Origin of the sequence: Pantoea nemavictus (assembly GCF_037479095.1) — a bacterium.
Classification (GTDB): domain Bacteria; phylum Pseudomonadota; class Gammaproteobacteria; order Enterobacterales; family Enterobacteriaceae; genus Pantoea; species Pantoea nemavictus.
The window spans coordinates 230687-461372 of record NZ_JBBGZW010000001.1; the positions used below are offsets into that span (position 1 = coordinate 230687).

The 230686-nt window shown below is 55.7% G+C and carries 215 protein-coding genes, 3 tRNA genes and 1 pseudogene (2 of these 219 cut by a window edge); 79 read left to right on the forward strand and 140 right to left on the reverse strand.

Annotated features, from left to right (window positions below; genetic code table 11):
- The 5 genes in view from sirB1 to hemA are tightly spaced (at most 41 nt apart) and all read right to left on the reverse strand, a layout consistent with a single transcriptional unit that may run on beyond the window.
- A protein-coding gene (sirB1, locus tag WH298_RS01120) for an invasion regulator SirB1 (RefSeq protein ID WP_180821981.1) crosses the window boundary here: on the reverse strand, nt 1-794 show its 5' portion. 16 nt of this gene lie to the left of the window's left edge; 794 of the gene's 810 nt are visible here — the first part of the coding sequence; the start codon lies at nt 792-794; the stop codon falls past the left edge of the window.
- Entirely contained in the window at nt 791-1189 is a 399-nt protein-coding gene (locus tag WH298_RS01125; protein ID WP_180821982.1) for a SirB2 family protein, read from the reverse strand. The genes sirB1 and WH298_RS01125 overlap by 4 nt, the downstream gene beginning before the upstream one ends.
- 2 nt (nt 1190-1191) lie before the next feature.
- Nucleotides 1192-2031 carry a peptide chain release factor N(5)-glutamine methyltransferase gene (gene prmC / locus WH298_RS01130; RefSeq protein WP_180821983.1) on the reverse strand — a complete coding sequence of 280 codons (840 nt, stop codon included), beginning with the start codon at nt 2029-2031 and terminating at the stop codon, nt 1192-1194.
- Nucleotides 2031-3113 (reverse strand): peptide chain release factor 1, encoded by a 1083-nt coding sequence (prfA, locus tag WH298_RS01135; RefSeq protein WP_180821984.1) that lies wholly within the window; start codon nt 3111-3113, stop codon nt 2031-2033. The genes prmC and prfA overlap by 1 nt, the downstream gene beginning before the upstream one ends.
- A gap of 41 nt (nt 3114-3154) precedes the next feature.
- Nucleotides 3155-4411: a glutamyl-tRNA reductase gene (hemA, locus tag WH298_RS01140; protein ID WP_007892893.1), complete on the reverse strand. Its 1257-nt coding sequence runs from the start codon at nt 4409-4411 to the stop codon at nt 3155-3157.
- 216 nt (nt 4412-4627) lie between these two features.
- Between hemA and lolB the strand changes: the two genes are divergently transcribed.
- The 4 genes from lolB (at nt 4628) to WH298_RS01160 (ending at nt 8593) form a co-directional block, all read left to right on the forward strand.
- On the forward strand, nt 4628-5251 hold the full coding sequence (gene lolB, locus WH298_RS01145; RefSeq protein WP_180823672.1) for a lipoprotein insertase outer membrane protein LolB: 624 nt from the start codon (nt 4628-4630) through the stop codon (nt 5249-5251).
- Complete coding sequence (gene ispE / locus WH298_RS01150) at nt 5248-6105, forward strand: 4-(cytidine 5'-diphospho)-2-C-methyl-D-erythritol kinase (RefSeq protein ID WP_238344404.1); 858 nt, start codon at nt 5248-5250, stop codon at nt 6103-6105. The genes lolB and ispE overlap by 4 nt, the downstream gene beginning before the upstream one ends.
- A 136-nt stretch (nt 6106-6241) precedes the next feature.
- Complete coding sequence (prs, locus tag WH298_RS01155) at nt 6242-7189, forward strand: ribose-phosphate diphosphokinase (protein ID WP_006118899.1); 948 nt, start codon at nt 6242-6244, stop codon at nt 7187-7189.
- A 228-nt stretch (nt 7190-7417) separates the two neighbouring features.
- Nucleotides 7418-8593, forward strand: a complete 1176-nt coding sequence (locus tag WH298_RS01160; protein WP_180821985.1) for a GGDEF domain-containing protein — start codon at nt 7418-7420, stop codon at nt 8591-8593.
- On the opposite strand, the gene ychH is transcribed toward WH298_RS01160, so the two are convergent.
- Complete coding sequence (gene ychH, locus WH298_RS01165; RefSeq protein ID WP_007892909.1) at nt 8590-8865, reverse strand: stress-induced protein YchH; 276 nt, start codon at nt 8863-8865, stop codon at nt 8590-8592. The two genes, WH298_RS01160 and ychH, sit on opposite strands and share 4 nt — an antisense overlap.
- Nucleotides 8866-9123: 258 nt before the next feature.
- On the opposite strand from ychH, the gene pth reads away from it, so the two are divergent.
- The 3 genes from pth (at nt 9124) to WH298_RS01180 (ending at nt 11599) form a co-directional block, all read left to right on the forward strand.
- Nucleotides 9124-9711 carry an aminoacyl-tRNA hydrolase gene (gene pth / locus WH298_RS01170; RefSeq protein WP_176971697.1) on the forward strand — a complete coding sequence of 196 codons (588 nt, stop codon included), beginning with the start codon at nt 9124-9126 and terminating at the stop codon, nt 9709-9711.
- Nucleotides 9712-9822: 111 nt separating this feature from the next.
- The gene (ychF, locus tag WH298_RS01175) at nt 9823-10914 is read left to right on the forward strand and encodes a redox-regulated ATPase YchF (RefSeq protein WP_180821986.1); all 1092 of its coding nucleotides are present in this window, start codon (nt 9823-9825) and stop codon (nt 10912-10914) included.
- A 295-nt stretch (nt 10915-11209) separates the two neighbouring features.
- Entirely contained in the window at nt 11210-11599 is a 390-nt protein-coding gene (locus WH298_RS01180) for a cupin domain-containing protein (protein ID WP_180821987.1), read from the forward strand.
- Between the two features lie 29 nt (nt 11600-11628).
- Here WH298_RS01180 and WH298_RS01185 read toward each other — a convergent pair whose 3' ends face one another.
- Nucleotides 11629-12303: a GntR family transcriptional regulator gene (locus tag WH298_RS01185; RefSeq protein ID WP_180821988.1), complete on the reverse strand. Its 675-nt coding sequence runs from the start codon at nt 12301-12303 to the stop codon at nt 11629-11631.
- 115 nt (nt 12304-12418) lie between these two features.
- Between WH298_RS01185 and WH298_RS01190 the strand changes: the two genes are divergently transcribed.
- From WH298_RS01190 to WH298_RS01205, 4 genes are read left to right on the forward strand one after another with little or no spacing between them, the layout of a single operon-like run.
- Nucleotides 12419-13099, forward strand: a complete 681-nt coding sequence (locus WH298_RS01190; RefSeq protein WP_180821989.1) for a DUF2848 domain-containing protein — start codon at nt 12419-12421, stop codon at nt 13097-13099.
- Between the two features lie 12 nt (nt 13100-13111).
- Nucleotides 13112-14455, forward strand: a complete 1344-nt coding sequence (locus WH298_RS01195) for an amidase (protein WP_180821990.1) — start codon at nt 13112-13114, stop codon at nt 14453-14455.
- A 2-nt stretch (nt 14456-14457) separates the two neighbouring features.
- Nucleotides 14458-15093 (forward strand): DUF4286 family protein, encoded by a 636-nt coding sequence (locus tag WH298_RS01200; protein WP_180821991.1) that lies wholly within the window; start codon nt 14458-14460, stop codon nt 15091-15093.
- Entirely contained in the window at nt 15086-16399 is a 1314-nt protein-coding gene (locus WH298_RS01205) for an MFS transporter (protein WP_180821992.1), read from the forward strand. Before WH298_RS01200 ends, WH298_RS01205 begins: the two co-directional genes overlap by 8 nt.
- Before the next feature lie 77 nt (nt 16400-16476).
- Here the strand turns inward: WH298_RS01205 and WH298_RS01210 are convergent, their stop codons facing one another.
- Together WH298_RS01210 and WH298_RS01215 are read right to left on the reverse strand one after the other, a co-directional pair.
- Nucleotides 16477-16680: a hypothetical protein gene (locus WH298_RS01210; RefSeq protein ID WP_007892927.1), complete on the reverse strand. Its 204-nt coding sequence runs from the start codon at nt 16678-16680 to the stop codon at nt 16477-16479.
- Between the two features lie 61 nt (nt 16681-16741).
- Nucleotides 16742-17359, reverse strand: a complete 618-nt coding sequence (locus WH298_RS01215) for a TetR/AcrR family transcriptional regulator (protein WP_049852040.1) — start codon at nt 17357-17359, stop codon at nt 16742-16744.
- Between the two features lie 282 nt (nt 17360-17641).
- Here WH298_RS01215 and WH298_RS01220 point away from each other — a divergent pair, with 282 nt between their 5' ends.
- Nucleotides 17642-17851: a CsbD family protein gene (locus WH298_RS01220; protein WP_007892931.1), complete on the forward strand. Its 210-nt coding sequence runs from the start codon at nt 17642-17644 to the stop codon at nt 17849-17851.
- Nucleotides 17852-17894: 43 nt separating this feature from the next.
- On the opposite strand, the gene WH298_RS01225 is transcribed toward WH298_RS01220, so the two are convergent.
- From WH298_RS01225 to WH298_RS01265, 9 genes are all read right to left on the reverse strand, one after another.
- Nucleotides 17895-18170: a hypothetical protein gene (locus WH298_RS01225; protein ID WP_180821993.1), complete on the reverse strand. Its 276-nt coding sequence runs from the start codon at nt 18168-18170 to the stop codon at nt 17895-17897.
- A gap of 164 nt (nt 18171-18334) precedes the next feature.
- A complete protein-coding gene (locus WH298_RS01230; RefSeq protein ID WP_180821994.1) occupies nt 18335-19324 on the reverse strand; it encodes an aldo/keto reductase in 990 nt (329 codons plus the stop codon).
- Nucleotides 19325-19355: 31 nt separating this feature from the next.
- Nucleotides 19356-20207 (reverse strand): aldo/keto reductase, encoded by an 852-nt coding sequence (locus WH298_RS01235; protein WP_180821995.1) that lies wholly within the window; start codon nt 20205-20207, stop codon nt 19356-19358.
- Nucleotides 20208-20325: 118 nt separating this feature from the next.
- A complete protein-coding gene (locus tag WH298_RS01240) occupies nt 20326-21369 on the reverse strand; it encodes an alpha/beta hydrolase (protein WP_339541591.1) in 1044 nt (347 codons plus the stop codon).
- A 45-nt stretch (nt 21370-21414) separates the two neighbouring features.
- On the reverse strand, nt 21415-22005 hold the full coding sequence (locus WH298_RS01245) for a flavodoxin (RefSeq protein ID WP_049852035.1): 591 nt from the start codon (nt 22003-22005) through the stop codon (nt 21415-21417).
- A gap of 24 nt (nt 22006-22029) precedes the next feature.
- Nucleotides 22030-22791 (reverse strand): carboxymuconolactone decarboxylase family protein, encoded by a 762-nt coding sequence (locus WH298_RS01250; RefSeq protein WP_180821997.1) that lies wholly within the window; start codon nt 22789-22791, stop codon nt 22030-22032.
- Entirely contained in the window at nt 22769-23239 is a 471-nt protein-coding gene (locus tag WH298_RS01255) for a (R)-mandelonitrile lyase (protein ID WP_180821998.1), read from the reverse strand. Before WH298_RS01255 ends, WH298_RS01250 begins: the two co-directional genes overlap by 23 nt.
- A 68-nt stretch (nt 23240-23307) precedes the next feature.
- Nucleotides 23308-24762, reverse strand: a complete 1455-nt coding sequence (locus WH298_RS01260; protein WP_180821999.1) for a heavy metal sensor histidine kinase — start codon at nt 24760-24762, stop codon at nt 23308-23310.
- Nucleotides 24755-25444 carry a heavy metal response regulator transcription factor gene (locus WH298_RS01265; protein ID WP_049852031.1) on the reverse strand — a complete coding sequence of 230 codons (690 nt, stop codon included), beginning with the start codon at nt 25442-25444 and terminating at the stop codon, nt 24755-24757. The genes WH298_RS01260 and WH298_RS01265 overlap by 8 nt, the downstream gene beginning before the upstream one ends.
- Nucleotides 25445-25668: 224 nt before the next feature.
- Between WH298_RS01265 and WH298_RS01270 the strand changes: the two genes are divergently transcribed.
- Nucleotides 25669-26712, forward strand: a complete 1044-nt coding sequence (locus WH298_RS01270; RefSeq protein ID WP_180822000.1) for an alpha/beta hydrolase — start codon at nt 25669-25671, stop codon at nt 26710-26712.
- On the opposite strand, the gene WH298_RS01275 is transcribed toward WH298_RS01270, so the two are convergent.
- The 6 genes from WH298_RS01275 to WH298_RS01300 form a co-directional block, all read right to left on the reverse strand.
- Nucleotides 26709-27920 (reverse strand): multidrug effflux MFS transporter, encoded by a 1212-nt coding sequence (locus WH298_RS01275; RefSeq protein WP_180822001.1) that lies wholly within the window; start codon nt 27918-27920, stop codon nt 26709-26711. The two genes, WH298_RS01270 and WH298_RS01275, sit on opposite strands and share 4 nt — an antisense overlap.
- Nucleotides 27921-28317: 397 nt before the next feature.
- A complete protein-coding gene (locus WH298_RS01280; RefSeq protein WP_180822002.1) occupies nt 28318-29697 on the reverse strand; it encodes an NtaA/DmoA family FMN-dependent monooxygenase in 1380 nt (459 codons plus the stop codon).
- A 19-nt stretch (nt 29698-29716) separates the two neighbouring features.
- Complete coding sequence (locus WH298_RS01285; protein WP_180822003.1) at nt 29717-31339, reverse strand: dipeptide ABC transporter ATP-binding protein; 1623 nt, start codon at nt 31337-31339, stop codon at nt 29717-29719.
- Nucleotides 31339-32196, reverse strand: coding sequence for an ABC transporter permease (locus tag WH298_RS01290; RefSeq protein ID WP_049852025.1), 858 nt, complete (start codon nt 32194-32196; stop codon nt 31339-31341). The genes WH298_RS01285 and WH298_RS01290 overlap by 1 nt, the downstream gene beginning before the upstream one ends.
- Entirely contained in the window at nt 32193-33212 is a 1020-nt protein-coding gene (locus WH298_RS01295; RefSeq protein WP_180822004.1) for an ABC transporter permease, read from the reverse strand. Before WH298_RS01295 ends, WH298_RS01290 begins: the two co-directional genes overlap by 4 nt.
- Complete coding sequence (locus WH298_RS01300) at nt 33209-34822, reverse strand: ABC transporter substrate-binding protein (protein ID WP_180822005.1); 1614 nt, start codon at nt 34820-34822, stop codon at nt 33209-33211. The genes WH298_RS01295 and WH298_RS01300 overlap by 4 nt, the downstream gene beginning before the upstream one ends.
- 303 nt (nt 34823-35125) lie before the next feature.
- Between WH298_RS01300 and WH298_RS01305 the strand changes: the two genes are divergently transcribed.
- The 3 genes from WH298_RS01305 to gap all read left to right on the forward strand — a co-directional run bounded on the left by WH298_RS01305 (nt 35126) and on the right by gap (nt 38563).
- Nucleotides 35126-36361 carry an acyl-CoA dehydrogenase family protein gene (locus tag WH298_RS01305; protein ID WP_180822006.1) on the forward strand — a complete coding sequence of 412 codons (1236 nt, stop codon included), beginning with the start codon at nt 35126-35128 and terminating at the stop codon, nt 36359-36361.
- A 132-nt stretch (nt 36362-36493) separates the two neighbouring features.
- Nucleotides 36494-37474, forward strand: coding sequence for a GlxA family transcriptional regulator (locus WH298_RS01310; protein ID WP_180822007.1), 981 nt, complete (start codon nt 36494-36496; stop codon nt 37472-37474).
- Between the two features lie 78 nt (nt 37475-37552).
- Nucleotides 37553-38563 (forward strand): type I glyceraldehyde-3-phosphate dehydrogenase, encoded by a 1011-nt coding sequence (gene gap, locus WH298_RS01315; protein WP_180822008.1) that lies wholly within the window; start codon nt 37553-37555, stop codon nt 38561-38563.
- Nucleotides 38564-38680: 117 nt separating this feature from the next.
- Here gap and phoA read toward each other — a convergent pair whose 3' ends face one another.
- Nucleotides 38681-40087: an alkaline phosphatase gene (gene phoA / locus WH298_RS01320; RefSeq protein WP_180822009.1), complete on the reverse strand. Its 1407-nt coding sequence runs from the start codon at nt 40085-40087 to the stop codon at nt 38681-38683.
- Nucleotides 40088-40331: 244 nt separating this feature from the next.
- On the opposite strand from phoA, the gene WH298_RS01325 reads away from it, so the two are divergent.
- A tRNA-Ser gene (locus WH298_RS01325) sits at nt 40332-40419 on the forward strand.
- Nucleotides 40420-40700: 281 nt separating this feature from the next.
- On the forward strand, nt 40701-41549 hold the full coding sequence (locus WH298_RS01330; RefSeq protein WP_180822010.1) for a sugar phosphate isomerase/epimerase family protein: 849 nt from the start codon (nt 40701-40703) through the stop codon (nt 41547-41549).
- 6 nt (nt 41550-41555) lie between these two features.
- Here WH298_RS01330 and WH298_RS01335 read toward each other — a convergent pair whose 3' ends face one another.
- From WH298_RS01335 to WH298_RS01350, 4 genes are all read right to left on the reverse strand, one after another.
- The gene (locus WH298_RS01335) at nt 41556-42536 is read right to left on the reverse strand and encodes a LacI family DNA-binding transcriptional regulator (protein WP_049852010.1); all 981 of its coding nucleotides are present in this window, start codon (nt 42534-42536) and stop codon (nt 41556-41558) included.
- A 98-nt stretch (nt 42537-42634) separates the two neighbouring features.
- Nucleotides 42635-43786, reverse strand: coding sequence for a Gfo/Idh/MocA family protein (locus WH298_RS01340; protein ID WP_180822011.1), 1152 nt, complete (start codon nt 43784-43786; stop codon nt 42635-42637).
- Nucleotides 43783-44853, reverse strand: coding sequence for a TIM barrel protein (locus tag WH298_RS01345; protein WP_180822012.1), 1071 nt, complete (start codon nt 44851-44853; stop codon nt 43783-43785). Before WH298_RS01345 ends, WH298_RS01340 begins: the two co-directional genes overlap by 4 nt.
- A gap of 16 nt (nt 44854-44869) precedes the next feature.
- Nucleotides 44870-46105 (reverse strand): MFS transporter, encoded by a 1236-nt coding sequence (locus WH298_RS01350; RefSeq protein WP_180822013.1) that lies wholly within the window; start codon nt 46103-46105, stop codon nt 44870-44872.
- A 192-nt stretch (nt 46106-46297) separates the two neighbouring features.
- Here WH298_RS01350 and WH298_RS01355 point away from each other — a divergent pair, with 192 nt between their 5' ends.
- Nucleotides 46298-46666 carry a helix-turn-helix domain-containing protein gene (locus tag WH298_RS01355; protein WP_180822014.1) on the forward strand — a complete coding sequence of 123 codons (369 nt, stop codon included), beginning with the start codon at nt 46298-46300 and terminating at the stop codon, nt 46664-46666.
- 107 nt (nt 46667-46773) lie between these two features.
- On the forward strand, nt 46774-47022 hold the full coding sequence (locus WH298_RS01360; protein ID WP_007886457.1) for a hypothetical protein: 249 nt from the start codon (nt 46774-46776) through the stop codon (nt 47020-47022).
- A 350-nt stretch (nt 47023-47372) separates the two neighbouring features.
- On the opposite strand, the gene WH298_RS01365 is transcribed toward WH298_RS01360, so the two are convergent.
- A complete protein-coding gene (locus WH298_RS01365; protein ID WP_180822015.1) occupies nt 47373-48329 on the reverse strand; it encodes a nuclear transport factor 2 family protein in 957 nt (318 codons plus the stop codon).
- A 12-nt stretch (nt 48330-48341) separates the two neighbouring features.
- Between WH298_RS01365 and WH298_RS01370 the strand changes: the two genes are divergently transcribed.
- Complete coding sequence (locus WH298_RS01370) at nt 48342-48551, forward strand: hypothetical protein (RefSeq protein WP_180822016.1); 210 nt, start codon at nt 48342-48344, stop codon at nt 48549-48551.
- A 3-nt stretch (nt 48552-48554) separates the two neighbouring features.
- Here the strand turns inward: WH298_RS01370 and WH298_RS01375 are convergent, their stop codons facing one another.
- From WH298_RS01375 to WH298_RS01385, 3 genes are all read right to left on the reverse strand, one after another.
- The gene (locus tag WH298_RS01375) at nt 48555-48881 is read right to left on the reverse strand and encodes an EthD family reductase (protein ID WP_007886456.1); all 327 of its coding nucleotides are present in this window, start codon (nt 48879-48881) and stop codon (nt 48555-48557) included.
- 114 nt (nt 48882-48995) lie between these two features.
- Complete coding sequence (locus WH298_RS01380) at nt 48996-50084, reverse strand: alkene reductase (protein WP_180822017.1); 1089 nt, start codon at nt 50082-50084, stop codon at nt 48996-48998.
- Nucleotides 50085-50093: 9 nt separating this feature from the next.
- The gene (locus WH298_RS01385) at nt 50094-51092 is read right to left on the reverse strand and encodes an LLM class flavin-dependent oxidoreductase (protein ID WP_180822018.1); all 999 of its coding nucleotides are present in this window, start codon (nt 51090-51092) and stop codon (nt 50094-50096) included.
- Between the two features lie 222 nt (nt 51093-51314).
- Between WH298_RS01385 and WH298_RS01390 the strand changes: the two genes are divergently transcribed.
- Nucleotides 51315-52064, forward strand: coding sequence for a hypothetical protein (locus WH298_RS01390; protein WP_180822019.1), 750 nt, complete (start codon nt 51315-51317; stop codon nt 52062-52064).
- Nucleotides 52061-52972 (forward strand): LysR family transcriptional regulator, encoded by a 912-nt coding sequence (locus WH298_RS01395; protein WP_180822020.1) that lies wholly within the window; start codon nt 52061-52063, stop codon nt 52970-52972. The genes WH298_RS01390 and WH298_RS01395 overlap by 4 nt, the downstream gene beginning before the upstream one ends.
- Here the strand turns inward: WH298_RS01395 and WH298_RS01400 are convergent, their stop codons facing one another.
- A complete protein-coding gene (locus WH298_RS01400; protein WP_180822021.1) occupies nt 52973-54079 on the reverse strand; it encodes an alkene reductase in 1107 nt (368 codons plus the stop codon). It lies immediately after the preceding gene.
- 110 nt (nt 54080-54189) lie between these two features.
- The gene (locus WH298_RS01405) at nt 54190-55368 is read right to left on the reverse strand and encodes an MFS transporter (protein WP_180822022.1); all 1179 of its coding nucleotides are present in this window, start codon (nt 55366-55368) and stop codon (nt 54190-54192) included.
- Between the two features lie 278 nt (nt 55369-55646).
- Here WH298_RS01405 and WH298_RS01410 point away from each other — a divergent pair, with 278 nt between their 5' ends.
- From WH298_RS01410 to WH298_RS01430, 5 genes are all read left to right on the forward strand, one after another.
- Nucleotides 55647-56543: a LysR family transcriptional regulator gene (locus tag WH298_RS01410; RefSeq protein ID WP_180822023.1), complete on the forward strand. Its 897-nt coding sequence runs from the start codon at nt 55647-55649 to the stop codon at nt 56541-56543.
- A 162-nt stretch (nt 56544-56705) separates the two neighbouring features.
- Nucleotides 56706-57770 (forward strand): alpha/beta hydrolase, encoded by a 1065-nt coding sequence (locus WH298_RS01415; RefSeq protein ID WP_238344405.1) that lies wholly within the window; start codon nt 56706-56708, stop codon nt 57768-57770.
- A gap of 79 nt (nt 57771-57849) precedes the next feature.
- Nucleotides 57850-58692 carry an SDR family oxidoreductase gene (locus tag WH298_RS01420; RefSeq protein ID WP_180822024.1) on the forward strand — a complete coding sequence of 281 codons (843 nt, stop codon included), beginning with the start codon at nt 57850-57852 and terminating at the stop codon, nt 58690-58692.
- Nucleotides 58693-59339: 647 nt separating this feature from the next.
- Nucleotides 59340-65795 carry a hypothetical protein gene (locus tag WH298_RS01425; protein WP_180822025.1) on the forward strand — a complete coding sequence of 2152 codons (6456 nt, stop codon included), beginning with the start codon at nt 59340-59342 and terminating at the stop codon, nt 65793-65795.
- Between the two features lie 81 nt (nt 65796-65876).
- Nucleotides 65877-67523, forward strand: a complete 1647-nt coding sequence (locus WH298_RS01430) for a hypothetical protein (RefSeq protein WP_180822026.1) — start codon at nt 65877-65879, stop codon at nt 67521-67523.
- A 164-nt stretch (nt 67524-67687) separates the two neighbouring features.
- On the opposite strand, the gene WH298_RS01435 is transcribed toward WH298_RS01430, so the two are convergent.
- The 10 genes from WH298_RS01435 to putP form a co-directional block, all read right to left on the reverse strand.
- Complete coding sequence (locus WH298_RS01435; protein WP_180822027.1) at nt 67688-68692, reverse strand: fimbrial protein; 1005 nt, start codon at nt 68690-68692, stop codon at nt 67688-67690.
- Nucleotides 68655-71156 carry a fimbria/pilus outer membrane usher protein gene (locus WH298_RS01440; protein WP_180822028.1) on the reverse strand — a complete coding sequence of 834 codons (2502 nt, stop codon included), beginning with the start codon at nt 71154-71156 and terminating at the stop codon, nt 68655-68657. Before WH298_RS01440 ends, WH298_RS01435 begins: the two co-directional genes overlap by 38 nt.
- 65 nt (nt 71157-71221) lie before the next feature.
- A complete protein-coding gene (locus WH298_RS01445) occupies nt 71222-71890 on the reverse strand; it encodes a fimbrial biogenesis chaperone (RefSeq protein WP_180822029.1) in 669 nt (222 codons plus the stop codon).
- 74 nt (nt 71891-71964) lie between these two features.
- Nucleotides 71965-72480, reverse strand: coding sequence for a fimbrial protein (locus WH298_RS01450; protein ID WP_180822030.1), 516 nt, complete (start codon nt 72478-72480; stop codon nt 71965-71967).
- A 452-nt stretch (nt 72481-72932) separates the two neighbouring features.
- Nucleotides 72933-73721 (reverse strand): phosphate starvation-inducible protein PhoH, encoded by a 789-nt coding sequence (gene phoH / locus WH298_RS01455; RefSeq protein ID WP_007893712.1) that lies wholly within the window; start codon nt 73719-73721, stop codon nt 72933-72935.
- Between the two features lie 72 nt (nt 73722-73793).
- Nucleotides 73794-73997, reverse strand: a complete 204-nt coding sequence (locus tag WH298_RS01460) for a hypothetical protein (protein WP_007893713.1) — start codon at nt 73995-73997, stop codon at nt 73794-73796.
- Between the two features lie 297 nt (nt 73998-74294).
- The gene (gene efeB, locus WH298_RS01465; RefSeq protein ID WP_180822031.1) at nt 74295-75572 is read right to left on the reverse strand and encodes an iron uptake transporter deferrochelatase/peroxidase subunit; all 1278 of its coding nucleotides are present in this window, start codon (nt 75570-75572) and stop codon (nt 74295-74297) included.
- 2 nt (nt 75573-75574) lie between these two features.
- Entirely contained in the window at nt 75575-76690 is a 1116-nt protein-coding gene (efeO, locus tag WH298_RS01470) for an iron uptake system protein EfeO (RefSeq protein ID WP_007893715.1), read from the reverse strand.
- A 53-nt stretch (nt 76691-76743) separates the two neighbouring features.
- Nucleotides 76744-77577: an iron uptake transporter permease EfeU gene (gene efeU / locus WH298_RS01475; protein WP_180822032.1), complete on the reverse strand. Its 834-nt coding sequence runs from the start codon at nt 77575-77577 to the stop codon at nt 76744-76746.
- A gap of 248 nt (nt 77578-77825) precedes the next feature.
- Nucleotides 77826-79310: a sodium/proline symporter PutP gene (gene putP, locus WH298_RS01480; protein WP_007893718.1), complete on the reverse strand. Its 1485-nt coding sequence runs from the start codon at nt 79308-79310 to the stop codon at nt 77826-77828.
- A 448-nt stretch (nt 79311-79758) separates the two neighbouring features.
- Between putP and putA the strand changes: the two genes are divergently transcribed.
- Nucleotides 79759-83703: a trifunctional transcriptional regulator/proline dehydrogenase/L-glutamate gamma-semialdehyde dehydrogenase gene (gene putA, locus WH298_RS01485; protein WP_180823674.1), complete on the forward strand. Its 3945-nt coding sequence runs from the start codon at nt 79759-79761 to the stop codon at nt 83701-83703.
- A gap of 230 nt (nt 83704-83933) precedes the next feature.
- On the forward strand, nt 83934-84917 hold the full coding sequence (locus tag WH298_RS01490; protein WP_180822033.1) for an IS110 family RNA-guided transposase: 984 nt from the start codon (nt 83934-83936) through the stop codon (nt 84915-84917).
- A gap of 64 nt (nt 84918-84981) precedes the next feature.
- Here the strand turns inward: WH298_RS01490 and WH298_RS01495 are convergent, their stop codons facing one another.
- From WH298_RS01495 to WH298_RS01565, 15 genes are all read right to left on the reverse strand, one after another.
- Entirely contained in the window at nt 84982-86064 is a 1083-nt protein-coding gene (locus WH298_RS01495; protein WP_007891934.1) for an acyltransferase family protein, read from the reverse strand.
- Between the two features lie 474 nt (nt 86065-86538).
- Complete coding sequence (locus WH298_RS01500) at nt 86539-87627, reverse strand: acyltransferase family protein (RefSeq protein ID WP_007891357.1); 1089 nt, start codon at nt 87625-87627, stop codon at nt 86539-86541.
- A 236-nt stretch (nt 87628-87863) separates the two neighbouring features.
- Nucleotides 87864-88616 (reverse strand): L-cystine ABC transporter ATP-binding protein TcyN, encoded by a 753-nt coding sequence (tcyN, locus tag WH298_RS01505; protein ID WP_180822034.1) that lies wholly within the window; start codon nt 88614-88616, stop codon nt 87864-87866.
- Nucleotides 88613-89281, reverse strand: coding sequence for a cystine ABC transporter permease (tcyL, locus tag WH298_RS01510; protein WP_007891363.1), 669 nt, complete (start codon nt 89279-89281; stop codon nt 88613-88615). Before tcyL ends, tcyN begins: the two co-directional genes overlap by 4 nt.
- Entirely contained in the window at nt 89281-90081 is an 801-nt protein-coding gene (gene tcyJ, locus WH298_RS01515) for a cystine ABC transporter substrate-binding protein (RefSeq protein WP_036621803.1), read from the reverse strand. The genes tcyL and tcyJ overlap by 1 nt, the downstream gene beginning before the upstream one ends.
- A 216-nt stretch (nt 90082-90297) precedes the next feature.
- A complete protein-coding gene (locus WH298_RS01520) occupies nt 90298-91284 on the reverse strand; it encodes a D-cysteine desulfhydrase (RefSeq protein WP_180822035.1) in 987 nt (328 codons plus the stop codon).
- A gap of 131 nt (nt 91285-91415) precedes the next feature.
- Nucleotides 91416-91919: a flagella biosynthesis regulatory protein FliZ gene (gene fliZ / locus WH298_RS01525; protein ID WP_007891377.1), complete on the reverse strand. Its 504-nt coding sequence runs from the start codon at nt 91917-91919 to the stop codon at nt 91416-91418.
- A gap of 51 nt (nt 91920-91970) precedes the next feature.
- Nucleotides 91971-92693 (reverse strand): RNA polymerase sigma factor FliA, encoded by a 723-nt coding sequence (locus WH298_RS01530; RefSeq protein WP_007891379.1) that lies wholly within the window; start codon nt 92691-92693, stop codon nt 91971-91973.
- A 143-nt stretch (nt 92694-92836) separates the two neighbouring features.
- A complete protein-coding gene (locus WH298_RS01535; RefSeq protein ID WP_007891381.1) occupies nt 92837-93805 on the reverse strand; it encodes an HNH endonuclease signature motif containing protein in 969 nt (322 codons plus the stop codon).
- Nucleotides 93806-94017: 212 nt separating this feature from the next.
- Entirely contained in the window at nt 94018-95409 is a 1392-nt protein-coding gene (gene uhpT, locus WH298_RS01540) for a hexose-6-phosphate:phosphate antiporter (protein ID WP_049852580.1), read from the reverse strand.
- A gap of 137 nt (nt 95410-95546) precedes the next feature.
- Nucleotides 95547-96875 (reverse strand): MFS transporter, encoded by a 1329-nt coding sequence (gene uhpC, locus WH298_RS01545; protein WP_180823675.1) that lies wholly within the window; start codon nt 96873-96875, stop codon nt 95547-95549.
- Nucleotides 96876-96885: 10 nt separating this feature from the next.
- On the reverse strand, nt 96886-98382 hold the full coding sequence (gene uhpB / locus WH298_RS01550) for a signal transduction histidine-protein kinase/phosphatase UhpB (RefSeq protein ID WP_180822036.1): 1497 nt from the start codon (nt 98380-98382) through the stop codon (nt 96886-96888).
- A complete protein-coding gene (uhpA, locus tag WH298_RS01555) occupies nt 98382-98972 on the reverse strand; it encodes a response regulator transcription factor UhpA (RefSeq protein WP_180822037.1) in 591 nt (196 codons plus the stop codon). The genes uhpB and uhpA overlap by 1 nt, the downstream gene beginning before the upstream one ends.
- Nucleotides 98973-99131: 159 nt before the next feature.
- Nucleotides 99132-99497 carry a cell envelope integrity TolA C-terminal domain-containing protein gene (locus tag WH298_RS01560; protein ID WP_180822038.1) on the reverse strand — a complete coding sequence of 122 codons (366 nt, stop codon included), beginning with the start codon at nt 99495-99497 and terminating at the stop codon, nt 99132-99134.
- Nucleotides 99498-99609: 112 nt separating this feature from the next.
- Nucleotides 99610-101418: a FliC/FljB family flagellin gene (locus WH298_RS01565; protein WP_180822039.1), complete on the reverse strand. Its 1809-nt coding sequence runs from the start codon at nt 101416-101418 to the stop codon at nt 99610-99612.
- A gap of 337 nt (nt 101419-101755) precedes the next feature.
- On the opposite strand from WH298_RS01565, the gene fliD reads away from it, so the two are divergent.
- Genes fliD through fliT form a run of 3 tightly spaced genes read left to right on the forward strand, consistent with a single transcriptional unit; the run spans nt 101756 to nt 103953 of the window.
- Complete coding sequence (fliD, locus tag WH298_RS01570) at nt 101756-103180, forward strand: flagellar filament capping protein FliD (RefSeq protein WP_180822040.1); 1425 nt, start codon at nt 101756-101758, stop codon at nt 103178-103180.
- 12 nt (nt 103181-103192) lie between these two features.
- Nucleotides 103193-103600: a flagellar export chaperone FliS gene (gene fliS / locus WH298_RS01575; RefSeq protein WP_180822041.1), complete on the forward strand. Its 408-nt coding sequence runs from the start codon at nt 103193-103195 to the stop codon at nt 103598-103600.
- Nucleotides 103600-103953, forward strand: a complete 354-nt coding sequence (gene fliT, locus WH298_RS01580; RefSeq protein ID WP_049852573.1) for a flagella biosynthesis regulatory protein FliT — start codon at nt 103600-103602, stop codon at nt 103951-103953. The genes fliS and fliT overlap by 1 nt, the downstream gene beginning before the upstream one ends.
- 135 nt (nt 103954-104088) lie before the next feature.
- On the opposite strand, the gene yedD is transcribed toward fliT, so the two are convergent.
- Entirely contained in the window at nt 104089-104562 is a 474-nt protein-coding gene (yedD, locus tag WH298_RS01585; protein ID WP_180822042.1) for a lipoprotein YedD, read from the reverse strand.
- Between the two features lie 220 nt (nt 104563-104782).
- Between yedD and WH298_RS01590 the strand changes: the two genes are divergently transcribed.
- From WH298_RS01590 to WH298_RS01600, 3 genes are all read left to right on the forward strand, one after another.
- Nucleotides 104783-106327, forward strand: a complete 1545-nt coding sequence (locus WH298_RS01590) for a methyl-accepting chemotaxis protein (protein ID WP_180822043.1) — start codon at nt 104783-104785, stop codon at nt 106325-106327.
- A gap of 11 nt (nt 106328-106338) precedes the next feature.
- Nucleotides 106339-107628 carry an ABC transporter substrate-binding protein gene (locus WH298_RS01595; RefSeq protein ID WP_180822044.1) on the forward strand — a complete coding sequence of 430 codons (1290 nt, stop codon included), beginning with the start codon at nt 106339-106341 and terminating at the stop codon, nt 107626-107628.
- 140 nt (nt 107629-107768) lie between these two features.
- Entirely contained in the window at nt 107769-108092 is a 324-nt protein-coding gene (locus WH298_RS01600; protein WP_007891405.1) for a DUF6388 family protein, read from the forward strand.
- Nucleotides 108093-108287: 195 nt separating this feature from the next.
- Here the strand turns inward: WH298_RS01600 and iraP are convergent, their stop codons facing one another.
- On the reverse strand, nt 108288-108581 hold the full coding sequence (gene iraP / locus WH298_RS01605; RefSeq protein ID WP_007891406.1) for an anti-adapter protein IraP: 294 nt from the start codon (nt 108579-108581) through the stop codon (nt 108288-108290).
- Between the two features lie 62 nt (nt 108582-108643).
- Here iraP and WH298_RS01610 point away from each other — a divergent pair, with 62 nt between their 5' ends.
- Nucleotides 108644-108883, forward strand: a complete 240-nt coding sequence (locus WH298_RS01610) for a DinI-like family protein (protein WP_007891408.1) — start codon at nt 108644-108646, stop codon at nt 108881-108883.
- 20 nt (nt 108884-108903) lie between these two features.
- Here WH298_RS01610 and WH298_RS01615 read toward each other — a convergent pair whose 3' ends face one another.
- The 4 genes from WH298_RS01615 to WH298_RS01630 form a co-directional block, all read right to left on the reverse strand.
- Nucleotides 108904-109170 (reverse strand): hypothetical protein, encoded by a 267-nt coding sequence (locus tag WH298_RS01615; RefSeq protein ID WP_007891410.1) that lies wholly within the window; start codon nt 109168-109170, stop codon nt 108904-108906.
- A gap of 156 nt (nt 109171-109326) precedes the next feature.
- Nucleotides 109327-109794, reverse strand: a complete 468-nt coding sequence (locus WH298_RS01620) for a hypothetical protein (protein WP_180822045.1) — start codon at nt 109792-109794, stop codon at nt 109327-109329.
- A gap of 82 nt (nt 109795-109876) precedes the next feature.
- Nucleotides 109877-110206, reverse strand: coding sequence for a hypothetical protein (locus tag WH298_RS01625; RefSeq protein WP_049852568.1), 330 nt, complete (start codon nt 110204-110206; stop codon nt 109877-109879).
- Nucleotides 110187-110576: a hypothetical protein gene (locus WH298_RS01630; protein WP_007891426.1), complete on the reverse strand. Its 390-nt coding sequence runs from the start codon at nt 110574-110576 to the stop codon at nt 110187-110189. The genes WH298_RS01625 and WH298_RS01630 overlap by 20 nt, the downstream gene beginning before the upstream one ends.
- Nucleotides 110577-110720: 144 nt before the next feature.
- Between WH298_RS01630 and WH298_RS01635 the strand changes: the two genes are divergently transcribed.
- The gene (locus tag WH298_RS01635; protein ID WP_082204290.1) at nt 110721-111368 is read left to right on the forward strand and encodes a S24 family peptidase; all 648 of its coding nucleotides are present in this window, start codon (nt 110721-110723) and stop codon (nt 111366-111368) included.
- 120 nt (nt 111369-111488) lie between these two features.
- The gene (locus WH298_RS01640; protein ID WP_180822046.1) at nt 111489-112700 is read left to right on the forward strand and encodes a diguanylate phosphodiesterase; all 1212 of its coding nucleotides are present in this window, start codon (nt 111489-111491) and stop codon (nt 112698-112700) included.
- Nucleotides 112701-112745: 45 nt separating this feature from the next.
- Here the strand turns inward: WH298_RS01640 and WH298_RS01645 are convergent, their stop codons facing one another.
- From WH298_RS01645 to fliE, 3 genes are all read right to left on the reverse strand, one after another.
- On the reverse strand, nt 112746-113453 hold the full coding sequence (locus WH298_RS01645) for a YnfC family lipoprotein (RefSeq protein ID WP_180822047.1): 708 nt from the start codon (nt 113451-113453) through the stop codon (nt 112746-112748).
- 256 nt (nt 113454-113709) lie between these two features.
- Nucleotides 113710-114078, reverse strand: coding sequence for a hypothetical protein (locus WH298_RS01650; protein WP_007891437.1), 369 nt, complete (start codon nt 114076-114078; stop codon nt 113710-113712).
- A 277-nt stretch (nt 114079-114355) separates the two neighbouring features.
- Nucleotides 114356-114667 carry a flagellar hook-basal body complex protein FliE gene (gene fliE / locus WH298_RS01655; protein ID WP_007891438.1) on the reverse strand — a complete coding sequence of 104 codons (312 nt, stop codon included), beginning with the start codon at nt 114665-114667 and terminating at the stop codon, nt 114356-114358.
- 233 nt (nt 114668-114900) lie between these two features.
- Here fliE and fliF point away from each other — a divergent pair, with 233 nt between their 5' ends.
- The 16 genes and pseudogenes from fliF (at nt 114901) to WH298_RS01730 (ending at nt 128887) form a co-directional block, all read left to right on the forward strand.
- The gene (gene fliF, locus WH298_RS01660) at nt 114901-116625 is read left to right on the forward strand and encodes a flagellar basal-body MS-ring/collar protein FliF (RefSeq protein ID WP_049852564.1); all 1725 of its coding nucleotides are present in this window, start codon (nt 114901-114903) and stop codon (nt 116623-116625) included.
- Nucleotides 116622-117614, forward strand: coding sequence for a flagellar motor switch protein FliG (fliG, locus tag WH298_RS01665; protein ID WP_049852563.1), 993 nt, complete (start codon nt 116622-116624; stop codon nt 117612-117614). Before fliF ends, fliG begins: the two co-directional genes overlap by 4 nt.
- Nucleotides 117607-118308, forward strand: a complete 702-nt coding sequence (gene fliH, locus WH298_RS01670; protein WP_007891441.1) for a flagellar assembly protein FliH — start codon at nt 117607-117609, stop codon at nt 118306-118308. The genes fliG and fliH overlap by 8 nt, the downstream gene beginning before the upstream one ends.
- A pseudogene (fliI, locus tag WH298_RS01675) lies at nt 118308-119606 on the forward strand (flagellar protein export ATPase FliI); the annotation flags it as partial. The gene fliH and the pseudogene fliI, both read left to right, overlap by 1 nt.
- Nucleotides 119536-119688, forward strand: a complete 153-nt coding sequence (locus WH298_RS23685; RefSeq protein ID WP_369410855.1) for a DUF2769 domain-containing protein — start codon at nt 119536-119538, stop codon at nt 119686-119688. The pseudogene fliI and the gene WH298_RS23685, both read left to right, overlap by 71 nt.
- Nucleotides 119689-119691: 3 nt before the next feature.
- The gene (fliJ, locus tag WH298_RS01680) at nt 119692-120135 is read left to right on the forward strand and encodes a flagellar export protein FliJ (RefSeq protein WP_007891443.1); all 444 of its coding nucleotides are present in this window, start codon (nt 119692-119694) and stop codon (nt 120133-120135) included.
- A complete protein-coding gene (locus tag WH298_RS01685; RefSeq protein ID WP_180822048.1) occupies nt 120132-121397 on the forward strand; it encodes a flagellar hook-length control protein FliK in 1266 nt (421 codons plus the stop codon). The genes fliJ and WH298_RS01685 overlap by 4 nt, the downstream gene beginning before the upstream one ends.
- Before the next feature lie 130 nt (nt 121398-121527).
- Nucleotides 121528-122013 carry a flagellar basal body-associated protein FliL gene (fliL, locus tag WH298_RS01690; RefSeq protein WP_007891445.1) on the forward strand — a complete coding sequence of 162 codons (486 nt, stop codon included), beginning with the start codon at nt 121528-121530 and terminating at the stop codon, nt 122011-122013.
- A 4-nt stretch (nt 122014-122017) separates the two neighbouring features.
- On the forward strand, nt 122018-123025 hold the full coding sequence (fliM, locus tag WH298_RS01695) for a flagellar motor switch protein FliM (RefSeq protein WP_007891447.1): 1008 nt from the start codon (nt 122018-122020) through the stop codon (nt 123023-123025).
- Nucleotides 123018-123428, forward strand: coding sequence for a flagellar motor switch protein FliN (gene fliN, locus WH298_RS01700; RefSeq protein WP_007891449.1), 411 nt, complete (start codon nt 123018-123020; stop codon nt 123426-123428). The genes fliM and fliN overlap by 8 nt, the downstream gene beginning before the upstream one ends.
- A gap of 2 nt (nt 123429-123430) precedes the next feature.
- Nucleotides 123431-123823 carry a flagellar biosynthetic protein FliO gene (gene fliO, locus WH298_RS01705; protein WP_049852561.1) on the forward strand — a complete coding sequence of 131 codons (393 nt, stop codon included), beginning with the start codon at nt 123431-123433 and terminating at the stop codon, nt 123821-123823.
- 2 nt (nt 123824-123825) lie between these two features.
- On the forward strand, nt 123826-124557 hold the full coding sequence (gene fliP / locus WH298_RS01710) for a flagellar type III secretion system pore protein FliP (RefSeq protein ID WP_036621820.1): 732 nt from the start codon (nt 123826-123828) through the stop codon (nt 124555-124557).
- Nucleotides 124558-124597: 40 nt separating this feature from the next.
- Complete coding sequence (gene fliQ, locus WH298_RS01715) at nt 124598-124867, forward strand: flagellar biosynthesis protein FliQ (RefSeq protein WP_007891455.1); 270 nt, start codon at nt 124598-124600, stop codon at nt 124865-124867.
- Nucleotides 124867-125655, forward strand: coding sequence for a flagellar biosynthetic protein FliR (gene fliR, locus WH298_RS01720; protein WP_007891459.1), 789 nt, complete (start codon nt 124867-124869; stop codon nt 125653-125655). Before fliQ ends, fliR begins: the two co-directional genes overlap by 1 nt.
- A 629-nt stretch (nt 125656-126284) precedes the next feature.
- Nucleotides 126285-126920 (forward strand): transcriptional regulator RcsA, encoded by a 636-nt coding sequence (rcsA, locus tag WH298_RS01725; RefSeq protein WP_007891461.1) that lies wholly within the window; start codon nt 126285-126287, stop codon nt 126918-126920.
- Nucleotides 126921-127183: 263 nt separating this feature from the next.
- On the forward strand, nt 127184-128887 hold the full coding sequence (locus WH298_RS01730; protein WP_180822049.1) for a methyl-accepting chemotaxis protein: 1704 nt from the start codon (nt 127184-127186) through the stop codon (nt 128885-128887).
- Between the two features lie 102 nt (nt 128888-128989).
- On the opposite strand, the gene dsrB is transcribed toward WH298_RS01730, so the two are convergent.
- Nucleotides 128990-129184 carry a protein DsrB gene (gene dsrB, locus WH298_RS01735; RefSeq protein WP_007891465.1) on the reverse strand — a complete coding sequence of 65 codons (195 nt, stop codon included), beginning with the start codon at nt 129182-129184 and terminating at the stop codon, nt 128990-128992.
- Nucleotides 129185-129252: 68 nt separating this feature from the next.
- The gene (locus WH298_RS01740; protein ID WP_007891469.1) at nt 129253-129411 is read right to left on the reverse strand and encodes a YqaE/Pmp3 family membrane protein; all 159 of its coding nucleotides are present in this window, start codon (nt 129409-129411) and stop codon (nt 129253-129255) included.
- A gap of 313 nt (nt 129412-129724) precedes the next feature.
- On the opposite strand from WH298_RS01740, the gene WH298_RS01745 reads away from it, so the two are divergent.
- The 3 genes from WH298_RS01745 to WH298_RS01755 all read left to right on the forward strand — a co-directional run bounded on the left by WH298_RS01745 (nt 129725) and on the right by WH298_RS01755 (nt 132362).
- The gene (locus tag WH298_RS01745; RefSeq protein WP_180822050.1) at nt 129725-129958 is read left to right on the forward strand and encodes a DUF2525 domain-containing protein; all 234 of its coding nucleotides are present in this window, start codon (nt 129725-129727) and stop codon (nt 129956-129958) included.
- 359 nt (nt 129959-130317) lie between these two features.
- Entirely contained in the window at nt 130318-131115 is a 798-nt protein-coding gene (locus tag WH298_RS01750; RefSeq protein WP_049852588.1) for a mannosyl-3-phosphoglycerate phosphatase-related protein, read from the forward strand.
- Nucleotides 131116-131141: 26 nt separating this feature from the next.
- Entirely contained in the window at nt 131142-132362 is a 1221-nt protein-coding gene (locus WH298_RS01755; RefSeq protein ID WP_049852559.1) for a glycosyltransferase family protein, read from the forward strand.
- Between the two features lie 46 nt (nt 132363-132408).
- Here WH298_RS01755 and WH298_RS01760 read toward each other — a convergent pair whose 3' ends face one another.
- From WH298_RS01760 to WH298_RS01780, 5 genes are all read right to left on the reverse strand, one after another.
- A complete protein-coding gene (locus WH298_RS01760; protein WP_007891473.1) occupies nt 132409-132588 on the reverse strand; it encodes a YodC family protein in 180 nt (59 codons plus the stop codon).
- Nucleotides 132589-132769: 181 nt separating this feature from the next.
- Nucleotides 132770-132901, reverse strand: coding sequence for a hypothetical protein (locus tag WH298_RS01765; RefSeq protein ID WP_007891474.1), 132 nt, complete (start codon nt 132899-132901; stop codon nt 132770-132772).
- 47 nt (nt 132902-132948) lie between these two features.
- Nucleotides 132949-133851 carry a DUF808 domain-containing protein gene (locus tag WH298_RS01770; RefSeq protein WP_007891475.1) on the reverse strand — a complete coding sequence of 301 codons (903 nt, stop codon included), beginning with the start codon at nt 133849-133851 and terminating at the stop codon, nt 132949-132951.
- A gap of 14 nt (nt 133852-133865) precedes the next feature.
- Entirely contained in the window at nt 133866-134138 is a 273-nt protein-coding gene (locus WH298_RS01775) for a hypothetical protein (RefSeq protein WP_007891476.1), read from the reverse strand.
- A 70-nt stretch (nt 134139-134208) separates the two neighbouring features.
- Nucleotides 134209-134685, reverse strand: a complete 477-nt coding sequence (locus tag WH298_RS01780) for a very short patch repair endonuclease (RefSeq protein ID WP_007891477.1) — start codon at nt 134683-134685, stop codon at nt 134209-134211.
- 410 nt (nt 134686-135095) lie between these two features.
- Here WH298_RS01780 and WH298_RS01785 point away from each other — a divergent pair, with 410 nt between their 5' ends.
- The 3 genes from WH298_RS01785 to WH298_RS01795 all read left to right on the forward strand — a co-directional run bounded on the left by WH298_RS01785 (nt 135096) and on the right by WH298_RS01795 (nt 140189).
- A complete protein-coding gene (locus WH298_RS01785; RefSeq protein ID WP_180822051.1) occupies nt 135096-136979 on the forward strand; it encodes a hypothetical protein in 1884 nt (627 codons plus the stop codon).
- Between the two features lie 83 nt (nt 136980-137062).
- Nucleotides 137063-138463 carry a DNA (cytosine-5-)-methyltransferase gene (gene dcm / locus WH298_RS01790; protein WP_180822052.1) on the forward strand — a complete coding sequence of 467 codons (1401 nt, stop codon included), beginning with the start codon at nt 137063-137065 and terminating at the stop codon, nt 138461-138463.
- Between the two features lie 124 nt (nt 138464-138587).
- The gene (locus WH298_RS01795; protein ID WP_180822053.1) at nt 138588-140189 is read left to right on the forward strand and encodes a methyl-accepting chemotaxis protein; all 1602 of its coding nucleotides are present in this window, start codon (nt 138588-138590) and stop codon (nt 140187-140189) included.
- 41 nt (nt 140190-140230) lie between these two features.
- Here WH298_RS01795 and WH298_RS01800 read toward each other — a convergent pair whose 3' ends face one another.
- Both WH298_RS01800 and WH298_RS01805 read right to left on the reverse strand, forming a co-directional pair.
- Entirely contained in the window at nt 140231-140479 is a 249-nt protein-coding gene (locus WH298_RS01800; RefSeq protein WP_007891485.1) for a hypothetical protein, read from the reverse strand.
- Between the two features lie 76 nt (nt 140480-140555).
- Nucleotides 140556-141254, reverse strand: coding sequence for a phosphohydrolase (locus WH298_RS01805; RefSeq protein ID WP_007891486.1), 699 nt, complete (start codon nt 141252-141254; stop codon nt 140556-140558).
- A gap of 570 nt (nt 141255-141824) precedes the next feature.
- On the opposite strand from WH298_RS01805, the gene WH298_RS01810 reads away from it, so the two are divergent.
- The 5 genes from WH298_RS01810 to WH298_RS01830 all read left to right on the forward strand — a co-directional run bounded on the left by WH298_RS01810 (nt 141825) and on the right by WH298_RS01830 (nt 145470).
- Nucleotides 141825-142499, forward strand: a complete 675-nt coding sequence (locus WH298_RS01810; protein WP_007891487.1) for an ASCH domain-containing protein — start codon at nt 141825-141827, stop codon at nt 142497-142499.
- Nucleotides 142500-142702: 203 nt separating this feature from the next.
- Nucleotides 142703-143479: a DgsA anti-repressor MtfA gene (gene mtfA / locus WH298_RS01815; RefSeq protein ID WP_180822054.1), complete on the forward strand. Its 777-nt coding sequence runs from the start codon at nt 142703-142705 to the stop codon at nt 143477-143479.
- Nucleotides 143480-143582: 103 nt separating this feature from the next.
- Nucleotides 143583-143658, forward strand: a tRNA-Asn gene (locus WH298_RS01820).
- A gap of 495 nt (nt 143659-144153) precedes the next feature.
- On the forward strand, nt 144154-144822 hold the full coding sequence (locus tag WH298_RS01825; RefSeq protein WP_238344406.1) for a macro domain-containing protein: 669 nt from the start codon (nt 144154-144156) through the stop codon (nt 144820-144822).
- A 147-nt stretch (nt 144823-144969) separates the two neighbouring features.
- Complete coding sequence (locus WH298_RS01830; RefSeq protein ID WP_180822055.1) at nt 144970-145470, forward strand: TIR domain-containing protein; 501 nt, start codon at nt 144970-144972, stop codon at nt 145468-145470.
- 99 nt (nt 145471-145569) lie between these two features.
- Here WH298_RS01830 and WH298_RS01835 read toward each other — a convergent pair whose 3' ends face one another.
- The 8 genes from WH298_RS01835 to WH298_RS01870 form a co-directional block, all read right to left on the reverse strand.
- Nucleotides 145570-145737, reverse strand: a complete 168-nt coding sequence (locus tag WH298_RS01835; RefSeq protein WP_180822056.1) for a hypothetical protein — start codon at nt 145735-145737, stop codon at nt 145570-145572.
- A 580-nt stretch (nt 145738-146317) separates the two neighbouring features.
- Nucleotides 146318-147283, reverse strand: coding sequence for a transposase (locus WH298_RS01840; protein WP_180822057.1), 966 nt, complete (start codon nt 147281-147283; stop codon nt 146318-146320).
- A gap of 365 nt (nt 147284-147648) precedes the next feature.
- Nucleotides 147649-149061 (reverse strand): EmmdR/YeeO family multidrug/toxin efflux MATE transporter, encoded by a 1413-nt coding sequence (locus WH298_RS01845; protein WP_049852551.1) that lies wholly within the window; start codon nt 149059-149061, stop codon nt 147649-147651.
- Nucleotides 149062-149181: 120 nt separating this feature from the next.
- Entirely contained in the window at nt 149182-149931 is a 750-nt protein-coding gene (locus WH298_RS01850; RefSeq protein WP_180822058.1) for an ABC transporter ATP-binding protein, read from the reverse strand.
- Complete coding sequence (locus WH298_RS01855) at nt 149924-150799, reverse strand: ABC transporter ATP-binding protein (protein WP_180822059.1); 876 nt, start codon at nt 150797-150799, stop codon at nt 149924-149926. Before WH298_RS01855 ends, WH298_RS01850 begins: the two co-directional genes overlap by 8 nt.
- Complete coding sequence (livM, locus tag WH298_RS01860) at nt 150792-152072, reverse strand: high-affinity branched-chain amino acid ABC transporter permease LivM (protein WP_180822060.1); 1281 nt, start codon at nt 152070-152072, stop codon at nt 150792-150794. Before livM ends, WH298_RS01855 begins: the two co-directional genes overlap by 8 nt.
- Nucleotides 152073-152082: 10 nt before the next feature.
- A complete protein-coding gene (locus tag WH298_RS01865; RefSeq protein ID WP_007891628.1) occupies nt 152083-152997 on the reverse strand; it encodes an ABC transporter permease subunit in 915 nt (304 codons plus the stop codon).
- An 82-nt stretch (nt 152998-153079) separates the two neighbouring features.
- The gene (locus WH298_RS01870; protein ID WP_049852548.1) at nt 153080-154195 is read right to left on the reverse strand and encodes a branched-chain amino acid ABC transporter substrate-binding protein; all 1116 of its coding nucleotides are present in this window, start codon (nt 154193-154195) and stop codon (nt 153080-153082) included.
- 429 nt (nt 154196-154624) lie between these two features.
- Between WH298_RS01870 and WH298_RS01875 the strand changes: the two genes are divergently transcribed.
- The gene (locus WH298_RS01875; RefSeq protein WP_007891624.1) at nt 154625-156073 is read left to right on the forward strand and encodes an AMP nucleosidase; all 1449 of its coding nucleotides are present in this window, start codon (nt 154625-154627) and stop codon (nt 156071-156073) included.
- Between the two features lie 44 nt (nt 156074-156117).
- On the opposite strand, the gene WH298_RS01880 is transcribed toward WH298_RS01875, so the two are convergent.
- Together WH298_RS01880 and WH298_RS01885 are read right to left on the reverse strand one after the other, a co-directional pair.
- Nucleotides 156118-156633: a hypothetical protein gene (locus tag WH298_RS01880; protein ID WP_238344407.1), complete on the reverse strand. Its 516-nt coding sequence runs from the start codon at nt 156631-156633 to the stop codon at nt 156118-156120.
- Nucleotides 156634-156895: 262 nt separating this feature from the next.
- Nucleotides 156896-158194 (reverse strand): NCS2 family permease, encoded by a 1299-nt coding sequence (locus WH298_RS01885; protein ID WP_007891620.1) that lies wholly within the window; start codon nt 158192-158194, stop codon nt 156896-156898.
- Between the two features lie 411 nt (nt 158195-158605).
- Between WH298_RS01885 and WH298_RS01890 the strand changes: the two genes are divergently transcribed.
- Nucleotides 158606-159352, forward strand: a complete 747-nt coding sequence (locus WH298_RS01890; RefSeq protein WP_180822061.1) for a response regulator — start codon at nt 158606-158608, stop codon at nt 159350-159352.
- On the opposite strand, the gene WH298_RS01895 is transcribed toward WH298_RS01890, so the two are convergent.
- The 6 genes from WH298_RS01895 to WH298_RS01920 all read right to left on the reverse strand — a co-directional run bounded on the left by WH298_RS01895 (nt 159289) and on the right by WH298_RS01920 (nt 165685).
- Entirely contained in the window at nt 159289-160341 is a 1053-nt protein-coding gene (locus WH298_RS01895; protein ID WP_180822062.1) for a carbohydrate kinase family protein, read from the reverse strand. The two genes, WH298_RS01890 and WH298_RS01895, sit on opposite strands and share 64 nt — an antisense overlap.
- A gap of 1 nt (nt 160342) precedes the next feature.
- On the reverse strand, nt 160343-161203 hold the full coding sequence (locus WH298_RS01900) for a ketose 1,6-bisphosphate aldolase (RefSeq protein ID WP_049852543.1): 861 nt from the start codon (nt 161201-161203) through the stop codon (nt 160343-160345).
- Nucleotides 161204-161214: 11 nt separating this feature from the next.
- On the reverse strand, nt 161215-161898 hold the full coding sequence (locus tag WH298_RS01905; RefSeq protein ID WP_180822063.1) for a D-lyxose/D-mannose isomerase: 684 nt from the start codon (nt 161896-161898) through the stop codon (nt 161215-161217).
- A 163-nt stretch (nt 161899-162061) separates the two neighbouring features.
- Nucleotides 162062-163000, reverse strand: coding sequence for an ABC transporter substrate-binding protein (locus tag WH298_RS01910; protein WP_007891611.1), 939 nt, complete (start codon nt 162998-163000; stop codon nt 162062-162064).
- Nucleotides 163001-163185: 185 nt separating this feature from the next.
- Entirely contained in the window at nt 163186-164169 is a 984-nt protein-coding gene (locus tag WH298_RS01915) for an ABC transporter permease subunit (protein WP_049852541.1), read from the reverse strand.
- Nucleotides 164170-164179: 10 nt separating this feature from the next.
- The gene (locus WH298_RS01920; RefSeq protein ID WP_007891760.1) at nt 164180-165685 is read right to left on the reverse strand and encodes a sugar ABC transporter ATP-binding protein; all 1506 of its coding nucleotides are present in this window, start codon (nt 165683-165685) and stop codon (nt 164180-164182) included.
- Nucleotides 165686-165829: 144 nt separating this feature from the next.
- Here WH298_RS01920 and WH298_RS01925 point away from each other — a divergent pair, with 144 nt between their 5' ends.
- Entirely contained in the window at nt 165830-168418 is a 2589-nt protein-coding gene (locus WH298_RS01925) for an ATP-binding protein (RefSeq protein ID WP_180822064.1), read from the forward strand.
- Here the strand turns inward: WH298_RS01925 and phnE (WH298_RS01930) are convergent.
- From phnE (WH298_RS01930) to phnF, 13 genes are all read right to left on the reverse strand, one after another.
- Nucleotides 168372-169256 carry a phosphonate ABC transporter, permease protein PhnE gene (gene phnE, locus WH298_RS01930; protein WP_007891762.1) on the reverse strand — a complete coding sequence of 295 codons (885 nt, stop codon included), beginning with the start codon at nt 169254-169256 and terminating at the stop codon, nt 168372-168374. The two genes, WH298_RS01925 and phnE (WH298_RS01930), sit on opposite strands and share 47 nt — an antisense overlap.
- Nucleotides 169253-170116 carry a phosphonate ABC transporter, permease protein PhnE gene (gene phnE / locus WH298_RS01935; protein WP_180822065.1) on the reverse strand — a complete coding sequence of 288 codons (864 nt, stop codon included), beginning with the start codon at nt 170114-170116 and terminating at the stop codon, nt 169253-169255. The genes phnE (WH298_RS01930) and phnE (WH298_RS01935) overlap by 4 nt, the downstream gene beginning before the upstream one ends.
- A 210-nt stretch (nt 170117-170326) precedes the next feature.
- Complete coding sequence (gene phnD / locus WH298_RS01940) at nt 170327-171253, reverse strand: phosphonate ABC transporter substrate-binding protein (RefSeq protein WP_007891764.1); 927 nt, start codon at nt 171251-171253, stop codon at nt 170327-170329.
- A gap of 26 nt (nt 171254-171279) precedes the next feature.
- Nucleotides 171280-172110 (reverse strand): phosphonate ABC transporter ATP-binding protein, encoded by an 831-nt coding sequence (gene phnC, locus WH298_RS01945; protein WP_180822066.1) that lies wholly within the window; start codon nt 172108-172110, stop codon nt 171280-171282.
- A gap of 226 nt (nt 172111-172336) precedes the next feature.
- Nucleotides 172337-172870 (reverse strand): ribose 1,5-bisphosphokinase, encoded by a 534-nt coding sequence (gene phnN / locus WH298_RS01950; protein ID WP_180822067.1) that lies wholly within the window; start codon nt 172868-172870, stop codon nt 172337-172339.
- Nucleotides 172870-174006, reverse strand: coding sequence for an alpha-D-ribose 1-methylphosphonate 5-triphosphate diphosphatase (gene phnM, locus WH298_RS01955; protein ID WP_180822068.1), 1137 nt, complete (start codon nt 174004-174006; stop codon nt 172870-172872). The genes phnN and phnM overlap by 1 nt, the downstream gene beginning before the upstream one ends.
- The gene (gene phnL / locus WH298_RS01960; protein ID WP_085982497.1) at nt 174003-174707 is read right to left on the reverse strand and encodes a phosphonate C-P lyase system protein PhnL; all 705 of its coding nucleotides are present in this window, start codon (nt 174705-174707) and stop codon (nt 174003-174005) included. The genes phnM and phnL overlap by 4 nt, the downstream gene beginning before the upstream one ends.
- Before the next feature lie 137 nt (nt 174708-174844).
- A complete protein-coding gene (gene phnK, locus WH298_RS01965) occupies nt 174845-175606 on the reverse strand; it encodes a phosphonate C-P lyase system protein PhnK (RefSeq protein ID WP_007891770.1) in 762 nt (253 codons plus the stop codon).
- Nucleotides 175596-176444 (reverse strand): alpha-D-ribose 1-methylphosphonate 5-phosphate C-P-lyase PhnJ, encoded by an 849-nt coding sequence (locus tag WH298_RS01970; RefSeq protein WP_049852535.1) that lies wholly within the window; start codon nt 176442-176444, stop codon nt 175596-175598. Before WH298_RS01970 ends, phnK begins: the two co-directional genes overlap by 11 nt.
- Complete coding sequence (locus tag WH298_RS01975; protein WP_180822069.1) at nt 176437-177513, reverse strand: carbon-phosphorus lyase complex subunit; 1077 nt, start codon at nt 177511-177513, stop codon at nt 176437-176439. Before WH298_RS01975 ends, WH298_RS01970 begins: the two co-directional genes overlap by 8 nt.
- Nucleotides 177513-178088: a phosphonate C-P lyase system protein PhnH gene (gene phnH, locus WH298_RS01980; protein WP_180822070.1), complete on the reverse strand. Its 576-nt coding sequence runs from the start codon at nt 178086-178088 to the stop codon at nt 177513-177515. The genes WH298_RS01975 and phnH overlap by 1 nt, the downstream gene beginning before the upstream one ends.
- On the reverse strand, nt 178088-178534 hold the full coding sequence (gene phnG, locus WH298_RS01985; RefSeq protein ID WP_007891778.1) for a phosphonate C-P lyase system protein PhnG: 447 nt from the start codon (nt 178532-178534) through the stop codon (nt 178088-178090). Before phnG ends, phnH begins: the two co-directional genes overlap by 1 nt.
- Nucleotides 178531-179247 (reverse strand): phosphonate metabolism transcriptional regulator PhnF, encoded by a 717-nt coding sequence (gene phnF, locus WH298_RS01990; RefSeq protein WP_007891780.1) that lies wholly within the window; start codon nt 179245-179247, stop codon nt 178531-178533. The genes phnG and phnF overlap by 4 nt, the downstream gene beginning before the upstream one ends.
- A gap of 305 nt (nt 179248-179552) precedes the next feature.
- Here phnF and WH298_RS01995 point away from each other — a divergent pair, with 305 nt between their 5' ends.
- Nucleotides 179553-181718, forward strand: coding sequence for a bifunctional diguanylate cyclase/phosphodiesterase (locus tag WH298_RS01995; RefSeq protein ID WP_007891781.1), 2166 nt, complete (start codon nt 179553-179555; stop codon nt 181716-181718).
- 758 nt (nt 181719-182476) lie between these two features.
- Here WH298_RS01995 and WH298_RS02000 read toward each other — a convergent pair.
- The 21 genes from WH298_RS02000 to WH298_RS02100 all read right to left on the reverse strand — a co-directional run bounded on the left by WH298_RS02000 (nt 182477) and on the right by WH298_RS02100 (nt 209580).
- A complete protein-coding gene (locus WH298_RS02000) occupies nt 182477-183319 on the reverse strand; it encodes an oxidoreductase (protein ID WP_180822071.1) in 843 nt (280 codons plus the stop codon).
- Nucleotides 183320-183419: 100 nt separating this feature from the next.
- On the reverse strand, nt 183420-185390 hold the full coding sequence (locus tag WH298_RS02005) for a hydantoinase B/oxoprolinase family protein (RefSeq protein WP_180822072.1): 1971 nt from the start codon (nt 185388-185390) through the stop codon (nt 183420-183422).
- 1 nt (nt 185391) lies between these two features.
- On the reverse strand, nt 185392-187440 hold the full coding sequence (locus WH298_RS02010) for a hydantoinase/oxoprolinase family protein (RefSeq protein WP_180822073.1): 2049 nt from the start codon (nt 187438-187440) through the stop codon (nt 185392-185394).
- 15 nt (nt 187441-187455) lie between these two features.
- Nucleotides 187456-187902, reverse strand: a complete 447-nt coding sequence (locus tag WH298_RS02015) for a GNAT family N-acetyltransferase (RefSeq protein ID WP_180822074.1) — start codon at nt 187900-187902, stop codon at nt 187456-187458.
- Nucleotides 187903-188118: 216 nt separating this feature from the next.
- On the reverse strand, nt 188119-188631 hold the full coding sequence (locus WH298_RS02020) for an Lrp/AsnC family transcriptional regulator (RefSeq protein WP_007890964.1): 513 nt from the start codon (nt 188629-188631) through the stop codon (nt 188119-188121).
- A gap of 139 nt (nt 188632-188770) precedes the next feature.
- A complete protein-coding gene (gabT, locus tag WH298_RS02025) occupies nt 188771-190087 on the reverse strand; it encodes a 4-aminobutyrate--2-oxoglutarate transaminase (RefSeq protein WP_180822075.1) in 1317 nt (438 codons plus the stop codon).
- Between the two features lie 140 nt (nt 190088-190227).
- Entirely contained in the window at nt 190228-191154 is a 927-nt protein-coding gene (locus WH298_RS02030; protein WP_180822076.1) for a 2-hydroxyacid dehydrogenase, read from the reverse strand.
- The gene (locus WH298_RS02035; protein WP_180822077.1) at nt 191154-191999 is read right to left on the reverse strand and encodes a GNAT family N-acetyltransferase; all 846 of its coding nucleotides are present in this window, start codon (nt 191997-191999) and stop codon (nt 191154-191156) included. The genes WH298_RS02030 and WH298_RS02035 overlap by 1 nt, the downstream gene beginning before the upstream one ends.
- A gap of 153 nt (nt 192000-192152) precedes the next feature.
- Nucleotides 192153-193817: an ABC transporter ATP-binding protein gene (locus WH298_RS02040; RefSeq protein WP_180822078.1), complete on the reverse strand. Its 1665-nt coding sequence runs from the start codon at nt 193815-193817 to the stop codon at nt 192153-192155.
- Nucleotides 193814-194665, reverse strand: a complete 852-nt coding sequence (locus WH298_RS02045) for an ABC transporter permease (protein ID WP_049852524.1) — start codon at nt 194663-194665, stop codon at nt 193814-193816. The genes WH298_RS02040 and WH298_RS02045 overlap by 4 nt, the downstream gene beginning before the upstream one ends.
- On the reverse strand, nt 194665-195618 hold the full coding sequence (locus WH298_RS02050) for an ABC transporter permease (RefSeq protein ID WP_180822079.1): 954 nt from the start codon (nt 195616-195618) through the stop codon (nt 194665-194667). The genes WH298_RS02045 and WH298_RS02050 overlap by 1 nt, the downstream gene beginning before the upstream one ends.
- 216 nt (nt 195619-195834) lie before the next feature.
- Nucleotides 195835-197439 (reverse strand): ABC transporter substrate-binding protein, encoded by a 1605-nt coding sequence (locus WH298_RS02055; RefSeq protein ID WP_180822080.1) that lies wholly within the window; start codon nt 197437-197439, stop codon nt 195835-195837.
- Nucleotides 197440-197595: 156 nt separating this feature from the next.
- The gene (locus WH298_RS02060; protein WP_180822081.1) at nt 197596-198873 is read right to left on the reverse strand and encodes an NAD(P)/FAD-dependent oxidoreductase; all 1278 of its coding nucleotides are present in this window, start codon (nt 198871-198873) and stop codon (nt 197596-197598) included.
- A 14-nt stretch (nt 198874-198887) separates the two neighbouring features.
- Nucleotides 198888-199556 carry a haloacid dehalogenase type II gene (locus WH298_RS02065; RefSeq protein WP_049852521.1) on the reverse strand — a complete coding sequence of 223 codons (669 nt, stop codon included), beginning with the start codon at nt 199554-199556 and terminating at the stop codon, nt 198888-198890.
- 28 nt (nt 199557-199584) lie between these two features.
- The gene (locus tag WH298_RS02070; RefSeq protein ID WP_180822082.1) at nt 199585-201054 is read right to left on the reverse strand and encodes an aldehyde dehydrogenase family protein; all 1470 of its coding nucleotides are present in this window, start codon (nt 201052-201054) and stop codon (nt 199585-199587) included.
- A gap of 418 nt (nt 201055-201472) precedes the next feature.
- Nucleotides 201473-202930, reverse strand: coding sequence for an NAD-dependent succinate-semialdehyde dehydrogenase (locus WH298_RS02075; protein WP_180822083.1), 1458 nt, complete (start codon nt 202928-202930; stop codon nt 201473-201475).
- Between the two features lie 157 nt (nt 202931-203087).
- Nucleotides 203088-204047: an HTH-type transcriptional regulator Cbl gene (gene cbl / locus WH298_RS02080; protein WP_008109354.1), complete on the reverse strand. Its 960-nt coding sequence runs from the start codon at nt 204045-204047 to the stop codon at nt 203088-203090.
- 334 nt (nt 204048-204381) lie between these two features.
- Entirely contained in the window at nt 204382-205299 is a 918-nt protein-coding gene (gene nac, locus WH298_RS02085) for a nitrogen assimilation transcriptional regulator NAC (RefSeq protein WP_007890984.1), read from the reverse strand.
- Nucleotides 205300-206092: 793 nt separating this feature from the next.
- Nucleotides 206093-207124, reverse strand: a complete 1032-nt coding sequence (locus tag WH298_RS02090) for an ABC transporter permease (RefSeq protein ID WP_049852518.1) — start codon at nt 207122-207124, stop codon at nt 206093-206095.
- A gap of 14 nt (nt 207125-207138) precedes the next feature.
- Nucleotides 207139-208623, reverse strand: coding sequence for a sugar ABC transporter ATP-binding protein (locus WH298_RS02095; protein ID WP_007890987.1), 1485 nt, complete (start codon nt 208621-208623; stop codon nt 207139-207141).
- A 33-nt stretch (nt 208624-208656) separates the two neighbouring features.
- Nucleotides 208657-209580, reverse strand: coding sequence for a sugar ABC transporter substrate-binding protein (locus tag WH298_RS02100; protein WP_049852517.1), 924 nt, complete (start codon nt 209578-209580; stop codon nt 208657-208659).
- A gap of 507 nt (nt 209581-210087) precedes the next feature.
- Here WH298_RS02100 and WH298_RS02105 point away from each other — a divergent pair.
- The 4 genes from WH298_RS02105 to WH298_RS02120 all read left to right on the forward strand — a co-directional run bounded on the left by WH298_RS02105 (nt 210088) and on the right by WH298_RS02120 (nt 212066).
- Nucleotides 210088-210163: transfer RNA gene (locus tag WH298_RS02105), tRNA-Asn, on the forward strand.
- A 243-nt stretch (nt 210164-210406) separates the two neighbouring features.
- Entirely contained in the window at nt 210407-210751 is a 345-nt protein-coding gene (locus WH298_RS02110; RefSeq protein WP_180822084.1) for a helix-turn-helix domain-containing protein, read from the forward strand.
- Entirely contained in the window at nt 210736-211044 is a 309-nt protein-coding gene (locus WH298_RS02115) for a HipA N-terminal domain-containing protein (protein ID WP_180822085.1), read from the forward strand. The genes WH298_RS02110 and WH298_RS02115 overlap by 16 nt, the downstream gene beginning before the upstream one ends.
- A complete protein-coding gene (locus WH298_RS02120; RefSeq protein ID WP_180822086.1) occupies nt 211044-212066 on the forward strand; it encodes a type II toxin-antitoxin system HipA family toxin in 1023 nt (340 codons plus the stop codon). Before WH298_RS02115 ends, WH298_RS02120 begins: the two co-directional genes overlap by 1 nt.
- Nucleotides 212067-212157: 91 nt before the next feature.
- Here WH298_RS02120 and WH298_RS02125 read toward each other — a convergent pair whose 3' ends face one another.
- The 5 genes from WH298_RS02125 to WH298_RS02145 form a co-directional block, all read right to left on the reverse strand.
- Nucleotides 212158-213462 carry an NtaA/DmoA family FMN-dependent monooxygenase gene (locus WH298_RS02125; RefSeq protein WP_180822087.1) on the reverse strand — a complete coding sequence of 435 codons (1305 nt, stop codon included), beginning with the start codon at nt 213460-213462 and terminating at the stop codon, nt 212158-212160.
- Nucleotides 213463-213473: 11 nt separating this feature from the next.
- Entirely contained in the window at nt 213474-214673 is a 1200-nt protein-coding gene (locus WH298_RS02130) for a M20 family metallopeptidase (RefSeq protein ID WP_180822088.1), read from the reverse strand.
- A gap of 131 nt (nt 214674-214804) precedes the next feature.
- The gene (locus tag WH298_RS02135; protein WP_007890997.1) at nt 214805-215464 is read right to left on the reverse strand and encodes a methionine ABC transporter permease; all 660 of its coding nucleotides are present in this window, start codon (nt 215462-215464) and stop codon (nt 214805-214807) included.
- Entirely contained in the window at nt 215445-216575 is a 1131-nt protein-coding gene (locus tag WH298_RS02140; protein WP_180822089.1) for a methionine ABC transporter ATP-binding protein, read from the reverse strand. Before WH298_RS02140 ends, WH298_RS02135 begins: the two co-directional genes overlap by 20 nt.
- An 11-nt stretch (nt 216576-216586) precedes the next feature.
- Complete coding sequence (locus WH298_RS02145) at nt 216587-217414, reverse strand: MetQ/NlpA family ABC transporter substrate-binding protein (RefSeq protein ID WP_007891001.1); 828 nt, start codon at nt 217412-217414, stop codon at nt 216587-216589.
- A gap of 213 nt (nt 217415-217627) precedes the next feature.
- On the opposite strand from WH298_RS02145, the gene WH298_RS02150 reads away from it, so the two are divergent.
- The 3 genes from WH298_RS02150 to WH298_RS02160 all read left to right on the forward strand — a co-directional run bounded on the left by WH298_RS02150 (nt 217628) and on the right by WH298_RS02160 (nt 220572).
- Nucleotides 217628-218269 (forward strand): TetR/AcrR family transcriptional regulator, encoded by a 642-nt coding sequence (locus tag WH298_RS02150; RefSeq protein ID WP_036621675.1) that lies wholly within the window; start codon nt 217628-217630, stop codon nt 218267-218269.
- A gap of 74 nt (nt 218270-218343) precedes the next feature.
- Nucleotides 218344-219726, forward strand: a complete 1383-nt coding sequence (locus WH298_RS02155) for a D-arabinono-1,4-lactone oxidase (RefSeq protein WP_180822090.1) — start codon at nt 218344-218346, stop codon at nt 219724-219726.
- A gap of 18 nt (nt 219727-219744) precedes the next feature.
- Nucleotides 219745-220572, forward strand: a complete 828-nt coding sequence (locus tag WH298_RS02160; protein WP_180822091.1) for a glycosyltransferase family 8 protein — start codon at nt 219745-219747, stop codon at nt 220570-220572.
- A gap of 110 nt (nt 220573-220682) precedes the next feature.
- Here the strand turns inward: WH298_RS02160 and WH298_RS02165 are convergent, their stop codons facing one another.
- The gene (locus WH298_RS02165) at nt 220683-221705 is read right to left on the reverse strand and encodes an LLM class flavin-dependent oxidoreductase (protein WP_007891009.1); all 1023 of its coding nucleotides are present in this window, start codon (nt 221703-221705) and stop codon (nt 220683-220685) included.
- 205 nt (nt 221706-221910) lie between these two features.
- Here WH298_RS02165 and WH298_RS02170 point away from each other — a divergent pair, with 205 nt between their 5' ends.
- Together WH298_RS02170 and WH298_RS02175 are read left to right on the forward strand one after the other, a co-directional pair.
- A complete protein-coding gene (locus WH298_RS02170; protein WP_180822092.1) occupies nt 221911-222978 on the forward strand; it encodes a fatty acid desaturase in 1068 nt (355 codons plus the stop codon).
- Nucleotides 222875-223660, forward strand: a complete 786-nt coding sequence (locus tag WH298_RS02175) for a phosphate/phosphite/phosphonate ABC transporter substrate-binding protein (RefSeq protein WP_180822093.1) — start codon at nt 222875-222877, stop codon at nt 223658-223660. The genes WH298_RS02170 and WH298_RS02175 overlap by 104 nt, the downstream gene beginning before the upstream one ends.
- Nucleotides 223661-224235: 575 nt before the next feature.
- Here WH298_RS02175 and WH298_RS02180 read toward each other — a convergent pair.
- The 6 genes in view from WH298_RS02180 to WH298_RS02205 are tightly spaced (at most 36 nt apart) and all read right to left on the reverse strand, a layout consistent with a single transcriptional unit that may run on beyond the window.
- Entirely contained in the window at nt 224236-225573 is a 1338-nt protein-coding gene (locus WH298_RS02180) for an LLM class flavin-dependent oxidoreductase (RefSeq protein WP_180822094.1), read from the reverse strand.
- 10 nt (nt 225574-225583) lie between these two features.
- Nucleotides 225584-227191 (reverse strand): dipeptide ABC transporter ATP-binding protein, encoded by a 1608-nt coding sequence (locus WH298_RS02185; RefSeq protein WP_180822095.1) that lies wholly within the window; start codon nt 227189-227191, stop codon nt 225584-225586.
- The gene (locus tag WH298_RS02190) at nt 227188-228021 is read right to left on the reverse strand and encodes an ABC transporter permease (protein WP_180822096.1); all 834 of its coding nucleotides are present in this window, start codon (nt 228019-228021) and stop codon (nt 227188-227190) included. The genes WH298_RS02185 and WH298_RS02190 overlap by 4 nt, the downstream gene beginning before the upstream one ends.
- A complete protein-coding gene (locus tag WH298_RS02195; protein ID WP_180822097.1) occupies nt 228018-229010 on the reverse strand; it encodes an ABC transporter permease in 993 nt (330 codons plus the stop codon). The genes WH298_RS02190 and WH298_RS02195 overlap by 4 nt, the downstream gene beginning before the upstream one ends.
- A gap of 13 nt (nt 229011-229023) precedes the next feature.
- Nucleotides 229024-230637 carry an ABC transporter substrate-binding protein gene (locus WH298_RS02200; protein WP_180822098.1) on the reverse strand — a complete coding sequence of 538 codons (1614 nt, stop codon included), beginning with the start codon at nt 230635-230637 and terminating at the stop codon, nt 229024-229026.
- 36 nt (nt 230638-230673) lie between these two features.
- Nucleotides 230674-230686, reverse strand: partial view of a GNAT family N-acetyltransferase gene (locus WH298_RS02205; RefSeq protein ID WP_049852504.1) — the end only. Its footprint extends 512 nt past the window's final position; 13 of the gene's 525 nt are visible here — the last part of the coding sequence; its start codon lies off the right edge, out of view; its stop codon occupies nt 230674-230676.

Sequence of the window (230686 nt, forward strand, 5' to 3'; positions counted from 1 at the left end):
TGTTTCTGTTCGATTGCGTGAATCTGCACTTTAATCATTTCGCTGACCGGGTCTTCAGGACATTGCTCAACGAAATAGGTCAAGTCGGTCAAGGCGATGTGTTCACACTCTAACTGCGCGTAAATCAGCCCGCGATCGCGGATTTCATAAGGATCGTCCGGATCGATCTGCAGCAGCACCTGGCTGACGTTCAGCGCCAGTTCCATCTGCTTCTCTTCCATCAGCGCGGATTTCAAGGTGTCGAGCAGCTTGCGCATCACGTTAATGGTCTTGGCTTCATCGAGATCGTCGTTATACAGCTTGGCGGTTGGGCTGATGTTGCCCTTTAGCCACACTTCCAAGGTATGCGTATCCAGCGTCTCGCCGTTGAACGGATTGATCAGCCACATTTCGCCGTCGAGCCAGTCGGCACGCAGAATCAGCTGAGTGGGAAAAATCACCGGCATCAGCGGCAGCTCCAGCTCATCGGCGATATGCAGCAGAATTACGCCTAACGATACCGCGGTGCCCTGGCGGCTCTTCAATACTTTGTCGATCCACAGCGCATCGGAGAGATTGTAGACGCCGCTGGCGCCGCCAAATCCCCACTGGCGATAGAACAGTTCTAACAGCTTACCCAGCTGCAGATCGGCGTCCTGTTCACTGCTAACGAATTCACGGGCTTCATCAACCAGCGCGGCCAACTGTTGTTGCACAGAAGGCGCAGAAAAATCATTGCGTATGGCGCATGTGGCGCCAATCACCGCTTCACTCAACGGTGTTTCACTGTAATCGAGTTGCTCTGGCGAGGTCATACAATCCCCAATAACGGCATTTTGGTCATCGCCAGCTTAATCACAAACAGTAAAGCTACGATTGCAATCAGGCAGGCGATCCAACGTGTCCCCATTTTACGTGGGCGACGGCTCAATGCCACGGAACCTAAGGCGATGTAGATAATAACCGCTAACAGCTTCTCCGTCAGCCAGCTTCCTTGCGGGGTGAACGGATAAAAGTGGGTAATCATCACTAACAGCGCACCGCTTAACAGCAAAAACGTGTCGTTAACGTGCGGCGTAATCCGCACCCAGCGGCGCTGTAGCATGGCTGAACCGGTGCACTGCCAGTAAAAACGCAGCAAAAACAGGCTGATGGTCAGGGCCACGGTTAGCAGATGAAAATGTTTGATCAGGGGATACCAGCTCGCCATCGTTATTCCTTAATTAAAAATTGTCCTAGCGTGACGCGCGGATTTCCGCCGTAATCGTCAACGGTACTCACCGCCTGGTAACCCTGCTGCAGCATGATGGCACGCACGGCTGCGCCTTGCTGCCAGCCATGTTCCAACAGCAGCCAGCCGCCAGACTGCAGCCAGCCCGGTGCGGTGTGAATAATGAATCGTAAATCGGCTAAACCCTGATCGTCCGCCACCAGCGCGCTGAGCGGCTCAAAGCGTACGTCCCCCTGCTGCAGATGTTCATCGGCGGCATCAATGTAGGGCGGATTGCTGACAATCAGGTCAAAACGTTGGGCGGGAAGTGAGTCAAACCAGTGACTGCGAATAAAGGTGGCGTTATTGATGTGCAGGCGCTGCGCGTTGTCCTGCGCCAATTCCACCGCCGCTGCAATGCGATCGCAGCCGATAACCTGACACGCTGGCCGCTCGCTGGCTAAGGCTAGCGCAATCGCACCGGTTCCGGTGCCCAAATCCAGCACGGAGCGGCCGGTGGTTGGCAGATGCGCCAGCGCCTGCTCCACCAGCACTTCGGTATCCGGACGCGGGATCAGCGTGGCATCGCTGACGCGCAGCGGTAGCGACCAGAACTCACGTTCGCCCACCAAATGCGCAATTGGCTCACCGTTAACACGCCGCGCCAGCAGCGCATTCAGCTGTTGCTGCTGCGCCGCATCCAGTTCCGCATCATCAAACGCCACCAGCCAGCTGCGGGTCTTGCCCGTGACGAAACCCAGCAAAATTTCCGCATCGCGCTTCGGGCTGTCGCCGCCACAGAGCGTTACCACAGCCTGCTGTAGCCAGCGACGAATGATCATTAGTCCTGTCCAGCCAGTGCCGCCAGCTGATCGGCTTGATACTCCTGCACAATCGGCTCAATCAGCGCATCCAGCTTGCCTTCCATCACTTCGTCGAGGCGATAAACGGTAAGGTTGATGCGGTGATCGGTAACGCGGCCCTGCGGGAAGTTATAGGTGCGGTTGCGATCAGAACGATCGCCGCTGCCCAGCAGGTTACGACGCGTGGAGGCTTCAGCGGCATTACGCTTGGCGGTTTCAGCGGCGTGAATACGCGCGCCCAACACCGCCAACGCTTTGGCTTTGTTTTTATGCTGTGAGCGCTCATCCTGACACTCCACCACAATACCGGTTGGCAAGTGGGTGATACGAATCGCGGAATCGGTGGTGTTAACGTGCTGTCCACCGGCACCGGAAGAACGGAAGGTGTCGATTTTCAAATCGCCCGCGTTGATTTCCGGCATTTCAGCTTCTGGCAGTTCCGGCATCACCGCAACGGTACAGGCTGAGGTGTGAATACGCCCCTGCGATTCGGTTTCCGGTACGCGCTGCACGCGGTGGCCGCCCGATTCAAACTTAAAGCGGCCATAAGCGCCGTCGCCGCTGATACGGGCGATCACCTCTTTATAGCCGCCGTGTTCGCCTTCGTTGGCGCTGATGATCTCCACCTGCCAGCGACGCGCTTCTGCGTAACGACTATACATGCGGAACAGATCGCCAGCGAAAATCGCTGCTTCATCACCGCCGGTGCCGGCACGCACTTCAACAAAGCACGAACGTTCATCGTCGGGATCTTTTGGCAGCAGCAGCACCTGTAGCTGCTGCTCTAACTCGTCACGCTTCTCGCGTGACGTTTTCAATTCTTCCTGCGCCATTTCGCGCATTTCCGGATCTTCCAGCAGCATTTCGGCGGTTTCAACGTCTTCCTGCACCTGCTGCCACTCGCGGAAACAGCGGGTGACGTCGCTAAGCTGGGCATATTCGCGTGACAACGCGCGGAAACGATCCTGATCGGCAATCACGCCGGCATCGCCCAGCAACGCTTCCACTTCCTCGTGGCGTTCCTGGAGCGCTTCCAGCTTGGCAACAATAGAGCTCTTCATGTAATAGCGGGTATCCCAGTGATAGGTCGTGACTGACCAGATTACTCTAAACCGAGGCTGTCACGTAAGATCTGCAGGCGTTCGCTGTCGCCGTCGCGCGCGGCCTGCTGCAGTGATTTGGTTGGTGCATGAATTAAACGGTTGGTCAGCTTGTGGGCCAGTTCCTGCAATACTTTTTCCGCGTCAGCGCCCTGACGCAACGCCATCAAGGCGCGCTCATGCAGTTCGGCACGCACTTCATCGGCTTGTGAACGATATTCGCGGATGGTTTCTACCGCGCTTTGTGCGCGCAGCCAGGCCATGAATTCGCCACTCTCCTGTACCACAATGCTTTCAGCCTGCACGGCAGCCGCTTTGCGCTGCGCCATGTTCTGCTCGATGATCGCCTGCAGGTCGTCGACGCTGTACAAATAGGCATTCGCCAGCTTGCCGACTTCAGGCTCGACATCGCGCGGTACGGCAATATCGACCAGCAGCATTGGCTGATTGCGACGCGCCTTCAGCGCGCGCTCCACCATCCCTTTACCGATAATCGGCAGCGGGCTGGCGGTAGAAGAGATAATAATGTCGGCATCGGCCAGGCGCGTTTCGATATCGGCCAGACCAATCACTTCCGCGCCAACCTCATCGGCCAGCAGCTGCGCACGTTCGCGGGTGCGGTTGGCAATCATCAACTTTTTCACGTGATGTTCGCGCAAGTGACGCGCCACCAGCTCGATGGTTTCACCGGCGCCGACCAGCAGCACGTTAACGGTGCTGAGCGATTCAAAGATTTGGCGTGCCAGTGAACAGGCGGCGAAGGCCACGGACACCGCGCTGGCGCCGATTTCGGTTTCGGTACGCACGCGTTTGGCCACGGAGAAGGTTTTCTGGAACATGCGCTCCAGTTCACTGCTCAACGCATGATCGCGTGACGAGTCAACAAAGGCTTTCTTTACCTGACCCAAAATCTGCGGTTCACCTAACACCAGCGAATCCAGCCCGCTGGCAACGCGCATCAGATGGCTGACCGCCGCGTTATCCTGATGCCAGTAGAGGCTGTTACGCACATCCTCTTCACGCAGATCGTGATAGTCACACAGCCAACGCACCAGCTTCTCCTGCAGGTCGGCTTGCTGCTCTACACTGAGGTAGAGTTCAGTACGGTTGCAGGTCGAAAGGACCACACCGCTCTGCACCATCGGCTGGGACAGCAGGCTATTCAGCGCCAGTTCCAGCGTGTCTGGTGTAAACGCAACGCGTTCGCGTAGCGCAACAGGTGCAGTTTTGTGGTTGATTCCGAGTGCAAGCAGCGTCATGTGATTCGGGTTGGGATATCCCAATAGTTGTCAGGGTTTTGTGCTGCGCATTCTACAAGATGCCACAGGTCAAGAAAAGCCATACAAAGCCTATGACTGTAATAAGATTAAACTGATCGTGCGCAATTATTGCCATAACAGCATTGACGGCTTACCTGCGGATGGTTAGCGTTACCGGTTACGAAGTAAAAACGTGTCTGAGGAGATGACCACGTGATGCATTTGCCCCCGCGCAAGTTACTGCGCCTTTTACCCCTTGCCAGCGTGTTACTGGCTGCATGTACCATTAACAAACCACAAGGTCCGGGCCCAAGCACCACGTCACCCCAATGGCAGCAGCACCAGCAGGCTGTAACCAAAATCAGCCAGTATCAGACGCGCGGTGCGTTCGCTTATCTTTCCGATAAACAAAAGGTGTATGCGCGCTTTAACTGGCAGCAAACCGCCGCCGATCGCTATCGCCTACTGCTGACCAATCCGCTCGGCAGCACCGAACTGCAGCTTGATGCGCAGGGCTCGGTGGTGCAGATCGTCGATAATAAAGGCAAGCGTTACGTGAGCAACGATGCTGAGAAGATGATTTCACAGCTTACCGGCATGGATATCCCGCTCGCCAATCTGCGTCAGTGGATGATGGGCTTGCCAGGCGATGCCAGCGATTATCAGCTCAACAGCAACTATCAGTTGCAAAGCCTGAACTACAGCCGCAATGGCCAGCAGTGGAAGGTGAATATCTCGGATTACGACAGCAAGGTTAACCCGCCACTGCCGGCGAATCTGGAGCTGACTGAAGGCGGTCAACGTATCAAACTGCGCATGGATAGCTGGACCACCCAATGATCACCACGTGGCCTGCGCCAGCAAAATTGAACCTGTTTTTATACATCACCGGCCGTCGTCCAGACGGCTATCACAACCTGCAAACGCTGTTTCAGTTTCTTGATTACGGCGACACATTACAGATTGCAGCCGATAGCAGCGACAAGATTACGCTGCTGACGCCGCTGGATGGCGTGCCGGATGAAGAGAACCTGATTGTGCGTGCCGCCCAGGCGCTAAAACAGTGCGCCGCCACACGTGGCACCTTGCCAGCGCATGCCGGCGCAACCATTGCACTGGAGAAGGTGCTGCCAATGGGCGGCGGTTTAGGCGGTGGCTCTTCCGATGCCGCCACGGTGCTGGTAGCGCTCAACCATTTGTGGCACACCCAGTTGAGCGTGGATGACTTAGCAACGATTGGCATCAAACTGGGCGCGGATGTGCCGGTGTTTGTGCGCGGACACGCCGCCTTTGCCGAGGGCGTTGGGGAACAGTTACAACCCGCGACACCTGAAGAAAAATGGTATCTGGTGGCGCATCCCGGCGTCAGCATTGCCACGCCCGATCTGTTCCGCGATCCCGATCTGACGCGTGATTCACCAATCCGCACATTAGATGAACTGTTGCAGCGTTCTTTTCACAATGATTGTGAGGCTGTGGCAAGAAAACGTTTTCGTAAGGTTGATGAGCTGCTTTCCTGGCTGCTAGAATACGCGCCGTCGCGCCTGACTGGGACCGGAGCTTGTGTGTTTGCTGAATTTGACACCGAGTCCGCCGCACGTCAGGTGCTGGAGCTTGCCCCGAAATGGATTTGCGGATTTGTGGCGCGCGGGCTTAATATCTCGCCGTTGCAGCGCACACTTTCTGGGCTATAAGCGTTTTCGTGACAGTGTCACACGTTCCAGATACTGCACGTTGCGCATTAACACACCCGTATGAACATGCTCTTTGGTATTCGCCGGTTACTCTAGAGCCGTTCATTCTCTGGACGCCAAGCCTGAGGTTCTTCTCGTGCCTGATATGAAGCTATTTGCTGGTAACGCCACCCCGGAACTAGCACAACGTATTGCCAACCGCCTTTACACTAGCCTCGGAGACGCCGCTGTTGGCCGTTTCAGTGATGGTGAAGTAAGTGTACAGATCAACGAAAATGTACGCGGTGGTGATATTTTCATCATCCAGTCCACCTGTGCCCCCACCAATGATAATCTGATGGAGCTGGTTGTGATGGTCGACGCATTGCGTCGGGCTTCTGCTGGTCGTATTACTGCTGTAATTCCTTACTTTGGCTATGCGCGTCAGGATCGCCGTGTGCGTTCTGCTCGTGTGCCGATCACCGCCAAAGTGGTTGCCGATTTCCTTTCAAGCGTAGGCGTTGACCGTGTTCTCACCGTTGACCTGCATGCTGAACAGATCCAGGGCTTCTTTGATGTTCCGGTGGATAACGTATTTGGTAGCCCAATTCTGCTGGAAGATATGCTGCAGATTGGTCTGGAAAATCCGATTGTCGTTTCCCCAGACATTGGTGGCGTAGTGCGCGCTCGCGCTATCGCCAAACTGCTCAACGACACCGATATGGCTATCATCGACAAACGCCGCCCGCGTGCGAACGTTTCTCAGGTGATGCACATCATCGGCGACGTTGCCGGCCGTGACTGTGTACTGGTCGACGATATGATCGACACCGGCGGTACGCTGTGCAAAGCGGCTGAAGCGCTGAAAGAGCGTGGCGCGAAACGCGTATTCGCTTATGCCACTCACCCCATCTTCTCCGGTAATGCAGTAGAAAACCTGCGTAAATCGGTGATCGACCAGGTGATTGTCTGCGATACCATTCCGCTGTCGGAAGAGATGAAATCACTGCCAAACGTGCGTACTTTGACGCTGTCTGGCATGTTGGCCGAAGCGATTCGTCGTATCAGCAACGAAGAATCCATCTCCGCGATGTTTGAGCATTAATTCATCGTGTGAAACCGGGCCTGGTGCCCGGTTTTTCTTTGCCTGCTCGCCATCACTTTACTCACCGATTAAGCCACTTTCCCCGCTGATATTTCCGCGATAAATTTCGTTAAAATCCGCTATTCTCGCTGCCATCCACTCTTTTCTGCCTACGCGCATTGCTGCTCTTTAGCGGTCCAATGATTAATGGTATTTTTCTCCACACTTTAGCTAAGAGCTCCGACCACTATGACTCTCGACATTTACACACTGTTTGTTTGCGAGCTCTATGTGCTGGGGTTTTTAAGTATCATTTTGATTTTTGCCTGGGTCGGTGCGCAATACGATCGCGTGCTGGGCTGCACCACGCTGGCGCTGGTTTTAACCTTTGCCGCGGTGCTTCTCAGCAGTTTACGCAGCGCTGGTCTGCATTTTTTGCCGGTGGCGCTTGGCAATGTGATGTTGCTGCTCGCCTACGGTAATCTACTGAATGCCTTCCGTATTTTTTGTGCAAAACCCCTTGGGCTCAGCTGGTTAGGCGGCGGATTGCTGTGGGCCATTCTGTGCCTGTTCCCCGAGTTTTATTACAGCCAGCCGAAGCGCGTGCTGGTGGTGTGCCTGTTGTGCATCATCTATACCGGAGCGCTGATCCGCTTGCTGTGGCGCGTACGCGCGTCGTTAACCGTTACCTTCTGGCCCGCGCAAATTCTGCTGTGGATTCATCTGCTGTTTCACGTGGCACGCATCTTTCTCGATGATGCGGTGGCTTCACCGGCACGCGGCGCCATTGGCGGCTCCAGCTTCTCGGTGTATGTGATTCTTGAATCGATTTTGTTTGTCATCGGCCTCACCTTCACCATTCTGGCGATGGTCAATGAACGCACGCAAATCGCCCATAAGCTGGCCTCGATGCACGATCCGCTCACCAGCGTGTGGAACCGCCGCGCGCTGTTCGAACAGGCCGATAAAATGGTGCTGCGCAGCGCACGTCAGTCACAGCCATTTATTTACAGCGCGGTGCTCTTCGATCTGGACCATTTTAAAAGCATCAACGATCGCTTTGGGCATCAGCAAGGCGACCAGGTTTTAGTCGATTTTTGTCAGGTGGTACAGGCGTTATTGCCGGAGGAAGGTCATTTTGCCCGTCTGGGCGGTGAGGAGTTTGCAGCAATTATTCCAGGCGATGCCGAGCAGGCGCAGCGGGTGTGTGAACGTATCCGATTGGCAACGCAGCTGTCGCAACCTAACGACGTGCGCTACACCGTAAGTATTGGTTTCGCCACTGCTCTGCAGCCCGGCCAACCTTTTCCACCGCTGCTGGCGCTGGCTGATGAAGCGCTATATCACGCTAAAGCCAGCGGCCGTAACCGTATCGAACGTTATCTTGCACAGTTACAGCCACGCCAGGAAACCGCTCTCACTTAGTGTGAAGTGTGATTGCGACGGCAGCGTTTGTCGCCGTAGTGACGCAACCAGTAATAACGATCTTCAACTCTTTCGCGTCCGCTGACGCGGGCACCCACCAGCCACAGCAACGCGCCAACAAAGATGCTGAACATGGCGCCGTGCGCGAGAAATTGCGGCAGGTTAAGTGAAGGGAGCTGATTAATAATGGAATAACCGACACCGAGCACCATCGTCAGTAAACCCAGACACATCAAACCATTACCTACCACGCGGCATTTTTGACGTTTCATGATCCACCTCCATCCTTATAAAAAGCAAAACAGCACATATGGTTAACTAGCCATAAGCTTAGGCAATACCTGCCGGTTAAGTTGCGTACAGGATCACAGATCCTTCACAACCTTTGACAAATCTTTACTGCCAGCGCCTTGATTTCGATAGAAATTGATTAGTCACACAGCGGCATCATCTGCTGTTTGTGGCCTTTGTCATCCGTGTCGTCAGGCAGTAAACTATCGCCCTTTCCGCAGCAAGGCAGGATAAACATCGTGAGCAGCATTAAACTGATTGTAGGGTTAGCCAATCCGGGCGCCGAGTACGCCGCAACGCGCCATAACGCCGGAGCCTGGTATGTGGATTTGCTGGCAAGCCGTAACAATCAGTCGTTAAAAGATGAACCCAAATTCTTCGGCTACACCGCGCGCTTGTCATTGGCGGGCGAAGATGTGCGCCTGCTGGTGCCCACCACCTTTATGAATTTGAGTGGCAAAGCCGTAGCGGCGATGGCGACGTTTTATCGCATTGCGCCGGAGGAGATTCTGGTGGCGCACGATGAGCTGGATTTGCCGCCGGGCGTGGCAAAGTTCAAACAAGGCGGCGGCCACGGCGGTCACAACGGCCTGAAAGATATCATCAGCAAACTGGGCAATAACAATAATTTTCACCGTTTGCGCGTCGGTATCGGCCATCCGGGCGATCGCAATAAAGTGACCGGTTTTGTATTGGGCAAACCGCCGGCCAGCGAACAAAAGCTGATCGACGATGCCGTGGATGAAGCGGTGCGCTGCACCGAGCTGTGGCTGAAAGAAGACAAGATTAAGGCGATGAACCGCCTGCACGCCTTCAAGGCTGGCTAAGGCCAATTCCCGCGCCGCGCAGGGCAATTCTGTGTATAATGCGCGAAATTTTTTGAATCTGTCGGCGCTGCTCTGCAGCGCTGCGCACTCAGTGAGAAAGGTAATCAGACCATGGGATTTAAATGCGGTATTGTGGGCCTGCCGAACGTCGGTAAATCCACCCTGTTCAACGCGCTGACTAAAGCGGGTATCGAAGCAGCCAACTTTCCGTTCTGCACCATCGAGCCAAACACCGGTGTGGTGCCAATGCCCGATCTGCGCCTCGATCAGCTGAGCGATATTGTTAAACCACAGCGCGTGGTGCCAACCACCATGGAATTCGTCGATATCGCCGGTTTGGTAAAAGGCGCATCCAAAGGTGAAGGCCTGGGTAACCAGTTCCTGACCAACATCCGTGAAACCGAAGCCATCGGCCACGTGGTGCGCTGCTTCGAGAACGACAACATCATCCACGTTGCGGGCAAAGTTAACCCGGCGGAAGATATTGATGTCATCAATACCGAGCTGGCGCTGTCGGATCTCGACACCTGCGAACGTGCCATTCAGCGTTGCCAGAAGAAAGCCAAAGGCGGCGACAAAGATGCAAAAGCTGAGCTGGCTGCGCTGGAAAAATGCCTGCCGCATCTGTCTGAAGCCGGCATGCTGCGCGCATTGAAGCTGGATGCTGACGAGAAAGCGGCGATTCGCTACCTCAGCTTCCTGACGCTGAAACCGACCATGTACATCGCTAACGTCAACGAAGACGGCTTCGAAAACAATCCGTACCTCGATCAGGTACGTGCCATTGCCGAAGCCGAAGGTTCTGTCGTCGTTCCGGTGTGTGCTGCGGTTGAGTCGGACATTGCCGAGCTGGAAGATGACGAGCGCGACGAGTTCATGGCTGAACTGGGTCTGGAAGAGCCGGGCCTGAACCGCGTGATTCGCGCCGGTTATGCGCTGCTGAACTTGCAAACTTACTTCACCGCTGGCGTGAAAGAAGTGCGTGCATGGACTATCCCAGTGGGTGCAACTGCGCCGCAGGCAGCCGGTAAAATCCATACCGACTTCGAGAAAGGCTTTATCCGTGCGCAGACCATCGCCTTTGATGACTTTGTTGCCTTTAAAGGCGAACAAGGCGCGAAAGAAGCCGGCAAGATGCGTTCAGAAGGTAAAGAGTACATCGTTAAAGATGGCGATGTGATGAACTTCCTGTTCAACGTCTAAATAGCCGTAGCGGTGGGATGAGATTTCATTGAATCTCCTTCTGGCTGACAAACACCCTTAAATCCACGCAATTGCGTGGATTTTTTTATTTCATCAAATCTCAGCTATTCCTGAATCCCGCTGACAAATCTGTAAAGCGATCAGTGGGGAAGCTCACTGTCCGAGCAACAGTTAACCCGCAGGATTGCGGGTAACGCGTAGCGATTAATCACTTTTTGTCTGAATAAGCGGCCTCGCCAATTTCCACTATCCTGTGCATAAGAAATTTAGCACTCACTTATGCGCGGGAGTGCCAATGAGCCGTTCTGACAATTACGACCACAATACAGCGGAAATCTTGCTCCAGAGCGGGCATGCCTGGAATGGTCAGCGATTAGAAAATTATCCGACGGGTCAGCCGGAAATTACCGTAATGAAGATGACCATTCCTGCTCATTCCGAGTTGCCGTGGCATACCCATCCGATGCCTAACAGCGCTTATATTTTGTCGGGATCGCTCACCATTGAGGACAAAGACAACGGTGAGAGCAAAACCTTCCGTGCCGGCGAGGCATTTAATGAATCCATCGATATCGCGCATCGCGGCTTCACCACCGATGAGAGTGCCGAGCTGATTATTTTCTATGCCGGCGTTGCGGGCATGGAACTTTCGGTGCCTTTGCCAGGAGAAGCGGCAGAGTATTGATCTCAGCGTTAATCCGCGCAAAAACACCGTCAATTATTCAGCAGCGCCTGCTTAAACGAATAGATGTGCACCCGCGCGGCGGCTTCCGCTTGCTCCGCATCGCCCTGCTCCAGCGCGGCGATAATCGCTTCATGTTCGGCGATCACTTCATTCATATGCGCAGCGCTGGAGAGCGTCGTCGCCCAGAAACGCTGCGCCTGCGCATGGATGATGCTGAGGATATCGGCCAGGCGTCCATTGGCGGCGATGTCCGCCAGCAGCTGGTGGAATTCGCGGTCCAGCAACATCATCTGTTCCCGGTCGCGCGCTGCGCTGGCGTCGGCAATGCGCTGATTCATTGCGCGCAAATAAGCAATCTGCGTCGGATTAACGCGCTGCGAGGCCAAACGCAAACACAGCGCCTCGTTGACTAAACGCACCTCAATTAACTCCAGCGCATCATCAATCGATAGCGGTGAAACCATCACCCCTTTGCGTGGAATAATTTGCAGTAACCCTTCCGTTTCCAGCCGATGCACCGCTTGATTCACCGGCGTTCTGCCCATCTCAAGGTCATCCATCACCTGCGCGATATTCAGATAGTCACCGGGCTTGTAACGCAGCGTGATCAGCCGGTGCTTGAACGCCAGATACGCCCGTTCGTTGAGAGAAAGGCTCTTCGGCTGGGTCGGCGAGCTCACATTTTCAGCAATACCATTACTCATCACGCGCATCCTTATTAGGTAACTGAGACATCTTACACAAAAACCTGGCATGAAAATGGCTAGATTGAAATTACTGTGAAATTTCACACGCATTTCAACTCTGGAGATTTAGCCCATGCAATTACGCTTCACGACTGATTACGCAGACGCCGCAGTGCTGGATGTAGAGGTTAATGCGCTGGTGATTGCCGGCTGGGTTGGCCGCGATCAGGCTGCGGTACTGCACCATATCAGGGAGCTCGAGGCACTTGGCGTGCCCGCTCCTGGTGCAGTGCCGCTGTTTTACCGCGTCGCCACTAACCAGCTCACTCAGCAAACCCAGCTGGAAGTGGTCGGCGAACAGACCTCTGGCGAAGCCGAACCCTTTGTGTTTTTCCACCGCGGTGAATACTGGGTTTCGCTGATTTCCGATCACACCGATCGCCATCTTGAAACCTTCAGCGTGGCGCTTTCCAAACAGGCGTGTATCAAGCCGGTTGCCGGTCATGCCTGGCGCATGTCCGAGGTGAAAGCGCATTGGGACCAGCTGGAACTGCGCGCCTGGATCAGAGTGAACGGCGATTGGGTCACCTATCAACAGGGTGCGCTGTCGTCGCTGCTCACGCCAATCGATCTGTTGCAGCGCTATTTCGCCGATCGCGAAGTGGAAGAAGGCTTTGCCATGTCGTGCGGCACGCTGAGCGCCATCGGCGGCATTCGTCCAGCGAGTGAATTCCGCATGGCACTGCACGATCCGGTGCTGAATCGCACGCTGGAGCACACCTACATCACCGGCGCGCTGCCGGTCATCGCCTGATAAGGATTCTTTATGACGACGTTATGGCAAGCGAGCCAGCAGCTGCTCGCCGGACAAGGCTCTGCCGCAGAACTGACGCAGGATGCGCTGAGTGCCATCGCCGCCGAACCCGGCGAAGGCCAGCGGGTTTTCACCCGCGTGTATGCCGCCGAGGCGCAGCAGCAGGCGGAACAGGCCAGCACGCGCTGGCAGCAGCGTCAGGCGCGCAGCCCGATTGATGGCCTGCCGATCAGCATTAAAGATCTGTTTGACGTTGCCGGAGAAGTGACGCTCGCCGGCTCACATCTACTCAGCAACGGCACTCCGGCCGCAGCCAACGCCAGCATGGTTGAACGGCTGCAACAGGCCGGCGCGGCCCTCGTCGGCAAAACCAACATGACCGAGTTCGCCTTTACCGGCCTCGGCATCAATCCGCACTACGGCACGCCCGCCAATCCATGGCAGCGTGCTGAGAAGCGTATTCCGGGCGGATCCTCGTCGGGCGCGGCGGTGGCGGTGGCCGATGGCATGTGTCTGGCGGCAGTCGGCACCGATACCGGCGGTTCGGTGCGTATTCCTGCGGCGCTGTGCGGATTAACCGGCTTTAAACCCAGCGCCAGCCGCATCGACCAGCGCGGTACCCTGCCGCTGGCGGCGTCGCTCGACAGCATCGGCGTGATTGCGCACGACGTGCGCAGCTGCTGGCTGCTCGATAGTGTGATTGCCGACCAACCGCTGGTGATGGATCAGCGTGAACTCTCTGATGCGCATTTCGTCATTCCACAAACGCGCGTGCTGGCGGGGCTCGACCAGCACGTCAGTGCTGCCTGGCTACGCGCGCTCGAGGTGCTGCGCGCCCAGGGTGTGCAGCTCACCGAACTGCCGCTCGATGAGCTGGCGGAGCTGGATACGATGAACGCGCGCGGCGGCATTACCGCCTGGGAAGCCTGGCAGTGGCATCAGGCGTACGCGCTGTCCCAGCCTGACGCCTACGATCCGCAGGTTCTGACGCGCATCAAACGCGGCAGCTTGCTGAATGCCGAGGATGCCGCCGAGCTTTATCAGCTGCGCGCCGACTGGCAGCAGCGTGTGGAAAACGCCGTGGCGCCGTTCGACGGCATCTTAATGCCGACGGTGTCGCTGATCGCCCCTACCCTTGCCGAACTCGACGACCCTGCGCGTTACATGCAGGTCAACATGCTGATGCTGCGCAACACCAGCGTGATCAACATGCTCGATGGCTGCTCAATTTCTCTGCCTTGTCATCAACCCGGCGCTGCGCCGGTTGGCCTGATGCTGTCCTCAACCCATGGCAACGATGCTGCATTACTCACCTGGGCTGCCGCGCTTGAAACCACCCTGAAACGGAGTAGCTGATCATGACTCAACCCCACGGCATGCTGTTTGTCGCCACCAATATCGATGCTGCAGATGAAGCGGATTTCAACCAATGGTATGACCATGAGCACGTTGAAGAGCGCGTGGCGATCGCTGGATTTCTCAGCGGCACGCGCTATCAGTCGATCGATGCCGAGCGTAAGTATCTCGGCCTGTATGAGACCGCATCGCTGGAGGCCTTTACCAGCGCCGATTATCACGCTGCCTTCACGCGCCAGACCGAATGGTCGGTGAAAAACCTCAACAAGATGATCAACCCGATGCGCCGGGTATGCGCCATCTCTCACCAGCATGGTCAAGGCAGCGGCAGCCATCTGGCGGTGCTGACGTTGCCAGCCGGTACGGATGTTGCATTGCTGGGCGACTGGCAAAGCAGCGTGCAGCACACGCCGGGCTATATCGCCTCACGTTTGCTGACGCCCGACACCACGCTGAGCTCACCGCTGCCGCGCGAAAACCGCGAAAGCCGCCCGATGCAGCCGATGCTGCTGCTGACCTGTCGCGATGCGCAGGTGTGCAAAACGCTGGCTACCGCTGCCGCCGCCATCCTCAACGCGGATGTACAACTTTATGCCCTTAGCTGGCAGTTAACGAAACAGGAGATGGCTCATGGCTAATACCGATTCGACATTGCAGCACGCCACTGGCGAGCCAGCCAGCCACACCAAAACCGGTCGCCTCGCAGCGGCCAGCTCGATTGGCACGGCGCTGGAGTGGTATGACTTTACGGTCTACAACATCATGGCGGCGCTGGTGTTTAACCATGTGTTTTTCCCGAGTTTCGATCCGCTGGTCGGCACCATTCTGGCGTTTTCCACCTATGCGGTGGGCTACGTTTCGCGTCCGGTGGGCGGCCTGATCTTCGGCCATCTTGGCGATATCGCCGGACGAAAAGTGGTGTTGATCACTACGCTGGTGATTATGGGTGTGACCACCGCGCTAATGGGCTTGCTGCCGGGCTATGCGGTGTGGGGCATCTGGAGTCCGGTGCTGCTGGTGGCGCTGCGCTTTATTCAGGGCATTGCCCTCGGCGGCGAATGGGCCGGCGCGGTGCTGCTGTCGATGGAGCACGGCGACGCGGATAAGCGCGGTCGCAATGCTTCGTTTGCCCAGGTGGGTCCATCTTGCGGTACCTTGATTGGCACCGGCTTCATCACGCTGGTGACGGTGGCTTTGAGCGGCGAGCAGTTCCAGGCATGGGGATGGCGCATTCCGTTCCTGCTAAGTTTGCTGCTGGTGATGTTTGGCCTTTGGCTGCGTCGCGGCGTTGAAGAGACACCGACCTTTGTGGCGATGCAGCAGGCAGAGAAAACCACCCATACGCCGCTGAAAGAGGTGTTTGTGCGCTATCCGCGCGAGCTGTTGATTGCCGGAGGCTCACGCATCGGTTCGGATGTGCTGTATGCGCTGGTGGTGGTTTTCACCCTGACTTACGTCACCACGGTGTTGCAGCTGCCGCGTCCGCTGGCGTTGATGGCCACCATGCTGGGCGCGATTGGTAATGCGATTACCGTACCGATGTTTGGCGCGCTCTCCGACAAGTTAGGCCGTCGGCCGGTGTATATCGCCGGTGCGCTGCTGGCCATCGTCTGGTCGTTTGTGTTCTTTGTGTTGCTCGATAGCTCGCAGCCGATTTTGATTGTGCTGGCGGTGATTGGCGGGCTGTTGATTCATGCGGTGATGTACGGACCGCAGGCGGCGTTTGTCACGGAGCAGTTCCCCAGCCATGTGCGCTATGCCGGATCGTCGCTGGCTTATACGCTGGCGGGGATTATCGGTGGCGGTTTTGCTCCGCTGATCATTACTTCGCTCTACAAAGAGATGGGTAGCACGCTGTGGGTGTCACTGTACGTCAGCCTGGCGTTACTGATTACGCTGTTCGCGCTGTGGAAAGCGAAAGAAACCGCGCATCGACCGCTCTAATCACCCGGGTTTTGTTTGGCGAGGGATTGCCAGACTTTCGCAGAGAGGAGTAATAAGGCGCGGCACGCGCGACCGAATTAATGCATTTTTTTCGCCAGGATACGAATGGCTTTCTCGCAGGCACTTTTGGTTTTGCTGTCTGTTGAGCGCAAACTCAGGCGATACAGCGCGCCAATCAGTTCCTGAACGGTAAGCGCTTCATCAGGACGGAGAATGCGTGTCACCACTCTCCCCACCAATGCGCGAATCTCTTCCGTAATGTCTGAATCTTCGTCTTTCACTTGCCCTCCGGCTTCACGCTTCGCTTATTTAGGAAGTATCCACCTCCTAATTAGACAAATTTTAGTCCAGCAGCTTCATCACCAGCTTAATTGTCGCGGGTTCATCTTTTACATCGGTGATCTTGCCTACTACGCGCATGCCAAAGGCGATACAGAGTATCAAGCCCGCTGCGCTGTCAATATCCAGATGCTGTGTGACCGATCCATCTTCCTGGCCGAGTTTCAGCAGAGAAGCGAGAAAGTTTTTATTGCGGATCACCGCTTCACTCACTAACTGCGACAGATCTTCATCCAGCACCTGCAGCTCCACCGTACTGCCCACCACCAGACAACCGGTACGGCCTTCAACCGCACGGGCAGAATCGAGATAGAACTGCAGCAGTTCAGTGAGCTTTTCGCGCCCGGTGGTGAACTGCGCTAGCCGCTGACGCAAGTCGGCATTGCGCACCGAAAGATAGCGCTCAAATACCAGCAGAAACAGGCTGCGCTTATCTTTAAAAGCCTTGTAAATGCTGCCCGCGGTTAGCCCCATCGCCTCCCCCAAATCACTCAGCGAAGCGGCATGAAAACCCTTTTGCCGAAAAACAATCATGGCTTTGTCCAGAGCCTGTTCGATATCAAATTCTCTTGGGCGGCCCCGTTCGCGGTTTTTCGTTTCTGTGGCTAACTTTTTGCTCATAGCGGATACATCAGGCAGTGCGGGTTTCCAAAAAATTGACTGAAAATCTTCTCGGCGTTCACTATATACCAGCAGAGACAAGTCTGTATACCCAGGCGAGAATAACACCTTATATCACAGAGGGTTATGCAATCACCCTACTATTCAATATCAGATATTTGAGTCAGCTCACACCGCAGCGCAGCAAACCGCAAATTCTGTGCCAGAATTAATACATCCGATGGCATGCGGCCAAACGGTGATCATTCAGTAACCGGTAACGACTAAATAGGGAGATCGACAATGAACGAAGATCGTATTAGCGGCAACTGGAAGCAGTTCAAGGGAAAAGTGAAGGAAAAATGGGGCGACCTGACTGATGATGATATGACCGTGGTCGAAGGGAAACGCGATCAGCTGGTCGGTAAAATTCAGGAACGCTATGGTTATGAAAAAGACCGCGCGGAAAAAGAAGTAAAAGAGTGGGAAGATTCCAATAAATACCGTTGGTAAACCGCTCGAACGTGCCGGACAACCCCTGTCCGGCATGCCTCAATCAGTGTTTGGTGCTGTCGTCCACCACCGCGCTTTTGGCCAACATGTTGATCACACCCTCGTCTGACTCTTCTTCATCGCATTGGCTGCTGCGGTTAACCTCTGCTAAGGCTAATCTGGCAACGCGAATACGCTCTGGCGTTCCACCCGCCTGAATCATCTTCTCTAACTGGGCGATCAGCGTAGTACGCGAAATTGCGGCATCGTGAGTGAATAACTCAATCACTGCATCACCGATCACCACGTCACTTAACTGTTTGTCATTACTGTTTTTCATGGGCTCTCTGTCACCGTCTAAACCAACCCTGGCCGGAGGATCCTGACTGCGCAGAGCATACCCAATGAGTAAAAAACATCAAATATAAAAAAGCGTCGATGCAATCGAAAATACATCATAAGAATGGCTTGCGGCGCGAGGAACGCGCCGCAAAGTGGTTGAGGTTAACCGCCTACCCGCGCCTGCAGCGCAGCAGGATAACGTTCACCGATCACCTTGATGGTTTCCAAAGCCTGCGTCAGTTTGAGTAACTCCGCAGAGGAGAGCGCAATGTCAGCGGCGCCGAGGTTTTCTTCCAGACGATGCAGCTTGGTAGTGCCCGGAATCGGCACAATCCACGGCGCCTGCGCCAGCAGCCAGGCCAGCGCGATCTGCGCCGACGTCACGCCTTTCTCCGCCGCCAGCTGCGCCACTAAGGTCACCAGTTGTTCATTGGCGGCCAGCGCTTCAGCGGCAAAGCGCGGCACTTTGCTGCGGAAATCATCCTCGCCAAAAGTGGTACCTGTTTTAATTGCACCGGTTAAAAAGCCTTTGCCTAGCGGGCTAAACGGCACGAAACCAATACCCAATTCGTTTAGCAGCGGCAGAATCTCCTGCTCCGGCTCGCGCCACCACATTGAGTATTCGCTTTGCAGCGCCGTGACCGGTTGCACGGCGTGGGCGCGACGAATGGTATTCGCACCCGCTTCTGATAAACCGAAATGTTTAACCTTGCCTTCATTGATCAGATCCTTAACCGTGCCGGCCACATCTTCAATCGGCACATTGGGATCAACACGGTGCTGATACAGCAGATCAATCACGTCAGTTTTCAGACGGCGCAGTGAACCTTCAACCGCCAGACGGATATGCTCGGGACGGCTGTTCAATATTTGCTGCTTATTATCGTCGCCAAAAGTGAAGCCAAATTTTGTGGCGATCACCACCTGGTCACGGTAAGGCTGCAAAGCTTCGCCCACGACCTCTTCATTTAAATACGGCCCGTACACTTCCGCGGTATCGAAAAAAGTCACGCCGCGCTCTACTGCCGCGTGAATTAACTTAATCGCCTGCTGCCGGTCTGTGGCCGGACCGTAGCCATGGCTGAGCCCCATGCAGCCCAGACCCAGCGCGGAAACTTCAAGTTTGGCGTTGCCGAGATAACGATTTTGCATGTGTCACTCCATTAGGTTTTAGGGTGCGTAATTACACATCGAGTTTGCGGCCGGTGAGCCACTCAACCATGGCTGGATCGCGGTGCGAGAAGAAGGCGCTGGTCGCGCTATCCAGCGCGGTAATTTGCAACATTTCGGCGTCACTGAGTGCAAAGTCCAGCACATTAATGTTTTCTGCCATGCGCGCTTTGCGTACCGATTTGGCCAGCGAAACAATGCCGCGTTGGAAGATCCAGCGCAGCACCACCTGGCCGACGCTTTTGCCATATTTTTCGCCAATCGCCGTCAGGACAGGATGCTGGAACAACCCGTTTCTGCCTTCGGCAAACGGTGCCCAGGCTTCAGGTTGAATGTTGCGGCTCTTCATCCACGGCACCGCGTGCAGTTGCTGGTTGAAGGGGTTCACTTCAACTTGATTCACCGCCGGCACCACTTTATTGAACGCGATGAGATCGGCCAGGCGATCGGGCTGGAAGTTACTGACGCCAATGGCTTTGATTTTGCCGGCTGCATGCAGCTCTTCCATGGCACGCCAGGCGCCATGCACATCGCCGTAGGGTTGGTGAATCAAATAGAGATCGACATAGTCCATCTGCAGACGATTAAGCGAACGCTCAAACTGCGCTTTGGCGCCTTCGTAGCTGGTGTCCTGTAGCCACAGCTTGGTGGTGACAAACAGCGCGTCACGTGCCACACCGCTCTGCTTAATGGCATTGCCAACCTGAGTTTCGTTTTGATATGAGGCGGCGGTATCAATCAGCCGATAGCCGGTTTCGATGGCATCAATCACCGCGCGCTCACACTCCGCGGCATCGGTCATCTGAAACACACCAAAGCCCAGCAGCGGCATCTCGAGACCGTTATTCAGTTTTATGTTTTGCATGGCGTTATCCTTTCGTTAGTTTCCGAAAGCATAACGCCTGAGGATTGTTTTGATTAGACCCAGTAATCAGCTAGGGTTTATTAACTCAATTCATGAATCAATCAACCCTGCTGGCCAGCTACTGCAGATTCTTCTGTTGGAAAAACGCGCTAACCTGGTCGGCGATTTGCACATTATTCAGATCGGAGAACGGGAAGTGCGTATTTCCTTTAATGCCAATCTCTGGCAGATGGATTACTTGCACATCGCCACCGTGTTTATTGACCACATCTCGCCACTGGCGCGCCATCGCCAGCCTTACCCGCCAACTGTCCTGCGCCGGCATGCTGCTCGCTTTATCCGGAATGTTGTCGCCATAGAAAATCAGAATCGGAATTTTGGTCAGCGCCATAAACTTGTCCAGCGCCACCGGCTCGCCTTTCAGCGTATCGAACGCGCTGGGCATCGGGGCCGGTAATTCGTTTTCGGGAAACACAAAGCCGCTGCCCGGTTCAAAGGCGACAATGGCTTTAACCTTGCTGTTTTTCATCGCGGTATACCAGCCAGGCCCGCCGCCCTGTGAATGGGTAAACAGAATGGCGGGACCGCTTTTGTCGATAACCGCAGACATCGCATCGGAGATGACGTTGACGTCAAACGGCCCCGTATTAGGGGTCATTTGGCGGAAGTATTGGTTCAGCGCCTCTTTATCCTGAGAGAACTGCACGCCTTTAAAGAAGGTGGGCCATACGCCCAGGCGGAATTGGTTAAACCACAGCTGTTCATCCGGTTTCGGCGTGACGGTGGTGGCTACCGTGCTACGACCAGCCGCACCCCGGCGCGGTTGATCAACCAGATAGGTGGCAAATCCGCGACGCAGGAAAATATTTTGAAAACCTTCGCGTCCATCCGGGGTACTTTCCCAGGTACGCGAGAACTGTCCGGCACCATGCAGCATCACGATGGGATATTTATGCGGATGTTGCGGAATCTGATAAAACACCGCGGCGTGGTCGCCATGATAGGTTTGGCCCGCTGCATCCAGCGGTTTTTTGGCATCAAATTGTCCCGGCGCTGTCACCACCGTGCCGCCCGCAGCGAAGCTGCCTTGTGCCTGAATCACTAACGGTTCGGCGTGGCTGGTAGCGATAAACCCCGCCACCAGCAAACCTACACTCCAGATTTTTACCGTTCTCTTCACACGCTGTCCCTCTTTTATGTTTGTGTATTAGCTGCCAACCGTCGCTAACCAATGGGTGACGGTCTCGGTGGTTCTTCTCTCCTGATCGCACTCCAGCACCAGCGGTTTTTCTCGTTGCGCCGCCGCAGCCAGCGTAGCGAGAATCGCTTCACTGTCGCCGATGCCGTAACCACCGTGGGTAATAAACGGAATGATGCGTTTATTACGGCAATCATGGCTGCTGAGAAACGATTGCACCACCGGCGGCACCGTGGTGCCCCAAATCGGAAAGCCCAGGTAAATCGTGTGGTAGCGATCAAAGTCCGCAACGCGGTTTTTTAACGCCGGTTTCACCTGCCGATCGCGCTGATTTTTCGCCAGCTCAACCGTTTGAAAATAGTCCTCGGGATAGGCCACTGCCGGTTCAATGGCAAAAATATCGCTTTTGAGTTGACGATGAATAACACCTGCCAGTACCCGCGTGTTGCCACTGCGGGAGAAATACGCCACCAGCGTCGCGCGGTTATTTTGCCCGGGCACGGTGTTAGCCAACGCCGGCTTAAGCACGGCAGCGGAAAACGCCGCGCCCGCCAGCGCGCTGAGTAGCACTCTGCGGTTAGCATCATGCGCATCTGACATGACTTCGCTCCTCTGACATGAAATTTATGGCGTATCTTGTGCCGCGCGCAGTGCGGCTTCCGCGCGCGCAGCGGCCTGCTCTTCCCCGCTGGCACGTAAAATTTGCGCCAGATGCTGCAGCTGCCCACGCGTTAGCCCTACTCGCAAACTGGCACGGGTATGCGATAGCAGCTGCGCTTCAATACCCGGCGTGGCGGCTAAGGCACCTACCGTCGCCAGTTCGCGGCTTTGCCAGTCAAGGTTGTCACGGGCAAAAATATCGCCAAATAGATGACTTTGCAGGAACTGGTTGATCACCGGCGCAAAATCAAACAGCGGACCTTGCACTGGCGCGCCAGAAATTTTGGTTTGGTTAGCGGTGCCTAGCTGACGCAGCGCATCCCCCACCGGAATGGGCTGCACCGGCTCTTTACCCGGTTCATCCCTAATGCCGCGCTGCTTACGCGCTTTTGTCACTTTCATCAACGCGCTCAGCGCATTGAGACTGCGCGGAAATCCGGTATAGGCATACAGCTGCACCAGAATTTCTTTGGCTTCACTGACCGTCAAGCCAGCATCCAGCCCCTGATTCAGCGCGGCATCGAGTTTTTCCATATTGCTGGTTGCCATAAATACCGCCATCAGAGGAATGGCTTGTTGTCGTGCGGAGAGGGTTTCGGGCTGATTCGATGACTCGTTCATTGCAGGTGTTACTCCCTGGTGAGTTGCAGCATAGGTTGTCAGGTTACCGGCAAAAAGCATGAGTATGGCGAAGGTGAAGGACTTAATCGGCACGGTATTGTTCATCAGTCACTTTCTCCAGCCAGCTCACACTTTTGCCATCCACTCTGCCGGTCACCGCGAGGTGCGTCATGGCACTGTTGGCACTCGCGCCGTGCCAGTGCTTGACGCCTGGCGGGCACGACACCACATCGCCAACGCGAATAGTGCGCACCGGCTGCCCCTCCTGCTGGGTTAACCCTACGCCCGAGGTGACAATCAGGCGCTGACCGGCGGGATGGGTATGCCAGGCCGATCGCGCACCCGGTTCGAAGGTGACATAAGCAGCCGAAGCATTGATCTGGTCATCCGCCACAAACAGCGGATCAACGCGTACCTGGCCGGTAAAATGTTGCGCCGGACCCGAAAGCGCCGCTTGGCTGCCGGCCGGTGTAATCTTTACTACCGGCTCGGCAGCAAAAGATGAGAATGCAAGGGGCAGTAATAGCCCCAGAAAGCCCGATTTTGCTGTCATGCAATGCGTCCTTTATTTATTGAACGTGGATGCCGCGAGGCATCGATTCTAACGAGGCGCAGATGTCGTCATGCTGACGGGTTGCTGACAATGCTGTCAGTTTTGATCGCTGCGACATCGCGAGCGGCAGCTGACAGCGGCTTACGCTCAGGCGTTAAGGCAAAGGTCAGCCCAAAGGTATTCATTCCATCTTCACTGCGCGCGAACACATCACCGCGATGCATGATGGCGACCGCGCGCACAATCGATAACCCCAGCCCGTGATGGGTGGTACTTTTGGCGCGCGCAGAGTCAACCCGATAAAAACGTTCAAACAGTCGATGCAGATGTTCGGGCGCGATGGCGGCGCCGGGATTGGTGACCGCAACCACCGCCTGACCGGCGTTTTCACTGAAGTTAACGTTAATGGTGCTGTGCGGTGCCGCATGTCGCGCACTGTTCTCCAGCAGGTTCGCCAGCGAACGGTGGAATAAGCGGCGGTCGATATGCACCCACACGTCGCCTTCGATGTGCAATTTCAACTGTTTTTCGGCGAAGGAGGGTTCAACATATTCGGCGGTTTTCACTGTCTCTGCGCGCAGGGAAACGCGCGTCAGCTGTGAGGCGTGTTCCCCGGCATGCGCATGCGACAGGAATAGCATGTCGTTGACGATAGAGGTCATGCGTTCCAGCTCTTCGAGGTTGGAGCCAAGTAGATCCTCCAACTCCGCCGGCGAGCGTCGGCGCGCTAGCCCGAGCTGCGTCTGACCAATCAAATTGGTGAGCGGCGTGCGCAATTCATGTGCCACATCAGCATTGAAACTCTCCAGCTGGCGCCAGGCAATCGCCTGGCGCTCTAGCACACCATTAAAGGCGGCAGCCAGCGGCTGCAGCTCATCCGGTAACCTGGCGGTATCCAGTCGCTGCGTATGATCGCCCGGTGCCAGCTGATGCGCCTGCTGGCTCAGTGCACCAACCGGACGCAAACCAATACGGGATACGGCATAGCCCAGTAGCGCCACGATAAATACGCCGATGGACGAAACGATCAGCAAGGTACGCGTGAAAGCATCAAGCGTACCCATGTAAGGCGTTGAGTCGATGGCCACCACGTAGCGCAACGCGGGTCGCTCACCGCGAGCCGCAAGGGTTTTGACCAGCAGGAACAGTGAGCAGGCGGCATCCGTTGCGCCTGGCACTTTATTAAACCCTTCCTGCAAGGAAGCCCAATTCACGCCCAACGGCGGCGCGCCGCCGAGGCTAAAACGCGCATCATCGCTCAAAATCCAGTAACGCACGCGTTCGCCTTCGGCGCTGGTTAAATCGGTAAATTTTCGGGCCAACGTCGCCCAGCCATCGTCTGAGGTGCGCGCCGTGATCCACGGACTCATTAAGGATTCACGAAACAGCAGTTCGTTATGCATCTGCTTTTGCAATGAGTCATGCAGTGAAGCGCGCAGCAGCAAGCCGATGGTCGACACGATCAACACAATACTCAGCACGAACATCAGTGCGAGACGTACGGAAATGGAACGTTTAATCATGGTGAGGCTCCCGCACTTCCAGCACGTAACCCATGCCGCGCACGGTGTGCAGCAGCTTAATAGTAAAAGGTGCATCAATTTTGGCGCGTAACCGCTTAATGGCCACCTCCACCACATTGGCATCGCTGTCGAAATTCATGTCCCACACCTGCTCGGCGATCATCATTTTCGACAATATTTCCCCCTGATGCCGCGCCAGCAGGCTGAGCAGCGCGAACTCTTTAGCCGTCAGCTCAAGCCGATTGCCGTGGCGAAACACTCGCCGGGCCAGCAGATCGAGATGCAGGTCATGGATTTGCAGTTGCGTGATGTCGGCGCCATCGCTGCTGCGACGGCGCACCAGCGCCTGAATGCGCGCCACCAGCTCAATCAGCGAAAAGGGTTTGGGCAGATAATCATCCGCCCCCAGCCGCAGCCCTTTTACCCGCTCATCCACCGAGCCGCGCGCCGAGAGCATCAGCACCGGCGTCTGTTTGCTGCTACGAATCCCTTCAAGCACGCGGTAACCGTCGATGCCCGGCAGCATCACATCAAGAATCACCGCGTCATAATCGAACTCCAGCGCAAAGTGCAGGCCCTCTGCGCCGTCGGCTGAGACATCAACGGTAAAACCCGATTCACCCAACGCCCGGCTCAGGTAAGTGGAGGTCTTCTCTTCGTCTTCAACCAACAATATGCGCATCGCGGAGGCTTCCTTATATAAACCTTTGAACGGTATTTTGCCGGCAGCTTACCAACAGTAACCTGACAATTTGCTGACAACGCTGTCAGCCAACGCACCGGTGAAACTGACAGGGTTGTTATCTTCTGGTCATGATGCTGACAGCCTGGGCGCCTTAAGCTCACCCGACGATATCACTCTCGCGAGCCCACTTTGCAGGCCGCGACTTTTCTCCGGGAGCGAAGATGAAACTCACTGCTATCCATGCCTTGCTGATCGCGGCAATGTCCGTAAGTGCACAGGGCGCTAACGACCCACAGAACCCTTTCACCCTGGTTTATCACGGCGCCATCACGCAAAACGTGGCGGGCAAGGTCAACATCCATCCGGTGAAGTATGATCTGCACGGGCTGCAAATCGCTGCCAACGTCTATACACCCGCCAATTTCGACCCGGCGAAACACTATCCGGCCATCGTGGTCGCTCATCCTAACGGCGGTGTGAAAGAGCAAGTTGCCGGCCTCTACGCGCAGCGTCTTGCCGAGCACGGTTACATCACCATCACCGCCGATGCCGCCTATCAAGGTGCCAGTGGCGGCATGCCGCGCAGCGTAGATAAACCGGCTAACCGTATCGAAGATATTCACGGCATGGCGGATTACCTGAGTCGCTATCCCGGCGTGGATGCGAAACGCATCGGTTTACTGGGTATCTGCGGTGGCGGCGGCTATGCCCTCAAAGCCGCGCAGACCGATAAACGTTTTAAAGCGTTGGCCACCCTGAGCATGTTTGATTCCGGCCAGGTGCGGCGTAACGGCTATCAGGATTCACAGCTCGCGACGATTCAGGATCGCCTGCGGGCAGCAACCGAGGCACGCAGCAAAGAAGCCACCACCGGTGAAGTCACCTACTCCGGCGATGCCAATCTGACAGATGAGCAGATCGCTAAACTGCCGTTCGATCTCTATCGCCAGGGCTACGAGTACTACTGGAAAACCCATGCACATCCGAATTCAACCTTCCGCTACACCACCAGCAGCCTGCTGGAATTGATGCGCTTCGACGCTCAAAGCAACATGGACCTGATTAATCAGCCGTTGCTGATGATGGCGGGCAGCAAAGCTGATTCGCTGTACATGACGCAAAGTGCGTTTAGCAAAGCCACCGGCACCACCAACAAAAAGCTGTATCTGATTGAAGGCGCAACGCATATCGAGACGTATTGGGTACCGCGTTATGTCGATCAGGCGATGGGCCAACTCGATCCGTTCTTCGACCAAAACATTTAACCGTGAGATTTTACCGTGGCGGCGCTGAGCGCCATCACCGCGCTTGCCACGGTAAACAGCGCGATAATCCACGCCATGGTCCAGGGCGTGCCATCGCTGAGTAGCGCCAGCAGCAACGACGAGATAATGCCGCTGCCGTATTGCAGCGAGCCGATGAGCGCTGAGGCGGAACCCGCCATATTGGGCACGGTATCCATGGCGGCCGCCGTGGAAGTTGCCGCGATAATGCCGTTCATCGAGAAGAACACAAACACCGGCAGAATAATCATCAGGATGCCGCCGAAGTCCAGTTTGGCGCTCAGCGCCAAAATTAACGCAGCGAGGGTGGCGGTGGTCACCGCCATTTTGAGCAGGGATTCCAGCGGATAGCGGTGCACCAAACGTCGGTTCACCATGCTTACCGCCATTAACCCCACCACATTCAGCGCGAACAGCCAGCCATAATGCTGCGCATCAATGCCGAAATAGGTGATGTAGACAAACGGCGAGCCGGTAATAAAGGCGTAAGCCGCCACGTAGTAGAACGCCACGCACAGCGTAAAGCGCATGAAATGGCGGTTTTTCAGCAGGGCAAGATAGTTGCTAAACGCCCCGGTGAGCGACGCCTTTATCCGCTTGTCCGCCGGTAAGGTTTCGGGCAACCAGCACATCAGTATCAACATGACGCAGCCGATGGCCGCCAGCAGCCAAAAAATCGTGTGCCACGAGGTGACTTTGATCATCTGCCCGCCCAGCAGCGGCCCGGCAATCGGTGCAATCGCCATCACCACCATCAGCGTGGAAAGCATCTGCGCAGCGCGGGTGCGGGCAAAGAGATCGCGGATCATCGCGCGTGCCAGCATCGGCCCGGTACAGGCACCCAGCGCCTGAAACACCCGCCAGAACACAATCTGCGTGATGTCGCTGGAGAGTGCGCAGCCGACAGAACCCATCACAAATAGCACCAACCCGATAAACAGCGGCACTTTGCGGCCAAAATGGTCGCTGAGCGGTCCCCAGATGAGCTGGGCAATACAGAAGCCGATGAGAAATCCGGTAATGGTCAGCTCAGCGTCGCCGTGCAGCTCTTGCGCCATCAGCGGCATGGCGGGCAGATAGATATCGGTGGATAACGAGGTGATCGCCATCAACGCACTGAGAATGAGGATAAAGGGCAAACCGCTTGATTTGACGGTGAAGGATTGCGAACGCGTTGAGGCGTGATCCATGTTGAATTCCAGAGAGATCGAATTCGCCCATAGTAGCGGATGGGATAGTGAAGATAATGGCCTGAAAGAGGATTGACTCTATGAGTAGGATTCATTAATTAGCGGTCGCCATAAATGGATAGTGCTGCTGTCCCCCTCCTCGGTCCGTACTGGCTGTCCCCCATCCCGGCCTTCCCCCACAGGTGGGGGAAGGAGACGCAGCCACGTGCAGCTACAGAACTCACATATAGCAGCATCTTACTCCCCCACAACTGGGGGAAGGAGACGCAGCCACGTGCAGCTACAGAACTCACATATAGCAGCATCTTCCTCCCCCACTTGTGGGGGAGGACCGAGGAGGGGGACAGCCAGCACGGACAGGAGGGGACAGCCAGCACATTTTGACTAAAGCCACCACTCAACCCAACGTCAACTTCCTTTGCGGATGCGACGCGGGCAGCCGGCTCTCTTTGCCGAAAATCTTCTCGCGCAGCGTGCCTGGCTTATACGCCGTCTGCGCCAGACCGCGCTTCTGCAGCACCGGCACCACATGCTCGACCCACTCATCCCACCAGCCGAGCGTGGTGACGGGTACCACGTTAAAGCCATCAACACCGGCATCCGCAAATTGCTGCACGCGATCGGCAATCTGCTCGGGCGTACCGGCAAAACGGCCCGGCAGCAACGCGTGTTGGATCAGGTATTCACGCCACGTCAGTACGCGGCCCTGGCCGTAATCCGCATCTACCGCGATACGGAATTTCGAGCGCATATGCTGGCTGAACGCCTCGCGACGGCTGAGCTCAGTCAGCGGCGTGTCGGGATCGATATTGGCCAGATCGATGCCGGAACCGCCGCTGTAGAACCCTTGCAGCGCGTTGATATCGATGTTGTCGAACAGATATTGCTGCTTGCGCTTCGCCTCCTCCTCGGTGGATCCGATTACGGTTGACAGCATCACCAGCTTTTTCAAATCTTCCGGTTGGCGACCGTAATCCACCACATCCTGATTCAGGATGGCGATATCTTTGCGCGCGGTATCCGGCGTTTGTGACGGCAGGAAAGTAACTTCGGCATTGCGTGCGGCAAAGCGGCGTCCAGCGTCGGAGTTGCCGGCCTGGAAGAACACCGGGCTGCGCTGCGGCGACGGCTCAACAATATGCGGCCCCTCCACGCGATAGCGCTTACCGACGTGGTTAATTTTGTGAATCTTATCGGCATCGAAAAAGCGATTAGTGGCGGGATCGTGCAGCACCGCGCCCTCTTCCCACGACAGCTCCCACAGTTTGTACGCCACATCCAGATACTCTTGCGCCCACTCGTAGCGCTCGTCGTGCGACACAATGTCTTGATAGCCGTAGTTGCGGAAGCCGTTGGAGAGATACGAAGTGACGATATTCCAGCCAATACGCCCGCGGGTAAACTCATCCAGCGAGGAGATCTGGCGCGCAAACGAGAACGGATGCGCCTGAATCACGTTGCTGGTCACCACCAGTCCCAGGTTCTCCGTGGCCAGCCCCAGCGCTGAGAGGATGGTGATTGGATCGGGTTCGGGGAACTGCGTGCCAGCGCTGATGGTGGTTTTGCCATCGCCATACTCGATGTCATACACCCCCACCACATCGGCAATGAACAAGGTATCAAACAGCCCTTTCTCCAGGGTTTTCACCGTCTTCACGTAGGCATCAAGCTGGTTGTACCCGTACTGCACCTGGCCTTCCGGCGTGCGCCAGTAGCCGTGGCTGTGGTGATTGGGCGTGAGGTGCAAAAATCCGTTATAAATCAGTTCGCGTGACATGTTCGCTCCAATAGCAAAGTTAGGCGACTTCCCGCGCGGCCAGACGTGGCAGCAAGGCAAGTAACTTCTGGGTATAGGGATGGCGCGGGCGATAGAACACCTCATCGGCGGCGCCCTGCTCGACGGCCAGGCCGTTTTGCATCACCAGCACGCGATCGCTCATGTGATGAATGACGCCGAGGTCGTGCGAGATAAACAGATAGCTGACGCCAAGCTGCGCCTGCAGATCGCTAAGCAGATCAAGAATCTGCGCCTGAATGGTGACGTCCAACGCCGAGACCGCCTCATCCAGCACGATGACCTGCGGATGGGTGGCGATGGCGCGGGCAATCGCCACGCGCTGACGCTGGCCGCCCGACATGCGCGCCGGCCATTGGTTAAGATGTTCCGCGCCGAGTCCAACTGATTGCAGCAGGCTGATGGCGCGGTCACGCGGGGCGTGCGTTGCCGGATGCTGATCTAAGGCAATCGCGTCCAGCAGGATGTCGGCTACCCGCCAGCGCGGGTCGAAAGATGACAGCGGATCCTGATACACCACGGCAATCTGGCGGCGAATCGCACGCTGAGCGGCGGCGGACGCGTGGCTCCACGGCTGGCCAGCAAACCGCACCTCGCCGCTGTCCGGCGTTTCCAGCGCCAGTGCGATGCGTGACAAGGTGGTTTTGCCAGAACCCGATTCACCCACAACGCCCAGCGTTTCGCCGCGTCGCAGCGTAAACGAAACATCGGCTACCGCGCTGTGCCCGCGAAAACGCTTCACGATATGGCGCGCTTCCAGCAGCACTTCCGCCGATTTCGCCACCACTGGCGCCGGTGCGCCGGGGGCGCTGCCGGAAAGGCGCTGCCCTTTGGTGTGCTCGCTGGGAATGGCGTTGATCAAACCCTGGGTATACGGATGTTGCGGCTGCTGCAGCACCTGCTGCGCGGCGCCCGCTTCCACAATCGCACCGCCCTGCATCACCAGAATCTGATCGGCGACTTTTGCCACCACCGCCAGATCGTGACTGATCAGAATCACGCTGGTGCCGCGATCCAGCATCTGCCGCAGCACCTCCAGCACCTGCGCTTGCACCGTCACATCCAGCGCGGTAGTTGGTTCATCGGCGATTAGGACCTGCGGATGCAACGCAATCGCCGAGGCGATCAGCGCGCGCTGGCGCAGGCCGCCCGACAACTCGCCCGGTCGCTGGCTGGCGCGATACGCCGCCTGCGGCACGCCGACCTCTTCCAGCAGCGCGTGCACTTTCTGCTGACGGCTGGCGGCGTTACCCCAGCCGTGCAGCGCCAGCGCTTCGGCAATCTCTTTACCCACCGGCCGCAGCGGATCGAGTGACACCAGCGCATCCTGCAAAATAAAACCGACTTTGCTGCCGCGCACGCGTCGCCACCAGCCGTCGCTGCGCCCAAGTAGCGTCTCACCATTGAGGTTCAGCGTGTCGGCCTGCACCTGCAGCTGATCGCCCGCTAATCCCACCAGCGCGCGCGCCGTGACGCTTTTTCCTGAACCTGATTCACCGACCAGCGCCAGACATTGGCCCCGTTGCAGCGCAAAGCTAACGTTCTTCACAATATGGCGCGGCGCGCTGTTCTCAGCGCGCGCCCAGATATTCAGATCACGGACTTCAATCACGTTATGGCTCATTAGCGCTTCTCTCCTTCAGCTCGCTGCTGGATGTAGCGGCCAATTTGCGTAAACGACAGCGCCACCAGCACAATCGCAATGCCCGGCAACACTTCCAGCCACCACGCCACGGTGACATTAATTTTTCCGGCTTCGAGCAGCGCGCCCCACTCCGGCGACGGCGGCACCACGCCTAAACCGAGAAACGACAAGCCGGATGCCCACACCACCGATTGTCCGATGCCCAGCGCCACCAGCGAGAACAGCGGTCGGAACACGTTGGGCGCGATGTGCTGGAGAAACAGCCGATGCCACGGATGACCAAGCGCACGCGCCGCTTCGACGTAGCCGGATTGCTTCACCTGCAGCGCCTGCGCCCGCACTAAACGCGCATAGCCCGGCGCGGTGCCAATGCCCACCGAGATCAGCAAACTGCTGGCGGACGGCCCCAGCAAAGCGACAAACAGCAGCGCCAGCAGCAGCGTGGGAAACGCCAGCAAAATCTCCAGCAGGCGATTCACCGGCTCGGCCAGCCAGCGCGGACCGAGCGCGGCGCTGAAGCCCAACACAATGGCGCCGAACAGCGCGATGGCCATGGCGCCGATACCAATCAGCAACGACTGGCGCGTGCCCCAGATAATGCGGCTATACAGATCGCGGCCAATATCATCGGTGCCGAGCCAGTTGGTCCACGAAGGCGCTTGCAGCGCTCGATAGAGATCGGTGGCGAACGGATCGTGCGTCGCCAACACGCCGGGCACCGCCGCTGCGAGAATAAAGAACAGCGCCACAACGGCGGAAAGCAGCACCGAAAGCGGCAGTTGCCAGCGGGCGCGTTGTGTCTGCGCGCCAGCATATGCGGTGAGATGAGTCGTCATACACGACCTCGCAGACGGGGATCGACGAGCAGGTAAATCAGGTCAACCACCAGGTTAATCACGATGTAGAGGAAACTGATAAGAATCACGATGCCGGAGACCAGCGCGAAGTCCTTGTTACTGACCGCATTAACCAGCACGTTGCCGAGTCCCGGGCGGGCAAACACCGCTTCTACCAGCACCGCACCCGACAGCAGGTTGCCAATCGCCCAGCCGCTTAAGGTGATGGCGGGAATCAGCGCGTGGCGCAACACGTGACGCCATCGCACGCCCGCCAGGCTCATGCCGCGCGCCCGCGCCGACAGCACAAACGGTTGCTGCATGCTGCGCTCAAACTCGTCGCGAATCGCGTGACCAAGAAAGCCCGCCAATGGAATCGCCAGCGTGATCGCCGGAAGCACCGTACCCAGCAGGCTGGTGCCGCCCACCACCGGGAACCAGCGTAACCCGATGGCGAAGACAATCAGCAGCAGGATGCCAATCCAGTACTGCGGCAATCCGGCCATGATGGTTTCCAGCGCCGAGCCAAACGCCGCCAGACGACGATGGCGCCCGGCGGTAAGCAGCGTCCACGGAATGGCGATCATCCATGCCAGCAGCAGCGCGGCTATCGCCAGCGTAAAGGTCGGCAGCAGCTGCTCGGCGATGATGTACACCACCGGGCGCTGCAACTCGAATGAGAAACCAAAATCGGCGTGCAGCAGCTGCCAGAAATAGTGCAGATACTGCTCAGCGATCGGCTTATCGAAACCGTACTGCGCGTTGATGGGCGCCAGCTCCGCCGGGGTGCGTTCAATCACCTGCCCGGAGGTGATATTCAGCAGGATGGTGGCGCGATCGCCCGGTAGCACCGACAGCACCAAAAAGGTCACGGTGATGGTGCCCCACAATACAAACAGCGCCGAGGCGATGCGCACGCTTACGCTGCGCAACAGTGTCACGCTGCGGCTGCGCGCTGCGGCCCGATCCTCAACCCGGCTAGCGCTGCTCTGCGGCGCGGACGTTAATTCACTCATGGCTTCTCCTGCACGAAGTACGCATCGTTAAAGTTCAGCAATCCGTTGCCCTGATCCTGCCAAAGCCCGCGGATGTTATGGGCGATGGCGACGTTGTAGGTGAAGTTGTAGCCGCCGATGGCAATCGCCTGATCGTCAAACCACTTTTGCAGCACGTCGAACTTCTGCTGGCGCAGCTGGGGATTGGGCTCGCGCTGCGCATCAAGGATTTGCGCTTCCACCTCGGGATTGTTGAAAAAGCTGGTGTTATTGCCGTTGAACGCGCCGTTCAGCGCATGGTTGTAGACGATGTCGAGGATATTGGGCGATGGCCACACCCAGTAGCCAAAGCTGATTTCCTTATCCGCCGGACGCGAACGCGCACCGGCAAAGCCTTCGGTTTGCGTCAGCGGAATCAGATCCAGCTTGATGCCGACGCGCTTGACCTGATCCTGCACCGCCTGCAGCATCAGCGCGCCCTCCTGATCGATAATCGCCTGGATAAATGGCAAACGGGCATCCAGCGTTTGACCGTCTTTGGTGCGATAACCGGCGGCATCGCGCCCGGTCCAGCCCGCTTGATCCAGCAGCTGATTGGCTTTAGCGATGTTCAGCGAGTAGCGATCGTCAACATTCAGATAGAGCGGCGTGCTTTTACTCAGCGAGCCGTTGCCCTCATACGGCACCGCGCCTTTAAATACGGTTTTGACGATCTGCTTGCGGTCCAGCGCGTAGGCAAATGCCTGACGCACGCGCCGATCGGTGAACGGACCGCGCTGCACATTAAAGGAGAAGGCCTGCGGCCGCCCGGTGGCGACATACGACAGGGTTTGATATTGGCGCTGCAGTGCCTGCCACTGCGCCGACGGCGGCTGATAGATTACATCCGCACCGCCGCTGACCAGCGCGCCCCAGCGCGTGGTGGCATCCGGCACAAATTTCCACTCCAGATGTTTGATATAGGCCGGGCCGTTGTGGTGCGCATTCGGCGGCGCCCAGCGATAATCATCGTTGCGCACAAAGCTGATACCCTCGCCGCGTACCCAGCGCGCCACTTTCCAGGGGCCGGTGCCCACCGGGCGTAAACACTTCTGTTCGCTGCTGTTATGCGCCAGCGAATCTGGCGATTGAAAACCATAATGACCATTTGCCAGCACATTATATATTTCCGGATTGGGCTCAGATAAATGCAGCGCCACGGTATAATCATCGACTTTGGTAAATCCGGTCATATAAGTGAATCCGTGCCAGCCAATTCCTTTTTGCCACGCTGGATAATTCGCTATCACCGCATCGGCATTAAATATATCGCCATCGGTAAATTTCACGTCATGACGTAAATGAAAAGTAATAGTTTTACGATCGGCGGATTCACTCCAGTTGGAAGCCAGCCACGGCCGAATTTGTCCGTTGTCATAACTGACTAAATAATCAAATACCTGACGCGACAAATACGCTTGCTGCACCCATCCGCCCCACAAGCAAGGCGGCTCCTGCTCGTGCAGATAGACTAATGTACCGTCGCTGCTGGTCGGTGCCGAGGTCGCGGCGTTGGCGTTATGCAGCAGCACCGCACCGCTGAGTGCCGCCATTATTGGAATGATTAATCGCTGAATGGGCTTTGAGATCATTTTGCTACCGTTTCCCTAATGCAAGCCAATCATCACTTTCCCCGCGGACCTATTCCGCGTGAAATGATATTATCTGGAAATTTAATGGGTGTTTTTTGGAATAGCGTTTGAATAGAGCACAGATAATCAGCACGGCAAATAACAATATCGGCAGTGAATATGCGAAAGCGGATTTATTGTTCCACATAGTGAAATAGCGTTTTGATAGCTAGCCAGTGAAATAGCTTAGTGAGAAAAAGCATTATTTAGCGCCCGACGGCGATGACATAGTGAAGGCAAATTTCTTTGCTGGAGAGCCGCGTCATGTCGCAAATCGAATCAGGTTGGGGGGCGGGTCCGTCATCCCGTTATGAACAGCTGGCGGAGCGCTTCCGTCCGCTGTTTGAGAAAATCCGTGCAGGCGCGATTGAGCGTGAACTGCAGCGTCAACTGCCGCTGGAGCAGATCGCCTGGCTAAAGCAGAGTGGCTTCACCGCGCTGCGGGTGCCGGAGAGCGCCGGTGGACTTGGCGCCACGCTGCCGGAACTGTTTAATCTGCTGATTGAACTCGGCGAGGCGGATTCCAATCTGGTGCAGTCGATTCGCGGTCATCTCGGCTTTGTCGAAAATGTGCTGAATAGCGCCAGCAGGAGCTATCGGGAGACGTGGCTGACACGACTGGGACGTGGCGAAATTGTCGGCCCGGCGTGGAGCGAAACCGGCGATGCGCGCCAGTCTGAATTCTCTACGCGCATCGAGCGCCACGACGACCGTTGGCAGCTAAACGGCCGGAAATTTTACACCACCGGTTCGCTGTATGCGGACTGGATCGACGTTGGCATCACCGATGAAAATGGCAAAGGCGTGTCGGTAACCGTTGCGCGCAACGCGCCTGGCGTGACGGTGCTGGATGACTGGAATGGCTTTGGCCAGACGCTGACCGCCAGCGGCACGGCGATTTTCGACAAGGTGGCCATCGGCGCCGATGACCTCAACGAAGAGGTGCATTTCCGCTATTCACCGGCGTTCTACCAGCTGATCCATCTGGCAACGCTGGCCGGCATTGGCCGCGCGCAGAGCGGCGAAGTGGCGCAGCAGGTGGCTGCGCGCACGCGCACTTACAGTAACGGTAATGCGCCGCGCGCCGCTCAGGATGCGCAGGTTTTACAGGTGGTTGGACGCCTGCGCGGTGCGGCCTACAGCAGCGGCGCGATAGTGCTGCACGCCGCCAGCGCGGTGCAACGCGCGTTTGATGCGCACCTGAGCGGCGATCAGGAACAGGAAAACCAGGCGGTGGCGATTGCCGAGCTGGAAGTCTCGCAGTCGCTCAATGTGGTGAGCGATCTGCTGCTTAATGCCAGCTCGACGCTGTTCGATGCATTAGGCGCATCCGCGACGCTGAAACCGCTGGCACTGGATCGCTTCTGGCGCAATGCACGTACCCTTTCGTCACACAATCCACGTATTTACAAAGATCGCATCGTCGGGGATTTTGCGGTGAATGGCACTCTACCGCCGGAGCAGTGGCGGATTGGTGTGGCGGATAATTCCGCTGTCTAATCGATATTGATAACCTCATCATCCCGTAGCGGCGCAATTTATTGCGCAATAAATTGCGCCGCTACAGATTGTGCAAAAGATTGACTTCATGCGACACTTTGGCTTATTTCGTTAAAGTGTCTTTTTTACGCCATGAAAACCTTTCTGATTATTGTGCCCGACGGCGGCATGCTGTTCGAAGCGGCGGGCATCGCCGATATTCTGATGCGAGCCAATCAGCATTTACCGGCGGGCGTCGATCAACCACGCTATCGCGTTAGCCTCGCCACCACCCAATCGCATCAGGTGATCCACGGTCAATCCGGCCTCAATCTGTTAGCCGACCTAAAACTGGCGGACGTTGATCCGCGCACCGCCTGGGACACCATTATGATCACCGGACGCGGCGACAGCGCTGAAGAGGGCAATATGGTGGTCGATTTCGTTAAGCTGGCGGCACCGCAGGCGCGCCGCGTGGTTTCGGTGTGCGGCGGCGCGATGCTGCTGGCCGAAGCGGGCCTGCTGGAGGGTCGCCGCGCCACCACGCACTGGCGCCTGCTTGATACCCTGCAAGCGCGTTTTCCGCAGATCCAGGTGGAGGGCGGTCCGCTGTATATTCAGGATGGTCCGATCTGGACCTCCGGCGGCGTCAGCTCGGGCTTTGACCTGACGCTGGCGCTGGTGGAAGCGGATTGCGGCTTCAGCGTAGCGCGCAATATTGCGCAGGACATGGTGATGTATCTGCGCCGTCCCGGCGGGCAGATGCAGTTCAGCCGCTTCCATCTGCAATCGCCGAGCGGCATCGGCCCAATCAGTGAACTGCAACGCTGGATCCGCGCCAACCTCGCCGAGGACCTGGCGGTGGAGAAGCTGGCAGAGCGCGTCGCCATGAGTCCGCGTAATTTCACCCGCGTTTTCACCCGCGAAACCGGCGCACCGCCCGCGCGCTATGTGACAGAAGCGCGTCTCGCCGCCGCGCGTGAGCGTTTAGAACAAACTCATGACACGCTTGAACGCATCGCGCTGGCGACCGGCTTTGGCAGCAGCATCAATCTACGTCGCTGCTTTGAACGTCAGCTGCATCTCACGCCAGGCGAATATCGCCAGCGCTTTCACTGCAAAAAGTTGGCGTAAAGTGATCGTTATTTGGCGTTTACGCCAACGCGCCATCGGCCTAGAGTGACTCCAGCATCTTCGGAAAAGGAGTCAATCATGACTAAGATCGGCATTAACGGCTTTGGCCGTATCGGACGTAACGTTTTTCGCGCAGCACTCGGCAGCGACGATATTGAAATCGTCGCCATTAACGATCTCACTGACAGCAAAACCCTCGCCCATCTGCTGAAACACGACTCGCTGCTCGGCCGCTTGCCCGCTGAAGTAGAAGCGGGTGAAGGCGAACTGCGTATTGATGGCAAATCTGTGCGCGTCTTCAGCGAGCGCGATCCGGCCAATATTCGCTGGCAGGATGTCGGCGTCGATATCGTGATTGAAGCCACCGGCTTCTTTACCGAGCGCGACAAAGCCGCCTTGCATATCACCAGCGGCGGCGCCAAACGCGTGATTATCTCCGCGCCCGGTAAAAATGACGATCTGACGATTGTGCTGGGCGTTAACGATCAACGCTACGATCCGCAGCAGCACTTTGTGGTGAGTAACGGCAGCTGTACCACTAACGGCCTGGCGCCGGCGGCGGCGGTGCTGCATCAGGCATTTGGTATCGAGCACGGGTTAATGAACACCACCCATGCCTACACCAACAGCCAGGTGCTGCACGATCAGCCAGAGAAAGATCTGCGCGGTGCGCGGGCGGCGGCGCTGTCGATTGTGCCCTACTCTAGCGGTGCAGCGAAGGCGCTGGGACGGGTGATTCCTGAGCTGGATGGTCGATTGACTGGCTATTCGCTGCGCGTGCCGGTGCCGGTGGTTTCGATTGTTGATTTAACCGTGACGCTGAAACGCGATGTCACTGCAGAAGAGGTGAATAACGCCTTTAAAGCCGCGGCAGCGGAAGGCCCGTTGCAAGGGATTTTGGGCTACAGCGATGAACCGCTGGTTTCGAGCGATTATCAGGGCGATGCCCGTTCATCGATTATCGACGGACTCTCCACGCTGGTGATTGGCGGCAATCTGGTGAAGATCCTTGCCTGGTACGATAACGAATGGGGCTTCTCTAATCGTCTGGTGGATTTAGCGCGCCTGATGGCAAAACGTGGATTGTGATTTTAGGTTCGTCTTTCGCGCAGTCTATGCCAGCGAAAGCACACATTGTAGCGGCGCAATTTATTGCGCGATGAATCGCGCCGCTACGGAATGTGCGGTTATTGAATCGTTGAGCTGTTACTTAAGTCCCATTGCGTCCTTCAGGGTAAAGAACAGATCGGTCTGATCGGTTAATCCCACCACGTTCGCCGCATGCGGACCGTACGCTGCGATGCGCACCTGCGTTCCGGTGTGCTCCTGCGAATCCTCTTCTGAATTGCCGTAGCTGATGGTCATCACCGCGCCATCTTTGGTATTCACCGCTTGCGTCAGGCCCGGTGCTTTGGTGCCGTTTTCCACGATCTGGCTGCTGTGGGCGTGATCGGCGGTCACCACCACCAGCGTATCGCCGTGCTCGCGCGCAAACGCCAGCGCTTCCTGCACCGCTTCATCCAGATCGACGGTTTCACCAATCTGACCGCACGGATTGGCCGCGTGATCCTGCTTATCAATCGATGCACCTTCCACCTGCAGGAAGAAACCTTTGTCGTTAGTGCTCAGCAGATTGATGGCTTTTTTGGTCATCTGCGCCAGCGTCGGCACGGAAGCCGGACGATCTTTGTTCACCTCGCAGGTCACCACCGGTTTATCGATGTTGCCGTGATAGCTGGCCTTTGGTCCCTGCCAGCGCACCGGCATGTTGCCATCGGCGAACAGACCCAAAACCGGTTTACTCTGATCGGCCTGTTGAATGGCATTCATGTCCTGCAGATTATCAATCCACTGATAGCCCAGCGCCTGCGCCTGTTCACGCAGGGTTTTACCCTGATATTCGCCGGCTTTCGCGGTTTCGCTAAAGGATTTCGCACCGCCGCCCAGCGTGACATCTGGGCGGGTTTTCAGCATCTGTTCAGTAATCGATCCTTTACCACCCTGCTCCAGCGCGTTGCCCGGGCAAAGCTCGCTGGTTTTCTCCGGGCCGTAGCATTTGCGCGAGGTGACATGCGCCATTAACGCAGCTGGCGTGGCATCTTGCAGTTCAGCGGTCGAGACGTTGCCGGTGGCTTTACCGGCGGCTTTCGCCAACTCAAGAATCGTCACCTGATCTTTGCCATTAACATCGACGCCAATCGCACCGTTGTAGGATTTGGTGCCGGTAGCCCACGCGGTGGCCGACGCAGCTGAATCCGTCACGTAATTGGGTTTGTGGGTTTTCTTATCCAGCGAGTAATGGGTGTATTGGCCGGTGAGCGGCAATGCATCCAGGCCGGGGAAGAAACCGCCAGCGCCGCGCGCCTGGTTGCGTGCCGCAGTGATTTCCGAATCGCCCATGCCGTCACCAATCAGCAAAATCACGTTTTTCGCGGTGCTATTGATTAATGAGGCTTTCAGCGCCTCGGTTTGATCGCCGGTAAGACGACGCGCCCCGCCGTGTTCGGTCACATCACCGGTGGCGGCGCGTGAATAATTGGACTCTTCTGCCACTGCTGACGTCGCGACCAGAGAAGCCAGCAGCGTAACCGTAAAGAGAGGTATGTGTTTCATTTATAAGCATCCTTATCCATAGATATAACCAAATGTTTCCGCAGACAAGTCTGCGACAATGCGGTGACATTTTTGTGACGGAAAAGGAATAGTTTGATGACAGAATCGACATTCTGAGCAGGGTAAAGGCAATCCGCTCAGAGCTTAAGCGGATAGAACAAAAGGAGAAAATAGCGCTTGACCCTTTTCAGCGATCTCCCTATAGTAGCGCCCCGTTGACCCAGCGCGGTTGGCAAAAAAATGTGGTGAGGTGTCCGAGTGGCTGAAGGAGCACGCCTGGAAAGTGTGTATACGGCAACGTATCGGGGGTTCGAATCCCCCTCTCACCGCCACATTCTAAAGAAGAGTCTGAACTTATGTTCAGACTTTTTTTTTGCCTATTCTCTTCAAAACCGTTGAAGCTGGGCGTACTTAAGCCATCCTTTTCAGCGAATTCTCTCCCTTATCAATCGTTAAAATTGAATCAGTTACACTCTTTCACAACGCCATGTCGTCACAATCAGGCTGATTTGAACTCCATCACATTTCTGCAAAAACTCAGGACGATTTAAAAGTAATCGATTACTTTCTATTGTAGCTTTGTAATCGATTACTTTTAACTTATGGAGAGACTATGTTAGCCCGATTACTCATCAGTAGTTGCCTGGTGGCGTCCGCTGCGCTCTGCTCGTTTTCTGCAGCGGCCGCTGAGGTGGATAACGAAATTGCCCTGCAGATGTATACCCTGCGCAACGTTGGTCCGGCCGAGAAGCAGTTTGCGATGGCGCATGAAGCTGGCTTTAAACATGTCGAAATCGTCGGCACCCATGACCTGAGCGCTAAACAACTCAGCGCCTTGCTGGAGGAAAATCACCTCACCGTCACGTCATCGCACGTTCAGCTCGCTGCCCTGGAAAACGATTATGCGCAGACCGTTGCCTTTAATAAATCGGTCGGCAACCGCACCATCATCGTGCCGTGGATTGAACCGGAAGATCGCCCAGACAGCACACAAGGCTGGATAGATTATGCCCAGCGCCTGGACGCAATGGGCGCCAGATTGCGCCACGACGGCATACAGTTGGGCTATCACAATCACAACTTTGAGATGAAAAAGTATGCTGGCATAACCGCGCTGGAAATCATCCTGAATCACACCTCGCGTGACAACCTGAAGCTGGAGATGGATGCCGCCTGGGTATCGCGCGGTGGTCAGGATCCGGTGCGTTTTCTGCGGGCATATCCGGGCCGGATTTACGCCATCCACGCCAAGGACAATGCCTCGATCGGTATCCGTGATGATGAAATGAACTTCGCGCCACTGGGTGAAGGTCTGCTGGACTGGTCAGCAATTCTGCCTGCGGCAAAGGCTAGCGGGGTGAAATGGTTCATCATCGAACATGACAAACCCAAGGATGCGTGGAGCATAATCACCACCTCGCTGCGCAACCTGCGCATAGCGCTGCAAACGCTGCCGCACTAAGCTATTTTAGGCACTGGCACGCTCAATCAGGTGCCCCTGCATAATCACCCGTTCCGGTGCGGAATCTGGTTGGTCAATTTTGTGCAGCACCAGCCTGCAGGCCTGGCGGCCAATGTCGCGTGAAGGCTGCGCCAGCGTGGTCAGCGGCGGCGTGACCATCTCGGCCAGTTCGGTACCGTCGAAACCAGCCACGGCAATATCCTCAGGCACGCTGAGTCCTGCCGCCTGAATCGCCGCCATCGCCCCAGCCGCCAGCGTGTCTGACACCGCAAACACCGCATCCGGGCGTTCCTCACCGGCTAGCAGTGCCATCATGGCGTGTTTACCGGCGTTGAAGCTCAGCTCGCTGGCATAACCGATTGCCTGCCACGCCAGCTGATGCTGTTCCAGCTGCTGCAGATATCCCTGCTGGCGCAGGCGGGCATATTTATAGCTGAGATCGTGATTGATCAACGCAATACGTTTTCGCCCTTTATCCGCCAGATAGCGCACCACCTCCTGCGACGCATCGCTGTCGTTAATACCCACGCAGGAGATCTCTCCGGCATCGGCATATTCGGCGCACTGCACCCACGGCGTGCTGGCAATCAGGTGACTCAATTCCGGTAATTTACTGAAGGCGTCCATGGTGATGATGCCATCGACCATTTTGCCGGAGAGCAGTTGCAGGCTGGAACGCGAGCGCTCGATATCCGAGCCGGAGTTGCACAGCAGAATGCGGTAGCCGTTCTTCTCCGCCTCTTCTTCGATACCTTTCACCACCTCGGCACAAAACGGGTTCGAGATGTCGGAGACCATCACCAGAATCATCGAGCTGCGGGCGGTACGCAGCTGGCGCGCCAGCAGATTGGGCTGGTAGTTGCTCTCTTTAATCGCCTGCAGCACTTTCTCGCGATTTTTGTCTTTAACCGTGTCGCTGTTATTCAACACGCGTGACACCGTGGCGACGGAAACGCCCGCCAGACGAGCGATTTTTTGAATGGACATGGCAGCAACTCATACGAAATCAGATGACACGCAGGCTACCATAAATCTGCGTGAACAATAAGTTAGCCCGACCAGCGCGCTGCCGTTCGGGCTAAGCGTCAGGCGCTGACGCGCACCCAGCGCTGCTGCTGATGGCTCTGCACAATGGCATCAACAATCGCCATCACCTGCGCCCCATCGTGGAAGGTGGCAAACCCAGCCGCCTGGGTTGCGGGCGGTTTGCCCTGCTCCACCGCCTGATAAAACTGCTGCATCATCGCGCGGAACGCATCCGGCCAGCCTTCAATGTGTCCGCCGGGAAAACGCGCCCGGCCCGCCACATCCGGATTCATCAGCGCGGGATCGTCCGACAACAGCTGGTTAGCCTTATGGCGATGTCCCAGCCACAGCTGCTGCGGCGTTTCCTGATCCCAGGCCAGCGCGCCCAGGCTGCCGTTAACTTCCAGGCTAAGGCGATTTTTACGCCCGGCGGACACCTGCGACACGCTGAAACTGCCTTTGCTACCGTCGTCAAACCGGAACAGCACAAAGCCCATGTCCTCGGTGGTCACCGGGCGCGATTCATATTGCGTTTCGTCACCCTGCGCGCCGAAGGTGGCAGCACCGGCAAGGCTGGCCTTGCGCGTCGGCCAGACAATCGACAAGTCGGCCATCACCTCAACAATTTTGCGTCCGGTGACGAACTGGATGGTATCGCACCAGTGCGAACCAATATCCGCCACCGCGCGGGATGCGCCGCCTTTCTCTGCATCCACTCGCCAGTTGTAGTCGGTCTCTTCCAGCATCCAGTCCTGCAGATAGCTGCCCTGCGCCGAGAACAGTCGCCCCAGCTGTTGATAACGCACCATGCTCGCCGCCTGCTGCACCATGGCAAACTGGCGGTAGACAAAGCTGACGCCGTGCACCACGCCCGCCTTTTCAGCCAGTTCCACCAGTTCGTGCGCTTCATCCATGGTCATGCACAGCGGCTTTTCCGAGAACACATGCTTACCGGCGCCAATGATCTGCCGGTTGATCGCGGCGTGCAGATGGTTCGGTGTGCAGTTATGTACCGCGTGCAGCCCTTCATGCTGTAAAAACGTCGCCACGTCACTGTAGGCGTGCGGCACATTGAGTTCTGCCGCACGCGCGGCAGCGCCACGCTGGCTGGCATCGCATATCGCCACCACGTTGATATTGCCGAGGCGGCGCAGCGCTTCAATATGTGCGGGGCCAATAAAGCCGGTGCCGATAATGCCTACGTTGATCATTTAACACTCCCCTGTTCCAGACCCAGCTGTGCCCGCACGCTCGCCTGCTGGTCGCCCTGCGCGGCAAAATCATCAAAGGCGCGATCGGCCACCGGTATAATGTGGCGCTGAATAAATTCGGCGCCTTCACGCGCGCCGGTTTCGCTCTCTTTTAAGCAGCACTCCCACTCCAGCACCGCCCAACCGTCGTAATCGTACTGCGCCAGCTTGCTGAAGATCCCTTTGAAATCGACCTGGCCATCGCCCAGGGAACGGAAGCGGCCGGCGCGATCGATCCAGCGCTGATAGCCGCCGTACACGCCGCTGCGCCCGTTAGTCAGGTATTCGGCGTCTTTTACGTGGAATGCTTTGATGCGCTGATGGTAGATATCAATAAACTGCAGATAATCAATGTGCTGCAGCAGCAGATGGCTGGGATCGAACAGAATGTTGCAGCGTGGATGATGATTCACGCCAGCAAGAAAACGTTCAAAGGTCACGCCATCGTGCAGATCTTCGCCCGGATGGAGTTCATAACAGACGTCAACGCCGTGACGATCAAACTCGTCCAGCACCGGCAGCCAGCGGCGCGCCAGCTCGGCGAACGCCTCTTCCAGCAGCGCCGGATTGTGTGGCGGCCACGGATAGAGATAGGGCCAGGCAAGCGAACCCGAAAAGGTCGCGTGCGCGCGCAGCCCCAGTTTCGCTGATGCCGCCGCCGCCTTTTTCACCGTCTCAATCGCCCATGCCGTGCGCCTGGCGTTATTGCCGCGCACCTGCGCCGGCGCGAAGCCGTCGAAGGCCACGTCATGCGCCGGATGCACGGCAATCAGCTGCCCTTCAAGATGGGTTGATAACTCACTCACCTGAAGATCGTAGGTTGCCAGCAATCCGCTGACCTCATCGCAATAGGTCTGGCTGGTTGCCGCCCGATCCAGGTCAAAAATCGCCGGATGATTGCAGGGGATCTGCAAAGCCTTGTAACCCAGTGCCGACGCCCATTGCGCCAGACCTTGCAGCGAATTAAACGGCGCATGTTGTCCGATAAACTGCGACAGAAAAATACCCGGTCCTTTTAACGTTTTCACGTACACCTCCAGTTAATCAAGCCGCTTCATCCCGATATTTAAAGGTGAAGAGGAAAAGAATGGCGATCGCCGCCGCCGCAACGGCGGGGATCCACCAGAAAGTTGCCCAGTTTTCTGCGCTGGCCTGGCCGGCGATCAGGCGGTTATACAGCGCGCCGGAAATCTGCGAGCCCAGCAGCATGCCGATGCCGTAGGTGAACATCACCACCATGCTCTGCGCCTGCCCTTTCACCTTTTCGCCCGCGATGCGGTCGGTGTAAATGAAGCCCACCACGAAGAAGAAGTCGTAGCAGACGCCGTGCAGCAGAATGCCGAGATAGATCAGCGCACGGCCCTCGTCGCCCATGCCCATGGCGAACAGCGCGTAACGCACAAACCAGGCCAGCATGCCGACCAGCAGCATGTATTTCACGCCCAGACGGCGGAACAGCAGCGGGATCACCAGCATGAAGAAGATTTCAGACATCTGACCAAACGACATGGCGGTGCTGACGTTGCTTACACCGGCATCGGCCAGCCACGACGCGGTATAGGCGTAATAAGTGCCGAGCGGAATGGAGATCAGCGTGGCGCAGAGTGCGAAGACAAAAAAGTGGCGGATTTTTAGCAGCGCGAAGGCATCTGCGCAGAACAGATCGCGCACTTTCAATGGCATACCTTTCGCCGGCGCCGGCGTATGTGGCAGCGTCAGGCTGTAAATCGCCAGCGCCACAGAGCAGATGGCCGCAACGATAAAGACCGAGGTGCTGGCAGAAATGCCGGTGAAACCAATAAAGATGCCGGCCACAATCCAGCCGATGGTGCCGAATACCCTGACCACCGGAAAACTTTTATCGCTGTTGCTCAGGCTGTGGAAGGCGATGTTATTGGCCAGCGCTAAGGTCGGCATGAAACACAGCGTGTAGCCAAACAGCAGCGCGATAAGCAGCGTACCGTTTTCAGCCGCCAGCGCAGAGGGCACAAACCACAGGATCACCGCCCCCGCCAGGTTCATCACCGCCATCACTTTTTGCGACGGGAAGAACCTATCCACCAGCATTCCCAGTACAAACGGTGAGAGGATGGAGGCGATCGGACCGGCCGAAAACGCATCGCCGATCAGCAGCGACATGTTGTGTTGCGTCATCACCAGTCCGAGCGTGACTGACCAACTGCCCCAGATGAAGAACTGCATAAACATCATGAGAGAGAGCCGGGGAACCAAAAGCCGGTGCTGCACGATAACAACTTCGGTACTTTGTGATGTCGACATGGTGAACCTTCTCAGAGAAAAGTAATCGATTACATTTAGGTAAGGCACGAATGTAATCGATTACTTTATAGGTTACATTTAGGTAGATCACACTTTTGCATATCCCTTACTCAGCCGGTCGCCCCTGAGGAATGAGGGTCCACCCGCATTTAATTCATCTATTTATCAGCCAGTTAATCTCAGTGCAGATTGATGAATTTTTTTGAGAAGCGAGAACATCCCGTGGTTGATTCGCAGAAAATTATTGAAGGGCTAACGGATTGGATCAATCTCCGTCTCAGTGAACCTCTCACCATTGACAAGATCGCCCTTCGATCGGGCTATACAAAATGGCATCTGCAGAGAATGTTTCGCCGTGTTAAAGGGACAACGCTGATTGCGTATATCCGCAATCAGCGTCTGGAAAAAGCGTATGCAGAACTCCTGCAAACCGCAGACAGTCTCAGCACCGTGGCGCAGCGCAATGGTTTTAATTCACCCGAATCTTTCAGCAGGGCGTTTACGCAACGATTCATTCTCACGCCAACTGAATTTCGCCGCATACATAATAGTGCTGATTAATTACGGTAAATCCTGAGCTTTTAGGATTAAGCGCCGTGCGATTCCCCCGCTAACGTCTACAGTCACGGGTGAGGTTATTATTCATTCGTACTAATGGAGGAATTTCTGTGTTATTTCAAAACCACGAGAAAGGTCACGCCATTATTGGCGAAGCGGCACTGAGCCTGGCGCTGTGCGAGAAAGAGATCAGCATTGCATCACTTTTCGCGCAGCTTGGTCGCATGGCGAAATCGGAGAACAGCACCTTACGGTTGCAGCAGATCTATAAAGCCAGAGACTGGCTGATGAGTTTTGATTCACCCGAGGTCGCCGAAAAGCAGGTGCCGTATCTGCAGACCCTTGCGGGCCTGAACTGAGCGCTGAACTAACCGTTAACGAACTGATGCCATAGGAAGTAGTCCGGCTCCGGCCGGAAAACGACGAAGCGAATGACCTCATCGGTAACGTGCGAACGTATACCGGCCGGAGAACCTGTCAGGGACGACACTCTCCTTACTGAAAGTTATTAGTAGCCTATCTGCTCGGTCGATGTTGCATCCTTCGAATGAACTCACAGCTTATTACGAACTACCAAAATTTGATTTCAGGCAGATAAGCGCAAAAATCAGATATAACAATAAGTTCAATGCGGCCAGCTTTAAAGAGATGTACTTTGCTTAAACGCTAAATCGCTTTAATTCGATGCTGAAAGTCGCTCGGCAAAACATCAAGCCTTCTGAAATGGAGGATTTCGTTCAGAGAACCATCCTGGAACATATTCGCTCCAGCTGAATCTCCATAATCCCCTCTCTTTGCGTAGTTCAATTCTATAATGCGCACCATACATCCACTCTCCCTGATCATTTTTAATGTGACCCGGGATCAGGCGACCTGTCCACATCTCTGCTGTTTCACCGTCAGGATTCAGGGTGATTTTCAGGGGAACACCATAATGCTGCATCCATGGCCAGTGGCGACGAAACTCTTTAAGCGAGCCCACGATGCTGTGGTGTCCACTGAGTGGGCCCAGCGGCGGGAACTCTCCGCGTGCATCATCGGTATAGCAGGTGCGAAACTGTCCAAAGTCATTCTGGTCAATTCCCCAGGAATAACGTGAATAGGACTCTTCAATCTGCTCCTCAACGGTTGAAATCATTTTATTGTCAGGAATACACGCCCATGGAGAGTCAAGTTCGCTGACCAGTATCGGTGGAGCATCGCCCGGACGCCATCCCTGCTGGCCCGCAGGCAGTGTCCAGCCGGCAAGCGCGTTGCTGTCACCTTCCGACCAGCTGATGTTTACCAGTATTTCGCTCACTTGCCATAGGCTATTGACACACGTGATCGTTAGCCTGACAACCGCGCCAAACAGGGCAGCCGGATGATATTTTTTGTCCGGTGCGACCTCCCCGTAAAGGTAAGCGCTGACCATCACCATTCCCTGTCCATTATCAGCAGCATAATAGTTGGAAGTAACAAGATTCAGATGCTGTTCCGACGCCAAATCTTCCCGAAACGCCAGAATGAGCGCTTCAGCTCCCTTATGCATGCCTTTATGACTGCTTCTGAGCAGGGCTGAAGCGGAAAGTGAAACTGAGAAAGAGGTCCAGTCGCCGGTTTCCCAGCTGCTGCGAAACTGTTCAAGGAAGCTCAGTGCATCAGCACGGCTTATTGTCTGGGTCATGGATTGTCTCCGGTGTCAATATTGGGCGGAAAAATGGGGCAGAACATACTCAGCCATCTCCGGCAGAATTTCGCTGGCGGGCCTGCGGGCAGGCTTGGGTTTCAGGGCAACGTGCGCAACGCCCTGCGCCTTTTGCCTTTTATTTCAGCCAGCGGTTTTTCAGGGCATTTCTTCCAAAACGAGTTCCGTTGCATCCCTGCTGAAGTGGAAGATCGACGCTAAACATTAACGCTTTCTGATTTCAGTAATGTAAGTAACGGCGACGTGGTCGGCGAAGTTGGGCACGTCCTCATAGGCTTCGATACCTGTCGGGGAGCTGAACGCAGCGATTGCGTCTTCGAGCGAGTCAAACCATAACTCTGAAAATCCATCGACGGGTGAGTCAGGATATTTTTCGCGATCCACAGGATTCAGAACATAGCCGCGTAGCCCCGGCAGCCGCAGGGCAATTTCGGTATGAACCTCATCCCAGTGCTTTACGAACTCTTCAAAGCTTTGTCCTTTTTTACGGGTGATAAAGCCGACGTGCTTAAAACCTTTAGTGGGTGTCATAACGCTCTCCTGAGAGATTAATGTGTGGATTTAACTGAAAAAGATAACGGAAGTGCTGCTCTGCCAGCGCCTGCGTTTGGTTGACGGAGGCGCAGGTCTCCACGCCGTCAAGCATCAGGCAGAATCTTCACCGTAAAATGGGTAATCGATATAACCGTCAGCGCCACCGCCGTAGTAGGCGTTTTTCGTTGCCATCGACAACGGCCAGCCGTTTCTGACGCGTTCGACAAAATCAGGATTAGCAATGAATGGGCTGCCGAAGGCTGCGAGGTCCGTCAGGTTGTCAGCAATCAATGTTTCAGCCTGAACCGCGGTTAGCCCTCCCGCCAGGATCAGCGTGCCGCGCCAGACCTGGCGAAACTCGCGCAGCAGTCCATTGAACATCACCGGCCCCTGCGCCATTAGGTGAACAAAAGCTATCCTGCGGCGATTGAGCTGCCGCCCGATATACAGGTAGGTTTCTGACGTTTCCGCATAAGGCGGCATGTCCTGCAGCTGATTGCAGGGTGACAGACGCACGCCGGTGCGTCCGGCGCCAATTTCCTCAACTACCGCATCGGTAATCTGCATCAGCAGGCGGGCACGATCTTCTGGCGTGGCGCCGCCATAGCGATCTGTGCGGGTATTGAGAACCGGATTGATAAACTGCTCAATCAGATAGCCGTTGGCTGCATGAATCTCTACGCCATCAAATCCGGCGGCAATGGCGTTCGCAGCCGCCAGGCGAAAGTCGTTAACGACCCGGGCGATTTCATCAGTAGCCAGCGCGCGTGGCGGGCTGGCGGCGACGGTACCGGGCTGCCCCTTTTCATCCCAGGCAAACGCGCTTCCCCCTTGAACGGCGACTGCACTGACTGGCGCGCGACCTTCAGGTTGCAGGGTGGTATGCGATACCCGCCCGACATGCCAGAGCTGAGCAAAAATCTTACCGCCGCGTTCATGCACAGCCTGCGTCACCGGGCGCCATGCGGCAACGTGGCTATCAAGGTATATTCCCGGGGTAAAAAGATAACCCGTCCCTTCACGGGACACGGGCAGCCCCTCTGACACGATCATCCCGGCAGTGGCGCGCTGAGCGTAATACTGCCGGGTCAGATCGTCTGCGTGTTCATCTTTGGCACGGGAACGGGTCATCGGCGCCATGACAAAACGATTATTCAGCGGCGTGCTGCCGGCCTGATGACCGGTAAAAAGCTGTTTCATCGCTCCTCCTCAGCTATTCCAGCAGCCCGCGATCAGCTGATGCGAACGGATGCGCGCATCGGCGTCGTGGATCCAGGAGTTCACCATGATTTCGTCCGCGCCGGTGCGGCGCACCAAATCCTCAAGTCCGGCACGCACCACGTCTGGCGTGCCCCATATCGATTCGCGTAACTGAGTCAGCACCCGCTGCGCCTCAGTCGGGTGCCATAGCGCATTCATGTCATCAACGGGTTTTGGCAGCTTCATATCTACACCGCGTCCCAGGTTGACGAACTTCTGCAACTCGGTGGTGGCCAGCCGGTCTGCCTCTTTCTGCGTTTCCGCCGCCACAACGTTTACGCACACCATGACGTAAGGCTCATTGAGGGTTTCTGACGGCTTAAAACCGGCCCGATAGGTATCAATGGCCGCCAGCATGGCATCGGGCGCAAAGTGAGAGGCGAAAACCAGCGGCAGGCCTTTCTGTGCCGCCAGCTGAGCGCTGAAAGTACTGGAACCCAGCAGCCAGAGCGGAATACGCAGTCCGGCGCCCGGTACCGCCGTCACGCGCTGGCCGGGACGTGGCTCGGCGAGAAAATGCTGCAACTCTTCCAGCATGTCGGGGAAGTCCAGACCTCTTGTCCGACTCTCACGCCGCAGCGCCTGCAGCGTTTCCTGATCGGTACCGGGCGCGCGTCCCAGCCCCAGATCCACGCGGCCCGGATAAAGGGTTTCAAGCGTACCAAACTGCTCAGCGACGACGAGCGGCGCGTGATTCGGCAGCATAATGCCGCCCGAGCCGATGCGGATTTTATCGGTGCGGGCACCAATGTGGCTGAGGATCACCGTTGTGGCGGCGCTGGCGATATCCACCATATTGTGATGTTCGGCCATCCAGAAGCGATGATAACCGGCGTCTTCAGCCGCTCTGGCCAGACGCACGCTGTTGTGGATAGCGTCAGCCAGGCTGTGGCCTTCGGTAATCGGAGCCAAATCCAGCAGTGACAGAGGGATGTTCGCGTCTTTCATGAAGATTTCCTTAGCCTCGTTTCAGTGGTTACGTGGCGAAACAGTAAGTTCGGAAATCACTATGATTGTTTTCGCCATGATGATAAATCCGCTTTCACTCGGATCTGTGTAGACATAGATTCAACAATCATCAGGCGATGGCAGGTGTATCTTAGGCCCGGGGTGCGGTGCTCAACGCGTGCCACCTGCATCTGTGCTTAATCAATCCAAACCGGAGACCTGATGACTGAACAAGAGATTACACAAGCCCGCTATCATGCGGCCTGTGACATTGCCCACCGCTGGTTTGCCTTTTTTGAAGGGGAAACAGAAGCCGCTGGACTTCACAGCGCTCTGTTTTCAGAGGATGTCATGCTGGTACATGCGGGCACTCACCTACTGGCACAGGGGAAAGCGGAAATGACGCGCTGGCTGCGCGACCTGCCGTATGAAAGGGGCGCACACTTTATCCGCCGGATCGATGTTATCCCTCTGACTGACGATCAAGCCGAGGTTAATATGGAGATCAGTTATCAGGTGCTCGGTCAGGAAGGTCAGGTGGGCGGCGCGCTATCGGAATACCGCACGACGGTGAAGTTTGACAGGGAACACAATGCCGTATTCACTTTTTTGCATAAAACACCGCGCATGCCCAATCCTGATAAGGTGTTCCGGGACGCTTTTGCGGAAAACCGCCTGCGCTCTTTTATCGCACGCTTTTTTCAGCTGATGCTGACCGCGCCTGCGCATATCCGATCGTTATTCGCCGGCAATGCGGATGCAGATAGCGTGCGTGATGGGATGGCGTTGCTGGAGGAGATCATCCCGGAGGATATCCAGCTACTGACTGCAGATACCCGCGCGTTGTCGTTTTCGCTGCAGGTTTCATCAAATGACCGGCGGTGCGTGCTCAGTCTGTTGCTTGATGAAGCGCCCGGACGTTATATGGCAATAAGGCATGCAAGCCTTTCTGGACACGAAGATAAACCATGAGAAAAACCGATCATCTGGGCGGGATCACCGCATTTGTCACCACGGCGCAGCTGGGCAGCTTTACCGCTGCCGCTGAGCGTCTGGGGCTGACCAAATCCGCGGTAGGCAAAAGCGTCAGCCGGCTTGAGGATCGCCTCGGCCTTAAGCTTTTTCAGCGTTCCACGCGCCGCCTCAGCCTGACGCCGGACGGCGAGCGATTTCTGAACAGCTGCCAGAACGCCATCGATATTTTGGAGCAGGCGGAGGCCGAGCTGACGTCTCATATCTGCCAGCCCGCCGGCAGACTGCGGGTGGATTTACCCGCCGCCTTCGGGCGGCAGCGTATATTGCCCGTCCTGCTGCAGATTACGCGCAACTATCCTGAGCTCGCCCTGACGGTGACCTTCAGCGAGCGGTTTGTCGATCTTATCGAGGAAGGCATTGATCTGGTTATCCGCATTGGTGAGCTGGCCGACAGTAGCGGTCTGGTCGCCCGCAGGCTGACCACCCAGAAACTGGTGATCTGCGCCTCACCCGACTACCTGCTTTATCATGGCACGCCGGTCACGGCGGACGCGTTAAGCGAACACCAGTGCGTGGTCGGGTTTCGCCGCAATCAGCCCATTTCCTGGCTGCTGAAGGACGCGGAGGGAGAGATAACGCGGTTCATACCGCCTGCCACCCATGAATTTGCCGACGGGGATGCGATGCTGACCGCCACCCTGGCGGGATGTGGTCTGTCGCAGCTACCGATATGGCTGGTCGGTGACTATCTGGCAAGCGGCGAACTGCAGGAAGTTCTGCCGGGCCACTCCGGTGGAGAGATGCCCATCAGCGCGCTCTGGCCAAAAAGCCGTCAGCTGCTGCCTAAAATCCGCTATGTCGTAGACACGCTGGTTCAGGCGGCAGAAGACGGCGCGCTCGACTGATCAGGCGAGTTCCTGGTACGCAGGGTAGTCGGTATAGCCCTCTTCCGAACCACCGTACATCGTAGCCCGGTTGACTTCACTCAGTGGCCAGCCGTTCGCCATCCTTTCCACCAGATCCGGGTTGGCAATATAAGGCCGCCCGAATGCAATCAGATCGGCCTTGCCCTGCTGCAGGTAGCTTTCGGCAAGCGCCTTATCAAAGCCGCCGGCGATGATCAGCGTGCCGTCATAGGCGGCGCGAAATTTCTCAATGAAACCGGCGGGGATCGCCTGCTCACCCAGCGTCTGCTGGTCGCTGAGGTGCACATAGGCCAGAGAACGGCTGCTGAGTTTTTTAGCCAGCAGCAGCCAGGTCTCCTCTTCACCCGGAAAGGCGTGCATATCAAACAGGCGACCAAAAGGCGCCAGCCGGATGCCGGTTTTATCTGCGCCAATGGCCTGCGATACCGCGTCGGTTACCTCAAGCACGAAGCGCAGACGGTTTTCATGCTGCAAGCCGCCGTACTCATCGGTTCGGGTGTTCAGTCCGCCGTTAATGAACTGCTCCAGCAGATAGCCGTTGGCGGCATGAATTTCAACGCCGTCAAAGCCCGCGCGGATGGCATTTTTAGCCGCGTTGACGTAGTCCTGAACCACAGCGCTGATTTCTGCCGGGGTCAGCGCACGCGGCGAAGACACCGGCACCGGACCGGCATTTCCCTGCTCATCGCGCGCATAGCAGGTTGAATTTTCTGCCCTAACGGCGACAGCGCTGACGGGGAGCTGGCCATCCTGCTGCAGGCTGGTATGAGAGATGCGCCCCACGTGCCAGAGCTGCAGGTAAATCCTGCCGCCCGCCGCGTGCACGGCACGGGTGGTTTTTTCCCAGCCCTTCACCTGTTCGTCATTATAAATGCCCGGCGTGAAGAGATAGCCCTGACCCTGCACGGAGATCTGCGCCCCCTCGGTAATAATGAGGCCCGCCGAGGCCCGCTGCTGATAGTACTTCGCCGTCAGCTCGTCAGCGGTATCTCCCGCCCTTGCGCGTGAACGTGTCATCGGTGCCATCACCACCCGATTGTTCAGCGTAATGTCACCGAGCGGGTATGAGGTAAACAATTTGTCCATATTTTGCTCCTTTCAGTAGACACCTCCATGATGGGTGCCGTGAGCAGGTTAGGGAACACCTGTCTGTTCCGAACAGATGTTCCATAAGTTCTACATTAATGCGGCAGTGCTTACGCCAGCTCTTCCGCAACAGGTGCCGTTTTCACATCAGCGCGGTGCTTGATGACGATGCTGGCGAACGCCAGCAGAGCAAAGATCACGCTGCTGAGCACCACAGAATGGGTACCGAGGCGGGCAATAAACCATCCGCCCGTCAGCGAGCCAAGCGTGATCCCAAGGTTAGAAAATGACATGTACAGGCTGTTGGCAAACTCTGGCGCCTCGCTGGCTTCACGCATCAGCCAGGTCTGGCTGACCACCAGCCCGGATGAGTGAAATGCACCCCAGAATACGGTCAGCAGACACATCGCCAGCGGCGAAAAGCCCAGCAACCACACCAGCAGGAAAACCAGCGTGTAAAGCAGCGGATAGACATGGGTGGTTTTCACCATGTTTTTCTGCAGCAAACTGCTGAAGACAAAGTTACCGGTGAAACCACACAGGCCAAACAGGATGAGCATTGCGCTGATGGCGTTATTGCTGAGATGCGTCACCCGCGCCAGATAATCCGCAACGTAGCTGAAGCCGGAGAACATCGCAGCAAACACCAGCGTAACGGTGGAGATGGTCAGCCACAGCTTGCCATTGCGCAGCACGGAAATCTGGCTGGCATAAGACACCTTATGTTTCGCCGGCATTGAAGGCATGAAAAGCAGGACGCCAACGAAAGCCACCACGCAGGCAGCGGCGCCGAAGTAGAACGCGGCCGCCAGCGAAAGATGATCCGCAATGAGTGAACTCAGCGGAACGCCCAGCACCAGACCAATCGCCACCCCGGCAAATACTTTTGCGGCTGCGCCAGCGGCTTTTTCTTTCGGCACCGAGCTGGCGGCCACCACCAGCGCAACGGCGAAGAAAACCGCATGCGCCAGCGCCGGCAGAATACGGAATAGCAGCATTAGATTAAACACGTCGGTGGTGGCATAGATCAGGTTGGAAATAATGAACACCACCAGAATGCTCAGCAGCACCGTTTTCTTATTAAAACCTGACAGCATCAGGGTAATAAACGGTCCGGTGATGGCCACGATGATGGCATAAATACTGACGAGGAAGCCGACCTGCGTGGGCGTCACGTGCAGCTGTGAGACCAGTTTTGGTAACAGGCCAATGATGGCGATTTCGGTGGTGATCACGCCGAAAACGGCGACAGACAGCGCGAGTAAAAGCAGTGAGCTTTTATTTTGCATAACATACCCTTGTGGAAGAACTGCAAATGAAAAAAGGCACGCCAAATAGCTGGACGTAACCTCAATGCGTTATGGCCGGAACGTAACGGAGGCGCATCATCGCGGACTTTCACAAACGGGGAAATAGGCGTACTGGCGTTACAGTGGGGACATAAATTCTTCAATAACGTTATTTATCGGGTGATGACGCTTTAATTCATAGCCATCATAAATATCAGCACGCTCAATTAAATTATTAAATGATATATTTAGCGTTGATTAACAAAACAGGGTTATCAATGCGCCGGAAGAATATCAGCGATTATCAGGCTTTTATCGCCGTTGCGCGCGAGCAAAGCTTCACCAGAGCCGCGGCTCAGCTGGGCGTATCGCAATCCGCTCTGAGCTACACCATCAGAACGCTTGAAGCGCATTTAGGGTTGCGCCTCCTGACACGTACCACCAGAAGTGTGTCTGTGACGGAAGCCGGTGAGCGCCTGCTCAACCGTATCGGTCCACATTTCGATGATATTGAATATGAAATTGCATCGCTAAGCGGAATGCGGGAAAAGCCAGCCGGTACAGTACGCATTACCGCCGTGGAGCATGCAGCCGAAACGCTTCTCTGGCCAAGGCTTGCCCCGGTGCTGCAGGAATATCCGGATATCAATATCGAAATCATCAGTGAGTACGGCCTCAAAGATATTGTCGCTGAACGTTATGATGCTGGCGTAAGGCTCGGTGAGCAGGTCGATAAAGATATGATCTCTGTCCCTCTCGCAGCAGACTCCCGCTTTGCCGTTGTAGGTTCACCCGCTTATTTTGCTGATAAACCCTTGCCGCTGACTCCGCGCGATCTCAATGCCCACAGCTGTATCCGCTTACGGTTACCGACGCATGGCGGTTTTTATGCATGGGAATTTTATCAGCACGGCAGCGAGATCAAAGTGCGTGTTAATGGTCGGGGGACGTTCAGCACCATCAATATGATGCTGCAGGCCGCGCTGGATGGGATCGGACTCGCTTATCTTCCTGAGGATACCGTTGAGACGTTGCTTGAGAAGGGTCAGCTGATCCGGGTACTTGCTGACTGGTGCCCGTCCCGACCGGCCTATCATCTTTATTATCCCAGCCGCCGGCAGCACTCCCCCGCTTTCCAGCTGGTGCTGGACGCCCTGCGCTACCGCAGGCGCTAATTCTCACCGTCCAGGTCAGGATTAAGAAAATAGCCTTCTAAGCTCATGCAAAATTAAGCGTCTAATCACTTAATCCTGCAGGCAGTACGATGACTGACAGAAACGACACATTAACGTCCCCCCGTCGTGAAGCCGTCATCGTATCCCTGAAGGAGTCTGACAATGAGCAAAACCCCTGGCGGGCTAAGCCGCCGTAATTTAATTTTTGCAGGTTCAGTCGCCTCCGCCGGGCTTCTGATGGCAGCGAAAACACGCGCTGCGCTGGTTCCCACGCCGCGGCTCTCCGGAACGACGACACGCGTGGACGGCGTGACCATTCAGAGCGTCATGTTCAGAAATAATGAAATCATGATGTCAGGGAATCTCTACCTGCCTAAAGCGTTCAGCCCAGCCCGACGTTACGCCGCCATTGTGGTGGTCCATCCTGGCGGCGGCGTTAAGGAGCAGACCGCCGGCCTTTATGCGCTGAAACTTGCCGCAGAAGGCTTCATCACTCTTGCCTTTGATGCTTCTCACCAGGGAGCCAGCGGCGGCCTGCCACGCTTTGTTGATGACCCGATGAAACGGGTCGTCGATTTTTATAGCGCGGTGGATTATCTCGCCACGCTGCCTTATGTCGACAGCACCCGCATGGGTGCTTTGGGCGTGTGCGCAGGCAGCGGTATTACCGTCAAAGCCTCCATGACCGATCGCAGGATTAAAGCGCTGGCGACGGTCAGTGCGGTAGACGTGGGTGCCGCTACCCGTAAAGGTTGGGAGGGGAAGACCGCGGAATCTGAGCTGATTCCCACCCTTGAAGCCGTGGCTAAACAGCGCGAGTCTGAGGCGGCGGGTGGTGCCGCTGTCTACGTTAATTATGTGCCTAAGCTCGGGGATACGTCAGCTCCGCGCGATCTGCAGGAAGCCGCTGACTACTATTTAACACCTCGCGGTCATTATCCGACATCAACCAATCAGATGTTAATGACCAGCATCAGCACACTCGCCTCTTTCACCGGCTTTGCAGGCGCAGATGTTTATATCACGCAGCCGCTGCTCATGGTGGCCGGTAGTGAAGCGGGATCGCTGTGGCTTAGCCAGCAGCTAAACCAGAGCGCCGCATCGGCAAACAAACAGCTGTTTATTATTCCCGGAGCCACGCATATGGATCTTTATGATGGTGAAGGTGCTAACAAAGCCGCCCGTCAGCTTGCCCCCTTCTTTCGCCAAAATCTTGCCAGCAGCTAAACGCTTAGTGAGCACGTAAAACACCTAAAAGAACGCAACGGCAATCACCTTTTTTTGAACCCTATATGGAGAGACATTAATGACAGATAAACAAGTTTGGCTGATTACGGGGGCCGGTCGCGGCCTGGGTCTGGATATTGCCAGAGTAGCCTTGGCCGCTGGTCACACCGTGGTCGCGACGGGGCGCGATCCGGCAAAAGTCGCCAGTGCACTCGGTGAACATGATTCACTCATCACTCTGAAACTGGATATCACCCGTTTTACCGACGCTGAACAGGCCGTGTCAACTGTTATTGAAAAGTACGGCCGGATTGATGTGCTGGTCAATAACGCCGGTAATTTTTACGCCGGATTTTTTGAAGAGCTGAGCCAGAACCAGGTGCGCAACCAGATGGAAACCCTGCTCTTTGGCCCTATGAACGTCACACGAGCGGTATTACCGGCGATGAGAAGCCAGCGGTCTGGCCTTATTATCACGTTATCGTCGACCGCGGGCATTACGGGTATCGCATTTTGCAGCGCGTACAGTGCGGCAAAATTTGGTGTGGAGGGCTGGATGGAGTCTCTGGCGCTGGAGGTGAAGAAGTTTGGCATTAACAGCATGCTGGTTGAGCCCGGATTCTTCCGCACCGAACTGCTTTCTGATGACTCAACCCAATATGCGGAATTGTCCATCCCTGACTACGCCGCAGAAACCCAGGCAACAAAATCAGCCTGGCGTGGCATGAACGGTAAACAAGGTGGCGACCCGGAAAAATTAGCCGAGGCCCTTATTAAGCTTGCCGGGCTTGAGAACCCACCAGCGCGTTTCGCGGCCGGCGCGGATGCAGTTGAAACCTTCGAAGCTAAAGCCAAATCACTGGGTGAACAGGCTAACGCGCTGCGTGATTTGTCATCGTCACTGTCGCTGGATGCTGATTAACGTTGATCTTTAAAAGGGTGGGCACCGCACTGATTGCCCGCCCCGCATATTGACTTCCGCGCGTCGGCATAACTCTTAATAAGTTTTCTGATTATTTACCAGGTTTGTTAAGAATGCCCCATAGCCAAGTGACGACGAATATCCGCAAGTGACATCTCACGCGAGACGTAATGGCTCACATCCGAAATACCTGTCAATACATAACATTTACTGATTTAAGCCATCATTTTATTACGCCGGCCATTTACATTTATTTAAATTAGTAAAGACAAGCAGACAAGACTGCTAAATCGCACATCAAAAAGGGATTCTTTAAATTATAAAAAAGACATACAAACATATTTTTATATCGTTTTAAGCCACTAAACAATTAAACCAGGATATGGCTGATCAACACCAGGAATACCCCTCAAAACAACTAATCATTAATTATATTTGTTAACCACACCCATATTTACGTAGTTATACCTACCACGCCCATATAACTATATGCATCAATAGGATGAGTCACCACAACATCAAACAAAGACCCATCTTGTTGGAATTGAAATTGGCTATTCGATAATGCCGGGGATTTAAGTCTGCACGCAAGGAACCGGCCACGGCACAGCGTGTAATAGTTAATCCCCGTAAAAAGGATGAATGGATTGAACAATAATAAAGATCGCGATTTAACCCATCAGTTAAATAGTGCACTGCCGCTAAACAACATGACACCTCTGAATGAAGGTGAGCGTTTTATCCGCATCGATAGTGTCACTGTAATGAACGGTGACAATAACGATGTAGTTACAGAAAACGGCACCTCCGATGGTGTTTTATTCACCGTACGTGGTACTGCCCTTCCTAATGAGATTTTCTTCATTTATGTCAATGAAACGCGCCTCCAGGTCCGCGCTGACAGAGAGGGGAATTGGGTTTCGCATCACACACCACGTGATTTAGGACCTATTGAAATCAAAGTCGCTATTCCATTAACCGACCTTAGCGACAGCTTTAACTTTACCCGCACTGAAGCCCCCATCGAAACGCGTCCGATTATTCACGAAATTTACGATGACGAAGTGAGCTATGCGTGGGAAGTGATTGGCCAGGCAGCCACCACCAGCGATGCCGATCCAATCGTACGTGGCTACGCGCTGGCCGGTTCAGAAGTGAAAGTGCTGATTAACGGTGAAGAAGTCACTTCTACCCTTGCCAATGACTTCAACAACTGGTCGCTGAACCTGCCTCTGCAGGAAGGCCGCAACGTTATTACCGTAATCACCAACGGCGAAGAGAGCGAGCCGTGGGAAGTGTTCTATCAGCCGGCTGCTGAGCCGGTTGAACCCGTCACACCGGATCTGGCTATTACGTTTATGCGTGATGTGATGAGCGGTGAACAGATTGACCCGAACGGCGCCGCGACCAGTAACAGTGTGCAGCTAAGCGGTACCGGCCCAGCCGATCAGCGCTTTATGGCCTACGCTGGGAACCAGTTCATCGGTTATGTCTTTACGGACATGAACGGCAACTGGAGCCAGATGCTGACCATTCCGCAGGGCAGTCATGAGCTGACCGTGCGTAGCGGCACCGAGCGCAGCGAAGCAGTAATGATCACTGTCCCTGCTCCCGTGCCGGTAACGCCTGAGATCCACAGCATCTGGGCTGACGAGAATACACCGGGCCTGATTAACAACGGTGGCAGCACCGACGATAACACCCCGCAGATGTCCGGCATCGCCGGCCGTAATGCGACAGTTGAAGTCTGGGTGAATGGCCAGCATGTGGATACCTTGCAGGCCGATGATTTTGGCAACTGGCACTATTCGCCAACCCTGTCTGAAGGCATGAATCGTATTCATCTGGTTACTCAGGGCGTCGCCAGTGAAACGGTAGAAGTGCATTACGCGCCACCTGCCCCGCCTGTTGACGAGCCACTGTCGATTTTGCGCATCAGCGATTTTATGACCGGTGACGTTATCGAGCCAAATGGCTCGTCGGGCAACAACCTGATTCGCCTCAGCGGTATTGGTCCAGCCTCAGGCATGATTCAGATCTGGTCAGGTGACACCTTTATCACCAGCGTACCTGCTAGCCGTAACGGAACCTGGCAAACCGTGCTGACGTTGCCTTACGGTGAAAACGCGATTACCTTGCGCATTCCAGGCCAGCAGAGTGAGCCGGTGACCATCACTATCACTGCACCTGCCCTACCCGTACCGGAAATCGCCGCAGTCTGGGCTGATGAAAACACCTACGGCAATATTGAGAATGGTGGCAACACCGATGATGCCACTCCGCAAATTCATGGCGTGAATGTCGGCCGTTACGCAATGGTTGAAATCTGGCTGAACGGTCAGCACATCGAAACCATCATGGCGAACCGTGCAGGTGACTGGACCTATTCGCCAACGCTGAGCGAAGGCCTGAACCAGTTCCAGGTGAAATCTCAGGGCGTTGCCAGTGAAATCTTTGAGATCAACTACACCCCTGCCGCCGAAGTCGAGTTGGCAATCAAGTTGGTCATTGATGGCAACACCTTTGAGGTGATTGATGAGAACGGCGCCCTCTCCGGTCAGCAGGTGCGCATTAGCGGCACCGGCCCCGCTGGCGCCATGCTGTCGCTCTGGTCGGGTAACACCTTCATTACCGATATCATCCCAAATGCCGCGGGTAACTGGACCTATTTTGTTGACCTGCTGCCAGGCGAAAACAGCCTGACGCTGCGCTCTGAAAACGCCAGCAGCGCGCCATGGGTAGTTAATGCCCCCGCCGCCAGCCTGACGCCGCCAGAAATTCACGCCGCCTGGGCAGATGAAAACAGTCACGGTCAAATTGTTAACGGTGGCAACACCGATGATGCTACTCCGCGCATCAGCGGCCGCGCCGGCAGTTATGCCTCGGTAGAGATCTGGCTGAATGGTCAACTGGTCGATACCACCGCTGCCAGCGTCAACGGCAGTTGGTCGTACACGCCGACGCTGCGTAAAGGGCTGAACCAGATCGTGGTTAAAACGCAGGGTGTTTCTAGCGAGTCTTTCGATATTCACTATGCGCCGCCAGCTCCGTCGGTGCCGGTCATCACCTCCGTCTGGGCTGACGAGAACAACGTTGGCTTTATTGGTAACGGTGACACCACTGATGACGACACACTGTTCATGCGTGGTAATAACGTCGGCAGTTTTGCTGAGGTTGAAATCTGGCTGCATGGCCGACGCATCGATACCGTTCAGGCGGATAATTTCGGCAACTGGTCTTATAACCTCACGCTGGGTGAAGGTCGCAACCAAATCGTGGTGAAATCGCAGGGTGTTTCCAGCGAACCTTACGATATTCACTATGCCCCACCAGCCCCGCCAGTACCGGTCATTACCTCTGTTTGGGCTGATGAAAACAGTCATGGTCATATTGGTAACGGTGACAGCACCGATGACGCCACGCCATATATCCGTGGTCATAACGTCGGCAGTTTTGCTGAGGTAGAAATCTGGCTGCATGGCCGACGCATCGATACCGTTCAGGCTGACAATTTCGGCAACTGGTCTTATCACCTCACGCTGAGTGAAGGTCGTAACCAGATCGTGGTGAAATCGCAGGGTGTTTCCAGCGAACCTTTCGATATTCATTATGCGCCGCCAGCCCCGCCAGTGCCGGTCATTACCTCTGTCTGGGCTGACGAAAACAGTCATGGTCATATTGGTAACGGTGACAGCACCGATGATGCCACGCCATATATCCGTGGTAACAACGTCGGCAGTTTTGCTGAGGTGGAAATCTGGCTGCATGGCCGCCGCATCGATACCGTTCAGGCGGACAATTTCGGCAACTGGTCTTATCACCTCACGCTGAGTGAAGGTCGCAACCAGATCGTGGTGAAATCGCAGGGTGTTTCCAGCGAACCTTTCGATATTCACTATGCCCCGCCAGCTGTTCCTGAGCAGCCCGCACTGGCAATCACCCAGATGCAGGATATCCTGACAGGCAACCCCGTCGATCCACACGGCACCATTACCGGCCGCAATGTGATCCTCAGCGGAACCGGTCCTCGCGGTACCATTGTGCAGATCTGGATCAGCGACCAACTGGTGAACAATGTTTACAGCGGCAGCGACGGTAGCTGGAGTACACCAATCTATCTGCTGGAAGGTGAAAATAGTATTACCGTGAGACACGCTGGCAATCAGAGTGAAGCGGTCATCATCACTACCCAGAACCCGCCACCGCCGGCGCTGGAAATCACTGAGCTGCTCGCCGATGAAAATGGCGCAGGCCCGATCCTGTCAGGCGACACTACGCAAGACGCAACTCCGCAGCTGAGTGGGATTGCCGGCGCTGCTATGCTGGTAGAGATTTGGATCAACGATCGCCTGGTGCGCACCGTGAATGCCAACCGCTACGGCGAATGGCGCTACACCCCAACGCTGGAAGAGGGTCTGAACCAGATCGTGGTGAAGTCGATGGGTGTGACCAGCGAGCCCTTTGAGGTTATCTATGAGCCACTGGTGGTGCCGGTCGAACCGGTAGAACCTGAGCTGGCTATCACCGGGATTCGTGATCTCGCCACTGGCCAGATCCTTGAGCCAAATGCTTCACCAGACAGCGCTGAGGTGCGCTTATTCGGTAAAGGGCCAGCAAATCAATGGGTGCAGATCTGGTTGGGTGATACCGAAATAGGTATCGCGCTTACCAATGGACAAGGTGAATGGCATAAAGCTATTGATCTCCAGTTAGGCGACAACGTGCTGACCGTGCGCGTTGGCGATCAGCAGAGCGAGCCGGTATTGGTTAACGTGCCCGCGTTGAATTTGCCGGTACCTGAGATCTGGTCCGTATATGCTGATGAGTACAACCCCGGTAATTTGCAAAATGGTGACACCACCAACGACGACACTGTGCAAATTATGGGCAATTTCGGTCGGCCGTTTGCCTATTTCGAAATCTGGAATAACGATCGGCTGGTGGATACTCAGCAAGCCGACCAGTATGGTAGATGGGGTTATTGGGCGACGTTGACTGAGGGTCAGAACAACATTGTTGTCGTATCACGCGGTGTCTCGAGCGAACCTTTTGTCATTGACTATCAGCCCTTTGAAGGTCCAGCAACCACGCCAGCACCTGTAATCTGGTCAATCTTTGCCGACAACGATACCCGCGTTGAAAGTGGTGATACTACGCAAAGTTCCACCCCGTATATCAGTGGACGTGCGGAACCCTACATGCGAGTTCAGCTGTGGGTTAACGATGCCATGATTGATGCCATTTATGCCGACAGAAATGGCATCTGGCACTTCACCCCACGGCTGACCGAAGGCGTGAATCGCATCATGGTTAAATCAAATGGCGCAGAGAGCGACGTATTTGAACTGACCTATCAACCTGAAGTTGTCCCTGTCGAACCCGTTGACCCTGTCGACCCTGAGTTGAGCATCGTTTATCACAACGAGCTGAGCGACGGTAATACCACCACCGCTGAACGTCAGTCTGTATTCAGTGGTAAGGCGCCGGCGGGTTCAGTGATCACGCTGTATCTCAACGATCAGCTAGTGACCACAATCGAAGTTGCGAGCACGGGAGACTGGATTGTAAGCACCGCGCTGTTTGATGGTGTAAACAGCCTGAGAATCGGTCTTGATGGTCAGTTCAGCGAGGCGGTCGCGGTTACCGTTCAGGGATCACCGGCACCGCAGATCCTCATTGCACAGGATGACCAGGGCGTTGCGTGGCAGTTACAAAACAATGATTTCACCGATGATGCCATCCCGCAATTGCGCGGTGTTTCTGCGCCGAACGCCATTATTCAGGTGTACGTGGGCGGACAACACCTGGGCAGTGCGCAGGCGGATATGTCGGGCATCTGGCAGGTCGATATCAACCTCAATCCAGGTCGCAACGAGATCTATGTGGTGGAAAACGGCGTGGCCAGCGAGAACTTCTACCTGACGCTCGAAGATGCACCGGTGATCACCGGGCTATTCGCGGATGGCGAGATGCATGAGAACGGTGGTGCAGCCGGTGATGCGGAACTCGTTCTGCACGGTATCGCACAGCCTGGTGCAACGGTTGAGATTTATGATTCTCACTCAAGCCTGCCCATTGTGATTACCGCGGATGCCAACGGCAACTGGAGCCATACCGTCTCTGCCCTGATCGGTGAAAATACCTACTTTGCCGTTTCCAGAGGTCAATGGAGCGAGGCATTTTACTTCAACTATATTCCGGATCTGGCAGAGCCAGCGCAGCCGGAACAACCAGAGCAGCCAGCGTTCCCGATCGATATGCCAGAAAACATTGAGCAGTACCTCAATGTTCCTTACATCACATCGGCATACGACAGCGTCGGCACCATGCCATGGCTGGTGAACAGCGGCAGCTGGACCGATGACGCACAGCCGGAACTGTACGGTGGCGGAGCTCGCCCGAACGTTATCATCACCATTCTGGATGGCGACAATAATGTGATTGGTAGCACTCGTACCAACAGCAAGGGCGACTGGCGCTTTACGCCGGACGAACCGCTGTCACCGGGCCAATGGGACTTCTCAGCAGCAAATGAGTACGGGAATTCGGGCAGTACGTTCACCGTCAATATCCGCGATCTGGATCCTGCGCCGAACATGATCGCCTATGACGATGTGGGTGATTATCGTGGTGTTCGTCCTTCTGGCAGCTTCATTGATGATGCTATGCCTTCGTTCCACGGCGGCAGCAATCCTAACAAGCTGATCTCACTGTATGACCAGAACAATCAGCTGATTGCGACCACCACCAGTAACTGGAACGGATCCTGGACCATCAACATTGAGACACCGTTGCTGCCAGGCACTCACAGCTTCGTTGCGCGCGATGAGGATGGTAAATCCAGCGATAGCTTGGTTCTGAACATCAAAACCTCAGACGATGCGCCTTGGCCTGAAATCTCATCGCTGCTGGCCGATGGCGACGCGATGCTGTTCGCTGCGCAAACGGAGAGCGATGATCAGGATAGCTTCGTGACATTGACCATCAGCGAAGCAGATATGGCGCACTCTTCACTGCACGATGCGCTGTCCAGCGACATGGTGGCCAACCCGCGACTCAGCATCGAACTGTTAGACGAGCATCAGTCACTGACGCAAGGCTAATCATCTTCGTGATACCAGCACGCCCTGCGGGGCGTGCTTTCTCCTGAGCCGACGGCTCGACTTATCTCGAAAGGGAATTTTATGACCACACACTTTGTAAAACCCACCATTACGTCCGTGCTGGATAACAGCGGCGACGTCGAAAAATCCATCTCATTTTTAGGCACTTCCCACGATACCACGCCAAAACTGAACGGCACTGCAGCGCCGAATAGCATGGTGTTTATCTATGCGCATGGGCGTTTTATTGGCGTCGTTGATGCTGATACCTCCGGCAACTGGACCTACACCCCGACCATGCCGCTTAATATGGGCGCGCAAGAGTTCAGCGTGATGTCTCAGGGCCAGACCAGTGACAGCTTTGTCGTCTGGATGAAACCCGCTGAACCGGCCCGACCTGAGCCAACGCCAGAACCGACGCCAGGCCCGGGTCCGATTGTCACGCCTGATCCCGTGATGCCGCCTGCCCCGACCCCAACCGGTTTAGCCATTACCGGCATCAATAACCTCAGCGGCGAGCAGGCAGCAATGCCAGCGGGTGGCGCAACCGATGGCAACAGCGTGCGTATCTCTGGCAATGCTCAGCCTAACGCCACCGTGCAGCTGTTCGCTAATGGTCGCGAGATTGCGATGGTTACCGCCGACGCCGAAGGCAAATGGAGCTATGACGCTAACCTGACCAACGGCAACAATGAACTGAAGGTGGTTTCCCGTGGTCAATGGAGCCCAGCCTTTACTGTTGATGTGCAACCTGCCGGTACACCGGTCGCACCTGCGCCAACGCCGGAACCTACACCAGAGCCAACGCCAGCACCGGAACCTACGCCTGCGCCTGCAGTGGCAATCACTGCGGTCAACAATCTGGGCGGCGACAAAGCCAGTATCCCGGCTGATGGCAGCACCGATGGCAACAGCGTACTGATTTCCGGCACCACGCTGGTGCCCGGTGCCATTGTGCAGCTGTATGTGAATGGTCGCGAAATTGCCATGATCACCGCGGATGCAGAGGGCAAATGGAGCTACGAGCCAACGCTGGCAACGGGCATTAACGAGCTGAAAATCGCTTCACGCGGCCAGTTCAGTAAGCCATTCACTATCGATGTGCAGCCATCTTCGGTGGTCACGCCGGAGCCTACCCCGGAACCGCCCCCTGAGCCAACGCCAGCCCCAACGCCTGAGCCGACGCCAGAACCAACTCCAGCGCCAACCCCAACGCCAGTGCCTGGCACCGGTCCATCGGCCGATCTCAGCATTGATACGCTCTTCAGCACCAATGGCATCGTTGCCGATGGCGGCGCTACCGCGGCCACCAGCTTTGTGATTAATGGCACTGCGCAGCCTGGCACTACCGTCGAGATCTATCTCAATGGCGAGTTTTACGGCCGCGCCGATACCAACATCTATGGTAAGTGGGGCACGCCTGCCACCTTCCCCGATGGTGTTAACAGCCTGATGATCAAAGTGGGCGATGCCTACAGTGAAAACTTCACCTTCAGCAAGAATGCCTTCAGCAGTTTGCTGATGCAGGCAGAGCCTGCGCTGCTGCTGGCTGACGCCGATGCGCTGCTGATGGCAGCGCAGGCAGAGGACGCACGCGTTGAACTGACTATCAGCCCGGCGGATATGGCTTATAGCTCGGTGATGGAAGGTGTGAACAGTGAGTTCGCACCGCTCAACGTGCAGTGGGTTGATCAGCTGGAAGAGCAAAACGCGCTGTCCCAGCTGTAAGCAGCACTCGCTCCCGCCACTTCATCAGATGTTCATGATAATTGATGGCTGAGCAGTGAAACACCCTACAAACCCGGCTTATGCCGGGTTTTTTACAACATATTCTCCCGCTCGTTCAGCTCCATGCCTGAGTGACGTTAATCAAGCCGTCCACTTTGGCGCTGTTAGTTATAGGTCAGGGTGAACGTAGCGACTGCCCGAGCTAACCCCGGCGTAACCATGGCAGCCGTTTGATAAAAACGCGCCGTAAAGGGAATGTCGTATACGCCGCCTGCCGCGCCGCTGTCACCCACAGCCAGCGCCGAATTAAGCGTAACGGGGACATCATGATAGGCAAGCTGAACGCCCAATCCGGTCGCCACACTATCCGCGCTAAGTGCCAGAACCGTTGGCAATCCCGCTGCTGGCGTGCCAGTGAATTGTACTGTTACGGGCACCTGAGGATCGCAGATTAAAGGGATGTTGAATCCTTCGGGCGAAGAGACACTTCCCGGCCCGGTGAACGTTTTTAGTGGTATTTTATTGCCCAAATTGACCGGGATTACGGTTTGCGTCAGTGAACAGGTGGCAACCGGAATCGTCATAGCCGGTAAATTCACCGTTAATAAACGCGTCTGCGCACCAGTAGTGCCTGTCCGCCAGTTATAATTGAGCACCCACGCAGCCGTACTGCCTGACACTACAGGTCCGGTTTTAACCAATTCAAAAAGATCCGACATCACGCGTGTCCCATTGATATTTAATCCGCGTTGAACGCTACCGTCCGACATCGAATAGTTGGTCCAGACAAAAGGCGTTCCATCACTGGTATTGGTCCAGCGGATGCCGATCCCGGCAAGAGAGGTGTTTCTCACGCCAGGCACGGGTGAAGCACCATAATCCCTATTTAAACCAGAGCGCATCATTGCGGTATTCGCTACTCCGCTGCAGGTCACGCGATAATTGACGGAGCCAGTGCTAATAACCGTGCCAATGGGCGTAAGTGAACTTACTGCTATCGGTGCAGACATCGCCACATTAAGTGAGGCTGGGGCTGAGGTACAGGCCGCCCAACTGCTGCCGAACATTGAAAAACCTGATAATAAAAGCAAGCAGTGAAGAAGTGACTTCATTTTTTCCTCCTTGATGACGTTAACTACAGACAGCGCTGCCATACTGAAGCGGCTCATCTTCCTTTACCTCGATTGTGAAAGCAGCCTGGCATTGCTGGTGCGGTTGCTCTCCCCACTTCACCATCAGCACCCCTTTATCAGGCATACCGGCTAAATAGGTCTCACCGTGCGTGCCGGCGATGCTGATAACGGGTTTAGCATTGTCTGCCTGATAGCTCACTTCCGCGCCAAACGGCACTGGCCGCCCAGCTTGAGTAAGGGTGATTAAGGTGCGATGTCCCACGCGTGTCGCAAAATTGGCGACCACCACGGCACCTTGAGTCGGAACGGCTGTCGCTACGGTGGTGTCAATATCAACACCCTGTTTGAACGTTGCCGGATCAAGCGCAATACGATTTTTTCGATAGCTTGTGGCGTAGGGAACCACAGCGTAGCCACGCCAGTCCGTGTTGATACCGGTTTGATTTTGGACTGAGACGCCGTCTGCATCCGGTGCGCGCACCAGCAACATCGTCTCGCCTAAGGGTTGAGATAACGTAACGCCCCAGGGGTGCGCTACCACACCGCCCTGAGCGCCGATGTTGATTTGCCGCGTGTCACGTCCATAACTATATCCCGCATTCACCTGACCATAAGTGCCACGATAATTCACGGATGTATTGCCGCCGTAGCCGGTTCCCTGGCTGGCATAGCTCTGTTGCAGATCATAATTAAGGTTGTTTTGCTCCAGCGCCGTGCCGCTGATGCCAACACGCTGGGCGGTGCGACCGCGATCGCTGGTATCAACCGAGTAACTCAGGCGACTGTTGGACAAACCCTTGCTGAGGGGAATCTGCATATTGAAGGCAAATAATTGCTCTGTACCCTTTGATAACGGCGTCTTATTCAGGCCGTAACTCAACCCATAGGAAATATTCTGTAAGCTGGCGTTCCAGCCAATATTTACGCTACGTTCAGAACCCTTACGCCCCCAATAATCCTGCTGCAGGCCCGTAATAAAAACATTGCCGGCATCAAATATTCGCTGGTTGATATTAACCTGAGTTCGGCTGCGTTTATTGCTGTATACCTGCAGACGCTCATCGTTTGCTGCATCAGCATTGATCTCATTTGACTCTTTAAAGTCATAGAAGCCTTGAGTGGAATAGCGGTAACTTGCCAAGGTAAAGTTGGTTCCCAGGCGATTAATATCTTTTGAATATTGGACGCGAAATGACTGCCCGCTCTTCTTTTCCGTTGCTCCCGGTAATTGGGTTTCGGCTTGAGACACATCGAAAGACAACGATCCCCAATCACCCAATCCATGACCTACCCCCAGCATTCCTGACAGGTATGAGGGCGACGTTATCACGCCGGCATAAACAGATGTTGCAGAGGGAAGTCCATAAATCACGCTGCCTTGAGTAAAAATAGGTTCGCGTGCTAAGGCTGAGGTCGAGCGAAAGTTACCGGCAGAGATGCCATATTTCACGCGACCTTCACGCAGCATAATCGGTACGGCGGAATAAGGCTGCACCGCAACGCGCTCTGTTCCATCGGCCTCTTTAACCATGACTTCAAGATCGCCGCTGGTAGCGGTGGGATAGAGATCGGTTATTTCAAACGCGCCTGGTGCGACATAGGTTTGATAGATCACATAACCATTCTGCTTCACTGAGACCTGAGCATTTGATTGTGCAATACCGCGTATCACCGGCGCGTAACCGCGCTGACTATCGGGATACATATTGTCGTCTGATAGCAACTGAATACCGCGAAAAGGTACGCTGTCATAAATATCAGAAGGGGTGAAACTATCACCGGCAATAAGCTGCGACTTTAAAGGTTGGATGTCACGCTGAACATAGGTACTGATAGTATTCCATTGCTGCGCACTATTATTATCAGACCAGGTTGAATAATTCCTTAAGCGCCATGCCCCCCAGTTAGCCCCACTCCTCAGATTGAGGAAGCGAGAATTATTTGAGGCGGCATGATTTTTATTCACAGCGTTAGCGGCATTGGCACTGTAGTTCAGGAGCAGTGCGGGTATGCCTCGATCCCATTCGCTGGGATCAATATAATCGCGTGAGGTTTGATTGAGTGCCGCCTGAGGAATACTGATATTCAGTTGCTGAGTATTGAAATCAAATTGTGTGCTGGCGTCGGGAATGTAATGACTCATCTCACCGATAGGGTGTTCGGCATTAAGGGATTTCAATGCCGCAAAGGCATCAATTTTCACACCGTAACGCTGCAAGTCACTCACCGTTAACTCTGGGTGCAATTGATGGCCAAGCAAAATAAAGTTAATGTCCTGTGCTGCAATAAACTTCTGATTAACATTGACACCGACACGGTAACGACCGGGCAATTGCGTATCATTTTTTGACAGAAGATCCAGATTTACGGACTCTCGCTCAGCATCGCTCAGTTCCAGTGCAGCAGGGTTAAAATACTCTTCTGCATAGATATCTGAGCTGAGTGCTAGCAAAAAAATAAGCTGTAATGTTACTGTTTTCGAAACATATAACACTCGCATATTATTATCTCCACTTAATACCCACCACGGGTCGCTGCAGTCGTGTCAACGCTCATGGCACATCACTATTTTGATGTGGCTTCAGCCGTGATATTTCCGTAGTCGCCAATCGCCTTCCAACTCACTTTTCCGGCTGCACCTGCAGGAATGACATAGTTCTTTTTACTTTTCGGCGCGATGTAGCCCGGATCTTTTATGTTGTTCGCGCCCACACTCAAGCTATAAAAAGAGACAAAGTAGCCAGTTGGATTTTCTACAATAATTTGATTGCCTGTGCGTATTATTTTCAGCAATTTATAAGCATCAGCGGCAGCGCCTGTTAATGCCACTGGTCGGTAAAATAACTTTATTTGCGTTTTGACCGCAATTAACACTTCATTCTGGCTATTTTTATTTGATGCAGGGATCGCTTTAACGTTCAACCAAAAAAGTGACTCTTTATCTTGTGGCAGTGGCACATTAGATTTAATGATACGCAACAGATTTTCCTGTTCACCGTTTAAGCGAAAAAGCGGCGGTGTGACAATAAATGTATTGGTCTTAATATGATCCTCTGTTTCAACCCACGATTGAATCAGAAAACTTTTTTTCTCTGAGTTCTTAACCGAGATATTACTCTCGCTTTTTGCTGCATCGTAAACCACACGCGTGCCGCCAAGCGAAACGCCAGCGTGGGCGATGCCGCTAATCAATAACAGTACGCCCACTGCATAGCGGAAAGTTTTTACTAACATAGGTTATATCCTGCTTACCCGATATGTCGCCTGTGCAGGATGCGTAATAAGCATCCTGCACCTCAATAAAGCGATTAATATTTAACGGTAAAGTTAATCACAGTCTCAGCGCTACCTGCCGCTATTGGCGTGGTAGTTTGCACATATTTGGCGAAATAACTTAATGTGCCGCCGGTTGTCGTCAGAGGAACTGATTTTGACGTTGAGCCATAAGGAATCTCAGTCGCACCATCAGCTTCATACAGACCGACCGCGACACCGGTCGCTGGAGCTGCGGAGGTTAGCGCAAATAAATTACTGTTAACCGCATCGCTGGTGCCATCAAAGCTAACTGCGGCGCTGGTAATGGATGCAGGGCAAGAATCAAAATCAATTTTAATAGGTTCAATACCGGCGGTAGAACCCGGACCGGTAAAAGCTCTTGAAGAAACGGTGCCGAAATCGACGTCGATGGATACGCTACCGGCATTGATGGTACAGGTTGTATCTGAAATCGTTCCCGTCACATTTATCGTACCATCGCTAGCGTGAGCAAAGGTTGTTAGCGATGAGACCGCTATTACCGCAGATAAAATCAATGGATTTTTCATATTAACTATTCCTGAATAGAAAAGCGTCGTTGAGTTAATTTAATTCGATGCATCGCTACTGCAGGTGGGTGGCCACTTTCCCTTGAATTAAGGTATAGCGGATGGGTCTTGGAGTGGTACAAGATCGGTCTTGGTTGTTGTTTTTTATTTGATTAAAAAGAAAACCATCAACAGGAAAAAACCATTAAACTCGCCAAAATCATCAAGAAACACTGTTTGTAAATATCTTTACTCTTTTAGAGTGGAATATCACAACCCAGCTTGAATTATTGATAGCAATGCGCAGTGGCTAATAAATAAAAAATGAATTTATAATTGCCAGAATGCTTTGGCTTTATTTAGTAAAAGCTGTTTTTGAGAATAAATGACTAATAATGATCAAACTCGCTTTTAGCGATAAAAAAAACCCGGCTTGCGCCGGGTTTTGCTTAGCTACATTCTCAATCAAACGGTTAACTGTAAGCGTGCAGCGTGCGTTGACACAGCGCTGAACGGACGCAATCCTCTTTGCCGAAACGTACCACGCCAATCATCTCATCTTCTTCGAAGCGCGCTAACGCATCGGCAAGACCCGATTTAGCATGGGACGGCAGGTCGCACTGGGTGATATCGCCGTTGACGATAACCGTCACGTTTTCACCCAAGCGCGTCAGGAACATCTTCATCTGTGCGGCGGTGACGTTTTGTGCCTCATCAAGGATCACCACAGCATTTTCAAAGGTACGTCCGCGCATGTATGCGAAGGGCGCGATCTCTACCTTGGCGATTTCGGGCCGCAGGCAGTATTGCATAAAGGAAGCGCCGAGACGTTTAACCAGAACGTCATATACCGGTCGGAAATAAGGCGCGAATTTCTCGGAAATGTCTCCTGGAAGGAAACCGAGATCTTCATCCGCCTGCAGAACCGGGCGCGTCACAATAATCCTTTCGATGTCCTTATTGATCAGGGCCTCAGCCGCTTTGGCTGCGCTAATCCAGGTTTTTCCGCAGCCGGCTTCACCGGTAGCGAAAATAAGCTGTTTCGATTCTATGGCATGGAGATAGTGTGCCTGAGCTTCATTTCTGGCTTCAATCGGCCCGCGGTCACGTGCATCACGTGCCATACCAATCGAATCCAACCCACCCATCTGCACCAGCGAAGTGACCGATTCTTCTTCACGCTGACGGTGACTGCGAGAGTCGCTACGAATAACGCGTCTGGCTTCACGACGTGCTTTGATCACTGCTTTCTGTCTTCCCATAGTGGCACCTTACAGTTGGTTTCATTTATCGCGGCGGATCACCCGCGGCGATGACTTGAACGCTTTAGAGGTTTATCTGGCTTCCTTGTAAGCCGTTTCGAGCCATTGAGAATGGTGTGCATCAGCGCCGAAACGCAGGCGCGCACCGGTAAAGAAACTGAGATTGAACGAGAACGAAGTTTTAAATGAAGAGAGGTTGCTTTTGAGGGAAGAAATCCCCCGCAGTGTACTGCGTGTGTTGAAACTATTTAACTGTCCCAGCGAGGAACGAATCATGCGCGAACTCCAGTGGCTTAGCCACACAACTGACAACGCTTATGAATAAAGTGCATCATATTTGCGGTGGTTTGCAACAGTAATTTTACTTCCCCGCAAAGAAAAAATGATAAGCGAAGCCTGAGCGCGTTTACCTTAAATTAAATTTATCATAATTATCAACAGGATGGTTTATTGGAGATAAACCAAACTTTTTAGGAACATTCGGAAGCGGCTACAACCAGGGGAAAGTTTAAGGAATGCGTAACAAAAAAGCCTGCGGCGCAATCTGGCACGCAGGCGTTGTGCATTTATTAATCAGGCTTGCAGTAAAGGTTGTCCGAGATAATGTTTTTCATCCACGATGCCGGGTAAGGCGAAAAAGTAACCGCCGCCAATCGGGCGTATATACTCTTCCAGCGCTTCGCCATTTAAACGTTGCTGTACGGTAATAAAGCCTTTGGCTAAGTCGTGCTGATAACAGACAAACAATAAACCCATATCCAACTGACCCGAACCGGTAATGCCGCTGGAATAGCTGTAACCGCGCCGCAGCATCAAACTGCTGTCGGTTTGTGGCGTACGCGGGTTGGCGAGACGAATATGCGCATCCAGCGCAATCAAATCACCATCGGGATCTTTACTGTAATCCGGTACGTCATGCTCGTTTTTCATGCCGAGCGGTGCGCCGGATAACTTCTCGCGGCCAAAAATGGTTTGCTGCTCGCCAAGCGGCGTGCGATCCCACATCTCGACGTGGAAACGGATGATGCGCACCGCCTGATAACTGCCGCCGCGCGTCCATGCCGGCTCCTGCTGCTCGTCGGTGACCCACAACAGCTGGTTCATCAACGCCGGATTATGGGTGTCGGGATTAGCGGTGCCGTCTTTGAATCCCAGCAGATTGATCGGCGTCTCCTTGCCGTTGCTGCGTGCGGCGTGGTCGGCAATAAAACCGTCGCGCCGCCAGCGCACCGCCAGTAAATCAGGTGTGCGCTTGATGATGTCACGCAGCGCATGGATCACCGTGTCCTGCGTGTTGGCGCAGATCTGCAGTAACAGGTCGCCGTGGCACTGTTCTGCATCCAGCGAATCATTGGGGAAACGCGTCATGGTCTGCAGCTGGGCCGGTTTTTGCCTGCTCAAGCCGAAGCGCTCGTCAAACAGCGACGCGCCAACCGACAAGGTCATGGTGAGATTGTCCGGCGCGATATCGGCCCCGAGAATGCCCGAATCCATGGGCGGCAGTTGCGGATTGGTCACCGCGGGCGCCGGTCCGCCTTGGGTCAGGAAGGCGAAGCGCTCGGTGAGTAAGCGAAACAGCCGCTCAAGATCGGCCTTATCACTCGCCAAAACATCAAACGCCACCAGCATCATCGACGCCTGCTGCGGCGTGATAATGCCAGCCTGATGCGCACCGTAAAAGGGTTGCGCCTGCTGACGCGAGTTAGGCGTAACCGTGCCGGGAGAGAAGCTGTCGGCGGCTGCGCTATGGAACGGACAGCCGCCGCTGAGGGCGGCCGCACCGCCCAGCATGCCTAATCCCTGCAATAAGCGACGACGCGACGGCTGCGCCGCGTCATTTTTATTACTCATGATCAGTCGAGACCTAAGGTTCCACGCAGCAGGGAGAGATCTTCCGCCAGCGTGGTAATCGGGCCTTTCAGCGCGTTACGGTCAGCGGTGGTCAGTTTTTCGTACGACTCGAAGCCGTCTTTGGTGCGATATTTGCTGAGAATGCCGTCCACTTTCTTAAAGTTAGCATCCACTTTCGCCAGCAGCTGCGGGTTATTTTTCTGCAGCAGCGGACGCAGCAGATCGACAATTTTCTGCGCGCCATCGATATTGGCCTGGAAGTCAGACAGATCGGTGCGGCTGTAACGATCTTCTTCGCCGGAAATCTTGCTGGAAGCCACTTCTTCAATCAGACCTGCCGCGCCGCCGACCACTTTCGCTGGCGGGAACGCCAGCTCGCTGATGCGGGTTTGCAGATCCAGCACGTCCTGGTTCAGCTGAGTGGCAAACGCTTCGGCACCTTTGGTGGTGTTATCGGCGAAGAGGATTTTCTCCAGGCGATGGAAGCCGGTGAATTTCGGATCTTCGTTTTTCTTCTCGAAGTCATCTTCACGCGCATCGATGCTGCCATCCAGGTCGGAGAACAGTTCGGCAATCGGCTCGATACGCTCGTAATGCACGCGCGTTGGCGCGAACAGCGCTTTCGCTTTCTCGATGTCGCCGGCTTTCACCGCATCGGTAAACGCTTTAGTGCCGGTTACCAACGCTTTCACTTCATTCATCACATAGACTTTGTAGTCAGCGATGGGGCCAACCAGCTCCAGCAGGTCCGGTTTACCGGTCGCCGCTTTCTTCGCGTCACCGCTGACCACCAACTTCCCTTTCGGGTTGCTGAGCAGGCCGCAGGTCATGTCATATTCCCCCGCTTCCAGATTCGCGGTGAGTTTCTGGCTGAAGCCTGGCGCGATGTTTTCACGCTCTTCCACCACCATCACCCCTTTCAGAATCTCCCACTCCAGCGCTTTCTGGCTGTTATTTTTGATGATGAACTGGGTTTTACCGGCCTGCACATTGAGCGACATCGGCTCACATTGCTGGTCGGTCACCGTTACCGTGACTTGCGGGACGGCAGCAGCAGCGGCACCGGAAAGCGCCAGCATAGCAACCAACAGCGCCTTACGGCGGAAGCGAATCGTCATAGTGATATCCCTGTTACATGGAAGAACAGGCGCGTAATTGCGCCTGATTGAATTCAGCGTGTGGTGCGTGCCGCGTTGACCGAAGGACGCGCCGGGAAGAAAAACAGCAGCAGTGCCGGAATCAGGTAGATCAGCCACACCGCCACTTCGCTCACGCTTGGCGTCTCCTGATAACCCAAAATACCCTCCAGCAGCGTGCCGAATACCGAATGGGTTGAGAGCGTGTTGCTGAGATCAAACGCCACGTCCTGGAAATGATTCCATAAACCGGCTTCGTGGAAAGCGCGGATAGCGCCGGCGGCAAGTCCTGCGGCAACAAACAGAATGAACAGGCTGGTCCAGCGGAAGAAGTGCGCCAGGTTGAGGCGAATGCCGCCGTAGTAAAGCAGCATGCCCAGCACCACGGCGGTCGCCAGACCGAGTACCGCACCCACCGGCGGCGCATAGCCGACGTCTTGCGTAAAGGCGGCGAGCAGGAAGAACACTGACTCCAGCCCTTCACGTGCCACCGCCAGAAAGACCATCAGCACCAGCGGAAAGCCGCTGCCGCCCCGCTTCTGCAGCGCGGTATCCACCGATTTTTCCAGCGTGGCTTTGATATTGCGCGAGACTTTGCGCATCCAGAACACCATCGACGTAAGGATCACCACAGCAACCACGGCAACAATGCCTTCAAACAGCTCCTGCTGTTTCTGTGGGAACTCGCCGGTAGTTTCATTAATGAAGATGCCGAGTGCCAGGCACAGCGCGGCGGCAATAAATACCCCCGCCCACATCGCCGGGAACCATTGGGTGCGCTGGGTGCGTTTAAGATAGCTGGCAATCAGGCTGACGATGAGCGCTGCTTCCAGACCTTCGCGCAGCATGATGAGAAACGGAACGAACATCACCAACCTCTTGAATTTTAAGAAGGGTAAAACTTAGGTAAAAAAACGTAAAGTGCGAACGATATCGATTATCATTATCGAAGGGAGAAATACAAGTCACTGCGTGAAATTAATTTTGCTTTTGCGGTTTGCAGAGGGGGAATATTTGGGCTGGTCGCCATAAATGGCGACCCTACAACGAAACGATGCTGAATTCGTAGGGTGCGCATTTATGCGCACCTGGTCGCCATGAATGGCGACCCTACAGATTATTTGCTTTGATACTGCGCTTCTGCGGCGGCAAAGCGTTGCTGCGCGGCCTCAGAGGGACCACGACCCAGCAGGCTGAATACCACGATGGCGATACTGGCGAAGGCAAAGCCTGGAATGATTTCGTACAGCTCCGCGTAGCCATAATCTTTCCACAGCAGTACGGTCAGCGCACCAATCACCATGCCGGCCAGCGCACCGTTGCGCGTCATACGCTTCCAGCACACGCCGAACAGCACCACCGGACCAAAGGCCGCACCAAAACCCGCCCAGGCATAGCTTACCAGGCCGAGTACGCGGTTTTCCGGATTCGCCGCCAGTGCGATAGCGATCAACGCAATCACCAGCACCATCAAGCGCCCAATCCACACCAGCTCTTTCTGGCTGGCATTTTTACGCAGGAAGCCTTTATACAAATCTTCCGTTAACGCGCTGGAACACACCAGCAGCTGGCAGCTCAGGGTCGACATTACTGCCGCCAGAATCGCCGACAGCAAAATACCGGCAATCCACGGGTTGAACAGGATACGCGCCAGTTCGATAAACACACGTTCGCCGTTCTGGCTCACGCCCGCCGCCTGGTCGGGATGGTTCTGGAAGTAAGCGATACCAAAGAAACCGACCGCCACCGCACCGCCGAGGCACAGGATCATCCAGGTCATGCTGATACGGCGTGCGTTACGAATGGTATGGTGTGAATCCGCCGCCATAAAGCGCGCCAGAATATGCGGCTGGCCAAAGTAGCCCAGGCCCCAACCGAGCAGCGATATCACCGCAACAAAGTTCAAGCCTTTCAGCATGTCGAGATTTTCGAGGCTTTTGGCTTCGATCACTGCCAGTGAATGGTCCAACCCCCCTACCGCGATAATCACCATCACCGGCGTCAAAATCAGCGCGAAGATCATCAGGCTCGCCTGCACGGTATCGGTCCAGCTCACCGCGAGGAAACCGCCCACCAGCGTATACAGAATGGTGGCTGCAGCACCCACCCACAGCGCGGTCTGATAATCCATACCGAAGGTGCTTTCAAACAGACGCGCACCGGCCACTACGCCAGAAGCACAATAGATAGTGAAGAAGATCAGAATCACCACCGCCGAGATCACACGCAGCAGCTTGCTTTTATCTTCGAAGCGGCTGGAGAAGAAGTCAGGCAGGGTTAACGCGTTATCGTGATGTTCGGTCTGCACGCGCAGACGGCCAGCAACGATGCGCCAGTTCAGCCATGCACCAATAATCAGGCCGATGGCGATCCAGCTTTCAGAAATACCAGAAAGGAAGATGGCGCCCGGCAGGCCCATCAATAACCATCCGCTCATATCAGACGCACCGGCAGAGAGCGCGGTGACCACGCTGCCTAAACTGCGGCCGCCAAGAATGTAGTCGTCAAAACTCTTGGTCGCACGATAGGCAATGAATCCTATTAACACCATCCCAAGGATATACACTACAAAAGTCACCAACATCGGTGTGCTTACACTCATCAGTCTCTCCACTTATTATTTAATCCATCAAGAGAAATCTTTTAAAACCTGCGCCACCGGAACGGGGTAGCGACAAGGTTGAACCGCATCCAGAGAAAGCGATTTCCCTTAAGGCGCGGTATCCTGCCGCAAAGGTGCGGCGCGCACAATGCATTTAACACAGCTGTCACACCGGTTTCACCTCACTTCGCGTATCGCGTGCTGATAGGTTGCACTTGCTCACAGTTTGAGTTGCACCTTTAGGTAATCAAGAGCCGTCTTGTAGACGCCGGTTGCAACATTGGCGAGCTTCTTGCAGCAAGTTCCATGCCGCTTTTATCGTGTTAACAGATGGAGCGGTTTAAAACGTGCAGCCTGGGTCACATTTAACACGGTTGCACAAAGTTGCAACATGGGTGATATTGCTGCCACGCAAGCGTTGAACCACTATTTCGAGGACGAGGACATCATGGCAAGTACGACCATGGGGGTGAAGCTGGATGAGGCCACCCGCGACCGCATTAAACTGGCAGCACAGAAGCTTGACCGCACATCACACTGGCTGATTAAGCAGGCGATTTTTAACTATCTGGAGCAGCTGGAAGCCGGTGAATCCGTGCCAGAAATTCCGCAACTGCTGATCGATGCCGCCGGTGATGAAGGCGTGCCAGAAGAGGCGCTGCAGCCTTTCCTCGACTTCGCCGAACACATTTTACCGCAGTCGGTGAGCCGCTCGGCGATCACCGCCGCATGGCGTCGTCCGGAAACGGACGCAGTGCCGATGCTGCTGGAACAGGCGCGTCTCCCTGCCCCCCTGGCGGAGAAAACCCATCAGCTGGCTTATAGCCTTGCCGATAAGCTGCGGCATCAGAAAGGTGCAACCGGCCGCGCAGGCATGGTGCAAAGCCTGCTGCAGGAGTTCTCGCTCTCATCACAGGAAGGCGTGGCGCTGATGTGCCTGGCGGAAGCCCTGCTGCGCATCCCGGATAAGCCAACGCGTGACGCGCTGATCCGCGACAAAATCAGCAACGGTAACTGGCAGTCGCACCTCGGTCGCAGCCCGTCGATGTTTGTCAACGCGGCAACCTGGGGCCTGCTGTTCACCGGTCGTCTGGTGTCCACCCATAACGAAGCCAATCTGTCGCGCTCGCTTAACCGCATTATCGGCAAGAGCGGCGAGCCGCTGATCCGTAAAGGCGTGGATATGGCGATGCGCCTGATGGGCGAACAGTTTGTCACCGGCGAAACCATCGCTGAAGCGCTGGCCAATGCGCGCAAGCTGGAAGAGAAAGGTTTCCGCTACTCCTACGACATGCTGGGTGAAGCGGCGCTGACCGCTAGCGATGCCAAAGCCTATCTGGTGTCGTATCAGCAGGCGATTCACGCCATCGGCAAAGCCTCCAACGGGCGCGGCATTTATGAAGGTCCGGGCATCTCGATTAAGCTGTCGGCACTGCATCCGCGCTACAGCCGCGCGCAGTATGAGCGCGTGATGGACGAGCTCTATCCGATCCTTAAATCGTTAACCTTGCTGGCGCGCTCCTATGACATCGGTATCAACATCGATGCCGAAGAGGCGGATCGTCTGGAGCTGTCGCTCGATCTGCTGGAGAAGCTGTGCTTCGAGCCGGAACTGGAAGGCTGGAACGGCATTGGCTTTGTGATTCAGGCCTATCAGAAGCGCTGCCCGTTTGTGATTGACTCGCTGATCGACCTGGCCCAACGCAGCCGCCGCCGCCTGATGATCCGCCTGGTAAAAGGCGCCTATTGGGATAGCGAAATCAAACGCGCACAGATCGACGGCCTGGAAGGTTATCCGGTCTATACGCGCAAGGTTTACACCGATATCTCCTATCTGGCCTGTGCACGCAAACTGCTGGCGGTGCCAAACCTGATTTACCCGCAGTTTGCCACCCACAACGCGCATACGCTGGCGGCGATTTATCAGCTGGCGGGCAACAACTATTATCCTGGCCAGTATGAATTCCAGTGCCTGCACGGCATGGGTGAACCGCTGTATGAGCAGGTGGTGGGCAAAGTCGCTGACGGCAAACTTAATCGTCCGTGCCGTATCTACGCACCGGTCGGCACCCACGAAACGCTACTCGCCTATCTGGTGCGTCGTCTGCTGGAGAACGGTGCCAACACCTCATTCGTTAACCGCATCGCCGATAATACCTTGCCGCTGGATGAGCTGGTGGCCGATCCGGTTGCCGCCGTGGAGAAGATGGGCATTGCCGAAGGCGCTATCGGTTTACCGCATCCGAAAATTCCGCTGCCGCGCGACCTGTATGGCGCGAAGCGTGCCAACTCCGCCGGTCTCGATCTGGCCAACGAACATCGTCTGGCATCGCTGTCTAGCGCGCTGCTCAACAGCGCCAGCCAGCCGTGGATCGCGCAGCCGCTGGTCGAAGGTGAATTAGGTGCAGGCGTTAGCCGCCCGGTACTCAATCCTGCCGCGCCGGCGGATGTGGTGGGCAGCGTACGTGATGCGAGCGAAGCCGAGGTGTCTGACGCGCTGGATGCGGCAGTGAACGCCGGTCCAATCTGGTTCGCCACGCCACCGCAGGAGCGCGCCGCCATTCTCGAGCGTGCTGCCGAAGCGATGGAAGGCCAGATGCAGCAGCTAATTGGATTGCTGGTGCGTGAAGCCGGTAAAACCTACAACAACGCCATCGCCGAAGTGCGTGAAGCGGTCGATTTCCTCTACTACTACGCCGGCATGGTGCGCGATGATTTCGATAATGAAACCCATCGTCCGCTCGGCCCGGTGGTGTGCATCAGCCCGTGGAACTTCCCGCTGGCGATTTTCACCGGACAAATTGCTGCCGCGCTGGCGGCCGGCAACAGCGTGTTGGCGAAACCGGCCGAGCAGACGCCGTTAATTGCCGCGCAGGCGGTACAAATTATGCTGGATGCTGGCGTGCCAGCGGGTGTGCTGCAACTGCTGCCGGGCCAGGGCGAAACCGTCGGAGCACAACTGACCGGCGACGAGCGCGTGCGTGGCGTGATGTTTACCGGCTCAACCGCCGTCGCCACGCTGCTGCAACGCAATCTGGCCGGTCGTCTGGATCCGCAGGGTCGCCCAACGCCGCTGATCGCCGAAACCGGCGGCATGAACGCGATGATCGTCGATTCGTCGGCGCTGACCGAACAGGTGGTGGTGGATATCGTTGCCTCGGCGTTTGATAGCGCCGGTCAACGCTGCTCGGCGCTGCGTCTGCTGTGCGTGCAGGATGATGTGGCTGACCACACGCTGAAAATGCTGCGTGGCGCGATGGCCGAGTGCCGCATGGGTAATCCGGAACGTCTGTCGACCGACATTGGTCCGGTGATTGATGCCGAAGCGAAAGCCAATATCGAACGTCACATTCAGGCGCTGCGCAATAAAGGTTTCAACGTCTACCAGGCAGCGCAGGAGAATCCACAGGATAGCAAAGAGTGGAACAGCGGCACCTTTATCAAGCCAACCTTGATTGAGCTGGATAAGGTAAGCGATCTGGATAAAGAGGTGTTTGGCCCGGTGCTGCACGTGGTGCGTTTCTCGCGCAGCACGCTGCCGCAGCTGGTTGAGCAGATTAATGCCTCGGGTTACGGCCTGACGCTCGGCGTACATACGCGCATTGATGAAACCATCGCGCAGGTGACAGCGAACGCCAAAGTCGGCAACCTCTACGTCAACCGTAATATGGTCGGCGCGGTGGTCGGCGTGCAGCCGTTCGGCGGCGAAGGCTTGTCCGGTACCGGGCCGAAAGCCGGTGGTCCGCTCTATCTCTATCGCCTGTTGGCCAATCGTCCAGACGGTGCGCTGCGCATCACCTTTGATCGCCAGGATGCTGAGCGTCCGGTCGACAGCTCGGTGCGTGCGGAACTGATGCGCGCGCATCAGGCGCTGCAGCAGTGGGCAAAAGATAAACCTGAACTGCTGGCGCTGTGCCAGCGTTACGACGAGCTGGCGCAGGCCGGCACCGTGCGTCTGCTGCCGGGTCCAACCGGTGAACGCAATACCTTCACCCTGCTGCCGCGCGAACATGTGCTGTGCATGGCAGATAATGAAGAGGATGCGCTGGTCCAGCTGGCGGCAGTGACCAGCGTCGGCAGCCAGGCGCTATGGCAGGATGATGAACTGCATCGTGCGCTGCGCCAGTCGTTACCGGCGGAGGTGCAGGCGCACGTCAAGCTGGTGAAGGATGCGCTGGCGGCCGAGTTTGATGCGGTAATTTATCACGGTGATGCCGACCAACTGCGCAGCCTGTGCGAGCAGGTGGCAGCACGCGATGGCGCGATTGTCTCGGTGCAGGGCTTCGCGCGCGGTGAAACCAATCTGCTGCTGGAGCGTTTGTTGATTGAGCGTTCGCTGAGTGTCAATACCGCCGCAGCGGGCGGTAATGCGAGTTTGATGACTATCGGTTGATAGCGCAATAAATTGCGCCGCTTGTATCTTGAATGTGTTGCTGGTTAGCTACCAGCAACATGAAACGGAGGCAGCTTTTTGCGCCGCTTAAGACCCGATCTTGCTTCGTAGCTTTAAGCCCTCCGTTTCTCCTTTCACGCCAGCAACTACTCTGAACGGTAACCAGAAGCTCTGACTTCGTATGTACAAGGCTAGATGGCGTGATGGTTTAAGTGAAAGGGAGATATCCGATGTTCTGTCTTGGTATTGATGTCAGCAAAAACAAACTCGACCTCTGCCTGTTCCCCGGCAACGGCAAAAAGAAAACGAAATCCATCAAAAATCAGGTCGGCGTAGAACGTGACATCTGCGACTGGCTCCAGAAGCAGAAGTGCCCGCCAGAGCAGGTGATGGTGGTGATGGAAGCGACCAGCGTCTATCACGAAAACGTCGCTTACGGGCTGCACGGGAACACGCCCGTGACGGTCTGTATCGGCAATCCGCAACGGGTCAGGGAGTTTGCCCGCGGAATGGGTATCCTGACCAAAAATGACGCGGTCGACGCCTGGGTGCTGGCCCGTTACGGCGAGCTGAAACAGCCCGATGCCTGGGTTCCGCCGCCACCGGAAGTCCGCAAGCTGAAAGACCTGCTGCGTCTGCGTGACGCCATCGTTGAAGATGTGCAGCGCGCGACGAACAGGCTCGAGAAGGCGAACTCAACCCAGACGGCGGGCGAGGTGACCGACTCGCTTGAAAGAACAAAAAAATCGCATGAAAAGGAGCTGAAGCGAATAAACGCGCTGATTGACGACCACATGGATAAGAATGATGGTCTGAAAGATGATCTTAAGCTGCTGGAGTCGATAAAAGGTATCGGCGGCGTAGTGGGAACGACCATGCTGTCGGTGCTGCGTACGTGCCAGTTCCGCAATGCGGGTCAGGTAGCGGCGTGGCTGGGCGTGGTGCCGGTCGAGAAGACGTCAGGCAGTTCGGTGAGAGGGCTGGCCCGGATGTCGAAAACCGGTCCCGCCGACGTGAGAGCGAAGCTGTATATGGCCGCGATAGTAGCGGCAAGGTGGAATCGCCCCGTAAGAGCGCTGTATGAAAGGCTGATGGCGAAGGGCAAGCCAGCCAAAGTGGCGCTGGGAGCGGTGATGCGCAAACTGGTCCATCTCTGCTTCGGTGTGCTTAAAACACGAGAGCCGTGGAACGAAAACTACGTAGCTACCGCTTGACGTTCAAGACGGTAGCTACAGTATGTGCACGTTTTTGTAGCGGCGCGATTCATCACGCGAATTTCTAAGCCACAGACTTCTTCCGCTTCAAGCCAATCAGCGTTGGGAACACAAACAGCGACTGACCCAATCCACGATTAGTAACCTGCCATACCGCGACCGAACACAGCGAGCAGATCCCGACGATCGCCAGCGGATAGAAACATGCCCACAGAATCGAGAACCACGCCTGCTCAAACAGGTGATGACGCTGCGCAAACAGAATCGCTGACATGCCGAAGAACTCAATGAAGATGCGATGAATCACGTAGATTTGCAGCGTGTTGCGCCCTACCCAATTTAAGTAACTCATCTTGAAATGCGCGTTCAGCCAGCGACACGCGGCTACGCTGCCCAGCACCGCGAGAATGCACAGGAACAGACTCTTATCCAGGCCAAAGATAACGTGCAAACCGGAGAGCGCCGCCAATATGGCCCACGGCACAATGTTTTCGCGACGCCATTCGCTCAGGCGCAACATCATTGGGCTCCAGAAAGCGCCCAGCAGGAAGTACAGGAAATACTGCGCCACGCTTTGTGGTCCCCAGAACGGGATAATCTTCTCTACCGCCAGATAGTTGAGCGCAATCGCGACGACCAGCAAGGCCACCTTCTGCTGTTTAAAGATTTTCGCGCACAGGAAATAGAGCGCTAAACCATAGAGATACCACGAGGTGCTCATGGCGAGGAACGTAAGCTTAAGAAACTCCAGCAGCGAACCGGCGTACGCCGCATTCAGGTTCTGCGAAATACGCTGCCCGGTGATCTCCGTAGAGATGCCGACAATCGACCACCACTGAATAAAGCCCCACAGAATGTAGAGATAAAACAGATTGGTAATACGGCTGGTAAATACCTGTTTCCACGGGCGATGCAAAATTCCGTTGGTGGCGAGTAAGCCGGAAACAAAGAAAAATGCCGGCATACGTAGCGGCGATAAAACCGTATTAAACTGCACCCATATTTCTGCCGGGATCCACCCAGCCGTCAATAATTTTACCGTCCCTTCGAATCCCGGTAAGACGGTGTGATACAACACCACCAGTAATATGCACGCTCCTTTTAGAGTATTTATCCATGCAATATCTTCTTTTCTGGCGTTATTCATATGATGACTCCGCTGCTGTTGCTGTGTAGGTCTTAAAGGAGAAGGTTGAGGAAATAAGCGTTGATGCATTTATGATTATTCAACGATTATTAAACAGCGGGCGAAGGCATGATGTAGCGAAAGTCCTAAATGTTTTTTTGTGGTCCTGATATAACAATACTTTACAGATCCAGACAAAAATAGAATCATGAGCAGGCTAAGGAAATTTGCCTTAATTAGAGTCACTAAAAGGTTTTTAACTAAAATTAATGTGAATGGCATCACTCTGGCAAATTAAGAACAATCCACCCATTCGTATGCCAATATATATTCAAATTGCGGAGGGATAATTATTTAATGTGGCAAATGGATAAGCGGAAATAATAGCATTGTGGTAGAGGGTGCGCATTTAGCATATCTTATGTTGTAGGGTCGCCATTAATGGCGACCTGCTACCAATGCTATTAGGGCCAGCGAAGTGGCCCGGCAGGTTTATTATTGTAGCGGTGCGCTTTTCGTTTCCAGTGTAGATTTGCGCAGCAGGCGCGGATAAAGGAACAGCATGCGGCCCGGCCCACGGTTGAGCAGCGTCCACACCAGCAGTGAGATGCTGGTACAGAGCGCGACGCCGGTAATCGGCATCAACAGTGCCCAGGCCCAGCTAAAGGCGGCATTGCCAAACCAGCCGTAATGCAGCGCCAGCGCAATCGCACTCAGCCCCAGTAATTCAATAAAGATGCGATGCAGCACGTAGATTTGCAGCGTGTTACGCCCAATCCAGTTCAGCCACGCCATATTGAAGCGCTCATTGAGGAAGCGGCACACCACAATGCCAAACACGATGGTCAGCAAGCTGTAGAACGGATTTTTATAAATACCGCCGACGTGGTGCAGGATACCGATCAGCGCAATCGCGCCGAGCAGCAGCCAGTGCTGACGCTTCAGTTCGCTAATCTCAATCAATGCCTGACTAAAGAACACGCCAATCAGGAAGTAGAGGTAGTTCTGCGCCACGCTGGCAGGTCCCCAGCCGGGAATCAGGCTGAACTGCGCGGCGTAGGTAGCAACCACGCCTAACGCCAGCAGCGCCAGCTTCTGGCGGTGGAACAGCTTGGTGAACAGGAAGAAACCGGCCAGCGCGTAGAGGTACCACAGGCTGGTCATTGAGGTCATCAGCAGCTTAATGAACTCAAATGGCGTGTCGGCATAGGCGGCGTTTTTAGTGCTGGAAAGCCTCTCCCCCAAATGCGTGGAGATGTAATGAATACTCAGCCACTGAATCACGCCCCACAGCAGGTAGAGATAAACGATGTTGCTGAACTTCTTGGTGAACACCTCTTTCCAGCTTTTTTTGGTGATCGAGCTCGCCGCCAGCAAGCCCGAAACAAAGAAGAACGCGGGCATACGCAGCGGCGACAGGTAGGTATTAAATGCCACCCACCAGTGCGCAGGCAGCAGACCGGCGGTGAGATGATGCAGCGAAGGGGCGAAGGTGGTGATGATGGAGTGATGTAATACCACCATCAATATACAGCCCCCTTTGAGGGTATTGATCCAGAGGACCTCTTTCCTGGCAGTTGTCATTGCGATGTCCTAATTGCGCCATGAATTTGTAAAGAATTATTTATATTTACAAAGATGTCTCAATCGGGACTCTCTTAAAAAAGACCTGGCCTATTGCCTTAGGTTTTTTAAGAATAATGTTTCCATTAAATACATATAGTTATCGCAATGGGGTGAAATTACTTTCAGAAGATACTTAGAGGAGCAATGCGCGGGAAATTGAGACAAGCGTCGCCATTTTCTGACGACGCTTACGATTATTGGTTAAGAAACTTGTCGAGAAATTGCCGGGTACGGGCCTGCTGCGGATTGCTGAACAGCGCCTGCGCCGCGCCCTGCTCCACGATGCGTCCCTGATCCATAAAAATGGCGCGATCGGCGACGTCACGCGCAAAGCTCATCTCATGGGTAACGATCACCATGGTGCGTTTCTCCTGCGCCAGCGCGCGGATGGTGTTGAGTACTTCGCCCACCAGCTCAGGATCGAGCGCCGAGGTCGGTTCATCGAACAGGATCACCTCGGGACGCATCGCCAGCGCGCGCGCAATCGCTACGCGCTGCTGCTGTCCGCCGGAGAGACGACGCGGGAAACTCTGCTCCTTGCCGTGCAAACCGACCTTTTCCAGCAAACTGCGCGCACGTGCGATGGCTTCCGCCTTCGGCTCGCCCTTGACGATCACCGGCCCTTCAATAATGTTCTCCAGTACCGAACGGTGCGGGAACAGATTGAAGTTCTGGAAGACAAATCCCACCTGCTGACGCAACTGACGCACCAGCTGCTTCTGCTTATTGAGGCCGAGCGCCGCATCGATAGCGATATCACCCACTTTGATGCGCCCACTTTCCGGCACTTCCAGCAGATTAATACTGCGCAGCAGCGTGGTTTTACCGGAACCGCTCGGCCCAATAATCGCCACCACTTCGCCAGGTGCCACGTCGAGGTCGATGCCGTGCAGCACTGTCTGGCCGTTAAACTGTTTCACCAGCTGACGGACTTCAATTGCACTCATTTGCCCTCCTGATCCTGACGATTTACATGCGCTTCAAGCCGGTTTTGCAACGCCGACAGCACGGTGGCCATCACCCAGTAGATCAGCGATGCCGCCAGATACATGGTGAACACTTCCAGCGTACGTGAGGTGATTAACTGCGCCTGACGGAACAGCTCCGGCACCTGAATGGTGGCGGCCAGCGAGGTATCTTTCACCAGGCTGATAAAGCTGTTGCCCAGCGGCGGCAGCGCGGTGCGCGCGGCCTGTGGCAGGATCACGCGACGCAGCGTTTGCCACGGCGTCATGCCGATGCTGGCAGCGGCTTCCCACTGTCCACGCTCAATGGCGGCAATCGCGCCACGCAGTGATTCAGAGGCATAGGCGGCGGTATTCAGCGACAGACCAATCATCGCCGACGGAATCGGATCCAGCTCAATGCCGAACTGCGGCAGACCGTAATAGATCATAAACAGCTGGGCGATCAGCGGCGTACCGCGAAATATCGACACGTAGATACGCGCCAGCCAGTTAATCGGCCAGAAGTGCGACAGGCGCATCAGCGCCAGCACGAAGCCGAGTATCAGGCCGAAGAACATGCCGCCGATACTCAGCTGCAGCGTGAACAGCGCGCCTTTGAGTAAAAATGGTGCTGAATCCAGCACCAGTTGTAAGCTTTCCTGCATTATTTAGTGACGTCCGCGCCGAACCATTTTTCAGACAGTTTGCTCAGGGAGCCATCTTTCTGCATATCGGCGATGGCCGCGTCGATGGCTTTCAGCAAGGTGTCGTTGCCTTTACGCAGCGCCACGCCGGATTCCAAACGGGAGAATGCCGGGCCCGCTACCGCCATGGTATCGCCGGTTTTCTTCACCAGATCCAGCGCCGCTAAGCGATCCACCAGAATGGCATCAATACGTTTAGAACGCAGATCCTGATATTTGGTTGGGTCGTCATCATAGGTGCGGATATCCACGCCTTTAACGTTGTCACGCAGCCACTGCTCGTAGTTGGAACCGAGGCCGACGCCGACTTTCTTGCCTGACAGATCCTCCGGCTTGGTGATGCCCGCCGCGTTTTGCTTCAGCGTCAGCGCCTGCACGCCAGAAATGGTGTACGGCGTGGAGAAGTCATACTTCTTCTGACGTTCAGCGGAGATGGTCACCTGATTGATCACCACATCGATACGCTTAGAGTCCAGCGACGCCAGCATGCCGTCCCATTTGGTCGGACGCAGATCGGCTTTCACGCCGAGGTGCTTTGCCAGCTCCTGTGCGAACTCAACTTCAAAGCCGGTCAGCTGGCCTTTTTCATCCTGGAAGCTGAACGGCGGATAGGTGCCTTCCAGCCCGACGCGCAGCTCACCTTTGCTCTTTACCTGCGCCAGCAGATCGTCTGCGGCGAAAGATTTCACGTTGACGCCCGCGACCAGCGCGACCGCCATCATTCCCATCACCATCTGGCGACGAATCGGAGAGAAAGTCATGTTTACCCCATTTATTGTGATGTGTTGTGTGCTTATTTTGCTGCGCATAGATGCGCGCCTTACGACTACCATGATTCAATCACCGCACATTCCGTAGCGGCGCGATTTATCGCGCAATAAATTGCGCCGCTACGATACGAGGATGCTGTGATATTGCCACTCATGGCGGCCGTTTGTTAATAACCGCCGGATTATAAACCGTTTTTAAAATCTTTCTCAGACCGAAGGGTGATAAGCAAATAACGCAGGCGATCCGCCGGTATGCACAAACAGCAGCGGCCCTTCGCGACGGAAGCGGTTTTGCGCAATACCATCTATTAATCCCGCCATCGCTTTGCCGGTGTACACCGGATCGAGCATGATGCCCTCCAGACGCGCCAGCAGCTTCACCGCCGCCATTCCTTCATCGTTAGGCTCGCCATAGCGCGGCGCGAAGTAGTCATCCCACAAGGTAATCGGCGCTTTAGCCTGCACTTCCAGCTGTTCAGCCAGCGCGCTGCGGATGCGCTCAACCACCGGCAGCTGCGCGGCGACTTTACGTGAAACGGTAACGCCCACCAGCTCGGTTTCCGGCAGCAGCTGCTCCAGACCAATCGCCAGGCCAGCGTGCGTGCCCGCGCTGCCGGACGCCACCACCACCGCGGCGAAATCTACTACGCCTTCGCTCTGATGGGCGATCTCCTGCGCGCACTCGACGTAGCCAAGCGCACCCAGCGCATTAGAGCCGCCGACCGGCACAATATAGGGGCGGAACCCTTGCGCTTCGAGCTGTTCGGCCTGAGCGGCCAGTTGTTCGGTGGGATTGTGCAGCGCATCGACCATGACGATTTCCACGTCCATCAGATCGAGCAGCAGGCGGTTGCCGTTGCTGAGGTAGTTTTCAGAGGTGGTGCCAATCGGGTTTTCCAGCAGTGCCACGCACTTCAGGCCGAGACGCGCCGCCACCGCTGCGGTTTGCCGCACATGGTTGGATTGGATCGCGCCCGCCGTCAGCAGCACATCCGCGCCTTCGCGCAGCGCATCGGCCGCCAGGAATTCGAGTTTACGCAGCTTGTTACCGCCCAGCGCTACCGGCGTGAAGTCATCGCGCTTAATAAAGATATCGCGACCCAGATAATCAGAAAGCCGGGGCAAATGCTCAAGCGGCGTGGGTGCACCGAGTAATTCAAGACGGGGGAACTGGTGCAGAAGATGTAAGGACAATGCAGCCTCCATTCGGGCAATGTGCAGTTATCCATACAGTGTTGCAGAAGATGAGAAAAGTCGCACCCGGAATTCAACGTGTGCTGCCCTTGTTGCTGTCATGCTCGACAACAACAAGGGTGGGATCACCCTCAGCCCTGCTGCCAGCCTAAAAACTGGTCATATTTACGCAGTGCAATGCGGTAGTTATTGTTACCCGCATCGGGCAAATCGTTCTCCAGACACTCATGCCAGCTGTTTCCGCGCAAACGATCTGCCGGGAAGTTTTTCGCCTTCAGCATGTCATCAAGCCGACGCAAACGCACCACATACTCACGTATGGTACTGTGGCTCATCTCGGTCTGCTCAAACAGGTATTGCTTAAACGCCATAATGTCGAAGTAATTCGGATGGGTATTACAAAAAATATCGCTGCAGAAACGACACAACGCGGTCAATTCTGGCTGGAGTTTCATCCACACCTGATCGTCAATCATTTGGTCCATGCGTGCGATGGCCTCTTTATTGATGATCTGGCCGCGAAAGACTAACGCCATACGATCTAAAACTTTGCCACAGTGTGAACAATTGCTTTGGCTGTGCTTATAGTCTTTAAGATAGCGACTTAAAGGTCTGGCTTTAACTTTGGCTCCCATTGCTGAGTCCCCGGTTTTATTGTTTTTTTCGATCGCCAGGAACTGAGTCTGTTAGCGCGCCCCCGATAATCGGGCACGCAGGCGTTTGATCGCCTGACTGTGCAGTTGACTGACGCGGGATTCCCCCACTTCCAGCACCGCGCCAATCTCCTTCAGGTTCAGTTCTTCCTGGTAGTACAGTGTGAGCACGAGTTTTTCACGTTCAGGCAACGCCTCAATCGCTTCAATCACGCGGTCACGTAGGTTTCCTTCCAATAACTGATGAAGCGGGTTGGCTTCCTCGTGCCCCTCCGTCACCAGCTCCGCACTGTCGCCGTGTTCTTCCCGATACTCGTCGTAAGAGAAGAGTTGGCTGTTGTTGGTATCGAGCAGAATCTGCCGATACTCCTCCAGCGAAACATTCAGTCGCTCAGCCACTTCCTGCTCAGTAGCCGAGCGCCCCAACGCTTGTTCTACCTGATGCATGGCCCCAGCGACTTCGCGCGCATTTCTGCGCACGCTGCGTGGCGCCCAGTCGCGACTGCGCAGCTCATCCAGCATTGCGCCCCGGATACGCTGCACGGCGTAGGTGGTAAAGGCGGTGCCCTGCAGCGCATCGTAGCGCTCCACGGCATTTAATAAGCCAATGCCACCGGCCTGCAGCAGATCGTCAAGCTCAACGCTGGCTGGCAAACGTACCTGCAAGCGCAGCGCTTCATGCCGCACCAGAGGAACGTAGCGCTGCCAGAGCGAATGTTTATCCATCACGCCATCGGCGGTATAGAGATCGTTCACGTTGACTACCCTGCGTTAATAAAGTTATCGGCATGATTATCCAATTCTGTAGGGGTTTTGATTGGCAGAATAGGCGGGCAAAAGCGAGGTTATTTCAAATTTGTTATGGATGGCGGTGGATCGCACCGCCGTCCGCGCAGCGACTAGCGCAAGTTACGCAGGCGCTCCCGCGTGCCAGGCGGCACCGCATCCCATAATGCGCAAACTTTGCCCTCAAGTGCCTGATAAAAAGGCGTAATCAACGCTTCAGTTTCCAGCGCCGGATTAAACAGCACCTGACCGGTTTCGGCGTTGATGCTTATCATTTTGTTGATAAACAGCCGCTGCAGATCGCTGCGCAGGAACAAACCGTTATCGGCGCTGTTATCGGCCAGAAACCCCTCTTCATTCTCCTGCGTGTCGATGTAACAGGCTTCCACCCACGGCCAGCTGTGCCGCTCGGTTAGCTGCGTACCGGTAATGATGCAGGCGCCATAGCGCGCTTTCACCGCCGAGGTGAACTCCGCCTGGCTGGTGCGCTGCAACACTTTGGCTTTCACCCGTCGCCCCACTTCGGTGCCGGGCATCACGCCGCTCGGCACTTTATATTGCGGCGTGCTCAGTACCACGAGGAATTGGATCTTGCGCGACAGCGGGAAGCAGGGATGTGCCTGCGCATCAAACAGCTGCCAATACTCCTCCTCTTCGGTTTGACGCATCAACACCAGCTTGTAGCCGCGACTGTTCAACAGATTCTGCGCCGCCGCCGAATTGGGATCGAGCATGGCAAACACCTGGGTTTCCCCCACCACTTTCCAGCGCCCTTCTTTGCGCGCTGCATCGTCACGACGGAAATAGAGAAACGCCTGCTGATTTTTCAAATAGTGTTCAAAGCGGCGCAGATAGTTTTTGCGCTCGTTATCGTCCGAGACAAACAGCAGATCCTCAATCGGACTGTTGATCTCCTCTTGCGCAAACAACGCGCGGATCACCAAATTGCGAAAGCTGGTCGACGGGCTCAGCAACCCGCGGGCGGTAAGCTCTTTCTCGTCAGGATGCTGCTGCGTGTAGCGCAGGGCAATCTCTTCGAAGGTCAGTAGCTCACCCGGTAACAAGTCATAATTGAAGCGCATAGACACCCCAGAAACGGAAAAATGTGGTTCAAAAAATGGGAATGATTCTGAAGGGAGTTATCGGCAATTGGCGGGCGGACTGTAACAGGTTGGTTACTTTTCTCAGGATGTAGGGTATGCGCTAAAATCGTCCTTTGCCCCACACATCAATTTGCTTTAGGTCAGCAGGATTAACGGACAAAAAAGCCCCGGCGGAAAACCGGGGCGCACCATTACGCTGCTTTTAACCGCTGCAGGCGCTTCTCACGGCGAATCTTACGCTCTTCAAACACTGCCACCAGCGCCATCAGGGCGATACAGCCGATCGCTGCCGCATCCAGCGCCGCAAAAGTCCCGGCCCATCCGGTTAAGCCAAAGATTGGCGTGCCGTCGGCGATCATCCCCAAGCCTAACTTCGCGAAGCTGTCACCGATCAGGTAAGCAAAGGTGCCTTTAATACCATCGGCGGCACCGATGGCTTTTTTCGGTACAAAGCCGACGGCAGCGACACCAATAAGCAGTTGCGGACCAAACACCAGGAAGCCCAATGCAAACAGCGAGGCCAGATAAACGTATTGATTGCTGGCATGTTGATAGACACCGAGCGTGGCAATAATCAACGCCAACGCCACACATGCCACCAGCGCACGACGACCATTCGCCAGATCCGATAACCAGCCCCACAGCAGCGTGCCGACTAACGCGCCGACTTCAAACAGCGTGAAGCCCTGAATCGCCACCTCTTTCGACAGTTTTAACTCCTGATAGGCATATACCGTCGACCACTGATCGATACCAATACGCACCACATACAGGAAGATGTTGGCGAAACACAGCAGCCAAATCACTTTGTTTTTCAGCACGTACTCGACAAAGATCTGCCACTTGGTCATCGCCTGATCTTCAGTTTCTTTGTCCTCCTCGCTGATCTCTTCACCAAACAGCTCTTCGGCTTTGCCCAAACCGTAAGATTCAGGTGAATCGCTGCCGTAGCGCAGACCGATAAAGCCGACGACCAGGGCGATCAGTGACGGAAACACAAACATGCCGACCACATGCCCATCGAACAGGTAATTGGCACCAAACAGCGCCACACCGGCTGCACCCGCGCCGCCGAGGTTATGCGAAATATTCCACATGCCCAGATAGCTGCCGCGTTTGCGGCGCGGCGTCCATTTGGTGATGGTGGAGTAGCTACAGGAGCCGCCGGTACTTTGGAAGAAGCCGCTCAGCGCATAAAACGCAATCATCAGGAACAAACTCACCGAACCCGCGCCCATGCTGGCACTGAAGCCCAGCATACAGATTGCCGAGAGAATCAGCATAAACGGCAGGAACTGCTTGGTATTTTTGCCATCGGCGTAGTAGGAAACCAGAGTTTTCCCGACGCCGTAGGTGATGGAGAAGCCGAGCCCAATCATCCCCAACTGCGTCATGCTCAGTCCGTAGGTGGTGATCATGTCGTTCTGCGCAATGTTGAAGTTTTTGCGGATCAGATACATGGTCAGGTAGCCAATAAAGACCACCAGATAGGACTGCATAAAGGGTTTGAACCACATCTTGCGTCGCTCTTCGAGCGACAGATTCAGGGTCGGCTTGCGCACCTGATTTAAGAAAGCCAGCATGGAGTGCTCCTGATTAATGACCTGCGTGATGGCAGGCATTGTAAAAATCAGCAGCGGTTTCGGCCTGAGACAACTGCCCGGCGCAACCGGGAAAATTTCTTAGTTTTGGCGAGGTAAAGGCAAAAAGCGGGGATGCATCACACTTCCTCGCGCTGGCGCGGCGTTTGCGCATGCAGGAATGGCAACAGCAGCAGGGCCGAAATCCCCGCCGCACAGGCGATGACCGCGAAAAAGCCGCTCCAGTGCCAAACATCGATCACCCGTGCCAGCGGCCAGCCGGAGAGCGACGCGCCCAGATAGGCAAACAGGCCAACAAATCCGGTCGCCGCGCCTGCCGCATCTTTGTGCGAACACTCCGCCGCCGCCATACCGATCAACATTTGGGGGCCGAAGACAAAAAAGCCGATGGTAAAGAAACACGCTGCCTGCATCACATAGCTGGCAAACGGCATCAGCCACAGCGATCCCACTGACAGCAAAATACCGGCGGCAAAGATCAGGTTCATCGGTCCGCGATTGCCGTTGAACAATTTATCCGAGCCCCATCCCGCCACTAACGCACCGCCGAAGCCGCCGAGTTCAAACATGGTGACCGCCGAATTGGCCGTCACCAGATTCACGCCCAGCGTCTCGGACATGTAGAGATTGCCCCAGTCATTGATGGCGGCACGCACCACATAAACCAGCACATAACATAGCGATAGCAGCCAGATGTAAGGGTTGAGCAGCACATATTTAGTGAGGATCTCTTTATGACTCAGCCCCGCGCCCTCTTGCTGCTGGGCGATCTCCAGTGCATCGTGGCGCCAGTCACCTACCGGCGGTAAACCTACGGTTTGCGGGCGATCGCGCAGGCGCCAGCAGAGAAAAATACCGGCGACGATCGCCAGTCCGCCCGCAATCATCATGCCGGCACGCCAGCCATAGTGCAGCGCGGCGCCACCGACGATCATCGGGATAAGCGCACCGCCGACGTTCTGTGCCGTATTCCACAGCGCCCACCAGCCGCCGCGTTCGGTGCGAGAAAACCAGCTGGTCAGCAGACGTGCACACACCGGCGATCCCCATCCCTGGAAAAACGCATTCAGCACCCATAGCAGCGCGAACGCCCACAGCGAAGTGGAGAAGCCAAACAGGATGTTGACCACGCCCGTCGCCATCAGCCCAATGCCCATGAAATAGCGCGCATTGGAGCGGTCGCTGACGATGCCAGAGAAAAACTTCGACAGGCCGTAAGTGATGTAAAACAGCGTCGCCAGCAGGCCGATGTCTGTGCGCGTCATCACGCCCGCCGCCAGAATTTCCGGCGAGGCGGCGTTGAAGCTTTTACGGGTGAAATAGAACAGCGCATAGCCGAGCCAGATTGTGATCATGATATGACGCCGCCAGTAGCGATAGCGCGCATCAATGGTCGCGTTATCCTCGATCGGCTGCGCGCTGGCTGGGGCGTTGAGAAATCTGAACATCATTTTTGGGTTATCCCTTGCGCAGCGGTAACGTGACGCTAACGCGCGTGCCGTGGGTGCAGGCGATCCCCAGCGAGCCGCCTAGCGCCGTCACGCGCTCGCGCATGCCGGCAAGGCCAAAACCTTGCTGCGGGGAACCCGCCGGCAGGCCGCAGCCGTCGTCTTCAATGACCAGCAGCAACCGCTCGTCCTGCAATGTGCCTTGCAGCGTCACCGCGCGGGCGCTGGCGTGTTTCACCACATTATTGAGTCCTTCCTGACAGACACGAAACAGCGTGACGCGTTGCGCTTCACTGAGTCGTGCTTCGTCAATGTGCCAGTCGAGATGGCTGATGATGCCGTGCCCTTCCAGCTCCATTTCCCGCATCAGCGAGCGAATAGCCTGCTCCAGCGAGAGATCGTCCAACTGGCGCGGACGCAAGCGCCCCAGCAAACGACGCACGGAGTCGTAAATACCCAGCGACAGCTGCTCAATCAACATGCCACTCTGCTTGACGCCACTTTCCGGGCTGATGCGCTGCATGATCCCGGCCTGGGTGCGAATCGCGGTGATGGTTTGGCCGATATCATCGTGCAGTTCGCGCGCCACTTCGCGTCGTACGCTCTCTTCGGTCTCCAGCAAGCGTTCCGTCAGGCGGCGATTACGCAGCAACTCGGTTTGCAGCGACTGATTAAGTTCACGTAAACGCTGAATACCCGCGCCCAGCAGCAGCCCGGTAAGACTTTGCGCCAGCAGGGAGAGCAGCAGATCGACCGCGTGATCGTGCCAGGTTTGGCTGGCGATCAGGGCGATGGCGTTCATCAGTGTGGCGATTAGCGCGCCCTGCCAGCCGTAATGCCACGCCAGCGCGATAATCGGCAACGCCAGACAAAATGGCGTGAAGCGCGACAGCTCTGCCGGCAATCCAAGCTGCAACCATAGGCTGACGATAAACAGCAGCACATAACCAAACAGATGGCGCACGCGCCAGTTAACCGGCTGTCCGACCAGCGAAGGGCCGAGCGGCTGCCAGCGGGTGCTGGTGAGGTAGTGCCAGATCACCAAACAGGTGGGTGCCACGGTCAGCGCGCCAGTCAGCGTGAGCAGCACCGCATTCAATGCTGCTGGCTGTGCGATCCACGGCAAGGCTTGCAGTAGCGCCGCGCACACCATCGCTCCACCCTGCCACAGCAAAGTGTGCCAATCGCGTTGATGACGATAACGGGAGATCAATGCCACCGGCAGCAGTGTTAATAAGCTTCCGAGCATCAGCAGCGGCAGATGCGCCAGCGCCACTTCGCGGGATAACCCATACAGCATCAACCACTCGGCACCGAGCAGCACCGGCCAATAGGCGCGTGGGCACTGCAACATCAAACCCAGGCGCAGGCCAAAGGGAAACAGCAACACCGCCAGCTCAGGACGATCCGCCAGATGCAGGCTGATGCTCCACAGGCAAAACCACGCGGCGGAGAAGATACAAAAACTGGCGATGACGGCAATCAGCCGAGAAAAGAGTGGCTGCATTACCAGCCATCAAACATGCGGCGCGCCAGTTCAACGTCGTTACTGACATTGAGTTTTTCCAGCAAATTGGCGCGATGAACGTGAACGGTTTTCGGCGACAGGCCGAGTTCGGCAGCGATCTCTTTCACCGCTAAGCCTTGCGCCAGTTTCTCCGCCACCTGACGTTCGCGTTTGGTAAGCGGATCCTGCCGTGCCGAGGCAAGCTTGATGGCGATATCGGGCGTTAGGTAGCAGCCGCCTTTGGCCACGGTATACACCGCCGCGATCAGTTCATCGGGGCTGCAACGTTTGGAGAGAAAACCGCGCGCGCCGGCGTTGAGCGCCTGCTCCACCAGCGCCGGACTGTCGTGCACCGACAGCATGATGGTCGCCATACCTTTCGGCAGCTGGCTCAATAACTCCAGCCCGGAAATATCCGGCATCGAGATATCGCAGATGCACACCTGCACGCCGCGCCCCGGTAGTTGATTAAGGGCTTCGCGCCCGGAACCGCATTCGGCAACAACCTGAAAATCCGGTTCCAGCCCGAGTAATTGGGCAAAACCTGAACGGACAATCATGTGATCGTCGATGAGCGCGATGGTGGTCATAAGGTTTCCTGGCGGCGAAAAAACGCGCTTACCTTAGCGATAAGCCGGAGAAGCTTCAAGCGGATTGGGTAGGAATGGTGCAGTAGATTACGCTGCTACAGATGGTGCAGACTTGCGGTCGCCATGAATGGCGACCCTACGATGTACCGGCCGTGCGTTTCACTTTTGTGGCGCGAAATGTAATACCGGATGCGTTATCAGCCGATGAATTTCCTGGGACGGTGGCTCAGGGAATTGAGCGTTTTTGGCGGCTTCCATAGCGGCAGTACATAAGCCGATATCGCCGGTTAATACATGGATATCCGTCAGTTGTCCTTTGTCATCCAAATCAAGTCGCACATCACACGTTTTGCCTGCAAAGGTATCGACATCAAATAACTGCGTCGTGATGGCATAGTTGATTCCGGCGATATAGCTGTTGAGATCGGTCACAACCGGCGGCGGTGGCACGACCACATGAGTACGTGGATGTTTTGCGGTGGTACAACCGGATAACAACAGCATAGCGAAGAGGAAAATACGCATTAAACACGTCCTGTGAAGCGGGAGGATGCTGAGTATAACTGCTTGCGCATAATATGCAGATATAAAAAAACCCCGCCGAAGCGGGGTTTGATAAGCAAGGAGCTTAGAGCGATTAGCCCTGCAGCAGAGACAGAACCTGCTGTGGAACCTGGTTAGCTTTAGCCAACACTGAGTTACCCGCCTGCTGGATGATCTGTGCTTTAGACATGTTTGAAACTTCAACCGCGTAGTCAGCATCCTGAATACGAGACTGTGCTTCAGACAGGTTAGTGGTGGTGTTGTTCAGGTTAGTTACCGCTGAATCCAGACGGTTCTGGATCGCACCCAAGCTTGAACGGAACTTATCGATGCTGCTGATAGCGTCGTCCAGCGCTTTCAGTGGATCTGCAGTGGTTGCTGCAGTGGTTGCTGCATCAGTGGTGAATTTGCCAGCTGCGTCTTTAAAGATAGCTTTGCCAGAGCCGTTGGTTACAGAACCGTCTTTCTGCAGGAAGATTTCCTGTTCATTGCTGGTTGTAAGAGTACCGTCGGCTTTAGTGAAAGCAGCACTGAAATTGGTGCCATCGGCAGTAGTTTTAACAGTGCCATTTGCAGCAACTTGAATATCACCGACTGTCGTAGTAGCACCGTCACCAGCAACATCAATGGTGTAAGCTACACCTTTAGTAGCCGACTGCAGAGCATCAGCGCTGATTCGTGCATTAGTCACAGTAATCGCACCAGCAACTCCAGTTGCAGGCTCTGTAGCAGCGGCGGTGTCACCAGCTAAATGAATTGTTGCCCCATCTGCAGTAGTAATATCAACAGGAACAGCCACAGCAGCGGTTGTAGCGTCAGCAGCAGCACTGTGGTTTTTGGTTAAACCATCTAAGGTTGCCAGATTTGCGTTTGTCAGACCGGCGCTGTTCTGAGTCAGGTTACCAGTAGAATCGATATACAGAGCGGAGCCATCTTTAGCGGTGATTTTACCATCACTTGCCAGGTTTACATCAACAGAAGAGTTACCAATTTTTACGCTCAAGCTCGCAGTATCACCCGCTTTAGGCGTCAGGAACGATTGGAGCTTAGCGCTATTGCTTTGCGTTGTAGCATCAGCTGCATTGATTGTTCCAGTATAGGTAAAGTCATTAGTATCTTTTTGATAGGTATAGCTGTTAGTTGCTACTGAGTCGAAGCCAGTCGTAATAACCGCAGTAGCTTTTGCTCCATCGCTTAAACCTGCGAATACATTAGCAACAGTTGATTCTTTCAATCCCGCGCTTACAGTGTACTTAGTAACACCATTTCCATCTTCGGTAGGAGCAGCAATAGTAGCGCCAGCTGCTGTAGTATCAAGTTGAGCAGCAGTAAGGTCAGCTTTAGTTGCTGCAGTATTCGCTACTGAACCAGAACCGTTTACGTTGAAGCCAGTCAGGCCCAAAGTAGAAGAATCGATTTTTTTCAGGTCAATAGTGATAGTTTCACCATCGTTAGAACCAACCTGAATTTTCATTGAGCCGTCTTTCGCCAGCACGTTCACGCCGTTGAAAGTAGTCTGACCGGATACGCGGTCGATTTCGTCCAGACGGGATTTGATTTCGTCCTGAATTGAGTCCAGGTCAGACTGGCTATTGGTGCCGTTCTGAGACTGTACGGTCAGTTCACGAACACGTTGTAAGTTGTTGTTGATTTCTGACAGCGCGCCTTCAGTGGTCTGCGCTGCTGAGATGCCGTCGTTGGCGTTACGCGCTGCCTGAGTCAGGCCGTTGATGTTTGACTGGAAGCGGTTAGCAATGGCCTGGCCCGCTGCGTCATCTTTAGCGCTGTTAATACGAAGACCAGAAGACAGACGCTCGATTGAAGAAGACAGAGCAGACTGGTTTTTGTTGATGTTGTTCTGAGTGATCAGCGAGAGGCTGTTGGTATTAATGACTTGGGCCATGATAATTTTCCTGTTAATCAAGTCTTTCGGTTAAGGTGTGGGCTTCAACCCGCCGGCTTCAGCGCCGTCAATGTTGTTATCGTCTGCCCTTAAACAACCTTTAGAATTTTTTTAGGACCAGGTGAAAATTTTTCCCTTCAACCTGTCACGCTAATGGTTATCGCCACCCTGCCGCACTTCTTTAGACTTAATTAACGAATTTTCTAGCAGTCGAAATACCCTTCTATATAGCGCTTATTTACCTCATTACACTAAGGCAAATAATTCTAAACTTTAGTTATTAAAGGCCGATAACCCAGGTATTCAAAATCCGTGTCGACCATATAAAGGAAAAAGCATGGCTACTATTTCTACCCTCGGTATCGGTTCAGGCCTCGATTTAAGTACCATTCTGGATAACTTGAGTACCGCAGAAAAAGCGTCATTAACGCCGATCTCCAATCAGCAGAGCGCCTATACCGCGAAGCTGAGCGCCTACGGCACCTTGTCGAGCGCGTTAACCACATTTCAGTCTGCTAACACGGCATTAAACAGCGCGGATTTGTTTACCGCCACCAGTGCAGCCAGCAGCACCACTGCATTCAGCGCCACCACGTCTGGCAGCACCATCGCCGGTAAATACAGCATTAGTGTTACGCAGCTGGCACAGGCGCAGACGCTGACTTCCGGCGTACAGACCAGCAACACCACTGCGCTGGGTAGCTCCGATGCCAGCCGTACGTTGTCGATCAAACTGGCTGACGGCACCAGCAAAGATATTACGCTAACCAGCGCTCAAACTTCGCTGACCGGCATGCGTGATGCGATAAATAGCGCCGGAGCGGGTGTAAGCGCCAGTATTATCAAAAGCGGTGATGGTGAATACCGCCTGTCGCTTACCGCGTCAAAAACCGGTGAAGCCAATGCAGTCTCTTCAATAACTGTAACTGGCGATGACACACTGCAGGGAATTGTCGGTTTTGATAAAGACAAAACCGACGCTGATAATCCGATGGACGTCAGCGTTAAGGCGCAAGATGCCGAATTAACAGTTAACAATGTCCCGATTACCAGCAGCAGCAACACCATTAGTGATGCGCTGGAAGGCATTACACTAAATCTGAATGATGTCACCAGCGGTAATCAGTCGCTGACCATTACCCAGGATTCGTCCAAAGCCACCACCGCCATCACCAACTTTGTTAATGCCTACAATACGCTGCTGGACCAGTTCAACAGCCTGACAAAATACACTGCGGTCGATGTGGGTGCGGATACCCAAGACACCAGTAATGGCGCGCTGCTTGGCGACAGTACCTTGCGTACCATTCAGACGCAGATCAAGAGCTTGCTGACCAATACTTCCAGCTCATCGAGCTTCAAAACCCTGGCGCAAATTGGTATCACTACCGATCCAACAACCGGCGAGCTGTCGTTGGATGCTGATAAGTTAAAAACCCAACTGACCAGCGATCCTTCGGGTGTTAAAGAGATGATTGTGGGAGACGGGAAAACCACCGGTATCACCACCAAACTGGCGACCAACCTGACCAGCTGGCTTTCATCTACCGGTAGCATTCAGTCAGCGAAGGATGGTGTCAGCAAGACGCTGAATAACCTGACCGAGCAATACAACAACATGAATACGCGCATCAACAATCTGATTGCGCGTTACAAAGCACAGTTTACTCAACTCGACGTCACCATGAGTTCACTGAACAGCACCAGCGATTACCTGACGCAGCAGTTCGACAATATGACCTCGAGCAGCAGTTCTAAATAGTAAGGAGTGACCATGTATAGCGCTACAGGCACCCAAGCCTACGCAAAAATCGGGGTGGAGAGCTCAGTGATGAGCGCCAATCAACAGCAGCTGATTACCTTGCTGTTTGACGGTGCGATCAGCGCACTGGTCCGCGCCCGCCTGTTTATGCAGGACAACAATATCCAGGGAAAAGGTAACTCGATTTCCAAGGCCATTAACATCATCGAAGGCGGACTGAAACAGGGCCTCGATGAGCAAGCAGGCGATGACCTTACCGACAACCTGTTAGGCCTTTACGCCTATATGGTTCGCCGTCTGGTTCAGGCTAATCTGCGTAATGATGTCGAAGCCCTCGAAGAAGTTGAAGGTCTTCTGCGCAATATTGCTGATGCCTGGAAAGAAGTCGTACAACCTCAACACCTTCAGGACGCCGTTTAATGAACATTGCACCGCCACTGATCACCGTTTACCAACAGTTACTCGACCTCAGCCATGGAATGCTGCGTTTGGCAGCAGACGGCGAATGGGATGATTTGATTACCAAGGAAGTGGATTATGTCAGTGCGGTGCAAAGACTGGCGCAAACAACCGAAGCCGCCGCACCGTCGCGCCAGCTGCAAGAGCAGCTGCGTCCGGTGTTACGCCATATCCTCGATAATGAGAGCGAAGTGAAGCGTCTGCTGCAACTGCGTATGGATGAGCTGACGCAGCTGGTGGGGCAATCATCGATGCAGAAATCGGTGATGAGCGCGTACGGTAAGCAAGGTAGCGTGTATTTGCCGCAGGGTTGATTAGTTGCGATGTATTGCATGAAAAAAGGGTGAGAAGGTTATCTTCTCACCCTTTTTTTCCCGATTTTCAGGTCACCATAAATGGCGACCCTACGGGCAGAATATGTAGGGTCGCCATTTATGGTGACCTGAGGATTATTGTGCCGGTTTAGACGACACCGAAACCGGCTGCATAATCTGCGGTTCGATATCCTGAATGACTCGCGCATTCGGATTGGCGGCAACTTCGTCCAGCGCCTGCTGGCACTCAACGGTTGGGCGATCCACTTTACGCAGGCGTAAACCGTCGTAACGCAGCTCACCGCTCTCCAGCTTCAGCGGCATCACGCGCACCTGACGCGTCACGTTGACCCAATCATCGCCCAGGCGCGTTAATTTGCCCGGTTTAGCAATTACGCGCTGCCACTGGCGGCAATCCAGCGTATCGCCTTCGGCACTGATAATCAGGCTGCCCATCGCCTGCTTGCTGATCAACTTGCTTTGCGGGCCAACGGTTTGCCAGTTGCCCTGCAGTTCCAGCGGTGCCGGGGTTTTCACGGCCTGGTCATAATTGCTGATCTGCGCACAACCACTCAACGCCAGCGCGGCCAGTATCATCCACTTTTTCATTCTCGTTCCCTACACTCGCATCAATGGCGGCTACGTTATAATTTTTCCCGTCAGTTGCGCAAGGTATCTGCGGTATGCCGCGCGTTTTTCCCCGCAGCGTACGCCATAAAAAACTCAAGCCGCTCATTAATGCGCCGATAACTCATCCTGGAGTTAACGGATCTGCACAAAATAATAATTACCCACTACACACTTCATCTTCGTTACGGAGAACACCGTTATGCGATTAACCCTTCGCGCGCGCCTGACATCGATTGTCGGCCTGCTGTGCATTTTACTGATTGTTGCCGCCATCTGGGGAATCATCGGACTGCGTGCCGCCGACCAGCGGGCGCAAAATGCCTACCAGAATGAGCTGTTACCGCTGCAATACTCGTCCCGCCTGTACCGCATGGTGCAGGAACAATCCTCTACCCTGTTTGATGCCCTGCGCTACTGGACCGACAGCAGCGAAGTGGAGAAACGTCTGGCACGCATTGCGCACTACGGCGAACAGATTGCGAAAGATCGTCAAACCTGGCAGCAACTGTCGTTTGATGCGCAAACCAAGCCGCTGAGCCAGCAATTTATTACCCACCTCGACGGCTGGCAAATGGCGTTGAAAGAGGCCGGCGAACTGCTGAAAAGCGGCAATCCTTCGGCGGCATTAGTGGTGATTGAAACCCGCCTGCGCAGCGGCAGCCAGCTGCTGCAGCAGGATATTGACCAGCTGGATGCGCTGATGCGCCAGCACGCAGAACTCACCTATCAGCAAAGCAACAGCGATTACCAGCTGGCGCGCAATAGCCTGATCGTGATTCTGCTGGTCGGCCTGAGCGTGGCGCTGGTGTTCGGCTGGCTGTTGATCCGCTCAATTAATCGCTCGATTGGTCAGGCACGCGAACTCGCCGAGTCGATTGCGGCCGGTGAACTGAATCATGATATCGGTACCGTTTCGCGTGATGAGATGGGCGAACTGATGCAATCGCTCTTGCGCATGGACGTGCGTCTGGCCGAGATCGTGCGCGAAGTGGGCGAAAGCGCCAGCGCGCTCAGCGATGCCGCGCGTCAGATGGCCGACGGCAATGATGATCTCTCTGAGCGTACCCATTCGCAGGCCAGTTCGCTGGAGCAAACCGCCGCCAGCATGGAGCAGATGACCGCCACGGTAAAACATAACGCCGATAACGCCGCGCAGGCCAACGAACTGGCCACCGATGTGCGTCATCAGGCCGAACGCGGCAGCAGCGTGCTGCGTGATGCGGTCAGCGCGATGGAGGAGATTGAATCCTCCAGCAAGCGTATCGCCGATATCAACCGGGTGATCGATGAAATTGCCTTCCAGACCAACCTGCTGGCGCTAAACGCGGCAGTTGAAGCGGCGCGTGCGGGTGAGCAAGGCCGTGGCTTTGCCGTAGTGGCCGCTGAAGTACGTCAGCTGGCGCAGCGATCTGCCGGTGCCGCGCACGAGATTAAAGCGTTGATTGATGCCAGCGTCGGCAAGGTGGAAGCTGGCAGCGCGCTGGTGCAGCGTTCCGGGGCCATGTTGAATGACATCAATCACGGCGTGGCGCGCGTGGTGGATATCGTCGGCGAAATTGCCGTGGCCAGCCGTCAGCAATCCAGCGGCATTGAACAGGTCAATACTGCGGTGATCCAGATGGACGGCGCTACGCAGCAGAACGCCTCGTTGGTGCAGGAAGCCAGCGCCGCCAGCCAAACCGTCAGTGAGCATGCTGGATTGCTGGTGGAGAAGATGGCCTTCTTCCGCCTGCAACAGCGCTAAGGAGCGACATCATGCGTAAACTTCTCGCGATGTTACTGGCCACGCCGCTGCTGAGTCAGGCGGCAACCACGCTGAACATCGCCACCATCGCCAACGGCGATATGACCATCATGCAGCAGCTCTCTACGCGTTATGAACAGCAACATCCCGACGTCAAACTGCAGTGGCACGTGATGGATGATGGCGCGCTGCGTCAGGCGGTGCTGTCGGCGATGAACAGCGGCCAGCCGCAGTTTGACGTGATTACCGTTGGCACCTATGAAGCGCCGCTGTGGGGCGAAAAAGGCTGGCTGGCGCCGCTGAATACGCTGCCGGCGGATTACGTTAGCGATGATCTCATCGCTCCGGTACGCAAAGCGCTGTCGTGGCAGCAAACCCTGTATGCCCTGCCGTTCTACGGCGAAAGCAGCATGACCTATTACCGCAAAGACCTGTTTGCGGCAAAAGGCCTAACCATGCCCGATAATCCTGACTGGACCGACATCAAAAACTTCGCCGCGAAGCTGACCAACAAGCAGCAAGGCATTTACGGCCTGTGCTTGCGCGGTCAGCCTGGCTGGGGCGATAACGTTGCGCTCCTCACCACCATGGCCAACGCCTATGGCGCGCAGTGGTTCGATGAGAACTGGCAACCCACGCTCAACTCTGCGGAGTGGCGCGAAGCGCTCGGCGATTACTTGCAGATGGTGAAACAGGACGGGCCGCCGGATACGGTGAACAACAGCTTTGGCCAGATTTTGCGTCTGACAGCACAGGGCAAGTGCGCGATGTGGATCGACAGTACGGTGGCAGCCGGTCTGCTGGTTAATCCGCAGATTTCATTGGTGGCGGATAAGCTGGCCTTTGCCCCTGCGCCGGGCGGCATCACGCGTAACGGTTCCAACTGGCTGTGGTCGTGGGCGCTGGCCGTTCCCGCACATACGCCGAATCGCGATGCGGCCATCGCTTTTATCAGCTGGGCGACGTCAAAACAGTATATTCAGCAAGTGGCGGATACCGTTGGTTGGGGCGCGGTGCCGCCGGGCAGCCGCAATTCAACCTATCAGCAGCCAAGCTATCAGCGCCTGGCACCGTATGCGGCGCAGGTGCGTGCGGCGATTGAATCGGCCACCGTCGAGCAACCAACGCTTAATCCGGTGCCCTATCAGGGCGTGCAGTACGTGAGTATTCCAGGATTTGATCAGATGGGTAATGCCGTCGGGCAGAATCTGGCGGATATGCTGAGCGGCAAACTGACGCTGGACGAAACTCTGGCGAAGAATCAACAGGACGTCACGCGCATTTATCAGCAGTTGCATTGATCGGTAGCGCATAAGGTGTTTGTAGGGTGCGCATTTATGCGCACCTGGTCGCCATAGATATCGAACCCGAAAGCGTAATCCTGACAACGCAGCTTGCGCGCGTTACACTAGCGCGCAAGTTGATACGCAGGAATCCCCGAATGAAAACCCCAGAAGAGTATTACGCTCAGGCGCGTACCATGTTTTTCGCCGCCCACCCCGATTTTCAGTCTGCACTGGATGAATTCACCGAGAGCGATGCGCGCCAGGCGAACCTGTCGCTGGCCCAATTACGCGCGTGGCACGCTGAACGCATCTACGCCGCGTTTCTGCGTCAGAAGAAGCTGGATGGCATGCTGTTTTCCATTCAGTTGGCCGAACCGGATAAAGCCGTTGCCGCCGATGCCATTGAAAAATATCTGAAATCTCATGCCGAAGCTTTGGGCATGACGTGGGAAGAGTTCTGCATCAAGAACGAGCTTTAACGCCCAAGCTGTTGAATATGCATCAAGGATACAGCTCCAACCACTCAAAATGATCAGGAAAAAGTTGTACAAGTCGTTCTAACTTGTATAACTTACTCATCACGACGTAAGTCGTAGATTGTCCTTGAACGAATGGTGCTGTTGCACCGCCTCTGGAAGTGTTGCTGGATTTCCACTTCCAGAGGTAATATTTTTCTACCCTTCCCGCTCTATCCCTTTAATTTCAATGTAGCTTGCCACCGCCAGCAGACGATTAACGTGTGTGAGCAGCAGATCAACATCCGATTGTAGAAACTCCTGCGATGCACGCGAAGCCGTCACAATGGCCTCTTGTACCGTTTCGGAAATGGTCAGCGAGTTGTTCTCTTTAGCCTGAATCAGCAGTGCCGCAATCAGTAATGACTGCGCCTCAACCTGCGCCACCAGCTCCTTTGCCTCCACATCCATTTTTGCCATTTTCAGCAAGATATCGATAACCAGTTGGCGCATGTTTACCCCTGTTTTTATTTACAGTACCATGGCGCACCCAATCCGCTGAATGGAACGCCCTGATGTTTGTGGAACTGATTTACGATAAGCGCAATGTGGCCGGATTACCGGGCGCACGCGAGATGATTTTGCAGGAGTTGGAAAAGCGTGTACAGCGCGTCTTTCCCGATATTGAGGTGCGCGTCAAACCAATGGAACGGAACGCGATTGATACCGATATGAGTAAGAACGATAAAGCGACGATTGCGCGGATTGTTGAAGAGATGTTCGATGAAGCGGAAATGTGGCTGGTGGCCGATTAGGCCACCAGTGCATGACAAGCTTAGCTTTCCTGCTCGGCATGGTTGATGGCGATTTCCAGGTCCTGAATCGCCTCATCAATATCATCTAACAGCTTGCCCTGTTTGTTGAGCAAGGTGTCAAAACGTCCCGCATACTCCGGGTCTTTGTACTCACCCGCATCAAACGCCAGCCAGTGGGCAGAAAGCGTCTCAGTATTGGTCTGCGCGTAGTGGCGCATCTCTTTAAGCTGGGAGGTGACATCACGCAAGTAGTCAGTTTTGGTTTTTACAGTTTCTGTATCACTCATGCTATCTTCCTTTTCGCTTAATAAGACGATTTAAATAACGCTTGAATGATTAAAGGTAGTACAAAATATCGAAGCCGCATTAGGAATAATCGGAAGTGTCTAAAACCTGTTAATTAACAGGGGACATCCCGGTCCCCTTTGGCGAGTCGTCCTGCATTACAGATACTTCCTCGCCAGTTCAATCAGCTCATCCTTGGCGGCATCCCCCAATTTGATCACCCCCTGCTCGACAAATTTGAACGCCTGGGCAAAATCTTTCACCCCTTCTGAGAATCCTTCGCTGGCATGACTGGCCTCCTGCGTTGCGGTAGCCGGCGCCGCTGCGGTTGCAACGGGAGTCGCCACCTCGGGTGCCGTGGGCGGCACCTCTTCCGCTGGCGCAGCGGTCACCGCCTCCGGTACAGCTTCAGTTGGCGCAACCGCCACAGCTTCAGGCGCAGCAGCGGGGGCAGCCTCGGTTGAGACGTCAGCCGCAGGCGCTGCCGCCGGAACTGCGGTGACGGCAGCTGCTGGCGTAGCGACTTCGTTGGCAAAATCCTCCGCAGGTGAAGAAGCCTGGGGAGTGGCTGCGCTAGCGCTTACCGCAGCATTGGTGGTTGGATCGATAACAATTTGATCGCTCATAACGTTCTCCTTCTGACTTAATAAAGACCGCAGTCGGGCAACACTGGCTGCAATCCACGTGGTAATGCGCATGATCCCCTCCTTAACGCTTGGGTTGAGGTGGCGACTTCTCTCCTTCAGCCGGTTTCACTTTCTCAGCCGGTGCGCTGGCCGGATGCTTGTTTATGCCATCGAGTGTGTTCTGCAGCGCCACCAACTGGCTGGTCAACTCCGCCACGCGGGCTTCACGCCGCTCGGAGATGGTGCGGTACTGTTGCCGGATCTCCTCAACCCGCTGATTAGCGCTGTTACTGACAAACAGGAACAGCACCGTCATCGCCACGCACATCAGCGACAGCATCAGTAGAAAGCCGCCGAAAAACAGCTGGCGCCGATGGTTTTTCACTACGTACTCACTGTTTATCTGCGTCATCACGACTCTCCTCCAGAGTGGTAATCAGTTGGTTAACCTGACTGCGAAACTTATCGCTGTGCTCGGCTTCAGTGGTTGCCAGCAAAATGCTTAACGCGTTTTTAATCAGCCGCAGATCGGTCTCCAGCGAAGAGATACGCCGCAGGTTTTTGTCATGTCGGATGCGCAACTCATCGTTTTCCTGGCGCATCAAGGCATGACCTTCTTTGAGCAGCATCACCTGTTCTTTGTAGCTGGTGATGATCTCCCCGCCGGCACGATTGCTGGTGACGATAGCGGCAATCCCCGCCATTAACGGTTTCCAGAACACAGCTGCTGCGCCGCCGCCGAGAAGCAACGCACCTACGCTGGTGACTAAACTACTTTCCATGCTTCACCTCTCACCCCTGGCAAGGGTTGCGCCTCAAGAGCACGCTGACCACCCTTGCCAGCTTCGCGGTCAACGCCTGAATTTAAGTTTACTTTATCTCATGAATTTAAGTATACTTAAGCCAATCCTTCAGGAGATGTCAAGATGATGAAAAAAGAATCTTCCGGTGAACGCATCCGGGCACGACGTAAAGCACTGCAGTTAACACAGCAGGCGCTGGCTAAAAGTATCGGCGTTTCGCATGTGGCTGTATCGCAATGGGAAAAAGAGGAAACCGTACCGCGTGGGGAAAACCTGCTGCGGCTGGCGCAGTGGCTGCAATGTACTGCGGCATGGATTATTGATGGTGATGGCGAGGTGTTTTCAGCAGCGCCGAGCGCGGTACCTGTTGCGACGGTGCCATTGATCAGTCTGACGCAAGCGGCTGCGTGGTTGGGCGAACAGCGTTTACTGCTGCAACAACAGGCGACGCGTTTTCTCTACAGTGAAAGCACACTCAGCGATGGCGCCTTAGCGATAACGGTGGAAGATCAATCGATGCAGCCCGACTATCGCCCCGGGGACAGCTTAATCTTTGATCCCAATGTTCCGCCGCAGCCTGGCGATGTGGTGCTGGCGCTAGCAAATGGCGTGGCGCTGGTGCGTATTTATCGTCAGCAAGCTCAGCAATCTGCTGGGCAACATTTCGTCTTACGACCGCTGAACGATGATTTTCCGCAGCTACACTCGGCAGACGCTGGCCTGCAAATTATCGGCACTTTAATGGAGCTGCGACGTTATCGAAGCGGCTAGCCGCTTCGCTTAAGCTGTTATTTTGAAAAAAGTTTAGCCTAAGCGCGGGAAGCTATGGACAGACCCCGCGGTAAGCCTGTTAATGTAGCCGCAAAATAATAATTTCGTCGGACAATCGCCATGCTTACCACAATTCTTTATCGCAGCCATCTGCACGACCACGTGCCGATTAAAACGCTCGAAGATATGGTTGCTAAAGCCAATAGCAAAAACAAAAACTCGGATGTCACCGGCATCTTACTGTTTGATGGCCTGCATTTTTTCCAGCTGCTGGAAGGGCCGCGCGATGCGGTGCAGGGCATTTATCAGCGTATTTGCCACGATGCGCGCCATCATAATCTGGTGGAACTGATGCATGACTTCGCGCCAGAACGCCGTTTTGGCAAGGTCGGCATGGAGTTGTTCGATCTGCGTGAGCACGACAAAGAGAGCGTGCTGCAAGCGGTGCTGGATAAAGGTACCTCTCGCTACCAGCTCACCTATAAAGATCGTGCGCTGCAGTTTTTACGCACCTTTGTGGTGGCACGGGATAAAGAGAACTACTTTGAAATCCCGCCAGCCAATACCTGGGAATTTATTCCCGATGTAGCCTGGTTAAATGAGCTGGATGATCTTGATCAGAGCGTGCAGGATTGCCGCTTTGCCTTTCAACCGATCATCGACCCCTTCGCGCGTCGCGTCACCTCGTTTGAAGCGTTGATCCGCACGCCCACCGGCGGCTCACCGGATGAGTATTTCTCCGCTTTTGGTGGCGAAGCGGTTTACCACGCGGATATTCGCTCAAAAAAACTGGCGTTTAACGTGGCGAGCAAACTCGGGATTGGCGAGCATCGCTTGTCGATCAATCTGCTGCCGATGTCGCTGGTGACGGTGCCGAATGCGGTCGATTTTCTGCTGCAGGAGATCACCGCCAGTGGACTGGTGCCGCAGCAGATCATCGTGGAAGTTACCGAGAATGAGATCATTTCGCGCTCCGATGAGTTCGCCGCCGAAGTGAGAAAGCTCAAAGCCGCCGGTATCAGTCTGGCGCTGGACGATTTTGGTGCCGGTTTTGCCGGTTTGTCGCTGTTATCGAAATTCCAGCCGGACAAAATCAAAATCGATCGCGATATTATTCGTGATGTTCACAAAAGCGGTCCGAAGCAGGCAATTATGCACGCCATTATTAAGTGCTGTGCGTCGCTGGAGATTGCGGTCATTGCTGAAGGTGTGGAGCAAGCCGAAGAGTGGATGTGGCTGGAAGCTGCCGGTATCAGCCAGTTCCAGGGTTTCCTGTTTGCACATCCGCTGTTAAATGGCTTCCCATCCGTAGCGTGGCCGGAAATTAAATAGCATCAGCCCAAATTAAAAAACGCCGTCATTGAACGGCGTTTTTTATTAATAATAGCTAACGTCGATTTTGCCATACTGCTTATCAACCACCTTGCCTGCCGCATCGGTGGTAATAATGTCGCAGTAATAAGGCACCGCGTTTTTGTATTGGCAGACATTACTCACGGTTTTGATTTGATCATTACGCTTCACCGTGGTGACCACATCCGAAATCTTTTGCTTATCTTCTGCGCGCACCGCGCTAGCACGCGACACTTCTGTTCCGGCCTGAGTAATACTTAATACCGCCATTTCGCCATCACTGTTATACGCGAGGTGAAACGCTGCATCGGAGGCGGGAGAGGAAATCTGCTCAACCAAACCCTGCTTGTTATAGGCAATATCTACCGTCATGGTCGGCGTGACTTTCTTCACCATGGCGCAGTTTTTATCCAGCGTCACCACCACATCCTGTCCGTTTTCGCTGCCTTTTAATGCATCACCGTCGCGTGAGACTTCAATCACTTCGCCCGCTTTACCGACAGACTTCACATGCGTGAGGCAGCCGTTGCGGTCAAAATCGGCATTCACCTCGAAGATTTGCTGTCCATCTGCGGTAAACAGCGTTTGATGGGTGCTTTTGACGTTTCCAGGCAGCGCTTCAAATTGATAGAGGTAAGCGTAGTTTTTCATTTGCGGATAAAACGTCGCAGCATCCTTATCGCATCCTGCAAGCAGGACGATAGCGCTCCAAAACAGCAGGGTTTTCTTCACGTGAGAATCCTCTTCTCGAAATAATGCAGCGCATAAGGTCGGAAATTGGGCTTAATTCTGGCAGTCACCTTGCCACTCGCTTCGAACATAATCACCCGGATGAACTATACCCGAAACGACATGCAATTATCCCCTGCTTTAGCGACGCCATTTCCGCGTTTAATTCGGAAAAACGGAAAAAGTCGCCAGTTGGCGACTTAATAAATAGCGTCTTGATGTCGAAAGGATGATTCAGCCTAATGTTATTGCTTGAAGGCTAAATTTTATCGGTAGTGATATTGAGATAACGCGTTAAACCTTTGGTCGCACTTTCAGCCGCTAATTGGTTTTGCGCAACCAGACGGAACTTACCACTTTTACCATGGCGCTGTTCGTTGGAAGGCAGGACTGAATATTTGACTAAATCTTCGCCACCATCATAAGAGCACTCCATTTCCCATTGATGCGCGGTGCCTTTCGAGGCCGTGCATTTACCCGGACCGTATGAGTACATTAAAAAGTTATTGGTCGAGTTTTCAGCTTTGATAACGTAATCAGGTTTGTCGTTACTATATGCCATGCCAGCAAAAGCAACGGTAGCCGTCAGTAATACAGAGGCTCCAACAACAGCAATTTTGATTTTCACCGTAATAATCCATCATTGTAGTAGATGGGCTTATGTTATAAGAATTGTCTTGGTTTTGCACCAGGAATGTCATTTATTGTTAGCAATTGTATCTTTAGTTGATGTAACGCAAATTTTGTTATGTGTCCAAAATGTTTGGTGCTGGCCGCTCATTCAAGAAAAGAATTGGTTGATAGCTTAGGAGCATTCCGGGCCAAAACGTAACGAGACTGCCCAACCCTGCCCCATAACAAAGCGCTCTGATTCACGACTTAGTAATACTTATCCGTCAGAGAACCTATACCTGCATACTCATAATATCGGTGTAAGCCGACACCAGCTTATTGCGCACCTGCACGCCCATCTGCATAGAGATAGAAGACTTTTGCAGATCGACCATCACATCGTTTAACTGAATGCCCGGTTTACCCATCTCGAAATCCTGCGCCTGAGTGCGTGCGGACGTCTGGCTTTCGCTGATCTTATCCAGCGCTGCTTTCATCGTGGCGCTGAAATCCACCTGATTGCCTGACTCAGCCTGCTTACCGCTGGCCTGCAAAGACGTCATCTGCAGCTGCTGCAACACACCATCAATGGCCTGAATTGACATTGCCTGTTCCTCATTAAAGAAGGGATTAAATTTTCACGATGAGAAAGTTATCACACTGTCAATAGGACAAAGGCGCTAAATGAACGCAAAAAACCCGGCTTATCCAACCATCGAAGTGACACGATTCATCAAATAATGCCCGCATTAGTTTGGAATTTCATTTTGGACGTATTCAGGGAGTCAGTTTTGTCACAACCACACACCCGGTCAATTATGTCAGGCAGGAAACGGTCATGAATGCGAGTGCAGCCGCTACACAGGATACAGCAAAGAAAGGCTTCAGTGACCTTCTCGCCCGCCTGCGCGCCAATCCGCGAATTCCCTTAATTATTGCCGCCGCTGCCGTCATCGCAGTGGTTTTTGCGTTGGTGCTGTGGGCAAAGGCGCCAGACTATCGCGTCCTTTATAACAACCTCTCCGATGAGGATGGCGGCGCGATCGTCACCCAGCTGACGCAAATGAACATCCCTTACCAGTTTGCTGACAACGGTGGCGCACTGATGGTGCCCGCCGATAAAGTGCATGAACTGCGTCTGCGTCTGGCCCAGCAAGGTCTGCCGAAAGGTGGCAACGTGGGCTTCGAGCTGATGGATAAAGAGAAGTTCGGTATCAGCCAGTTTAGCGAGCAGATCAACTACCAGCGTGCGCTGGAAGGCGAACTGTCGCGCACCATTGAAACGCTCGGACCGGTGAAGAGCGTGCGCGTGCATCTGGCAATGCCAAAACCGACGCTGTTTGTGCGTGAGCAAAAGTCCCCTTCCGCTTCGGTGACGCTGAATCTGCAGCCGGGTCGTGCATTAGATGAAGGCCAAATTCAGGCCATTCAGCATATGGTTTCCAGCAGCGTGGCGGGTTTACCGCCGGGCAACGTTACGGTGGTCGATCAGACCGGCCGTCTGCTGACCCGCTCGGATAGCGAAGGCCGCGACCTGAATGATGCTCAGCTGAAATATGCCTCTGAAGTAGAAGCGCGCTTCCAGCAGCGCATCGAAGCCATCCTTAACCCGATTGTTGGCCAAGGCAATGTGCATGCGCAGGTGACGGCGCAGATCAACTTTGACCGCAGCGAGCAAACCGACGAGAAATATCAGCCGAACGCCAATCCGAACAACTCCGCGGTGCGTTCACGCCAGACCAGCAACTCCGAACAGAACGGCAGCCCGTATCCAGGCGGCGTGCCGGGCGCCTTGTCGAATCAACCGGCGCCAGCCAACACCGCGCCAGTGACCAATCCGCAGAACAATACTGCTAATGGTCAGAACGCCAACGGTCAAAACGCCAACGCGCAGAACAACGGCACCACTACCACCAGCACGGCGCAAAGTAGCGGCCCAAGCAGCTCCACCCGTAACGACACCGTTAACTACGAGCTGGATCGCACCATTCGTCATACCAAGCTAAACGTGGGCGATGTGCAGCGTCTCTCCGTTGCCGTGGTCGTCAACTATCGCGATGACGGTAAAGGCAAAGCGGTGGCGCTGAACGAGCAACAGATCAAGCAGATTGAAGATTTAACCCGCGAAGCGATGGGCTATTCGCAAACGCGTGGCGACAGCGTCAACGTGGTGAACTCGCAGTTCAACATGACCGAGCCAAGCGGTGGCGACCTGCCATTCTGGCAGCAGCAAGCGTTCTTCGATCAGCTGATGACCGCCGGTCGCTGGCTGCTGGTGGCGCTGGTCGGCTTCATCCTCTATCGCAAGCTGGTACGTCCACAGCTGATGCGTAAGAAAGAGCAAGAGAAAGCGGCCGCTGAAGCGCTGGCAGCTCGCTCTGCAGCGATGGAAGAGGAAGAAGCCTTTAACGTTCAGCTCAGCAAAGATGAGTTGGATCAGGAGCGTAAATCTACTAACCGCATGAGCGCCGAGGTGATGAGCCAGCGTATCCGCGACATGTCTGAAAACGATCCGCGCGTTGTGGCGCTGGTTATCCGCGAATGGATGAGTAAAGAACTATGAGTCTGACCGGTACAGAAAAAAGCGCCATTCTGATGATGACCATCGGCGAAGAGCGCGCGGCGGAGGTGTTCAAACACCTCAACCAGCGTGAAGTGCAGCACCTGAGTGCGGCGATGGCGGCAATGCGTCAGGTGTCGCACAAGCAGCTGACGGAAGTGCTGCGTGAGTTTGAAGTTGATGCAGAACAGTTCGCCGCGCTGAGCCTCAACTCCAATGAATACCTGCGTTCGGTGCTGATCAAAGCGCTGGGCGAAGAGCGCGCCTCAAGCCTGCTGGAAGATATTCTCGAGAAAAACGAGACCACCAGCGGCATGGAAACGCTCAACTTCATGGAGCCGCAGGCGGCAGCGGATCTTATTCGCGACGAGCATCCGCAGATTATCGCCACCATTTTGGTCCACCTCAAACGTGGCCAGGCGGCGGATATTCTGGCGCTGTTCGACGAGCGTCTTCGCCACGATGTGATGCTGCGTATCGCCACCTTCGGTGGTGTCCAGCCGGCGGCGCTGGCGGAGCTGACCGAAGTGCTCAACGGCCTGCTCGACGGCACCAACCTCAAGCGCGCGAAGATGGGCGGCGTGAGAACCGCAGCAGAAATTATCAACCTGATGAAAACTCAGCAGGAAGAAGCGGTTATCGAAGCGGTACGCGACTTCGATGGCGAGCTGGCACAGAAGATCATCGACGAGATGTTCCTGTTCGAAAACCTGGTGGAAGTGGACGATCGCAGCATCCAGCGTCTGTTGCAGGAAGTGGAATCCGAGCAGTTGCTGGTCGCCCTGAAAGGTGCCGAGCAGCCGCTGCGCGAGAAGTTCCTCAAGAACATGTCAGCCCGTGCGGCCGATATCCTGCGCGACGATCTGGCCAACCGCGGCCCGGTACGTATGTCGGCAGTGGAGAACGAACAGAAAGCCATCCTGCTGGTGGTACGTCGCTTAGCAGAATCCGGCGAGATGGTGATTGGTGGTGGCGAGGAAACCTATGTCTGATGCCTTTTCCGCCCGCGCGTGGCAGCGCTGGCAGCCTGATGATTTAGGCAGCGCATTTCGCACCGAACCGGAGCCGCAGCCAGAGGAAGCGGAGAGCGAGGTTGAGCTAAGCGCCGAAGCTGAACAGCAACAACAGCTGGAACGTATGCAGCAGCAGATGCGCAAAGATGCGCAGACGCAGGGCTACAGCGAAGGCTATCAAAAGGGCTTTGCCGAAGCGCAGCAGAACGGCTATGACGCCGGTTTTCAGCAAGGTTTAGCCGATGCGCAGCAGCAGCAGGCACCGCTGCAGGCGCGTATGCAGCAGTTGGTAACCGAGTTCCATCACACGCTTGAAGCACTGGACAGCGTGATTGCCTCGCGCCTGATGCAGCTGGCGTTGGAAGCCGCGCGCACGGTGATTGGTCAGGCTACGCAGGTGGATGGCAGCGCCCTGCTGCGCCAGATTCAGCAGCTGATTCAGCAGGAGCCGATGTTCAGCGGCAAACCGCAGCTGCGCGTGCATCCGGATGATTTGCAGCGCATTGAGCAGACGCTTGGTCCAACGCTGGATCTGCACGGCTGGCGCTTGCTGGCTGACAGCACCCTGCATCCAGGCGGCTGTAAACTCAGCGCCGAAGATGGCGATCTCGACGCCAGCGTGGCAACACGCTGGCAGGAGCTGTGCCGTCTGGCCGCTCCGGGGACACTGTAATGACTTCCTCGCGCCTTTCACGCTGGCTCGGCGCGCTCGACGCCTTCGAAGACCGCATTTCACAGGTGCAAACCGTGCGTCGCTACGGTCGCCTGACGCGCGCCACCGGTTTAGTACTGGAGGCCACCGGCCTGCAGCTGCCGCTGGGTGCCACCTGCATTATTGAACGTACCGACGGCAGCAAGATTACCGAAGTTGAAAGTGAAGTGGTCGGCTTCAATGGGCAGAAACTGTTAATGATGCCGCTGGAAGAAGTGGACGGCATCTTACCCGGCGCCCGCGTGTATGCGCGCGTCAGCGGCGACAGTGGCCACAGCGGCAAACAGATGCTGCTTGGCCCGGAGCTCCTCGGTCGCGTACTCGATGGTAGCGGCAAACCGCTGGATGGCTTGCCATCGCCGGAAACCGGCTATCGGGCCCCGCTGATCACCGCCCCGTTTAACCCGCTACAACGTACGCCAATTGAAGATGTGCTGGATACCGGCGTGCGCGCCATCAACGCACTGCTGACGGTGGGTCGCGGCCAGCGTATGGGCCTGTTCGCCGGTTCTGGCGTCGGTAAAAGTGTGCTGCTCGGCATGATGGCGCGCTACACCAAAGCCGATGTCATCGTGGTCGGTTTGATTGGTGAACGTGGTCGCGAAGTCAAAGAGTTCATTGAAAACATCCTTGGCGCTGAAGGTCGCGCGCGTTCGGTGGTGATCGCCGCGCCCGCAGATGTGTCACCGCTGCTGCGTATGCAGGGTGCGGCCTATGCCACGCGCATCGCCGAAGATTTCCGCGATCGCGGTCAGCATGTGCTGCTGATTATGGATTCCCTCACCCGCTACGCCATGGCGCAGCGTGAAATCGCGCTGGCGATCGGTGAGCCGCCGGCCACCAAAGGCTATCCGCCTTCGGTGTTCGCCAAACTGCCAGCGCTGGTGGAACGTGCCGGTAACGGCACCCACGGCGGCGGATCCATCACCGCGTTTTATACCGTGTTGACCGAAGGTGACGATCAGCAGGACCCGATTGCTGACTCGGCGCGTGCGATTCTCGACGGCCACATTGTGTTGTCACGTCGCCTGGCGGAAGCCGGTCACTATCCGGCCATTGATATTGAAGCGTCGATCAGCCGCGCCATGACCTCATTAATTGATGAGACGCACTATGCGCGCGTGCGCCAGTTCAAACAGTTGCTCTCCAGCTTCCAGCGTAACCGCGATCTGGTGAGCGTGGGGGCGTATGCCGCAGGCAGCGATCCGATGCTGGACCGAGCCATCAAGCTCTATCCAGAGATGGAAGCCTTTCTGCATCAGGGGATTTTCGAACGCAGCGACTACGACGATGCCTGTTTGCATCTGCAGGCGATGTTCGGTTAGCGCTAAGCGAGGTTGAACCATGAAAACCACCAGTGCGATCAATAAGCTGCGCGATATGGCGGAGCAAGAACTGGAGAGTGCGGTGATTCACCTCGGTGATATGCGCCGCGGCGTGCAGCAGGCCGATGAACAACTCAGCATGCTGCTGGATTATCAGGATGAGTATCGCAATAAGCTCAATCAGGATATGTCCGGCGGCATCGCCAGCACCCGCTGGACCAATTATCACCAGTTTATTCAGACGCTGGAAAAAGCCATCGATCAGCATCGCCAACAGCTCTCACAGTGGAATCAGCGTCTCGATACCGCGCTGAGCAACTGGCGCGAAAAGCATAAGCGACTCAATGCCTATCAAACGCTGATTACCCGCGCTGAAGAAAATGCATTACGACAAGAAAACCGTCTCGATCAGAAACGGATGGATGAATTTGCCCAACGGGCCGCATTGAGGAAAGGCGAATGATTACGCTGCCAACAGTTGCTACGCAAACCTCGGGTTTGGGAGACGCTGACACTTCAGTTTCATCAGATCTGCTGGCGGCCACGGATACGCTGCCGCAGGGTTTTATTACCGAACTGGGTAACCGCTTGCTGACGCTGGCGAAGCAACAAGCTGTTAACACGCAATCAACTGATCTGCCAGCAGAAGTTGATGAAAAAGACGCCAGCAAAGCCTCGTTAAGCGCGTTATTGCAGGCGCTGGAGAAACCGGATGCGTTAAACGCACTTTTACAGCCGGAAAACACTAAAGCCACGCTGAAATCAGCCGATGATAAAGATAAGCCTGAGGCAAGTTCGTTAACTGCCAGCGACTTACAGAATGTGCAGGCGCTATTTGCCATGTTGCCGGTGGCGGTTGAGAACCGCAGCAGTCAGACGGCGGAAACAGAAAGCGTTAGTGCCGGCAAAACCGACACGCGCGCTTCGCTTAATTCAGCACTGTTAAGTAGTTCGCTGGAAAGTGCAATAAAAGAAGAAGCAACGCAGCCGGATAGCGCAAAGAGTCAAGCCAGCGATGCAGGAACGCGCTTAACGCAAACGGCTGCCAGCACGCAAACCAGCAGCAGCGTCAGCACATCGACAAACAATAACGGCGCTTTGACGCTGGATGAAAGTTTTAAGCAGGTGCTGAATGCGTTGAGCAAGCCGGAAGAGCGCAGCGCCGCGCCGGTCAGTGATGACCCGGTTGCGCCGTTGACCAGCGCCCCGCTCAGCAGCAGCAGTTCGCTGGTGACCAGCACCGCCTCGACCAGCACCACGCCGTCGACACCGATGCTGAATGCGCAGCTCGGCAGCGACGAATGGCAGCAAGCGCTGAGTCAGCAGATTGTGATGTTTAGCCGCAACGGGCAGCAGAACGCCGAGTTGCGCTTACATCCGCAGGATCTGGGCGCGATTCAGATCAGCCTGAGCCTTGATAAGGATCAGGCACATTTAAGTATGGTTTCCAGCCACAGCCAAGTGAGGGCCGCGCTGGAAGCGGCTCTCCCTCAACTGCGTACAGCGCTGGCGGAGAGCGGTATTAACCTGGGACAGAGTAACGTCAGCAGCGACGCCTTCGCACAGGGCCAGAGTTATCAGGGCCAACAGGAAGGACGTCGTGACGGACAGCACGGCAGCTTTACCCTCTCCCAGGACAGTGACAACGAGATAACGCCTATTGCCGTCCCGGCAGCCCTTCAAGCGCGCGTGGCCGGTAACGGCGCTGTCGATATCTTTGCCTGACAGCCGCTAAACGCTGAAGGTAAGCGTAAAACCCGCGTCTTTTCTTCCCATTGTTTGACTTAAGACGCGGGATAATCTGTCCAGGTAAGCCGAGAGGCTTGCCCATAATTCACAGGAAGTAACTGCAAACATGTCTGATAACGCGAAAGCTAAAGGCCGCAAACGTTCACTACTACTACCGGTGTTACTGATTGTAACGCTGGCCGCTTGCAGCGTGGCAGGCTATGCAGTCTGGCGAATGATGAATAAACACGAGGGTAGCCAACCGGAAGCGGCGAAAGTCGAGCCACCGGCTGCTCCAGTATTTTTTGCAATGGATACGTTTACAGTAAACCTGGTCAATCCTGACAACGATCCTGACCGCGTGCTGTACGTGGGGTTCACCCTGCGTCTGCCCGATGAGGATACCCGTCGTCGGTTGAATGATTACCTGCCGGAAGTGCGCAGCCGTCTGCTGTTACTGCTGTCGCGTCAAAACGCGACGGCACTGGCAACAGAGCAAGGCAAACAGGCCCTGGTTGAGCAGATCAAACAGGTGCTGGCGCCGCCGCTGGTAAAAGGTCAACCGGCTCAGGCCGTCAGTGACGTGCTGTTTACCGCCTTCATTTTGAGGTGATTTAATGGGCGATAGCATTCTCTCCCAGGCTGAGATTGACGCGCTGCTTAATGGCGACAGTGACAGTGCGGAAGTAGAGAACAGTTCCAAAGGGGCCGATGGCGATATCCGCCCCTATGATCCCAATACCCAGCGTCGCGTGGTACGTGAGCGTCTGCAGGCGCTGGAGATCATCAACGAGCGCTTTGCCCGTCAATTCCGTATGGCGCTGTTTAACCTGCTGCGCCGTAGCCCAGATATCAGCGTGGGTGCGATCAAGATTCAGCCGTACCACGAGTTTGCCCGCAACCTGCCGGTGCCAACCAACCTGAACCTGATCCACCTGAAGCCGCTGCGCGGTACGGCACTGGTGGTGTTTTCACCGAGCCTGGTATTTATTGCTGTCGATAACCTGTTTGGCGGCGACGGTCGTTTTCCGACCAAAGTAGAAGGCCGTGAATTTACCCATACCGAACAGCGCGTCATCCGCCGCATGTTGAAGCTGGCGCTGGATGGCTACAGCGACGCCTGGAAGGCGATTTATCCGCTGGACGTGGAGTATGTGCGTTCAGAGATGCAGGTGAAGTTCACCAACATCACCACTTCCCCGAACGATATCGTGGTCAACACGCCGTTCCAGGTGGAAATTGGTAACCTGGTGGGTGAATTCAATATCTGTATTCCGTTTTCGATGATTGAGCCGCTGCGCGAGCTGTTGGTCAATCCACCGCTGGAAAACTCACGTCAGGAAGATAACCACTGGCGCGACAATCTGGTGAAACAGGTGCAGCACTCGGAGCTGGAGCTGATTGCCCACTTCGCTGAAACATCGCTGCGTCTGTCACGCATTTTGCAGCTGAAACCTGGTGACGTCCTGCCCATTGAGAAGCCGGACCGCATCATTGCTCACGTTGATGGCGTACCGGTACTGACCAGCCAATACGGCACCATTAATGGCCAGTATGCCCTGCGTGTAGAACATTTGATTAACCCGATTTTGAATTCGCTGAACGAGGAACAGCCCGATGAGTGACAGCAAGAAACCGTCCGATGACGACATCTCCGCGGACGATCTGTGGGCTGCAGCTATGAACGAACAGACCGCGACCAGCGCGCCTGATCCGACCGAGAATGTGTTCAAATCGTTAGAGAATCCTGGCATCAGCGGTTCGCTGCAGGATATCGATCTGATTATGGACATCCCGGTCAAACTGACCGTGGAGCTGGGCCGCACCAAGATGACCATCAAAGAGCTGCTGCGTCTGACGCAGGGTTCCGTGGTGGCGCTGGATGGCCTCGCCGGTGAGCCACTGGATATTCTGATCAATGGTTATCTGATCGCCCAGGGTGAAGTGGTGGTGGTAAACGACAAATATGGCGTGCGCATCACCGACATCATCACCCCGTCTGAACGTATGCGTCGTCTGAGCCGTTAAGCATGTTGAAGAACACGCAAAGCGAACAGCCGGTTCACAGCCAGCCGGTGGTCTCCACCGGTTCGGTGATTGGACAAGTCAGCAGCGTGCTGGCGGTGATTGTTCTGCTGATTCTGGCCTGCGGCTGGCTGGCTAAACGCCTGGGTTTTGCGCCGAAAACGGTGACTGGCCAGGCGTTAAAAGTCAGCGCCACCGTGCAGGTCGGCCAGCGTGAGCGCGTGGTGATTGTGGATACCGCCGATGCACGCCTGGTGTTGGGCGTCACCGCGCAGCAAATCACCCATCTGCACTCTTTGCCACCGCTGCCGCCGGAAGAACAAACCGGTAACAGCGTAGCACCACAAGATTTTCGTCAGCTGTTCCAGAACCTGGTTAAACGTCCCGGAAAACCCTAATGATGCGTCGATTACTCGCTCTTCTGCCGCTTTTATTGCTGGCACCGGTTGCCCATGCGCAGCTGCCGGGCTTAATCAGCCAACCGCTGGCTAATGGCGGACAGAGCTGGTCGCTGCCGGTACAGACGCTGGTGTTCATCACTTCGCTGACCTTTATACCGGCGGTGTTGCTGATGATGACCAGCTTCACCCGCATCATTATTGTGTTTGGTCTGCTGCGTAACGCCCTCGGCACGCCTTCCGCGCCACCGAACCAGGTGCTACTAGGCCTGGCGCTGTTTCTGACCTTCTTTATCATGGCGCCGACCTTCGACAAGATCTATTCCGACGCCTATTTACCGTTCAGCCAGGACAAAATCAGCATGGCTGACGCCATCGATAAAGGCGCGCAGCCGCTGCGCGAATTTATGCTGCGTCAAACGCGTGAAGCCGACCTGGCGCTGTTTGCCCGTCTCGCCAATACCGCGCCAATTGAAGGCCCGGAAGCGGTGCCGATGCGCATTCTGCTGCCGGCTTATGTCACCAGTGAACTGAAAACCGCCTTCCAGATTGGTTTTACCGTGTTCATCCCTTTCCTGATCATCGATCTGGTGGTCGCCAGCGTGTTAATGGCGCTGGGGATGATGATGGTGCCGCCCGCGACCATCTCCCTGCCGTTCAAGCTGATGCTGTTTGTATTGGTGGATGGCTGGCAGCTGCTGGTGGGTTCGCTGGCGCAAAGCTTTTACTCTTGAGTGGCAATCGCCCTCACCTTTCTTTCCTTAGGAGTGCAGCATGACACCTGAATCAGTGATGGTTATGGGCCAGGAAGCAATGCGTGTCGCCCTGTTGATGGCTGCACCGATGTTGCTGGTCGCGTTAATTAGCGGTTTGATCATTAGCGTGTTGCAAGCGGCAACCCAGATCAACGAACAAACGCTCTCCTTTATCCCGAAAATTCTGGCCGTTGCGGCCACCGCGGTGATCGCCGGTCCATGGATGCTGAATCTGATGCTGGACTATATGCGTACCCTGTTTAACAACCTGCCTTACATCATTGGCTGATGATTAACCTCGATAGCAGCCAGCTGATTCATTGGGTCGCGCAATTTTTCTGGCCGATGGTGCGTTTGCTGGCGCTGTTTGCCAGCGCGCCGGTGCTGAGTGAAAAATCGATTCCCAAGCGCGTCAAAATTGGTCTGGCGGTAGTGACCACCTGGATCATCATTCCGCTATTGCCGCCGGTTGAAGCCACTCTATTTACCCCTGCAGGCTTTTGGTTACTGTTACAGCAGCTGCTGATTGGCGTAAGCCTGGGTCTAACGATGCAGTTCGCCTTTGCCGCGGTACGGATGGCGGGTGAAGTGATTGGTTTGCAGATGGGCTTGTCGTTCGCCACCTTCTTTGATCCCGGTAGCCGGTTAAACATGCCGGTGCTGGCGCGTTTTCTCGATATGCTGGCGATGCTGCTGTTCCTGACCTTCAATGGCCATCTTTGGCTGATCTCGTTGTTGGTGGACAGTTTTCATACTTTGCCGATCAGCGATCAGCCTCTCAACGCCAACGCCTTTATGGCGTTAGTCAAAGCCGCCGGATTAATTTTCCTTAATGGCATGATGTTAGCGCTGCCCTTAATAGTTCTGCTCCTCACGCTAAACATGGCACTAGGTTTGTTAAACCGTGTTTCACCACAGCTCTCCATTTTCGCGGTTGGCTTCCCGATTACCTTAACGGTGGGCATCCTGAGTGTAGGGTTGATGATGCCGCTGCTTGCTCCCTTCTGTGAACATCTGTTCAGCGAAGTCTTTGATTTACTCGCCCAGTTTATGTCAGAACTTTCCCGCGCTGGTTGATTAACTATTCTGTAGGCGTCCTTAAGTAATAGTTAAGCAATCAAAATCAGTCAGTGCATTTTTCGAACCATATTTCTCAGAAATCAACTGAGGAAATTCTGATAAGTGCGCATTTTAGGTGAAAATTATTCTTATTAAACCGCGCTTCGCGTATTTTAGTCAGACGATTCCTAAGGGGCTAAACCTTGGGAATTGGTTGATTAAATGCTCAAAGGGCTGTTTTTAAACAAAAAAAATTCACAGCGATTTTTCTTGTCTAAATCCCTTTTTTCCGGCATTGTCAACGCTCGCTAAAGCGTCACACTTTCGCATTACAAATGTTTTTAAGATTTGTCCTATCAGATTTGTCTGTGATCTGCGCGATAGTGACAGGGCTCTCAAAACAGAGCGAATTAAACACTTAATGCAAATGCTCAGCCATTCCCACTATGGCTGGGTTTAGAGTGACGTGGATGTACTATAAAAAATAACTTCGCAGCACGGTTCAGGGAAGAGTCATGATGGCGCATGGATAACTAACGCCAATCTGCTGAGCAGAATAAAAAAGTGTCTTTGGAAATTTCTCTCGTACCGCAAACGCGTATTCATCGTTGATTTAAACGGATAACAAATTGGTGAGGGTCGCTATAATGCCAACGATTATTATGGATTCATGTAATTACACACGCCTCGGATTGTCTGACTATATGGCAGCTAAAGGAGTTAAAAAGAAAAATATTACTCCTGTGTCTGACATTGAACAATTGCAACAAAGATGTGAGCAAATAAAGCCGGGTGTCGTGTTTATCAACGAAGAGTGCTTTATTCACGAATCTGATTCTAGCGATCGTATTCGTGCCATTATTATGCAGCATCCAGATACCTTATTCTTTATATTCATGGCGATCTCGAATATCCATTTTGAGGAATACCTCTACGTTCGTAAGAACCTGATTATTACATCAAAATCGATAAAAACTTCGACGTTGGATTCCTTATTAGGAACCTACTTGCAAAAGAAACTCAACGCTTCGCCGCGTATTTCTGCCGGGCTCGACGTGCATCCACTGACATTAAGTCAGACTGAATCGAATATGCTGAAAATGTGGATGTCAGGTCATGACACCATTCAAATTTCAGACCAGATGCAAATTAAAGCCAAAACGGTTTCGTCACACAAAGGTAATATTAAACGTAAAATTAAAACCCATAATAAGCAGGTAATTTATCATGTGGTACGTTTGACTGATAATGTCACCTCAGGGATTTATGTTAACGTGCGATAATTTCTCAACGTTAATTTACCGGAATAATTTGAGCTACAGACAGGCAGCAACGCGGTGAACGCTCGGCGCTTACTAAAATAAGTGACTTGGGTGTACACCTGCAGCCAATGCGCCTGCAGCTTGAAGTATGAAGGGGTGAAGGGCCAATCCAATGGATTGGCCTTTTTTCGTTTTGCGGGTTTGATCCCACTTTCCTGCCTAATCCTTTCCCCTCACCTGCCGATGCTTACTCTCATAACACCTACCTACATGAGAGCAAGGATATGAAAACAGCATCGATTGATGAGCAATATAAGCTCAGCATCTGGCAGAACCTGCGCCTGATGCCTCTGTTCAGTATGATCTTTGGTGGCATTCTGCTGCTTTTTGCCCTGTGCATTGGACTCGCCAGCTACTTTTTGATTCAAAGTAATAATTCACTCAATGATGCCACCGAAGAAATTCAAATTCGTATGGGCATCTCTAACAGCTCAAACCATCTGCGCACCGCGCGTCTGAATGTGCTGCAATCTGGCGCCGCCGCGCGTATTGGCGAGATGGATGGCTATCGTGCCGATTTAGCGCGCACCGAAACACGTATTAAGCAGGCGCGTGAAGGCTTCAAGCTGTATATGGATCGTAAGGCGAAAACCCCGGCCGACATTGCGCTCGATGAGCCGCTGACGGCCAGCTTTAATGCTTACATCGATAAAGGCTTGAAGCCGATGATTGAATCGGCCAAACAAGGCAGCTTCGAGGGCATCGTGGCGCAGGAAACGGATGTGACGCGCAAGCTGGATGATGCTTACAACGCGGTGTTGCTGAAAGCGATTAAGATCCGCACCGACCGCGCAGAAACGATTAACGCCGAAGCCGCCCATCAATCGCGCGTCGGCTTTATTGCCATGGCGATTGCCTTTGCTGCGGCGCTGGTGCTGGTACTGCTCACCTTTGTATTCCTGCGTCGCGTGGTGATTACACCGCTGCGCCAATCGGTTGATCGTATTGAGCGCATCGCGCAAGGCGACTTAACGGCACCGGAGCAGGCCTACGGTCGCAGCGAGATCGGCAGCTTACTGCATAACCTGCAGCTGATGCAGGCGTCGCTGGTGCGCACCGTGGGAACGGTGCGTGAAGGTGCGGTGGCGATTTACCAGGGTTCTAGCGAGATCTCGGCCGGCAACACCGATCTCTCCTCGCGCACTGAGGAACAAGCCTCCGCACTGGAGCAAACTGCCGCCAGCATGGAGCAGTTAACCGCGACGGTGAAGCAGAATGCCGAGAACGCCCATCATGCCAGCCAGCTGGCCGTAGATGCCTCAGGTAAAGCACGCAGCGGCGGCGACCTGGTGAGCGGCGTGGTACAGACCATGACCAATATCTCTGGCAGTTCGAAGAAGATTGCGGAGATCACCAACGTCATCAACAGCATCGCGTTTCAGACCAACATTCTGGCGCTCAACGCCGCCGTAGAAGCGGCGCGTGCGGGTGAACAGGGTCGCGGTTTTGCGGTGGTTGCCAGCGAAGTACGTAACCTCGCCCAGCGCAGTGCGCAGGCCGCCAAAGAGATTGAAACGCTGATTGCGGAATCGGTGGGATTAATTACCAACGGTTCGCGCCAGGTCGGTGAAGCCGGTAACACCATGAGTGAAATTGTTGAAGCGGTGCGTCGCGTTACCGACATCATGGCGGAAATTGCTGCCGCCTCAGATGAGCAGAGCCGTGGCATTCAGCAGGTTAGTCTGGCGGTGACCGAAATGGATAACGTGACGCAGCAGAACGCCTCGCTGGTTGAAGAAGCCTCTTCGGCTGCGGCCTCGCTGGAAGATCAGGCCGGTAGATTGACGCAGGCGGTGGCGGTGTTCCGCTTGAATGACACGCCGGTGGCGCAGGTTGCTAAAGCCGCCCAGTCCGCCTTACGCACGCCGAATCTGGCGCCACGTCCGGCGTTGGCGACGTCGGGGAATGATAATTGGGAAACGTTTTAATTTGGATCGGGGCGCAGTTTGAGATTTAGGTGCGGGTTGCCCCGCACTAATTCCCTCTCCCACAAGTGGGAGAGGGAATTAGTAGGTAAGGGCAAAAATTAATCAAGCCCCTTCATACGGCTCGACAAAAACCCCTTCCGCATGGTCGCTTTCATTGAAGAACCAAATCCCCAGCGGGTAATCATCCAACGCCACCAGATACATGGTGCCTTCATTAAATGCTTCCACGGCCAGCACCGTACCCACACGGCGCGGGCCGCCATCGGTTTTTACCGTAACGCGGTCATTCACCTTCATTGATTACTCTCCACAAATTGTCCTGCGACACAGTGTAACGGAAGATAATCATGACCGCCTGATCGCGATCAGCGTCGGGCGATAACCCACACGGCATGCACGATACCTGGAATGTAACCGCACAGCGTTAGCAAGATATTAAGCCAGAAGGCACCACCAAAACCGACCTGCAGGAATACACCCAGCGGGGGCACTAAAATCGCAATCACAATACGTAAAAAGTCCATACTCTCTCCCTGATAACACTTAGCAATCAATCGCTAAGCATAGACGCTGCTACACGCATTGCATTTAAAGGCAGGTAAAAGTTTGTCAGGATGCGACTTTTCACTTTCTTAACGTTTCGCAGAGAGACTTTTGACATCGGCTGCTCGTACACTTCTCATTACTGCACCAACCCCAAAGGCGCAGTCAACCTAAAAGTAACAAGGATTTTTGCCCGCGCAGCGCGGGCTTTTTTTTGCCTGCTATTCCGCTTCCCTCCCCCTCTCCAGCACCGTCTATACTGGTAATACATCCGATCGCCTCTGGGAGGCCGCCATGACGACTGCAAAAGAGTACAGCGAGAATGTGCAGCGCGACGTGAATATTGATGTCGATGCGCTGCTGGAAGCGATTCAGAAGAGAACGTCGGGCGAGGTGAAAGAGTTTATGGAAGCCGAGCACGCTCATCGCGTTAGGGTAAACGGTGAGGCCTATGACTCCTACACCGAGTTAGCCGAAGCCTTCGAACTCGACATCCGCGACTTCGCTATCAGCGAAGTGAACCGATGAAATCGATTTCAAAAAAATACCCGGCGGGATGGCCGGGTAAAGTAAATCAGTAAATTCGTTACACCAGGGAATTCTTAACACCAAGCCAGATTACGCCTTAGCGCACTTAAGACAAGTCTTATCCCTGCATGTAAATTGAACATTTTCGTATAACCATTCATCTAAATCGCCGCAGGCACCGCGTCGCTACTGATTATTTGCTGTGCACAAACCGTGCATGGACAAATCTACTGTGAATAGCATTTAAGAATTATCCTGGTTGTCGCTCGCCTGTCCCCGCGGAAAAGTGTGATCGCGATTCCGCTATTATACTGATTACTCTTCGCTTTACGGATGCCACTGGCGTTAGGAGTGTGATGATGCTGAGTCTTAACTCTTCACTGATGGTCGTGACCGATCTTGATGGCTCACTGCTGGATCATCATGACTACAACTGGGATGCCGCCAGCGAATGGCTGGCGCGTCTGAAACAACATCAAATCCCACTGGTGATTTGTTCCAGCAAAACCGCAGCAGAAATTGTTCCTCTGCAAAAGCGGCTGGGCATTGCCGGTGCCCCCTTTATTGCGGAAAACGGCGCACGCGTGGTATTCGGCGGCGATCAAATCCTCGCAACGGAGCCTGGCGCAGCCTATCGCACGCTGTGCCAGACGCTGAAGACTCTGCAAGCGCAGTTCCGCTTCGATGGTTTTCACCAGTTTAGCGACGCCGACGTCGCACGCTTTACCGGATTAACCCTGGCTGAAGCCAGTCAGAGCCGCTTACGCGAAGCCTCCGAAGTGGTGCTGTGGCGCGACGACGAGCATCGTTTAGCCGCATTCCGTGAGGCGCTGGCCGAGCATCACCTCGCCTTAACACAGGGCGGACGTTTCTGGCACGTCATGCCCGTCGGCACCGGCAAAGGCATTGCGCTGGCGCAAATCCAGCAGCATCTGGCCGAGCAAGAAGGCCAGTCGCGCATCACTCTCGGATTAGGTGATGGCCCCAATGATGTGCCGATGTTAGAGCGTGTCGACTACGCCGTAGTGATTAAGGGCTTCAGCAAAACGCCGGTAGAACTGCAACGCACGGATAGCGAGCATGTTTACTACACCGCGCACGTCGGCCCGCAAGGCTGGCGCGAAGGGCTGGACTATTTTCTTGCGCCTAACGATTAACGACCAAAAACCTGAAGGATGAGACGATGAGTGATTTTTACCAGAATGGTGTCATTACTAATTTTCATAATCTCACCCACCGCAGCGTCGAATCGCTGGAAAAAGAGATGGTGCGCTTCGCGCGCAAACGCAAGATGGGGCTGATTTTGCCCTCGTTGTTCTCGGAACTGGAAGGGCCGGCGCTGGATAATATCGTCAATGAACTGGCGAAAGTGCCCTATCTCGACGAGATTGTCATTGGCCTCGATCGCGCCGATCGCGATCAGTTTCTCTTCGCCCGTGAGTTCTTTTCACGCCTGCCACAGCGCCACCGCATTCTATGGAATGACGGCCCGCGCCTGAAAGCGCTGGACGCCGAGTTGGATAAAGAGGGATTGTCGCCGAGCCAGCCCGGCAAAGGGCGCAACGTGTGGTTCTGTACCGGTTACACGCTGGCATCCGATCGCACCCAGTGCGTGGCGCTGCACGACTGCGATATCGTTACCTATGAACGCGGCATGCTGGCGCGTCTGCTCTATCCGTTGGCCAATCCATCATTTCAGTATGAGTTCTGCAAAGGATTTTATGCGCGCGTGGCCGATGGCAAGCTGAATGGCCGCGTCGGCCGTTTGCTGGTGGGCCCGCTACTGCGCTCGTTACAGAAAGTTTACGGCCACTCCGAGTATCTCGACTACCTCACCAGCTTCCGCTATCCGCTTTCCGGCGAGTTCGCCATGCGCACCCACGTGCTCAACGGCATCAAGATTCCTGGCGATTGGGGACTGGAGATTGGCGTGTTGTCGGAGATTTATCGTAATTACACCACGCGCCAAACTTGTCAGGTGGAGATCGCCGACAACTACGATCATAAACATCAGCCGCTGGCTGAGGATGACGGAACCGGCGGATTGAAGCGCATGAGTAATGACATCGTGCAGTCGCTGCTGCGTAAGCTGGCGACCATGGGAGTTCCGCTGACCAGCGATTCATTCCGCGTGCTGAAAGCCACCTACTATCGCAATGCGCTGGATATGATGGAGGTCTATAACCATGAAGCCACCATGAACGGCCTCAAGTTTGACCAGCACATTGAAGAAGCGGCGGTGGAGATGTTTACTCAGGCGATTCTTGATGCCGGACAGGCGTTTATTGAACGTCCCAACGAGAAACCGTTTATTCCAAGCTGGAGTCGCGTGCAATCGGCGTTTCCTGACATCCTGCAGCGAATTTATCAGGCAGTAGAAGAGGATAATGACGGCAAGGTTTGACGCGGGGGAACCACATTCGGGACGGCGAGAACCGTCCCGAATGTGTTTAACTGGCCAGCTGTTGCGCGGAAGAGAGGTGACTGAGTTCGTCACTGCGAAACGCCTCACGTCGCACGCTGTAACCATCATACCAACGACATTCGACCATTCCGCTGGCATAGCCGGTCACCACCATCGTGGGGCCGCCCTGTTTGTGCTGAACTTCGTCACTGATTGCAAAGATCATAACCGCACCCTCCTTTAACCGTTGAATGAACGATATTAGGTATAGCAGCGGTGCGCGATATTTTCCTATACGATAAATCTATTAGTGTGACCAAATCAGAATAAGCAGTTAAAAATCCTGTAAATAAAAAAAGCCGACAAGATTTATTGTCGGCTTTGATAACGCGTCCTGGGCAGGAAAATCAGATTTTGCAGCCTTCGCAGTCCGCTTCGTCGCTGATCTCTGCGGGGACTTCGTTGGCTTTTTCTGCCGCTTTGGCTTCAGCCTGTTCCAGCTGTGCATCGATATCAAATTCAAACATATCGTCATTCATCATCGTTCTCCTGACCGTGATTAGAAATTTCCTGCGCTTTATAACTGCTAGCTACGCAGCTTAGCAATCAGATTTACGCCCAACAGCACGATCGACCCAATGATAAAGCCGATCACCAGATTGGCGCCGTTGCTCAGCAGCGTCGAGATAAAGCCGTTGAAACCGGCGCTGTACTCGGTGATGGCGTGATGTAACGGCGTGATGCCGTGCACCACAATGCCGCCACCGACCAGGAACATCGCAATGGTGCCCACCAGCGTCAGCACTTTCATCAGCCACGGCGCCAGCGCCAGCAGCACGCCGCCGATCGCCTGCGCCACGCTGGAGGATTTCTCCTTCAGCCAAAAACCGAGATCGTCAATTTTCACGATCATCGCCACGATGCCATAAACGCCGATGGTCACGACAATCGCCACGCCGGCCAGGATTAATACCTGATTCAACAGCGGCGCTTCGGAGACAATGCCCAACGTTATCGCCACGATTTCCGCCGAGAGGATAAAGTCGGTGCGCACCGCGCCTTTCACTTTATCCTTTTCGAACGCACCTGCGTCCTGCTGCGCCAGTTTGTCGAGACGCTGCTGACGCGCTTCCGGACTCTGCTCTGATTTGTCGTGATTCAGGCTATGCAGCACTTTTTCTACCCCTTCGTAACAGAGGTAGGCACCACCAATCATCAGCAGCGGCGTAATTAGCCAGGGCGCGAAAGCTGAGATCAGCAACGCCAGCGGTACCAGGATTAATTTATTTAAAAATGAGCCTTTCGCTACGCTCCAGACGACGGGCAGTTCACGATTGGCTTTGACACCGCTAACCTGCTGCGCATTCAGTGACAAATCGTCACCCAATACGCCCGCGGTCTTCTTTGCTGCAACTTTGCCCATTACCGAGATATCGTCAAGCAGCGTCGCAATATCATCCAGAAGCGTGAGTAAACTGGTTCCTGCCAAAATGGTATTCCTTATTATTCCGGTTGGTGATCCTGACAACAGGGGCAACGCTCAACCGCCGTCACTGACATATCGGCGATGCCCGCACAGTCCCATTCGACGCGTAACGGCCCCGTCAGATCGCCGGCGTGCAAATACTTGCTCACCGGACTTTCCGTCATGCCGCTGATCTCCTCGGTGGCTACCAGCTGGTCGCCAAGATAAATGCGCGCCGTGGCTTGGGTATTCACCATCCGCTCATCGCGGAGTTGATACAGGCGCTTAACGGTAAGTTTGATGCTGCTCATGGCTCAATTCCGCGTCCCAGAGAAAAGGGAGATCTAAACTGTTATGGTGGCTAAAAGCAACAATCTCGCACTATTCAACGCGATAGTGATGCAAGCCTTGATGATCGATTTCACTGCTGTCGGTCGCGGCCAACAGCCACTCTTCCAGACGTTCGATAAGCGCGCCATCCGCCAGCTGCAGTTTGCCGCGCAGCGCGCACTCCCAAACAATCAGAACTTTCCATCCTCCTTCACGCAGTTGCTCTATATAACGCCGATCGCGCTCGACGTTGCTGTTAATTTTGCCACTCCAGAATTCAGTGCGCGTAGCGGGCATCTTGAATAAATAGCAGTGATGTCGATGCCAGAAACAGCCATGGACGAAGATGATCGCTTTCTCACTGGGCAGGACAAAATCGGGTCGGCCCGGTAAGGCTTTGTCCTGTACGCGATAAGTAAAACCACGATCTTTCAGAATTAAGGCAATACGCTGTTCAATTGCCGTGTCCTGATTGCGAATGGCGCGCATGTTTTTGCTGCGAATAGCTTGCGAATGAACGTCTGCCATGGCGTTTCCTTGTTTTGGCGCTTCTTCAACTTTAGCGGTTTAGGGCAAAAGCGAAAGCACGCGAGACAAAGAGTGTGGCGTGCATCGGCACAGCCGCATTCAGCGGCCACGTTAGCGAAACGCATTAAAGCGAGCGCGATTCAATTAATCCGTTTGCATAACCGATTGGGCTCATTAACGCTTTGACCGCCGTTTCGTGCCAGTCATGCATAAAATAACGCTGCGATTATTCTGTAAAAACACACCCAGCCGCTGCGCTTTATTATCAAAATCATCCACTTCTTTTTTGACTTATAAAGCAGCCAGTAATTTCACTAAATTCAGCAATGGCACTCACCAACACATTAACAATCAAATAATTATACTGCTGTGGCGCGCTCAATTTACTTTCCAATTTTATAGGATTGACCATGGTAAAAAACCCGGACAGTGCCAATCTTGATACGCCTACTGGCAGCAGTAATACGCTTCAGGTGCTGGATGCCAATGGCAACCCGCTCTCATTCAGTAAAGTGGTGCTTGAACTGGCGAATGCCGGTGGCGGCGAAGCGCTTATTCAGCTGCGCGACGTCGCGGCGCTGCGTGCCACCGAGCCGAAAAAAGTCGGTGAGCTCGCTTCCGTACTGGAGTACACCACCGGTACAGCGATGGGCGGCGGTCTATTCGTTTACGACATTACCGATAAAACCACGCCTGAAGATTATGGGTTGAATATTGTGACCGCCAAAGGCGCGCGCTGGAAACGAGTGGTTTTTGACTATAACAGCGTCACGGTATTGGATTTTGGTGCGGTGGCGGATGGCAAAACTGATTGCCTTGAAGCCGTAACGCGCATGTTTAACTGGTCACAGAAGAATTATCCCGCTACCGGCATTCGTTTTACCGCCGGCAGATTCTTTATCTCAAAATTTGATATTGCCGCGAAGGAAGTTAACCGCTTTAAACTTTCGGGAGCGCCAGTCAACTTCGGCTATTTTCCCACAACAACACTGCTTTCGGATCGTAAAGATAACGAAGTGATGTTCTCGGTAAAAGCGCGCTATGTTGAAATCTCCGGCTTTGTCGTCGAAGGCGAAAGCCTGCAAAATTCGCTGCCGGCCAATAGCAAAGGCTTCTTTAAAAATATTATTGAAGCCGGTCAGTTCCTGCGCGTCAGCAGCATGGAGTTCCGTTATTTAGGCGGCCGCGGATTGGATCTGCTCGACACGCTCGATTGCAAAATCGACCAATGGTATGCCCGCAATTGTCAGAACTCACTGATTCATGCCTATTGGTCGGATAATCCCAACGGCAAATGGGATCACTCCACCGCTATCGAACTCTCCAACTTTAATATTCAGCGCAACAGCGCGCATCCGGCGATCTATGCACCGCGCTGCACCCAATCGCTGATTCGCAATGGCTGGATTGAACACTCCAGCGATCCTGGCGATCTCTCTAATGGTCAGTGGATTATTGAGGCGATGAATATCGAAGCCTGCGACTCTCCGCTGAATATGGCCTATTGCCGCACCATCACTTTGCAAAAGAATATTCAGGGCAGCCACGGCTTTGATTTCACGCCGCGTCCCACCGACAGCGAATGGCTGTCGGAATATGAGCGCGGTTCGATTGAGATTGATAGTAGCGGCACCATTATCAACGGCTCGCTGAATTATGATTACGTCACGTCGCAGCATGCGATGGATAATCGTAGCGCGAAAGAAGCCTGGTGGTGCGTTGGCGAAATTCAGCTGAAGCAGTCGCAGCAGGCGCATATGCGCGTGATTGGCAATGCGCAATACAACAGCATGTCCGGCACCCAGGTTGATTTCAGCGATCGCACCGCCGAAGGTGTCGGCCACATCTATTTCCAGATGCTGAATAGCCAGATTGCCTGTAGCTGGTATAGCGAAGGTTCATGCCCGATTACCAAAGTCCATATTGAGCAGATCAAAACCGGCGAGTGTCGTATCTACGTCAAAGTGGCGGTGTATAGCGGCTTTACCAAAGTCCTGCTTGATACCAACAGTGAGGATCGCCATCGCGCTGGCGTGCATTTCCTCTATCGTAAAGTGTTTACCAAATGCGCGGAGGAAAAAGCCGCCGAGCTGGATGAAGCGGTTAAAACACCGGTGGTGTTTGAGCAGCACTGGACCGGCAATAAAAGCGTCGGTTTCGGTTATAACAACAACGGTGAATTGCTGCTGCGCGCCGCCAAAGCCAACGCGGCGGAGTACAACGAAACGCCCGAGCTGGTGAAAGTACGCATCAATGGCGTGGAATACGCGCTGGAAGCGCGCAAGAAGAAGTAATGCCGATTGGCGGGCACGTCCCGCCAATATCATCAGCGCCTGAGGAGTGATAGCATAGCCGCTTCACTGTTAAGGAAAAACGCATGCTTGCTATCGACCCCGCCGCGCCCGTCTCGCCCTCCCCGTTAACCACCGCTCAGGATGACGCGACGTCGCTGTTATTGCAGGTGCTCGATATCTATGCCGCACGTGATGTGGTGATCACACTTAGCGAAGCCGGTGGCCGCGACTGGAACGTGCCGCGTTTGAATCGTATTCGTGCCGGTAAAAGTGTTGCTCCGCCGCTCTCCAGCGCTGAAGTGGCCAGCCTGCAAGCGCTGCTGCCTGCACGTCCGGCGCATTATGACGATGCCCGCTTCCAGTTTGTCGATCTGTTTGCCGGCATTGGCGGCATTCGTCGCGGCTTTGAGCAGATTGGCGGCCAGTGCGTGTTTACCAGCGAATGGAATAAAGAAGCGGTGCGCACCTATAAAGCCAATCTGTATAGCGATCCGCAGCAGCATCAGTTTAATAGTGACATCCGCCTGGTCACGCAGCCGGCAGGCATCAGCGATGAGCAGGAAATTTATCAGCATATCGATCGCACCATTCCCGATCACCAGGTGCTGCTGGCCGGCTTTCCCTGCCAGCCCTTCTCGCTGGCGGGCGTCAGCAAGAAGAATGCGCTGGGCCGCGCGCACGGATTTGAGTGCGAAGCGCAAGGCACGCTGTTCTTCGACGTGGCGCGCATTCTCGCGGCCAAAAAGCCACCGTTCTTCGTGCTGGAAAATGTTAAAAATCTGAAGAGCCACGATAAAGGCCGCACTTTCGCCATCATCATGGCAACGCTGGATGAACTCGGCTACGACGTAGCGGATGCCAACGACAGCGGCTTGCCGGATGCGAAGATTATTGATGCGCGCCACTTCCTGCCGCAGCATCGTGAACGCATTGTGTTGGTGGGTATTCGACGCGAAAGCGGACTCAGCAACGGCTTTTCACTGCGCGCCCTGCCAGCGCTCTATCCGCCAAATGTACCGCCGCTGCACAGTCTGCTGGAAGCGCAGCCGGAGGCGAAATATACGCTGTCGCCCATCTTGTGGAACTATCTGTATCAGTATGCGAAGAAGCATAAAGCTAAAGGCAACGGTTTTGGTTTTGGCCTGAACGATCCGCGTAATGAGAATATCTGCGTGCGCACCTTATCGGCGCGCTATTACAAAGATGGCTCGGAAATTTTGATCGATCGCGGCTGGGATCACGCGCAAGGCGAAGCGGATTTCCAGCAGGCCGACAATATGGCGCGCCGCCCGCGCCGGTTAACGCCGCGCGAATGTGCCCGTCTGATGGGGTTTGAAGCGCCGGGCGAAAGCCAGTTCCGCATTCCTGTATCCGATACCCAAGCTTACAAGCAGTTTGGCAATTCGGTGGTGGTGCCGGTATTTGCTGCGGTGGCGCAGCTGTTATTGCCGCTGATTGAGCAATACACCACGCAAAAAGCCTAGCTATTCAGGACCACAATTTTATTTAGGGCCGCGCTTTATGCTGTTTTCCGCTTAATCGCGCCCGCTGTCACCAAACTGTCATGCATGCTGCCAATACTCCTGTTTTATTTTTTGGAGGCGTGTGATGTCACTCCTGTCCGTTTTTTCTCTGCCGCATCGGCTGCGCGCGCGGTTATCCCTGCGCATACCGCTGTGGCTCACCAGTTTACGTAGCCAGTTTTTGCTGTTCATTCTGCTGTTCTGCCTGCTGCAATTTGCGGGTGTGTTGCTACTCAACAACCACGTCAAGCAGACGCAAACCTCGCTGCAACAGGCGAATCAACTGCGTGAACGCCTGGCCCTGCTGGATAAAGCCCGTATCGAACTGCTCACGGCCAGCGATAACAGCCACCGCGCCGGCATCTATTTAATGCAGGACCAGCAAAGTGGCTCGGTGGACAGCTGGAAAAGCCTCGCCACGGCGGCCGATGATTCGCTGCAACAGGCGCAGCAACAGTTTGCCGCCTACCACGCTAACGCCGAAAGTCCGCTGGCACAGGGTTTCGCTATGCTAGCGCAAGGATTGCAGGAGCAGTTGAAAGGACTGGCAGCCAACGACATCAACGCCTTTTTCATGGTGCCGATGCAGGCATTCCAGCAGCAGTTTAATGATGCCTGGTTCAGTGAAATCGAGCAGGCCAACCAGCAACTGAGCAGCGTTAACCAAAACACACTCAGCACCTTGAAACAGAGCCGCAATATGTCGCTGATGGTCAGCGCGGTACTGATGGCCTTATTGGTGCTGGCCTCCAGCTTACTGATGCGTGGCGTGCTGTTGCCGCTGCGGCGTGCCAATACGCAGCTGGAACAGATCGCTACCGGTGATCTGCTGGCCTGCGATAACACCCCGCGCCGCCAATCCCTGGAAACGCGTCAGTTGTTTTTGTCGATTGATACCATGCGTCGTGGCCTGCAACAGATCGTTCGCGATATTAATACCGTGGCGGTCAGTGTCGCCGCCGGTGCTGAAGATATGCAGCAGCATAATGAGCAGGTGATGCAGCAACATCAGAAGCAGAACGCCAGTTTCCATCATCTGTCGCAACGTTTGGATCGCGTCTCAGAAGAGGTGGAAATCGGCGCCCAGTTCTCCCAGCAGGCAACGCAGGAGGCACAGTCTGCGGATGCGTTAATGCGTAACTGCGCGGTGGAAGTCGATAACATGGAGAATCAGATGCAGCAGATTGTTACTGCTTCCGATGACATCGCCGGGATTGTGGGCATGCTGGATGATCTGTCCATGCAAACGCGGCTGCTGTCACTCAATGCCGCGATTGAATCCGCTCATGCCGGCGCTTATGGCCGCAGCTTCTCGGTCGTCGCCAAAGAGATGGGTTTGCTGTCACAGCAAAGTGGCGCATCTACGCGTCAGATCGATGGATTGATTCAACACACGCAGCAGCATGTGCATGATGGCTTCAATAAAGTGAAAACGCTCGAGGTACTGTTCGGACAAATCAGCGCTGCGGTTTCCGGCGTGGTGACGCAATTGAATGAGCTGCAGCAAAATAGCGCCGCGCAAAGTCATCGGGTGAAAAAGATCGCACTAGAAGTGGTGGAGATGAGTGGCCAACTGCAGCAAAACGAGGCGTTGAACGCGCATCAGGTGCAATCCGCTGTTCAACTGCGTGAGTTATCGGACCGGCTGGCGCAGCGCGCGCAGCAGTTCCGCATCAGTCATGGTTAAAACGCAGCCACAAAAAACCCGTCATCTGACGGGTCTGTGGCTTATTTCTTCTTCTTGCCTTTCTTCAGCAGCGTACGTATCTGCTTCAGTTCTGCGGCAGAGAGCTGATCCGATGACGCTTCTTGCGTATCCAGACTATCAATGGCCGGTTGCGCAACCGCATCTAAACTGGCCTGCAGGCGATTAACGATCTCCTGGCTCATGGAGATTTGGTTATCGGCGGCTAACTGTTTGATGTGTTCTTTCAGCGCCGGGTCAATTTTAATGGTTAAGTTAACGGTCTCGGTCATTTTCATACTCCCTTTTGATTTACAACAACGTAGCGGAAGCCGACGAAAGTTAACAGAGTGTCATAAAAATTTAATATTAGGAGTGTATGGGACTGAAATCCCTTAACACCGATTCATCGATTGAGGTCAAATTCCCCTGCAACTCCGCACACAGTTTGCCCATATAGTGCACCAGGAAATCAGCGTTGTGCTCAGCCAACAAGCGCCCGGCTTCGGTTTGCATGGTTTGTGGTAATCCCAGCAGCTTTTTCTGGAAGTGATCCAGCGTCCACTTCACATCATCCAGTTCGCGATCCTTGCCCAGTGGATCGTCGCTATCAAACAGCGGTCTTCCTAACGCACCGGCAGTGTAGAAAACGCGTGCCAGGCCGATAGCACCTAAAGACTCGAGACGATCGGCATCCTGCACAATTTTCGCTTCCAGGGTTTGCGGCGCGATACGCGCGCTGAAGCTGTGGGCCTGAACCGCATGCGCGACGGCGTCCAGCAATGCGAAGGGAAAGTCAGGGAAATCCTGCTGCAAAATGCGGCGCGTCTCTTCGGCCGCGTAGGTTGAGGCTAAATGACGCTCAGGATGATTTTTCGGCAGGTTAACCACATCGTGGAAATAGCAGGCGGTCATCACCACCATAGGATCGGCGTCGCTGTGCTGCATGATGCGTTTGGCACTCATCCACACGCGGCGCAGATGCGCGATATCATGGGCTTTATCATCATGCAGCCAGTTCAGCTGCAGCCAGTTCTCGTAGCGTTGTTGCCAGTGAGTAAGTGACATCGTGCTTCTCCTGTTATTGCTGTTATCTGGGTTCCTCGGGACATCATAGCGGCCTGGTCATGACACTTTTTTTACATCCTTCCTGGATGGGCAAAGTGAAAAAATGAGATCCCGATCTTGTTATAGCGCTGTTAATAGCTGTTGCCTAGCATGCGCAGCGATTTAGGCATTTCCTTACTGCCGTTTAAGTTAAATAACTCTGTTTAACAGGAGTAATGTATTTCAATAATGTACAAATTTCGCTTAGGCCATTTATTCTAGTTAAATGTGCTGATTTATCCGCTCCAGGGAGGGCAGATCAACGCGACATAATCTGAAAAGGTTTCCATTATGGGCTTTATAACGTACTGTATCTGGAAAAATTCTGGCTTCTGAACCTTTAGAAGTCCTTTTCAGCACACATTTTGCTTATGAACCATTTTTAAAACCTAAAATTGCAAGAATAGCCTGATACTAAGGCGACAAATTATTAAGCAAACTGATTCAAACCCATTATGCTAACGCTCACATCTACGGATGCGAGGGGATTCTTCGCAGTTTTCGGGTTTGTGACACAATAAGAGGTATGCAATGAAAGAACGGCCGATTCTTTTTTCCGAACAGCGGGTGCGCGCCCTGCTGGTTGGCCAGCAGACACAGACCCGGCGCATTATGAAAACTCAGGCCTTTGGCCCGGGTCAGGATCATCACGAAGGCGTGCATGCCTTTGACGTCAGCGCTAATCATCTGCACGGTTATAAATTAATGTCGATGACCGATGTCAGCTCGCACTGTCCGTTTGGTCAGGCTGGCGATGGTTTATGGGTGCGTGAAACCTGGCGCGGCCCGATCGTTCCGGAAGCGTTGTTGGCTGAGTATGAACGCGATCCGCTGCCGTTCCGTAGTCCGGCATTTTGCCAGTATCGCGCCGACAGCAACGAGCTGGGGCAACTGGATGAGAATTTGCAAAATGCCGAGCAGTTTGGCTGGCAAACCGCCATTCATATGCCGCGTTGGGCTAGCCGCATCGATCTGCAAATAACCTCGGTACGTGCCGAGAAGATTCAGGATATCAGTGAAGATGACATTATGGCGGAAGGCGTGCAGACCGATACGCACTTCCTGAATAACTTCTTTACGATGAATATGAATTCCGAATCGCCGAAAGAAGCCTATCGCAAAGCGTGGCAAAAACAGTACGGCGCCACAAGTTGGGAAGTGAACCCGTGGGTATGGGTGATTGCGTTCCAGCGTGTTGAACGCTAACGCGAATCGCTGCAACGCACGTACTCGTAAGGTCGTCATTCATGACGACCTTTTTATTTCCTCGCCATTACTTTTCCGCTTTGCCACGCTAATCACAGACAAATCCCCTACTAACTGGTTGAATAACCGGCTTTGATTCCGCGCTGGCACTTTCTACTGCGCTGCGCCAGCATACTGTTTTCAGCCAAAGAGTGAGTGACGCAATGTTCAAATGGCCGTGGCACGCGCAAATAGAGACGTCATTACTGGCGCTACCCTGGCAACAGGCGCTGGCGCAGCCGATCTTTTCCCTGCTCGACCAGGAAGAACAATCCGCTCTCACTGCGCTGGCTCAGCGCTTCCTGCAGCAGAAAAAAATCTCTCCCCTGCAGGACCTGCAACTTAATGAACTGCTGCTGGCGCGTTTAGCGCTGCTGTTTTGCCTGCCGGTATTAAAGCTTGGCATTGAGTGGCTCGACGGTTTCCATGAAGTGCTGATCTATCCCGAGCCATTCAACGTTGATGACCGCTGGGAAGATGATAACGGCCTGGTCCATCACGCACCGGCAGTACACGCCGGACAGAGCTGGACGCAAGGCCCGGTAGTGCTGAATGCGCTAGATATTCAGGACTCTTTCGACCTCTCCGGCTTCAATCTGGTGATCCATGAAGTGGCACACAAACTTGATGCGCGCGGCAGCGGCTACACCAGCGGTATTCCGGTAATGCCATTGCGCGATGTCGCCAACTGGGAAAAGGACCTGCAGCACGCGATGGCAGAGATTGAGGCTGAAGTGGAGCTAGTGGGTGAACAGGCAGCCACTATCGATCCCTACGCCGCGAGCGATGCGGCAGAGTGCTTTGCCGTGCTGTCGGAATATTTTTTCAGCGCACCGGATTTACTGGCTAACCGTTTCCCGGTGATGTATCGCCATCTGCAGCAGTTCTATCGCCAGGATCCGCTGGCGCGCCTGGCGTTACTGACAGCAAAACCTGCTTAAATCGCGATCGCTTTGTACTAATGCTAGCCAGTTGAATATAAATGTATTTTAAGCTGTTGACACCGCCACGAGGCGCCATTAATATTCGCCTCGTTCACACGATTCCTCTGTAGTTCAGTCGGTAGAACGGCGGACTGTTAATCCGTATGTCACTGGTTCGAGTCCAGTCAGAGGAGCCATATTTTGAGAAGCCCGCTTAGGAAACTAAGCGGGCTTTTTGCTTTTACACTTCCGCAAGAATCGCATGATGTGAATATACTTTCCGTTCAATATCCTCTCATTACTTATGATAATAGCGTTAAGTATTGCAGAAATGTCTCGTTTATTTAGCCGATTATTTTTTTAGTGAAATGCTTAATGGTTTTGTAATTTTAATCGAGAATTAAACCTCTTACCGTTGTGCATTACCCATCATTGATAATAGGATTAACCCTCAATTACCGGAATATAGTATTAAGCATGCCAAAGGGAATTGTGCGCCTTTTATAAAAAGGGAGTGAAGGATATGTTAAAGGTTAGTTTTTGCGATAAAAAAATCAGAACCCTTTTTTTTTAAATATGCTTCGGCCACAACGGCAAGCATTGCTGCAGCTGCTCTGTTTTGGGATATCCCTAAAGAGTATAAGCATTACTCTGGATTGGCTTGCATAGCTGTTTTAGTAATGATTTATCTCATGTTATGGTATAAAGCCAACAAACTTACAGCAATTAACTTATCTGTTGAAGGAAGCACAGTAACCATTAAAACTGGCGATATTTTCGCTGAGCAAGGATTAAAAGCGATTGCTTTTAATGAGTACTTTGATACTAAAGTGGATAACATAGTTATTGCTCATCAGAGTCTCAACGGCCAGTTTGTTACGGATCAACTCACCTGCTCAGTGCAACAATTGGATACCTACATTGATGAATATAATTACGAAGCAGAAGACTTTGCTGATATTAATTCAACGCGGTTATCCGGTAAGAATCAACGCTATAAAATTGGGACAATTTGCGTCTGGAATGAGTACTTGCTGACGGCTTTTTCTAAATTCAACAAGTATAACGAAGCTCATTTATCCATGCCTGAATATCTTGAGTTCCTGATTAACTTTTGGAATAAGGTCAACCGCGTTTATGCCCAGCAAAGTGTTACTGTGCCGATTTTTGGTTCGGGTATAACACGAATTAAGGGGCATAAGCTGATCAGTGATGAAGAGTTGCTAAAAATCATGTTATGGACATTCAGGGTCAGTGAAATGCGATTTACCCATCCTGCGAAATTAACAATAATTATTCATAAAGACAAGATTAGTAAAGTAAACCTATTTGAGCTTCAGATGGCAAGAAGCGGCTTATAAACTCCCTGAAAAATTTAACAGGCGAGGCACATACAGTTATTAAACTTCATAATTAAATAGTTTTAAGTCGAGAAAAAGACTTTACACAAGGGACATCTTTCAACTGAAGTATAGGCGGGATTTTTCACAACAAAGGAGTGACAAACCATGATATACCGTACCAAAACATACATTGCGGGTGAATGGGATGGCGATCAGGATGCCATTGAACAATTACATACCTGGAATGAGAGCAAATACTGGGACTTCTCTTTCACCGACGCTCACGATATAACACAAGCCAGAGATAGCAGTTTAAATTGCAATATAAAATCGTCCCTTGCAACACGCTTAAATGCCTCAAAAACATTTGTCCTCATCGTCGGAAACAATACCAAGGCAGCACGGAGTGGCGGCTGTCGATACTGTGATAGCTACAATAGTCTAAGTAGTCAATGTGACCGGGGATACTCAGTAGATCATCGAAGTTATATTGAGTATGAATGCGATAAAGCCTTGAAAGACGACTTAAACATCATCGTTCTGTACAATGCAACCACAATTAATAAATCCAAATGTCCTGACGTCTTAAAGGGTGTCGGAACGCATACCGCTATGCGCTCAACCAACGGTTGGGATTACCTCGCGGTTAAAAACGCGCTCAATTAAATTCCGCTATAAAAAAACCCGCTGGCCTAACAGCGGGTTTTTTATTCCTCAGCGCACAGCTCATTCCAGTAGCTGTAGCGCATCAAATGGTGTAGGCGCTCATCTCTCATAGTAGCGATACACCGATGGATGGAATTCAACGCCATACAGTTGGCTGATGGGAATCAGCAGGTCGATATGGGTGCTAAGATCGAATTCGCGCTCTTCTGCACGCGGCTTCTCGCCATTGACCAGTTGGTTAAACCACTGCTGCAAGAGGTGTTTCATTGCCAGCTTCTCCACAAATGATTGACGCTGAAAGTAAACCTCACCCAGAGATATAACCAAAACGATTAGTTGTGCGCTTCTTTGCCAGGTTATGCATATAAAAAAGTGCGCATAACAGCGCACCCTTTAGACAACCGTAAAGTCGCCATTCATGGCGTAATGCTTGTCAGTTAAGCAGCGCACTGGCTCCGCGGGGGTTCCGCCCGCTAAGCGTATGGCAGTTTCAGAATGTGTGAAGCAGGCGCGGATAGCGCTCAACACCGTTGCCTGTCATTACCGCATCTGGTTTAAAATTTTGCTGGCTGAAGGTTCTGGGTTACCTGGTCGCCATGAATGGCGACCCTACAGGCGTTACAGCGATGGTGATCTAGAAAAACGCATGGATGCTGCAGCGCGGGTGTTGAGGCGACATCCCAACCCGCTGAGCGAGTGAGGGATTCCAGGGCGAGCCGCAGGGATGCGGCGAGAGGCGGCGCTGAGCAGGAGCGAATCGCCGCCGGTCCGTCAGGAATCGAGAAGGAGTGAAGGTACCGCGAAGCGGCGGGATGGGCTGGCGCAGGGCCCGGAGATACCGTCTTAATTACGTTTTAGCAAGAGGTACTTTTTCGTCAAAAGGCTGACCTGATTTCAGTACGCCATAAGCGATCTGGAGCAATTTTCTCATCGCCGCACACACCACAACTTTACCTTTCTGACCACGAGCCCGCATTCGATCACGTAATGATTTTACGACAGGATTAAACGTCATAGCCGTCAGTGCAGGCATGTATAACGCCTTGCGCAGGTTGGCACATCCGCGCTTAGATATATGGCTTTGCCCCTGCCACTTACCGGATTCTTTCTGATAGGGGTTTAAACCCGCATAGGCTACTACTTTGCCACTATTACCGAACTGCGACATATCACCGAGATAGCCTATTAATGATGCGCTCAGAATATCACCAATTCCGGGGATAGACGTAAGAAGCGCTTTTCTTTGCCGAAGAACAGGGTCAGCATCAATATGCTTTTTTATTTTTTTCTCAGTCTCAGATATCTGTTGTGTCAGGGCTTCAATTATTTCGAATATCGATGGTTTTACAACATTATCCGCAACACCCAGCCGGTTTAACTCAATCTGACGCATTTCTCTCAGCCCTTCCAGCCTGCGAACCAGGGCCAGAAGCTGACGTTCATTTAAGGGCGCTGGCTGCCATGGCTGGGGTTTATGACTGGCGCAAAAGCGAGCGATTAACCGCGCATCAACCTGATCGGTTTTATTGCGAATAATTTCACTTTTACCAAAAGAGTGGATCTGGAAAGGGTTAACGACGCTGACAGTCCAGCCGGATCCATACAGGAAGGTGGCTAATGCGAAATAGTAAGAACCCGTTGCTTCCATGCAGAGATGAGCGCCCTGATAAGGCTGTAACCACGCAATAAAAAGCTCAAAACCTTTGGGCGTATTAGCAAAAACTTTCGTTTTGTACTTTGTCTCACCGAGCCAGACAGCCGCATCGAATTTCAACATGGCTACATCAATACCGACAACAATACCGTGTTCCATAAAGCCCCCAACCACTTAGCTTATGAAGAATATGTCGCCATAATTAAACTTATAAATGGGTGCTCTTATGCACAAGATATCGTTCAATTTTGAAGGCGACTGATATATTGCGGTGGTTTATTCTCCGGGACGAGTTTATGCACACAAGTGAAAAGCGAAACTCACCGCAATATCCCCAATGATCAGTCGGGGGATTATCGCGCGAATGCGGTAATCAAGATATAAGTGAAGAGGGCGTGGCCAGACGCCCTCTTCTCGGTCGCCGCACGGCATAGCTGAAACTGCCTAAGCCGATGGCGAACGAAAGTCGCTCAGCGCTTAACTGATCGGCATTACGCCATTCATGGCGGTCAGAGAAAATCCACCTATCCTCTGCTCTTTGCCATCATCTTGCGGTAGTTATTCAGCCATTTACCGCTGGTTAGACGCCACCAGAAGAACACGCCGCGCACCGTCCAGTCGAGGAACATTCCCAGCCACACGCCGACGACACCCATGCCGAGCACAATGCCGAGGAAATAGCCGGCCACCACGCGTGCGCCCCACATGCTGAACATCGATACATACATGGTGTAACGCGCATCACGCGCCCCCTTGAGGCTGGCTGGTAGCACCCAGGACGCGGTCCAGATCGGCATAAAGGCGGCATTCAGCCAAATCAGATGCTTAGTGACTGAAATCACCTCCGGATCGCGGCTGTAAAACTGCGCTAAGGTTCCAGCCAGCGGTACGGTAATCAACGCCAGCGAACACAAGCCAATCATCGCCAGCCAGAACACGTGTTTGATTTGCCGCTCAGCCTGCATCACCTGATTGAGCCCCAACCTGCGGCCGGTAATGATGGTTGAAGCCGAACCCAGCGCGTTACCCGGCAGGTTGATCAGCGAAGCAATCGAGAAGGCGATAAAGTTACCGGCGATTTCATTGGTACCCATGCCGGCGACAAAAATCTGCGTCAGCAATTTACCGCCGTTAAACAATACCGATTCAATACTGGCAGGCACGCCGATGCCCAGCACTTCCATCAGGATGTTGCGATCCCAGCGGCGGAAATAGCTGGCGATGGAGATTTTCAATGCCGGAGTAATGCCGCGATACAGCACGTAAATCGCCGCTGCCGCGCCGATATAGCGAGAAATAGTTAACCCCAACCCGGCGCCAACAAATCCCATCCCTTCCCATCCAAGGCAACCATAAATCAACACGCTACTGATCACGATGTTGAGGATATTCATGCCGCCGTTAATCAGCATCGGAATTTTAGTATTGCCCGCACCACGCAATGCACCGCTGCCAATCAACGCAATCGCCGCTGCGGGATAGCTCCACGCCGAGGTTTGCAGATAACTCAGCGCCAGCTCTTTCACTTTGGGATCGGCGCTGCCGGCGATCACGTCAATGATCAGGTGCCCCCAAAACTCGATAGCGATCACCAGCACAAACGCCAGCGCCGTCATCAATCCCAGCGACTGGCGCGTAGCGGCTCGTGCGCGTTTACCGTTGCGTTTTGCCAGACTGAACGCCACCACCACCGTGGTGCCGAGATCGATTGCGGCAAAGAAAGAGATAATTACCATATTGAAGCTGTCGGCTAGGCCAACGCCCGCCATCGCCTCTTTACCCAGCCAGCTCACCAAAAAGGTACTGAGGACGCCCATCAGCATCACACAGAGGTTTTCGATAAAGATGGGCACGGCTAATGGGGTAATTTCACGCCAGAACAACGTACGATAAGAGCGACGTTTGGGATACCACGCCGTGTTTCTGACCGCCCGCATCACTGCTACGCCAGGATTTTGCAAGGGATTACCAAATCACTTTGGAGAGGAAGAAGAGTAATAATGATGATAGGCCACTGAGAATTATGCAAAGTGTTTCCCATCACCATTTAATCATTATTACAAACTTTTTGTCGCCACCACCGCAGGATCGGCTGCGCCGCCCAAATAGGCGCTGCGCACTTCGTCATTATTGAGCAACTCTGTGCCGCTCCCGCTCAGGCGAATCTCACCGTTGACCATCACATAACCCCGATCCGCCAGCTGTAGCGCATGCCGCGCGTTTTGCTCCACCAGGAACAACGTCATGCCCTGCTGCGTCAACTCACGCAGGATGGCAAAAATCTGCTTCACCACAATGGGTGCGAGGCCAAGGCTGGGTTCATCGAGCAGCAACAGTTTGGGTCGACTCATCAGCGCGCGGGCGATCGCCAGCATCTGCTGCTCGCCACCGGAAAGCGTCATGGCGCGCTGTTTGCGCCGCTCCAGCAGGCGCGGGAAAAGCTGGTACATCCGCTCTTTGTCCTGTTTAACAAAGCGCTCGCCAATGGCGATGGTGCCCATCAGCAGATTCTCTTCTACCGTCATATCGGGAAAAATGCGCCGCCCTTCCGGCGCCTGCGCAATACCGCTGGCGGCGATGAAATGAGTTGAGCGCTGACTAATCGCCTCGCCGCGTAAACGAATTTCACCGCTGGTAATGCGCGGCTTGCCAAAGATTGACATCAACAGGGTCGATTTACCGGCCCCGTTGGCGCCAATCAGCGCCACGGTTTCACCCTGATTAACGGTTAATGAAACCTGTTTCAGTGCCTGCAGCGGACCGTAAAACACGTCTACCTGCTCAAACGCCAGCATCGGTTCAGCCATGGTCGCTCTCCTCTTCTGCACCAAGATAGGCGGCTATCACTTTAGGATCGTGACGAATTTGCTGCGGCGTGCCCTGCGCAATCACATCACCGTGATCCAGCACCACGATGTGGTCAGAAATGCGCATCACCATCGGCATGTCGTGTTCAATCAGCAACACGCTGATGCGATGATCGGCGCGCAGGCGATGCAAAATCTGGCTCAGCGCTTCGGTTTCCACCGGATTCAACCCAGCCGCTGGTTCGTCCAGGCAAATTAACTCTGGCCGCGTACACATGGCGCGCGCAATCTCCAGCCTGCGCTGCTGGCCATAAGAGAGCGTGCCCGCCAGCCGATTAGCGCTGGAGACCAAATCAACATTTTCCAGCCAGTAGAAGGCGCGATCCAGCGCGCGGTTCTCCGCTTCGCGATAGCCGCGCGTGTTCAGTACACCCGCCAGCAACTGGCGATTAACCTTCATATGCTGCGCCACCAGCAGATTCTCAATCACCGACATCTCACGGAACAGGCGGATATTCTGGAAGGTGCGCGCCAGCCCAGCGCGGTTAACCAGATGCGCCCCGCCAAACATTTTGTACCAGAGACGCGACCCCAGCCGTGCCGGATTAATCAAGTCTGCCGCATGGATTTTCTGCCCCAGCACCTGAATCACATCGGTGCTGCGCTGGTTAGCATTCAGCACAATGCGGCCACCGCTCGCGCGATAAAAGCCGGTCAGGCAGTTAAACACCGTGGTTTTGCCTGCGCCGTTAGGGCCAATCAGCGAGGTGACCGAACCGCGTTCTACCGCCAGGCTGACATCATTCAACGCTTTAATGCCGCCGAAGCGCATCATCAGGTTGTTCACTTGCAGAATGGCATCACTCATGACGCACTCCTTTGCGTAGCGGCACACCAACGCGCGCCGTGCGCACCAAACCGCGCGGCCGCCAAATCATCATCAGCACCATCAACATGCCGAACAGCAGCACGCGATACTCGGCAAAGCTGCGCAGCAGTTCAGGTGCCACCGTCAGGACAAATGCTGCCAGCACCACGCCCAACGTCGAACCCATACCGCCGAGCACCACAATGGCGAGGATCAGTGCCGATTCAAAAAAGGTAAACGAAGTGGGATTGACGAACCCCTGATAGCTGGCAAAAAACACCCCGGCAATGCCTGCCGTGGAAGCACCCAGCATGAAGGCGGAAAGCTTAACCAATACGTGATTGAGCCCCATCGCGCGGCAGGCAATTTCATCTTCACGCAGCGCTTCCCAGGCGCGGCCAATCGGCATGCGCGTCAGGCGATGCTTGATCCACAACACCAGCAGCACCACCAAAACCAGTACTACATAAATGAAGATAAACTTCATGTTTGGGTTGTAGGTGACATGGAAGAACTCATGATACGGCACGCCGCCTTCGCGCGCGCGTCGGGCAAACTCAAGGCCGAAAAAGGTCGGCGACGGAACGGAAACACCGTTCGGACCGCCGGTAAAGGAGAGCCAGTTTGTCAGCACCAGACGGATAATTTCACCGAAGCCGAGGGTAACAATGGCCAGGTAATCGCCGTGCATGCGTAGCACAGGAAAACCGAGTAGCGCCCCGGCAAAGGCGGCCAGCAGCGCCGCCAGCGGCAGCATGCTCCAGAAACCCAAGCCAAGATATTGATAGCCCAGCGCCAGGCCGTATGCGCCGATGGCATAAAAGGCGACATAACCGAGATCGAGCAATCCGGCGAGGCCTACCACGATATTCAGGCCCAGCCCGAGCAGCACGTAAATCAGACCGAGAATCGCCACCGTTAGCAGGTATTTGCTGGAGAGAAACGGAAAAGCCAGCGCCACGATCAGCAGCAGTGGCAATATCCAGCGCAAACGCGATCGATAGCCCGGATCGCGTACGTAAACGCCATCATCGCTACTGGCGAACCTGCGCATCATGCGCTGACCAAAGGGCGCGTGCACAAACAGGCTAAACAGCAAACGCCCCGCCATCACCACGGCAACCAGCAGCGCCACGCGCTGTGGCGACAGTTTGAAACTGTAACCGTCAAGTACTACGCCAACGATCGGCCCAAATACCACTAGCGCTATCAGCCCCGCCAACAGCGTGTCGAGCAGTGCCTGGCGCAACGGATTTTGCGTCATTGCATTCATCAAAGCTTCCTCACACTTTGGCGACCAGCGGTCGTCCCAGCAATCCTTGCGGGCGGAAGATTAAAATCACCACCAGCAGCGAAAACGAGAACACATCTTTGTAATCCGAGTTCACCATGCCGGCGAACTGCGCTTCCGCCACGCCAAGCAGTAATCCGCCCAGCATCGCGCCGGGCAGCGAACCGATACCGCCGAGCACCGCCGCCGTGAAGGCTTTAATACCAATGATAAATCCGGCATAGAAATCAAAGGTGCCGTAATTCATGGTCACCAGTACACCGGCTAATCCGGCCATCGCCGCACCAATCACAAACACCAGCGAGATAACGCGATCGGTGTTAATACCGAGAATCGATGCCATGCGCCGATCTTGCTGCACCGCGCGGCAGATACGCCCCAACCTGGTGTACTGGATGATCCACGTCAGCAGAGCCATGCCGCAAAATGCCGCGATCAGGATAAAGATTTTGGTCCAGGTAATTTGCACCACGCCGCCATCAATCTCCATGCGCAGCACGCCGGTCAGCAGCGTTGGAATCCCCTGCTGATTCGGTCCCTGGCTGAGCTGCACGTAGTTCTGCAGAATCAGTGACATGCCGATCGCCGAAATCAGCGGCGCAAGGCGCGTGGAGTTACGCAGCGGCCGATAGGCAATACGTTCAATCGCCCAGCCATAGGCTGAGGTAACAATGATGGTGAAGATCAGGGTGCCGAAAATCAGCAGCGGAAAGGAGTGAATGCCGAAAAAGCTGAGCAGCGATAAGCCAATGGCGCACAGATAGGCGGAGATCATATACACCTCGCCGTGGGCGAAGTTGATCATCCCGATGATGCCGTAAACCATGGTGTAGCCGATGGCGATCAAGCCATAAACCGCCCCCAGTGTTAAACCGTTAATCAGTTGCTGTAAGAAAAAGGCGTCCATAATGTCGTCTCGTACTCAATGGGAGCGCACAGCTCGCGCTCAATCGCGAATGGCCCCGCACGTTGCGGGGCCGCGTGGCCGATTACAGCTGGTGGTATTTGCCTTTGTCGTCCCATTGATAAACGACGTAATCCGAGACTTTAAGATCGCCTTTACCATCCCAGGCTTTTTTGCCCATCACGGTGTCGACGCTATTCGCTTTCAGCCATTCGCTGGCCTTCGCATTGTCTTTTCCTGCCGCTTTGTAGGCAGCCGCCAGCGTCTGTACTGAAGCGTAGGCATATAAGGTGTAACCTTCTGGTTCGAAACCACCGGCGCGGAATTTCTCAATCACGGCTTTGCCATCGGCAATGGTGCGCGGATCGTTGCCAAAGGTCATATACACACCTTTGGTGTATTGCGGTCCGCCTGCCGCCGTCACCATCTCTTCGGTGACGATGCAATCACCGGAGAAGAAGGCCGCATTCACGCCCTGCTCACGCATCTGGCGCACCAGCGGGCCGGCTTCCGGATGGCATCCGCCGAAATAGACCACGTCCGGTTTCAGCGCACCGATTTTGGTTACCAGCGCATTGAAATCTTTCTCACCGCGCGACAGTCCTTCATACAGCACTTCTTTCACGCCGCGCTTCTCGAGCGAGGCTTTGGTGGCATCCGCTAAGCCCTGGCCGTATGTGTCTTTGTCATGAATAATGACCACTTTCTTCGCCTTGAGCTTGTCGATGATGTAGTCAGCGGCGATCGCGCCCTGCTGGTCATCACGCCCACACATGCGGAACATGGTTTTCATGCCGCGTTCAGTAATTTTCGGGTTGGTTGATCCGGGCGTGATCGCCAGAACGCCAGCTTCATCATAGACTTCCGACGCCGGCATAGTGGATGAGGAGCAGAAGTGGCCGACTACCGCCATCACTTTGTCTTGATCGACCAAGCGGTTGGCGACCGAGACCGCCTGCTTCGGTTCACAGGCATCATCGCCCTGCACCAGCACAATTTTTTCACCGTTAATACCGCCGGCGGCATTAATGTCTTCCGCGGCCTGGCTCGCGCCTTTCCAGTATTGCGCGCCATAGGTCGCATTGGGCCCAGAGAACGGACCGGCCACACCAATTTTAATATCTGCCTGAGCGTAAAAGGCCACGCTTAAACAACCTGCTATCGCCACCTTCATTGGGTGTTTTATGAATTTCAAAGACATGCTTTCAATCCTCAACGGGTCAGGAACGGAGCCATACCACGGCCTGGGAGAAATCAATTTCTGAAACTGCGGCAGAACAGAGTGCGGCCTATAAAACCCGAAGGATCGCCATGCATGGCGACCTGCTTTCAGTCACGCATCAATGCGCGCCCTGAACTCAACAGCATAGGTTTATGAAGGCCACGGTTGAAAATTAAGCAATAACCTCGCCAACTCACGAAAACGCGGGCGATTTTTTGCATTGGCATCGCTCCAGGACTGGAGACACGCGATGTAACATCCCTGCTGATCATAAACATAGCTAAGGTTACGCCAGGCACCAGCACCGCGATGGTGCAGAATGCGGTCGATCACAGATTCTTCATCGTTGTGAAGCGTTTATCCGCTATGCTCTGGTGAAAACGGTCCACGTTTCCTGAAGGAGAACCCATGAATACACAACGGAACGGATTGAGCAGCCAGCAAGCGCTGGACGAATTAGAGCGTCTGTACGACACGGCCGTTGATGCCTTGCGCAACGCGATTCGCGATTTCACTGCCAGCGGGCAGCTGCCGGATGAAGCGGCTCGCCAGCAAGGGCTGTTTGTTTACCCGCAGCTGCGCATTACCTGGCTGGGCGAAGGCCCGCAGAAAAACCGCACTCGCGCATGGGGACGCTTTACCCATACCGGCAGCTATAGCACCACCATTACGCGTCCGGCGCTGTTGCGCCACTATCTCAGTGAGCAGCTGCAGATGCTGGAGAAAGAGTATGAGGTGCTGATTGAAGTGGAGCCGTCACAGCAGGAGATTCCTTATCCTTATGTGATTGACGGCCTGTCGCTCGATCGCTCAATGAGCGCCAGCATCGCCCGCCACTTCCCCACCACCGAACTGTCACAGATTGGCGATGAAACCGCCGATGGCCTATTCCATGCCAATGCGATTTTCCCGCTGTCGCATTTTGATGCGCTGCGTACCGATTTCTCGCTGGCGCGCCTGCGTCATTACACCGGCACCGGCGTTGAGCACTTCCAGCCGTTCGTGCTGTTCACCAACTACACACGCTATGTTGATGAGTTTGTGCGCTGGGCCATTGAGCAGGTGCAAGACCCCAATACGCCTTATGACAGCCTAGCCTGCGCCGGTGACGTGGTGATCACCGCGGATACCCAGGATCCGACCGCAATGATGTCCGATCTGGCGTGGAAGAAGCATCAAATGCCCGCCTGGCACCTGACTTCGCCTAATCGTCGCGGTATTACGCTGGTCAATATTGGCGTTGGTCCGTCCAATGCAAAAACCATCTGCGACCATCTGGCGGTGATTCGCCCGCATGCCTGGCTGATGATTGGTCACTGCGGCGGCCTGCGCGAAAGCCAGACCATCGGCGATTACGTGCTGGCACATGCCTACCTGCGCGATGACCATGTGCTGGATAGCGTATTGCCGCCCGATATCCCGATCCCCAGCATCGCCGAAGTACAGCGTGCGCTGTATGACGCCACCAAAGCAGTGAGTGGTATGCCGGGTGAGGAAGTTAAGCAGCGTCTGCGCACCGGCACTGTCGTCACCACCGATGATCGTAACTGGGAGCTGCGCTACTCCGCTTCTGCGCTGCGCTTCAACCTGAGCCGCGCCGTGGCGGTTGATATGGAAAGCGCCACCATCGCTGCGCAGGGTTACCGCTTCCGCGTGCCGTATGGCACGTTGCTGTGCGTGTCCGATAAACCGCTGCACGGCGAGATCAAACTGCCCGGTCAGGCAAACCGCTTCTATGAAGGGGCGATATCTGAGCACCTGCAGATCGGCATCTGCGCGGTGGAACTGCTGCGTGCCGAGGGCGATAAGCTGCACTCAAGGAAGCTCAGAACCTTCAACGAGCCGCCGTTTAGATAGTCATGATGAGTTCCGGCCCTTGAGGGCCGGAACAGTAAAGCGCGTCATGACATTTTCAAAACGATATTCTGAACAAACCACGCCAACACCAGAAGGCAAGTCGGTAACATGATTTTCCAGGTAAGGCTGTTATTTAACTGAGAAATTTTATCGTTCAACTGATTGAATCTTTCATCAACCTTGTCGAACTTTTTATCAATCCTTTCGAACTTTTTATCGATGCTGTCGAACTTTTTATCAGCGTTGTCGAACCTCTGATCAAATTTCTCTTCCATCCGCTCAAACTTTTTATCGATACGTTTTTCAAGTTCCCCCAGTTCTCCCATGATTTCGAAACGCATAACAGCCTGCTCGGTTCGTACCGTTTCAATATCCGCTTTTGTCGCAAAATGTTCTGAACGCGCGGTTAGCACCGCCACATCCATCTGAATCTGCTGGGTAGTTTTTTCCAGCTGTTCGACCCGTTTGGTTAACTGTTCCATTTGCCGATCTCCTTTGTAACCCGCATCAAAAATTAGCGGTGGGAACACACGAGTTGTAGCGCTAATGGGGTAATCCATTACCGAATCCTCTTCTATAGCCTTGATTCACTCTTTCCACCACACCCGTAGTGAAACAGATTTGCACGGCGTTGACATTCCACGATCCCGCCATTCACAGCACTATTTTAGCGGGCAAGATTAAACAACAAGCACAGCGTGAACGGGCGCAAGCGGGATGAGAAGCGGGAATTAAAAAGAAGTGCGAGGACTCACGCAGAAAATCAGCAGAGGATTGCAACAGCAGACACGGAAGCCCGAGCGGGCTTCCGTTAAGTAAGACTTACGCGCTCAGCCAACCCAGTTTGATCACAAACAGAATCGACAGAATAATCAGCGCCGGATTAACCTCTTTGGTGCGACCGCTGAGCAGCTTAACCACCGTCCAGGTAATGAAACCAAACGCAATACCGTTGGCGATGGAGTAGGTCAGTGGCATGGTCAACGCCGTCACGGTAACCGGTGCCGCGGTGGTGATGTCTTTCCAGTCAATATCCGCTAAACCAGACGCCATCAGCACCGCTACAAACAGCAGCGCAGGTGCAGTTGCATACACAGGAACGCTGCCCGCCAGCGGGGAGAAGAACAGGCTCAGCAGGAACAGAATCGCTACCACAATCGCCGTCAAACCCGTGCGGCCACCGGCGCTGACGCCCGCAGCAGATTCCACATAGCTGGTGGTGGTTGAGGTACCGAGCAGCGAACCGAACAGCGCTGCGGCGCTATCGGCAATCAGCGCACGGCCCATTTTCGGCACGTTACCCTTCTCATCCGCTAAACCCGCGCGCTTGGTCACGCCCAGTAATGTCCCGGTGTTATCGAAAACGTCAACGAACAGGAAGGCGAAAATCACGCTGACCAGCCCCACGTTGAAGGCACCCGCGATATCCAGCTGCATAAAGGTTGGCGCGATGGAGGGCGGAGCGGAGAACACGCCGCCAAATGGCGTCAGGCCAATGCCCATCGAAATGAACGTCACCACCAGAATACCGATCAGCACCGCACCGGTGACGCGACGCGCTTCCAGCACCACAATGATGAAGAAGCCGAGCAGCGCCAGCAGCGGACCCGGTTTGGTCAGATCGCCCAGGCCAACCAGCGTGGCTGGGTTATCCACCACGATACCCGCGCCTTCCAGGGCGATAATCGCCAGGAACAGACCGATACCTGCGCCAATACCAGCCCGCAGCGGCAGCGGAATGCTGTTAATAATCCACTCACGAATTTTGAAAAGCGACATGGCAAAGAAGATCACCGCCGACAAGAACACCGCGCCGAGCGCGACTTGCCACGTGTAACCCATATGCAGAACCACGGTATAGGTAAAGAAGGCGTTGAGGCCCATACCCGGCGCGAGCGCAATCGGATAGTTAGCGATCAGACCCATTAATACGCAGCCAATCGCCGCCGCCAGACAGGTCGCCACGAAGACCGCCCCTTTATCCATGCCAGTTGCACCGAGAATGCTCGGGTTAACAAACAGGATATAAGCCATTGCCAGGAAGGTGGTGAGACCCGCAATGATTTCGGTGCGAACCGTTGTGTTATGCGCTTTTAATTTGAAGAGTTTTTCTAACATCATCATCTCTCATGAGCGGAGTCGGCACGAATGCGCGCGCTCCTTGCCAATGTGGTTTACATGCTTATTGTTGTATTGAAAGCGAAGCAAACTGGACAAAAGGTGGTAAAACCTTCCGCTTTCCCCTGTCCATATAGCAATAGCTATGCCACTCTCCGACGCAATCGATTACGTTTTCAATTGCGGTTACGGTTAGGATAATTCTGAACCAGAACGAGGCGCGATTATGGTGCATTGCACCGGCGCCGCGCAATCGTTTTCCCCTCTGGCTGTTCAACGCTCAAAATATTGCGGCACTGCACGCTTTCGCACTCTGCCAGGCGATGGCGCTCACGTTTCTGTTGCCTGAATCAGCAGGTAAAAAACCGCGGGTTACACTGCTTTTAACCCTTTCGTAACAAAAGAGGCGCGTCCATGAAGCCCGCGATTCTGGTGGTTGATGATGATCGTGCAGTGTGCGAACTGCTGCACGATGTGTTGAATGAGCATGTGTTTACCGTTTATAGCTGCCATCAGGGTAAAGATGCGCTGGCGCTGCTGGCCCAGCATCCGGACATTTCGCTGGTAATGCTGGATATGATGCTGCCTGATACCAACGGTTTGCTGGTGCTGCAGCAGATGCAGCGGCAACGACCCGACCTGCTGGTGATCATGCTAACCGGCATGGGATCAGAGGCGGATATGGTAGTCGGACTGGAAATGGGGGCCGACGATTACATCGCCAAACCCTTTAATCCGCGCGTGGTGGTGGCGCGTGCGCGTGCGGCCCTACGCCGCTGCGGTCGGCTGACGCAGCCAGAATATTTAGCGGATGAGGGCTGGCAATTTAACGGTTGGCGTCTGGATGATGCGCGCTGTCAGTTATTCAATCCACAACGTGAAAATGTGCCACTGACGCAGGGAGAATATGCCCTGTTGCGCGCGCTGGTGGCGCACGCGCGAAAAGTGTTAACCCGCGATCAGCTGCTGGAGCTGACGCACAGCGAGAGTCTTGAGGTGTTCGATCGCACTATAGATGTGCTGATTATGCGTCTGCGGCGCAAAATAGAAGCCAATCCGCATCAGCCCAGCCTGATCCGTACTATTCGCGGGCTCGGCTACGTCTTCTCCGCCGACGTAATGCGCCCCTCGTCCGCAGCGCGCGAAACGCAGATTGCCTGAGCCATCCAGCGCTGCATCTCGGCCAGTGGCCGCGTGCCGTCCAGCGCATTGGCTGCATGCAGATTAAAACAGGCGCAGGTATGCGCCAGCCGCAGTGTGTCCGTCAGCGACCAGCCTTCATGGCTGGCGTATAACACTCCCGCACAAAACGCATCGCCCGCCCCCACGCTGCCAACAATCTCTTCTGGCGCTAAGCACCATGCAGGTTGCCAACACCCTTCTCCGTCCGCTTGCTGGCCCCACGCGCCTTCCGGCGCATGAATCACCACCCGCTGGCGCACGCCTTGCTGCAGCAACCACGTCGCCGCCTCGGCAAACGCGGCGGGTGCAGCCAGTCCTTGCGGTGTGCGCAAACTGACGCCCGTGAGCGCTTGCGCTTCCAGTTCGTTAATGACCAGATAATCGAGCCAGCGCAGCGCGGGTACCACCAGCGGACGATACTCGCCGACGCGCGACACCAAATCGAGTGAAGTGAGATAACCACGCTGCTGCATCTGTGCCAGCAGCCGTGCGCTGCGCGTACCGAACTCGGCATCGGGCACATCAAGGCTATCGAGCAGCAGCAAATAGCCGAGGTGAAAAATGCGGTGCGAGGTGGTGACAGCCGCGAAATGCGGCAAATCGAGCTGACCATTGGCGCCGCGCGCGTGGAAGAAGGTGCGCTGGCCATCCGGCGTGGTCATCACCTGCGTCATCGCGGTGTTGATGCTTCGGGTGCGCAGCACAAACTGGCGATCGATATGATGCTCGTCCAGCAACTGCAGGATGAAGTCGCCATCGCTGTCCTCACCAATCATACCAACGCCCGCCAGCGGCAGATTTACCTGCATGCGCGCCAGAGTGAACAGCACGTTGAGCGCGGCACCGCCGCTGCTTTTTTCACTGTGCTGAATATCCGCCAGCCAGCCCTGATCCGGCCAGTGGCTGATTCGCTGAACGTGATCCACCAGCATGCTACCCGCCCCGATGATGCCGCTACGCCCCTCCATCTCAGGCCCTCCCGGCGCTGCCAAATACCTGCATCTGTTGCGCCACCACGTTGGCGATATTGCGCTCCACCGCCATCAGCAACTCGGCGAAGGCGTCGTAGCGCGCATCACGCTCGGTGATTTGCGTTTCAATCGCTCCGAGCGCCGCCTGCGACATGCCGGTATAGAAGTTAATTTTGTTGATGCCGAGGCTGATAGCACGCCGGAAATCGGCATCGCTAATCCCGGATCCGCCATGCAGCACCAGCGGAATGCCGGCCGTAGAACGAATCGCCGCCAATCGGTCGAAGTCGAGCTTCGGTTCGCCTTTATATTTGCCGTGCGCATTGCCAATCGCGACTGCCAGACAATCAATACCGGTCGAGTGGACGAAATCAGCGGCCTGCGCCGGATCGGTGAATTTATTACTATCGGCCTCACCAAACAGTGCGCCACCTTCATCGCCGCCTACCGCGCCGAGCTCTGCCTCCACCGATACGCCGAGCGCGTGGCACATCTTCACCACTTCACGCGTCTGACGCACGTTTTCGTCGTAGCTGAGCGTCGATCCATCAAACATCACTGAGGTAAAGCCGAGGCGAATCGCCTGCATTACCGCTTCAAAATGCAAGCCGTGATCGAGATGCAGCACCACCGGAATATCGTGCAGCGCTGCTTCGGTGCGTACCGCCGCTACCAACGATTCGAGGCTGACATATTTAAAATGCACCTCGGCAATACTGATAATAAACGGTGAGCGCTGCTGCTCAGCAGCCTGATACAGCGCGCGCAGGAAATGCGTGTCGAGGACGTTAAACGCGCCGAGCGCGTAACCATTTTGTTGCGCATGGGCTAAGCCCTGCGCCAGGGAGATCAGTGCCATGATGCGCTCCTTTATGCCAGCCAGCGGTGATATTCGTTACACAGCAGCCAGCGCGGTTCTTCATCTTCATCAAGCGGATTGAACCGCGCCAGCGGCGTGAGAAATACGTTGTCATGTTCGTCGTCGTTGGGCATCGAGACTTCACCCACCAGCACATCGCCGTAGCCCTCTTCGCCCCAGAAGCTGTGCCAGATGCCGGGCAGCAAGGTGACGCTTTCGCCGGGCGATAAGCGTAACTGCGAGCCAGCAGCATGGGTTTGGCGGATGCCATCGAGCGTGACGTCCACTGCCGTATCCGCCAGTTGATTACCAGCGCGGTTATGCAGTGTGACGATCAGATTGCCGCCGCCGCGATTGATGATGTCTTCCATCTTTTGCGGGTGATAATGCATCGGCGTTAGCTGCCCTTCGCGCACATGCATAATCTTCTCCGCGTAGGGCTTGCCCCACGGCTGCCCCCCGCGCGAGCCGTTGCGCAGCGTGAACAGGGTTAAACCGGTTTGATTAAAATCGTCGGCGCCGAAGCTAGTGACGTCCCAGCCGAGGTGCAGTGCCAGCAGTTCGCCAGCATGGTGTTTATCCAGCGCGCGCCACTGGCTGAGGCCGTAATCGGCCCATGGCGGCAGATGCACATCCTGACGCATAAAGAATTCGCGGGTACGTTGTAAGATCGCATTCACTTCAGAGCGTTGCATTGGCTCCTCCTTTTTTAGGTGAGTGCGCGCTGGCCCTCACCCTAACCCTCTCCCGCTGGCGGGAGAGGGAATGAAGAGGTGGAGCAAACGTAAAACTTTCAACTCTCTCGGGCAGCCCCCTCGCCCGCTTGCGGGAGAGGGCTGGAGTGAGGGAAAACCGCAATTATTTCACCGTCCAGCCCTTGTAGCCGCTAACGCTGTTGCGATCGATCATCGTCACCGGGATCAACACCGGCTTATCCGGCGCCGGTTTGCCCTGCAGAATGTCGTAACCGATCTCTACCGCTTTCGCCGCCATCACCTGCGGATCCTGCGCTGGCGTCGCAACGAACAGCGAGCCTTTGCGTTTCAGCGCCTCTTCACCGTCAGGCGATCCATCGACGCCCACAATAAAGAACTCATTACGCTGCGCCTGTTTCGCCGCTAAATCGGCGCCAATCGCGGTGGGGTCGTTGATGGCAAACACCGCATCAATCTTCGGATTGGCCGACAGCAGGCCAGTCATCACCTCCAGCCCCCCTTCGCGGCTGCCTTTGGCGTTCTGGTTATAGGAGAGCAGTTTGATATCCGGATGGGTTTTCAGCTCGGTCATGCAGCCTTCCACGCGATTCTGCACCGCCGAAACCGGCGGCCCGTTAATGATCACCACGTTGCCTTTGGCCTTCAGACGATCGGAAATGTATTTACACGCCATCGCACCGGCGGCGGTGTTATCGGATGTGATGGTGGCGTTGGCGCCATCTGCCGCCACGTCCACCGCCACCACCACAATGCCGGCATCACGCGCACGTTTCACCGCAGGCGCAATACCTTTGGAATCGGCGGCGTTGAGGATAATCATGTCCACTTTGGCGGCGATAAAGTTATCAATCTGCCCCACCTGCTGGCCAAGATCGTAACCGCTCGACACCAGCGTCACGTTGACTTTATCGCCCGCCAGCTCCCGCGCCTTAAGCTCCGCGCCTTTAGTGATCTGCACGAAGAACGGGTTGGCGAGATCGCCGACCGTCACGCCGATAGATTTCAGTTCTTTTGCCTGAGCCACGCCAGCACTGAACAGCGTCGCCGCCAGCAGCCCGGTTACAATCGGATTAAAACGCATAGTCGATGTTCTCCTGCTTATTTTGGTTTTTATGATGAGTGCTCGCTGTCCCCCATCCCAGCCTTCCCCCGCAAGCGGGGGAAGGAGACGCTGCCACATGCCACTTCAAAACTCACATATGGCAGCATCTTCCTCCCCCATTAATGGGGGAGGACCGAGGAGGGGGACAGCCGGCACGTTACAACTCAACTCACGTGATGCCGTGTCCGATACTTATCTATCAGCACCGCGATAATGATCACCGCGCCCTTAATCACTAACTGCCAGAAATACGACACGCCCATCAGCGTCATGCCATTGTTCAGCGTGGCGATAATCAGCGCACCAATCAGCGTGCCGGTAATCGTGCCGATGCCACCAACAAAGCTGGTGCCGCCGAGAATCACCGCTGCAATTGCATCCAGCTCATAACCGACGCCGAGATTGCCGTTGGCGCTGTACAAGCGCGAGGCGCTCATCAGTCCGCCGAGTCCGGACAGCAACCCACTCATGGCGTAGACAAACAGCAGCACCACGCCGACTTTGATGCCGGTCAGACGCGCGGCCTGCACGTTGCCGCCTACCGCATAGATGTGCACGCCAAGCGTGGTGCGACGCAGAATGAACCAGCACAGCGCAATCACCGCAAAGGCGATAATGATCAGCCACGGCACCGGCCCAAGGTAGCCATTGCCGATCCACTCAAAGTTAATATCGGAGTTAATTACCGTGGTGCCGTCAGCCAGCAGATAGGCCGCACCGCGCAGTGCGGTATAGGTGCCCAGCGTGACAATGAAGGGCGGCAGCCCAGCCCACGCCACCAAAATGCCGTTGAACAACCCCATAATCAGCCCGGCACCCAAGGCCGCCGGAATGGTGAGCGACGCGAAAGCGGGATCGAGCGACACCACCATCGCCACCACCGCCGTAGTGCCGAGCATCGATCCCACCGATAAATCAATCCCGCCGGTAAGAATCACAAAGGTCATGCCCGCCGCCAGCACGATGTTGATCGACGCCTGGCGCGTAATATTCAGCAGATTGCCCTCGGTGAAGAAGTTCGGCGTGACAAAGCCAAACACCGCCACGATCAGGATAAGAATCGGCAGGATGCCGACGGTTTGCAGCAGGTCGCTCATTAACGCGCGCTTCAGCGTTGGGCTTTTTACGCGTGCGGATTCACTGGTCATTGCGCTCTCCTCAGGCCTGAACCGGCTGCGCGCCGGTGGCCAGTGTCATAATGTTTTCCTGGCTGATCTCTGCCCCACTCAACTCGCCGGCAATCGATCCCTCGCGCATCACATATACGCGGTCGCTCATGCCCACCACTTCCGGCAATTCGCTGGAGATCATCAAAATCGCCACGCCCTGCTGCGCCATCTGCTGCATCATGCGGTAGATTTCGCTTTTGGCGCCGACATCCACGCCGCGCGTCGGCTCGTCGAGAATCAGGATGCGCGGTGCAATCGCCACCCAGCGTGAAATCAACAGCTTCTGCTGATTTCCGCCGGACAAACCGCCGGCGCGCACCTGCGCATGCGGCACGCGAATGTTCAGGGCATCAATCGCTTCGCTGGCGATGGTCTGCCCTTTGCGCCGGTTCAGCAGGCCGTAACTGGCATCGCGCTCCAGCGTCGCCATCACAATGTTGTCCTGCGCCGCCAGTTCGAGGAACAGGCCTTGCTCTTTACGGTTCTCGGTGAGAAAGCCGATACCGCGCGCAATCGCGTCACGTGGAGAGTGAATCTGCACCTTTTCCCCGTCGATCCAGATCTCGCCGCCGCTCGGTTTATGCACGCCGAAAATCAGCTGCGCCAGCTCGCTGCGCCCGGCACCGACCAGGCCCGCCAGGCCGACGATCTCGCCGGCGCGCACCACTAAGCTGCTGGGGCGGACTTTGTGTTTGTCGCACAGGTGATTGACCGCCAACCGGATGTCGCCGAGCGGAATAGTGCGGTCTTTGTTAAACAGGTCGCTGAGCGGGCGGCCAACCATCATGCGCACCAGCTCGCTGGCGTTGAGCTGTTCACGCGTCAGGCTGCCGACATACTCACCGTCGCGCAGCACGCTGACGCGATCCGAGAGTTCATACACTTCCGCCATGCGGTGGCTGATATAGATGATCGCCATACCTTCGCTGCGCAGACGTTTTATCAGCGCAAACAGCTGCTCTGTTTCGCGATTCGACAGCGCTGCGGTAGGTTCATCCATTACCAGAATGCGGCTGTTGCGGTGCAGCGCGCGGGCGATTTCCACCTGCTGCTGCTCGGCAATACTGAGACGGCTGACCAAATCGGTGGCGTTGAACTGTGCGCCCAGGCGATCGATCACCCGCTGCGCCTCCTCCGCCATCTGGCGACGCTTCACCAGCCCGCCGCGCGTGATTTCACTGCCGAGAAAGATGTTTTCTGCCACCGTCAGATTCGGTGCCAGATTGATCTCCTGATAAATCAGTGTGATGCCTGCCGCCAACGCCTCTTTTGGGCCTTTAATGGCATACGGCTGGCCGTCGATAAGAATTTCCCCGCTGCTGGCGGTATAGGCACCGGCCAGAATTTTCATCAGTGTACTTTTGCCTGCGCCGTTTTCGCCCATCAGCGCATGCACTTCACCGGGCCACACCGTGAGATCCACGCCCTTAAGCGCATAGAAATTGCCAAAGCGCCGGGTGATACCACGCATCGAGAGTATCGGAGTGCCGTCCATTGAGAGGCTCCTGCTGGCAAAGGTTGCAGCGAGTAAAGCCTGTCCAGATAAATGGAAAATGTCAGCGACCGTTCATATTTGTCATATTTCGCCCCGCTCGCGCTTCTATACTCGCCGGGAGTTACGCGGTAAAAGGTGGCGAAAATGAGTCACGGTCTGCACTGGCACGCTGGCGCGCGAAGTCGCCTGCTGCTGTTTAATCTGCTGGTAATGTCGGTGACGCTGGCGGTGAGCCTGGTGGCAATTTTTGGATTTCGCCACGCAGGTCACATTCAGGAACAGGCGCAGGCGCAAACCCTGGCCGATATGAACGGCAGCCTGGCGCTGGCACGCGATACCGCCAACGTGGCGATCGCTGCCGTGCGCCTGTCGCAGGTGGTCGGTGCGCTGGAGTATCAGAGCGAATCGGCGCGCCTGCAGCAAACTCAACTCGCGTTACAGCAGTCGCTGACGCTGCTGGCTCACGCGCCGCTCGCCGCGCAGCAGCCGCAACAGCTGACGCACATTCGTGAACGCAGCCAGATGCTGGAACAGAGCATTAATCAGCTCCTGCGCGCAGGTCATCAACGCCACTTGCAGCGCAACGTAATGCTGAGTGGCCTGTGGCAATCGCAGCTGCTGCTGAACCGAATTGATCTGCTCACGCAAGCCTATTCCCCTTCTGACGCGCTGCGCCAGCAAACGCACAGCTTATTAAGCGTAGCGATTCAATCTTCGGCACCGCAGGCGGCGGTGCAGCAGTTGCAATCGGTGCTGCGCCAGTGGCGAGCGTTAACGCTGAGCGGCGTGCTCAATATTCAGGTTCAGCGGTTGATCGCCACCAGCAGCGACCTCTTGCCGGTGGCGCAGCAGCTGGAGCAGAGTGATATCGCCATCGCCTACGCCACCTACCGCATTAAAGCACTGGTGGCGATGCTCAACGACGACATCACGCATTATGTGCAGCTGGTGGCGCAGCAGAGCGACGCACGCAGCGCGGTCACGCACGAAGAGCTGGATTCAATCATCGGTTTTATCGGCCTGTTTATGCTGCTGGCATTGCTGATCACCGGCTACGCCGGTTACTACATCTACCGTAATCTCGGTTCGAGCCTGACCGCCATCGCCCACGCCATGACGCGGCTGGCGCAGGGCGAAAAGAGCGTCAACGTGCCGGGCCTGGCGCGCCGCGATGAACTGGGCGATCTGGCGCGCGCCTTCAACGTGTTTGCCCGCAACACCGCCTCGCTGGCGCACACCTCGCGCCTGCTGAAAGAGAAAAGTAACCAGCTGGAATCCACTTTCCTCGCCATGCGCGATGGTTTTGCCTTGTTTGATAACAGCGGCCAGCTGGTGGTGTGGAATGCACAATATGCCGAGCTGCTGGGCATCGCGCCGCGTGAACTGCATCGCGGCTTGCACTATCAGCAGCTGCTAACCCGCGTCAATATCCAGCTCAACGGGCTGGCGGATGCACAGGAAGTCCGCCTGGATGATGGGCGCACGCTGGAGCTGCGTTTCAGCCCGGTGCCGCGTCGTGGCATGGTGAATACCGTGCTGGAGCGCACCACGCGTAAGGCACTGGAAGAGGCGCTGCTGCACAGCCAGAAGATGAAAGCCGTTGGCCAGCTAACCGGCGGACTGGCGCATGACTTCAATAACCTGCTGGCGGTGATTATTGGCAGCCTGGCGCTAACCGTCGATCAGCTGCCGCCCGGCACGCTCGCAAGCCGCATCGAACGCGCCCGTCAGGCCGCCGACCGCGCGGCGCAGCTCACCCAGCGATTGCTGGCCTTCTCGCGCAAACAGGCGCTCTACCCGCGCGCGGTTGCGGTGGTGGAGCTGGTGGATAATCTGCATTCGCTGTTGCAGCACGCGCTGCTGCCCGGTCAGCAGCTGGTGATCGATGCGCAGCGCCCCGGCTGGCCAGCGTGGATTGATGCCGGCCAGCTGGAGAACGCGTTGATCAATCTGGTGGTGAATGCGCGTGATGCCATGGCGCAACAGAGCGGGGAAATCCGTCTGCGCATCTGGAATCAACGCAAACAGGAGGCCGACGGCAAGCGCGATCGCGTCACCATTGAAGTGATCGACCACGGCTGCGGCATGTCGGCCGAGGTGCGCGAGCAGGTATTCGAGCCGTTCTTCACCACCAAAGCCATCGGCAGCGGCAGCGGTTTGGGCTTATCGATGGTCTATGGTTTTGTGCGCCAGTCCGGCGGACAAATCGAGCTGGAAACCGCGCCCGGCCAGGGCACCACCGTGCGCCTGCTGCTGCCACGTGCACCCGAAGCGGCGCAGCCGCTCAGCGTGCCGCCGCCGTTAGTGCCGCAGCGCAGCAACGACCGGCTGGTGCTGGTGCTGGATGACGAGCCGACGGTGCGGCAAACGCTGTGCGAGCATCTGCATCAGCTCGGTTATCTGACGCTGGAGTGTGGCGATGGCGAAAGCGCCCTGGCGCTGCTGCGTCAGACGCCGGATATCGAACTGCTGATCAGTGATTTGATGCTGCCGGGCGGGATTAACGGCGCGGATGTAATTCGTCAGGCGCAGGCGCAGTGGCCGCAGCTGGCTACCGTGTTAATCAGCGGCCAGGATCTGCGCCAGACTCCGGTGACGCTGCCGCTGTGTGAGCGGCTGGCGAAACCCTGGCAGCAGGCGCAGCTGGTGCAGGCGCTAGAGCGCGCCTGGCAGCGCAGTGAACGGCTTAATCGCGCGCGGCAGGCTGCCACAGCGGCACCCCTTTCCCCGTGATGTAGCGTTTACGCAGCTTGCTGGAGATGACATCCATCATCATCACCACTGCCACCAGGATAAGGGTCAGAAACATCACCACATCCCAGTTCCACAGGCGCATGTTCTCGGCATACACCAGGCCAACGCCCCCGGCGCCGACAAAGCCGAGCACCGCCGCCGAACGGGTGTTGGACTCAATCTGATACAGACTGAGTGCGAGGAAGGTCGGGAATGATTGCGTGAAAATGCCGTAACGGTGTTTCTGCAGGCTGTTAGCGCCCACCGCGCTCAGGCCGCGGCTCGGTGAGCGCTCCACCGCTTCGTGCCCTTCGGCATACAGTTTGCCGAGCAGGCCCACGTCCTGCATCACAATCGCCAATACCCCCGCCAGCGGCCCCATCCCCACGGCGCGCACGAAGATCAGCCCCCAAATCGCCATATCAATGCCGCGCAGCACATCGAGCACGCGGCGCACCACCAGTGAAATCGGTCGCGTTAGCGGATCGTGCATCACGTTGCGCGCCGCAAGGAACGAAACCGGCAGCGCGATAAGTGAAGCGGTTAGCGTGCCGGAAAACACAATCGCCAGCGTAATCCCCACCTGAGTGAAGTAGTAGCCAAACGGCCAGTTGAGGAAATCCTGCCAGACAAACATGCGCAGGAAATAACGGCTAAGCTGCTGGCAGCCGATGAGAAAGCGGCTCCACTCAATGCCAAAAAATTCAAAAAAGAACAGGTAGTAAAGCGCGATGGCCAACGCCACCAGCGCCACGCGACGCAGATAGCGATGCTGGGCAGCAAACAGCGCAGCATGCTCCTGTTTGAGTTTGGCGACATCCGGCGCTAAGGCAATCATGGCACGTCTCCTTCTACCACGCGGCGACGCAGCCAGCCGGACAGCGTATCCAGCAGCGACACCACCACAATAATCAGCAACAGCGTGATGCTGACCTGATCGTAGCGATCGAGTTTGATATTGGTCATCAGCTCCTGGCCGATGCCGCCCGCGCCGACTAAGCCGAGAATAGTCGAAGAGCGGAAGTTAATTTCCAGACGCATAAAGCTGTAGGAGAGAAACGTTGGTTTGACCTGCGGCCAGAAGGCGAAGCGCATGCGCTGCAGTTTGCTGGCACCGCAGGCGGCCAGGCCGCGCACCGGTTTATCCGAGGCGCTCTCAATCGCTTCGTAGAACAGTTTGGTCAGGCTGCCGACGGTGTGAAGCGCCAGTGCGAGGAAGCCGGGAATGGCGCCAATGCCGAACGCCATCACAAACATTACCGCCCACGCCAGTTCGGGCATGGTACGCAGGAAGGCGACGAACGCGCGGATCGCCATGCGCAGGCTGCGCGGCGTTTGGGTGTTATCGGCGGCGAAAAACGCCAGCACACCAGCAACGCCGACCGCCACGATGGTCGACGACAGCGCCAGCTGCAAGGTTTCCCAGATCAGCGGCAGCTGGAAGTGCAGACGATAGCCCCAATAGGCCAGCGAACCTTCGGTTTTGCCATCAGCGAACAGCAACGACAGGTGCAGCACCGGCAGTGTTTCACCGATGTAGTCAAAGAAGTGTGGCAGCGATTGCCAGATGGTGAGCAGATTGAATTCAGCCATCTTGCCCGCGGCCAAATAAAGCGCCAGCAACAGCAGCGACCACAGCAGCGAGTCGCGTTTTTGCTGGCGGCGGATGCGTTGGTAGTAGTGTTCGAAATCGGTCAAGAGGGAGATTCCTGTTGGTTGGGGTGGTGTGCTGGCTGGTTCGTGCTGGCTGTCCCCCATCCCGGCCTTCCCCCACTTGTGGGGGAAGGAGACGTTGCCACATGCAGCTGCATAAGCAACATATGGCAGCATCTTCCTCCCCCGCTCGCGGGGGAGGACCGAGGAGGGGGACAGCCAGCACTATCCCTGCAGCAGCGAGCACCCAATAAATTACCCGCGCGACCCTTTCATCAAATCACGCTTCATATCGATAATATTCTGATAATCCGCCACGGTTGCCGGGCCGATGTGCTGGGCACCGCCCACCGCTTTAACAAAGCAGCCGTGATCTTCTTTATCCAGTTTCTTGATGGTTGCCACCACTTTCGCTTTGAAGTCAGCGGGCAAGTTGTTGCTCACCAGAATCGGGCCGTTCGGGATCAGCGGTGACTGCCAGATAATGCGGATTTGCTTCATCAGATCCGGATGATCCATACGAATCAAACGACCAAAGGCGCCGGAGGTATAACCGCTTTCGCGGTCGCCAATCAGCGACGTCCAGGTCACCGCGCCGTCAAACTGACCGTTCAGCACGCCGAGGATGTCCTGCTCGTGGCCGCCCGAGAAGGTCACGCTGGAGAAGGTGTTGTTGTACTTGTCATCAACCGAGCCGCCGAACGCTTTCTTAAATGCCTGGTTTGGCATCAGGAAGCCGGAGGTTGAATCCGGATCGGCCATGCCGAATGATTTGCCCTTCAGGTCTTCCAGCTTTTTGTACGGGCTGTCCGCTTTAACGATCACCACCGAGTGATAGCCCTGGGAACCGTCTTTGTCATCCACCACAATGCCGACTACATCTACCGCTTTTGGGTTCTGCAGATAAACCGAAGCGTAAGAGGCTGGCGACATACTCAGTACCAGATCGATTTTGTTGCCCAGCAGGCCCTGAATCACGCCGGAGTAGTCAGACGAGTTGCGCAGTTTGGTATCGACCTGCAATTCTTTATCGAAGAAATCTTTCACGCATTGGTTATCGCCAATCTGCTGCGTGGCGTTCTGGCCGCCAAGAATGCCGAGATTCAGTTCTTTTGGTGCTTCCGCTGCGTTAACGCCAAAAGCCATCGCAATAGTCAGTAAAGCTAAAGAGGTCAGTTTCATTGGTGGTTGTTCTCTTGCCGTGGAAGTTAGTGGAGCTGGTTAATTTCGTCGCCGTACAGCTCATGCATCAGGCCGTCGGTCAACTGGGAAGGATGTCCATCAAACAGCACTCTGCCGCGCTGAATGCCGATAACGCGGGTGCAGTAGCTTTTCACCAGTTCGATTGAGTGCAGGTTGACCATCACGCTGATGCCCTGCTCGCTCACCTGGCGCAGCACGTCCATGATGCGTTTGGTATTTTTCGGATCGAGTGACGCCACCGGCTCATCCGCCAGCAGAATGCGCGGGTTCTGCATCAGCGCCCGGCAAATCGCCACGCGCTGCATCTGGCCGCCAGAGAGGTTTTCCGCGCGCTGCAGCGCCTGCGGCAGCATGTTCATCCACTGCAACAGCTCGATGGCGCGGGCGCGGTCAGTTTCGGAAAACACTTTGAAGAACGATTTGAGCGTTGAGGTCTGGCTTAAACGCCCCAGCAGCACGTTGGTCAGCACATCGAGGCGCGGCACCAGACAGAAATCCTGGAAGATCATGCCGCATTCGCTGCGCCATTCACGCATCTGGCGGCTATTCAGCGTCACCACATCGCGATCCACTTCGCCCTGGCGATTGCTAAGAATCGCGCCCTGTGAGGCGCTGATAGTGCCGTTGAGCATATGCAGCAGCGTCGATTTGCCTGCGCCTGAGCGGCCAATCACCGCCACCAGCTCGCCCGCATGCAGATCGAAGCTCACATTATCCAGCACCAGGTTGGCGCCGTACGCTTTGCACAATCCCTGCACCGACAGCACCTTGTTGCCCTGCCCGGTGAGGGGCGGAAAAGGATTGTCGACGACGGTTTTCAGTAATGCTTGTGCCATGGTGCACTCCATCTCTTCTGAGCGGTTGATTGCCCGCTATTACGGGCAAATCGCATGAAAGCTTGATGACAGTAAAATGATTAAACGGTGACAGCGCGTTTTCACGGCAAAGCGTGGTGATCGGCACCGCACCCATCCGGGCATTGCGCAATAAATTGCGCCGCTACGGATGGTGCGAATGGTGAGAACGAGACATACAAAACGCACGTATCCGTAGCGGCGCGATTTATCGCGCACCTAGCAAATGTCGCAGCTGCTCGAGCGTATCGCTCAGCGCACCATCGTTGTTCAACGCATAGCAGTGCGCCGGCAAGGGTTCGGCCGCGCGCGCTAGCCTCTTCTCGATTTCCGCTTCCGACTCGCGCCCACGTTGGCGCAGCCGCTGTTCCAGCACCGTTGGCGACACCTGCAACACCAGCGGCAACAGCTGGGCACCGTAATGCTGCTGCACCCGCGGCAGATGCAGACGCGAACCGTTGACCAGCACGTTAAGTCCCTGCGCCAGCCACAGATCGATCTCCTTACCCAGCGCATAGTGCAGGCCATGCGCCTGCCAGCTGACGGCAAACAGACCGAGCGCTTCACGCCGCCGGAACTCCAGCTCGCTCAACGCCACATGGTTCTCGCCGCCGGCATCGGCCGCGCGCGTAATGTAGCGATGGGCGATCAGCAGGTTATCCGGCGGCGCCTCACGCAACGCATTCAGCAGACTGTCTTTGCCCGCGCCCGAAGGCCCGGTCAGCCAGATGAGGCGCGCCATCAGAACACCAACTTGCCTTGCGACCAGACGTGACGAATATGCGAATGTCCGTGATCGGTATGCGCCAGCACCAAATCGGCACGCAGCCCTTCGGCGATGCGACCGCGATCGTGCAGGCCAATGGCCTGTGCCGGATTACGCGTCACCAGCGCCGCCGCCTGCGGCAGCGTCAGCGTATTGCGTTCATCAGCGACCAAACGGAACACCGCGTCGAGCAGACTGGCGGGATAATAATCGGAGGAGAGAATATCCAGCAGGCCGTGGCTGGCGAGTTGCGCCGCCGCCACGTTGCCGGAGTGCGATCCGCCGCGCACGATGTTAGGCGCCCCCATCAGCACCTGCATGCCACATTCCCGTGAGGCGCGCGCCGCTTCCAGCGTGGTGGGGAATTCGGCGATGGCGCTGCCGACATCATGCGATTCGGCGACGTGTGCCGCCGTGGCATCATCGTGGCTGGCCAGCGGAATGCCGCGCGAACGGCACAAACTGGAGATGGCATTGCGGTTCGGCGTCGAGAACTCAGCGGCCAGCGCCAGCTGTTCGCGCTCAAACTGATCCATCTGCTCGTCGCTGAGCTGATATTTGCCCTGATAATAGGTGCGATACATCTCCAGCGAGGCGTACTGGCGCTGGCCCGGCGAGTGATCCATCAGCGACACCAGCGACAGCTCCGGCGTATTCATCAGCGCTTCAAACAGCGGCAGCGTGGTGTTGTGCGGCAGCTCGCAGCGCAGATGCAAATGGTGATCGGCGCGGTTAATCCCTTTGCGATTGCTGTCCTGAATCGCGTCGATCATTTTCGTCAGATTATCCAGACGATGGCCGCCATCACGCACGTCGCCGACGCCAATCGCATCCAGCACCGTGGTAATGCCGCTGGAGACCATCAGCGCATCATGGCTGCTCATCGCCGAGTGCACCGGCCAATCGACTTTCGGGCGTGGCGTGAAGAATTTATCGAGGTTATCGGTATGCAGCTCCACCAAACCCGGCAGCAGGAAGGCGTTTTCGCCATCCAGTGCACCCGGCAGCTGACTAACGCTGTCGCTGAAGCTGGCAATGCGTCCATCGCGGATCTCCAGCGATCCGGCCACCACTTCCTGCTCCAGCACCAGCCGGACGTTATTAATAATCATGCTTCTGCTCCTGTGTTGACTGGCTGCATGACGTGCAGGCGATCGGCGACGCGCTCGCGCACCGCTTCGTCATGGAAAATACCGACAATAGCGGCACCACGGGCGCGCGCCTGCTCAATCAGTTCCACCACCGCGGCGCTGTTGGCGCTATCCAGCGAGGCGGTCGGCTCATCCAGCAGCAGTACTGGATAGTCGGCGATAAATCCGCGCGCGATATTGACGCGCTGCTGCTCACCGCCGGAAAAGGTCGACGGCGCTAGCGACCATAAACGCTCCGGCACGTTGAGGCGCGTTAGCAGCTCTTTGGCGCGCTTTTCGCAGAAGGCGCGTGCGGTACCGCGCTCCAGCAGCGGCTGCATGACGATTTCCAGCGTCGGCACGCGCGGAATAACGCGCAGAAACTGGCTGACCCAGCCAACGGTATGGCAGCGAATCGCCAGAATCTGCCGCGCGGGCGCACTGGCCATGTCGATCCATTCACCCTGATGTTGCAGCCAGATATGGCCGCTGTTGGCCTGATAATTGCCGTACAGCGCGCGCAGCAGCGTCGATTTTCCGCTGCCTGAGCGGCCATGCAGCACCACGCATTCGCCGCCGCTGACTTCAAGATTGGCATTCTGCAGCACCGGCAGCGCGGCGCTGCTCTGGTTGTGCAGCACAAAAGTTTTGCTGAGTTGCTCTACGCGCAATAAAGGTTGCATGTTGATGTCCTGATGAATTCATTCATTGCCTGCACAGCATCGTAGCGGCGCGATTCATCGCGCGTAGTTGCGACACCGTGCCTGCGTATGCGCAATAAATTGCGCCGCTACGGAATGTGCTCGCCTTCATCGCGCGATTAACTCAGCACCGACGAAACCAATAACTGGGTATACGGATGATGCGGATCGTCCAGCACCCGATCGGTCAACCCGCTCTCCACCACGCGACCCTGCTTCATCACCAGCAGGCGATGCGCCAGCAAACGCGCCACGCCGAGATCATGGGTGACAATCACCACCGCCAGATTCAGCTCACGCACCAGCGTACGCAGCAGATCCAGCAGGCGCGCCTGCACCGATACATCCAGACCGCCGGTCGGCTCATCCATAAACACCAGCGTCGGCTGCGTCACCAGGTTGCGCGCAATCTGTAAACGCTGCTGCATGCCGCCGGAGAAGGTGGTGGGCAGATCGTCGATACGGTTGGCGGGGATTTCGACATCCTGCAGCCAGCGCATCGCCTCTTGACGGATATCGCCATAATGGCGATTGCCCACCGCCATCAAGCGCTCGCCGATGTTGCCACCCGCCGTCACCTGCGGACGCAAACCATCCAGCGGATGCTGATGCACCACGCCCCATTCGGTGCGCAGCAGGCGGCGACGATCGCTCTCGCTCAGCTGATAGAGATCCTGCGCGCGATAGAGAATGTTGCCCTGCTGCGGCGCTAACCGCGCCGACAGGCTGCGCAGCAGCGTGGTTTTGCCCGAACCGGATTCCCCGACAATGCCTAACACTTCGCCGGGATAGAGTTCAAAACTCACCTCTTCAAAGCCTTTGCCTGGCGCATAAAGGTGGGTGAGATTGTTGACCGCAAGCAGCGGCTGTTCACTGTGCATGCTGTTGTTCCTGCTGCTGGTGGCAAAAATCGGTATCGGAGCAGACAAACATGCGCGTACCGGCGTCATCCATCACCACCTCGTCAAGGTAGCTGTGGCGCGAACCGCATAGCGCGCAGGGTTCATCCCACTGCTGCACGCTGAACGGGTGATCGTCGAAGTCGAGGCTCTCCACTTTGGTGAACGGCGGCAGCGCATAGATGCGTTTTTCACGTCCGGCACCAAACAGCTGTAGCGCTGGCATCATGTGCATCTTCGGGTTGTCGAATTTAGGGATTGGCGACGGATCCATCACGTAGCGATCGTTGACCTTCACCGGATAGGCATACGTCGTCGCGATATGGCCATAACGGGCGATATCTTCATACAGTTTCACCTGCATGATGCCGTACTCCTCCAGCGCATGCATGGTGCGGGTTTCGGTCTCGCGCGGCTCGATAAAGCGCAGCGGTTCCGGGATTGGCACCTGGAAAATCAGGATCTGATCCTCCTCCAGCGGCGTTTCGGGAATGCGGTGACGCGTCTGGATCAGCGTGGCATCAATCGTGCGTTCAGTGGTGGCCGCGCCGCTGACGCGCTGGAAGAAGCGCCGAATCGATACCGCGTTGGTGGTGTCATCGGCGCCCTGATCGATCACCTTCAGCACATCGGCGTCACCAATAATGCTGGCGGTGATCTGAATGCCGCCGGTGCCCCAGCCATACGGCATCGGCATTTCGCGTCCGGCAAACGGCACCTGATAACCGGGAATCGCTACCGCTTTTAATATTGCGCGGCGGATGGTGCGTTTGGTCTGCTCATCCAGATAACCGTTGTTGTAGCCGGTTAACTCACTCATGGTTCTGCTCCTGATGCTGTTGGCGCAGCCGTTTCAGCAGCTCAAGCTCCGCCTGGAAATCGACGTAGTGCGGCAGTTTCAGGTGCGAGACGAAGCCCGCCGCTTCGACGTTGTCGGCATGCGACAGCACAAACTCTTCGTCCTGCGCCGGACCGGCAATGCGTTCGTTATACTCCGGTGCCTGCAGCGCACGATCCACCAGCGCCATCGCCATCGCTTTGCGCTCGGAGCGACCAAACACCAGGCCGTAACCGCGCGTGAAGTGCGGCGCGCTGCGGGTTTCGGTGGTGAAGCCATTGACCATTTCGCATTCGGTCAGCAGGATTTCGCCAATCTCGATGTCAAACCCCAGCTCTTCCGGGCAGATCGAGACGCTGAGATAGCCGGTGCGAATTTCGCCGGCGAACGGATGGTTACGGCCGTAGCCGCGCTGCGTCGAGTAGCCGAGTGCCAGCAAGAAGCCTTCGTCGCCGCGCACCAGCTGTTGCAGACGCGCCGCGCGCGTCGCCGGATAACCGGGCGGCTCGCGGGTGATGTCGCACGGTTCGCTGCCGTCATCCTCTTCGCGTGCCGCCAACCCTTCGTGGGTCATCATGCTGAACACGTGCGGACAACGTTGCGGCAGCGCCTGATCGTCACGCGGCGCGGCGGGCGTTTCGCCATTGGCCAGCAGGGTAAAATCGAGCAGACGATGGCTGTAATCATAGGTTGGGCCGAGCACCTGGCCGCCGGGCAGATCTTTGTAGACGGCGGAGATACGGCGCTCAAGGCGCATCTCATCGGTTGCCAGCGCCAGGCTGTCGGCAAGGCGCGGCAGCGTGGTGCGGTAGGCGCGCAGCAGGAAGATCGCTTCGACTAAATCGCCGCTTGCCTGTTTGATTGCCAGGGCCGCCAGCTGCGGATCGTAGATGCCGCCTTCGGTCATCACGCGATCGACCGCTAATCCGAGCTGTTGTGCCACCTGATCGCACTGCACTTCCGCCAGTGCGCGGTCGCCACGCCGCAAATCGGCCTGCAGCTCATGGGCGCTGGCAATTGCCTTCTCGCCCCCTTTAACCGCAACGTACATCAGCACACCTCCACGTCGGTGGTGCGTGGCAGCGCCATCATCGCTTCACCGCAGGTGAAAATCAGATCCACGCCCTGCGGGAAGGGATGCGGACGCTCGCGCAGGTAGTGCAGAATCGCTTCCGGCAGCTGCGGCGCAATAGCGCGCGACTCGCGTAAACCAGGGCCAGAAAGGCGCAGGGTTAAGCCGCCGCTTAATGACGGCAATTCGACAATCAGCGTGGTGCTCTTTTCCGGTGACATATTGTCGCCAGAGGCGAACAGCGCCGGATCGGGATTGGCCGCAGCGTGCGTCAGCGCAAACGGCGCATCGCGCTCATCAACAATGGGTACGCCGGTATGAAAACGCAGATTGCTGCGTACCACCTCGTTATCGATACGACCATCGAGCCACAGTGCGCTCTCCTGATCGACCAGCGTCAGCAGCACCGACGTGGCCGCCGGCGACAGATCGCCCCAGCCCTGCTGCAGCGGCAGCGATACCATCACGCCCGGCTCGCTCATCGCTTTGAGGATGCGGCGGAAGGCGCGTTGTGCATCCGCAACCGGATGGTTAAAACTAGCCAGTAAAGTCATTAGTTATCTCCGCGAACCAGCGTAAAGAAATCCACTTTGGAGCTGGCGATCTCACGCGCACGCAGCTGACGCTGCTCTTCACGCAGTGCTGCCAGCGGGGCAATCAGTTTTTCCTGTAACAGCGCCTGGGTTTCCGGCTGTTGCAGCAGCGCATCAATCACGGCGCAGCGCTCGGCGTGGGGTTTATCGCGCCCCAGCACATAGCTAAAGCCGAGCGTGCCGTCGTGCAGTTTAACCACCGCGCGCGTCACCGTGGCATCGCCCATCACGAAGCGCTTGCCGCTGCCGCCCATGCGCGCCTGCAGGCGGGTTAAACCGGTTTCTGCCGGGCGCACGCGTTCAAAATCCGGGCTCAAACGCAGCGGTTGCCAGTGCGCCTCAAGCTGGCTGGCTTCACTGTGTGCCAGCACCGAAAGCCAGTGCTGGCGGGCGGTTTGTTGTTTCATTGGTGCTCCAGAGTCAGTTCAATCATGTCGCCACGCGTCAGGCTGACGGAGTATTCCGCTACCTGGCCGTCGCTGTGCTTGTTCAGGGTGCGCACGCACAGCAGCGGCGACTGCAGCGCAATCTCCAGCTGCTTGCACTCTTTGGCCTGCGCGCGGCGGGTGCTGATGCGCGTTTGGCTGCGCGTCAGCTGCAGGCCGAGCTGCTGCTGCATAAAGTCGTGCAACGAACCGCTGTGAAACTGCTGCAGCGCGGGCCACCAGCGAAGATCGGCGAGGAAATGGTTGATCACGCACACCGCGACGCCGTTGACGCGACGCAGCGTGCGCAGATGGATAACGTTGTCGCCTTCATTGATGCCCAGCGCGCTGGCCACGTCGCTGCTGGCCGGGCGCACCACCGCCAGCAGGCGTTCACTGGTGGGATGACTGCCCTGCTCCATCAGATTCTGGCTAAAGCGCGCCTGCGCATGCAGCGGGTAATCGTAGGGACGCATCAGCACCAAAATGCCCACGCCGTGACGCCGTTGCAGCAGCCCTTTATTCACCAGTTCGTCGACCGCACGCCGCAAGGTGTGACGGTTCACTTCGTAGTGATCGGCCAGTTGCTGTTCGGAAGGCAGATAGTCGCCGCAGCGATAGCGCTCCTGCAGCGCCTGCTCGAGCTGGGCGGCAACGGCCTGGTACACAGTGGTCGGATGTCTGGATATCTCCATCACGCTCAATACCTCATCTGGTTGAGGATGGCAGCGAAGCTCGCTGCGGGATGGCGATTACATTGCGGGCGGCAGATGACAGCGCCGTGACGGCTCAATGACGCAAAGATGAATTTGCTTTACGGCAGCAGAAACGCAGCGAAACGGCAGCGGTTTTAATAAATTATTTTTAACTGTTCTGTTTGTGACAGTGTTCAAAAATTTAACGCTTATTTACATCACGCTTTCACTGGCCTTAGCGAGTACAGCTTGCGGATGTTCTGCTAAGTTAAAAGATGAATTCAACTTCCTGGGCGAAGCTTAAAATGATTAATGCGTTGAAACTATCGGATGGTTTTCGCCGCACCTTTGTTCGCGAAGTTATTTTGCCGCTGATGGCGATTTTACTGCTGACCTTTGCCGGCGCGGGCGTGGGTCTGTTCTGGGGCACGTCGTTAACCAACAATGAGGCGCGCGATCAGCAGCAGCGCATGATTGAGGCTTCATTTACCCAGAGCCTGACGGAGCATCTGCGCCAGCTGCGCAGCCTGACGCGCTGGTCGCCGCTGGCCGATCAGCTGGCGTCGTCGCATCCCGATCAAACCTGGCTGACGCAAAATGTCGGCGGCTGGCTGTATGACATGTTTGATCACCAGCTGGTGGTGCTGCTGGACCGTGACAATCAGTTGATTAACGTGTGGCGCAACGGCCAGCCGGTGCCGGATAAACGCATCGGCCCCTATTTACAAGACATGCTCACTAGCCCGCTGGTGCAAAACAGTGATGTGGTGGCCGGCCCGACCGATCACGCCGATTTCGTGCGCATTGGTCAACGCGCCGCCGCGCTGGCGGTGGGCGATATCAGCAGCACCAAACAGGCGGGACGCTATCGTCTGGTGAGCATTAAGTTCCTTGATGATGGCTACCTGCGTAACCTTGCCGATCGCAGCCAGCTGCGCCAGTTGCACTTTAGCGATAGCGAACCGGCGGAAAAAACCAAAGCGCGTTACCTGCTCAATTCACAGCAGGGCGATCCCGTCGGCTATCTCAGCTGGCAGCCGGACAAACCCGGCGCGCAGATGCTGCGCACCATCGGCCCTTCCACCTTGTTATCCGTTATTTTGATTACCCTGCTGTGTCTGGTGATGGTGCGACGCATCTGGACCTCGTCACTCAAGCTGTCACAGTCGCTGCTGAAACTGGGTGCCAGCGAAGCGCAGGCGCAGCACCTGGCTTTTCATGATGTGCTGACCGGCTTACCAAATCGCTCACTGGTGGAAGATCGCTTAACCCAGGCGCTGGCAGTGGCCGGACGCCACGATCAGCGTGTGGCGCTGCTGCTGCTGGATCTCGATCGCTTCAAGAACATCAACGATACCTATGGTCATCATGCCGGTGATGAACTGATCATCGAAGTGGCGCGCCGGCTTAACGATATCGTGCGCGCCAGCGACACCGTCGGGCGTATCGGTGGTGACGAATTCATTATTGTGATGCCGGATGTCGAGAATATTGGCCAGGTGCAATCGCTGGCGAATCGCATCATCACCCGCCTGAGCGAGCCGTATCAACTGGTGGGCAGCGAGCTGTGGGTAGGCGTCAGCATCGGCTTAGCGCTGGCGCCGAAGGATGGCATCGATCGGCTGGAGTTGATGCGCAAAGCGGATATTGCCCTGTACGATGCCAAGAATCACGGGCGCGGCCAGTATCGCCAGTTTGAGAAAGTGATGGATGAGTCGCTGCGAACTCGGCAGCAGATGGCGGCGGATTTGCGCCAGGCACTGGTGAAATTCGAGGGGCTGGCGGTGTGGTATCAGCCGTTAATGGATATCAGCGGCCAGCAGGTGGTCGGTCTCGAAGCGCTGCTGCGTTGGCACCATGCGGTGCGCGGTGATGTCTCGCCAGGTGATTTCATCGCCATCGCCGAAGAGACCGGAATGATCATTCCGCTCGGCGAATGGGTGCTGCGCCAGGCCTGCAAAACCGCGCTCAAGCTGCCCGAGATCGTGGTGGCGGTCAATGTTTCACCGGTGCAGTTCCGCGCCACTAATTTTGTCGAGCGCATCATCAACATTGTGCAGGAAGAAGGCGCCGATCCGAAACGCATGGAATTAGAAATCACCGAGGGCGTGCTGATTGAGGATGAACACGAGGCGCGCAACAGTATCATCGCACTGCGTGACGCCGGTTTCCGCATTGCGTTGGATGATTTTGGCACCGGCTATTCCAGCCTCAATTACCTCAGCAGCTTCCCGGTGGATAAAATCAAAATCGACCGTTCGTTTACACAGTCGCTGGGAGTGGCGCAGAACTCCACCGCGATTGTCGAATCGGTGGTGCGGCTGGGGCACGCGATGGGCTTAACCGTTACCGCCGAGGGTGTGGAAACCGAAAGTCAGAAAAATGCGCTGGCCGATGCCGGCTGCAATCAGCTGCAGGGGTATTTGTTTAGTCACGCGGTGCCATTCGAAGAGATTGAGAAGATGGTGTAAACGCCAGAATACCAGGTCGCCATAAATAGCGTAATGCCGATCAGTTAAGCGCTGAGCGACTTTCGTTCGCCATCGGCTGAGGCAGTTTCATCTACGCCGTGCGGCGACCGAGAAGAGGGCGTCTGGGCCACGCCCTCTTCACTCCCCGGCCCTGCGCCAGCCCATCCCGCCGCTTCGCGGTACCTTCACTCCCTCACGATTCCTGACGGACCGGCGGCGATTCGCTCCTGCTCAGCGCCGCCTCTCGCCGCATCCCTGCGGCTCGCCCTGGAATCCCTCACTCGCTCAGCGGGCTGGGATGTCGCCTCAACACCCGCGCTGCAGCATCAATGCCTATTCCTGAATCATCATCGCTGTAGCGCCTGTCGGGTCGCCATTCATGGCGACCACATGACCCAAAATCTTCAGCCTGCAAAATTTCAAATCAGATGCGGTAATGGCAGGCGATGGTGTTGGGCGCTATCCGCAGCGCCGAGCGCAGAGTGACGGCCAGGATGAGCCGACACGACGTCGGCGAAAGCGCGGCATGAGCCAGGGATGGCGAATCCGCGCGGTCCGTCAGGCCGGAGCGATAAGCGAGGGAACAGCGAGGACGGCGCAGGCGCGGATTGCTAAGGTCCGCGCCTTCGGACCTTAGCCCGGCCGCCGGCTTCACACATTCTGAAACTGCCATATACTTAGCGGGCGGAACCCCCGCGGAGCCAGTGCGCTGCTTAACTGACGAGCATTACGCCATGAATGGCGACCTGAACTTTAACTTACGACGGAAAATCCGTATCAATCGAGGTCTGTTTCCACGCTTCGATCTGCGTCAGGCGCTCTTTTAATTTTTCGGTCACCGCATCATAACCCCATGCGCCCATCACTAAATGGCGTGGGGGATTGGCGTGTTCGGTGATGGCGATCATCGCGGAGGCTGCACGCGCCGGATCGCCCGCTTGGGTGCCGCTGTATTCAGACGTGGATTTCATGCGTGCCGCCGCGGTTTCGGCGTATTCCGGCAGCTTGCTCGGGGTTTGATGCAGCGAACGACCGGCCCAATCGGTACGGAACGGACCGGGTTCAACGCAGGTCACGTGGATGCCGAGCGGTGCCGTTTCTAACGCCAGTGAATCAGACCAGCCTTCCACCGCGTGTTTGCTCGCGGAGTAATAACCCGAGCTGGCAAAGCCGATAAATCCGGCCACGGAGGTGATGTTAATAATGTGACCGCTGCGCGCCTTGCGCATGGCGGGTAGCACCGCGCGGGTCAGCGCAAACAGGCCGAATACGTTGGCATCAAACTGGGCGCGAATCTCTTTCTCTTCGCCCTCTTCCACTGAACTTTGATAACCGTAACCGGCGTTATTCACCAGCACATCCACGCCGCCGAACTTATCGATAGCCGCGGTGACAGCTTGTTCGATGCTGGCCTGATCGGTGACGTCCAACGCCAGCGCGATGGCATTATCGTGGCCCGTCACCAGATCCTGCACTTTCGCCGCATCACGCGCGGTCACCACGGTGTGAAAACCGCGCGCGATGGCTTGCTGTGCCAGTTCGCGACCAAAACCGGTTGAACAGCCTGAAATGAACCACACCGGAGTCGTTGCTGAAGCCATAGTGATGTCCCCTTGTAAGCGAAGGCGCCCGATGAAAGCTCATCGGGCAAAGAGAATAACTATGGCAAAGTCGTTTCAGGGCGATTAGCGTTGCGTGCGACTAGTTCAGCATCGCCGGATAGCGCTGCCTGAGCTGGTCAAAAATAGCGTGCATCTGTTCATCCAGCGGCAGCGATGCGCTTTGCGCGGCCACCGCCGTAAACACTTGCTGTTTGAGGAAGTGCCGCCAGCTGACCGGTGCCGCCGCCAGAAATGCCGTGAGCAAACGATAGCGCTCCGGCGTCCACACCGCTTCAAATGCCGTGCGCGCTGCGCCGTGATCGAAATGTTGAGCTGCGCTGCCACGCATCTCTGCCCGCAGCCGGGCCGTGGCGTGGTGGTCGATCTCCCCGTCGCGTAGCGCCACGCCATAACTGTCACGCGCCGCCTGCTCAGAGACAAAACCGCAGCGCACATCCTGTAATACCTGCTGCACTTCGCGCTCCACCGGCAAGCCGTAACCGCCGGCGCCTGGACCGCGCACCTCGACGATATCGCCCGGTTGGCAGTGGATTACATCGGTGTTGCCGTGCTCAATGGCCACCCCATTGCGCAGCGTGCGGAAGTGCGACAGGCCACCAGACGCTCCACCCAGCACCCCCGCCGAGGCGAACACCGAACGATTACGGTTACGCGCCGTCACCGTGCTGTTGGGGGCAGAGATTTCAAACGCCATTTCTGTGGCTAAGCCACCGCGATAGCGTCCGGCCCCCGCGCTATCGGCGGCTAAGCCGTAGCGATGGAAATGGATCGGCACTTCGGCTTCGTTGATCTCAATCGGAGTGTTTTTCAGGAAGGCTGACAAACCGCCCGAACCGTCCGGCCCATCGTGACGCGGCGTGCCACCCGCACCGCCGCCGACCGGGCCCAGCGAGGCCACTACGCTGCGGTTGGCGCTGTCGGTGGTGCGAATGTTCATGATCGAGTTGCCGCCCGGCGAGTTAGCCGGTAAGCGATCGGGAATCGCCTGCGAGAACACGCCGAGCGTAGCGATTTGCGATAGCGCACAGGTCAGCGAGCGCATCCCCACCGCCGCCGGCGCTTCGCAATTCATTACCGTGCCCGGCGGTAATATGGCGCGCGTTGGGCGCAGCGTGCCGGCGTTGAGCAACAGCTTACTGTTCAGCGTCGAAAGCACGTAAGTGACGCCAACCAGCGCCAGCGGATGCCGCTCGCGCCCGCCGGTCGGCATATTCAGTGACGAAGCGAGCTGCGGATCGCTGCCGGTGTAATCCAGCTCCAGCGTTTCACCCGTCACGCGCAAGGTAATCGCCACGCGGCACGGGAAGCCGCCCTCGCCATCTTCATCGGCGAAATCGGCATAGAAGTATTCACCATCGGGAATCGTGGCGATAATGCTGCGCGCCTGCGCTTCAGCGTAATCGAGAATGCCGGCAATGCCCTGCAGAAAATCCACCACGCCAAAGCGCGCAATGATGTCGTGGATCTTGCGCTCGCCAACGTTAACCGACGCAATTTGCGCTTTGAAGTCGCCCCAGTTTTGCTCCGGCGCGCGCACGTTAAGGCGCATAATGCGCGCTACTTCCTCATTCAGTTCGCCATTGCGCACGATTTTCAGCGGCGGAATACGAATGCCCTCCTGCACAATATCGGTGAGCGAGCGTGATAACGAGGCCGGCACCGCGCCGCCGACGTCGGTGTTGTGGATGTGTCCCACCACAAAGCAGACAATCTCGCCGCCGTGAAATACCGGCTTCCAGATATGAATATCCGGCGAGTGCGTCGCCACGTTACCGGCGTAGGCGTCGTTGGTGATGCAGATATCTCCCTCATCATAACGGTCGATCAACGCCAATACCGGAGCGTAATCGATGCCGCTGTACCAGGGCGCGCCGAAGCTGCGCGGTGAGGCAAACGCCAGGCCATCGCGGCTGACGATCTGGCAGGAGAAATCTTCGGTCTCTTTGACAAAGGTTGAGTGCGCGGTGCGCATCAAGGTAAAGGCCATGGCATCGGCGGCGGCCGCGCAGTAGTTAGCCAGAATTTGCAGGTTACGTCCGTCAATTGCCATGTTAGTGCGCCTCCACAGGCGTGATCAGCAGGTTGCCAAAACTGTCCACATCCACCTGCATATGCGGTGGCACGCAGGTGGTGCAGTCATCCTGCGCGATAATCACCGGACCGCTAAGCTGGTGTCCGGCGCGCAGCGTGGCGCGTAGCACCACATCAACCTGATGCGTCGCACCGTCGATCCACGCGCTAACCTGCTGCGCCACAACCACCGGCGCCTCTGCTGCCGCCAGCGGCATCAGCGTCGGTTTGGCTGTGGGAGACGCGATCACCAGACGTAGATTGATGATTTGCACCGCCGCGCGGGCATCACAATGACCAAACAGCTGCTGATGCTGGCGATCAAAGGCATCGTGCAGTGCCGCAACATTGGTCTGCGCCAGCCATGCTGGCTCCAGCGCCACTTCAATTTCGAACGACTGGCCGCGATAGCGCATATCCGCGCTGTAGTGCAGCGTGAACGGCATGCTGGCGCCGTGCTGCTCGCTCAGCCAGGCACGTGCGCGCTGGCTGAGTGCCTGGGCTTCGCTGGCCAAACGATCGGCCAGCGCGGCATCGAGATCGCTATACAGCGTGCGAATAAAGTCGTTGCGGATATCGGCGACTACTCCGCCAAGCGCGGACAATACGCCCGGCGTCGGCGGCACAATGACGCCTTTCATGTTCAATTCGCGTGCGAGGAAGCAGCCCATCATCGGGCCGGCGCCGCCAAACGCGAGGAACCAGAACTCTCGCGGATCGAGACCAAAGCGCGACAGCAAGCCGCTGGTGTCGCCATACATGCTGGAAATTGCCAGCTCGATGGCAGTTTCAGCGGTCTCTTCCACGCTGATGCCGAGCGCAGCGGCCAGCGGCTGCCAGGCGGCGCGCGCGGCGGCGACATCGACGCTCACCGCGTTATAGCCGAGCGCACCGTGACCGATCATGCCGCAGGCGGCAAAGGCATCGGTGGCGGTTGGCTGGGTGCCGCCGCGCTGAAAGCATACCGGCCCCGGCAGCGAACCGGCGCTGTCCGGCCCCATCTGCAGCACGCCCTGATTATCGATCCACGCCAGGGAACCGCCGCCCTGACCCACCGAGGTCACCGCCACGGACGGAATATAAATCGGGAAATCGCCGATGATTTCCCCGTTGCCCTGCGCGACCTGTCCATTAACGATCACCGCCACATCCGCGCTGGTGCCGCCAATATCAAGGCTCAGAATTTTGTCAAAACCGCAGGCCGTGGCGAGGAAGCTGGCACCGATCACGCCAGATGCGGTGCCGGACAGCACCATCTGCACGCACTCACGCTTCGCCTGCTCCACGCCCATCACCCCGCCGTTGGATTTGGTGATACGCGGCGGGGGTGTTACGCCCATGGTTTGCAAGGCACGCTCAAATGACTCGAGGTAGTTGATCACCATCGGCTGCACATAGGCGTTAATGGTGGCGGTGATGGTGCGTTCATATTCGCGGATGATGGGCCAGATATCGGCGGAACAGGAGGTCAGCAGCTCGGGCGCATGCTGATCAATAATGGCTTTCACCGCCGCTTCATTGTGACGATTGCGGTAGCTGTGCAGCAGCGCCACCACAATGCCCTGACAACCTGCGGCGCGCGCGGCGGCAATCGCCTCCAGCACGCTTTGCCGATCCACCTCATGCACTATGTTGCCGAGGCGATCGGTGCGCTCTTTGATGGCAAACACCCGGTCACGCGAAATTAAGGGGGCCGGTCGACGTGAAAACAGATCGTGAATATGGGGGATTTTCAGGCGCGCCAGCTCCAGCACATCGCAAAAACCGTCGGTGGCGAACAGCGCCAGCCGCACGCCGCGCCGCTGGATTACCGCATTGATGCCCACGGTAGTGCCGTGGGTAAAGTGATTAATCTGTTGCGGGTCGATAGCGTCGCGCTGCTGCAGCTGGGTTAATCCAGTGAGGATTTCGCTGCCGGGTTGATCCGGTCGCGACAGCACTTTCAAGGTGTGGAGCTGATTGGTTTGTTCATCCAGCACGGCGAAATCGGTGAACGATCCGCCAATATCGACGCCAACGCGGTAACCCATGTCAAAGCTCCGTTATCAGAAGGGAGGAAATTCCATCAGTTTTTGTGGATCCTGCACCACGCGCCAGCCGAGGCGTTGATACAGCTGATGGGCATCATTGGTCGACAGCATCCAGCGGTGAACCGTCGCCAGTTCCGGATGCGCCCGTACGCAGCTCGCCAGCCAGCTGCCCAGGCCGTGACCGCGCCAGTTTTCATCTATCATCACATCGCACAGCCAGCCGAAACGGGTGTAATCGGTGACCAGCCGCGCAAAGCCAATCGGCTGCTGCAGGTGATAGACACCAAACGGCAGCGAACCGGCAAAGGCGCGCTCGGTTTTAGCGCGCGTCTGATCTTTGGCCCAGTACGATTTTTCCGTGAGCTGCGTGTGGATCCACGCCATATCGAGGCGTTGGCGCTCGGTGGATATGGTGAAGTCATCGCGCTGCCATAGCTGGTCGGCAATAGTGAAGGCGGTCATGGCAACTCCTTGTAAGCGGTTAGATTGAGTGTAAAGGCGAGTAGCCAGCGTACGCCGCTGAAGCGGCAGTTTGAACCAGCAAGATAAAGGGAATTTAGGGCGCGTAAGAAATTTTATGCTGTGGGGGAAAAGAAGGAATGTTATTCGTCCCGGTGCGCATAAATGCGCAGCCTACAAGATCGTAGGGTCGCCATTTATGGCGACCTGGTTAAAACATTAAACGCCAAACTCCACGGAATTCTGTTTCGAAATCAGCGATCTTAGCGGCACGCTACTTTTCATAATCGGTGACTTAATCACGATATAACTGAAGTACTTATCGATGCCGATCTGCGCATCAAGCATCTTCTCAATCACTTCCTGGTAGTGTTCAATGCTGCGGGTAATAAAGCGCAGCAAATAGTCGTAACCGCCGGTGATCAGGTGGCACTCCATCAACTCATCCACCTCGCGCACCGCGTTTTCGAATTTCATAAAATCTTCGCGGCGATGGCCGGAAAGCGTGACTTCAGTGAAAACCGTCACGGAATCGGTGATTTTGGTCAGATTGATGTGGGCTTCATAACCGTTGATAAACCCAGCCTGCTCCAGACGCTTGACCCGTTGCAGGCACGGACTGGGTGAAAGCCCGACGGCGTCGGCGAGATTAACGTTGCTAATACGGCCATCTTTCTGGAGCTGTACCAGAATATTGATGTCGATGCGGTCGAGTTTCATTAAGCCGTTCATAGCACCCCTCATTGCCAACCATTTAGGTTTACCCTCCCGAAGATATAACACGCTTTAAGGTAAATGTGCTATCTCGTTAACTGGTTATACCAGCGGGAGGTTTTCAAATTACTGCTGCAATTTCAATGAGGAAGCCGGACTAACCCAGTCGTCCACTGGCGCGTGCCAGCGCGATATCAAAAATATGCAATGCCTCTTCCAGCTGCGAATCGGTGGTCACCAGCGGCGCAAGGAACCGCACGGTATTGCGGTGAATGCCGCACTTAATCAGCAGTAAACCCTCCTGGCAGGCGCAGTCGAGGATTTTCTGCGTCATGGCAGCGTCCGGACGCTTGGTTTCGAAGTCGATGATCTCCACCGCCTGCATAAAACCAATGCCGCGCACATCACCGATGCAGGCATATTTTTCCGCCAGCTGCTGCAGGCGCGCATTAAGCTGTTCACCGAGCTGATTCGAACGTGCCAGCAGATTGTCATTCTCCAGCAGATCCAGTACCGCCAGCGCCGCCGCACAGGCCAGCGCGTTGCCGCCGTACGTGCCGCCCAATCCGCCAGGCTGTGGCGCATCCATGATCGCCGCTTTGCCCACCACGCCCGAAATCGGTAAACCGCCGCCAATACTTTTCGCCACCGTCACCAGATCCGGCGTGATGCCGAGATGCTGAAAAGCAAACATCTTGCCGGTACGACCAAAGCCGGTTTGCACCTCGTCGAGAATCAGCACGATGCCATGCTTCTCGGTTATGCGGCGCAGCGCCTGCATAAAGTTGGCGCCGGCCTGTAGGAAACCGCCATCGCCCTGCACCGGTTCGATAATGATTGCTGCCACGCGCTCTGGCGCAATCTGCACCGCAAACAGCTGATCCAGCGCCTGCAGACAGTCGTCATCGCTCACGCTGTGGAACGCATTTGGGAACGGCAAACGGTAAATATCGGACGGGAACGGACCGAAGTTCTGCTTATAGGGTGCCGACATGCCGGTCAGCGTGGTACCAAGCAGCGTACGGCCGTGGAAGGCGCCGTCGAAAGCAATAATGCCGCTGCGTTTGGTGTGGGCGCGGGCAATTTTGACGGCATTTTCTACCGCTTCCGCCCCGCTGGTGAAGAACACGCTTTTAAACGCTTCACCGCCCCCCACCAGCGCATTGAGACGCTTGGCCAGCTCGATATAGCCGGGGTACGCCACCACCTGGAAACAGGCGTGCGATACCAAACCCAGCTGTTTGGTCACCGCGTTGACCACCGCCGGATGGTTGTGGCCTACATTTAATACGCCGATGCCGCCTACAAAATCCAGATAGCGATTGCCCTCCACGTCCCACACTTCGCTGCCCTTTGCCCGCTCAATCACCAGCGGATGCGCGGTGACCACGCCACGCGGCACATGCTGCTCACGCGCGTCCAGTAACAGGCTGTTATCGGTATAGGTTTGCTGCTCCGCCATGACATTCTGCATTCTAAAAACCCTCTTTCACGTAACGTTCGGTTGGCTCAAGTATCGCAATCGGTTGGTTTGTCACGCTGCCGTAATCGCGCGGGCAGCGGCATTTCCTGTCAAAATCCCAGGCGTTTCAGCAGGGAAATTCGGCGTCTGGATCAGTATCCGCGCTGGCGATCGATGAGTCCGACCATCGGTTCACCGCGCTGGTAGCGACGCAGGTTGTCGAGCAGCGCGGCGACGGCGCTGTCCGTTTGCGTCTGGCTGGCGATGTGCGGCGTGAGCCAAATCGCCGGATGCTGCCAGAAAGGATGCCCGGCGGGCAGCGGCTCGGGATCGGTCACATCGATCACCGCCGCGCTGAGTTTGCCGCTCGCCAGCGCCGCCAAAAGATCGTCTTCATTTAGCTGCGGACCGCGTCCCACCTGCACCAGCGCCGCGCCGTCGGGTAACTGCGCAAACAGCTGCGTGTTGAGCAAATCCCGCGTGCTGTCGGTGAGCGGCAGCAAGCACACCAGAATGTCGCTGTGGGCAAGGAAATCGCCGAGCTGTTCACTGCCGTGCCAGCAGCGTACGCCCGCGATCTCGCGCGGTGTACGGCTCCAGCCGGCGCAGTCAAAACCCAGCGCGACCAGCTGTTTTAATGCAGCCTGACCGAGTTCGCCGAGGCCCATCACACCGACGCGGCGCTGGCTGGCGGTGCGAATCGGATGGGTTTGCCACTGTTCTGCGCGCTGCTGCTGGAAGTAGCGCGGCATATCGCGATGCAGACCTAACACCGCAAAGGTAACGTATTCAACCATGCCCTGCGTCAGGCCGGGTTCGATCATGCGCACCACCGGCAAATCCGGCGGCAGTTGACTGAGATCGAACTGATCTGCACCTGCGCCCACCGAGAGCAGCGCTTTGAGGTTAGGAAAGGTGCGCATCAGGTTTTCCGGCGGCTGCCACGCCACCAGCAGCTCAACCTGCTGTGCATCACCGATATCTGGCCAGATATGCAGCTGAATATCTGGCGCATGCTGTGCCAGCCAGCGCTGCCAGTGCGCGCCGCGTGTGGCTTCTGATTTATAGACGATATGCATCAGGCCATCGCCTGGGTCATCAACCCAAACGCCTGCATGCCACCGGTCTGCGGTGACCATGGCGTTCCCCGTACCATGGTGGTTGGTGCATCCACCTGCACCAAACCGAGCGTATCCAGCCAGGCCGCCAGCGGCAGCGCGCCGTCCGTGTCGATACGCACGAACTCACCGCGCAGGCCTTGCATCAGTGCCGCGACCAGCGCTGTGGCGCTATCGCTATTGAGAGCGATTACCGGACCAATCGCCCAGCCGTGACCGAAGCGGCGCAGGCTGGCAAAACCGTGCACGCGCTGTTGCGCATCCTGCAACAGCACGGTTTGAACATCGCTAATCAGGCTGTTGATCAGAGCGGGACGCCACATGCCGTGCGCTTGGTGATCAAGTTCGATCAGCAGATCGGCGTCTGTGGCTTGCGCGTTACGCAGCGTTAAGCCAGCAGGAATGCTAACCGCGGGCACCGCCGCCAGCTCGCGCGTTTGATGCTGCTGAATCTGGCCGGTGACGCTAAAACCGAGCTTCTGATACAGCCCTTTGCCCATTTCTGTAGCGTGCAGACGAATGTTGTACTGTGGGAATTTCTCCAGCAGTGCCAGCATCAGCTGCTTGCCGATACCCTGGCCCTGGAACTGAGGATTCACCACTACCAAGCCGATGGTTGCCGCCTGCTCGCCCCAGCGCCAGCCAAAGGCGCTGCCGACAAATTCGCCCTGCTGCTCTGCCACTACGCCTTCACCCAGCGCCAGCGCCTGCTGCCAGTCTTCACGACGGTGCGGCCACTTGAGCTGTTGGGTGATGGCGTAGCCGTGTTCAATATCGTCCTGCGTCATTGCGCGTAGTGTAATCATGGTTGTTCCTTGCAAATGAGGTCGCCATAAATGGCGTGCACACAGTGTAGCGGCGCAATTCATTGCGCGATAAATCGCGCCGCTACGGAAGGTGCGGTAATTTGATACGGCGCTTAGCTGGTCGGCATTTCGCTTTTCATGGCGACCTGGCATTTACTCTGCCTTCAGCACCTCTTCGTGCTCATCCAGCCAGCCCTGGCGCAGTTCAGGCACCGCTCGTTTCAGGCGTTCGAAATAGAGTTCGCTGGTCGGTTTGTCATAGTCGGCACGGGCGATTTGGGTGACAATTCTGCCCGATTTCATCACCACAATATCATCACAAACGGCGCGAACCGCATGCATGTCATGGCTGATAAACAGCACCGACAGCCCGAGCTCGCGGCGTAGTTCGCTGATCAAATCCAGCACCGCGGCAGCCACCACGGTATCTAACGCCGAGGTCACTTCATCGCACAGAATCAAATCTGGCTCCGCCGCCAGCGCGCGCGCCAGGTTGACGCGCTGCTTCTGCCCGCCGGAGAGCGCCCACGGGCGGCGCCACAGCAAGGTGCGCGGCAGCTTCACCAGATCCAGCAACTGATGCAGACGGCGATCGCGATCGGCCCCTTTCAGGCCGTGGAACAGCGTCAGCGGACGCGACAAAATCTGCCCGACGCTGTGCGCCGGATTCAGCGCGGTATCGGCCATCTGGAACACATATTGAATGCGGCGCAGCTCATTGTCCGGGCGCTTATGCATGTCGCCATTGATGTAATGACCGTTAAACAGAATATGGCCGTGACTCGGCGCGTTCAGTCCAGCAATGGCGTGCGCCAGCGTGGTTTTACCCGAACCGGACTCGCCAATGATGCCAATCGCCTGCCCTTTCCACAGCTTCAGATTGATGTCTTCAAGAATGCGAATTTTAGAATGGCCATTGCTGTCGCGCGGGCCGTAACCGGCGCTGAGATCGCGCACTTCCATCAGCGGCTGCATGTCCGCCTCGGCGCAGGTCCAGCTGCTTGGGCGCTCTTTCTGTCGCGCCGCCTCCATCAGCAGTTTGGTGTACTCCGCCTGCGGGGCGCCAATCAGTCGTTCGGTGGTGCCGTACTCCGCCATCTGACCGCGCAGCAACACCAGAATACGATCCGCCATCTGCGCCACCACCGCCAAATCGTGGCTGACGTAAATCGCCGTTACGCCACGCTGCGCTACCACGCGGCGAAACGCTTTCAGCACCTCAACCTGAGTCGTCACGTCCAGCGCGGTGGTCGGTTCGTCAAGAATCACTACATCCGGATCGCCAATCAGCGCCATTGCCGTCATCAAACGCTGCAACTGTCCACCGGAAACCTGATGCGGAAAGCGATCGCCGATGGTGTCGGGATTGGGCAGCGCCAGCTCACGGAACAGCGCAATCGCCTTCTGTTTGGCGTCTTTGCGCTTCATAGTGCCGTGGATCACCACCGGCTCAATCACCTGATCGAGAATGCGCATGCCGGGGTTAAACGACGCCGCCGCACTCTGCGCGATATAGGCCACTTTGTTGCCACGAAACGCGCGCAGCTGGCCCGGCGACAGGCTGCGCACGTCGGTGCCGGCCATATGAATATTGCCGTCGGCGATGCGGCAGCCGTGGCGTGCATAACCCATCAATGCCATGGCAATGGTGGTTTTGCCGGAGCCGGATTCGCCAATCAGCGCCAGCACTTCTCCTCTCTGCACGGTAAAACGAATATCAGCAACCAGATCTATCTCTTCGCCTTTGTCGGTCTGCGCGGTAACGCGCAGGTTCTCAACCGAGATCACCGGCATGGCGGTATGTGGCGTCACGTTCATGCTCCCTCCTTCGCGAGCGTCAGCGGACGCATCTGCTGCAGGCTATCGATAAACAGGTTGGCACCAATGGTCAGGCTGGCAATCGCCACCGCCGGCATCAGTACCGCAGGCGAACCGTTGAATAAGCCCTGCAGGTTCTCACGCACCAGCGTGCCCCAGTCGGCATAAGGCGGTTGCACGCCGAGGCCGAGGAAGCTCAAACCGCTCAGGAGCAGCACGATATAGACAAAGCGCAGGCCAAAGTCGGTAAGCATCGGGTGCACCATATTTGGCAGGATGTCGTGGATCGCCACGTACCAGCGGCTTTCACCGCGCAGACGCGACGCACGCACGTAATCCATATTGCGCAAGCTGCTCGCCATGGCGAAGGCGATACGGAACGCGCCCGGCCAGTAGGTGAAGATGGCGGTAAGGATCAGCATTGGCAGCGAAGAGCCAAACACCGCGACAATCATCAGCGACAGCACTTTGCCCGGCAGCACCAGCAGCGCGTCGTTCACGCGCCCCAGCACCTCTTCCAGCCAGCGCCCGGCGACCGCCGCCAGCAGCGCCAGCAAAGTACCAATGATGCTGGCACAGAGCGCAGCGGTGAGCGCCAGGCCAATGGAGAATTTCGCGCCGTAAAGAATGCGGCTGAGGATATCGCGGCCCAGATAATCAGTGCCGAGCAAGTTGGCAGACGTCATGCCGCCCAGCATCGGCCCGCCGCCGATATCTTCCACGCTGTGCGGGGCCAGCTGGGTGCCGAACAGCGCCATACAGAGCCAAAACAGGGAGATCAGCAGGCCGATGCGGCCGGAGACCGACAGCGACTGAAACAGACGTACAGGCAGCAGCAATGTATTCATCAGCTCCTCCACTTCGGGTTAAAGGCGATGGTGAGGATATCGGCCGCCAGCAGCAGCACCAGATAGCAGGCGGCGAACAGCATCACGCACAGCTGCACCACCGGCAGATCGCGGTTGCTCACCGCATCGACCAGCGCACTCGCCAGGCCGGGATAGCTGAAGATCGATTCGATGATGATCACCCCGCCGAACAGATATGAAAGGCTAAGCGAGATGGCGTTGGCAATCGGCCCGACCGCATTCGGCAGCGCGTGACGCAGCACTGCACGCAGCGGCGACACGCCTTTCAGCAGCGCCATCTCCAGATAGGGGCTGTCGAGTTGGTTGATGGTGGCGGAGCGTGTCATGCGCGCCATTTGTGCCACCAGCACGCAGCACAGCGTCAGCACCGGCAGCGCATAGGCTTTGAGGTAGCTAATGACATCCATATTCGGGCTGCCAAACGACATTGCCGACACCCAATGCAGCTTCACCGCGAAGATCAGTACCGCCACGGTCGCCACCAGAAACTCCGGTACGGCGACGGTGGCCATGGTGCTGATCACCAGGAAGCGATCCAGCGCAGAGCCGCGATTCATCGCCGCGATGATGCCAATCAGCAGCGCCAGCGGCACACAAATCACCGTGGTAATGCCGGCCAACTGCAGCGTGGCGGGAATACGCTGCTCCACCAGCTGCAGCACCGGCAGATGGCTGGCGAACGAGGTGCCAAAATCCCCTTGCAGCATGCCGGTGAGCCAGGTGAAGTAGCGCACCAGCAGCGGCTGATCGAGTCCCAGCTGCTGGCGTAACGCCGCCACCGTCTCCGGCGTGGCATTTTGCCCCAGAATCATCTGCGCAGCGTCGCCGGGCAGCAGGCTGGTAATAAAGAACACCACCGCCGAGACGATAAGTAAGGTCAGGATGCCCGCGCCTGCGCGCCGGGCAATCAGGAACAACATGTATCGGTTCATCGGCGATCTCCTTGTACAGAATCATCAGGCACCGGGTAATCGGTCGCCATGAATGGCGTAATGCCGATCAGTTAAGCGCAGTATCAGATCACCGCACTTTACGTAGCGGCGCGATTTATCGCGCAATGAATTGCGCCGCTACAATGTGTGCGCTGGGTAATTAGGGTTTTTCATCTCTTAACTGGCAACCATTGCGCCATCAATGGCGACCCGAGGTCAGGCATTCAGCCAGGCGAACTCATGGAAGCGATAGCCCATCATCATGCCGCTTGGCCAGGCTTCCACGCCGCCGACTTTCTTGCTGTAGCCATCGGTGGAGCTGATAAAGGTTGGGATGATGGTGCCGCAGTGATCGTAAATCAGCTTCTGCATGTCACCGTACATCTGCTTACGTTTGGTCTGCTCACGCTCGCCGCGTGCCGCCACCACCAGTTGGTCAAATTGCGCGTTCTTCCAGCCCGATTCGTTATTCGCCGCCGATGAGAGATAGAACTGCGAGAACAGCATATCCAGCGTCGGGCGCGGGTTAATTGAGCCATAGCCGACCGGATCTTTGGTCCAGTGCGTGGACCAGTAACCGTCATACGGCACGCGACGCACTTTGATGTTGAGGCCGGTACTGCGCGACACCTGCTGAATCAGCTGGCCGCCCTCCACCGACCCCTCAATGTTTGGCGTGGTGATAATCTCCACCGTCGCGCCTTTCATCCCGGCTTTCTCGATGTGGAATTTGGCTTTCTCGGCATCCAGCGGGCGCGGTTTGAGATCGGCGTTGTACAGCGGATGCCATGGCGGCACCGGCGTATCGTTACTGACGTCGCCATAACCCTGCAGCACGGTTTTCACCAGGATGTCGCGCGGCTGCAGATACTTCATCGCCAGCACGAAGTCTTCATTGCTGCCCGGCTTAACGTCAGTGCGCACAATCAGGTTGGTGTACATGCCGGATTTACTCTCCAGCACGCCGTAATCGGCCGTCGCTTTAATGCGGTTGCAGTCGGCGGCGCTCAGGGTAGAGACGATGTGCAGATCGCCCGACATTAGCGCGTTGACGCGCGCGGCTTGATCGGTGACGCCCAGCAGCTCCACTTCATCGAGATGCGGCAGCCCTGGCTTGTAGTAATTGGGGTTCTTCACCCCAACCGAACGCACGCCCGGTGTGAACTCTTTCAGCCTGAACGGCCCGGTGCCGATGCCCTTGCTGAAATCTTTGGTACCGTCCTGCACGATCAGGAACGGCGCGCTGGCCAGCATAAACGGCACGTCGAAGTTGGCCTGGCTGAGTTCCAGCGTCAGCTCGTTATCGTTTATCGCGGTGAAGGTTTTGAACTGATCGGCCAGCTTAAAGGCGTTGGAGGCCACCGCCGGATCTTTGTGGCGGCTCAGCGAGTAGATGACGTCTTTGGCGGTCAGCGGTTTGCCGTCATGGAAGGTCACGCCTTTGCGCAGTTTGATCTGCCAGGTGATGCCGTCACTGGAATCGAGCGATTCCGCCAGCGCCGGCTGCACCGCGAGGCTTTTATCCAGCTCGGTCAGGCCGCTGTAGACCATGAATTGACGGGTGTAATCGCCGCTGTTGTTGCCTTTGGCCGGATCGAGCGTATCGGTAGCTGAGGCGTTGGACATGGCGGCGCGCAGCTTGCCGCCTTTCACTGGAGTGGTGGCCGCAAAGCTCATCTGCGGGAAAGCGATCAAACCGCTGCTCATCACGGCACCAGCAGACAACAACTTCATCAGGCCACGGCGCGACATTGACCCTTCGGTCAGCATGCGGTTCAGGGCCGGATTTACAGCGTCAGACTCTTTATCGAATTTACTCATCTGCACACCCTCAATATGAATTGTTGTTGATTTCGTTTTTCGAATTCCAGGAACGCAATGTCCCTCGCCAACATTGCGCAATAAATTGCGCCGCTACGGTTTGTGCACCTTGTTGTAGCGGCGCGATTTATCGCGCGGTTTTAGGCACACGGCGTGTCACGACAGCCGGTCCTTGGCTTTGTAATACCAGCCCGCCAGGGGCAAAAACCACGGCTTACCGTGGTAACCGGGCAGCGCAGGCCAGGTATCGCGCTGCCAGGGATTTTCGTTGCGTTTTTCCGCCAGTAGATCGGCCATCACGCGCCCCATCCACACCGACATCTGCGTACCGTGGCCGCTGTAGCCCATCGAATAAAACACGCCGTCTTGTTCACCGGCGTGCGGCAAGCGGTCGGCGGTCATATCCACCATGCCGCCCCAGCAGTAATCGATGCGTGACTTGCCCAACTGTGGGAAGAGCGCGGTCATCGCCGCCCGCAGCACGTCGCCACTGCGCGTATCGGAGGTGGGATTGCTGACGGCAAAACGGGCGCGACCGCCAAACACCAGCCGACGATCGGCGGTGGTACGGAAGTAGTTGCCGATATTCAGCGAGGTAACGTAAGTGCGATCCTGTGGCAACACCTGATTGATCACTGCATCGCCGAGCGGTTCGGTGACCACAATAAAACTGCCTACCGGCACGATACGGCGCTGGAACCACGGGAACGGGCCTTCGTTAGAGACGCCGGTAGCCATCATCACTTTGTCGGCAACGATGTCGCCGTGCGCGGTGATGACGCGGTGGCGATAACCGTCAAGACGGGTTAAACCGGTGACCGCGTGATGCGGGAAGATCTTCGCCCCGCTGCGCGCTGCGGCTTCTGCCAGGCCAATACCAAACTTGCCCATGTGCATCTGGCCGCCGCGCTTCTGCAGCAGGCCGCCGTGAAAGGCGTCGCTGCCCACTTCCCGGCGAATCTCATCTTTGCTAATCAGTTCGATTTCCGGGTCGACGGTGTCGCGCATCAACTGCCACGCGCTGCGCAGACCGGGAAAATGCGAGGCTTTACTGGCCAGTTTCAGTTTGCCGCACAGGCGGAAATCACAATCAATCTGCTCGTCGTGCACCAGCTGTTCGACATAGCTCACCGCGTCGTCGTAGGCACGATAGAAGCGGCTGGCCTGCTCGATTCCCTGGCTCTCCACCAGTGAGGCAAAGTTCTGCGCCACGCCGGTATTGCAGTGCCCGCCGTTGCGTGCCGATGCCTGGCTCATCACCTCGCCGCTCTCCAGCAGCACCACATTGATGCCGCTGCGCGCCAGGTTGAGCGCCGTCGAGACGCCGGTAAAGCCCCCGCCAATCACCACCACATCGGCTACGCTCGGGAGCGGGCCGGTCGCTGCGCCACTAAACATTGGCGCGGTGGCTTGCCAGAATGATTCGAGTTTCATCGCCGCCTCCAGGTTTACAGTCCAACCACAGCGGGCAGTCCGCCGATATCGCTGATTTCGGTGTATTCATACGCCGGATTAGCCGGATCGTGACCGCGATTGACCCACACCTTGTTTTTAATGCCCATGTCGTGACAGGTCATCAGGTCGTAACGCAGGCTGGATGAGACGTGCAGAATCTCCTCCGGGCCACAGTTCAGCTTATCCAGCATGTACTCGAAGCCTTTCATCTGCGGCTTATACGCGCCGACTTCTTCGGCGGTAATGGTCATGTGAATCGGTGCGCCGAGACGTGGCACGTGGTGGGGAATCAGGTCTTTCATTGAGTTGGTGAGCAGCACCAGCGGGAATTCTTTGGCCACTTTGGCTAAGCCGGCGGGCACGTCAGGATGTGGACCCCAGGTGGCGCAGTCGGTGTAGATAAAATCGCTGTCCGCTTTGCTCCACTGCACGCCCCATTTTTTACAGGTGCGCTCTAACGCATCGCTGACCACCGCGTAGTACGGCTTCCACGCGCCGAGCACTTCGTCGCGACGGTAGCGGGCGAAATCGGTGGTGAAGGCCAGCATCTCCTGCGGCGCTACGCGATCTTTAAAGCAGCGTTCGGCTGCACCCGCCATATCAAAGTTGATCAGCGTGCCGTAACAATCAAAGGTGATGAATTTCGGTTTAAACAGTGCCATGAAGCGACCTCGCGGTTAGGGAGATAAATTAGAAATCGATTAACACACTCTTCTGGCGCTGACAGGCCTGGAATGCCTGACGTCCCAGATCCTTGCCAATGCCCGAGCCGAGAAAACCGCCGGTCGGGATAATAAAGTCACCGGAGCGGCCATAGCGATTGACCCACACGGTGCCGGACTCAAGCGCGCGCACCGATCGCAGGGCGCGCGGCAGGCTCAGCGTATGCACGCCGGCGCACAGGCCGTAGGTTTCGTGCGCCGCCAGCGCCAGCCCCTCCTCTTCGTCGTCAAACTGCTGCACGGTGAGCACCGGGCCAAAAATTTCCTGCTGCACCGCCGGATTATCGTTAGCGACAGCGCACAGCAGCGTTGGCTGCCAGAACCAGCCTTCTGCGGTGTCGGCGAAGCGTTCGCCTCCCACCAGCACTTCGGCACCCTGGGCTTTGGCATCGGCAATCACCGAGGCCACCTTTTTGCCCTGGCGCTCATCAATCAGCGGCGCATAGCGGCTGCTCTCCTGCCAGGTGACGCCCGGGCGCGGTTGCTGACACAGCGCCACCAGACGATCCAACAGCGGCTGCGCAATGCCGCGCTGCACAATCAGACGGGTGCCAGCGACGCACGCCTGGCCGCCGTTGGCGGTGAAGCCGCGCAGAATTCGCTGCGCCAGTACGTCGATATCGCCAGCATCATCAAACACCAGCTGCGGACTTTTGCCGCCCAGCTCCAGCGTCACCGGTTTCATGCCGTGCTGCGCCACATCGCCCATGATGCGTGCGCCGGTCGCGGTTGAGCCGGTAAAGGAGACTTTGCGCACCAGCGGATGCGTCACCAGCGCGCTGCCGGTTACCGCCCCGCTGCCCTGCACGATATTCAGTACGCCTGCCGGTAAGCCGGCCTGCACCGCCAGCTCGGCCATGCGCACGGTGGAGAATGGCGTCAGCTCAGAAGGTTTCAGCACCACGGCATTGCCTGCGGCCAGCGCCGGACCGCACTTCCACGACGCCATCGATAGCGGGAAATTCCACGGCGTAATGGCGCCGATCACGCCATATGGCTCAGCAATCAACATGCCGAGGCTGCTCTCCTGAGTCGGGAACAGGTCGCCGCTGTATTTGTCGGCGCACTCGGCGTAGAAACGGATGGCTTCGGCGGTGAAAGGAATTTCGTGCTGGATGACATCGCTGATCGGGCGCGTAGAACCGAGCGATTCGAGCTGGGCGAGTAAAGGGTCGTTTTCAATCAGATCGGCCCAGCGACGCAGAATTTTACCTCTGGCACGAGGAGCACAGCTGCTCCAGCCGCTGGTTTTGAGCGCCTGATGCGCGGTGGTGACGGCACGATCGACATCCTCACTCTGCGCTTCGCTCAGTTCGGCATAGACTTTGCCATCGGACGGACGCTTAACGGCAAACAGCGCGCCCGCCGTCTTAAGATGTTGCCCGCCAATATAATGACCGGCAGGAAGTAAAACTTTTTCAGGGTCGAAACTTAACATGGAAAATTCCTTATTTGTTACACCCATCACAGACGCGCTAATTAACGATTTGCACTGCGTTTTTCTGCCACGCTAATAAGCTAATGCAGAAAGTATGCCAGCCAGCTAAAAAATAAAAATGCGTAAAAAACGGTGCTAAGAAATTTTCTGCCGTATTGATGAGCGAAATTTTGCGGAATTGCCGAAGGAATAAACAGATGATTTATCTCACAAACTTCGTGCGCCGCAGCGGTGCAGCTCGCATGAAACTTGCACTAAAACGGGGATAAGCGGGAAAGTATGACGCGGCGCACAAATAAACAGCGCCGCGAACCTGAGGCTGCGGCGCTGTTTATGTTTATAGGATCGCGCAATAAATTGCGCCGCTACGATAAGTGCAGGTATTTGTAGCGGCGCGATTTATCGCGCGTTGTTGATTTTAAAGACTGCCAATATGAAAGGTTTTTTGTTCCAGATACTCTTCTATTCCGTATCGCGATCCTTCACGGCCTAATCCAGATAATTTAATTCCGCCAAAAGGTGCGGCATCTAATGATATTGCACCGGTATTAAAGCCGACCATGCCAAATTCCAGTGATTCCGCCACGCGCCATGCCCGGCGAATATTTTCGGTGAAGAAATAGGCGCCAAGTCCATAAGGCGTGTCATTCGCCATACGGATCGCTTCCTCTTCGCTATCAAAGATAAACAGCGGCGCGACCGGACCAAAGGTCTCTTCATGCGCAATCCGCATGCTGCTGGTGACATTGCCTAGCACCGTTGGCTCGACAAAGGTGCCGTTCGGCGCGCTGATGCCGCCGTGCAGCAAGGTCGCGCCCTGGCTGAGGGCATCGTCGATATGGCTGTTAACTTTCTCGACTGCGCGATCGTTGATCAGCGGCCCGATAGTGCTGTCGGGCGCAAAGCCGTCGCCGACTTTGAGCACCGCCACCGCCTGTAACAAGCGTTCACTGAAGCGCTGGTAGATGCCGCGCTGCACCAGAATGCGATTGGCGCAGACGCAGGTTTGTCCAGCGTTGCGGAATTTACTCGCCATCACGCCAGCAATGGTGACATCGAGATCGGCATCATCGAACACAATCAGCGGCGCGTTGCCGCCCAGCTCGAGGCTCAGACGCTTAATGCTGTCTGCACTCTGCTGCATTAGCAGCTGCCCCACGCGAGTGGAACCGGTAAAGGATATTTTGCGCACCGTGCGGCTGGCGGTGAGCGTGCTACCGATGTCGGTCGGCAGGCCGGTGAGCACCTGCAGCACACCGCTCGGGAATCCGGCGCGTTCGGCTAACACCGCCAGCGCCAGCGCCGACAGCGGCGTGAGTTCAGAGGGCTTAACGATAATTGGGCAACCGGCCGCCAGCGCGGGCGCTACTTTGCGGGTGATCATCGCTATCGGGAAGTTCCACGGCGTGATGGCTGCGGCCACGCCCACCGGCTGCTTTAGCACCAGAATGCGGCGATCTTCGCTCGGTGCCGGAATGGTGTCGCCATAGATGCGTCGTGCCTCTTCGGCGAACCACTTAACGAAGCTGGCCCCGTACAGCACTTCGCCTTTGGCTTCCGCCAGCGGTTTACCCTGCTCGGCGGTCATGATGATCGCCAGGTCATCGGCATTAGCAATAATCAGCTGATGCCACTTCTCCAGTAGCGCAGCGCGCGTGGCGTTGGGCGTTTTACCCCAGCTCACCCGCACCGATTCGGCATAATCTATCGCCTGCTCGGTTTCCGCCGCACCCAATGCGGGAATGGTGGCTATCGGCTGTTGAGTGGCAGGATCGATCACCGGTAGCGTTGCGCCCTGATGCGCATCCTGCCAGCGACCGCCAAACAGCGCCTGCTGGCGCAGTAGTTCCGTATCTTTGAGTTGAATTCGCGACATGACAATCCCCTGTATCTTCGTCATTTCACTGTAACGTGACGCGACAGCGCAGGATGTTTTTCTGCTGGAGGGAATGTTGATTGGCGTCTGTTTTGCGGTGGGAAAAGAAATTTTATGCTGTGGGATTCGGTCGCCTTTGTGGCGACCGAAAAGCCGCTTAAATCTGGAAATCGATAGCCGGTTCGTTCTCGGTTTCGTAAGAGAGCGCCTGACGTTTGATCTCCTCCAGCGACAGATTGGCGTTACACAGCTCAAGGAACTGCCACACATAGTTGCGCTGTAATTGACCCCGCTTCAGGCCGAGCCACACGGTGTTGGCATCAAACAGATGGTGCGTATCGATTTTCACCAGGTCTTCACCTTCATAAATATCGCACGCCTGATCGGCGAGGATGCCGACGCCGAGACCCAATTCAACGTAGGTTTTCACCACGTCAGAGTCCTGGGCGCTGAGCACGATATCCGGTCTGAGTCCTGCCGCCTGGAAAGCACGATCGACGCGCGAACGGCCGGTAATGCCCTGACGATAGGTGATCAGCGGATAGCGGCTTAGACTGGCGAGCGTCACCGGCTGATGCTGCAGCAACTCATGGTCGTGCGGCACCAATAGCGAGTGGTGCCAGCTGAACCACGGAAACGCTGCGAGACTGCTGTTATTCACCAACTGCTCGGAAGCGATACCGATATCGGCTTCACCGGCCAGCAGCATCGCTACGATCTCCTGCGGCGATCCCTGATTCAGCTCAAGACGTACGTTGGGATAGAGCTGGCGGAAGGCTTTGATCACCCGCGGCAGGCTGTAACGCGCCTGCGTATGCGTGGTGGCGATGGTCAATACGCCGCTGGTTTCATTGGTAAACACATCCGCTAAGCGACGAACTTTACCCGCTTCATCAAGGATGCGCTCAGCAATGGTCAACAGTGCTTTGCCCGGTTCCGTCATTCCCAATAGCCGCTTGCCACGACGAATAAAAATTTCCACGCCCAGTTCATCTTCCAGATCGCGAATATGGCGGCTCACCCCGGATTGGGAGGTAAACAGCGTATTCGCCACTTCGGTCAGGTTGAACTCGCAACGGGCCGCTTCACGTATAATTTTAAGTTGCTGGAAATTCACACCCTTTTCTCCTGGTTCCTGCCCCTGTTTCATCCATGTTATGAAGTTGGTGTCATCGCAACAAATAATAAAAAACGGTGTGTTATGCGGAATAGTAATAAGGGAGGGTTTGAGAGACGCCCTCACCCCAGCCCTCTCCCGCAAGCGGGCGTGGGAGCCGACGGTGCGGCTAATGGGTAAGGTGATTAATGCGAGTTAAAAAGGCTGGATCGGTTCCCTCTCCCATCTGCAAGATGGGGAACGGGTTAGTGAGGTGATCAATTTTGCTGTGGAAGGGCTGGATCGGTTCCCTCTCCCGCCTGCGGGAGAGGGTGAGGGGAAAAGTGCGACTAACTCAACCCACCAACATCAACTCACGATCTTCCACCATCGGCTTATTCAACAGCGACAGCAGGATATTCTTCACTGCCTGCGCCGATGGCGACAGCGGCAAACGGGCAGAAATATTCAACGACAGCGGCAGATTCAACGACGGGCTGTTAATCCGCGCCATCCACGCATGCGTGGAACTCACTAACGCACGTGCGGCAGACTCTGGCAAGACCGTGACGCCCATGCCGCTGGCTACGGCAGCGGTCAGCGTGGAGATCGATTCAATTTCGCCGATGATGCGCGCACTGAGGCGACGCAGCGAGAAGGCTTCATCAACACGTTTACGCACCGCGCTGTAGTCGCGTGGCAGGAACAGGCTCATCTGCGCCACTTCAGCCAGATCAACGCTGGCACCTGGACATGCCGTTGCGCCCACCAGATACAACTCTTCTTTCATTAATGGAATGCTGTTGATGCCTGCGGTTGGCGCACGATCATACAGCACTGCCATATCCAACTGGCCGTTCATCACCTTTTCATTCAGCGACGAGCCGCTGTTTTCGTGTAGATACACCAGCACATCCGGGAACTGTTCACGTACCGTTTGCAGCAGCGGCATAGTGAGCGAGGATGCAGCGGTGCCCGGCGCTAAGCCGATAGACACCTGACCGTTCAACGCCTGCCCGGCATTGATCACCGCCGTTTGCGCCTGTTCACACTGACGCAGAATAGTGCGGGCGTGAGCATAGAGAATTTTACCGGCTTCGGTTGGCGTCACGCCGCGCTTGGTGCGGATCAGCAATTGCTGATCGAGTTCATTTTCCAGCGTAGCGACCTGCTGGCTAAGCGCAGGCTGCGCGATGTGCAGCACTTCTGCTGCCTGAGTCAGGCTGCCGATATCGACGATTTTTACAAAGTACTTGAGTCGTCTTAAATTCATGTTGCCTCCGTCAATCCCCGAATACCCAGGTTGGGTGTTTCAGCCTGCTGGCTTATGTTCATGAAGTTGCAATATGCAGGCCAGGTTTGTTAGGGACGCAGAAAAGTATTAGCGGATTTTTCCTAAAGGCACGGAAAATAAGCATTTGTGGTTACCTCGAAGGAGTTAATAAGCGCGAGCGATGACGCAAAAGGATTAGGATTCCAGCGCATTGCACCGCGATGGGGCAGGAAATGCGAGGCAGGCGTGCAAAAAAGTGATGGCTCAATGAGAGGATATGGTGCAGAAGTAGCCGGAAACGGGCAGAAATGGCGATAACGAAAGAGATCGAGCAGGAAAGAAGGTAATTAACCAGCTGGAAAACTTATGTGGGCCGGTGCGCGCTGTCCCTCACCCTAACCCTCTCCCGCACGCGGGAGAGGGAACTGACCGAACGGGAATATTGCGTTATGCGCGCGCTGTCCCTCACCCTAACCCTCTCCCGCACGCGGGAGAGGGAACCGACCGAACGGGAATATTGCGTTATGTGCGCGCTGTCCCTCACTCTAGCCCTCTCCCGCTCGCGGGAGAGGGAACCGACCGAACGGGAATATTGCGTTATGTGCGCGCTGTCCCTCACCCTAGCCCTCTCCCGCACGCGGGAGAGGGAACCGATTGTGCACATTCTTGATACGCAAAATAATTCGCGCTGTAGCAAGGCGGCCAGAAAATTCAGCCCCGGGAGCATAGTTCACTATGTGACCGGGGTGAATTTTCGCAGCCAACGCCGCTACAGCGCGAAGTATGCAGCGTATCAGCGTTTTTTGCGGTTGCGGTGCATATCAATGGACACTGCGGCGACGATGATGATGCCTTTAATAATGTCCTGCACATAAGCATCCACCCCAACAAAGGTGAAGCCGCTCTTAATCAGGCCGAGAATCACCGCACCAATCAGCGTACCGGTGATGCGTCCGACGCCGCCCATCAGGCTGCTGCCGCCGATAACCGCTGCGGCGATGGCGTCTAGCTCGTAGGCCATTCCCATACTTGACTGGCCGCTACTGACACGTGCCGCCAGCACGACACCGGCCAGGCCTGAGAGTGCACCCGCAATGGTGTAGACGATGATCAGGTACTTATTAACATTGATACCCGAGACTTTGGCGGAGGTCATGTTGCCGCCAATCGCGTAGACATATTTGCCGTAGCGGGTGTGTTTCAGCGCAATGTGGAACAGGAACGCGACGACCAGGAAGATAATCACCGGCATGCCGCCCTGGCCGATGGAGGTGAAGCCATCTGACAGGAAACTAATTGGGTTACCCTGCGTGTAGTACTGCGCGAGACCGCGCGCCGACACCATCATACCGAGCGTGGCGATAAACGGTGGAATACCGGTTTTGGTAATCAGCACGCCGTTCATCACGCCACACAACAGCCCCACGCCAATCCCGGCGACAATCGGGATCACTGCCGGCAGGTTAACCAGCGATGGATACATCGGCGACAAGCTGTCAGAGGTTTGTGCCAGACTGGCTGCGACCACGGCCGTTAAGGCAATAACCGAACCAGACGACAGGTCGATACCGGTGGTGATAATGACTTGCGTCACGCCGACCGCAATAATACCGATAATCGCCACCTGCAGAATAATCAGCACCAGGCGGTTAGTGTTCATCAGGAAAGATTGGTCACGCACGTACCAACCGGCAATTTCAAAGATCAGGGCAATGCCCAACATGACAACAAAAATCCCGGTATCTTTTGGCAACTTATGACGCAGGTTGCCAAAAAAAGAACTCTGTTCTGCGGCCTGCGGGGCCGTAATTTTTACGTTACTCATAGGTGTCTCACGCCTCACTCGGATGCCAACGACAAAATGGATTCCTGATTGGCCTCTTCTTTATCGAGGATGCCGGTTATACGTCCGCCGTGCATAACCATCACGCGGTCGCTCATGCCGAGAATTTCTGGCAGTTCGGACGACACCATGATGATGGCCACGCCGCGGTTTGCCAGTTCACTGATTAAGCGATAAATCTCTGCTTTTGCACCAACGTCAATACCGCGCGTTGGCTCGTCGAGAATCAGGATCTTCGGTTGCGCCAGCAGCCAGCGGGCAATCAGCACCTTCTGCTGGTTACCGCCGCTGAGGTTATTGATGATCTGATCCATGGTCGGGGTTTTGATATTCAGCTTGCGAATCTGATCCATGCAGTCCTGCGCCATTTTGATGTGGCTGACAAAACCGCTTTTATGGGTGTAATCAGGCATGTTGACGATGCTCATGTTCTCCATCACCGACAACACCAGGAACAGCCCCGACTTTTTACGATCTTCCGTCAGGAACGCCATGCCCTTCTCAATCGCCGTGGACGGCGAATCGATCTTAACCGGCACACCATCAATCAGAATTTCACCGCTATCGAAACTCTCCATGCCGAACAGGCTTTCCATCACTTCGCTGCGTCCGGCGCCAACCAGTCCGGCCACGCCGAGGATTTCGCCTTTGCGCACCGTAAAGTTGATGTCGGTGAAGCGATCTTTGCAGGTCAGGTTGCGCACCGTCAGCACATCTTCGCCAATTTCACCGTTGAACTTCGGGAACAGCTGGGTCAGTTCGCGTCCTACCATCTGAGTAATCAGCGATTGGCGGGTATACTCGCTGGTGTTATTGCTGCCGACCCACGCACCGTCGCGGAAGATACTGATCTCATCGGTAATAGCGAAAATCTCGTCCATCTTATGGCTGATATAGATGATGGCTTTGCCCTGCTCACGCAGGTCGCGGATGATGGTGAACAGATGCGCCACTTCGGTTTCCGTCAGGGCCGACGTCGGTTCATCCATAATCACGATGTCCGAATTCCACGACACCGCTTTCGCAATTTCCACCATCTGCTGTGAAGCGATACTCAGCTCGCCGACCATACGATCGGCTTTCAGACGGATATTAAGTCTATTGAGTAACTCCTGCGTCTGCTTATTCAGCTTGCCGTGATCAACAAAGCCGTACTTCATCGGTTCGCGACCGAGCCAAATGTTTTCAGCCACGGTCATGTGAGGCACCAGATTGAGCTCCTGGTGAATCATGGAGATGCCGGAACGTAACGCATCCATGGTGTCCTGAAACTGCACTGGCTCCCCTTTAATGCGAATGGTGCCCTTATCGGGACGATACATCCCGATAAGGCATTTCATTAAAGTGGATTTGCCCGCGCCATTTTCACCCATCAGGGCATGTACCGACCCCGGTTTAATACGCAGTGAGACATTGTCGAGTGCCTTCACTCCGGGGAAGAACTTGCTGATGCCTTCGGCTTCAAGCGCAAAAGCGGTCATACATCACCTCCGTACGGCTAAGTCGGGAACGGGTTATTTCTGATTCTGGCTGGCGAATTTTTCGTAGTTTTCTTTGGTGATCAGCTGGAACGGGATATCGACCACTTTTTGCACTTTCTCGCCGTTAATCAGTTTGACCGCAGTTTGCACCGCACCTTCGCCCTGGCCCTTAGCGTCCTGGAACACGCTAGCGACCATTTTGTCGTTCTTGATCATTTGCAGCGCATCGGGCGTGCCATCGACACCCGCAACCAGGATGTGATTCGGGTTTTTACCCAGCGCCTGCAGCGCACCAATCGCCATTTCATCGTTGTTAGAAGCAATGGCCTGGATGTCGTCACCGGCGGTCAGCCAGTTACTCACCACGTCAACCGCATCGTTACGGGTGAATTTCGCGGTCTGTTTCTGCACCACTTTGATGTCCGGATATTTCGCCACTACCGCTTCAACACCTTTGGTGCGTTCGCGGGTGGATTCATTGGCCAAATCGCCCAACAGAATCGCCACGTTGCCTTTGCCGTTCATCTTCTTGGCTAACGCTTCCATCTGCAGACGGCCTGCCAGTTCAGAATCTGAACCGACAAACGCCATTTTATCTTTCAGCTCACCCGCCGGTTTACGGTTCACAAATACCAGCGGCACGCCGGCTTTCGCTGCCGCGTCCACCAGTGGTTTCACCGCGTTGGTATCGACCGGGTTAACGATGATGGCGTCAACGCCCTGACCGATGAAGTTCTGCACCTGCTGCAGCTGTTGTGAAACGTCACCCTTTGCATCTTCGACCTGACCTTTAATGCCATCTTTGGTCATCTCTTTTTGCATTGCGGTGCGCAGAATGGTGAGGAAGTTGTCATCAAATAGCGCCATAGAAACGCCCACCTGAAGGTCTTTTGCCATCACTGCGGCAGGTAACATGCAAGCTAACAGGGAAGTCACTAACGCTTTTTTGAATTTCATAGGTAACCCTTCTTTTACGTTAACAAGCTCAGGTTGGCTGATACCACGAATGAAAAATATCTTTTACATTCACTCAACATCGCTGGCGTTTTTTTTGTGGTTGTAGAGGTAAGGCTTCTGGTCTAACGCTATCGGTTTGCTATCGTCGTTTCTTACAACTTAATCTTTATCAGTTACTTATTTTCGAAATCCTGTTTCAGTTACCGCAAGTGGTTTCGCAGGTGATGATAAGCAGTTCATTTATTTCATCTAACTGACATTTGAAACTTTCATCATAAAAGCACTGAAATGATTGTTTTAAAATCGGCAAATAACAAAACTTTGACACGCATCTAACATCTCACCAGAATTGCGTTTAAAGTGAGATCTTGCTGGCAGTTTAGAATCTGATCATTCAAGCCAGAAAAGCAGCATTCCGCTGCTTTTACGCGCACTTAAACCAAAAGTGTGCAGTCGGGCTTTGACAATAGGGATCGGCATCGATAATATGCGCCTCGTTCACACGATTCCTCTGTAGTTCAGTCGGTAGAACGGCGGACTGTTAATCCGTATGTCACTGGTTCGAGTCCAGTCAGAGGAGCCAAATTTAGAGAAGCCCGCTTAGGAAACTAAGCGGGCTTTTTGTTTTCCTGCATCCTTACACGTGTTTTACGGTTAATGCTCCGCACCCTCGAAGTATCATAAATGATACTTTTCATAAAAATTTTTCATTTTCTTGCCTCCACACGACGAAAAATCACCTAATAGGTTCAAAAATGAACCTTTACTCACTATAGTCGAGTCATATCGCTCTTTGTCAGCGTTAAAATGCGCGGAAGTGTCAAAAATGAAACTTGATGAAATCAAATCGCTACTTGAGAAACTCTCTGCATCAGATAAACAGAGAGTAATAGAAGAGTGGATGTTGAAAACTGATTCGTTAGTCGTCGCTGAAAATTTCCGTAACTCTAACGACATGCCGATTCTCAATGCCCTCGAGTTCCCATTATTGCCGACACTCCTGACAGGAGAGCTTAAGCGTCAAAACATCACTTATGAAGAAATGGCTATACAAATTGGCGTTTCCATCTCTACGTTTAAGCGGATGATTGCTAAGCCAGCATCAGCTAAGGCTGCCAATCTTCATGCGCTGCTCAAAGAGCTAGGAATAAAAGTATGGCTCGAAAAATAGGTGTGTGGTTATACAACCATCCTGTAGGTACGTTGAGTGAAGTGGAAATGGGGTTTGCTTTCTACTATCAAGCCAATTATACCGGGCGGGCGATCTCTCTAAGTATGCCGGTGAGACCGGAGCCTTATATCAGTGAAGAACTTCACCCCTTTTTCAAAGGATTGGCCCCGGAGGGATGGTTGCGAAAGAGATATGCTGAAATTCAAAAAATTGATGATAAAGATCTCTTCGGTTTACTGATGCAGAATGGTGACGATTTGCTCGGTGCAGTCGTACTCAAAGAGATGAAATAATGAACCCGGAACGCTGTCTGATAAATTTACACCTGCTTAAAGGATCCGAGTTAACAACGGGCTACTCAACAAAAGGTATTAAACACTTACTGGGGAGTTTACACGTATCCCTCAGCCTGCCTTTTACACGTAGCCAGTTTATTCAGGAACTTCCAGAACGTCAGAAAGGGATGAGTATTTCAGGCTATCAACCCAAACTCTCCCTCCGCCTGGAAAATGGCGAGTTGAATGTCGTCAGCAACGATGGGACCTATATCCTAAAGCCCTCACCAGAAGAGTATCCACATCTGGCGGAAAATGAGCATGCAACTATGTGCATCATGCAGCGCCTAAAATTTGACGTTCCCCCCTTTGGGCTTATGCCATTTAAGCATGATGACAGCCGGCCAGATGAACTCGCTTTTGTTATTAAAAGATATGACCGGTTGGGAGAAGATAAAGCAAGACTGCATCAGGAGCAGTTGGATGGTGCGATGGGCCTCGGCGATAAATATGGCAATATAGATAATAAGAAGACCACCAGCTACGAGAAAGCCGCTAAGTTTTTGAACCGTTCAGTGAACGGAGGTTTAAAAAGTAAGCGAGATATCTTTTTACGCATCGTCTATGCCTACCTACTGGGTAATAATGATTTTCATCTGCGTAATATCGGGATCATCCTCCCTGAAAAGGGAGCACCTTACCTGGCCCCAGTCTATGACTTTATTAGCGTTGTCCCCTACTCTGCGGCGTTTAAAGAATATTTAGCACTGCCTCTTTTAGAACGTGAAGAAAATGATGTGGAGAGTGCGCCAGGGATTAATTCGCTTTACGGAGAATACCTGGGAGTAGACTTTATTGTGCTCGCGCAGGGTATGAATATTCATCCCGCGTTGGCACAAAAATGGCTAAACGAAATTATCAGTAATCATCAGCTGATTATTGATACCTACACCAAAAGTCACATGCCTGAAGCGCAACGAGAAGCTGTTCTCAAATATGTTGCGCGGCGGATAACCTTACTGGCGGTAACGGAGATTTAGCGTGATCTCGCGCTAACGCCCTTGGACTTGCGATTCGTACAGTCGCCAGCCAGGTGCGCAGTGATGCGCACCTTCATGGAAACAGCGCTGATTAATCGATGCCGCGTGGTAAATCCGCCAGCTCCAGACTGCTGCGGAAATCATTACCCACATAATCCGTATCAATCAGTTGGCGGCGACGCAGTTCCGGCAGCAGGCCGTTAAGCAGTAAATCCTGCTGGTCCGGCTGCCCGAGGCCGTGCAGTGAAATCACATCCAGCAAACCGGCCCGATAGCGCTGTTCGATGGCATCCGCCAGCGTTTCCGGCGTGCCAGCGACAAACCAGTGGCCGGTCTCTTCGGCTTTAATGATCAGCTCGCGTAACGTCAATCCTTCCAGCGCATAACCACGGAAGATGGCCGCGCGCCCCTGGCGGCGATGCACCTGTGACAACTCGGGAATCAATGCTGCCGCAAGCGGTTGGTCGAGCGGCGCATCGCGCAGATCGACCTCTCCGCCCAGCATATCTGCCACGCGTAATCTGCCTTGTTCAAAGTTGATGCGCTCATGCTTATCGCGTAAACGACGCGCCACATCGGCGTCGCTGTCACCAATGATGGCGTGGAACGAATTCATGATCAGCGGCGGATTGTGTTCGCGACCAAAACGTCGTGCGCGCTGCTGCACATCGGCGACAAACGCCTGCGCGGCCTCAAAGGTTGGCTGCGAGGTGTAAATCACTTCGGCGTAACGTGCGCCAAGCGTCACGCCCGCTTCAGACTGGCCCGCCTGGAACTGCACCGGACGGCGCTGCGGTGGTGGTGGCACGTTGAGCGGGCCCGCCACCTGGAAATAGTCGCCGCGATAGTTGATCGGATGCAGCTTTTGGTGATCGAGACGGATGCCGCCGCTGGCAGTGCGCTGCACCGCCGCGCGTTCGTTGGCGTCATACAGCGCATTCATGACCTCAATAAACTCAGTGGCGCGCGCGTAGCGCTCCTGCGGTGGCGGCAGTTGGCTCTCACCAAAGTTCTCTTCGCCGACCGAAGACGTCACCGCGTTCCAGCCCGCGCGTCCACCGCTGATGTGATCCAGCGTGCCGACCTGACGCGCCAGATTGTAGGGATGCAGCCAGCTGGTGCTGACGGTGGCAATCAACCCGATGTGTGAGGTCACCTGGCTCAACGCCGCCAGCGCAATCAGCGGATCCTGGGTGCCGGTGGTGCCGGCTAACCCCGCCGGATCGGCTTGCAGTAAATCGGCGGTGAACAGCCCGGTAATCTTTTCGCGTTCTGCAATCTTCGCCAGTTCGATGGCGCGTGCCATGCCGACGCCTGGCTGAGCATCATTGGCGGCGGAGATAACACTGCTGGCGCCGACCAGCGTTTTCAATTTTCTGCGATAGGTTTGCGACACAACACTCTCCTTTATGGCTGGCGCGCGAAATCCGCTTTGACGTTGGTTAATGCATCCGCATCGGTCAGCAGACGTAAGCCGGTACGCGCCAGTACCCGCGCGCCAATCAATAGCGCCTGATAGCCGCGTTCTGAGTTCGCTGCTTCACGGAACGGCACGGTGTGGAAAATTAGATCGTCAGGACCGATTTTCAGCCACGGATGCGCAGTCGGCACCGCATGGCTGATGTCACCGGCATCGGTCGACACTTTGTTCTTCTGTGGCGACAGATCAACCTGTTCGCCTGCGGCGCTAAACTCATCCAGCAGCAGCGCATCCAGCGCCGGATTGAGTTTGAAATCGCGCGGGCCAATTTGATGATCAATCTCGACGCGCGCGCCGGTGGCTAGCGCCACGCCTTCAGCGATAGCGCGCAGACGCGGTTCGAGTGATTCGACAACGTCACGGCTGTCGGCGCGAATGTAGTAATGCGCCGAAGCATATTCCGGGATCACGTTCGGGGCCTGACCGCCGTTGGTAATAATGCCGTGCACGCGCACGCCGTCGGGCAGTTGCTGGCGCAGCACGCTGATGCCGTTGTACAGCAGCACCAAGGCATCCAGCGCGTTAATGCCCTCATGCGGCGCGCTGGCGGCATGCGATGGCTTGCCGTAAAAATGAAAATAGAGGTGATTGTTGGCCAGCGTTGACTCGGTCAAGCGGGTTTTACCGGCGGGATGCACCATCAGCGCCACGTCGACCTCTTTCAGCAATCCGGCTTCGACAAAGCGTTTCTTCACGTTGCCTTTGGGGCCGCCCGGCCCGGCTAATCCGCCCTCTTCAGCTGGCGTACCCAGCACCACTACTCGGCCACCGGTTTCTTCCAGTACCTGAGAAAGTGTGATTGCTGCCGCCACGCTGGTTGTGCCGATCAGATTGTGGCCGCAGGCGTGTCCGATACCGATCAGCGCATCATATTCCGCCAGAAAAGCGATGGTTGGGCCAGGTTTGCTGCTGCTCTTCACCGCATAGAAGGCGGTTTCATGTCCGGTGACGTTGCGGGTGACGTCAAAACCCTGCGCCGTCAGCAGCTGTGTCAGCTGTTCACTGGCGAAATACTCGTTGTTGCCGGTTTCGGGGTTTTGAAATATCGCCTGCGAGACCTTGAGATAGGCGGCGCTGTGCTGTTCGAGGCTGTTTTCAAGCGTGAGCTGAAGGGCGTTCAGCGTCATAGTCATTCTCCTTTTGCTATGCGGTCGCCATAAATGGCGACCCTACGGTGAATCGGGGCCGATGGCGGAATGGGCGATGCGGAATGACGGCAGATAGCGGTGTTGTAGGGTGCGCATTGATGCGCACCTGGCTACGCATGACGCTTATCAATGCGCTGCACCAGGCGGTCGCCGATCCATTGAATGCCGCATACCAACACAATCAATACCGCGATAACCGCGATCATCACCGAGGTTTCAAAACGCTGATAACCGTAACGGATCGCCAGATCGCCCAGCCCGCCCGCACCAATCGCACCGGCCATTGCTGAAGCGCCAATCAGCGCCACCAGCGTGACCACAAAGCCGGAAAGAATGCCGGGCAGCGCTTCCGGGATCAGCACATCCCAGACGATGCGCAGTTTACTGGCACCCATGGCGCGTACCGCATCGATCAAGCCGCGATCGACATCGCGCAGCGAAACTTCCGCCACGCGTGCGAAGTACGGTGTTGCGGTGATCGACAACGGCACAATCGCCGCCCAGGTACCGAGCGACGTTCCCACCAGGAAGCGGGTAAAGGGAATCAGCGCCACCAGCAAAATAATGAACGGCAGCGAGCGGAAGCTGTTGATGACCAGGCCAAGCACGCGATTGATCGCCCGATGTTCAGCAATGCCGCCGGGGCTGGTCATCACCAGAATCAGGCCGAGCGGCAAGCCCGCCAGCAGCGAAAACAGGCCGGAAATGGCGGTCATCAATACCGTTTCGCCCAGCGCATTGAGCAGTAAATCAATCATGACTGGCGACATAACCTACCAACTCCACTTGTGCCTGCTGCGTGTGCAGCCAGCTGAGAATCTGTTGCTCATCGGCGGCATTCGCCACCGGGAGCGCGATAAAGAAACGCACCACCGCGTAGTGCTGGATGTGATCGACACCGCCTTGCAGCAGGCGGAATTTGCCCGGCAGCGCCGCGGCAAAACGCGTCAGCAGATCGCCCTGCGCATCGTCGCCGGCAAAGTGCACGCTGTAGATGGCTTCACCCTGCGGTTGATCGCTCACGCGCGCGGCCAGGTTTTCCGGCAGCTGCGGCAACAAGCCACGCAGTAGCGTGCGCGTCAGCGCCGATTGCGGATGAGCAAACACCTGCCACACCGGACCTTGTTCGATAATTTGCCCGGCATCAATCACCGCCACGCGATGCGCGACAGATTTGATCACCTCCATCTCGTGGGTAATCAGCAGAATAGTGATGCCAAGTTTTTGATTAAGGGATTTGAGCAGCGCCAGAATTGAGCGCGTAGTTTCCGGATCGAGCGCGGAAGTGGCTTCATCACACAGCAGCAGCGCCGGACTGGCCGCCAGCGCGCGCGCAATGCCGACACGCTGTTTTTGTCCGCCGGATAACGCCGCCGGATAGCTTTGCGCTTTGTCCGCTAATCCCACCAATTCCAGCAATTCCGCTACGCGCTGCTGGCGTTGCGCTTTAGCCATGCCAGCGATTTTCAGCGGCAGCGCCACGTTCTGCGCCACGGTTTTCGCCGACAGCAGATTGAAGTGCTGGAACACCATGCCGACGCGGCTGCGCACCGTTTGTAACTGTTTTTCTGACAGGCCGGTGATGTTCCGGCCTTCGATTTCGATGACGCCTTCATCAGGTTGCTCCAGCCCGTTAAGACAGCGGATTAGCGTGGATTTCCCCGCCCCGCTGCGCCCAATCAGGCCAAGAATTTCGCCTTTCTGCACCGTTAACGAAATATCGCGTAGCGCCTGCGTCTGTCTGAAGCGCCGCGACACACCTTGCAGGCGCACCACGCTGGTGCTGTTGCGAAACGTCACCTGCGCCTCGTCATGCGTACTGTCGGCCACGCCGCGCGTTAAAGCGTTAAAGGGCGTTTCGGCTGCTGAGAATAGCGTCATCTTTCTGTTCCTTACCAGGCTGTCTCACCGGTGCCTTTGTAGACCTTGTCAAACACGGTCTTCACAGCATCGTTCTGATAAGAAGAGACCAGCGTTTTCACCCATGGCGCGCTGACGTTCTCTTTCTTCACCGCAATGAAGTTGTTGTATGGGTTATCTTTTACCGGCTCCTGGGCAATGCGGTCTGCGGCGGTCAGGCCACTTTTCAGCGCCCAGTCGGTGTTCACCACCGCAGCATCCAGATCGGGAACAGAGCGGCCAATGATGCCGGAATCCAGCTCTTTGATTTGCAGGTGATGGGGGTTAGCGGTGATATCAGCGGTGGTCGCCGCGATGCCCACGCCCGGTTTCAGTTTGATCAGCCCCTGCTGCTCCAGCAGCACCAGGCCGCGCGCTTCGTTGGAGGGATCGTTTGGCACGCCAATGACCGCGCCCTCTTTCAGCTCGGCGGCCGTTTTTACTTTCTTCGAGTAGAGACCAATCGGCCAGACGGCGGTATCGCCCACGCGTACGATATCGTAGTGATTCACCTTGATTTGGTTATTCAGGAACGGCTGATGCTGGAAGGCGTTGGCGTCCACCTCACCGTTTTGTAGCGCTTCGTTCGGCTGGTTGTAGTCGTTGAAGATGACCGTTTTCACCGTCAGGCCTTTGCTGGCGGCCTGCTTGATGACTTCGCGCCAGACATCTTCATCTTCGCCGCTCATAATGCCGACTTTGATTGAGGTTTTATCCGCCGCATGCGCGATGGACAATGGCGACAGCGCCGCACTCGCCAGCAGCAAAGCGCCGGCGGTTAACAGGAATTTATTTTTTACCGAGGCCAAACGTGTGTGCATAAAATGTTTCCCAATCGTTATAATTGCGCGAGTCAAAATAAGCTGTCGTAACGACAGATGACCGCAGTATACGCAGTTGCTTATTCCTGCATTATGATTTATTCGGGAATGCTATTCCTGAAATGCATAAAGGCATCACGCCGCTCGCATCGCCACAAGCGCGAAAATGGCTGTGTTATCCTTCCCCTTTTGATTGACCTGTTACTGAGCGCTATGTCGGACACCATAACCAAACGAAAAAATGACCCTGAAGGGCTCAAGAGACGCATCCTCGCCGGTGCGCTGAAAATGTTTGCCGAGTTCGGCATGCAGGGCGCGCGGCTGGAGCAGATCGCTGAGCACGCCCAAACCACCAAACGCATGGTGGTGTATCACTTCGGCAATAAAGAGCAGCTCTATATCGAGGTGCTGGAGCAGGTGTATCAGGCGATTCGTCAGCATGAAACCGGCCTGAACCTGGCGGCGATGGAGCCGGAGCTGGCGATGACCAAACTGGTGGAGGCCAGCTTTGATTATCATGTTTCGCATCCGGATTTTATGCGGCTGGTGTGTACCGAAAACCTGCTGCGCGGCCGCTACATCATGCAATCGGAACGCATTAAAACGCTGAATAAGAGTGCGCTTGATGTGCTCGACGACATCCTGACGCGCGGTCAGCAGCAGGGGCTGTTTATTCAGGAGCTGGATACCGTCGATGTGCACCGCCTGCTCAGCAGCATTTGTGTGCATCACGTTTCCAATCGCTACACCTTTCATACGCTGTTCACGCCAAACGATAGCGAGGAGGACAGCATCCGCCGTAATCGGCAGTTAGCGGTCACCGCCACCTTGCGATATGTGCGCAAAGCCCCGTAGTCTGCGGCTTCGCTGTGATGGTCTACGCTTAAAAGCTTGGGACCGTCACAGACCTCAGACTAAGGAACGCCGTAGTGAACAAAGACCCCCACCTTTATCCCTTACGCCATACGCACAACACCGACCAGGACAGCGCTCTGTGGAACTGGGCGCAGAACACGGTGGTTGGTCAGCGCAGTCAGTTACAGCAGCCGCAAAACGAAGCGGAGTTACAACAACTGCTGCGTAACGCCAATGGCAACGTGCGCGTGCTGGGCAGTCGTCTATCGCCCGGTCGTATGCTGGGCGTGGATGAGCAGGATCTGTTGCTGGATCTCAGCGCCTTTAACGGCGTGATGGCGCAAGATGCGGATAGCGTGACCTTTGCTGCCGGCACCCCGCTGGAGCAGGTCTATAGCGCGCTGACCGATATGGATCGCATGCTGGCGTCCTCGCCAGGTGTGATTGCGGTGCAAACGCTGGCGGGCGCAATGGCGACCGGCACCCACGGCCAGGGTTTAGGCCAAAGCTCGCTGGCCGATGAAGCGTTGCGCATCCGTATGGTGCTGGCTGACGGCAGCGTGCGTGAATTTGTACGCGGCGAGCCTGATTTCGCGGCGGCACAGGTTTCACTCGGCACGCTGGGCATCGTGACCGCCGTTACGCTGCGTACGCGCCCTTTCCGCCTGTTTACCTGCCACAAGTTCGCTGTTCCTGCCGATACGCTGGAGCAGGATCTGGTCGCGTGGAATCAGCAATATGAGATGAGCAAAGCCTGGTGGTTTGTTGATGACAATCTAATGCATGTGTGGAATGCACAGCAGGCCAGCGATGAAGAGACGCAAGCCTGGTATGCCAATCAGCGCGAGGTGATTGAGCACGGCGACGATACCGACAGCAGCCTGAACGACACGATCGACCAGACGCTGGCGCAGATGCATCGTGACACGCAGATTCACGGCAAAGGCGGCAAACAATTCCGCACCGTGACGCGCTTCCGCGACTTTACCGACATCAGCGGCGATATCTATCAGCTGTTTTGCCGTGGCATTGCCGTGCCGCAAATCAACGTGGAGATCGGCGTGCCGCTGGAGAAAACGCCGCAAATTATCAGCAAGATTAAAGCGTGGTATGCCGAGAACCATCCGCATATGCACTACCCGATTATCCTGCGTTGTACCGGCGCGTCTGAAGCCTGGCTCAGCCCGGCTTACCAGCACGCCACCTGCTTCTTTGGCTTTGTGGTCTATTACGCCGATGATGGCTCGCTGTCGGAAGATGGCCTGCACTTTCTTACCGAAGTGGAGAAGCTGCTGGCGGCCGAAGGTGGACGTCCGCACTGGGGCAAATATTACGATCCCCAGCGCTACCAGTGGCGCGATATCTATCCGCAATGGGACGCTTTCCGTGAAGTGCGTAACCAGCTCGATCCACAACGCCGTTTTAGCAATGACTATGTCACTGCTTTGTTTGATTAAGTTTGAAGGGGAGAAACCATGTTTGCATGGGTAACGCTGTTAACGCAGCCTGACTATTTTATTGGTGTGAAAGCGCTGCATCGTTCGCTGAAACGCAGCGAAACACGCTGGCCGCTGATTGTGATGGTGACAGACGCTATCGATCTGGAAACGCGCGAAGCGTTGCAGGCGCTTGGCTGCGTAATCCATCCGGTTGAACCGCTGATGCCCAATGCCGAACTAGAGCAGCATTACGCTTCGGCGCAATTTGGCGAAGTGTGGAGCAAGCTGCGCGCGTGGGAGCTGGTCGACTGCGAGCGCGTGGTGTTTCTGGATGCCGATATGCTGGTGCTGCGCAATATGGACGAGCTGTTCACGCTCGATCTCGGCAAGCATGCGCTGGCGGCGTGTCACGCCTGTCGCTGCAATCCGAATAAAATCGCCAGTTATCCGGCCAGCTGGCAGACGGAGAATTGTCACTATACGTGGCAGGATCGCGGCGAACCGGCCCCGTCCACGCTCGATCGCTATCTCAACGGCGGCTTCCTGGTGCTGAAGCCTGATTTGTCGGTGTTTAAGTGGTTACAAGAGAAAGTGGCGGAGATTAGCGATCTGCGCCGTTATCCCTTCTCCGAGCAGGATTTGCTCAATGAAGTGTTCGAAAATCGCTGGCTGCCGCTGCCCTACATCTACAATGCGCTGAAAACCCTGCCGTTCCAGCACAGCGCGATGTGGCGCGAAGAAGACGTGAAGAATTTGCACTTCATTCTGGCCAAACCGTGGAAGCGCGATTTGAACCAACCCGAAGCTGAGCGCGACCGTTACTACGCGCTGGATAAGCTGTGGTGGGAGTTAGCGGCGGAATAATTTGGAACAGCGCGATAAATCGCGCCGCTACAGGATTGTTCCCTTATTGTAGCGGCGCAATTCATTGCGCATAGATTCATACAGGTGCGCACTGCTGCGCACCTGGAGACTTAACGCCAGCCTAACTCGGGCGCGACGTGGGTGAGGATGCTTTCAATCACGTGCGCACAGTAATCCACGCCGAGCTGATTCGGGATGGTCAACAGCAGCGTATCGGCTTCGGCAATGCCTTCATCCTGCGCCAGCTGTTGGATCAGCTTATCGGGCTCGGCGGCATAGCTGCGGCCAAAGATGGCGCGGGTTTTCTCGTCGAGGAAACCAACCGAATCCTGATCCTGTCCGCTGCGGCCAAAGTAGGCGCGGTCGGTGTCGTTGGTCAGCGCAAAGATACTGCGGCTCACTGAGACACGCGGCGTGCGTTGATGTCCCGCGGCTTCCCAGGCTGCGCGATAGGCTCGAATCTGTTTCGCCTGCTGCACATGGAACGGCTCGCCGGTTTCATCATCTTTCAGGGTAGAGCTTTGCAGGTTCATGCCCTGCTGTGCCGCCCAAATCGATGTCGCGTTGGAACCGGATCCCCACCAGATACGCTCACGCAAACCGGCCGAGAAGGGCTCAAGACGCAGCAAGCCCGGCGGATTCGGGAACATCGGCTGTGGATTAGGTTTGGCAAAACCTTCGCCGCGTAGCACTTCCAGCAGCTCTTCGGTGTGACGACGGCCCATATCGGCATCGCTTTCACCGTTCTGTGGATCAAAACCAAAGTAACGATAACCTTCAATCACCTGCTCAGGTGAACCCCGGCTCAGACCAAGCTGCAGACGGCCGTTGGAGATCAGATCCGCCGCGCCTGCATCCTCTGCCATATACAGCGGATTTTCGTAACGCATATCGATAACGCCGGTACCAATTTCGATCTTTTTAGTACGCGCACCCACCGCCGCCAGCAGCGGGAACGGCGAGCTAAGCTGCCGGGCAAAGTGATGCACGCGGAAATAGGCGCCATCGGCACCCAACTCTTCGGCAGCGACCGCTAAATCAATCGATTGCAGCAGCACGTCCTGCGCCGAGCGGGTGGCGGACTGCGATGACGGCGTCCAGTGACCGAAGGATAAAAAGCCAATATTTTTCATGCTGAAATTCTCCTCGTGAGCCACGCAGGCCCGAACGTTTTCAATGCAGCAAGGTTACGCCAGACCCGAGATGACTGATAGCCAATAGATTTCGCGCGCTTCATCAACTTTTTTGCATAAGTAAGAAAAAGAGATTCTTTGTGATGATCACCGTTATCAATCATCTTTGGCAGCATATTCCCGCTTTAGCAGGTTCAGTAGGGTTATGAGTAAAGGGACAGCGGCTTATCTCAATACGCAACAGCGCGAGGTGATACATCAACTGGCGCGCAGCTGGCTGTGGCGCAGCGAACTGCCGACATGGCTATTAATGGTGGTGATCTATAGCGGCTGGTTTGCCAGCGTCATCTACTGGCAAACGTTGGGATTAACCGTCAGCACGCTGCTGCTGATCCTTTTCACTACCTGGTATATGTCGCTGCAGCACGAGCTGATTCACGGCCATCCAACGCGCTTTCCCCGCCTCAACCAGTTGTTCGGCACGCTGCCGCTGGCGGTGTGGTATCCCTATGGTCTATATCGTGATTCGCATCTGGCGCATCATCGTAATCACACCCTGACCGATCCCGACGAAGATCCTGAAACCTATTACCTTGCGCCGGAACGCTGGGCGCAGCTCAAGCCGTGGCAGCAGCAGGTGATTCATCTACGCAATACCTTTCCCGGGCGTTTGCTGCTGGGTCCGCTGCTGGACATGGCCGCGACCATCAAAACCTGCGTAAACGCCTTTAGTCAACGTGATAAACCTGCCATGGCGATGTGGATCAGCCATTTCACACTGCTGAGCGGACTGTTTTACTGGATGACGCAGCAGGGCTTCTCGCCGCTGTGGTTGGTGCTGGCGGTAAGTTATCCGGCGCTAATGCTGACCAAAGTGCGCTCATTCTACGAACATCGCGCAGAAGAAGAACCGCTGGCACGGTCGGTGAATAACGAAGCCGCGCTGCCGTGGCGCCTGCTGTTCCTCAATCTCAACTATCATTCTGTACATCACGATCTGCCCGGTTTGCCGTGGTATGGCCTGCGCAAAGTCTATTTGCTGTATCGCGATGGCTACCATGTTCGTAATCACGGTTTTCGCGTCGCCGGTTATGGCGAATGGTTGACGCGCTTCTGGCGCAAATCGGTCGAGGTTAATGCCCATCCGGGCACGCAAAAGGATGCACAGGATGCCCATCATTTCGTTACCGATGTACGACATCAATCATCAGGCTACCGTCGGCCTGACCGCAGCGCTAACGACGCTGCTGCTGCAACGCGACGTGCCGGCTGAGGTCGCGTGGCCGCAGGATTTACTGCCGCACTGGCGTGATGACAATGTGTTGCTGAGCCAAACCTGCGGCTATCCGCTGGTCGATCTGCTGCCGGATGTGCAGCTGGTTGGTACCTTTCAGTCAAGCGCACAAGGCTGCGACGGACTGCGCTATCGCAGCTGGCTGGTAGCGCGCCGCGAAGACGAGCAGCTGATGCTGAGTGATTTTCGCGGACGGCGTGCGGTGTGCAACAGCAACGATTCTCACTCCGGCTTTAATGCGCTGCGCTACGTAATTGCGCCGCTGGCGCACGCTGGCAGATTCTTTAGCGCAACCCACTTTAGCGGCAGCCATCGGCAATCGCTGGCGGCGCTGCGTTGCGGCCAGGCGGATATCGCCGCCATCGACTGCATCACCTGGGCGCTGCTGCGCCGCAATTTCCCGGAGGAGCTGGCGGGGCTGGAGATTATCGGCGAAACGCCGCTGTGCGCCGCGCTGCCGCTGATTACCTCCGCCAAAACCGATGCGGCAACGCTGGTGAAACTGCGCAGTGCGCTGAAGGAACTGACCAGCGATCGGCGTTATCAGGATCTGCTGGATGAGAGTTTGATTGGCGGGTTCAGCGTCACCGATCGGGCGTTTTATGCTGAAGTAAAAGCGTGGAAAGATTACGCCGAGGTGCACGGCGTAACGACGTTGTAATGTCCAGGTGCGCATGAATGCGCACCCTACAGTAGGGTCTCCATTTATGGCGTAATGCCGATCAGTTAAGCGCTGAGCGACTTTCGTTCGCCATCGGCTGAGGCAGTTTCAGCTATGCCGTGCGGCGACCGAGAAGAGGACGCCTGGCCGCGCCCTCTTCACTCCCGGGCCCTGCGCCAGCCCATCCCGCCGCTTCGCGGTGCCTTCACTCCCTCACGATTCCTGACGGACCAGCGGCGATTCGCTCCTGCTCAGCGCCGCCTCTCGCCGCATCCCTGCGGCTCGCCCTGGAATCCCTCACTCGCTCAGCGGGTTGGGATGTCGCCTCAACGCGCGCGCTGCAGCAGCAATGCCTATTCCTGAATCATCATTGCTGTAACGCCTGTAGGGTCGCCATTCATGGCGACCAGGTAACCCACAATCTTCAGCCTGCAAAATTTCAAACCAGATACGGTAATGACAGGCGATGGTGTTGGGCGCTATCCGCAGCGCCGAGCGCAGAGGGACGGCCAGGATGAGCCGACACGACGTCGGCGAAAGCGCGGCATGAGCCAGGGATGGCGACCGGGCAAACATCACGCCACCTGCTGACTTCCGCGCTGCACCGCGAACTGGTTCTCTGGCTCGGCCAGCCCGAGATTTTCCCGCAGCGTCTCGCCTTCATACTCATTGCGATAGATACCGCGCGCCTGCAGCAGTGGAATCACCTGCGCCACAAAATCATCAAACGCCGTTGGCGTGCCGCCGCGCACGATGAAGCCGTCGGTGGCGCCGGCCAGGAACCAGTCTGCCAGCCCGTCCGCCACCTGCTCTGCCGTACCAAGGAAACTCGGGCGCGGCGTGGCCTCCTCCAGCGCCGTCTGGCGCAGCGTTAAGCCGCGAGCATGCGCATTCTGTTTAATCTTATCGGTGGTGCTGCGGAAGCTGTTCGCGCCCAATTCGCCAATATCCGGGAAGGGTTCATCCAGCGCGTACTGACTGAAATCGTGATGCTCAAAGTAGCGGCCAAGATACTCCAGCGCTTTATCGATGGTCACCAGCTCGGCAGTTTGCTGATAGCGGCGTTCGGCATCCTGTTCCGTTTCACCGATAATCACGCTGATGCCCTGAAACACACGAATATCATCCGCATCGCGGCCGCGCGCCACCAGACGACGGCGCACGTCTTCGCGGAACTCACGCGCCTGCTCCAGCGTTTCCTGGCGCGTGTAGATGGCATCGGCGGCTTCGGCGGCGAAAGCTTTACCCGCTTCAGACGCGCCCGCCTGGAACACAATCGGACGTCCCTGCGGCGAACGCCCAACGTTCAGCGGTCCCTGCACCGAGAAGTAGTGGCCTTTATGGTTCAGCGTATGCAGCTTGTCGGCGGCGAAGAACTCGCCGCTGTGCTTATCTCGCACAAACGCATCGCCCTCCCACGAATCCCACAACCCTTTGACCACCTGCAAATATTCGCTGGCCACGCGATAGCGCTCGTCGTGCTCCGGATGGCTGCTGCGTGAGAAGTTTTTCGCCGAACCTTCCAGCGGCGAGGTCACCACGTTCCAGCCTTGACCGCCGCTCAGGTGGTCAAGGCTGGCGAACTGGCGCGCCACGGTGAACGGCTCGCTGTAGGAGGTGGAGAGCGTGGCGACCAGACCGATGTTTTTCGTCACCAGCGACAGCGCCGACAGCAAAGTGATGGGTTCGAAGCGATTGAGGAAGTGCGGAATCGACTGCGGCGTAATGTACAAGCCGTCGGCGACGAACAGGAAATCAATCTTCGCCTGCTCCGCTTTACGCGCCAGATCCAGCACGTAATCAACGTTGATGCTGGCATCCGCCACCGCATCGGGATGACGCCATGCCGACATGTTGCCGGATACGCCCTGAATAATCGCGCCCAGTCGCAGCTGGCGTTGTGTTTGACTCATTCTGCTCTCCTTAATATGCGTGTGCGGGCTGCCAGTCGGGGATCACCGGCAGCGCCTGTAACAGTTTTTGCGTCCACGGATGCTGCGGCGCGGCGAATACCTGCTGCAGCGCGCCGCTCTCCACCACTTGTCCGTTCTGCATCACCAGCACACGATCCGCGAGGTGCTGGATCACGCCGAGATCGTGCGAAATAAACAGCAGCGCGGTGCCGTGCTCAGCCTGCATATCGGCCAGCAGATCCAGCACCTGCGCCTGCACCGAAACATCCAGCGCGCTTACCGGCTCATCGGCCACCAGCAGCGCCGGATTAGGTGCAAAAGCGCGCGCTATTGCCACGCGCTGGCGCTGCCCGCCGGACAGCTGCTGCGGATAGCGCTGCAGAAAGCGGTCGCCGAGCTGCACTTCGTCCAGCAGCTGGCGCACGCGCTGACGTCGCGCATCGCCATAAATACCGGCGCTGTCGAGGCTTTCACCGATGATTTTTTCCACCGTGTAACGCGGATCGAAGGAGCTGAACGGGTCTTGCGCGATCAGCTGTAGGCGCGCACGCCGGGCGCGGCGCGCTTTCTCCGGCAGACGATCCCAGCGCTCACCTTCCAGCAGCAGCGTGCCGCTATCCGGTTCGGTTAAGCCCATCACCACTTTCACCAGCGAGGTTTTACCCGAGCCGGATTCACCGACTACGCCAAGCGTTTCGCCGGCATGCAGCGTGAAGTTAATGTCATTTAGCACCAGTCGATCGCCGTAGGCTTTGTGCAGGCCGATGCCTTCCAGCAGCGGCGCGTGGCTGCGTTGTGGCCGTGGCGGCAGCGGCGTTGGCTCGGCGGCGCTAAGGCGTAAACCGCGCGTGGCGGGCGTCGGCACCGCACGCAGCAGACGCTGTGTCCAGGCGTGTTGCGGGCGTTGCAGCAGCGGGCCGCTGTGGCCCTGCTCCACCACTTCGCCATCACGCATCACCAGCACGCGATCCGCCAACTCGGCAACCACCGCCAAATCGTGGCTGATCAACAGCAGGCCGTGCCCGTCACGCCGCCGCTGCGCCAGCAGCTGCAGAATCTGGCGCTGTACCGTCATGTCCAGCGCGGTGGTCGGTTCATCGGCAATCAATAACGTCGGCGTACCCGCCAGCGCGGTGGCAATCAGCGCACGCTGACGCTGGCCGCCCGAAAGCTGATGCGGATAACGTTCCAGTCGGCTCTCCGCATCGTGAATGCCCGCCGCCTTCAGCAATTCGATGCTTTTATCCTGCAGATTGCCGCGATGTCCGACGGCGCTTAACGCATCGCCCAGCTGCTGACCAATGCGGCGTAGCGGATCGAGCGACACCAGCGCATCCTGCAACACATAGCCAATGCGGCGACCGCGCAGCGCGCGCCAGTCGCTGCGGCTGGCATGGCGCATATCGCGCCCGTCGATGGTGAATCGGTCGGCCGTGACGATGGCCCCTTCCGGCAACAGGCCGAGCAGGCTGCGCGCGGTGAGGGTTTTGCCGGATCCGGACTCCCCCACCAGCGCCACCGATTCTCCCGCCGCCACCTGCAGGCTGAGATTCTTCACCACCTGCTGTGGACCGAAGCGAATCGAGAGATTGTGGATATCAATAAATGGCTGACTCATGCTGAGCGTCCTTCAAAACGTGCCTGCCAGTAACGGCCCAGCGTGTTAACCGCAATCACCGTCAGCGTGATGAACACGCCCGGCCACACCGCAATCCACCAGGCATTACGCAGATAGTTGCGCCCTTCCGCCAGCATCAGGCCCCATTCGGCCGTCGGCGGCTGCGGCCCCATGCCGAGAAAACTCAAGCCGGCAGTGCCGATAATCGCGGTGCCAAGTCCGAGCGTCGCCAGTGCCGGAACCTGCGCAATGGCGTGCGGCAGAATATGGCGGGTGATCAGCGTAAAGCGTGACAAACCAAAGGTGCGCGCCTGTTCGACGTAGCCAGACGTCATCACGCTGTAGGTTTGGGCGCGCACCACGCGGGCAAAGCGCGGCACCGATGCCACACCGAGCGCGATGATCAGGTTATTCGTACCGGGGCCGGTAAAGGCGATCAGCATCAGCGCCAGCAGCAGATCGGGAAAGGCGGAAATCACATCCACTGCGCGGCTTAGCAGCTCATCAACCACGCCACGCGCCAGCGCGGCCGCCAGCCCGAGCAAGGTGCCGAACACCACCGCCAGCGCCATTGCCGCTACGCTTATCAGCAGCGAATAGCGGCTGCCATAAATCACGCGCGTGAGCAGATCGCGTCCGAGCTGATCGGTGCCGAGCCAGTGCTGCGCCGACGGCGGCAGCTGGGCGTTGACCGGATCGGCCAGCAGTGGATCGCTATGCGCCAGCCACTGCGGCGCGATCACCGCGGCAGCCAGCACCAGCAGAAACAGAATGGCAGCCCATACCGCGGCGGGCAGAGCAACCGGCAGGCGTTGCAGCGCGGCAATCATGATTTGCTCTCCCCACGCAGACGGGGATCGATCCACAGCGACAGGATGTCGACTAAGGTGCTCATCACCACGTAGATCAGCGCCGACAGAATCGCCACCGCCAACACCACCGGTAGATCCTGCGCCAGCACCGCATCCACCGTTAATTTACCGAGCCCGGGACGTCCAAACACCTGCTCGGTGATCACCGCACCGCTGAGTAAGCCGCCCACCAGCCAGCCGGTTAAGGTCACTGCCGGCAGCGCCGCATGGCGCAGCGCGTGACGCAGCCGGATGGTGCTTTCACCCACGCCCCACGCGCGCAGCGTCAAGGTGAACGGCGCATCCAGCGCGCGCTCCAGTTCGCGGCGCAGCAGCTGGGCAATCACGGCGCCCTGCGCCAGGCCAAGCGCCAGCGCCGGCAGCACCAGCGACGACAGCGAGCGATCGCCCGCCACCGGGAACCAGCGCAGCGTAAAGCTGAAAATAAACAGCAGCACAATGCCCATCCAGAACGAGGGCGTGGAGGCCAACAGCAGTTCAACCGCGTTAGCGATGCGGCGGCCGATGCGCCGATGCGCTGTGCCGACGGCAATCGCCACCGCAAACAGGATGCTGACCAGCAGCGCTGCCAGCGTCAGTTTGATGGTGGGCCATAACTGCGTTGCCAGCAGATGGCTGACTTCCGTGTTGAGCATATAAGAACGGCCAAAGTCGCCGTGCAGCACGCGCCACATGTAGTGCAGATACTGCCACCACAGCGGCTGGTTCAGGCCCCATTCGGCGCGGATCGCCGCCTCAATTGCCGGGGTGCGCAGCTGCTCACCAATCAGCAGGCTGACAATATCCCCCGGCGCCAGATGCACGCCGAGAAAAGCCAGCGATACCGCCGCCCACAGCACCAGTACGCCGCCCAGCAGACGGCTGACAATGCGGCGCGTTAAATCGCTGCGCCACACCGATGGCCGCCGCGCGCGTGGCGTGCGGGTGACAATGCTTTCCAGACTCATCTTCGCCTCCTGATCAGTGGTCGCTGAGCCAGATGTCGTACGCGTTCTCCGGCATCTGTTTAAAACTGCGGAAACCGGCACCGTGCACATAGCTGGCGGTGGCGATCTGGTCTTCAGGTTCATACAGCGGAATCGCCAGCGCCTGCTGTGGCAGCGCATAGTGCTGCAGCTGGCTGTAGAATTTACGGCGCTGATTGATGTCCAGCGTGGCGGCGGCCTGGTCGAGCCAGCCGTTGATTTGCGGGCTGTTGACGCGGCTGTAGTTGATCGGTCCACCCGCTGTCACCGGACGGTAGTGATTTTCGATATCGATGCCGTCGGTTTCGGTATTCGAGTTGGCAATTGAACCAAAGTGGCCGGTGTTGCGCACCTCGGTGTAGGTGCCGGAATCGACGTAGCGCAGTTTAATCTCCACGCCGAGTCGCTGACGCGCCTGCGCCTGAATCGCTTGCAGCAGCACATCACGCTGATCGCGCACCGTCGCCTGGGCCTGAATCACCTCAATGCTCAGACGCTGGCCCTGTTTGCTGCGGAAACCCTCGGCATCGCGCGTTTGCCAGCCAGCGTCATCCAGCAGCTTGTTGGCCGCCGCCGGATTGTTGCCGTACTGGCCTTCAAGATCGTTGTTGTAGAGCGGATCGACCGGCGAGGTGATGCCCCACGCGCGGGTGCGCTCACCGCGATACACCGACTTGAGCAGCGGATCAATATCCAATCCCTGCAGCAGCGCCTGGCGCACCTGCACATCCTGCGTTGGACCATACTCCACGTTGAGAAACAGCGAATACGGCGTGCCGGTATTCAGAGCGTGCTGATAGGTAAAGTCAGGATTGTTTTTGAATTCGCCGGCATCGTTGCCCGAAATTCCCTCTATCGCGTCAAGTTGCCCAGAAAGCAGCGCGCCGGTGCGCACCGAGGATTCCGGCAGGAAGCGATAAGTCACGCGTTCCAGATAGGCCGGGCCCTGGTGCTTTGCGGTGGCAGGCGCCCAGTTGTAGTGAGGATTACGCACGAAGGTGACCTGCTGGCCCTTTTCGTAGCTCTCGATAATGAACGGTCCGGTGCCCGCAATCTCTTTGCCGCCAGCCTTTAGCTGCGGCGAGTTCCAGCTGGCCGGTGCCAAAATCTGCAGTTTGGCGGCAAACGACAGGAACGGCGAATAGCCCTGCTTCAGCGTGATGGTCACGGTGTGATCGTCCGGCGTCGCCACGCTGGCAATACGCGCGCCCAGGGCGCAGATGCTGCTGCCCGCGCAGTATTTTGCGTCCTGCACATGGCGGAAGTTCTCGGCTACCGCGTTGGCATCGAGCTTCTCACCGTTGGAGAAGGTAACGTCGCGGCGCAGGCTAAAGCGATAGGTTTTACCGTCAGGGCTTACTTCATAACTCTCCGCCAGCCACGGCACGAAGCTGCCGTCGGTACGTCGCGCCAGCAGCGATTCCCAGACGTTACGCAGCGTGACTTCGGCTTTCGATTGCCCATTCAGCTGCGGGTTAAACGGCACCGGCTCGGTTTCCACACCAAACGTCAAACTGCCGCCGCTGCGGGGTTGCTCGGCAGCCAATAATGATGCGCTTCCCAGCAGGCAGGCCACACCCAGCGCGAGAGTGATTGAATTCGCTTTCATAAGATCCTTGAAGGTTGCAGGTGTTTTTTTAGTTGTTCAGGCAATTTTG

Coding starts and splice junctions, on each gene's coding strand:
- WH298_RS01400 (WP_180822021.1), bottom strand. CDS start 54,079: ATGGACAAATTGTTTACCTCATACCCGCTCGGTGACATTACGCTGAAC.
- WH298_RS01910 (WP_007891611.1), bottom strand. CDS start 163,000: ATGCGTTTTAATCCGATTGTAACCGGGCTGCTGGCGGCGACGCTGTTC.
- fliJ (WP_007891443.1), top strand. CDS start 119,692: ATGAAAACCACCAGTGCGATCAATAAGCTGCGCGATATGGCGGAGCAA.
- WH298_RS01595 (WP_180822044.1), top strand. CDS start 106,339: ATGCGTAAACTTCTCGCGATGTTACTGGCCACGCCGCTGCTGAGTCAG.
- WH298_RS02020 (WP_007890964.1), bottom strand. CDS start 188,631: ATGAACGGCTTAATGAAACTCGACCGCATCGACATCAATATTCTGGTA.
- livM (WP_180822060.1), bottom strand. CDS start 152,072: ATGAATGCAATGACGCAAAATCCGTTGCGCCAGGCACTGCTCGACACG.
- WH298_RS01395 (WP_180822020.1), top strand. CDS start 52,061: ATGAGAAAAACCGATCATCTGGGCGGGATCACCGCATTTGTCACCACG.
- dcm (WP_180822052.1), top strand. CDS start 137,063: ATGCTTGCTATCGACCCCGCCGCGCCCGTCTCGCCCTCCCCGTTAACC.
- WH298_RS01450 (WP_180822030.1), bottom strand. CDS start 72,480: ATGAAAAATCCATTGATTTTATCTGCGGTAATAGCGGTCTCATCGCTA.
- fliQ (WP_007891455.1), top strand. CDS start 124,598: ATGACACCTGAATCAGTGATGGTTATGGGCCAGGAAGCAATGCGTGTC.
- WH298_RS01830 (WP_180822055.1), top strand. CDS start 144,970: ATGATATACCGTACCAAAACATACATTGCGGGTGAATGGGATGGCGAT.
- WH298_RS01805 (WP_007891486.1), bottom strand. CDS start 141,254: ATGTCACTTACTCACTGGCAACAACGCTACGAGAACTGGCTGCAGCTG.
- fliR (WP_007891459.1), top strand. CDS start 124,867: ATGATTAACCTCGATAGCAGCCAGCTGATTCATTGGGTCGCGCAATTT.
- phnK (WP_007891770.1), bottom strand. CDS start 175,606: ATGCACAGTGAACAGCCGCTGCTTGCGGTCAACAATCTCACCCACCTT.
- yedD (WP_180822042.1), bottom strand. CDS start 104,562: ATGAAAAAGTGGATGATACTGGCCGCGCTGGCGTTGAGTGGTTGTGCG.
- WH298_RS01380 (WP_180822017.1), bottom strand. CDS start 50,084: ATGAAACAGCTTTTTACCGGTCATCAGGCCGGCAGCACGCCGCTGAAT.
- WH298_RS02140 (WP_180822089.1), bottom strand. CDS start 216,575: ATGACGCTATTCTCAGCAGCCGAAACGCCCTTTAACGCTTTAACGCGC.
- WH298_RS01640 (WP_180822046.1), top strand. CDS start 111,489: ATGCTTACCACAATTCTTTATCGCAGCCATCTGCACGACCACGTGCCG.
- WH298_RS01920 (WP_007891760.1), bottom strand. CDS start 165,685: ATGGACGGCACTCCGATACTCTCGATGCGTGGTATCACCCGGCGCTTT.
- WH298_RS01195 (WP_180821990.1), top strand. CDS start 13,112: ATGACGACGTTATGGCAAGCGAGCCAGCAGCTGCTCGCCGGACAAGGC.
- WH298_RS01275 (WP_180822001.1), bottom strand. CDS start 27,920: ATGGATCACGCCTCAACGCGTTCGCAATCCTTCACCGTCAAATCAAGC.
- WH298_RS01255 (WP_180821998.1), bottom strand. CDS start 23,239: ATGACAGCAAAATCGGGCTTTCTGGGGCTATTACTGCCCCTTGCATTC.
- WH298_RS01740 (WP_007891469.1), bottom strand. CDS start 129,411: ATGGACTTTTTACGTATTGTGATTGCGATTTTAGTGCCCCCGCTGGGT.
- WH298_RS02030 (WP_180822076.1), bottom strand. CDS start 191,154: ATGCATATCGTCTATAAATCAGAAGCCACACGCGGCGCGCACTGGCAG.
- fliD (WP_180822040.1), top strand. CDS start 101,756: ATGGCTACTATTTCTACCCTCGGTATCGGTTCAGGCCTCGATTTAAGT.
- phnG (WP_007891778.1), bottom strand. CDS start 178,534: ATGAAACAACAAACCGCCCGCCAGCACTGGCTTTCGGTGCTGGCACAC.
- WH298_RS02195 (WP_180822097.1), bottom strand. CDS start 229,010: ATGAGTCTGGAAAGCATTGTCACCCGCACGCCACGCGCGCGGCGGCCA.
- WH298_RS01365 (WP_180822015.1), bottom strand. CDS start 48,329: ATGACCCAGACAATAAGCCGTGCTGATGCACTGAGCTTCCTTGAACAG.
- WH298_RS01620 (WP_180822045.1), bottom strand. CDS start 109,794: ATGAGCGATCAAATTGTTATCGATCCAACCACCAATGCTGCGGTAAGC.
- uhpA (WP_180822037.1), bottom strand. CDS start 98,972: ATGACCACCATCGCGCTCATCGACGATCACATGATTGTCCGTTCAGGT.
- WH298_RS01420 (WP_180822024.1), top strand. CDS start 57,850: ATGACAGATAAACAAGTTTGGCTGATTACGGGGGCCGGTCGCGGCCTG.
- putA (WP_180823674.1), top strand. CDS start 79,759: ATGGCAAGTACGACCATGGGGGTGAAGCTGGATGAGGCCACCCGCGAC.
- WH298_RS01225 (WP_180821993.1), bottom strand. CDS start 18,170: ATGAAAAACAGTAATGACAAACAGTTAAGTGACGTGGTGATCGGTGAT.
- phnD (WP_007891764.1), bottom strand. CDS start 171,253: ATGAAACTGACCTCTTTAGCTTTACTGACTATTGCGATGGCTTTTGGC.
- WH298_RS01535 (WP_007891381.1), bottom strand. CDS start 93,805: ATGCGCTTCAATTATGACTTGTTACCGGGTGAGCTACTGACCTTCGAA.
- WH298_RS01765 (WP_007891474.1), bottom strand. CDS start 132,901: ATGAATGACGATATGTTTGAATTTGATATCGATGCACAGCTGGAACAG.
- WH298_RS02035 (WP_180822077.1), bottom strand. CDS start 191,999: ATGATTACACTACGCGCAATGACGCAGGACGATATTGAACACGGCTAC.
- WH298_RS01885 (WP_007891620.1), bottom strand. CDS start 158,194: ATGATGTTAGAAAAACTCTTCAAATTAAAAGCGCATAACACAACGGTT.
- WH298_RS01785 (WP_180822051.1), top strand. CDS start 135,096: ATGGTAAAAAACCCGGACAGTGCCAATCTTGATACGCCTACTGGCAGC.
- WH298_RS02045 (WP_049852524.1), bottom strand. CDS start 194,665: ATGAATACATTGCTGCTGCCTGTACGTCTGTTTCAGTCGCTGTCGGTC.
- WH298_RS01590 (WP_180822043.1), top strand. CDS start 104,783: ATGCGATTAACCCTTCGCGCGCGCCTGACATCGATTGTCGGCCTGCTG.
- WH298_RS01565 (WP_180822039.1), bottom strand. CDS start 101,418: ATGGCCCAAGTCATTAATACCAACAGCCTCTCGCTGATCACTCAGAAC.
- WH298_RS01445 (WP_180822029.1), bottom strand. CDS start 71,890: ATGTTAGTAAAAACTTTCCGCTATGCAGTGGGCGTACTGTTATTGATT.
- phnE (WP_007891762.1), bottom strand. CDS start 169,256: ATGATTGCCTTAGCGCCGGATGTCGCCAAACTCAAACAGGAGCATGCT.
- WH298_RS01265 (WP_049852031.1), bottom strand. CDS start 25,444: ATGCGCATATTGTTGGTTGAAGACGAAGAGAAGACCTCCACTTACCTG.
- WH298_RS01500 (WP_007891357.1), bottom strand. CDS start 87,627: ATGACAACTGCCAGGAAAGAGGTCCTCTGGATCAATACCCTCAAAGGG.
- WH298_RS02170 (WP_180822092.1), top strand. CDS start 221,911: ATGAGTAAAGGGACAGCGGCTTATCTCAATACGCAACAGCGCGAGGTG.
- WH298_RS02190 (WP_180822096.1), bottom strand. CDS start 228,021: ATGATTGCCGCGCTGCAACGCCTGCCGGTTGCTCTGCCCGCCGCGGTA.
- WH298_RS02095 (WP_007890987.1), bottom strand. CDS start 208,623: ATGACCGCTTTTGCGCTTGAAGCCGAAGGCATCAGCAAGTTCTTCCCC.
- WH298_RS01220 (WP_007892931.1), top strand. CDS start 17,642: ATGAACGAAGATCGTATTAGCGGCAACTGGAAGCAGTTCAAGGGAAAA.
- tcyL (WP_007891363.1), bottom strand. CDS start 89,281: ATGCAGGAAAGCTTACAACTGGTGCTGGATTCAGCACCATTTTTACTC.
- WH298_RS01495 (WP_007891934.1), bottom strand. CDS start 86,064: ATGAATAACGCCAGAAAAGAAGATATTGCATGGATAAATACTCTAAAA.
- WH298_RS02100 (WP_049852517.1), bottom strand. CDS start 209,580: ATGAAATTCAAAAAAGCGTTAGTGACTTCCCTGTTAGCTTGCATGTTA.
- phnN (WP_180822067.1), bottom strand. CDS start 172,870: ATGGCGCGCCTCATCTGGCTGACCGGGCCTTCGGGCGCGGGCAAAGAC.
- WH298_RS01900 (WP_049852543.1), bottom strand. CDS start 161,203: ATGGCACTGATCTCCCTGGCGCAGGGCTTAGCCCATGCGCAACAAAAT.
- WH298_RS02145 (WP_007891001.1), bottom strand. CDS start 217,414: ATGCACACACGTTTGGCCTCGGTAAAAAATAAATTCCTGTTAACCGCC.
- WH298_RS01615 (WP_007891410.1), bottom strand. CDS start 109,170: ATGAGTGATACAGAAACTGTAAAAACCAAAACTGACTACTTGCGTGAT.
- WH298_RS01260 (WP_180821999.1), bottom strand. CDS start 24,762: ATGATTAAACGTTCCATTTCCGTACGTCTCGCACTGATGTTCGTGCTG.
- WH298_RS01180 (WP_180821987.1), top strand. CDS start 11,210: ATGAGCCGTTCTGACAATTACGACCACAATACAGCGGAAATCTTGCTC.
- WH298_RS01730 (WP_180822049.1), top strand. CDS start 127,184: ATGAAAACAGCATCGATTGATGAGCAATATAAGCTCAGCATCTGGCAG.
- iraP (WP_007891406.1), bottom strand. CDS start 108,581: ATGCGCCAACTGGTTATCGATATCTTGCTGAAAATGGCAAAAATGGAT.
- WH298_RS01810 (WP_007891487.1), top strand. CDS start 141,825: ATGAAAGAACGGCCGATTCTTTTTTCCGAACAGCGGGTGCGCGCCCTG.
- WH298_RS02015 (WP_180822074.1), bottom strand. CDS start 187,902: ATGACCGCCTTCACTATTGCCGACCAGCTATGGCAGCGCGATGACTTC.
- WH298_RS01755 (WP_049852559.1), top strand. CDS start 131,142: ATGAGTGATTTTTACCAGAATGGTGTCATTACTAATTTTCATAATCTC.
- WH298_RS02040 (WP_180822078.1), bottom strand. CDS start 193,817: ATGAACGTGACGCCACATACCGCCATGCCGGTGATCTCGGTTGAGAAC.
- WH298_RS02150 (WP_036621675.1), top strand. CDS start 217,628: ATGTCGGACACCATAACCAAACGAAAAAATGACCCTGAAGGGCTCAAG.
- WH298_RS01865 (WP_007891628.1), bottom strand. CDS start 152,997: ATGGACGCCTTTTTCTTACAGCAACTGATTAACGGTTTAACACTGGGG.
- WH298_RS01750 (WP_049852588.1), top strand. CDS start 130,318: ATGCTGAGTCTTAACTCTTCACTGATGGTCGTGACCGATCTTGATGGC.
- WH298_RS01625 (WP_049852568.1), bottom strand. CDS start 110,206: ATGACGCAGATAAACAGTGAGTACGTAGTGAAAAACCATCGGCGCCAG.
- WH298_RS02055 (WP_180822080.1), bottom strand. CDS start 197,439: ATGAGTAAATTCGATAAAGAGTCTGACGCTGTAAATCCGGCCCTGAAC.
- efeU (WP_180822032.1), bottom strand. CDS start 77,577: ATGTTCGTTCCGTTTCTCATCATGCTGCGCGAAGGTCTGGAAGCAGCG.
- uhpT (WP_049852580.1), bottom strand. CDS start 95,409: ATGCTGGCTTTCTTAAATCAGGTGCGCAAGCCGACCCTGAATCTGTCG.
- fliH (WP_007891441.1), top strand. CDS start 117,607: ATGTCTGATGCCTTTTCCGCCCGCGCGTGGCAGCGCTGGCAGCCTGAT.
- hemA (WP_007892893.1), bottom strand. CDS start 4,411: ATGACGCTGCTTGCACTCGGAATCAACCACAAAACTGCACCTGTTGCG.
- WH298_RS01775 (WP_007891476.1), bottom strand. CDS start 134,138: ATGAGCAGCATCAAACTTACCGTTAAGCGCCTGTATCAACTCCGCGAT.
- WH298_RS01385 (WP_180822018.1), bottom strand. CDS start 51,092: ATGAAAGACGCGAACATCCCTCTGTCACTGCTGGATTTGGCTCCGATT.
- WH298_RS01340 (WP_180822011.1), bottom strand. CDS start 43,786: ATGATCAACGTAGGCATTATCGGCACCGGCTTTATTGGCCCCGCACAT.
- WH298_RS01875 (WP_007891624.1), top strand. CDS start 154,625: ATGAATACACAACGGAACGGATTGAGCAGCCAGCAAGCGCTGGACGAA.
- WH298_RS01430 (WP_180822026.1), top strand. CDS start 65,877: ATGACCACACACTTTGTAAAACCCACCATTACGTCCGTGCTGGATAAC.
- WH298_RS01300 (WP_180822005.1), bottom strand. CDS start 34,822: ATGATCTCAAAGCCCATTCAGCGATTAATCATTCCAATAATGGCGGCA.
- WH298_RS01745 (WP_180822050.1), top strand. CDS start 129,725: ATGACGACTGCAAAAGAGTACAGCGAGAATGTGCAGCGCGACGTGAAT.
- WH298_RS01780 (WP_007891477.1), bottom strand. CDS start 134,685: ATGGCAGACGTTCATTCGCAAGCTATTCGCAGCAAAAACATGCGCGCC.
- WH298_RS02120 (WP_180822086.1), top strand. CDS start 211,044: ATGAACCCGGAACGCTGTCTGATAAATTTACACCTGCTTAAAGGATCC.
- prfA (WP_180821984.1), bottom strand. CDS start 3,113: ATGAAGAGCTCTATTGTTGCCAAGCTGGAAGCGCTCCAGGAACGCCAC.
- fliT (WP_049852573.1), top strand. CDS start 103,600: ATGAACATTGCACCGCCACTGATCACCGTTTACCAACAGTTACTCGAC.
- phnH (WP_180822070.1), bottom strand. CDS start 178,088: ATGACTTTACTGGCTAGTTTTAACCATCCGGTTGCGGATGCACAACGC.
- WH298_RS01435 (WP_180822027.1), bottom strand. CDS start 68,692: ATGAGCCGCTTCAGTATGGCAGCGCTGTCTGTAGTTAACGTCATCAAG.
- fliM (WP_007891447.1), top strand. CDS start 122,018: ATGGGCGATAGCATTCTCTCCCAGGCTGAGATTGACGCGCTGCTTAAT.
- WH298_RS01905 (WP_180822063.1), bottom strand. CDS start 161,898: ATGCAACGCTCTGAAGTGAATGCGATCTTACAACGTACCCGCGAATTC.
- fliP (WP_036621820.1), top strand. CDS start 123,826: ATGCGTCGATTACTCGCTCTTCTGCCGCTTTTATTGCTGGCACCGGTT.
- WH298_RS23685 (WP_369410855.1), top strand. CDS start 119,536: ATGCCGCAGGCAGCGATCCGATGCTGGACCGAGCCATCAAGCTCTATC.
- fliN (WP_007891449.1), top strand. CDS start 123,018: ATGAGTGACAGCAAGAAACCGTCCGATGACGACATCTCCGCGGACGAT.
- WH298_RS02110 (WP_180822084.1), top strand. CDS start 210,407: ATGAAACTTGATGAAATCAAATCGCTACTTGAGAAACTCTCTGCATCA.
- WH298_RS02065 (WP_049852521.1), bottom strand. CDS start 199,556: ATGGCACTGTTTAAACCGAAATTCATCACCTTTGATTGTTACGGCACG.
- WH298_RS01160 (WP_180821985.1), top strand. CDS start 7,418: ATGACTCTCGACATTTACACACTGTTTGTTTGCGAGCTCTATGTGCTG.
- ychF (WP_180821986.1), top strand. CDS start 9,823: ATGGGATTTAAATGCGGTATTGTGGGCCTGCCGAACGTCGGTAAATCC.
- WH298_RS02000 (WP_180822071.1), bottom strand. CDS start 183,319: ATGGCTTCAGCAACGACTCCGGTGTGGTTCATTTCAGGCTGTTCAACC.
- phnC (WP_180822066.1), bottom strand. CDS start 172,110: ATGGCACAAGCATTACTGAAAACCGTCGTCGACAATCCTTTTCCGCCC.
- WH298_RS01390 (WP_180822019.1), top strand. CDS start 51,315: ATGACTGAACAAGAGATTACACAAGCCCGCTATCATGCGGCCTGTGAC.
- WH298_RS01850 (WP_180822058.1), bottom strand. CDS start 149,931: ATGGCTGAACCGATGCTGGCGTTTGAGCAGGTAGACGTGTTTTACGGT.
- WH298_RS01230 (WP_180821994.1), bottom strand. CDS start 19,324: ATGCAAAATCGTTATCTCGGCAACGCCAAACTTGAAGTTTCCGCGCTG.
- phnL (WP_085982497.1), bottom strand. CDS start 174,707: ATGCAACCTTTATTGCGCGTAGAGCAACTCAGCAAAACTTTTGTGCTG.
- gap (WP_180822008.1), top strand. CDS start 37,553: ATGACTAAGATCGGCATTAACGGCTTTGGCCGTATCGGACGTAACGTT.
- WH298_RS01685 (WP_180822048.1), top strand. CDS start 120,132: ATGATTACGCTGCCAACAGTTGCTACGCAAACCTCGGGTTTGGGAGAC.
- gabT (WP_180822075.1), bottom strand. CDS start 190,087: ATGCAGAATGTCATGGCGGAGCAGCAAACCTATACCGATAACAGCCTG.
- WH298_RS02200 (WP_180822098.1), bottom strand. CDS start 230,637: ATGAAAGCGAATTCAATCACTCTCGCGCTGGGTGTGGCCTGCCTGCTG.
- WH298_RS02180 (WP_180822094.1), bottom strand. CDS start 225,573: ATGAGTCAAACACAACGCCAGCTGCGACTGGGCGCGATTATTCAGGGC.
- WH298_RS01295 (WP_180822004.1), bottom strand. CDS start 33,212: ATGAGTGAATTAACGTCCGCGCCGCAGAGCAGCGCTAGCCGGGTTGAG.
- WH298_RS01185 (WP_180821988.1), bottom strand. CDS start 12,303: ATGAGTAATGGTATTGCTGAAAATGTGAGCTCGCCGACCCAGCCGAAG.
- WH298_RS01795 (WP_180822053.1), top strand. CDS start 138,588: ATGTCACTCCTGTCCGTTTTTTCTCTGCCGCATCGGCTGCGCGCGCGG.
- WH298_RS02050 (WP_180822079.1), bottom strand. CDS start 195,618: ATGAACCGATACATGTTGTTCCTGATTGCCCGGCGCGCAGGCGCGGGC.
- fliE (WP_007891438.1), bottom strand. CDS start 114,667: ATGTCAATTCAGGCCATTGATGGTGTGTTGCAGCAGCTGCAGATGACG.
- WH298_RS02135 (WP_007890997.1), bottom strand. CDS start 215,464: ATGTCGCCAGTCATGATTGATTTACTGCTCAATGCGCTGGGCGAAACG.
- WH298_RS01335 (WP_049852010.1), bottom strand. CDS start 42,536: ATGTCCATTCAAAAAATCGCTCGTCTGGCGGGCGTTTCCGTCGCCACG.
- WH298_RS01890 (WP_180822061.1), top strand. CDS start 158,606: ATGAAGCCCGCGATTCTGGTGGTTGATGATGATCGTGCAGTGTGCGAA.
- WH298_RS02090 (WP_049852518.1), bottom strand. CDS start 207,124: ATGAGTAACGTAAAAATTACGGCCCCGCAGGCCGCAGAACAGAGTTCT.
- WH298_RS01375 (WP_007886456.1), bottom strand. CDS start 48,881: ATGACACCCACTAAAGGTTTTAAGCACGTCGGCTTTATCACCCGTAAA.
- lolB (WP_180823672.1), top strand. CDS start 4,628: ATGCATTTGCCCCCGCGCAAGTTACTGCGCCTTTTACCCCTTGCCAGC.
- fliL (WP_007891445.1), top strand. CDS start 121,528: ATGTCTGATAACGCGAAAGCTAAAGGCCGCAAACGTTCACTACTACTA.
- WH298_RS01410 (WP_180822023.1), top strand. CDS start 55,647: ATGCGCCGGAAGAATATCAGCGATTATCAGGCTTTTATCGCCGTTGCG.
- WH298_RS01880 (WP_238344407.1), bottom strand. CDS start 156,633: ATGGATTACCCCATTAGCGCTACAACTCGTGTGTTCCCACCGCTAATT.
- WH298_RS01200 (WP_180821991.1), top strand. CDS start 14,458: ATGACTCAACCCCACGGCATGCTGTTTGTCGCCACCAATATCGATGCT.
- WH298_RS01190 (WP_180821989.1), top strand. CDS start 12,419: ATGCAATTACGCTTCACGACTGATTACGCAGACGCCGCAGTGCTGGAT.
- WH298_RS01925 (WP_180822064.1), top strand. CDS start 165,830: ATGAGTCACGGTCTGCACTGGCACGCTGGCGCGCGAAGTCGCCTGCTG.
- mtfA (WP_180822054.1), top strand. CDS start 142,703: ATGTTCAAATGGCCGTGGCACGCGCAAATAGAGACGTCATTACTGGCG.
- tcyJ (WP_036621803.1), bottom strand. CDS start 90,081: ATGACTTTCTCTCCGATTCGTCGCCAGATGGTGATGGGAATGATGGCG.
- WH298_RS01970 (WP_049852535.1), bottom strand. CDS start 176,444: ATGAGTGAGTTAACCGGCTACAACAACGGTTATCTGGATGAGCAGACC.
- WH298_RS01305 (WP_180822006.1), top strand. CDS start 35,126: ATGTCGCAAATCGAATCAGGTTGGGGGGCGGGTCCGTCATCCCGTTAT.
- WH298_RS01630 (WP_007891426.1), bottom strand. CDS start 110,576: ATGGAAAGTAGTTTAGTCACCAGCGTAGGTGCGTTGCTTCTCGGCGGC.
- uhpB (WP_180822036.1), bottom strand. CDS start 98,382: ATGCAGCCACTCTTTTCTCGGCTGATTGCCGTCATCGCCAGTTTTTGT.
- phoA (WP_180822009.1), bottom strand. CDS start 40,087: ATGAAACACATACCTCTCTTTACGGTTACGCTGCTGGCTTCTCTGGTC.
- phnF (WP_007891780.1), bottom strand. CDS start 179,247: ATGGAGATATCCAGACATCCGACCACTGTGTACCAGGCCGTTGCCGCC.
- phnM (WP_180822068.1), bottom strand. CDS start 174,006: ATGATTATTAATAACGTCCGGCTGGTGCTGGAGCAGGAAGTGGTGGCC.
- fliO (WP_049852561.1), top strand. CDS start 123,431: ATGTTGAAGAACACGCAAAGCGAACAGCCGGTTCACAGCCAGCCGGTG.
- WH298_RS01995 (WP_007891781.1), top strand. CDS start 179,553: ATGATTAATGCGTTGAAACTATCGGATGGTTTTCGCCGCACCTTTGTT.
- tcyN (WP_180822034.1), bottom strand. CDS start 88,616: ATGAGTGCAATTGAAGTCCGTCAGCTGGTGAAACAGTTTAACGGCCAG.
- WH298_RS02010 (WP_180822073.1), bottom strand. CDS start 187,440: ATGGGTTACCGCGTTGGCGTCGATATTGGCGGATCGTTCACCGATTTC.
- WH298_RS01610 (WP_007891408.1), top strand. CDS start 108,644: ATGTTTGTGGAACTGATTTACGATAAGCGCAATGTGGCCGGATTACCG.
- WH298_RS01355 (WP_180822014.1), top strand. CDS start 46,298: ATGAATTTTTTTGAGAAGCGAGAACATCCCGTGGTTGATTCGCAGAAA.
- WH298_RS02165 (WP_007891009.1), bottom strand. CDS start 221,705: ATGAAAAATATTGGCTTTTTATCCTTCGGTCACTGGACGCCGTCATCG.
- phoH (WP_007893712.1), bottom strand. CDS start 73,721: ATGGGAAGACAGAAAGCAGTGATCAAAGCACGTCGTGAAGCCAGACGC.
- WH298_RS01350 (WP_180822013.1), bottom strand. CDS start 46,105: ATGTCGACATCACAAAGTACCGAAGTTGTTATCGTGCAGCACCGGCTT.
- fliF (WP_049852564.1), top strand. CDS start 114,901: ATGAATGCGAGTGCAGCCGCTACACAGGATACAGCAAAGAAAGGCTTC.
- WH298_RS02115 (WP_180822085.1), top strand. CDS start 210,736: ATGGCTCGAAAAATAGGTGTGTGGTTATACAACCATCCTGTAGGTACG.
- WH298_RS01915 (WP_049852541.1), bottom strand. CDS start 164,169: ATGACCAGTGAATCCGCACGCGTAAAAAGCCCAACGCTGAAGCGCGCG.
- WH298_RS01415 (WP_238344405.1), top strand. CDS start 56,706: ATGAGCAAAACCCCTGGCGGGCTAAGCCGCCGTAATTTAATTTTTGCA.
- WH298_RS01270 (WP_180822000.1), top strand. CDS start 25,669: ATGAAACTCACTGCTATCCATGCCTTGCTGATCGCGGCAATGTCCGTA.
- WH298_RS01460 (WP_007893713.1), bottom strand. CDS start 73,997: ATGATTCGTTCCTCGCTGGGACAGTTAAATAGTTTCAACACACGCAGT.
- WH298_RS01760 (WP_007891473.1), bottom strand. CDS start 132,588: ATGATCTTTGCAATCAGTGACGAAGTTCAGCACAAACAGGGCGGCCCC.
- WH298_RS01235 (WP_180821995.1), bottom strand. CDS start 20,207: ATGCAAAACATAAAACTGAATAACGGTCTCGAGATGCCGCTGCTGGGC.
- WH298_RS01440 (WP_180822028.1), bottom strand. CDS start 71,156: ATGCGAGTGTTATATGTTTCGAAAACAGTAACATTACAGCTTATTTTT.
- WH298_RS02130 (WP_180822088.1), bottom strand. CDS start 214,673: ATGACGCTGAACGCCCTTCAGCTCACGCTTGAAAACAGCCTCGAACAG.
- WH298_RS01330 (WP_180822010.1), top strand. CDS start 40,701: ATGTTAGCCCGATTACTCATCAGTAGTTGCCTGGTGGCGTCCGCTGCG.
- dsrB (WP_007891465.1), bottom strand. CDS start 129,184: ATGAAGGTGAATGACCGCGTTACGGTAAAAACCGATGGCGGCCCGCGC.
- WH298_RS01600 (WP_007891405.1), top strand. CDS start 107,769: ATGAAAACCCCAGAAGAGTATTACGCTCAGGCGCGTACCATGTTTTTC.
- efeO (WP_007893715.1), bottom strand. CDS start 76,690: ATGACGATTCGCTTCCGCCGTAAGGCGCTGTTGGTTGCTATGCTGGCG.
- ychH (WP_007892909.1), bottom strand. CDS start 8,865: ATGAAACGTCAAAAATGCCGCGTGGTAGGTAATGGTTTGATGTGTCTG.
- fliZ (WP_007891377.1), bottom strand. CDS start 91,919: ATGGGAGCCAAAGTTAAAGCCAGACCTTTAAGTCGCTATCTTAAAGAC.
- fliS (WP_180822041.1), top strand. CDS start 103,193: ATGTATAGCGCTACAGGCACCCAAGCCTACGCAAAAATCGGGGTGGAG.
- WH298_RS01870 (WP_049852548.1), bottom strand. CDS start 154,195: ATGTCTTTGAAATTCATAAAACACCCAATGAAGGTGGCGATAGCAGGT.
- WH298_RS01310 (WP_180822007.1), top strand. CDS start 36,494: ATGAAAACCTTTCTGATTATTGTGCCCGACGGCGGCATGCTGTTCGAA.
- fliG (WP_049852563.1), top strand. CDS start 116,622: ATGAGTCTGACCGGTACAGAAAAAAGCGCCATTCTGATGATGACCATC.
- WH298_RS01290 (WP_049852025.1), bottom strand. CDS start 32,196: ATGACGACTCATCTCACCGCATATGCTGGCGCGCAGACACAACGCGCC.
- WH298_RS01250 (WP_180821997.1), bottom strand. CDS start 22,791: ATGAACAATACCGTGCCGATTAAGTCCTTCACCTTCGCCATACTCATG.
- WH298_RS01635 (WP_082204290.1), top strand. CDS start 110,721: ATGATGAAAAAAGAATCTTCCGGTGAACGCATCCGGGCACGACGTAAA.
- uhpC (WP_180823675.1), bottom strand. CDS start 96,875: ATGTTCAGATTTCTCAACGCCCCAGCCAGCGCGCAGCCGATCGAGGAT.
- WH298_RS01215 (WP_049852040.1), bottom strand. CDS start 17,359: ATGAGCAAAAAGTTAGCCACAGAAACGAAAAACCGCGAACGGGGCCGC.
- WH298_RS01855 (WP_180822059.1), bottom strand. CDS start 150,799: ATGAGTGATGCCATTCTGCAAGTGAACAACCTGATGATGCGCTTCGGC.
- WH298_RS01125 (WP_180821982.1), bottom strand. CDS start 1,189: ATGGCGAGCTGGTATCCCCTGATCAAACATTTTCATCTGCTAACCGTG.
- ispE (WP_238344404.1), top strand. CDS start 5,248: ATGATCACCACGTGGCCTGCGCCAGCAAAATTGAACCTGTTTTTATAC.
- prmC (WP_180821983.1), bottom strand. CDS start 2,031: ATGATCATTCGTCGCTGGCTACAGCAGGCTGTGGTAACGCTCTGTGGC.
- WH298_RS02070 (WP_180822082.1), bottom strand. CDS start 201,054: ATGTTAAGTTTCGACCCTGAAAAAGTTTTACTTCCTGCCGGTCATTAT.
- WH298_RS01405 (WP_180822022.1), bottom strand. CDS start 55,368: ATGCAAAATAAAAGCTCACTGCTTTTACTCGCGCTGTCTGTCGCCGTT.
- WH298_RS01840 (WP_180822057.1), bottom strand. CDS start 147,283: ATGGAACACGGTATTGTTGTCGGTATTGATGTAGCCATGTTGAAATTC.
- WH298_RS01280 (WP_180822002.1), bottom strand. CDS start 29,697: ATGTCACGCGAACTGATTTATAACGGATTTTTGCACCTCACGCCCAAT.
- WH298_RS01800 (WP_007891485.1), bottom strand. CDS start 140,479: ATGACCGAGACCGTTAACTTAACCATTAAAATTGACCCGGCGCTGAAA.
- WH298_RS02175 (WP_180822093.1), top strand. CDS start 222,875: ATGCCCATCATTTCGTTACCGATGTACGACATCAATCATCAGGCTACC.
- WH298_RS02060 (WP_180822081.1), bottom strand. CDS start 198,873: ATGAAACTCGAATCATTCTGGCAAGCCACCGCGCCAATGTTTAGTGGC.
- rcsA (WP_007891461.1), top strand. CDS start 126,285: ATGCCAACGATTATTATGGATTCATGTAATTACACACGCCTCGGATTG.
- WH298_RS02160 (WP_180822091.1), top strand. CDS start 219,745: ATGTTTGCATGGGTAACGCTGTTAACGCAGCCTGACTATTTTATTGGT.
- WH298_RS01845 (WP_049852551.1), bottom strand. CDS start 149,061: ATGCGGGCGGTCAGAAACACGGCGTGGTATCCCAAACGTCGCTCTTAT.
- efeB (WP_180822031.1), bottom strand. CDS start 75,572: ATGAGTAATAAAAATGACGCGGCGCAGCCGTCGCGTCGTCGCTTATTG.
- putP (WP_007893718.1), bottom strand. CDS start 79,310: ATGAGTGTAAGCACACCGATGTTGGTGACTTTTGTAGTGTATATCCTT.
- WH298_RS01895 (WP_180822062.1), bottom strand. CDS start 160,341: ATGGAGGGGCGTAGCGGCATCATCGGGGCGGGTAGCATGCTGGTGGAT.
- WH298_RS01205 (WP_180821992.1), top strand. CDS start 15,086: ATGGCTAATACCGATTCGACATTGCAGCACGCCACTGGCGAGCCAGCC.
- WH298_RS02005 (WP_180822072.1), bottom strand. CDS start 185,390: ATGGCAATTGACGGACGTAACCTGCAAATTCTGGCTAACTACTGCGCG.
- WH298_RS01285 (WP_180822003.1), bottom strand. CDS start 31,339: ATGAGCCATAACGTGATTGAAGTCCGTGATCTGAATATCTGGGCGCGC.
- WH298_RS01825 (WP_238344406.1), top strand. CDS start 144,154: ATGTTATGGTATAAAGCCAACAAACTTACAGCAATTAACTTATCTGTT.
- WH298_RS02075 (WP_180822083.1), bottom strand. CDS start 202,930: ATGTCGCGAATTCAACTCAAAGATACGGAACTACTGCGCCAGCAGGCG.
- WH298_RS01490 (WP_180822033.1), top strand. CDS start 83,934: ATGTTCTGTCTTGGTATTGATGTCAGCAAAAACAAACTCGACCTCTGC.
- WH298_RS01835 (WP_180822056.1), bottom strand. CDS start 145,737: ATGAAACACCTCTTGCAGCAGTGGTTTAACCAACTGGTCAATGGCGAG.
- WH298_RS01975 (WP_180822069.1), bottom strand. CDS start 177,513: ATGTACGTTGCGGTTAAAGGGGGCGAGAAGGCAATTGCCAGCGCCCAT.
- WH298_RS01560 (WP_180822038.1), bottom strand. CDS start 99,497: ATGCGTATTTTCCTCTTCGCTATGCTGTTGTTATCCGGTTGTACCACC.
- nac (WP_007890984.1), bottom strand. CDS start 205,299: ATGAATTTAAGACGACTCAAGTACTTTGTAAAAATCGTCGATATCGGC.
- WH298_RS02185 (WP_180822095.1), bottom strand. CDS start 227,191: ATGAGTCAGCCATTTATTGATATCCACAATCTCTCGATTCGCTTCGGT.
- WH298_RS01245 (WP_049852035.1), bottom strand. CDS start 22,005: ATGTCAGATGCGCATGATGCTAACCGCAGAGTGCTACTCAGCGCGCTG.